This window comes from Streptomyces tanashiensis (genome assembly GCF_014648895.1).
Classification (GTDB): Bacteria; Actinomycetota; Actinomycetes; order Streptomycetales; family Streptomycetaceae; genus Streptomyces; species Streptomyces tanashiensis.
On sequence record NZ_BMRZ01000011.1, the window covers coordinates 1 to 226842 of the forward strand.

Genomic DNA, 226842 nt, shown 5'->3' on the forward strand with positions numbered 1-226842 from the left:
CTTCGTTTCCGACTCTATCAGATCTTTCCGATCCGATTTCCTCGGTGCTTTCCGGTCCCGTTCGCTTTCGCTCCGGGCCCTTCCGGCGTTTCCGACTCTATCAGATCCTTTCGGCGTCTGATTCCCAGTCAGCGGGGTTTGTCTTTCCGGCTGTTGGGCCGTTCCGACGTCTCAAACTCTAGCGGGTTTCCCCGGCGACTCATAATCGAGCCATTCGAAATGAATTTCGGCATGCCGAAATTCGTCCCGGTGGGGAGTTCGTGCTGAGTAGAGGTGCCGCATCAGCGGCGGGAGTGGTTGTCGAAGAACCGTTCCGGCTCCGTGACAACTCGGAGAACACTACGCATCCGGGAGGGGCGTGTCAACCCCCGCCCGGTGGGGTCAGTCGAGGTCCGTCAGGCGGCCGCCGGCGTCCGGCTGGGTGAGCTCCACGCGGCGGAGCAGGCGGATGAGGACATCGCCGAGGACGCCCTTCTCCTCCGTCGTGAGGTCCTGGAGCAGGTCCTCCTCGAAGTCGGTGGCCATGCGCATGGCCTCCAGCCACTTCGAGCGGCCCTCGTCGGTGAGCTCGACGATCACGCGGACGCGGTTGTTCTCGTCGCGGTCGCGGGTGACCAGGCCTTCGCCGGCCATGCGGTCGATCCGGTGGGTCATCGCCGCCGGGGTCAGGCCCAGACGCTTGGCGAGCTCGCCGGGGCCCAGGCGGTAGGGCTCTCCGGAGAGGACCAGGGTCTTGAGGACCTCCCACTCGGCGTTGCTGATGCCGAGGTCGGCGAGCTGGCGGCCGTACGCCACGTTCATCCGGCGGTTCAGCCGGCCGAGGGCGGAGACGACCTTCTCCACCTGCGGGTCGAGGTCGCGGTACTCGCGCTGATACGCGGCGATCTGCTCGTCGAGGCTCGGCTCTTGGGGAGCGGTGTCGGACATGCGGCGAGTATCCCACGCGCCACGTTGGCGTTGAAGTCCTTCAGTGTGTACTGTTAAGACGTTAACTTTAGCGTTGAAGTCTTCAGGGTTCAGACGTTCGACTCTGAACCCGCGACCGAAGTGGGTGAGTGTGACCAAGGCGAGGGGCGCAGCGATGCGCCGTATTCAGGCAGGCAGCGCGCTGAGCGCGTTCGGACTCGGCTTCACGGTGCCGTACCTCTATGTGTACGTCGCGCAGGTGCGGGATCTGGGCGCGGCCACGGCGGGCATCGTGCTGGCCGTCTTCGCCATGGCCGCACTGGTGGTGCTGCCCTTCAGCGGGCGGGCCATCGACCGGCGCGGGCCCGTGCCCGTCCTTCTGGTGGCCTCGGTCGTCGCCGCGGTGGGTGCGGTGGCGATGGGCTTCGCCTCCAGCGTGCCGGCGGCCGTGGGGGCCGCGGCGCTGCTCGGTGCCGGTACGGCCGTGCTGCAGCCGGCCCTCGCCACGATGATCGTCTGGTGCTCGGAGCCCTCCGGCCGCACCCGGGCGTTCGCGATGCAGTTCTTCCTGCAGAACCTCGGTCTCGGTGTCGGTGGTCTGATCGGCGGTCTGCTGGTCGACACGAGCCGGCCGGGCAGCTTCATCCTGCTGTTCTCGATCGAGGCCGCGATGTTCCTCGTGCTCGCCGCGATCGTCGGGACCGTCCGGATGCCGGGCTCGCCCGCGCTGCAGGGCGCCCGTCCGGCCGAGGGCGGGAAGGGCGGCGGTCTCCGCGCGCTGCTGGGGCACAAGGCGATGGTGCAGCTGTGCGTCCTCGGCTTCGTGCTGTTCTTCGCCTGCTACGGGCAGTTCGAGTCGGGTCTCGCCGCGTACGGCACGGAGGCCGCCGGCATCGAGCCGTCGGCGCTCGGGATCGCGCTGGCCGCCAACACGGCGGTGATCGTGGTCGCCCAGTTCCTGGTGCTGCGCTTCGTCGAGCGCCGCAGGCGGACCCGGGTGATCGCGGCCGTGGGTCTGATCTGGACCGTGGCGTGGCTCATCGCCGGGTACGCGGGCCTCGGGCACGGCAGCCAGACGATGGCGACGGCGGCCTTCGTCTCCACGTACGCCCTCTTCGGGCTCGGTGAGGCGATGCTGTCGCCGACCGTGGCCCCGCTGGTGGCCGATCTGGCGCCGGAGTCGATGGTCGGGCAGTACAACTCGGCCTTCGCCCTGGTGAAGCAGCTGGCGCTGGCCGTCGGTCCGGCCGTGGGCGGGCCCATGGGGGCCGCGCTGCACGGTCCGTACATCGTGACCTTCGTGCTCTTCTCGCTCGGGATCACGTTCCTGGCCGTCCGGCTGGGCAAGCGGCTGACCCCCGAGCAGAACCAGCCTTCGCTGGCCCTCAAGCCGTCGAAGGTGGTCGTCCGGCACGAGCCGGTGCGCGAGAGCGAGACCGCTGCCGCCTAGCCGGGATCAGTCCGGCAGGGCGAACTCGCACCAGACCGCCTTGCCGCCCCCGGGCGTGCGGCGGCTTCCCCAGGACGAGGCGATCGTCGCGATGATCGAGATACCGCGACCCGCCTCGTCCTCCGTTTCCGCCCTGCGGCGGCGCGGCAGATGGTCGTCCCCGTCCGTGACCTCGATGATCAGGCGGCGGTCGGTGCGGCGCAGCCGCAGGCGCATGGGCGGGGTGCCGTGCTGGAGGGAGTTCGCCACGAGCTCGCTGGTGGCGAGGACGCCCAGGTCGCGCAGCTCGACCGGGAAGCGCCAGGACGACAGGACGCCGGACGCGAAGGCACGCGCGCGGGGAGCCGCCTCGACCCCGCCGAGCAGTTCCAGGGCGGCGTTGTGGAAGAGCTCGGCGTCCGGGCCCTTGCGGGAGGGGTGCTGGACGACCAGCACGGCGACGTCGTCGTCGTGCTCGGCGGTGACCCCGAGGGAGCGCAGGAGCCGGTCGCAGACCACCTGCGGGGTGCCGCTGGCGCCGGCGAGGGCGCGGGCCAGGGCGGCGACGCCCTCGTCGATGTCCTCGCGGCGGCGCTCGACCAGACCGTCGGTGTAGAGGACGGCGGTGGAGCCGGGCGGCAGGGCGATGGAGCCCGAGGCGTGCAGCCAGCCTCCGGTGCCGAGCGGCGGGCCGGTCGGGTCCTCGGCGCGGCGGACGGTGCCGTCCTCGTCCCGTACGAGGATCGGGAGGTGGCCCGCGGAGGCGTACACCAGCTTGCCCTCGTTGGGGTCGTGGATCGCGTACACGCAGGTGGCGATCTGGCTGGCGTCGATCTCGGCGGCGAGGCCGTCGAGCAGCTGGAGGACCTCGTGCGGGGGCAGGTCCAGGCGCGCGTAGGCCCGGACGGCGGTGCGGAGCTGGCCCATGACGGCGGCGGCGCGTACGCCACGGCCCATCACGTCGCCGATGACGAGCGCGGTGCGGCCCGCCCCGAGGGTGATCACGTCGTACCAGTCGCCGCCGACGGCGGCGTCCGCGACGCCGGGCTGGTAGGTCGCGGCGATCCGCAGGTCGTCTGGCTGCTCCAGCTCCTGCGGGAGCAGGGAGCGCTGGAGGGTGACGGCGGTCTCGCGGTGCCTGCGCTCGCTGGCCCGGAGCCGCTCGGCGGCCTCCGCGTGGTCGGTGACGTCGGCGGCGTGGACGAGGACTCCGCCGCCGTCGAGGCGGGGGCTGTCGACGGGCAGGCAGGTGACCGTGTACGAGCCGCCGTCCCGGGTGCGGCGGGACTTGACCGTGCGGGGCTTGCCGCTGCGCAGCACCTGGTCCATGAGGGGCAGCAGGCCGAGCTCCTCGGCCTCGGGGCAGGTGTCGGCGACGGTGGCGCCGGCGGGGCGGGGGCCGAAGGCGGCGGCGTACGCGTCGTTCACGTACGCGATGCGGTGCTCCGGGCCGTACGCGAGCGCGACGAGGCCGGGGAGGCGGCCGAGCAGTTCCCGTACGGAGAAGTCCTCCAGGGCGGGGACGTCGGCGGTCTCGTCGCCAAGGTGCTCCAGCTGCTGACCGTACTCACCGCGGGCGGCGGGCACGGAGCCTTCGGTCCCCCGCGCCGCGCGGCGCTGCGTGCCGGGGAGCCGGGCGCTCCAACGGGTGAAGTTCACGGATCTGTATGCCTCGTGGTGTCGGTGCCGTGCAGAGTCACGCTGTGCAGGTGTGAGCCCACCTATGGTCACACGTCCAGTGTGGACGAGTGCACTGACAGTGATGTCAGGACTGCGGCTTGTCGCCGTCGCCGGGGGGTGGTGAGGCGGCGAGTTCGAATTCGGCCCTGGGGTGTTCCAGCGAGCCGAGGGAGACGATCTCCCGTTTGAACAGGCCGGACAAGGTCCATTCGGCGAGGACCCGGGCCTTGCGGTTGAAGGTGGGGACCCGGCTGAGGTGGTAGGCGCGGTGCATGAACCAGGCCGGATATCCCTTGAGCTTGCGTCCGTAGACGTGGGCGACTCCCTTGTGGAGGCCGAGGGAGGCGACGGAGCCCACGTACGCGTGCGCGTACTCCTTGAGCGGCTGCCCGCGGAGGGAGGCCGCGATGTTCTCGGCGAGGACCTTGGCCTGGCGGACGGCGTGCTGGGCGTTGGGCGCGCACTCCTTGCCGGCCTCCTTGGCGGTCACGTCGGGGACGGCCGCGGCGTCGCCGGCGGCCCAGGCGTGCGGGGCGCCCTCGACGGCGAGCTGGGCGGTGCAGCGGAGCCTGCCGCGTTCGTTCAGCGGCAGGTCGGTGGCGGCGAGGACGGGCGCGGGCTTCACGCCGGCGGTCCACACGACGGTACGGGTGGGCAGGCGGGTGCCGTCGCTGAGGACGGCGACCCGGTCCTCGCAGGATTCGAGCCGGGTCCCCAGGCGCACGTCGATGTTCCGGCCGCGCAGCTCGCGGACGGCGTACCTGCCCATCGCCTCGCCCACCTCCGGGAGGATCCGGTCGGAGGCCTCGACGAGGACCCAGCGCAGGTCCTCGGGCTTGACGTTGTGGTAGTACCGCGCGGTGTAGCGGGCCATGTCCTCCAGCTCGGCGAGGGCCTCCACGCCCGCGTAGCCGCCGCCGACGAAGACGAAGGTGAGGGCGGCGTCGCGGAGTGCGGGATCGCGGGTGGAGGAGGCGATGTCCATCTGCTCGATGACGTGGTTGCGCAGGCCGATGGCCTCCTCGACGGTCTTGAAGCCGATGCCGTGGTCGGCCAGGCCGGGGACCGGAAGGGTGCGGGAGACGGAGCCGGGCGCGAGGACCAGCTCGTCGTACGTCATGTGGACGGCGCCGGTGCCCTCCTCCTCGGTGGCGAGGGTGGAGAGGGTCGCGGTGCGCTTGGCGTGGTCGACGGACCCGACCTCGCCGATGACGATGCGGCAGCGGTCGAGGACCCGGCGGAGCGGCACGACGACGTGGCGCGGGGAGATGGAGCCGGCCGCGGCCTCCGGCAGGAACGGCTGGTACGTCATGTACGGCTCGGGGGTGACCACCACGATCTCGGCGGTGCCGGCTCTGAGCTCCGCCCCGAGCTGCCGCTGAAGGCGCAGCGCGGTGTACATGCCGACGTAGCCACCGCCGACCACGAGAATGCGCGCAGGTTCGGTCACTGTCCCATGACGCACCCCCGTCCGTGGTTTGTCCACAGGCTCGGCAAATTGTGTGACCGGAGGGGTACGGAGGCGCGGGGTGGCGCGCGGGCGTCGTACGGGGGAATCGGCGCAGGTCACACCGGATGGTGCGGGTTCGGAGAGGGGTCGGAATCGGGAGTCTTCCGGGCCTTGCTCCGATCGGGGGGCGCACCGTACGGAACTCCCCCTTCTGAATTGACCCCGACTCAACTATGTTCGTACCTCATCGGGGTGTCATATCGGAGCGCGCGCATGGACCGAAGCGCTCGTCCGCCGGAGGCCCCGTGTCAGGGCGGGGAGTCTCCGGGGGGAGACATCATGAGCGGGGGAACGCTTATGCAGATTCAGGATTCACGCTGGCAGTCGGGCGCCGGGACGGCGACCGTCGACGGGCATGTCCCGGGGACGACCGAGCAGCGCAACGGCACCCATGTGGTGGCGGGCGGCAGGTCCGCGCCGCTGCGGGTGGACGCCCAGCGCAATCTGGAGCACGTGCTGCGGGCCGCGCGCGAGGTGTTCGGCGAGCTCGGTTACGGGGCTCCGATGGAGGACGTGGCGCGCCGCGCCCGGGTCGGCGTCGGCACCGTCTACCGCCGCTTCCCGAGCAAGGACGTGCTGGTGCGGCGGATAGCCGAGGAGGAGACCTCCCGGCTGACCGAGCAGGCGCGGGCCGCGCTGGGCCAGGAGGAGGAGCCGTGGTCGGCGCTCTCCCGGTTCCTGCGGACCTCGGTGGCCTCGGGCGCGGGTCGTCTCCTGCCGCCGCAGGTGCTGCGGGTGGGCGTGGACGACTCCGGGGTGCCGCTCGTCGCGGGCGACGCGGACGAGGCGGCCCGGGTGCCGTACCAGCGGGGTGTCGCCGAGCAGGCGGACGCGCGCGTGGTCGCGCCGCGCGGTGTGCCCGCCGAGGAGCGGGACGACGCGGGGGCCTCGGAGCTCCTGGAGGTCGTCGGCCGGCTGGTGGACCGGGCGCGTGAGGCGGGTGAGCTGCGGACGGACGTGACCGTGGCGGACGTCCTCCTCGTCATCGCCACCGCCGCCCCGGCCCTGCCGGACGCGGTGCAGCAGGCGGCGGCCTCGGCCAGGCTCCTCGACATCCTGCTCGAGGGGCTTCGCTCCCGGTAGGACCTTTCACGGACGGCGTTCCCCGTGGTCCGGGCGGACCAGCGAGCATGACACGAACGTGTGAGCGGTTACGCCCGGATACACGAAGTCGCCCCGGACGAGTGGTAAGTGGACGGGGCGCTTCGGCGTGCCCTCGCTCTGTGGCAGGCTTGGCCGGTATTCGGGTCTGAGCGTGCGTACGGGGGCTTCCGCGATGAGCGGTGACAGTCGGGACGATCCGCTGGGCGGCGGCGCGGAGACCGGGGGGCTTCCCTCCCGGCAGGTTCCGAGCCAGGGCGGGCCGGGGGGTCTCTCCGGAGCGCCGTCCGAGTCCGCCGAGCCGAGCGTGCCGCAGCAGCGTGAGGGCAAGCCCGCCGAGCCGGGTTCCGGAGCCGTCGCGGGGGCGGCCACCGGGACGGGAACGGCCGGAGACGACGCCGGCCCCGACGAGCCCGACACCGTGCTCCCTCCGCCGCGCGAACTGCCGCCCTCCGACGCCGAGCTCGTCCAGCTCATGCGGGACGGCGACGGCTCCGCGTACGAGGAGCTGTTCCGCCGCCACTCCGAGGCCGTCCGCCGGTACGCCAGGACCTGCTGCCGGGACGCGCACACCGCCGACGACCTCACCGCCGAGGTGTTCGCCCGCACCCTCCAGGCGGTCCGCGGCGGGGCCGGGCCCGAACAGGCCGTGCGCGCCTACCTCATGACCACCGTCCGGCGGGTCGCGGCGAACTGGGCGAGAACCCAGAAGCGCGAGCACCTGGTCGAGGACTTCGCGGTGTTCGCCGCGGACGCCGCCCGCTCCTCCGAGGTCTCCGACCACACGGCGTCCTTCGGCGCGGGCATGGACCTCGGCGCGGACGTCCGCGCCATGCACGAGGCCGAGCAGTCCCTCGCCATGCAGGCCTTCCGCTCGCTGCCCGAACGCTGGCAGGCCGTGCTGTGGCACACCACCGTCGAGGAGGAGTCCCCGAGCGAGGTCGCCCCGCTCTTCGGCCTGACCGCGAACGCCACGGCCGTGCTCGCCAGCCGGGCCCGCGAGGGCCTCAAGCAGGCCTACCTCCAGGCGCACGTCAGCCAGTCCCTGACCGCCGGCGGCGACTGCGCCCGCTACGCGGACCGGCTCGGCGCCTACGCGCGCGGCGGGCTGCGGATGCGGGCCGAGCGCGGCCTGCGCAAGCACCTGGACGAATGCGCCAAGTGCCGGCTCGCCGCCGGTGAGCTGGCCCATGTGAACGCCGGGATCCCCGCGCTCCTGCCGGTGGCCGTCATCGGCTGGTTCGCCGCCGGGTACTCGCTCAAGGCGGCCGGGGTCGTCGCCGGCGGCACCGCCGCCGCGGCCGGTGCGGGCGCGGCGGCCGCCGCGTCCGGGTCCTCCGGGGGCGCCGCCTCGGGCGGGGCCGCCGCCGAGGGGCTCGGCGCGCCCGCGAAGGCCGGGATCGCCGCGGCCATGGCGGTCGCCGCGGCCGCCGGGCTCGTCTGGGCGATGGCCGGCGACCCGCAGCCCGTGGCCGCGCCCCGGCCGACGCAGCCGGTCGTCACCCCGCTCGCGCCGGAGCCCGCACCCCCGGCGAAGCCCTCCCCGAAGCCCGCGCCGCCGGCCCCGCCCGTCACCTCCGAGCCGCCGCAGCCGACGCCGCCGCCTCCTCCGAATCCCACCCCCAGCCCGACGCCGAAGCCCACGCCGAAGCCGACGCCGCCGCCGTCCCCGAAGCCCACCCCCCGGCCGACGCCGAAGCCCACACCGAAGCCGACGCCGACCCCCGAGAAGCCCGCGCCGAAGCCGACGACCCCGCCGCCCGCGCCGCCGTCCGTCTACCGGGTCAGCGAGCTGGACTACGGGATCTTCGGCGACGGCACCAAGCCCGAGGTGTCCCTCTCGGAGAGCAGCTGGATGTGGCAGCGGGGCAGCCTGTCCATGGGCGACGCGCAGTACGCGTACGGAGTCAGCGTCCACGCCCCGTCCTCGCTGCTCATCGACCTCAACCGGCAGTGCACCAGCTACGACGCGGTCGTCGGCGTCGACGACCTGAGCGCCCTGCTCGGCGTCGGCGGCGTCCGCTTCTCCGTCTACGGCGACGGGGAGCGGCTCTGGCGCTCCGACGTCGTCCGGGCGGGCGACCCGCCGGTCCCGGTGCACGTCGACATCTCCGGCCGCACCACGATCCGGCTCGTGGTGGAGGAGCACACCCCGTTCGGCCGGGCCGCGGTCGCCGACTGGGCGGAGTCCCGGATCAGCTGCTCCTGACGGCCGTTCCGGCGTCCGGCCGGGCCGGGGCGAAGCGTTCGACGAGATCGAGGACCTCGTCGAGGCCGAGTCCCGCGCCGGCCGCGCGGGCGGCGGCCAGGCCGGACGCGCCGAGCTCGGCGAGCGCCCGATCCGTCACGTCCTCGACGTCCCGCAGCTCGGGGACGGAGCGGGGCGCGTCCCGGCGCCATCCTTCGACGGCGGCCATGACCCGTACGGCGAGGCCGGCCTCACCCGCCCGGGAGAGGGTGACGGCGAGCCCCTCCCCCAGGCCGGTGGTGATGAAGTCCGCGCACTGGGCGTCCCGCGCGGCGCGGAGCGCGGCGACGGCCGTGCCGACGGCGACCGTCCCCTTGCCCTCGTACGCCTCGACGCGGGCGGCGAGTCCGGTCACCCCCGCCTCGAAGTGCGGCGGCGGGGTGCCGAGCGCCACCGTCCGGCCCGCCTCCTCCAGCTGCGCGCGGGCCTCCGGGACGTCGCCGCGGTCCAGGGCGAAGGCCGCGCGGAGGAAGCACACGTACGTCTGGGTGTCCCGTACGTGATAGACCTCGGCCTCCCGTGCGGCCTCGTCGAGGGTCCGCTCGGCGGTCTCCAGGTCACCGGTGCGGTAGGACAGTTCGGCCAGGCGGGCGAGGAGGAAGGGGGCCTCGGCGTGGGCGCCGACTTCGCGGGCCAGACCGAGGGCCCGCTCGTACGCCTCGCCGGAGTCCGCGTGCCGGCCGCGCATCGTGTACGACTCGCCCGCCGCGCTCTCGATCTGCGCCGCCATCCAGCGGTCGCCGACGCGGCGGGCGATGTCCCGGAGCTCGTCCAGCGCCTCGTCGACACCGGGCATCCCGCCGGGCATGTCGACGACCATGTGCGTACGGAACATGAGGCTGACGCCGAGCTCCCAGTCGCCGCCGTGGCGGCGGCAGTTCTCCACGGCGGTGTCGAGGAGGGCGCGGATCGTGGCCGGGTCCTCGGTGAGGTACGCCGTGAAGGGCCAGAGCAGGCCGGGGAAGCGGGCCGCCTCGGGTCCGGGCTCCGCCCCGAACGCGTCGCGCACGCGCCGGACGAGCGCGAGGGTCTCCGGTTCCTTGAACTCCCCCATCGTCTGACTCTCGACCGCGAGGAAGAAGTGCAGCATGCGCAGGTGCATGCGGGGCCAGTGGCGGGGGTCCGCGGGGTCGGCCGGGTCCTCGCCGAGGTCGATCGCCCGGCCGACCCAGGCCAGGCCCTCGGGGCGGTAGTTGCGCAGCCACCAGAACCAGCCCATGGCGAAGACGAGCCGGAGGGCGGCGGCCTCGTCGGGCGCGGTGACGAGGGTGCGGTGGAGCGCGGCGCGGATGTTGTCGAGGTCGCGCTCCAGCCTGTCGATCCAGGGCAGCTGCTCCGCCGAACGGAGCATGGGCTCGGCGGCCTCGGCGAGGGCCGTGAAATGGGCGGTGTGGGTGGCCTCGGCGGCGGCGAGCAGCGCCGGTTCCTCGGCGGCGCGCTCGGTCGCGTACTCGTGGATGGTCTCCAGGAGCCGGTAGCGCATCTCGCCGCCCTCGGTGGGGGTGGCGACCACGAGGGACTTGTCGACCAGGGCGCCCAGGGCGTCGGCGGCGTACGGGGAGAGGGCCTCGGCGGCGGCCAGGTCCCAGCCTCCCGCGAAGACCGACACCTGGCGGAGCAGGGTGCGCTCGGCCGGGTCGAGCAGGTCCCAGGACCAGTCGACGACCGCGCGGAGCGTCTGCTGGCGGGGCAGGACGGTCCGTGAGCCGGAGGTGAGGAGGAGGAAGCGGTCGTCGAGGCGGTCGGCTATCTGGCGCGGGGTGAGGAGACGCAGCCGGGCGGCGGCCAGTTCGATGGCGAGCGGCAGGCCGTCGAGGCGGCGGCAGATCTCGTCGACGGCCTCGCCGCCGTCGCGGGCGAGGTCGAAGGAGGGGCGCACGGTGCGGGCCCGCTCGGCGAAGAGGCGGTGGGCCGGGTCGGGCGGGAGGGGCTCGACGGGGCGGACCGACTCGCCCGGGACGCCGAGGGGTTCACGGCTGGTGGCGAGGATGCGGAGCTGCGGGCAGTGGGTCAGGAGGGTCTCGGCGAGGGCGGCGGCCGCGTCGATCAGGTGCTCGCAGTTGTCGAGGACCAGGAGCAGCGGTCGGCGGGCCAGGTGCTCGACGAGGTGGGCGGTGGGGTCGTCCTGGAGCGGCACGCCGTCGCGGGTGATCAGGTTGGTCTCGCGGAGGCGGAGCGCGGAGAGGACGGCGCCGGGGAGGGCGCCGGGGTCGTCGAGCGGGGCGAGTTCGGCGATCCAGGCCGCGGGGCCGACGGCGCGGACCGCGGCCTCCTCGGCGAGCCGCGTCTTGCCGGAACCTCCGGGGCCGGTGAGCGTGACGAGCCGGGAGCGGGTCAGGTCGGCGTGGAGCGCGGCGAGCTCGGGCTCACGGCCGACGAAGGAGGTGAGCCGGGGCCGGATGTTGCCGGCTTCGGGAGCCGGGGCGGGGCGCTCGGGGGCGGCGGGGTCGGCGGCGGGCGGCGCGGGGGCCGCCTCGGGGGCCGGGGCCTCGGTCCGGGGCGGCGCGGGTGTGGTGCCGGTGAGGAGCTCGTGGTGGAGGGCGGTGAGTTCGGGGCCCGGGTCGGCGCCGAGGGCGTCCGCGAGGGTGCGGCGGGCCGACTCGTACGCGGTGAGGGCGTCGGCGTGGCGGCCCTCGGCCCGCAGGGCGCGGATGAGATGGGCGCGGAAGGCCTCGTCGTACGGGTACGTGGTGGTGAGCTCGGTCAGCTCCGGTACGAGTCCGTCGGTGGCGCCCCGGCGCAGATCGGCCTCGACGCGCTGCCGGAGCGCCGCGAGCCGCTGCGCCTCGGGCCGGACGCCCGCCGGTTCGGGCAGGTCGGCGAGGGCGGAGCCCCGGAAGAGACCGAGCGCCTCGCGGAGGAGGGCGGCGGCGGCGTCGGGGTCACCGGCGTCGAGGCGGGCGGCGCCGTCCCTGACCCGGCGCTGGAAGACGTACAGGTCGATGTCGTCGGGACCGGCGACGAGCCGGTAGCCGGGGCCGGGGGTGGAGGCGACGGCCTCCTTGCCGAGGATCCGGCGGAGGCGGCCGACGAGGGCCTGGAGGGCGGCGGGGGCGTCCTGCGGCAGGTCGTCCCCGTACACGTCGTCGGCGAGCTCGCCGACGGAGACGGCCCGTCCGCCGCGCAGGGCCAGCGCGGCGAGCAGCGCGCGCAGCCGGGCGCCGCCCAGGGGAAGGGGGGTGCCGTCGGGACGAAGGGCCTCGGTGGTGCCGAGGATGAGATACCGCACCGACCCATTGTGTCGGCCGGCCGGCACGTACGCCTCGGGGTTTGCCCGGGCTGTCAGAACGTCGAGGTGTCGAGCTCGAAGCCGAGAGGGTAGGGAAGCGGGACGACCGTCCCCAGCTTGTGGATGGACTTGTGGCCGTAATCGTCACCGGAGGGGCCGGAGCAGACGACGGCCTCACCGGCCTCGCGGTCGATCATCAGGTAGACAGGGATCCCGGCCCGCGCATAGGCGCGGATCTTCTGGACGCGATCACGGCTCGCTGTGGAGGAGGAGGTCACCTCGGCGACGAGGAGCACGGGGTCCGGGGCGTGCCACTCCAACTGGTCGTCGAAGCTGCCCTTGGGGGCGATGACGAGGTCGGGGATGACTCTGAGCGGGTCGGTGGTCCCCAGCAGGCTGATGCCGATGCCCGTGAAGTTGCGCAGTTCCTTGTCGACGCGGCGGGCGATGACCTGTTCCACCATCTCCGCCACGATCTCCTCGTGCTCACCATTGGCCGGAGGCACCACGTAGATCTCCCCTTCGATCAGCTCCACACGCCAGCCCTTGGGGGCAAGCGCACTGAACAGCTCGAAGGTCTCCTGAGTACTCGCGCCCTCACGGTCGGGCAAGCCCTCGGAGAACGCGTCCTCCGGAACCGGCAACGGCATAGCCATGCGGACCTCCTTCGCTCGGGTGCGACGATTTCAGCTTAGGTCCGGCCTGGGGCCGAGGTCCGGAACGCGTTCACTCGAACGAGCGTGCTGGGACGTTTCACCTGGTCGCCGCAGCCTCACGCCGGCAGCGACCTCGACGTCGGGATCAGGGGGCCCTGGACCGCGCGGTGGGCCCGGGGTTCCGTCGTGCTGGTCCAGCAGGAGCCCCGGCGGGCGAGGAGGCGGCGGAGCCAGAGTTCGGTGGAGACGAGGTCGGCGAGGCCGTCGAGCGGGACGGGGACGCCGTCGGCCGCCGCACGGAGGGCCTCGCGGACGACGCGGGCCTCGATCAGGCCCGCGTCCGCGAGGAGCGGCGCGTCGAAGAGGGCGAGGAGCTGGGGGAGCGCGACGCGCAGGCCCGCGCGCGTGGCGGCGGCCGGGGCGACGGGGTGGGGCGCGCCCCAGCCCGGGGGGAGGTCGTGGACGCCGGCGCCGGAGAGGACCGTGCGCAGGATGCCGGCCCGGGCGTCCGGCTGGACCCGGAGCGATTCGGGAAGGTCGCGGCAGGCCCGGACGACCTGGTTGTCCAGGAAGGGGGCATGGAGGCGTTGGCCGCGGATCTCCGCGGCCTGTTCCAGGACCCGGTGGTCGGCCGCGGCGCGGGCGAGGGCGGCACGCGCGCGTGCCTCGCCGGGGCGCTGGACGGTGGCCGGGAGGGTCGCCGCCCGGTTCAGGCGAACCGATACTTCAGCCAGCGCCTCCCCCGTCAGCCAGCGCGCCGCCGGCCCCGGCCTCGACCACGCCAGCGCGGAGAGCGAGGCCTCCAGGGGGCCGAAGCCGTCCGGGGCCGCGCGGTTCGCCTCCAGGACCCGCCGGGCGGCCGCCTCGAGACCCGTCCGGTACGGGGTGCGGGCCAGCTTCCGCGCCGCCCGGTAGACGGTCAGCGGCACCAGGAGCGAGCCCGCCGACGGCCCCGAGGCCTTGGCCAGCGCCGTCACCGGACGCACCAGGGAGCGCCGCCTGCGGTCCATCAGGAGGTCGGCGAGGCGCGCCGGGTGCGCGTCCAGGACCTGCTTCGCGCCCATGCCGGTGAAGTGGTCGGCGCTGCCGCCCGCGAGCCTCCTGCGGTGCCGCTCGGCGATGACGAGCGCGGGTCCCGGCTCGTCGGTCAGCGGCCCGTCGAGCGCCGCGTACGGCAGCGCCTCCTCGCCGCCCGCGACGACGACGTGGTGCAGCCGCGGGTCGGCGGCGATCGCGCGGGCCCGCTCCAGCTCCGCCGTACGACGCGAACCGGCCCGCGTCGCCAGGTCGTTGAACGTGACGGCGAGCAGCCGCTCCCCCGCGCCCGTGCCGTGACCGGTGATCGTGCCCGGCACGCCCGGGAGGCCCGCCGCGAGCAGGGCGAGGGTGCCGGAGGCGCTGCCGCCGGACAGGTCGGCGCCGATGCCGGGCGCCGGGCCCGCGCCCCGGGCCGCGCGCCGGTCGGCCGGGCCCATGCCGGGGACCGGGCCCGGATCGGGGAGCGGCGCTTCGGGCGCGTGCCGGGGGGCGGTGAGCCGGGCGCGCACGGCCTCGACCAGGGCGTCCCGTACCCCTTCGACGGCCTGCCGGGGGTCGGCCTCGGGCGCCGCGACGGCGAGCGAGGCCACCTGCTCGTAGCCGGTGATCTCGCGCGAGCCCTCCCGCAGGATCAGCGCGTGGCCGGGCGGCACCCGCCGCACCCCCTCGTACGGGGTGGAGTCGCGCAGCGCCTCCGGGGTCTCCGGGCAGGCGAGCAGGGCGGCGAGATGGCCGATGTCGAGCTGGGCCTCGACGAGGTCGGCGAGCGGCAGGGCGGCGGTGGCGTACGCGGTGCCGCCCTGCCACGGGGTGTGGAACACCGGCCGGGCGCCCGCGAGGTCACCGGTGACGGTGACGCGGCGGCCGGCCTTCACGACGGCGGTGTAGCTGCCGGGCCAGGCGGTCAGGTGCCGCAGGGCACCCCCGCGCGCGGTGAGCAGGCCGATCCGCAGCTCCTCGTCGCTCGCCGCGCAGCAGCCGAGCACGGCGAGGCGGGTCCCGTCGTCGACGGCCACCACGCGCACCTCGTCGGGGCGCCAGTCGCCGACCGCCCAGAGCGGATCGGGGTCGCCCCACAGGAGTTGTGCGCCCACCGGTTGCACCGTGCGCCCCTCGGACGCGCGGTCGGGGCCGGAGCCGTACGGGGAGCCGAGGTCGTACGGAGAACCGGGGCCGGAGCCGTACGGAGAACCGGGGCCGGAGCTGTACGGAGAGCCAGGGCCGTGGGCGCCGTTCGCGGACCCCGCCCGGCCCCCGGCGGTCGTTGCGAAGCTCGCGGCGACACTGCTCCAGCCCACCAGCCATCGCATCGGCGCCTCCACATCCGTTTCGGTGGAGGACATGCTGCCACGACAACGGCGCACGGGGCGGGGTCCGGGCGCACGCGCCCGAAAGCCGAATGCGCCCCTGGCATGGGCCAGTTGGAGTGCGACGGCACACCGTCGTCATTCGGCCAAATATCGATCCCCGTCGGAGGTTTCGACCGGTGTCCGGGCGGCGTCGCCGACACCGGCAGTCCGGGAGGCGCTCCCGCCTCCCGGCGCCGTCCGCCGCCCGCGGGGAATGGGGCGGCGGTGTCCCCCAGCCCACTGGTCCGGGACTCCGCTCCCGGCCGAACGGGCCGACCCACGCGATACTCATGGAAGCGCTTCCCCGCCGGCCGGACGAGAGCGCACGGCCGGGCGCACGGCCACACGACGGGAGCACGAGCCGCTCCGCCGGCCGCGCTCGTCGCACGTTCACACAACAATCTCGCCATACGGAACACCGCCCCTTAACGGTAGGGATGCGGCGAACTACGCTGTGTTTACGAATGCCGCACGCCTATGCCCGGCGTCGTGGCGGCCGTCTGGGTTGTCGAGGGGTGGCGTCATGTCCAGGGAGCAACGCGGGCCGAACGAAAAGCTCGGCACGGTTCTCGCCCTCGCGGGAATCAGCAACGCCGGGCTCGCCCGGCGCGTCAACGACCTCGGTGCGCAACGGGGACTGACGCTTCGTTACGACAAGACCTCGGTCGCCCGCTGGGTGTCCAAGGGCATGGTGCCGCAGGGTGCCGCCCCGCATCTGATCGCCGCCGCGATCGGGCAGAAGCTGGGCCGGCCCGTGCCGCTGCACGAGATCGGGCTCGCGGACGCCGACCCGGCGCCCGAGGTGGGGCTCGCCTTCCCGCGCGACGTGGGCGAGGCGGTCCGCTCGGCCACCGATCTGTACCGGCTGGATCTCGCCGGGCGCCGGGCCGGCGGGGGCGGCATCTGGCAGTCGCTCGCCGGTTCCTTCGCGGTCAGCGCGTACGCCACGCCCGCGTCCCGCTGGCTGATAACCCCCGCCGACCCGTCGGTGGAGCGCGAGGCCCCGCGGCCCGGCGCGGGCGCGGGGCTCACCGCGGCGGCCCCGGAGCACGCGCGCGTGGGCCACAGCGACGTCGCCAAGCTCCGCGAGGCCGCCGAGGACGCGCGCCGCTGGGACTCCAAGTACGGAGGCGGGGACTGGCGTTCGTCGATGGTGCCCGAGTGCTTACGCGTGGACGCGGCGCCACTGCTGCTCGGCTCGTACTCGGACGAGGTCGGCCGGAACCTGTTCGGCGCGACCGCCGAGCTCACCCGGCTCGCCGGCTGGATGGCCTTCGACACCGGGCAGCAGGAGGCCGCCCAGCGCTACTACATCCAGGCCCTGCGGCTCGCCCGCGCCGCCGCCGACGTGCCCCTCGGCGGCTACGTCCTCGCCTCGATGTCCCTCCAGGCCACCTACCGGGGCTTCGCCGACGAGGGCGTCGACCTCGCCCAGGCCGCCCTCGAACGGAACAGGGGGCTCGCCACCGCCCGCACCATGTCCTTCTTCCGGCTCGTCGAGGCCCGCGCGCACGCCAAGGCCGGCGACGGGGTCGCCGCCGCGGCCGCGCTCAAGTCCGCCGAGGGCTGGCTGGAGCGCTCGCGGGAGGGCGACGCCGACCCGACCTGGCTCGGCTTCTACTCGTACGACCGGTTCTGCGCCGACGCCGCCGAGTGCTACCGGGACCTGCGGATGCCGCGCGAGGTCCGGCGCTTCACCGAGCAGGCGCTGTCCCGGCCGACGGAGGAGTTCGTCCGCTCGCACGGGCTGCGGCTCGTGGTGTCGGCGGTGGCCGAGCTGGAGTCGGGCAACCTGGACGCCGCCTGCGCGGCGGGCACGCGCGCGGTGGAGGTGGCGGGACGGATCTCCTCGGCGCGGACGACCGAGTACGTGCGGGACCTGCTGCACCGGCTGGAACCGTACGGGGACGAGCCGCGCGTCATGGAGCTGCGGGAGCGGGCCCGCCCGCTGCTCGTCACTCCGGCGTGAGACCCCGCCCCGGGGCGCGGCGCCGCTCAGAAGTGACACGCGTCCCACGGCGTGGGCGTTTAGCGGCATTGTCAGTGGGCCAGTGCACTATCGGGGGTGGGAGGTGGCGCTGGTGTTTGACTGTGACGTGCTGGTGATCGGCGGCGGGATCGTCGGTCTGTCGACGGCGTACGCCCTGACGCGCGCGGCTCCCGGCACCCGGGTCACCGTCCTGGAGAAGGAGCACGCCCTCGCGCGCCACCAGACGGGGCGCAACAGCGGCGTGATCCACAGCGGGATCTACTACCGTCCGGGGTCGCTCAAGGCGAAGTTCGCGGTCGAGGGCGCGGCCGAGATGGTCAAGTTCTGCGCGGAGTGGGACATTCCGCACGAGGTGACGGGGAAGATCATCGTCGCCACCGCGCGCGAGGAGCTGCCCCGCCTGCACGCGCTGGTCCAGCGCGGCAGGGAGAACGGCATCCCCGTGCGCGAGCTCGGCCCGGCGCAGATCAGCGAGTACGAGCCGCGGGTGCGGGGACTCGCCGCGATCCACGTCGGCACGACCGGGATCTGCGACTACGGGGCGGTGTCGGAGCGGCTCGCCGAGGCCTCCGGGGCCCGGATCCTGTACGGCGCGGAGGTCACCGTCATCGACCGGCGGGCCTGGGGCGTCGCCGTGCGCACGGCGGACGGGCGCGTGGTGCGGGCGAAGGTCCTGGTGAACTGCGCGGGGCTGCACTGCGACCGGATCGCGCGGCTCGCGGGCGACGATCCGGGCATGCGGATCGTGCCCTTCCGGGGGGAGTACTACGAGCTCGCGGACCCCTCGCTCGTGCGCGGCCTGGTCTATCCCGTGCCGGATCCCGCCTTCCCCTTCCTCGGGGTGCACCTGACCCGGGGCATCGACGGCGGCGTCCACATCGGGCCCAACGCGGTCCCGGCCCTGGCCAAGGAGGGGTACGGCTGGTCCGTCGTCCGCCCGCGCGAGCTGGGCGCCACCCTGGCGTGGCCCGGCTCGTGGGCGATCGCCCGCGCGCACTGGCGGTACGGCGCCGGCGAGATGCACCGGTCGCTCTCGAAGCGGGCCTTCACCGAGGCGGTGCGCCGGCTGCTGCCGGTCGTCGAGGAGTCCGACCTGCGGCGGGCGGCGCCGGGGGTGCGGGCGCAGGCGGTGCTGCGGGACGGGACGCTGGTCGACGACTTCCTGTTCCGCGAGGCGCCGCGGACGGTCCACGTCCTGAACGCGCCCTCACCTGCGGCGACGGCGTCCCTCCCGATCGGCCGCGAGGTGGCGGCCCGGGCCCTGGCCCGGCTGTAGCCCGGGCGGAGGCCGCTCTCGCCGTGCCGCCGTAGAATCGGTCGCATTGTGTCTGAGCAGATTGAGAACGGCCCGCAGCCCGTCGCCGACCCCGCACAGCCCGCCGCCGCGCGCCGCGGCAGCCGGATGTTCGCCCCCGGCGAGGGGCCCATGCCCGATCCCGCCGGGGCCCATCACGAGCGGCGGATCCGGAGCTTCCAGCCGCGCCGCAGCCGTGTCACGTACGGGCAGGCCGAGGCGATGCTGAAGCGCTGGCCCGACTGGGGCCTCGACATCGACGGCAAGCGGGTCCTCGACCTGGGCGAGATGTTCGACGGGCTTCCGGTCGTCCTGGAGATCGGCTTCGGCATGGGCGAGGCGACCGCGCAGATGGCCGCCGCCGACCCCGGCACCGGCATCCTCGCCGTGGACGTGCACACGCCGGGCCAGGGCAACCTCCTCGGTCTCGCCGACCGGAACGGGCTCACCAACGTCCGGGTCGCCAACGGCGACGCGATCATCCTGCTCCGCGAGATGCTCGGCGACGCGGCCCTCGACGGCTGCCGGGTCTACTTCCCGGACCCGTGGCCCAAGGCCCGCCACCACAAGCGGCGGCTCATCCAGCCCGAGTTCCTCAGCCTCCTCGCGCCGCGCCTGAAGCCCGGGGCCGTGCTGCACTGCGCCACGGACTGGGAGGAGTACGCCGAGCAGATGCTGGAGGTGCTCTCCGCGCATCCGGACTACGAGAACACGCAGGCCGACGGCGGCTACGCGCCCCGGCCCGACTTCCGGCCCCTCACCCGCTTCGAGGGGCAGGGCCTCGACAAGGGGCACGTCGTGCACGACCTGCTCTTCCGGAGGAAGTGACACGGAGGTTTCCAGGGAACTGACACGGCGCGGTTCCCTGGGAAGTGACACGGAGCGGTTTTCTCCGTCGACCGGTGTCGGTGGGGGTCGTTAGGGTCGCTCACGTGTCGAACCCAGCCCCCAGCGACCTGTCGGACGCCGCTCCCGTCCCGCACCGGGACACCGAGGAGCCGGCCTTCCCCGCCGCCGCCGACCGATCCCAGTGGCGCTACCGGCCCCGCCGGTCCTTCTGGCGCAGCCGGCTGGTCCGCGCGATCGCCGTCGTGACGCTGCTCGCGCTCTGCGCCCTCGTCATCCTGGCGCTGGTCCGCGAGCAGACCGGCACCCAGGGCTTCCTCGTCGGTCTGGGCCTCGCGGTGCTTCCCGTACCGCTGCTCATGTCGGCGTTCCGCTGGCTCGACAGGGTCGAGCCGGGCCCCTGGAAGAACATGCTGTTCGCCTTCGCCTGGGGCGCCTTCGCCGCCGCGCTCGTCGCGATCCTGGCGAACTCCTTCGCGGTCCGCTGGATCGCGACGGCCACCGCGGACCCGGACTCGGCGGACACCCTCGGCGCCACGGTGATCGCGCCGGTGGTGGAGGAGAGCGCGAAGGCCGCCGCGATCCTGCTGCTGTTCCTCTTCCGCAGGAAGGACTTCGGCGGTCTCGTCGACGGGGTCGTGGTCGCCGGTTTCACCGCGACCGGCTTCGCCTTCACCGAGAACATCCTCTATCTCGGCAACGCCTTCGGCGAGGACCAGGAGTTCGGCTCCTCCGGTCTGGGTTCGGTGACCGCCGCGACCTTCTTCGTCCGGGTCGTGATGTCGCCGTTCGCGCATCCGCTGTTCACCGTGCTCACCGGCATCGGCTTCGGCTTCGCCGCCCTCGCGCCGCGCGGGAAGCGACTGCGCCGGGTGCTGCTGCCGCTCGCCGGGCTGCTGCTCGCCATGGGCCTGCACGCCGCCTGGAACGGCTCGGCCACCTTCGGCGGCCCGCTGGCCTTCTACGCGGTGTACGGGGCGCTCATGGTCCCGGCCTTCGGCCTGCTGACCTGGCTGGCGGTGTGGAGCCGGCAGCGCGAGCTGCGCACGATATCCGGGGAGCTCCCGGCGTACGCGGCGGCCGGCTGGCTCGCCCCCACCGAGCCGCTCGCGCTGTCCTCGATGCGCGCCCGGCAGATGGCCCGCTCGTTCGCCGCCCGGACGTACGGCGCGCCGGCCGCGCGGGCGGTCGGCGAGTACGAGTCCTTCGCGACGACCCTCGCGTTCCTGCGGGACCGGGCCCGGCGCGGCACGGCGGGGCCCGACTTCCCGGCCCGGGAGCAGGAGCTGCTGCACCACCTGTGGCAGCGCCGTGCGGTCGCCTCCCCGGCCCTCACGTACGCGGCACGGGCGACCGGCCGGGCCTGGGCGCCGCCGCAGTACCTGGACTACGACGGCTACAACCCGTACCGGAGCTAGGCCTCGCGAGCCCGGCATGATCCGAAAGACGGGCCCTAGACGGCCGAGGCCTCGTCCAGGAGGGTCAGCTCGGTCTCCGTGAGGGTGAGGTCGGCGGCGGCGACGAGGGCCGGGAGCTGTTCGACCGTGCGGGCCGAGGCGATCGGCGCGGCGACGGTCGGCCGGGCGGCGAGCCAGGCGAGGGCGACGGTGGCGAGCTCCGCCCCGTGCGCCTCGGCGACCGTGTCGAGCGCGGAGAGCACGGCCCGGCCCCGCTCGGTGTCCAGGTGCCCGGCGGCCCCGGAGGCGCGGACGCTGTCGACGGTGGCACCGGGGCGGTACTTGCCGGTGAGGAAGCCGGCCGCGAGCCCGTAGTACGGGACGGCGGAGAGCCCGGCCCGCTCGACGGTCTCCAGGAGCGGGCCCTCGTAGGTGTCGCGGGAGACCAGGTTGTAGTGCGGCTGGAGGGCGACGTAGCGGGCGAGGCCCTCGGCCTCGGCGAAGTCGAGGGAGGCGCGCAGCCGCTCCGGGGAGATGTTGGAGGCGGCGACGGCGCGGACCTTGCCGTCCTTCACCAGCTGGTCGAGGGCGGTGACGATCTCCTCGACCGGGACGGACTCGTCGTCGAAGTGCGTGTAGTAGAGGTCGATGTGGTCGGTGCCGAGGCGGCGGAGGGACTCCTCCGCGCCCGCCTTGATGGTGGTGGCGGACAGGCCCTTGAAGTGGGGGTGGGCGCCGACCTTGGTGGCGACGACGATGTCGGAGCGGTTGCCGCGGGAGGCGAGCCAGCGGCCGATGACCGTCTCGGACTCGCCGCCCTCGTTGCCCTCGGCCCACGCGGAGTAGACGTCGGCGGAGTCGACGAAGTTGCCGCCGGCGGCGGCGTAGGCGTCGAGGACGGCGAAGGACTGTGCCTCGTCGGCGGTCCAGCCGAAGACGTTGCCGCCCAGGGCTATGGGGAAGACGTGCAGGTCGGAGCTGCCCAGCGGGCGGAGAGAGGTCATGCGTCGCTCAACCGCTCCCGCCGCCGGGACTATTCCGGGTCCGCTCAGAGACTCAGGCCCTTGGAGCGGAGCCAGGCCGCCGGGTCGATGCCGTCGCCGCCGGGCGTGTGGACCTCCATGTGGAGGTGGGCGCCGGTGACGTTGCCGGTGGCGCCGACGCGGCCGATGGTCTCGCCGGTGCCGACGGTCTGGCCGACGCCGACCGTCATGGAGGAGAGGTGGCAGTACCAGACCTCGGTGCCGTCCTCCAGCTCCAGGACGATCCGGTAGCCGTAGGAGCCGGACCAGCCCGCGGACTTGACGGTCGCGCCGTGGACCGCCTTGAGCGGGGTGCCCGTGGGGGCGGCGAAGTCGAGGCCGGTGTGGTGGCCGGAGGACCACATCGAGCCGGACTGCATGTAGGTGGCGGTGAGGGTGTACGAGGAGACGGGCAGCGAGTAGCTGGCGGCGAGCTTGGCGAGGCGCTCGGCCTCGGCCTTCGCCTTGGCCTCCGCTTCCGCCTTGGCCTTGGCTTCCGCCTCGGCCTTCGCCTTCGCCTCGGCGGCCGCCTTCTCCGCGGCGGCTTCCTTGGCCTTGGCCTCGGCGGCGGCCTTCTCGGCCGCGGCCTTCTCCGCGGCGGCCTTCTCGGCGGCGTCGGCGGAGGCCTGCTGCTGCTCGGCCTGCTGGAGGATGCGGGCGCGCAGGGCCTCGCCGGCGGCGGGGGCGGCGGTGGCCTGCTCGGTCTGTCCGGTGCGCTCGTCGGCCGTGGTGGTGTAGGCGGCGGTGAGCGGGTTCGGGTTGGCGCGGGCCTCGGTGACGGGCTCGCTGTGCTCCTCGGGGAGGAGGTCGCCGACGCCGGGGATGTCGTGGGCGTCGGGCAGGTCCAGGTCCGGGAGGTCCGGCAGCGATATGGCGACCGGGGGCTTCTCCTGCGCGGTGGCGAGGCCGCCCGCGCCGACGGCGGCGATCACGCCGACGCCGAGGACGGTGGAGGAGCGGGCGAAGTTGGAGCGCTGCTTGACGACCCGGTGCCGGCCGCCGGAGCGGCTCTCGGCGCGGAGGGAGCCCTCGGTGGGGTTCCACTCGGTGCCCGGGGCGGCGGGACCCGCACCGCCACCGAATGCATCGAAGGGGGCTTCGGGTGCGGGGGTGTTGGACGCCACGGGGGCGCGCTCCTTTCCTTCCTTCTCGCCTACCGGGTTAGCTGACGGGTTCGGAGCAGGAAGGTCTCCTACGGGCTCGACCACACGAGTGCGAGATCCGCACGGGTGCGAAGGGGCCCGATTCACCCCAAGTGGTGGTTCCCCGGTTCCTTTTCAGGATTCGGCGCGTGCGCACGGTGCCGCCTCTTGCGACGGCTGGGACGACCGCGCTGCGTTATCGAACGTTAATAGACAGGGGGTCCCGATTCCAAGCTGTTCCTCTTGATCATTCATTGAATTGGGCCGCTATCGCCCAAGTTGACCCCCCTTCAGTAAGGCCTGCCGCGGATCCGGCGGAACCCTCGCGATCTGACGTTATGTCAATTGTTATCGCAGTGACACCCCTCGACTACGCCTGGTGACCGGACCCTTCCGGCGGCACCACCGGCATCGTCCGGCGCCGCTCGGGCTGGCCCGTCGCGGGGCGGCTGACCGCGAGCAGCGCCATGTCGTCCGTCGACCCGCCGCCCGTGTGGAGCCGTACGTCGTCCACGAGCGCGTCGAGCAGCTCCTCGGGTCCCGGGAAGATCCGCCCGGCGAGCCGCGCCGCCGGATCGTAGAAGACGCCCTGCGCGTTCCGCGCCTCCGAGAGGCCGTCCGTGTAGAAGAGCAGCGTCGCGCCCTGCGGGAAGGGACGCGCCTCCGCCCGGTCGGGCCACGCCGCCAGCTCGCCCATGCCGAGCGGCAGCGCCGCCTCGCCCGGCTCCAGCGGCTCCAGGCGCCCGTCCGCGTACAGCATCAGCGGCGGCGGGTGCCCGCGGTTGACGACCCGTACGAAACCGTCGAACGTCCCGCTCCCGTCGGAGCGCGGGATCTCGGCCAGCACTGCGGTGGTGAACCCCTCGAAGGCGTCGAGCCCGTCCCGGCGGGTGCCCTCCCGGGTCAGCGCCCGTTCGAGGCGCTGCGCCACTCCCTCCAGGGTCCGCTCCTGCTCCGCCGCCTCCCGGAAGGCGCCGATGACGACGGCGACGGCCTCGACCGCGTCCATCCCCTTGCCCCGGACGTCCCCCACCACGAGCCGCACCCCGTGCGGGGTGTCCTGGACGGCGAACAGGTCGCCGCCGATGAACGCGTCGGCCTGCGCAGCCTCGTACCGCGCCGCGCACTGCAGCCCGCCGATCCGCTCGGCGGGCGTCGGCAGCACCGCCTTCTGCGCGGTCTCCGCGATGACCCGCGCCGAGGCGAGCCGCTCGCCGCTGCGGCGCACGACCCGGTTGATGAGGAGGGCGAGCGCGGAGACGGTGAGGACGGTGAGCGTCTCGGTGAGGGCGGCGACCTCGTCGACGGTGCCGTTGTAGGCGTGCAGCCCGACGGAGGCGAGGACCGCGGCGATCCCGGTGAGCAGGGTCGTGAGCGTGGAGAAGAAGGGCGCGGCGATCAGCGGGGCGGCGGAGAAGAGCGGCGCCGCCGTGTACTCGGGCGGTGTCGCCACGTCGAAGGCGACACCGCCCACGATGATCAGCGGGGGCAGCGCGCGGATGAACCGCCGGGCGCCGCCGTACTCGGGGCGCCCCCCGCCGCCCCGCCGACCTCCGCCCGCCGCTCCTAGGGGGTGCCCCACCTGTGCTCTCCTGCCCGGTCCGACCGGCCGCGGTCCGCACCGCGCCCTCCCAGGGTGGCCGCCGCCGCGAGGGGCGGCGACTCCCACGGGGCCGAGTGGCGTACGGCGCCTCAGGCGGCCGGCGCGCCCTCCGCCAGCCGGCCGCCCCGGGCCAGCAGCGCCATCGCCGCCGCGCACACCAGGCCCACCCCGCACAGCACCAGCCACGGCGCCGCCGACCAGCCGGTCACGTCCAGGAGCGCGCCCGTCCCCAGGTTCCCGAGGGTGATCCCGATCCCGCAGACCGTGTTGTAGAGCCCGTAGTGGGTGGCCACCCAGCGCCCCCGGGACAGGGCGACGACGGTGTCCATCTCGTACGGGTAGAGCACCGCGTTCGCGACGGACAGCACCGCCGCGCACAGCAGCAGCCCCACCAGGCCGTGCCCCAGCACGGCCGGGACCAGGAACGCCCCGCCCATCAGGGCGAGCCCCAGCACGAGACACCGCTCCCGGCTGAGGCGCCGCCGGCACCAGGCGGTGATCCGCAGCTGCCCGGCGAGCGCGACGAGCGCCGACACGACGAACAGCGCGGTCGTCGCTCCCGTACCGCCCGCCGCGAGCGGCAGCGCCAGATAGACCTGGAAGGACAGCACGTACGAGCCGGTCATGGCGAGGGAGAAGAGCCAGAAGGTCCGGTGGGCGAGGACCGTACGGAACTGCCCGCGCTGCTCCCGCGGCGCTTCGGAGACCCGTACGGGCAGATGCCGGAGCTGTACGAGGGTCAGGCCGGCGAACAGCACCGCCGCCACCCCGCACGTCAGCCGGAACGACACCCCTGTCAGGGCCACCCCGACGAGCGGCCCGAGCAGGATGCCCGCCTGGTAGTACACGTTGAACAGCGCGAAGGCCTCCACCCGGCGCTCCTCCCCCGCCTCCGCCGCGAGACAGGCCCGCACGGCGGGGTTGAAGAGGGCTCCCGCGAGGCCCGTCGCGAGCGAGGCGGCGATCAGCATCGGCAGCGACTGCGCGAAGGCGAGCGCCCCGAAGCCGACCGTCCGCAGCGCGCAGCCGGCCACGATCAGCGGCTTGAAGCCGAGCCGGTCGGCGAGCGCCCCGCCGACGAGGAACATGCCCTGCTGGGAGAGGTTCCGGGCGCCGAGGACGAGGCCGACGGCCCAGGCGGCCATGCCGAGCCCGTCCGCGAGGTGCGCGGCCAGGTACGGCATGAGCATGTAGAAGCCGAGGTTGATGGTGAGCTGGTTCAGGAAGAGGAGCCGTACGGCCGGCTCGAAGGTGCGGCTCTGCTTCCAGACGCCGCCCTTGGCGGGCGCGGTCGCCGTCGTCACCGGACACGCTCCAGGACCCGGCGGGTCCAGCCGCTGACCGTGTCGTCGGAGACGTACGCGGCGGGGTCCTCCCGTACGGGACCGTCGAGCAGCCCGTGCGCCGCGCAGAACTCGTCGTTGAAGACGGTGTCGAAGTACCGCTGCGGCCCGTCCGGGAAGACGGCCGCGATCCGGGTCCCGCGCGGCCGCGTGCGGGCCAGCCAGCCGGCGACCAGGGCGACCGCGCCCACGCTCCAGCCGCCGGTCGCGAAGTGCCGCGAGGCCAGCCGGCGGGCCGTCCGGACCGCCTCCGCCGGACCCACCCAGTGCACCTCGTCGAAGGCCCCGTGGTCGACGTTCCCCGGATGGATGGAGGAGCCGAGGCCGCGCATCAGCCGCTCCCCGGCCGGCAGGCCGAAGACGGTGGAGTTCACCGAGTCCACGCCGACCAGCTCCAGGGCCGGGCTGCTGGTCGCGCGCAGCGCCCGGGAGATCCCGGCCGAGTGGCCCCCGGTGCCGACCGCGCAGACGAGGACGTCGATCCGGTCGAGCTGCGCGGACAGCTCGGCGGCGAGCCCCGCGTAGGCGGCGGGGTTGTCGGGGTTCCCGTACTGGTCGGGCCACCAGGCCCCGTCGAGGCTCAGCAGCAGTTCGGCGACCCGGTCCATCCGGGCCTGCTGCCAGCCGCCGTGCGGGCTGGGCTCGGGGACGACGTGGACCCGGGCGCCGTGCGCGGCGAGCATCCGCTCGACGATCGGTTCGAGGCCCGGGTCGGTGACGACGTGCACGGGGTGGCCGTGGAGGACGCCCGCGAGGGCGAGGCCGAGGCCGAGGGTCCCGGAGGTGGACTCGACGATCGGGGCGCCGGGCCGCAGCTCGCCGCGGCGGCGGGCCTGCTCGACCATGTAGAGGGCGGCGCGGTCCTTGATGCCGCCGAAGTTGAAGCCTTCGAGCTTGGCCCAGTAGCCGTCGTCCGTCCACAGGACGGGGGTGTTGCCGACGGTCTGCCCCTCGACGGGCAGCATCAGTGGTGCGGTCATGGGTGTTCGTCCTCGGGGTGGGTACGCGAAAGGGAACCTGGTCACGCGAGTGCGGGACCCGGTTCAGTTCCGGTCCACCCCGAGGGCGATGAGCAGTCGGCCCGGCCGGGGGCCGGGGCCCGCCCGGTCCCGGACGCAGAGCGCGCGGGGATCGGTGCGGAGGTCCGCCGCGTATGGCAGGACCACGGCGGCGCCCGCGTCGGGCGCGGCGGGCTGGGAGGCGGCGGCCTGCGCGGGCAGATGGGCGTCGAAGGTCCAGGCGTCCCCGGACCGCTCGCAGCCGTGCGGGAGCGCGGGGGCGGAGAGGGTCGCGGTGCCGGAGGTCGGCAGCACGTGCCCGTGGGAGCCGTGGCAGACGCTGACGAGCAGGGCGAGGAGCGCGAGCAGGACGAGCACGGCGGGCGCCCGCCGGCTCACATCGCTCACACGCTCGTCACTCATGGTGCACGTGAGACTACGGTGGGGTGTGGTGCCCCTGCAAAGAGGCGGGCACGCTTTTGGCCACCGTTTACTTCAGACAGTCCTGTCAGAGGTGCCGCTCGGCGTAGACCTTCATCGCGTCCCGGACGAGGACCGCGGCGCCCTCGCCGTGCCGGTCGTAGTTCGCGGTGAAGCGCGGGTCGTCGACGTACATCTGCCCGAGACCGATCACGTACTCCTTCGTCGGCGTCGTGGTCGTGGACAGCCAGGCGATCTGGCGCCGCGCGATGGCCTGCACCTCGTCACTGTCGGCGGCCAGGCCTTCCCGGGCCGCCTGCCCGAAGTCGCGGGCGATGCCCGCCTGCTCCTCCATGAAGGCCTTCTTCTGCGCGTCGCTGAGCGAGCGCCACCAGCGGTCGCCCTTCTCGTACGCGTCGCGGCCCCAGCGCTCGGTGACCTCCTCCTCGTGCACCGTGTGGTCGAAACCGTCGAACACTTCGTCGGCCATGAGCTCTTCTCCGTTCTCGGTCTTGTGGAGAGTGGTCCGCACCGACGCGATCTGGCGTCCGATGCGCTCGCGCTCCCGCTCCAGAAGGGCGAGGTGGGTGCGCAGGGCGGCGGACGTGTCCTGTTGCCCCGCGAGGACCTCGGCGATGGCGGGCAGCGAGAGCCCCAGCTCGCGCAGCAGCAGGATCCGCTGCAGCCGCACGAGCGCCGCCTGGTCGTAGTACCGGTAACCGTTCGCGCCGATCCGGCTCGGTTCCAGCAGTCCGCGCTCCCCGTAGTGGCGGAGGGTGCGGCTGGTGGTGCCGGCCTTCTTGGCGATCTCCTGGATCGACCACTCCATGCCGAGAACGCTAAATCTTGACGTTGCGTAAAGGTCAAGCCGACAGGACCGGGAACGACGAAGGCCCGGATCCAGAGACTGGATCCGGGCCTTCGCTGCTACTGAGTAGCGGGGACAGGATTTGAACCTGCGACCTCTGGGTTATGAGCCCAGCGAGCTACCGAGCTGCTCCACCCCGCGTCGGTAAACACGACTCTACGGCATGACCGGGGCGATCACGAAATCGGTTACGTCAGCAGCCGCAGTCGTCGGAGTCGACCGGCGCCGTCAGCGGGTCGGCGGCCTTCTCCGCGGGCCCCTCCCACGTCTCGTACGCGAACCCCTCGCGCACCCAGTACTCGAAGCCGCCGAGCATCTCCTTCACCTGGAAGCCCAGCTCGGCGAGGGCCAGCGCGGCGCGCGTGGCGCCGTTGCAGCCGGGGCCCCAGCAGTACGTGACGACCGGCACGGACCGGTCGAGCAGCTGCTCGGCCTGCTCGGGGATGAGCGCGGTCGGCAGGTGGACCGCGCCGGGGACGTGCCCCTGGTCCCAGGAGGCGGTGGACCGGGAGTCGATCACCACGAAGCCCGGGTCGGTCCCCTCGGCGGAAGCGGTCGCGAGGGCAGAGGCCACGTCGGAGACGTCGGCGTGGAAGGCGAGGCTGGCGGAGAAGTAGGCGGCGGCCGCGGCGGGGGAGGCCGGCGGGGTGCGGAGCACGGGGTTGACCTGCGTCGTTGTCGTCGTCATGGTGATCAATCTACGGACGAAGATCACCGTGCTGAAGTGGGGATTCACGGTGGTCGGGGGCTTCGGCCGGGGAATCCCGGGCGTTCGCCACGAGACGGCGGGGATCTCACGTGTCGGGACCCCGCGGCCTGGTTCCGCCGCCGCTGCGCCTGTCACATCGGCGGGTTTCCATCCGTCATGACGGCATGACGGGACGCGAACGGGGAGATCGACGAGTGGACCACGACAAGGAATTCCTGGCCCGGCGCTTCGACGCCGACCGCGGTCATCTGCGGGCGGTGGCCTACCGGATGCTGGGCTCGGTCAGCGAGGCCGAGGACGCCGTCCAGGAGGCCTGGTTCAAGCTCAGCCGCAGCGACGTCAGCGGTGTGGAGAACCTGAGCGGCTGGCTGACCACGGTCGTCGGCCGCGTCTGCCTGGACATGCTGCGCTCGCGCGGCTCGCGCCGCGAGGACCCGCTGGAGTACTACGTCCCCGATCCGGTGGTCCGGGTCGCCGACACCACCGACCCGGAGCACGCGGCCGAGCTCACCGAGTCCGTCGGGCTCGCGCTCCTCGTCGTCCTGGACACCCTGGGACCGGCGGAGCGGCTCGCCTTCGTCCTGCACGACATGTTCGCCGTCTCCTTCGACGAGATCGCCAAGATCGTGGACCGCACCCCGGCCGCGACCCGCCAGCTCGCCAGCCGCGCCCGACGCCGGGTGCAGGACGCCACCCCGGCCCCCGGCCCGGACGCGCGGCGACAGCGGGAGATCGCCGACGCCTTCCTCGCCGCCGCGCACGGCGGCGACTTCGAGGGACTCCTCGCCGTCCTCGACCCGGACGTGGTGCTGCGCGCGGACGGCGGCAGGACCCTCGCGGCCGTCTCCCAGGTCGTCCGCGGCGCCGAGGCCGTCATCGCCCAGGCCCTCACGTACGCGAAGTTCCGCACGGACACGCTGCGGGTCGTGGCCAACGGCCAGCCCGCGGTCCTGTCGGTCGTCAAGGGGCGCCCGGGCTCGCTGATGACGTTCACGATCGTCGAGGACCGGATCGTCGCCCTGCACATCCTGGCCGATCCGGAGCGGCTCGCCACGCTCGGCTTCTCGGCGGAGGACCTGGCCCGGGCGACGAGCTGACGCGGGACCGCACCACATGCGGGAGGGAACCGTTCGTGCGAGTTTGTACGGGTTGGTTCCCTCTCGCGTGCGAAGGCGGTCCGCCGTGCCGATCACCCCCGAGGAGGCCCGCCGGACAGCGGCCGACGCCTGGATCTGGGGCTACCCGATCCTGGACACCTACCGCACGCTGTACGCGCAGGCGATCGACTCCGACGACCCCCGGTACACGGGCGGCTTCGGCCGCTTCCGGCACCGCTCGGAGCCCTTCACCCCGGCCGACACCGACGTCGCCACCCCGAACAACGACACCCCGTACTCCGTGGCCTGGCTCGACCTGCGCGCCGAGCCCGTCGTGATCTCCGTCCCGGCCGTCGACCGCTACTACGTGCTGCCGCTGCACGACCTCGACACCGCGATCGTCGGATACGTCGGCTCCCGCACGACGGGACGGGCGGCCGGCCACCACCTGGTCGCCGGACCCGGCTGGAACGGCCCCGTCCCCGAGGGGATCAGCGGCGTCCTGCGCGCCGACACCCACCTGGTCGGGATCCTCGGCCGGACCCACCTGGCCGGCCCCGAGGACGTCCCCGCCCTGCGCGCCGTCCAGGAGCGGTACGAGCTCCGCCCCCTCTCCACGTACACGGACACCGCCGCCCCGCACCCCGCCGACGAACCGGTCTGGCCGGTCTGGCGCGAGGAGGACCTCGGGAACGTCGAGTTCTTCACGCTGCTCGACTTCCTGCTCCGGTTCTTCCCCGTACTGGAGCGGGACCGCGCCCTGCGCGACCGCCTCGCGGCGCTCGGGGTGACCGGCACGGGAGAGTTCGAACCGGCCGCGCTCTCCCCCGAGATCCTCGCGGCCGTCGAGCGGGGCGTCGCCGACGCCCGCGCCCGCCTGGAGAAGGCCGTGGCGGCCACCACCGTCTCCTCGGACCTCTTCGGCACCCGCGCCGAGCTCGGCGACGACTACATCGGCCGCGCGGCCGCCGCCGACGTGGGGCTCTACGGCCTTCCCTCGGCCGAGGTCTGGTACGGCGGCTGGTGGGCCGACGACGGCGACGCCCACCCGCCGGACGGACACGACCACGACCACGTCGTCCGCTTCCCCGCCGGGCAGCTGCCCCCGGCCCGCTTCTTCTGGTCCGTGACCCTCTACCGCCTGCCCGAGCGGCTGCTCGCCGCCAACGAGATCGACCGGTACGCGATCGGCGACCGCACCCCCGGGCTCGTGTACGACGACGACGGCGGCCTCACCCTGCACGTACGCAAGGACCGCCCGGCCGACCCGAAGCAGGCGGCGAACTGGCTGCCCGCACCCGACGGCCCGTTCCGGCTCGTCGTCCGGCTCTACGGCCCCGACCCGTCGGTCCTCGACGGCAGCTGGCGGCTCCCGCCGCTCGCCGTCGCGGACTGACCCCGGCTCACTTCCCCCTGGCGGTCAGCCAGCTCACCGCCGCCAGGGAGACACCCGCGCTCGCGACACCGAGCAGGGCGCCCGCGGCGACGTCGCCCGGGTAGTGCACCCCGGTGTGCACCCGGGAGTAGCCCACCGTCCAGGCCAGGGCCGCCAGCGGCAGCGTGGCGTGCGGCAGCACCGACCCCACGGCGGTGGCGAACGCGACCGCCGAAGCGGTGTGCCCGGACGGGAACGACGCCGAGGCCGGCATGGGCACATGACGGCCCACCACCACCCGCGCCGCCTCCCGGTCCGGCCTGCGCCGGTGGACCAGCCGCTTGCCCAGCAGGTTCGCCGAGGCCGAGGCCACCGCGATCGCCCCGACCCCGGCCAGCGCGGCCCGCCGCGGCCGGCCGGGCACGAGCGCGAGCGCCGCCGCGACCGTGAACGAGATCTTGGAATGGTCGGCCGCCGCCGAGAGCCGGCGGAACGCCGTGTCGAGCGTGGGCGTCGGGGTCGCGGCCACCGCGCCGTACACGGCGCCGTCGACGGCCCGGATGTCGTGCAGGACGTCCCGGAGGGTCCCGGTCGTCGTGTCGTCGGTCATGCGCCGCTCCTAGCGGTTCCAGGGTTACGAGATACGGGGCGGGGGCTCACGAGGCGGGAGAGTCCCACCAGTTGCCGCGGGCGGGCCCCGCCGGCTGCTCGGGGAAGGCCAGCCGGGTCAGGCGCCGCCAGTCCAGCGGCGGCGGGGGCAGCGGCGAACCCGGCCGGTCACGGGGCACCAGGACCCGCAGGGCGCCCGGACGCAGGGTGCAGACGACGGGCGTGGGCAGGGTCAGCGCCTCGCCGTCGACGGCGACGGAGATGACGGCGCCCGCGCCGCCGGGGCCGCCCCCGACCTCCACCCTACGAGCCGTCAGGACGTTCAGACCGGTCGCCTGGGTCCCCAGGACGGCCAGCTCGGCGGCCTGCGCCGCCCCGTCCACACGGACCCCGATCACCCCGAGCTCGCCCCCGTCGAGACGCGGCCTGCGGCCCGCGACCGCACCGAGCGGATCGGGCGCCGCGTACGGGTTGTTGCTGACGAGGAGCGCCTGCTGACCGGTGAGCGGGACGGCGTCGACGGTCGCGTCGAGACGGTCGCCCTCACCGCCCTGGAGCAGGTCGGGCAGGACGTCGAGCGCGGTGCCGGCCTTGTCGTCGCGGTACTCCGGGCGCTGGACCACGTCCGCGTACACCCCGAAGGAGACGGTGTTGACGAAGGGCAGCCCCGCGACCGAGCCCAGGTCGACCCGGAGCTCCTCGCCGTCGCTCAGCGCGTCGAGGCAGCGGGACGGGTCGGTGCGGTCGAGGCCCAGGTCCAGGGCGAAGTGGTTGCGGGTGCCGGCCGACACGACCAGGAACGGCAGGTCGTGCTCGGCGGCGACCTCGGCCACCAGCGCCTGCGTGCCGTCGCCGCCGGCCACCCCGAGCAGATCGGCGCCCTCGGCCACGGCCTTCCGGGCCAGCCCGGCGACATCCGCCTGGGCGGACGGGTCGAGCAGGATCACCCGGGCGCCGAGCGCCTCCGCCCGCGCGACGAGCCCGAACCGCTCGACCTTCCCGCCGCCGGACTTCGGGTTCATGATCAGGACGGGCCGGCGGGGCGGCGGGACGCGCTCGCCCCGCGTCAGCGCGGCCCGCTCCTCCTCCGGGCGGCGCAGAGCGGACCGCGCGCAGGACAGCGCCAGGCCCCACAGTCCCAGCGCCACCAGGGCGTTCACCCAGACGCCCCCGACGACGTACAGGCCCAGGGTCGTCAGCGGCGCGGCCACCGCGAGCAGCGCCCCGGACACCCGCAGCGGCCCGCGGTGCGCGAGGAACCACCACACGCCCACGGCCGTCGCGGCGAGCCCCGCGATCCCGCTCAGCAGGATCAGCAGCCCGCCGCCGAGCGCGGTCAGCAGGGCCGCGGCCGCCCCCGCCATGGCGAGGAACGCGTAGCGGGCCAGCTGCCGCGCCTCCTCCGCCGGATCACCGGAACCGCTCGCCGCCACCGACCCCACCTCCACACTCCGCGTCCACGTTTCCCCACGTTCCCCGGCGCCGCCCCCGTACAGAGCCAGTCGGACGAACGAAGTTCCGAGGGGTAGGACAGAAAAACCCCGAGGAAAGTTCTCCGGGAACCGATGACTTCCCGACGGATGCCCCGTCTACATTCCCGTAAGCACCACGAAGAAGCCACGGACGAACAGGACCGGCCCCATGCGCATCGTGATCAGCGAGTTCATCAGCCTCGACGGCGTCGTCCAGGCCCCGGGCGGTCCCGAGGAGGACACCGACGGCGGTTTCGCCCACGGCGGCTGGACCCACCCCTTCTTCGACCCGGAGATCGTGGGCGGCGCGTTCGACGAGGCCACCGCGCAGGCCGACGCCCTCCTCTTCGGCCGCCGCACCTGGCAGGTCATGGCCGCCGCCTGGCCGGAGCGGGCCGGCGACCCCTTCGCCGACCGGATGAACGCCCTCCCGAAGTACGTCGTCTCCGGCACCCTCGGCGAGTCCGACCTGGTCTGGAACACCACGCTCCTCCCCGGCGACAAGGCCGTGGCCCGCCTCCGCGAACTCCGCGACACCCCCGGCGGCAACCTCCTCGTCATGGGCAGCCCCAGCCTCGCCCGCACCCTCCTGGCCGAGGACCTCGCCGACGAACTCCGCCTGATGGTGATGCCGGTGCTCCTCGGCGGCGGAAAGTCGATCTTCCCGGCGGACGGCGCCCTGCGCACCCTCGAACTGGTCTCCACGGTCACCAGCCCCCAGGGCGTCAACGTCTGCACCTACCGCCGCCCGGAAGCCCGCTGACCCCACGACGACGGAGCGCCCCGACCGGACGATTCCGGTCGGGGCGCTCCCCGGCAGGTCGGAGGGTCTCCCCTCGCCCTGCCACACGTAGGCCGTGTGGGACTCGAACCCACAACCAATGGATTAAAAGTCCACTGCTCTGCCAATTGAGCTAACGGCCCGTGGACAAGCACACCCGTGCAGCATAGCCCGAGAGGGCCCGGGAACCGATCGGGTATCCGACACCGGCCGCGCCGCGGGCCCGGCCGTGGTGGCCGGGCCCGTGGCGGACGGAAGGGTCAGAAGAGGGCCTTGAATCCGTTCCAGCCGCCGGAGCCGATCAGGCGGCGGGAGCCGTACAGGCCGGTGCAGGTGCTGTCGTAGGCGAAGAGCTTCCCCGCCGTGTCGCGGGCCACGAGGTCCGCGCAGCCGTCGCCGGAGAGGTCGCCGATCCCCACCAGGGAGGAGTAGACGCCCCAGCCGCTGCCGGCCTTCACGCGCGCGGTGACTCCGCCGGTCGGGGTGGAGTAGTACCGCCACAGGGCGCCCGAGGCGTCCACGCCGAGCAGGTCGCCGCGCCCGTCGTGGTTGAGGTCACCGGCGCCGACCAGCTTCTTGTACAGCTTCCAGTTCGTGCCGATCCTCACCCGGGCCTTCAGGCGGTGGTCGGCCGTGCCGCCGTAGAAGTACACGTCGCCGGTCGACGCCTGACGCACGACCAGGTCCGTGTACCCGTCGCCGTTCGCGTCGCCCGGGGACGTGAGGACGTCGTACTGGCCCCAGCCCGAACCGATGACGGTGTACGGGGAGGAGGCCGAGACCACCTTGTCGCAGCCCGGCCGGTAGGCCCGCAGCTGGTCGCCGACCCGGGCGAGGACGTCCGCGCAGCCGTCGGCGTTCACGTCCCCGAAGGGCACCAGGACGGACGAGGGCGCGAACTTCGTGCCGGTCCCGGCGATCCGCGCCGACAGCTCGCCGTAGCCGGTGCCCCGGTACATCGACACCAGGCCCGCCGGGTCCATCGCCAGCAGGTCGCCCTGCGTGTCGTTGCCGGCCATGTCCCGCCAGGCCGGGCGGCCGCCGGTGACCGAGACCACGCCGGTGAGGGACAGGTCCTCGCCCTGGCCGTCCGCCGTGGCCGCCGCCAGGTGCCAGCTGTACCGGCCGTTCGGGACGGGCCCGCCCGCCGCCGTACGGCCGTCCCAGGAGACGTCGACCCGGCCCCGGGTCTCGCCGCCGCCGTAGCTGCGGATCACGTCCCCGGAGTACACGTCACGCAACGTCAGCTGCCAGAGGGACGCGGGCTTGGACAGCGCCCAGGACGCCTTCCAGCCGTCCTTCGTCCGCATGCCCGCCGGCACCCTCGGCGAGGCGGCGGTCAGGCCGGAGGCCGGCACGCCCGTCCACACCACGTGGACGCGGTTGTCGGCGTCCTTGTACGCGACGCCCCCGCCGAACCGGTCGACGGTCCACGTCACCCGGCGGGCGCCGTACACGGGCGTGGAGTCGACGAGGGTACGGGTCTCCACCGTGCCCTTCTCGTGGAAGTCGGTGAGCCGCAGGTTCGAGCCGTACTGGTCCACGAAGAAGCCGTCGCCGAGGAGCCCGCCCTCCCCGTACGAGCGGGGCAGCGTGATCTTCGCGCCGGTGGTCAGGTCGACGACGCCCTGCCGGGCGAACTGCCCGCAGGCCCAGAACAGCCAGCGCCCGCCCGCCGTCTGAAGCTCCGTCAGCGGACAGCCGGAGCCGGTCGCGACCTTGCCGAGGTCCTTGCCGGTGGCCAGGTCCTTGCGGGCGACCTCGCCGGTCGTCTCCGTCCCCGTGAACAGCGTGTCGCCCCACAGGGCGGCGGCCGTCTGCGGCTTCCGCGACACGACCGTCGCCGCGTCCAGGTCGACGACGGCCGTCTCGCCGCCGGGGACCAGCTCGCCGGGAAACGTGGGCCGCCCGCTCTGCACGAGGGCCCAGCGGCCGAAGGCGTCGCCGATCCGGCCGTCCTTGTCGAGGGTGACGCGGGTCGTCCGGCCCGAGGTGTCGCGGGCGACGACCGCGCGCGCGGTGTAAGGGACACGGGGGTACGAGACCGTGCGTCCGTCGCCGGTGTCGAGGAGCGGCGTGGCGTTCCACTCGGCGTCCGTCTCGACGCCCTGCCACACCGGCGCGGACTGCCCGGTGCGGACCGGGCCGACGGGCAGCGTCCGGCCGTAGAAGCCGGGCCCCTTCGGGCCGTCGTACTCCAGCGTGGTGAGCCGGCCGGCGCCCAGCGCGAGCGCTTCGATCTTCGCCGGCAGCGGCTCCAGACGGCGCAGCTTCTCCAGGACGGGCGCGCCGCCGTTCTTGCCCGGGACGGCCTTGAGGAGGGACCAGTCGGTGGCGGAGCCGCCGCCGACGACGGCCGCGCCGCCGCCGGGGATCTGGTTGATCTCCCCCTCGGCCTTCTCCAGGAGGGTCTGTGCGCGGCCGTCCGGGTGCAGCGCGACGAGGCGCCGCTTCAGGGCGGCGTCGGTGCCGGAGGCGTCGTCCAGGGCGAGGACCCAGTCGCCGACGAGGCCGATCCGGGCCGTGGCGAGCCCCTCGGGAAGGGCGAACGTCGTCCCGGGGCCGGTCAGGTCGGAGCGCTCCCGCACGTGGACGGTGCGCTCCTTGTCGACCCAGGCGATCCGGTCGGGGCTCACGGCCACCGGCGCGACGAGCACGCTCGCACCGGCCGGGGTCGGCGCGTCGATCACGGTCATCCGCCCGGTGCGCAGGTCGACGACGCCGAGGTCGGTGTAGTCGTACGCGTACGGGTCGGCGGAGCGGTTGAAGCGGATCACGGCGACGGAGCCGTCACCGGCCGCGAGCCGCGCGGTGTGCAGGTTGGCGCCGGCGGGCCACCCGGTGACCGGGACGCGGGCGCCGGACGGGTCCTCGGCGCGGACCAGGTGGTAGCCGGTGGTCGTGGAGAAGTCCTCGGCCGAGGCGTACTGCTGGAAGAGCAGCGTGTCGCCGAGCAGCCCGCGGTAGCTCGCGTCGCGGGGCATGTCGAGCGGCTTCTCGGTGCCCGTCCCCAGGTCACGGAGGTAGTGGGTGCCGATGCCGTGCTGGACGTAGAGCCACTGCCCGCCGACGCCGGACTCGGCGAAGGCCGCGTTCCCCGTGTCGTATCCGAGCGGGACGCTCGCGCCGCCGGCGAAGTCGGTCCACTCCAGCTGCCCGCCGAAGGCCGGGTCGGAGTCCTCGGTCTCGTGCGCGTACCCGGTGGCGGAGACCGAGGTGACGGTCTCCTGCCGGGGCACGGTCCGCCAGTTCGGCGTGACGTCCAACTGGTCGATGCCCACGACCGGCGCGGCCGTCGCGGTCGGCGAGAGGCCGATCCCGGAGGCGAGCAGCGCTGCGGCGAGGACGGCGGTACGCGCGCGGGGCCGCCGCGCGCGCGGGTGATGAAGCAAGAAGAGGTCCCTCCCCGGGAAACCTGAGGTGCGGCGGGCGGGGAGGAGTCTGGGCCGGGCCCCCTGGCCGGCACTCCCCACCCACGTCGGTCGACCGGCCGAGCGTATCCCGCACGGATGACGCCGTTGACGCAACAGGGCCCGTACGACACCGAGGTGTCGTACGGGCCCTGCTCAGGTTGCTACGCGATGTCGGCTACGCGATGTCAGCCGTTGCGCTTCCAGCGCGGCTTGTCGTCGCGGCGGCCGAAGGAGCCGCCGGTCGAGCCGGTGCTGCCGCGGTGGTCGTCACGACGGCCGTACGGGCGGTCGCCGCCCGAGCGGAAGCCGCCGGCGGGGCGGTCGTCGCGACGGTCGCGGTTGAACGGACGGTCGCTGCCGCGGTGGCCGCCGGACGGACGGTCGTTGTCACGGCGCTCGAAGGGACGGCCGCCGCGGTCGTCGCGGTTGAAGCCGCCCGACGGACGGTCGTCACGACGGAAGCCACCGGACGGACGGTCGTTGTCACGACGCTCGAAGGGACGGCCGCCGCGGTCGTCGCGGTTGAAGCCACCCGACGGACGGTCGTCACGACGGAAGCCACCGGACGGACGGTCGTTGTCACGACGCTCGAAGGAACGGCCGCCGCGGTCGTCGCGGTTGAAGCCGCCCGACGGACGGTCGTCACGACGGAAGCCACCCGAGGGACGGTCGTCGCGGCGGAAGCCGCCACGGTCGCCACCACGGTCGTCGCGGTTGAAGCCGCCCGACGGACGGTCGTCACGACGGAAGCCACCGGACGGACGGTCGTCGCGGCGGAAGCCGCCACGGTCGCCACCACGGTCACCACCGCGGAAACCACCGCGGTCACCGCGGTCGTCACGGTTGAAGCCACCGCGGTCGCCGCGGTCACGGCGCTCGAAGTTGCCCCGCTCGTCGCGGAACGTCGAACGCTCCTCGCGGCGCTCCTCCGCCTTCGCGGCGCGCTCGGCCTCGACGGCGGCGGCGGCGACCTCGGCCTCGGCGGCCTCGGTCACCTCGGCCACGGCGGCCTCCGGGTCCTCGCCGCGCTCACGGGCGGCGCGGGCCACCAGGCGGTCGGCCTCCTCGCGGAGCTCGACGGCGCGGCGCTGCAGGCGCTCCAGCTGCTTGGTCAGGTCGACGACCTCGCGCTCGGCCTGCTTGGCCGAGTTGTTCGCGGAGTCGGCCTGGACCTCGGTCAGCGAACGGGCGCCGGTGATCTCGGCGACCTCCGGGTCGAAGGCGCCGGCACCGCCGACGATGTGGCGCGAGGCGTCGACGCCCGCGTCCTCCATCAGGCGGAAGATCTGGCGGCGCTGGTGCGGCAGGGCCAGGGAGACCACGACACCGGAGCGGCCGGCGCGGGCGGTGCGGCCCGAGCGGTGCAGGTAGTCCTTGTGGTCGCCGGCCGGGTCCACGTTCAGGACCAGGTCGATGCCGTCGACGTGGATGCCTCGGGCGGCGACGTCGGTCGCGACGAGCGCGTTGACGTAGCCGTCCTTGAAGTCGGCCAGGGTGCGCGTACGGGCGCCCTGGGTCATGCCGCCGTGCAGGGCGTCGGCCTTCACACCGGCGTCGCGGAGCTGCTCGGCGATGCGGTCGGCGCCCAGCTGGGTGCGGACGAAGATGATCGTGCGGCCCTTGCGCGCGGCGATGGCGGCGGTGACCGGGGCCTTGTCCTTCGGCTTCACGACGAGGACGTGGTGGGTCATGGTGGTGACGGCACCGGCGGACGGGTCGACCTCGTGCGTGACCGGGTTCACCAGGTAGCGCTTGACCAGGCTGTCGATCTCGTTCTCCAGCGTGGCGGAGAAGAGGAGGCGCTGGCCGCCGGCCGGGACCTGGTCGAGCAGCTCGGTGACCTCGGGCAGGAAGCCCAGGTCGGCCATCTGGTCGGCCTCGTCCAGGACCGCGATCTTGACCTGCTCCAGGGAGCAGGCGCCGCGGTTGATGATGTCGCGCAGACGGCCCGGGGTGGCGACGAGGATGTCGACGCCGCGCTCCAGGGCGTAGATCTGGTTGCCCATGGACGTACCGCCGCAGACGACCTTCATCTTGAGGCCGAGCACGTCGCCGTAGGGCTGGAGGGCGTCCGCGACCTGCATCGCGAGCTCACGGGTCGGGGTGAGGATGACGCCGCGGGGCTTCTTCTTCTCGGTGTGGCCGTCCGCGAGGGTGGCGAGCAGCGGCAGACCGAAGGAGAGGGTCTTGCCGGAGCCGGTGCGGCCGCGGCCGAGGATGTCCTTGCCGGCCAGGGCGTCCGGGATGGTCGCCGCCTGGATCGGGAAGGGGGTGGTCACGCCGTTCTGCGCGAGCTTGCGCACGACGCCCTCGGGCAGACCGAGGTCGCCGAAGGTGATGGTGGGCTCGTCGGAGACGGCTTCCTCGACGACGACCTCGGCGGTGTCGTCGGCCTCGATCTCGACGATCTCGACGATCTCGTCGGCCTCGACGATCTCGGTGGCCTCGACGGCCTCGACGATCTCGTCGTTCTCGGGCATGACGGCGTGGTCAGAACTGAAAATGGACATGCGAAATGCGAAACCTTCCGGAGTCTCGGCACGCGCCCGTCAACTCCGTGATTTCGCAAACGACCGCCTCAATGCGGTCAGCCACGGCTAGGGAGAGTACGCGCCACGCGGCGCTCTTCTGTGTCGGCGCCGGGCAATAGGATCAAGCGATCTACCACCATACGGACTCTCCCCCACCTATAGCAAATCGGACTACGTCACACCGGTCCGACCTGCGGGGATGCCGCCGGCTCCGGGGGCACCCCCGGCCCGTCCGCCGCCCGCATCGCGCCCATCTGGGTGTCCGCCCCGGACGTCGGCGGATCGGTGGGGTTCGAGGTCGGCTCCGGCGTCGGCTCGGGAGTGGGGACCGTCGGCTCCGGCGTCGGCTCGGGGCTCGGCACGGTCGGCTCCGGCGTGGGCGTGGCCCCGCCCCCGTCCGTACCTCCGGCGCCCCCGCCGCTGCCGCCGCTCCCTCCGCCGCCACTGCCCCCGCTGCCGCCACTGCCCGAGCCGCCGCCCGGAACCTGGCCGCCACCGGACGGCTGCTGCTTCGACGGCCCTCCGGACCCGCCCGGGCCCTCCACGGGCAGCACCGCGCCCGGCGAGGGCTGCGCCGTGCCCGACGGCGAGCCGCTCGGGACCGGGGACTCCTTGCCGGCGCCGGCCGGCGCGGGCCCGCCCTTGTCCGGCCGGCCGTTCCAGGACCCGCCGCCCCCGCCCCGGGCCCCGCCGCCGGCGTCGGACTCGGCCGCCACGCCCTGCTTCCCCCCCGACGCGCCGGGCGCCGGCTTCGCCCCCTCGTCACTCACACTCATACAGCCGCTCAGACCGGCACAGGCCGCGACGGCCAGCGCGGTGGCGGCCCATCTGACCGGGGTGGGCAAATGGCGCACGGGGGCACCTCCAGGACACAACAGGCAGGAACGAAACGCGTCGCACTGCCCAACTCCCCAGGCACCACAAGGGACACGCGCGAAGCGACCCGAGCCTCAGCCGTAGCCGAGCGCGTGCAGCCGCTCGTCGTCGATGCCGAAGTGGTGGGCGATCTCGTGCACGACGGTGATCTCGGTCTCCGCGACCACGTCCTCGCGGGACTCGCACATCCGCAGCGTCGGCCCCCGGTAGATCGTGATCCGGTCGGGCAGCACCCCGGCGTACCACTCGCCGCGCTCGGTCAGCGGTGTCCCCTCGTAGAGCCCGAGCAGCTCCGGATCGTCGGGGGAGGGCTCGTCCTCCACGAACACGGCGACGTTGTCCATCAGCCGTGTCAGCTCCGGCGGGATCCGGTCCAGGGCCTCGGCGACAAGCTCCTCGAACTCCTCGCGCGTCATCTCCAGCACGGGCCCATTCTCCCCCTCCGGGAAACCGTTTTGGCGATAGCGGCCGGCATCCCATATGCTTCTCACGTCCCCGACGCACTGAGAAGTGCGCAGGTGAGCCTCTAGCCCTCATCGTCTAGTGGCCCAGGACGCCGCCCTTTCAAGGCGGTAGCACGGGTTCGAATCCCGTTGGGGGCACGCATTACCGTGTGCGAGACTAGTGATCGCACACAAGCTTGGCTCTGTGGAGCAGTTGGTTAGCTCGCCACCCTGTCAAGGTGGAGGTCGCGGGTTCAAGTCCCGTCAGAGTCGCTGAAGCTGGAAACAGCTTCGTGGCTGGGTAGCTCAGTTGGTACGAGCGATCGCCTGAAAAGCGATAGGTCGCCGGTTCGACCCCGGCCCCAGCCACAGAGAGAAGGCCCCGTTCGAAAGAACGGGGCCTTCTTCGTTCCCCGGCGAGATGCGGCGGTACGGGGAAGGGGCCCGCGCCCCTCCCCCGTACGGCTCAGACCTCCTCGCTCCGCCGCCCCCTGCGGCCCCGCACCGCGAGCACCACCGCCACCGCCGCCACGACCGCGACGAGCAGCGCCCAGTCCGGCACCGACCGGCCCAGCGAGGCGACCCGCTCCTCCACGGCGAAGGACTCGTCCACCGACAGCAGGCCCGGCAGCGCGGTCGTCCCGTCGAAGACCAGGAAGAGCGTGCCGAGGCCGATGAAGAAGAGGCCCGAGAGCAGCGAGGTGGAGTGCACCTCGAACCGCCCGGCCCGGAGCGGCCGCCCGCGCAGCCAGCGCCGCCGGCCCAGGTCGTAGCGGTCCCAGAGCAGTGCCAGGACGAACAGCGGGACGGCCATGCCCAGCGCGTAGACGGCGAGGAGCAGTCCTCCGTACGCCGGGCTGCCGCTCAGCGCCGCCACCGTCAGGACGCTGCCGAGGATCGGGCCCGCGCAGAAGCCCGCGAGGCCGTAGACCAGGCCGAGGGCGTAGACGGAGAGCGCCGACGTGGGCCGGATGCGGCCGCTCGCCTCGGCGATCCGGCGGGAGGTGAAGCCCAGGCCGAGGATCTGGAGCACCCCGAGCCCGATGATCAGCCAGCCGCCGGTGGTGACGAGCAGGTCCCGGTGGCCGTAGAAGAAGCGGCCCGCAAAGGAGCCGGCCGCCCCGAGCGGGACGAGGGTGGTCGCCAGACCCGCGTAGAGGATGCCGGTCCTGGCCACCAGCTTCGCGCGCGTGTCGATGGAGTACGCGAAGAAGGCGGGCAGGAGCAGGGCGCTGCACGGGCTGAGCAGGGCGAGGAGGCCGCCGAGGAAGGCGGCGAAGTAGCCGATGCCGGAGGTCACGGCCGGCCGGCCTTCGCCGTCTTCGCCGCCGCCTCGATGGCCTCCGTGAAGGTCTCCAGGGGCTGGGCGCCCGCGATCGGGCGGCCGTTGACCAGGAAGGACGGGGTGGAGGTGGCGCCGAGCGAGTACCCCTGCTCCTGGTCCTTGCGGACGGCCTCGCGGGCGGCGGGCGCGTCGGTGTCCCGGGCGAAGCGGGCCGCGTCGGGGACGCCGGCCTCCTCGGCGAGGGCGGCGAGCCGGTCCTTGCCGAATCCCTTCTCCTTGGCGCCCTCGGCGTAGGCCGCCTTGTGGAACTCCCAGAAGCGGCCCTGCTGCCCGGCCGCCCAGGAGGCGCGGGCGACGGCCTCCGACTCCTCGCCGAAGATCGGGAAGTTCCGCCACTCGATGCGCAGGGTGCCGTTCTCGACGTACTTCTTCACGAGGACGGGCTCGGTGTCGCGGGCGAACTTCCCGCAGTAGCCGCATTTGAAGTCGGCGTACTCGATGAGCACGACGGGCGCGTCGGCGCGGCCGAGGGCGAGCTTGTCGGAGGAGTCGCGGCGGGCGTACGCCTCCAGTTCGGCGTAGACGCCGGCGGACGGGTCGGCGGAGACCTCGGCGACGGACGAGGAGCCGGAGGCGCCCGGGGAGGCGGGCTTGGTGGCGGTGTACGAGACGACGCCGAGCAGCACGGCGGCGACCGCCACCCCGGAGACGACGGCGACGGGCTTGGTCCTGGACATGCGGAAGCGCTCCTGGAGGAGTGGGAAGGGAAGAACGGCGGAGGGCGAACCGTTCCGCCTACACCCTCAGGACCGACAGCTCCACCGGAGACAGGGGTACGCGCGCGGGTGGCTCCCGGCCCGGCGGCGCGGCCGGACCGCCCGGCTCCGGCTGCCGGGGCCCGCAGGACACCCGGTCGGCGGCCAGGGCCGGCAGCAGCTCGGCGAAGCCGTGCGCGCGCGGCGGTACGACGGGGCCCGTGGCGCCCTCGTCGGCGGGATGACCGGGGTCGCAGCCGGGCACGGCGGCGCCCACGACGACCGGGGCGACCCCCGGCGACGGGCTCACGGAGGCACCGCAGACCAGGAGGCCCAGCACCAGACCCAGCAGCGCGGCGAACGCCGCCGTCGCGCGGGTGGTGCGGAACATGCGAAACCTCTCAGGCCGGGCCAGATGCCCGGAATACTACGCACCGGCGCCCTGCCCCCTTCGTAAATCGGTTCGCCGCTTCTCGTCCGCAGGTGCGATCCTGGATCCCGTATGTCTACTTCCTTCGCCGCCCTCCAGTCCGTCCTGGCCGAGGTCTCGCTGCGGGACTCCCACCGGCTCGGCCGCCGTCTCGAAGGCGCCCGCCGCATCCGCAAGCCCGAGGCCCGCGCGGCCGTCCTGGACGAGATCGCCGTCGAGGCGGCCAAGGCCAAGGAGCGCGTCGACGGGCGCGCCTCCCGCGTGCCCCCGGTCACGTATCCCGAGCAGCTGCCCGTCTCGCAGAAGAAGGACGAGATCCTGGAGGCGATACGCGACCACCAGGTCGTGATCGTCGCCGGTGAGACGGGCTCCGGAAAGACCACCCAGATCCCGAAGATCTGTCTGGAGCTGGGCCGGGGCGTCCGGGGCATGATCGGGCACACCCAGCCCCGCCGGATCGCCGCCCGCACGGTCGCCGAGCGCGTCGCGGAGGAGCTGCGGACCCCCCTCGGGGAGGCCGTCGGCTGGAAGGTCCGCTTCACCGACCAGGTGAACCCCGACGCGACCTTCGTGAAGCTGATGACGGACGGCATCCTGCTCGCCGAGATCCAGACGGACCGCGAGCTGCGCGCCTACGACACGATCATCATCGACGAGGCCCACGAGCGGTCCCTCAACATCGACTTCCTGCTCGGCTATCTGGCCCAGCTGCTGCCGAAGCGCCCCGACCTCAAGGTCGTGATCACCTCGGCGACGATCGACCCGGAGCGCTTCTCCCGCCACTTCGGCGACGCCCCGATCGTCGAGGTCAGCGGGCGTACGTATCCGGTCGAGGTCCGCTACCGGCCGCTCCTGGAGGAGGACTCCGAGGAGTCCGACCGGGACCAGATCACCGCCATCTGCGACGCCGTCGACGAGCTCCAGAAGGAGGGTCCGGGCGACGTCCTGGTCTTCCTCTCCGGCGAGCGCGAGATCCGCGACACGGCGGACGCGCTGATCAAGAAGAAACTCTTCAACACGGAGATCCTGCCGCTGTACGCCCGGCTCTCCCACGCCGAGCAGCACCGGGTCTTCCAGGCGCACTCCGGCCGCCGGGTCGTCCTCGCGACGAACGTCGCGGAGACCTCGCTGACCGTCCCCGGCATCAAGTACGTGATCGATCCGGGCACCGCCCGCATCTCCCGCTACTCGCACCGGACCAAGGTGCAGCGGCTGCCGATCGAGCCCGTCAGCCAGGCCAGCGCCAACCAGCGCAAGGGCCGCTGCGGCCGTACGAGCGACGGCATCTGCATCCGTCTGTACTCCGAGGACGACTTCCTCACCCGTCCGGAGTTCACGGACGCGGAGATCCTCCGTACGAACCTGGCCTCCGTCATCCTGCAGATGACCGCGGCCGGCCTCGGCGACATCGAGAAGTTCCCCTTCATCGACCCGCCGGACCACCGGAACATCCGGGACGGCGTGCAGCTCCTCCAGGAGCTCGGCGCGATCGACCCGACGGAGAAGGACCCGAAGAAGCGGCTGACGCAGCAGGGCCGGAAGCTCTCGCAGCTGCCCGTGGACCCGCGGCTCGCCCGGATGGTCCTGGAGGCCGACAAGAACGGCTGCGTCCGCGAGGTCATGGTGATCGCGGCGGCGCTCTCCATCCAGGACCCGCGCGAGCGGCCGTCCGAGAAGCAGGCGCAGGCCGACCAGCAGCACGCCCGGTTCAAGGACGAGACGAGCGACTTCCTCGCCTTCCTCAACCTGTGGCGCTACGTCCGCGAGCAGCAGAAGGAGCGCGGTTCCAGCTCCTTCCGCCGGATGTGCAAGCAGGAGTACCTGAACTTCCTGCGCATCCGCGAGTGGCAGGACATCTACAGCCAGCTGCGCACGGTCGCCAAGCAGATGGGCATCCACCTCAACGAGGAGGACGCGCCCGAGCAGTCCGTGCACGTCTCCCTCCTCTCGGGCCTGCTCTCCCACGTCGGCCTGAAGGACGTGAAGGAGTCCAAGGACGGCGCGAAGGACGGCTCCCGCCGCGAGGGCGGCCGGGGCGAGTACCTGGGTGCCCGCAACGCCAAGTTCGCGATCTTCCCCGGCTCCGCGCTCTTCAAGAAGCCCCCGCGTTTCGTGATGTCCGCCGAGCTGGTGGAGACCTCGCGGCTCTGGGCCCGGGTCAACGCCCGGATCGAGCCCGAGTGGATCGAGCCGCTCGCGCAGCACCTGGTGAAGAAGACGTACAGCGAGCCGCACTGGGAGAAGGACCAGGCGGCCGTGATGGCCTTCGAGAAGGTGACGCTGTACGGCGTGCCGATCGTCGCCGACCGCAAGGTGAACTACGGGCGGATCGACCCGGAGGTCTCCCGCGACCTGTTCATCCGGAACGCGCTCGTCGAGGGCGACTGGCGCACCCACCACAAGTTCTTCGCGGACAACCGCAAGCTCCTCACCGAGGTCGAGGAGCTGGAGCACCGGGCCCGGCGGCGGGACATCCTCGTCGACGACGAGACGCTCTTCGACTTCTACGACAAGCGCGTCCCCGAACACGTCGTGTCCGGAGCCCACTTCGACTCCTGGTGGAAGCACAAGCGCCACGAGGAGCCGGAGTTCCTCGACTTCGAGCGCGAGATGCTCATCAACGAGAAGGCGGGGGCGGTCACCAAGGACGACTACCCGGACTCCTGGCGCCAGGGCGCGCTGAAGTTCCGGGTGACGTACCAGTTCGAGCCGGGTGCGGACGCGGACGGCGTGACCGTCCACGTGCCGCTCCAGGTGCTCAACCAGGTGACGGACGAGGGCTTCGAGTGGCAGATCCCCGGTCTGCGCGCGGAGGTCGTCACGGAGCTGATCCGTTCCCTGCCGAAGCCGATCCGCCGCCACTACGTCCCGGCGCCGAACTTCGCGACCCGCTTCCTGGACTCCGTGGTCCCCGTCCAGGAGCCGCTGACGGGCGCGCTCGCCCGGGAGCTCCAGCGGATGGTCGGCGTCCCGGTCACGGCCGAGGACTTCGACTGGGCGAAGGTTCCCGAGCACCTCAAGGTGACCTTCCGGATCGTCGACGAGCGGCGCCGGAAGCTGGCCGAGGACAAGGACCTGGAGACGCTGCGGCTGAAGCTGCGTCCCAAGGCCCGTCAGGCGCTCTCCAAGGCCGCCGCGGCGGTCACGGGCGGCCCGGACGGCTCCGGGCCCTCCCTGGAGCGCACGGGCCTCAAGGACTGGACGATCGGGACGCTCACGAAGGTCTTCGAGACCAAGCGGGGCGGCCAGCCGGTCAAGGCGTTCCCGGCGCTGGTCGACGAGGGCGACTCGGTGGCCGTGCGGCTCTTCGACTCGGAGGCCGAGCAGGCACAGGCGATGTGGCGGGGCACTCGGAAGCTGATCATGCTGAACATCCCGGTGAACCCGGCGAAGTTCGCCTCGGACAAGCTGACCAACCAGCAGAAGCTGGCCCTGTCGTCGAACCCGCACGGCTCGATCCAGGCCCTCTTCGACGACTGCGCCACCGCCGCGGCCGACAAGCTGATCGCGGACCACGGCGGCCCGGCCTGGGACGAGGAGTCCTTCCGCAAGCTGTACGACAGGGTCCGCGCGGACCTGGTCGACACGACGGTGCGGACGGTGGGCCAGGTCCAGCAGATCCTGGCGGCCTGGCAGGCGTGCGAGCGCCGGCTGAAGTCGACGAACAGCCTGGCCCTGATCAGCAACCTGACCGACGTGAAGGCGCAGCTCGCCTGGCTGATGCCGGCCGGCTTCGTCACCCGTACGGGCCTGAAGCGGCTCCCGGACCTGATGCGCTATCTGGTGGCGGTGGACCGGCGGCTCCAGCAGATGCCCACCGGGGTCCAGCGGGACACCACCCGGATGGAGAAGGTCCAGGAGATGCAGGACGAGTACGCCTGGCTGCTCGAACAGCTCCCGAAGGGCCGCCCGGTGCCGTCCGAGGTCACCGACATCCGGTGGATGATCGAGGAGCTGCGGGTGAGCTACTTCGCGCACGCCCTGGGCACCGCGTACCCGGTCTCGGACAAGCGGATCGTGAAGGCGATCGACGCGGCGGCCCCGTAGGAGAGAGCTCGCCGTGGGTGAGTTCGACCAGACCCCCTGACCTGCTGTACAGTCTGTCTCGCAGCCGCTTACGAGGCGCTGTGAGCAAGGCTCTGTGGAGCAGTTGGTTAGCTCGCCACCCTGTCAAGGTGGAGGTCGCGGGTTCAAGTCCCGTCAGAGTCGCTTTCCATGAAGGCCCGCATCGTGAGATGCGGGCCTTTGTTGTGTTCCCGTGTCTTGACGGGGCCGTGAGCCCGCCGGTACCCCGGACTTCAGGGAATCGGGGGCCCACACCGGAGGTGGTCGCGCATGGCCGCGGCGTCCGCAGCACGGCACGACACCCGCGCGCTGCTGCGCGCCCATCTGGCGGCCGCTTCGCGGTACGGACACCTCACCCGCCACTGCGTGGTCTGCCATCGCCTCCTGAGGCTCGCCATGGAGGTCCCGGAGGCCGAGGAGCCGGCGGACGCGACGGAGGACGAAAGTCCCACCGACCCATGACCAACGGCGGGTTGGGAGCGATCCCGGAGGTGGCAGGCTGTTCCTTGGCAAGACTTCCCCAGTGTGACGGGTGTCACTGAAACCGTTTCAGAAACGACCACACTTACACCCTCCCTACACCGGCCCGATTTAATATGTGCAATTGCACCACTGTCCGCAGGGTGGCGCGGGACACAAAAAAGATCGCGCTGGACCCGGCGGAGTCCAGCGCGATCGTTGACGAAGACCTGTTGGGGCAGGAGTCCGTCGGCAGTACTTAGGGGTGGGCGACCGGATTGGGGGATCCGGACGGGCCCGGTGTTACGGGGTGTTGCAGGGTTCTGCAGGTTTCTGCGCGACCTCAGGCCTCGCTGCGCTGCTGCGGAATACCCGCCAGCAGCGCGCGAACCTCGGCCTCGCGGTACCGGCGGTGCCCACCCAGGGTGCGGATGGACGTGAGCTTGCCGGCCTTCGCCCAACGGGTCACCGTCTTCGGGTCCACGCGGAACATCGTGGCAACCTCGGCAGGGGTCAGCAGCGGCTCGGCATCAGGGGTGCGAGCGGTCATGAGCGGCCTCCTCGGGAGAACCGAACCAATCTCGGTTCTTTCCTCTAAATTCTGCACCTTGACCCGCGTTGCCCGAAATGGCAGAAGCGGGCCGAGTCGGTTATAGGACGAACGGCTTGTCCTCGGCACTACAACTACACCATCCGTCCAGCCACGTCGGCCAAACCGATGGAATTGCCCTCGCAGGTGTTCATCAGCGGCGGAAGTCGATGGACCATGCCATAACGGACAGTCACGCCACTGTGACGATCAGTCACAGAGCGATCAGGAGTCCTCAGACCCCCCATAGAGTGCAATGCTGAGCGTTCCGCCCGTACTTGGGCGGAAGGAACCCTCCCCGGACTCCTTGTCCTATTTTGGCACGAGGGTGGGTGATGGGCGCAAGGGTGCGTTACGTGCTGTCCGTCACGCTTGAGCCAAAGGCCCGGATCGGGACCAACGTCCTCGCCCATCGGTGCGAAAGACCCAGCCACCCGACCCACGGTGAACCGGCCACCGAGCCCTCAAGATCATTTACACCGGTCGGACATGTCTTGTCGATACCGACCTGACGAATCTGTCCGACTGATGTCAGTTCGCGCAACGCAGATCCCTGACCGTCCGCCAGCGCTCCGCCAGCCGCCCGTACGCCTCGCTCGCCGCCTCGCCGTCCCCGTCCCGCAGTGCGGCGATCCCCTCCGCCATCTGAGCCGCCGACCGGTCCTCCGCCAGCCACCGGGCCGGCACCGCGTGCACCAGTCCGCCGAAGTCCAGCTCCACGAGCGCCCGCGGATGGAACTCCTCCAGCCAGCGCCCCACCTCGACCAGCCCCTCCGTCATCGGACCGTCGTCGATCGACTCCCGCAGCGCCTTCAGCGCCCGCGCGAGGCGCCGCCGCGCCTGCGCCATCGTCGTCCGGTAGCGCAGCACCGGCGCCCGGCCCTCCTTCGCGTCCCCCGGCTCGTACTCCCGCTCCTCGTCCCCGAAGAGCGCGAACCAGCGCAGCGGCACCTGCCAGACCCCCGTACGGATCCACGGGCGCGCGTCCGGGTTCCGCGCGGACCACCGCTCGTGGTCGCTCGCCACCTGGGCGCGCACCACCGGCGGCAGCATCGCGTCGAGGACCGCCGCCGGGTACGGGCCGGCCACCAGCTCCTCCAGGGCCAGCCAGCCGCGCAGCCGGGTCCGCCACGGGCAGATCACCACCACCCCGTCCAGGTGCGCGACGAAGGCCTCCCCGCTCTCGTGGACCGGCACCGGCACCGGGGGCGTCGGCAGCAGGTCCGCGAGCGAGCGGCGCAGCTCCTCCTGGGCGCCCGGGGTGTCCGGCCGGCGCGCGTACCGGGCCCAGTGGGACCGCTCCGGCTCGGGGAACGCGGCCAGCGGCTCGTACACCCGCAGATAGGACGCGTAGGGAACGGGGACCGTGGGGGCGACCGACATGTCGCAAATCCTTCCACGGAGGTACTCCGGGAGGGGGTGATCCTCAGCACTGCGGCCGATCTACGCCCAGGTAGGACTTACCCTCTTGCCGAACTGGTCCTCCCCCACCCGTAGGGAGGGCCGCAACCGCCGCTTCGTACTTGGGAGTCACCACCGTGACCGATGTGACCGGCGTTCCTGCTGACGTACTGCACACTCTGTTCCACTCGGAGCAGGGTGGCCACGAGCAAGTCGTGCTCTGCCAGGACCGCGCCACCGGCCTCAAGGCCGTCATCGCCCTCCACTCCACCGCCCTGGGCCCCGCCCTCGGCGGCACCCGTTTCTACCCGTACGCCACCGAGGCCGAGGCGATCGCCGACGCGCTCAACCTCGCCCGCGGCATGTCGTACAAGAACGCCATGGCCGGTCTCGACCACGGCGGCGGCAAGGCCGTCATCATCGGCGACCCGGAGCAGATCAAGAGCGAGGAGCTCCTCCTCGCCTACGGCCGCTTCGTCGCCTCCCTCGGCGGCCGGTACGTCACGGCCTGCGACGTCGGCACCTACGTCGCCGACATGGACGTCGTCGCCCGCACCAACCGGTGGACCACCGGCCGCTCCCCCGAGAACGGCGGCGCCGGCGACTCCTCCGTCCTCACCGCCTTCGGCGTCTTCCAGGGCATGCGCGCCGCCGCGCAGACCCTCTGGGGCGACCCGACCCTGCGCGGCCGCAAGGTCGGCGTCGCGGGCGTCGGCAAGGTCGGGCACTACCTCGTCGAGCACCTCCTGGAGGACGGCGCCGAGGTCGTCATCACCGATGTGCGCGAGGAGTCGGTGCGCCGGATCACCGACAAGCACCCGCAGGTCACCGTGGTCGCCGACACCGACGCCCTGATCCGCGTCGAGGGCCTCGACATCTACGCGCCCTGCGCGCTGGGCGGCGCCCTGAACGACGACACCGTGCCGGTCCTCACCGCCGCCATCGTCTGCGGCGCGGCCAACAACCAGCTCGCCCACCCCGGCGTCGAGAAGGACCTCGCGGACCGCGGCATCCTCTACGCGCCCGACTACGTGGTCAACGCCGGCGGCGTGATCCAGGTCGCCGACGAGCTGCACGGCTTCGACTTCGACCGCTGCAAGGCCAAGGCGACGAAGATCTTCGACACCACCCTGGAGATCTTCGCACGTGCGAAGGCGGACGGCATTCCGCCGGCCGCGGCCGCCGACCGGATCGCCGAGCAGCGGATGGCGGACGCCCGCCGCGGCTGATCCCCGCGCCCGGTCGTACGGAGGGCCGGCCCGCCGCCGGAGAGACTTCGCTCACGCCCCTCGGCGGGTCGGCCCTCAAGAAGAGGTTAAAATCGCGATTGACCAGCGAGGAAAGGGCACCTCGAAGGTTCTGTACCGGGGTATGTGATGCGCGCGGCGTACCGTAGACCCACGGAAACAGGTACCGTTGAAGCCCTACGGACCGGTCTCTCTACCGAGAGTCCGTTCCGAATCATGAACGCGTGTCAAGACTCTGGGGCCGACGAGCCCCGTCACCGAGGGGGTCGAGCCATGGGGCGCGGCCGGGCAAAGGCCAAGCAGACCAAGGTCGCCCGCCAGCTGAAGTACAGCAGCGGCGGGACAGACCTGACGCGTCTGGCCAATGAGCTGGGCGCTTCGACTTCGAACCAGCCGCCGAATGGCGAGCCGTTCGAGGACGACGACGAGGAAGACGACCCGTACGCCCAGTACGCGGATCTCTATAACGAGGACGACGAGGACGAGGACGACGAGTCCGGTCCGAGCTCGTCCCCGCGTCGCGCTTGACCTTCTGAATCACCGAAACCCGGACCGGGGTCACCCGGCCGGGTTTCTGTGCTGCCCGCACGGCGGATCGCACGGCTGCCCGCACGGCTGCCCGCACGCCGGTCCCGGCGGGGGCGGATACGCCGACGGGGCGCCCCACAGGAGCGCCCCGCCTCGTACAGCTCGCGACTACTTGGCGTAGTCCCCGACCAGCTCCGCGCCGGTGGTGTGCGCCCCGCGCTCGGTGATCTCGCCCGCGACCCAGGACTCGACCCCGCGGTCCTCCAGGGTCGCCAGGGCCACGTCCACGGACTCGGCCGGCACGACGGCCATCATGCCGACGCCCATGTTCAGGGTCTTCTCCAGCTCCAGGCGCTCCACCTGACCGGCCTTGCCGACCAGGTCGAAGATCGCGCCCGGCGCCCAGGTCGAACGGTCGACCGTGGCGTGCAGGCCGTCCGGGATCACCCGCGCCAGGTTGGCGGCGAGACCGCCTCCCGTGATGTGGCTGAAGGCGTGGACGTCCGTGGTCCGGGTGAGGGCCAGGCAGTCCAGCGAGTAGATCTTCGTGGGCTCCAGGAGCTCCTCGCCGAGCGTCCGGCCGAGCTCCTCGACCCGCTGGTCGAGGGTCATGCCGGCGCGGTCGAAGACCACGTGCCGGACGAGCGAGTACCCGTTGGAGTGAAGGCCCGAGGACGCCATGGCGATGACCGCGTCCCCCGTACGGATGCGGTCCGCGCCGAGCAGCCGGTCGTGCTCCACGACACCCGTGCCCGCGCCGGCGACGTCGAAGTCGTCCGGGCCGAGGAGGCCCGGGTGCTCGGCCGTCTCGCCGCCGACCAGGGCGCAGCCGGCGAGGACACAGCCCTCGGCGATGCCCTTGACGATGGCGGCGACCCGCTCGGGGTGGACCTTGCCGACGCAGATGTAGTCGGTCATGAAGAGCGGCTCGGCGCCGCAGACGACGATGTCGTCCATGACCATCGCGACCAGGTCGTGGCCGATCGTGTCGTACACGCCCATCTGGCGGGCGATGTCGACCTTCGTGCCGACTCCGTCGGTCGCCGAGGCGAGCAGCGGACGCTCGTAGCGCTTGAGGGCGGAGGCGTCGAAGAGGCCGGCGAAGCCGCCGAGGCCGCCGAGGACCTCGGGGCGCTGCGTCTTCTTCACCCACTCCTTCATGAGCTCGACGGCGCGGTCGCCCGCTTCGATGTCGACGCCCGCGCTCGCGTAGCTGGCACCGGTGGTCTCAGGCATGGCTGGGAACTTTCGTGTCGTACTGCGGGGTTGCAGCGGGGTCTTACGGGCGACGGAGGGCGTCGGAGGCCGCGGTGGCGGCCGGGCCGGCGGCCAGCTCGGTCTCCAGGAGCTGCTTGCCGAGCAGCTCGGGGTCCGGCAGCTCCATCGGGTACTCGCCGTCGAAGCAGGCACGGCAGAGGTTCGGCTTCTGGATCGTGGTCGCCTCGATCATCCCCTCCAGGGAGATGTACGAGAGCGAGTCCGCGCCCAGCGACTTGCCGATCTCGTCGACCGACATCCCGTTGGCGATCAGCTCCGCACGGGTCGCGAAGTCGATGCCGAAGAAGCAGGGCCACTTGACCGGCGGCGAGGAGATCCGGATGTGGACCTCGGCCGCACCGGCCTCGCGGAGCATCCGGACCAGGGCGCGCTGGGTGTTGCCGCGGACGATCGAGTCGTCGACGACCACGAGCTTCTTCCCCTTGATGACTTCCTTGAGGGGGTTCAGCTTCAGCCGGATGCCCAGCTGGCGGATGGTCTGGGAGGGCTGGATGAAGGTGCGCCCGACGTAGGCGTTCTTCACCAGGCCGGCGCCGAAGGGGATCCCCGAGGCCTCGGCGTAGCCGATGGCGGCCGGGGTGCCGGACTCCGGCGTCGCTATCACCAGGTCGGCCTCGACCGGCGCCTCCTTCGCGAGGCGGCGGCCCATCTCCACGCGGGAGAGGTACACGTTCCGGCCGGCGATGTCGGTGTCGGGACGGGCCAGGTACACGTACTCGAAGACACAGCCCTTGGGCTTCGCTTCCGCGAATCGCGAGGTGCGGATGCCGTTCTCGTCGATCGCGATCATCTCGCCCGGCTCGACCTCGCGGACGTAGCTGGCGCCGCAGATGTCGAGGGCGGCGGACTCGGAGGCGACCACCCAGCCGCGCTCCAGACGGCCGAGGACCAGCGGGCGGATGCCCTGCGGGTCACGGGCCGCGTAGAGCGTGTGCTCGTCCATGAAGACGAGGGAGAAGGCGCCCCGGACGTCGGGGAGGACCTTCGCGGCGGCCTGCTCGATGGTGAGCGGCGTACCGTCCTCGTCCACCTGGGCGGCGAGGAGCGCCGTGAGGAGGTCCGTGTCGTTGGTGGCCGCCACACGAGTGGAGCGGCCTTCCTTCTTGGGCAGGTCGGCGACCATCTCGGCGAGCTGCGCCGTGTTCACCAGGTTGCCGTTGTGGCCGAGCGCGATGGAGCCGTGGGCGGTTGCCCGGAACGTCGGCTGCGCGTTCTCCCACACGGAAGCCCCGGTGGTCGAGTAGCGGGCGTGACCGACCGCGATATGACCCTGGAGGGAACCGAGAGAAGTCTCGTCGAAGACCTGGGAGACAAGTCCCATGTCCTTGAAGACGAGGATCTGGGAGCCGTTGCTTACCGCGATTCCCGCGGATTCCTGACCCCGATGCTGGAGGGCGTAGAGCCCGAAGTACGTGAGCTTTGCGACCTCTTCACCCGGAGCCCAGACACCGAAGACGCCACAAGCGTCCTGGGGGCCTTTCTCACCGGGGAGCAGATCGTGATTGAGTCGACCGTCTCCGCGTGGCACGTTTCCGAGTGTAGACGGGCTCGACCACTGGTCCGAATTGAGGAAAAGCGGGGGTGCCCGCACTCGTGCGATCGCACCAATTGATCGATTGCGGCTTGGAGGGGCCCACGAAGCAGGCGGGGTAAGGGATTCCGGCCACCCGGGCCCGGCGAGCGGACGCTCGTACCAGGCCCCGGGTGGTCCCGCGATGTGACGGACGCCGCAATCGACGTCCGCTCAGCGGGCGGCCGCGGTCGCCGTGAGGCCCTCGCCGGAGGCGTCGGTGAGCGTGAGCGTTCGGTGGTTCAGCCGATAGGTGAGCGGCCCGTCGAGGAGCTCGTACAGCTCCGTCTCCAGCCGCATCTGCGGGCTCGTGCACATCATCCGGGTCGTCGCCGCCGGGCCCTCGACGGTGAGCGTCCGGGCCTTCTCGTCGACGCGGGCCGTCGCGGAGAAGTTGTTGCAGCCGAGATTTCCGGTGACCCGGCCGTCGGCGCCGAGGACGAGTCGCGCCTTGTCCCCGCTGCCGGCGGGCAGCGAGGACACCGTCTTCCCCGACACCAGCCCGTCGACCTTCCAGGTGGTGCCGCGCAGCGGCACGGCCGGCTCGGCCGTCAGCTCCAGGCCGTTCCGGCCGTCGGCCGAGGCCAGCCGCAGGCCGTCGCCCTTGAGCGTCCCCTTCAGCGGACCCGAGAAGGCCTTGAGGAGATCCTTCTCGAAACGCTGCCGGTCGGCGGGACAGCCGATCTCGGTGACCTCGTCCGGGGAGACGGTGAGGGTGTCCCCCTTCAGCACCACGCCGGCACCGAAGGTGTTGCAGCCGGTGTTCCCGCGGGCGCGGCCGTCCTCCCCGAAGTCGACGCGCGCCCCGCCGGGCGCGGCGGACCTGCGGCCGTCGACGGTGACGGCCTCGACCGTCCAGTGCGTGCCCGTGACCGGCAGGTCCGGGGAGACGCTGTCCGCGCCGCCGGAACCGGTGCCTCCCTCCGTACCGCAGGCGGTCAGCAGAAGGAGGGGGACCAGGACGACGAGTGCGCGTGGCTTCGGCATGCCGGTGGGACGGAGCAGCCCGTCGTACGGTTCCGGGCTCAGGCCATCAGAGGGAGCAGACCGCTCAGGTCCGCGCGCTCGCCGCTCGCGCTGACGCGCGCCCCGTCCAGCTCCCCCGCCCACTCCGCACGGCCCGTCGCGAGCCGGATCCAGGTCAGCGGGTCCGTCTCCACCACGTTGGGCGGGGTGCCCCGGGTGTGCCGGGGGCCCTCCACGCACTGCACCACCGCGAACGGCGGGATCCGCACCTCGACCGCCCCGCCGGGGGCCTTCACCGCGAGGGCGTCGGCGAGCAGGCGGGTGCAGGCGGCGAGGGCCTGGCGGTCGAAGGGGATCTCCAGACCGGCCGCCCGGTTCAGGTCGTCGGTGTGGACGACGAGTTCGACGGCGCGGGTGACGAGGAAGTCGCCCAGGCGCATGGGCCCGATCCACAGGTCGAGCACGCGGTCGTCGCCGTGCGCGGCCAGCGCCTCCGCGAGCCGGGCGCCGGCCCGCTCGTACAGCTCCGCGACGGGCGCCCCGGCGAACGTCTCCCGTGCCGCGTCGGCGATCTTCCCGGCCAGCGCGACCGTGGTGAAGGGCCAGTCGTGCGGGAGCAGCCTTCCCTCGGCCGCGGGCGGCCGGTCGAGCCCGCGGGCCAGCGAGTCCGCGATCCACGCGACGTGCCCGGCGAGATCGGCGACGGTCCACTCCCCCAGGTGCGTCGGACGGGCCAGCTGGTCCGGCGTGAGACCGCGCACGGCCTCGGCGACGTTCCCGAACTGGGCCAGGACGGCCGCCCGGGTCTTCGCGGAGTCGTAACTGCGGGCGCGCTTCTTGGCAGGTGGCATGGGCAGAGGCTAGCCCCGAGACTGGAGAGGACGGGAGCCGACATCGCAGCGAGAGCAGGCGACGGGACCATGACCCATCACGAGCACCCCCACGCGGCCCTGGTGCGCCGGGGCTACGAAGCGTTCAGCAGCGGTGACATGGAGACGCTGGCCGACATGATGACCAGCGACTGCACCCAGCACGTGCCCGGCGAGAGCCAGATCTCCGGGCACTACAAGGGGCGGGACAACATCCTCGGCGGCTACTACCGGAAGCTCGGCGAGCTGAGCGGCGGCACCATGCGCGTCGAGCTCAAGGGCGTCTACGTGGACGGCCGCGGCCACGCCATCAGCACGCACCGCTTCTTCGCCGAGCGCGGCAACATCGGCATCGAGATGGACGGCGGACTGTTCTTCACGCTCGTCGGCGACAAGGTCTCCGACATCGACGAGTGCGTCACCGACATCGTGGAGACGGACTCCTTCTGGGGTCAGGCCGCCGCCGGGTAGGCGTCCGCGGGCACGTCGAACGTCTCCCCGTTCCCCGGCACGCCGACCCCCCGCCAGGTGAACGGAACGCCCCGGGCCGTGTCCAGGTCCGGGCCGTCCATCAGCTGGAAGTGCACGTGCGGCTCGGAGGAGTTGCCCGAGTTCCCGCACCGGGCCGGCTCCTGGCCCGCGACGACCCGGTCGCCGGCCCGGACGGCCGGCGAGCCGCGGCTGAGGTGGTCGCGCTGACCGTCCTCCACGTGCACGACAGTCCCGTCGGCGACCGCGAGGAGCGGCGCGCCGAAGGCGGGAAGTCCTCGCTCCGGCGGACCACAGGCCACAGGCCACAGGCCACAGCCGGGCGAACGACGGGCGGGGACGGGCCTCGTCCTCCCGCACGATGTCATCACCGTGCAAGCGGGAACGCGAAAGCCCCCGCCCGGACCCGAAGGTCCGGACGGGGGCTCTGGGCTCCGGGTCAGGCCAGCAGGCCCGGGATCGTCGCCTCGTGCGCCTCGCGCAGCTCCGTGAGGGTGAGCGCGAACTCGCCCTGCACGTCGACGGAGTCCCCGTCGACGACACCGATCCGCGTCGCCGGCAGACCCCGCGCACCGCACATGTCGGTGAAGCGGAGCTCCTCGCTGCGCGGGACGGCGACGACCGCACGGCCGGCCGACTCGCTGAAGAGGAACGTGAACGCGTCCAGGCCCTCCGGGACGACCAGGCGCGCGCCGTTCCCGCCCCGCAGGCAGGACTCGACGACCGCCTGCACGAGACCGCCGTCGGACAGGTCGTGCGCCGCGTCGACCATGCCGTCGCGGGACGCCGAGATCAGGATCTCGCCGAGCAGCTTCTCCCGGTCGAGGTCCACGGCCGGCGGCATGCCGCCGAGGTGCTGGTGGATCACCTCGGACCAGGCCGAACCGCCGAACTCCTCCTTGGTGTCGCCGAGCAGGTAGAGGAGCTGGCCCTCTTCCGCGAAGGCGATGGGGGTGCGGCGGTTGACGTCGTCGATCACACCGAGGACGGCCACGACGGGCGTCGGGTGGATGGCGACCTCACCGGTCTGGTTGTACAGCGACACGTTGCCGCCGGTGACCGGGGTGCCCAGCTGCAGGCAGCCGTCCGCGAGACCACGGGTGGCCTCCGCGAACTGCCACATCACGGCCGGGTCCTCGGGCGAACCGAAGTTCAGGCAGTCCGAGATCGCGAGCGGCTTCGCACCGGAGGCGGCGACGTTGCGGTACGCCTCCGCCAGTGCCAGCTGCGCGCCCGTGTACGGGTCGAGCTTCGCGTACCGGCCGTTGCCGTCGGTCGCCATGGCCACGCCGAGGTTGGTCTCCTCGTCGATACGGACCATGCCGGCGTCCTCGGGCTGCGCCAGGACCGTGTTGCCCTGCACGAACCGGTCGTACTGGTCCGTGATCCAGGACTTCGAGGCCTGGTTCGGGGAGGAGACGAGCTTCAGGACCTGGTCCTTCAGCTCGGCGCCGTCCTGCGGCCGGGGCAGCTTGCCGGCGTCGTCGGCCTGGAGCGCGTCCTGCCAGTCCGGGCGCGCGAACGGCCGGTGGTAGGTCGGGCCCTCGTGGGCGACGGAGCGCGGCGGCACGTCGACGATCTGCTCGCCGTGCCAGAAGATCTCCAGGCGCTCGCCCTCGGTCACCTCACCGATGACGGTGGCGATGACGTCCCACTTCTCGCAGATCTCCAGGAAGCGGTCGACGTGCTGCGGCTCGACGATCGCGCACATGCGCTCCTGCGACTCGCTCATGAGGATCTCCTCCGGCGAGAGCGTGGCGTCACGCAGGTGGACCTTCTCGAGGTCGACGTGCATGCCGCCGGAGCCCGCGGAGGCCAGCTCGGACGTGGCGCAGGAGAGCCCGGCGCCGCCGAGGTCCTGGATGCCCGCGACGAGCTTCTCCTTGAAGATCTCCAGGGTGCACTCGATGAGGAGCTTCTCCTGGAAGGGGTCGCCGACCTGGACGGCGGGGCGCTTGGTGGGCTTGGTGTCGTCGAAGGTCTCGGACGCGAGGACCGAGACGCCGCCGATGCCGTCGCCACCCGTGCGGGCGCCGTACAGGATGACCTTGTTGCCGGGGCCGGAGGCCTTGGCGAGGTGGATGTCCTCGTGCTTCATCACGCCGATGCAGCCGGCGTTGACCAGCGGGTTGCCCTGGTAGCAGGAGTCGAAGACGACCTCGCCGCCGATGTTCGGCAGGCCCAGGCAGTTGCCGTAGCCGCCGATGCCGGCGACGACACCGGGCAGCACGCGCTTGGTGTCGGGGTGGTCGGCCGCGCCGAAGCGCAGCGGGTCGACGACCGCGACCGGGCGGGCACCCATGGCGAGGATGTCGCGGACGATGCCGCCGACGCCGGTGGCCGCGCCCTGGTAGGGCTCGATGTACGAGGGGTGGTTGTGCGACTCGACCTTGAAGGTGACCGCGTACCCCTGGCCGACGTCGACGACGCCCGCGTTCTCACCGATGCCGACGAGCATGGCGTCGTTCTCGGGGGTCTTCTCACCGAACTGCTTCAGGTGGACCTTGCTGCTCTTGTAGGAGCAGTGCTCGGACCACATGACGGAGTACATGGCGAGCTCGGCGCCGGTGGGACGGCGGCCGAGGATCTCGCGGATGCGCGCGTACTCGTCCTCCTTGAGGCCGAGCTCCTTCCAGGGCTGCTCGCTGTCCGGCGTCTCGCTCGCGTGCTTGACGGTGTCGAGGCTCATCAGGCGTTGACCAGCTTCTTGAGGATCGAGGTGAAGAAACCGAGGCCGTCCGTCTTGCCGGTGCCGATCAGCGGCTCGACGGCGTGCTCCGGGTGCGGCATGAGGCCGACCACGTTGCCCGCGGCGTTGGTGATGCCCGCGATGTCACGCAGCGAGCCGTTGGGGTTGACGTCGAGGTAGCGGAAGGCGACCCGCCCCTCGGCCTCCAGCTCGTCGAGCACGCGCTCGTCGGCGACGTACCGGCCGTCCATGTTCTTGAGCGGGACCTCGATCTCCTGGCCCTCGGTGTAGTCCGAGGTCCAGGCGGTCTCCGCGTTCTCCACCCGCAGCTTCTGGTCGCGGCAGATGAAGTGGAGGTGGTTGTTGCGCAGCATCGCGCCCGGCAGCAGATGGGCCTCGGTGAGGATCTGGAAGCCGTTGCAGATACCGAGGACGGGCATGCCCGCCTTCGCCTGCTCGATGATCGTCTCCATCACCGGCGAGAAGCGGGAGATGGCTCCGGCCCGCAGGTAGTCGCCGTAGGAGAAACCGCCGGCCAGGACCACGGCGTCGACCTGCTTGAGGTCCTTGTCGCGGTGCCAGAGCGACACGGGTTCGGCGCCCGCGAGGCGGGCGGCACGCAGCGCGTCCTGGTCGTCGAGCGTTCCGGGGAACGTGACGACGCCGATGCGTGCGGTCACGACTCCACCTTCACGATGAAGTCTTCGATCACGGTGTTGGCAAGGAAGGTTTCGGCCATCTCATGGATGCGGGCGAGGGCGGCCTCGTCGACCGGTCCCTCCACCTCCAGCTCGAAACGCTTCCCCTGACGGACGTCGGCGATTCCGGCGAATCCCAGGCGGGGCAGTGCACGCTGCACCGCCTGCCCCTGAGGGTCGAGGATCTCCGGCTTGAGCATGACGTCGACTACGACGCGTGCCACTGGCACTCCCGGTGGTGTGTTGCGTGGGCGGTTCCCTCAGCGTACCTGTCTCCAAATTCTACGCGGGTAGAGATCTGAAGGATCCTACAAAAGCCCGGTTCAGGACGGCGTGCGCCACACGAACACCCTCCACACGCCGGGCACGCACTCCCCGCAAAATTCGAGTGAAATATTGCGGACCACATTGCGCCGGGACACGCTGAAACAATTGACAGGGCTTCACAATGCGCCGCCTGCCGCTGTACAAAGGAATCCAGAAGAAAGCAGCATTGTCCCGGCACAGCCGTACGGTCGGCATCGTCGCACGTCAGGGGCGCCACAAGCGCCCTCCCGGCCTCGGCGGCCGCAGGAAAGGACCGATATCCGTGGCTCAGCGTGTGGTGGTCACTCTCTCCGACGACATCGACGGCGGAGAAGCGGCTGAAACGGTCGCGTTCGGCCTCGACGGGAAGATGTACGAGATCGACCTGAATGCTGCCAATGCAAAGAAACTCCGCAAGGCCCTCGCGCCCTACCTCGCCGCGGGCCGCAAGCTGCCGGCCCGCGCGGCGGCAGGCCGGAGCGCCCCGGCCGCCTCGTACACGCACACCGCCCTCGCCCCCGACCCGGCGGCCGTCCGCGCCTGGGCCCAGTCCAACAAGATGGACGTGCCGGCCCGCGGCCGGATCCCGAAGCGCGTCTACGAGGCGTTCCGCGCGGCGAGCTGACCAGGGGCCATGGGGGGGCGGCACCCAGGCCCGGGTCCGAGCCCGAGTCCGACCGCGGCCCCGAGGGCGGGTCCGCACTCCGGTCCGCGCCTCGGACCGAGCCGATTTGCATTGCACCCCCCATGATCCGCTAGAGTCTGAATCACGCCGAGGGGCGAGGCCGAAAAGCCGAGTCCCCAGCAGCGTGCGGGTGTAGTTCAGTAGCAGAACAGCCCCCTTCCAGGGGGAAGGCGCAGTGTGCGATCCCTGTCACCCGCTCTGCGAGAAACGCGTTACCGACCACTCCGGTGGATCAGGTAGAGTGGTGCTCGCACCGAGCGGCGCAAGCCGACCGGTAGCAATGCGGACGTGGCTCAGTTGGTAGAGCATCACCTTGCCAAGGTGAGGGTCGCGAGTTCGAATCTCGTCGTCCGCTCAGGGAGTACGAAGGCCCCGGTTCTCAGGAACCGGGGCCTTCGTCGTGTCTCCGGACGGTGTGAAGGGCCCCACACGGCGGTGTGTCACGAGCACCCCGGACGTTGGGTATAGTTAGCAGCGCGCTACGGCGCATGCGGACGTGGCTCAGTTGGTAGAGCATCACCTTGCCAAGGTGAGGGTCGCGAGTTCGAATCTCGTCGTCCGCTCCATGAAGAAGCCCCCGGTCGAATCGACCGGGGGCTTTCTCGTGTCCTAGGACCAGGCGTTCCCGGTCAGCAGCTCGTACGCCTCGATGTACTTGGCGCGGGTCTTCTCCACGACCTCCGTCGGCAGGGCCGGCGGCGGCTGCTCGCTCTTGCGGTCCCAGCCGGAGGCCGGGGAGGTCAGCCAGTTCCGCACGATCTGCTTGTCGTACGAGGGCTGGGCGCGGCCCGGCTCCCATTCCGCGGCCGGCCAGAAGCGCGAGGAGTCCGGAGTGAGGACCTCGTCGGCGAGGACGAGCGTCTCGCCCTCGAAGCCGAACTCGAACTTCGTGTCGGCGAGGATGATGCCCCGGTCGCGGGCGATGTCCCGGGCCCGGCCGTACACGGCGAGGGTCGTCTGGCGCAGCAGCGCGGCCGTCTCGGCGCCGACCTGACGGGCGACCTCCTCGTACGAGACGTTCTCGTCGTGGTCGCCGACCGCGGCCTTGGTGGCCGGGGTGAAGATCGGGGCGGGCAGCTCGGAGCCGTCGGTCAGCCCCTCGGGGAGCGCGAGGCCGCAGACCGTGCGGGACTCGTCGTACTCCAGCAGGCCGGAGCCGGTGAGGTAGCCGCGGGCGACGCACTCGACCGGGACCATGGCGAGCGACTTGCAGATCAGCGTGCGGCCCGCCCAGTCGGCGGGGGCACCGGCCGGCAGCTCGGTGGAGAGCACGTGGTTCGGGACCAGGTCGGAGAGCCGGTCGAACCACCACAGGGAGAGCTGGGTGAGGACCCGGCCCTTGTCGGGAATCTCGGTGGGCAGCACCCAGTCGTAGGCCGACATACGGTCGCTCGCCACCATGACGAGGTCACCGGCCTCGTTCCGGTACAGGTCGCGGACCTTGCCCGTGTGGAGATGGGTGAGGCCCGGGACCTGGACGGGCTCGGGCTTTTCTACGAATCCGGACACGGTTCCTCCGCGTAGGTTGATCCAGGAGCGTGTCCGATTCTCTCGCACATCCGGGCGGATCCCGCCGCCAGGCCCTGTGACCCCCCGCTCAGTCCCTCTTGCAGATCCGGTCGAGGAGGTTCGCGGTGGCGCGCTGGACCCGGGCGTCGACATGGCCCGGCCGGTCCAGCGCCGGGGACCAGGCGAACGTGCCGGACGCGAAGACCCACGCCCCGGACGGGGCCCGGTAGAGACTCGTCTCCTGGTGGCGCAGGGCGCCCTCGCTGTCCCGGTACGGCGAGTGGGAGAGCAGGATGCGGCCCTGGTGCTCGGGCAGCGCGGTGCGCGGGAAGTAGCGGTCCGCCTCGCCCGCGACCAGGCCCGGGAGCTCGTCGCCGTCACCCGCGCCGGTGGCCTCCCAGAGCCAGTGGTCGGCGTTCCGCACGACCAGCGGGTGCGGTTCGGGAACCCGGCCCGCGTACTGGATGCCGAGGAGCTGCTGCTCGGGCCGGTCGACCTCTCGCCACAGCGCCGGGCGGCCGGGGCCGCGCCGCTTGCGGCAGGTGAGGAGGCGGTCCGGCACCCCGGACGGCGAAGGCCCCAGCTCCACCTGCCAGTACATGGTGTTGGCGGAGAGGAAGACGAGCGAGGTGCCCTGGTCGCGCGCGAGTTCGGCGGTCCGGCGCATCGGCGCCGACCAGTACTCGTCGTGGCCCGGGAAGACCAGCCCCCGGTAGCGGCTCGGGTCGACCCGGCCGGCGTGCAGATCGCGGGTCTCGGCGTACGCCAGGTCGTAGCCGTAGCGCTCGGCCCAGCGGATGAAGTCGTAGGCGTGGCCGACGTGCAGGGGCAGTCCCGCGCCCGCGTACGGGCGGTCGAAGGAGACGGTGACGGCCGCCTCCTCCTCGCCGAGCAGCCGGCCCTCCTCGTCCCAGGCGTGATAGAGGCTGGCGCCGGTGTGGCCGTCCTCCGGGTAGAGGTTGTACGCCTGCCAGGTCACGTCCGGGAGGACGAGCAGCAGATCCGCCGGGTGGTTGTCGCGGACCGTGAAGGGGATGTGCGAGCGATAGCCGTCGGCGGTGGTGAGGACGGCGACGTACGCGCCGATCGACCAGTACGTCGGGACCTGCAGCCGCCAGGACTGCCACCAGTGGTGACAGGAGACCGTGCGGTCGGCGGTGAGCGGGGCCGGCTGGACGATCCCGGAGAGGCGCGGGCTGGTGGTGATCTTCGCGGCGCCGTCGCCGCCGTAGTGCCCGATCCGGTAGACGTCGACCGAGAACTGCTGCGGCGGGTCCACGGTGACGTGGAAGTCGATCGACTCGCCCGGCGCCACGGCCCCGTCGGACGCGAAGCCCTTGATCTGGCGCCGGACGTCGTCGGCCGTGCGGGGGCCGCCGCTGCCGCCCCGGGCCAGGATCTCGTCCGCGTACCAGGGGACCATCTGACCGGTGTCGTCGAAGTAGTTCTCCGAGCCCCGCAGCCAGGGCAGCGGGCCCTGGCCGAAGGGATCGGAGACGGCGTGCGCGAGCGCACCCGACTCCCACCGTCTGATCTGCTCCGCCCCCATGTGCGCCCCTCCCTCGACTCCCCCGGTCGGCCGGTCAGTGCCTCTGGTTCGTGCCTGTAGGTCGTGCCTGCGTTGCGTGCCTCTGTCAGTGGCGGTCTCCAGCACATCACATAACGCACGCACTCCGTCACCGTTCGTCGTGAATTGGCGAGAGTGGAAGCCGAGGCTCCGGCACTGTGCCGGTCCGGCAGGCCCTCAGACCAGGCGTACGGGCTTCTCCGGGCGCACCCCGGTACGGGTGAGCCAGACCCGCAGGGGCTCCGGGTCGCCGTCCTCGACGAGGGCGAGGACACGGGGACCGAGGTCCGCCGCGCGCTCACCGCCGACGAGCAGGGCCGGCCCGTCGAGCCAGTCGAGGCCCGGGGCGGCCTCCGCGGTGTCCACGGCCGCACAGCAGACCATCGCGGTCACATGGTCCGCGAGCAGGTCACGGCCGGTACGGGGCGGCTGCAGCGGGAACAGCGGCAGGGGCCCGTCGGGGCCGCTCACGGCCACGGGGGGCGTGGTCTTCCGGCCCTTCTCGGAGGCACGGGCGGTCTCGGCCGCCGCGGCGACCCTGGCCTCCCGGGCCGCCTCCTCCCGCGCGAGAAGCGCGCTGAGCGCTCCGGCGAGCGCCTCGGCTGCGGGGTTGACCGGATCGTCGTCGCCCTCGTCGTAGGCGGAGGGATCGAGGCCGGCGTCAGCGTCGGGGTCCGGCTGCGGGGCGGGGCCGGGATCGGCGTCGGGGTCCGGCTGCGGGGCGGGGCCGGGATCGGCGTCGAGGCCCGGCTGCGGGGCGGGGTCGGCGTCGGCGGTGGTGTCGGTGGTGGAGGCCTGGTCGGGATCGGGATCGAGATCGGGGTCCGTGGTGACCGTGGGCCCGGGCTGCCGGGTCGTCAGGTGGGCCATCACCCGGGTCAGGGTCGGGCCGGCCGCGTCGGTGGCCCGGCCGCCGGTGCCCTCGGCCACGCCCAGGACGTCGAGGACCTGGTGCAGGCGGGCCGCGTCGGTGCGCCACTTCCGGTCGACGACCTCCTCCGGGTACTGGCTCCACTCCACCGGGGCCCAGTCGGGACCGGGATCGGCCGGTCCGCCGTGGAAGAGACGCGCGGCGAGCAGCGAGGTGGCCTCGTCGACGGCGCCGGGCTCCTCCAGGAGGTCACAGGCGGGGCGCTCGCCGAGCCGGGACGAGAAGCCCTCCGCGAGGCGGTCCCGGCGGGACAGTTCGGTCAGGGCGGAGACCACGCCCGCGTCGAGCTTGGCGGGCCAGCGGCCCATGCGCCAGGCCGGCAGCGCGACCCGGGTGAGCAGGCGGTCCCAGCCCGCGTAGGCGAGGCCGACCTGCTCCTGGGCGACGATCCGTACGCCGTAGTCCACGGCCTGGGCGCGCTCCGAGCCGGCGGCGGCGACCCCGCGCTCCATCTCTGCGGCATGGCCGCGACAGGCGCGCAGCAGCACGCGGGCGACCTGTCCGACACCGTGGGCGCCGAGCCGGCGGAGCGGGTCGAGGCCGGGCACCCCGGGCACGGCCACGGCCGCGTCCAGGCCGCGGACGAAGCGGCGCGCGGCGGCTATGTCGGGATGGGCGGCCGGTCCCGTACCGGCGACGACGGGGGCGAGGACGGCCCGCAGCTCGCCGACGCGCATCCACCACAGGAAGGGCGAGCCTATGACCAGGACCGGGGCGCCGTCGCCGCCGGACGTCCGGTGAAGGCGATGGGCGCGGTGGGTGCGGTCCTCCAGCCAGCTGTCGCAGTCCGGCGTGAGGGCTATCGCGGCGGGCGCCGGGACACCGAGCCGGTCGGCCAGGTCGCGGACGAGCCGGTACAGATCGGGGGCGGCGGTCTCGGCGAGCTGCACCGTCGGGGTGGCCGCCGGACGGGCCCGGGCGACCACGAGGGCGACGGCCGCGGCGGCGAGCAGGACGAGGACGGCGAGGACGGTCACGACCCAGCGGGCCGTGTCCCAGGCCGCTCCGGTGAAGTGGCCGGTGACCCCGCCCGCGTACAGGACGACGGCCACCGCGGCGGGGAGCACCGCGAGGCCCAGTGCCCTGCCGCGGACGCGGAGGACGGCGAGGGCCCGGGAGCGCGCGGCGCGCGCACCCCACTCCTCGCCGACAACGGAACCGGTACCGGACACGCCGTTCATCACCCCCTCCTGCCCTCGACGGGACTGCCTGTGGCGGTGTTGCTCACTCCCCCACTGTGGCACCCGCCAGTGACATCGCAATGCCGGTGGGCCAAGTGCCGGAATGCCTTCGCCGCACCCTAGTTGGGGCTTTGGCGGGAGTCATCCGTATGGCCGAGCCGTCACTCGATGGAATGGCTTTGGGTAAAGGTGATGGCGCACTTGTGGCCGTGTGGTTCACAGCTTCCGCACCACACGGCCACAAGAGGAGTCCGGAGAATCCGGTGAAAACAAGAGGAATCAGGCCTCGGCGGCCTTCCGCGCGATGTCCGTACGGTGCTGCGAACCGTCAAGGCGGATGCGGCCGACCGCCGCGTACGCACGCTCGCGGGCCTGCGCCAGGTCCGTTCCGGTGGCGGTGACCGAGAGGACGCGGCCACCCGCGCTCACGACCGCGTCGCCGTCCCGCTTCGTCCCGGCGTGGAGCACGTACGCGTGCGGGGCGTCCTGCTCCGCGACCTCGGCGAGGCCCTCGATCGGGTCGCCCGTACGCGGGGTGTCCGGGTAGTTGTGGGACGCGACGACCACGGTGACGGCGGCCTCGTCGCTCCAGCTCAGCGGCGCCTGGTCGTCCAGGGTGCCGTTGGCGGAGTTCAGCAGGACGCCCGCGAGCGGGGTCTTCAGACGGGCCAGCACGACCTGGGTCTCGGGGTCGCCGAAGCGCGCGTTGAACTCGATGACCCGCACACCGCGGCTGGTGATCGCCAGACCCGCGTACAGCAGTCCGGAGAACGGCGTGCCGCGGCGGCGCAGCTCGTCGACCGTCGGCTGCAGGACGGTCTCCAGGACCTCCTCGACCAGCTTCGGGTCGGCCCAGGGCAGCGGCGAGTAGGCGCCCATGCCGCCGGTGTTGGGGCCCTCGTCGCCGTCGAGTGCGCGCTTGAAGTCCTGCGCGGGCTTCAGCGGGAGGACGGTCGTGCCGTCGGTGATCGCGAAGAGGGAGACCTCGGGGCCGTCCAGGTACTCCTCGATGACCACCCGGTCGCAGGCGAGCGCGTGCGCCCGGGCCGCCTCGACGTCCTCGGTGACGACGACGCCCTTGCCCGCGGCGAGACCGTCGTCCTTGACCACGTACGGAGCGCCGAAGGCGTCGAGCGCCTCGTCGATCTCGGCCGGGGTCGTGCAGACGTAGCTGCGGGCGGTGGGGACCCCGGCGCCGGCCATGACGTCCTTGGCGAAGGCCTTGGAGCCCTCCAGCTGGGCCGCCTCACGCGACGGGCCGAAGACGGGGATGCCGGCCGCACGGACGGCGTCGGCGACACCGGCGACGAGCGGGGCCTCCGGGCCGACGACGACCAGCTCGGCGCCCAGCTCGGTGGCGAGCGCGGCGACGGCCGCGCCGTCCAGCTGGTCGACGGGGTGCAGCTCGGCGACCTCCGCGATTCCGGCGTTGCCGGGCGCGCAGTGCAGAGCGGTGACGTCGGGATCGAGGGAGAGAGAGCGGCACAGGGCGTGTTCGCGGGCGCCGCCGCCGATGACGAGGACCTTCACGCCTGCCAGGGTAGCCCGCGGGACGGGATGCCCCTTGTGCGGGCCACCGAGCGAGACGCCCCTACTCGTTCGTGTATTCCTCCACAACCGTGGCTCCCAGCTCCCGCACGATCAGGTCGTGCCCGGAGAGGGCCGAGTCGACGAGGTCCGGATCGTCCTCCTCCGGCACGTCGTCCTCGGGCGCCACCGGCTGCGGCGCCGGCGGCGTGTACGCGGGAGCGGGCGCGGGCGGCGGGGCCTGCTGGAAGGCGGGCGCCGGAGCGGACTGCGCCTGTGCGGGAGCGGGGGGCGGGGTCTGCTGGAAGGCGGGCGCGGCGGGCCGGCCGCCGCCTCCACCGCCACCGCCGAAGCCTCCGGTGCCGCCGGAACCTCCGAAGCCGGTGGCGGCGGGCGGGGGCGACGCGCCGCCCGAGGGATCGATGATCGCCTCGATCTTCCAGTTCACGTTGAACTGCTCGGCGAGGGCCTGCTTGAGGACCTCCTCGCTGCCGCTGCTCGCGAAGTTGTCCCGGGCACCGGCGTTGAGGAAGCCGAGCTGGAGCGTCGTGCCGTCGAACCCGGCCACCTGGGCGTTCTGACTGAGCAGGATCCAGGTGAAACGCCGCCGGTTCTTCACGGCGTCGAGGATCTGCGGCCACAGGTTCCGCACCTGGGCCGTGTCCCCACCGGCCGAAGCCGGAGCGGGAGCCTGCGGCGCGGGCTGCGCCTGTACGGGCGCGGGGGCCGGGGCGGCGGGCGCCGCGGGCGCGGACGCGCCGGGCCAGGCGCCGGGGGCACCGCCACCGGGGGTGGCGGCACCCGGCCAGGCACCGGGCCGGGACGCGGCGGGCTGCTCCTGCACCGGAGCGGGAGCGGGCTGCTGCGGGGCCGCGTGCGGCTGGGGCGCGGGGGCGGGCTGCTGGACGGGGGCGTGCTGCTGGGCAGGCGGGGGCGGGGCCATCGGCGTGTGGGCCTCGGGCCCGGGCACGTACCCCATGGCGGGCGCCGGGGGTCCCGGCGTGAAGACGGGCGCGGGCGCGGCGGCCGCGCCGCGCTCCAGCCGGTCGAGGCGCGCCTGGACGGAGCGCTCGTCGTCGAAGGCGGCGGGCAGCAGCACGCGCGCGCAGATCAGCTCCAGCTGGAGCCGCGGCGAGGTGGCGCCGCGCATCTCGGTCAGTCCGGTGTTCACGAGATCGGCCGCCCGGCTGAGCTCGGCGGCCCCGAACACCGACGCCTGCGCCTGCATGCGCTCGATGACGTCGACGGGGGCGTCGATGAGCCCCTTCTCGGCGGCGTCGGGCACGGCGGCGAGGATCACGAGGTCCCGCAGCCGCTCCAGCAGATCGGCGACGAACCGGCGCGGGTCGTTGCCGCCCTCGATGACCCGGTCGACGACCTCGAACGCGGCGGCGCCGTCCCCGGCCGCGAACGCGTCGACGACGGAGTCGAGCAGGGACCCGTCCGTATAACCGAGGAGGGAGGTCGCCATGGCATACGTCACACCGTCGTCGGCGGCGCCGGCGAGCAGCTGGTCCATCACGGACATCGAGTCACGCACGGATCCGGCGCCGGCGCGGACGACCAGCGGCAGCACGCCGTCCTCGACGGGGATGCCCTCGTGCCCGCAGACCTCGCCGAGATAGTCCCGGAGCGTCCCCGGCGGCACGAGCCGGAAGGGGTAGTGGTGGGTCCGGGACCGGATGGTCCCGATGACCTTCTCGGGCTCGGTCGTCGCGAAGATGAACTTGAGGTGCTCCGGCGGCTCCTCGACCACCTTCAGGAGGGCGTTGAAGCCCGCCGAGGTGACCATGTGGGCCTCGTCGATGATGTAGATCTTGTACCGGCTGGACGCGGGCCCGAAGAAGGCCTTCTCCCGCAGGTCACGGGCGTCGTCCACACCACCGTGCGAAGCGGCGTCGATCTCGATGACGTCGATCGACCCCGGCCCGTTCCGCGCGAGGTCCCGGCAGGACTGGCACTCGCCGCAGGGCGTCGGCGTCGGCCCCTGCTCACAGTTCAGGCACCGGGCGAGGATGCGCGCGCTGGTCGTCTTTCCGCACCCGCGCGGCCCGCTGAACAGGTACGCGTGATTGACCCGGTTGTTCCGCAGGGCCTGCTGCAACGGGTCGGTGACATGCTCCTGCCCGATGACCTCGGCGAAGGACTCGGGGCGATAGCGGCGGTACAGCGCGAGAGACGACACGTGTACGAGGTTATAGGCGCCCACCGACAACCCGGGAAAAACCGGAGCGGGGGGAATGTCCCGGCCGGGGCGCGGGACGGGCGGGGCTTGGTCCGACACGGCCGGGGCGCGGGACGGGCGGGGCTTGGGCCCGGGACCGGCACGACCTGGGTCCGGGAACGCAAGCGCCCCCCACGCACCTGCCAGAGCCGACCTACCCTTGCTGCCTTCCGGCCCTGGGGGAGTTCAGTCAGATAGCACCGCGTGAGGGGCTGCGCCCAGCGTACCCGATCCGAGCCCCGCCCCGGCCATCCCCACCGACCTGCATCCTTCGCCGGACCCCCGCCCTGAATCGTGTGCGCGAGCACCCTCTCCGGTCATGTAATGTTCTCCACGGAGGATTCGCCTAGAGGCCTAGGGCGCACGCTTGGAAAGCGTGTTGGGGGCAACCCCTCACGAGTTCGAATCTCGTATCCTCCGCCAGTGCCTCACCGGGCACATTGTCGAAGGGCCCCACCGTTCGCGGTGGGGCCCTTCGACGTATGCCGTCTTCTGCTTGATCCGCTACACGGGGCAGGGGCGGTACTCGAGGCTCAGTTCACGGTCGACGGCGTAGCTGGTGCGCATCGAGGCGTCGATGACCTGCTGCCAGGAGCCGTACTTGGCGTACAGCTGGTCCGCGGTGGGGCCGAGGGGGTTGCCGTACTTGGCGATGTTCCGCTCCTCCAGGACGCGGACCTCCTCGGGGCTCATGCCGGCGCGGGTGATCTCCTTGGCCTGGTTCCGCATGTCGACCAGCTCCCGGGCGATCTCCTCGTCGGTGAAGCCCGCCTCACGCATGTTCGCCTCGGTGCGGTGCATGTCCTCCAGGAGGGCGTGATAGCGCATCCGGGTCCGCTGGGCCTCGACCTTCTCGTCCATCGGAAGGACGCGGATCCGGCACACGACGGGGTCGGCGCTGGGACAGGGGTCGTCGGCGGAGACGGGCGGGGCGAGGGGGGCGGTGATGACGGAACCACAGGCCTCCACGGCACCGGCCACGGCCGAGCCGGAGGTGCCGAGCAGGGCGACGGCGGCGACGAAGGGGACGAGGGCGCGGCTCAGCAAGGAAGGGGAAGGACGCATGCGCGCATCCTCGGGACTGAGCCAGCGCCCTTCACGCAGGCGCACCGGTGATCACCCCTACGGGGAGGACCCACCACGCGCCCTCGGTCCCTGGCGTGCAGGCGTCACCCCTCTGAGCTCCCCCTTGCAAGGCCCCCGGGTGTGGCCCGCAGGACTGAGCAGCAACCCGGAAGGGGTCGTTCACCGGATCGGGGGGTGATCTGCGGGAGGGACGTTCCTTCTCCATCCTGTCTGTAGTGATGCCGATACTTTCTGTGATGACCAGTCGGCACCATCACTTCAACCAGGGGATATCGATGAGGAAGTTGGCAACGGCGGCAGTGGCTGCGGGGCTGTTCTTCGCGGGGATGGGGGCGGCGGCGGCCGATTCGTGGCATGAGGTAGCGATCTTCAGGACGAACGGAGCGCAATTCACGGATGCCAGGTACAAGTGGGAGCCGGTAGAGCATCACCAGGGCGCGTTCCACATCAAGGGCAAGCTGCGTGACGCCAGCCTGGACGACAACCACAACGTGTATCTGCAGGTGAAGGTGCACGGTTACGGGTGGAATCGCTTCGACGGCGTACAGAAGAAGTCCGTCTGGATCGACAAGCTCGTCCACGACGGCGCCACTCGGTACACGAGCACGGCAGATGTACGCGTGTGCCAGAACCGCGGTTCCCTGCACCCGGACAACTGCTCGCCCACGAAGCACTTCAAGCGTTAGCAGGGCAGCCGATCTCTGCGGGATGCGCTCTCGGCGCATCCCGCCCCACAGGAGTGCGCACCACGATGGATGTCATCCTCCGCGCCGAGGGCGTGGATCTCTTCTACGGCACCCAACAGGCAGTATTCGGTGCCGATTTCACGCTCAAGCGCGGCGAAGTGGCCGCCATCATGGGCAGTAGCGGGTCGGGCAAGTCGTCCCTGCTGTACTGCCTCGCCGGCGTTCTACCGCCTTCCAACGGCACGGTGACCTTCGACGGAGAACAGCTCTCGTCCCTCCCTGACGGGGAACTCAGTGCGTTGCGCCGTACCCGCCTGGGCTTCGTCTTCCAGTACGGGGAACTGCTGCCGGAACTGACCGTCGAGGAGAATGCCGCGCTGCCTCTCCGGCTCGCCGGGATCAGCAAGTCTCACGCCCATGCCATGGCCGGCCAGGTCCTGGGACGGCTCGGGATGGGCGACTTACTACGGCGCAGGACGTCAAAGCTGTCAGGTGGCCAGAGTCAGCGTGTGGCAGTTGCACGGGCCCTGGTCCACCGGCCGGACGTGGTGTTCGCCGACGAGCCGACCGGGGCGCTCGACAGCGCTAACGCGGCCGCTGTATTGGACGAATTCCTACAGCTGGCGCGAAGGCAGAACACAGCCGTAGTCATCGTGACGCACGATACCGATGTAGCGGCAAGGGCCGATACCCAGTACACGATGTCGGACGGTGTACTGGCCCAACGGGTGGCAGCGTGAAGGCGTTCGCCCTCGGCCTGCGCCTGCTGTGGGGCAGCGGGCGCAGGGCGCGGGCTCGCCTTCTCCTGATGGCGCTCGGGTCCGCACTCGGGGTTTCTTGTCTGGCCGCCGCCCTCACGATTCCGACGATCGTCGCGGCCTACGATGCCCGAGTGACAAGCCGCTCGGTGCAACCGGGCAAGAGCAACAATGCCGTCTATAAGGAATTTCTGGACCCGTACGGCTCGCGTCCACTACGGCGGATCTTCATCGCTCGCACGGGTCCTGGACCGCTGCCTGTGCCCCCGGGGGTCAAGAAGCTCCCCGGTGCAGGTGAGGCCATCGTTTCGCCGAGACTGGGCGCGATCTTGGCGGCCAACCCCCGCGCTGCGGGGTTGGTTCCTGGCCGTGTGATCGGCACAATCGCCCCGGCAGGTCTCGGGGGGCCTGATGACCTGTACGCCTACATCGGCACCAGTCCTGATGAGCTGACTGAGTCGGCGTCGCTTGGTCACTTCGGAACTAAGTACGCGCAGCACGAGCTCCTTGAACCCTCCACCCTGGACATCCTGCGGTTCACTCTTGGCTGCGTCGTGCTGCTTCCTCTCGTCATCTTCCTGTCCGTCTGCGCACGGCTCTCGGGAGAATCCCGCGCACGTCGACTCGCAGCGCTTCGGCTCGTCGGACTCAGCGTGAAAGACACGTTGAGGGTCAACGCTGGAGAGACCGTGGTCGCCGCTTGCGTCGGCGCCGTGATCGGGCTCATCGTCTATCTCGGAGTCAACGAAGTCATGGCCCGGGTCGGATTGCCAGGACTGCACTGGTATCCAGCCGATGGCCGGCCCGAGGGGGCCACCATCGCTGTATGCCTTCTGGGGTGTCCGGCCCTCGCGTGGGTCGTCGGGCAGTTCAGCGCTCGGCGGGCAGCCCAGTCACCGATCAGCGTGCGCCGCACCGGGGAGAGTAGGCCTCCGAGAAAGTACGGGGCTTTTTTGCTGGTCCCTGGGCTCGGGGTCATCAGCAGCTACTGCTTGCTCAGCGCAATGGGACGGGACCCGTCAGGCGGATCAGCCAGTGCTGTGCTGGTTCCCGGCGCCGTACTGATGACTGGGGCGGGGCTTGTCCTGGGTCTAGCTCCGATCACGTCCTGGCTCTCACGACGCCTGGCAGCATCATCGAAGTCTCTACCTCTGGCACTGGCTATGCGACGCACGGAAGTCGATCCCGGAAGCGCGATTCGGGTCGTCACCGGTCTGGTTCTGCTGGTGTTCGGTGCCTCACTGACACAGGGGGTACTCATCGAACTAGATCAGGTCAGTCGACGGACAGCTCCCGTCCAGGAGTACAGCCTTCCAATGTCACAGCTGAGTGCACAGCAGCAGACACAGATGTCCGCGTTGAGTGGAGTACGAGCCCACGGGTTGATCGCCGAGTCATGGGCGGCTGACACGGAGGAGAACCTACCCAGGATCCAAGGCATCGTGGCTACGTGTGCTCAGTTGGCAGCCTTCACCGAGACAGAGCACGGATGCGCTGACAACAGGGTGCTGAGGATTGAGGATCCGACGTTCCCCTTTGATGAGGATGCTCGCCTCGGTAGCAACTTCACGTTCCTGCTCAACGATGGGCGGAAACTGAAGGCAACCGTGCCTCTAGACGCTGTGACGGTTCGGGCCTACCAGCCTTCAGAGTTCGCCGGTCCAAGCCTGCTCATTCCCCCCTCGCTCCTTCCCCCAGGAACGCAGCTCGCAGGCGCCCGCCTCGTACTCGCCAGTCCATCCGACCCCGATACCGTCCGGTCCGTTCTCGATGGCATTGGGGCCGTTGCTCCCACCGCGTCCGTCGAGCCCGTCGGGATCGTCATCGACTCGCTCGCTCAGTTGACCGTCATTCGGAGTCTGCTCGTCGTCGGGATGGTGCTCGGGCTGGTCATCGGGGTTGCCGCGTTCGTCGTGTCCGTGGCCGATCGGGCCATGGAGCGGCGGGGGCAGGTTGCCGCGCTCGGGTTGTTGGGGGCTCGGGCCGGGACGTTGCGGGTGGTGCAGGTCGTGCAGGTGTTGTTGCCGCTGGTGGTGGGGCTCGGGGCGGCGATCGTGGCCGGGTGGCTCGCCGAGTCCAGTTACCTGATCACCGGGGGTGGTGCGGTGCACTGGGACTGGGAAGGGCTGCCGCTGGTGTTCGCCTGTGCGCTGGGGGTCATGCTCGCCGCCGCGGTCGCCTCCGTGCCCATGGTGCGGCGGCACATCGATCCGGAGCACATTCGGCGGGATTGAGCGGCGAGTGAGCGATTAGATTCCGGAGGGAGGGGGGTCCTCCCTCCAGTCGCCCATCGTCAGCGAGGAGATCGCCGTGTCCGAGAACGTCGTCAAGGGTCCCGCCAGCTACTTCCCCTCCATCGAGAAGAAGTACGGGCGGCCCGTCTCCGAGTGGTTCGAGGTCATCCGGGACTCGCCGCTCACCAAGCACATGGAGCTCGTCTCCTGGCTGAAGGCCGAGCACGGGCTGGGCCACGGGCACGCGAACGCGCTCGTGGCCCATGTGCTCGCCGGAGGGAAGTAGTTCACCCTCAGGCCGCCAGGTCGTGTGCCGCGCGGCGCTCGATGCGGGCCTTCAGGGTCAGGGTCGCCGCCGCCGTGGCCGTGCCCGCCACCAGTGCCGTCCACCACAGGGTCGCCGGGGTCACGGCCGTGTACACCGTCACTCCGAGCGTCAGCGCCGCGAAGCGGGCCATGCCCCAGGTCCAGCTGAAGGCGCCCTGGTAGCGGCCGCGGGCGTGCTCCGGGGCGAGGTTGGCGAAGACGCCGGCCGCGATGCCCGCGACGACGACCTCGCCGAGCGACCAGACGACGACCGACACCGTGTAGCCGGCGACGCTGTCGGCGAGGCCGGTGAGCGCGACGCCCACCGCGATCAGCGCGCTGCCCGCGCTCTGCACCACGAGCTGCGGGACCCGGGCCAGCCAGGCGGTCGCGAAGGGCTGGAGGGCGACCACCATGACCGCGTTGACGGCCGCCATCGCCCCGTACACCGCCGGCGAGAGGCCGCTGTCGCGGACGGCGAGCGGGAGCGCCACCTCGGTCAGCGAGTACACGAAGAGCTGGACGCCGAAGAGCGGGAGCAGGAGCAGGGCCAGGCGGTCGCGGAACACCACTCCGTAGCCGATTCCGTCCTTCCGCCGCTGCGAGGCCTCACGCTTCGGCTCCTTGAGGCGGACCGTCACCACCAGCGCGTACAGCAGCATCGAGCCCGCGTCCACCGCGAACAGCAGCCAGTACCCCTGGGCCGCCAGGTAGCCGCCCAGGACTCCCGCCACCGCGGTGCCGATGTTCACGCCCCAGCCGAAGAGGGCGTACGCGCGCCGGCGCCGTTCGCTGTCGACGGCGTCGGCCAGCAGGGCGAACGCCGCCGGGGAGACCGTGCTGCCGGCCGCGCTGATCAGCAGCGCCGCCGCGGCCATCGTCCACACGCCCGGGGCCAGGAAGAGGGCGCCCTGTGCCGCCGCCGCGCCGATCAGGCCGATCAGCATCGTGGGGCGGCGGCCGATGCGGTCGGCGAGGACGCCGCCCACGGCGGGGCCGATCAGGTTGCCCGCGCCGAGCGCGCCGAGCACGTACGAGGTGTCCCCGCCCGTCACTCCCCGCGAGGCCAGGAAGAAGACCAGGAACGGCGTGACGAGGTAGCCGAGGCGGTTGACGATCGTTCCCGCGAAGATCGTCCAGACCGCGGACGGAAGGTCACGGAACGCGGAGGGGGTGGTGGTGCGGGTCGAAGGAGGCATGGGGGGATCTTGCTTTTCTCTGCCCGCCCCGCTCCATTCATTAAGCTCAGGCCGAATCCATCCGCCAACTCCAGGACGTGGGACGCATGGAAGCCGGCCTCAGTTTCTCCGCCGCCGATCTCGCCCAGACCCGGTTCGCCGTCTCCCCCATGTGGGAGGTCGTCACCAGCTACCGCATCGTCGCCCACCAGCCCGACTCCGCCCCGCACGGCCGCTGGGCCGCCCAGGTGCGGCCCAGGATCGTCCGCGCCGGGCTCGACCGCGGCTGGCTCGCGGCCCTCGTCCCGGGCCTCGGATACCTCGCCGACTTCCTCAACCCCACCCCCGCCGGGCCCTTCCCCACCCTCGGCGCCGAGCTCGACGCCATCCGCCGCGCCGCCCCCGCGGATGTGCGCGCCGACCTCGACACCCTGGAGCAGAAGGGGGTCGACCGGTCCCGGCTCCAGGCGCTGCGCGAGGACCCCGCGGCCGTCCTCCCCAAGGTCGCCGACGAGATCGAGACGTACTGGGAGCTCGCCCTCGCCCCCTACTGGGCCCGCATCCAGAAGGTCCTGGAGGCCGATGTCTTCCACCGGGCGCGGCAGGTCGCCGAGCACGGTTCGGCGCGGGTCCTGGGCGAGCTCCACGAGACCGTACGGTGGGACGACGGCACCCTGCGGCTCGTACGGCGGCACTGCGCGCTCACCCGCGACCAGGCCGGCTCCGGGCTGCTGCTGATCCCCTCCGTCTTCGCCTGGCCGAGGGTCCTCACCCGCTCCGTCCACCCCGATCCTCCCCAGCTCGCCTACCCGGCCCGCGGTTTCGGGAGCGTCTGGGAACCCCGTACCGCCGACGCCACGGACGCCGTCGCCGCCGTCCTCGGCCGCTCCCGCACCCTGCTCCTCACCGAGCTCGACACCCCCGCCTCCACCACCCAGCTCGCCACCCACTGCGGCATGTCCGCCGCCGGCGTCTCCCAGCACCTCATCGCCCTCCGGAACGCCGGCCTCGTCACCGCCCACCGCAGCGGCCGCTCCGTCCTCTACGCCCGGACCGCCGTCGCCGATCAACTGCTGCATCCGTGAGGGAGGATGAGCCGTGACTTCTTCCTCCTGGACCGAGCGGACCCTCGTACGGGACGGTGTACGGCTCTCCTGTCGCGACTGGGGCGACCAGGGCGGCTCCGGGCCCGACACACTCCTCCTCCACGGGCTCGCCGGGCACTCCGGAGAGTGGGACGGCGTCGCCCGGCTGCTCCGCGACGCCGGCCACCGGGTCGTCGCCCTCGACCAGCGCGGGCACGGCTCCAGCGAGCGCCGGCCCGCGGACGTCTCCCGCGCCGCGTACGTCGCCGATGTCGTCGCCGTCGTCGAGGAACTCGGGCTCGAGCGGCCCCTGTTGGTGGGGCAGTCCCTCGGCGGGCACACCGCGCTCCTCACCGCCGCCGCCCATCCCGGCCTTCCGCGCGCGCTCGTCCTCGTCGAGGCCGGGCCCGGCCGCGCGGAGCCCGATGTGGCCGAGCAGATCGGGGACCTGCTGCGGGCCTGGCCGGTGCCGTTCCCCTCGCGGGAGGCGGCCGTCGCCTACCTCGGGGACGGGAACCGGGCCGTCGGGGAGGGGTGGGCCGGCGGCCTCGAGGAGCGCGACGGCGGGTTCTGGCCCCGGTTCGACCCCGAGGTCATGGTCCGTTCCCTCGACGAGAACTCCCGCCGGGCCTTCTGGGAGGAGTGGGCGGCCGTCGACTGCCCCGGGCTCGCGGTCCTCGGGGAGAACGGGATCATCGGGGGCGACGAGTACGCGGAGATGGTCCGGCTGCGACCCTCGCTCCACGGCGTGAGCCTGCCCGGCGCCGGGCACGACGTGCACCTGGAGCGGCCCGCCGTGCTGGGTGAGGCGATTCTCGACCTCGTCCGGCGGGAAGGGCTTCGAAACCCTTGCCCTGGAGTGCACTCCACTTCCTAGAGTGCGCGCATGCGCTATCGGATACTCGGCGGGACCGGGATCGACGTCAGCACCTACTGCCTCGGCACCATGATGTTCGGGGCGGTCGGAAATCCGGACCATCAGGAGTCCGTACGGATCATCCATGCCGCCCTCGACCAGGGCATCAACTTCGTGGACACGGCCGACATGTACTCGGCCGGCGAGTCCGAGGAGATCGTCGGCAAGGCGCTGCGCGACTCCCGGCGCCGTGAGGCGACCGTCCTCGCCACCAAGGTGTACTTCCCGATGGGCGGCGAGGGCCCCAACCGGGGCGGAAGCTCACGGCGCTGGATCACCCTCGCCGTCGAGAACAGCCTCAAGCGGCTCGGTACCGACTGGATCGATCTGTACCAGGTCCACCGGCCCGACCACCGGACGGACATCGAGGAGACCCTCGACGTCCTCGGCGACCTCGTCGCCCAGGGGAAGATCCGGGCGTTCGGCTGCTCCACCTTCCCCGCCGAGGAGATCGCCGAGGCGCACGCCGTCGCCGAGCGGCGCGGGCTGCGCCGGTTCCGCTCCGAGCAGCCGCCGTACTCGCTGCTCGCGCGCGGCGTCGAGGCGAACGTGCTGCCCACCGCCCAGAAGTACGGGATGGGCGTGCTGACCTGGAGCCCGCTCGCGTCCGGCTTCCTCACCGGCAAGTACCGCAGGGGGCAGCCGATCGACCTGACCAGCGGGCGGCCCGCGCTCACCCCGCACCGCTTCGACCCCACGCTGCCCGTGAACGCCGCCAAGCTCGACGCCGTCGAGGAGTTCGTCGCGCTCGCGGACGACATCGGGTGCTCCCTGCCCGAGCTGGCGATCGCCTTCGCCGCCGCGCACCCGGCGGTGACGTCCGTGATCATCGGGCCCCGGACCATGGAGCAGCTGGAGGGGCTGCTGAAGGGCGCGCCGGTCGTCCTCACCGACGAGGCCCTCGACCGCATCGACGCGATCGTGCCGCCGGGGACCAACCTCTACCAGCCGGACGGCGTCTGGCGGCCGCCCGCCCTCACCGACCCGTCCCTGCGGCGGCGACCGCTGGGCGAGCGGGCGGCCGGGTAGGTCACGGAGCCGACGGGCCCGTGGGTGGGTCACCGGGCCGGCAGCGAGCGCGCCCGCCGGTGGCTCACCAGGCCCTCGACGGGCGGAAGGCCCGCCGGTCGGTCACGTCGCCGGTGTGAACTGTTCCGTGCCCACCACCCTGAGCAGCGCCAGGCGCTCCCCCGCGTCCGTGCCCGGCGGCGGGGTGTAGAGGACGAGGCGCTGTTCGCCCTCCGGGGCGAGCAGCACCTGGCAGTCCAGGTCGACAGCGCCGATCACCGGGTGCGCGACCCGCATCCGGCTGTGCCGGCGGACCGCCACCTCGTGCCGCTCCCACAGCTCCGTGAACTCCTCGCTCGCCCCGCGCAGACGCTCCACCAGCCGGGTGGCGGCCGGGTCGCCGGAGCGGCGGCCGACGGCCGCGCGCAGGTCGGCGACGTGGAGGCGGCTGTAGTACGCGTGCTCCTCGGCCGGGTACGCCGTGCGGGCCGCCGGGTCGGCGAACCAGCGCCACACCACGTTCCGTCCGTGCTCCGACACCGAGCACACCCCGCCGAGCAGGGACTGGGCCATGGCGTTCTGCGCGAGGACGTCCCCGAGGTCGCTCAGGACCTGCGCGGGGGTCGTCTCCAGCTGGTCGAGCAGGTGGAGCAGGCCGGGTGCGACGTGGTCCCCGGCCGCGGCGCCGGCCGGCGGGCGGTGCCCGGCGAGGAGGTGGAGGTGGTCGCGCTCGTCGGTGTCGAGGCGCAGTGCGCGGGCGAGGGCGGCGAGCATCTGCGTCGAGGGCTGCGGGCCGCGGGCCTGCTCCAGGCGGATGTAGTAGTCGGCGGACATGCCGGCGAGCTGGGCGACCTCCTCGCGACGCAGTCCCGGGGTGCGGCGGCGGGGTCCGGCCGGGAGGCCCGCGTCCTGGGGGCGGACCCGCTCGCGGGAGCGGCGCAGGAAGTCGGCGAGTTCACGGCGGTCGATCGTCATGCGGATCATGGTGCCGGGTGCGGGCGGCCGTATCCAGGGATCGGCGGTCCCAGGGTCGGGAGGGCTCTCCCGGGTGCTTCCCGCGGTCGGCAGAGTCCTCGGTGTCAGCCACCGAGCGGTTCCGCCAGGAACTCCGGTGGACCTCACCGCCTCGTTCCTCAGGAGCAGATCATGGCCACCGTCACCGTCGGCACCGCCCGCGTCCACTACGCCGTCGAAGGCTCGGGCGACGGGCCCGCCCTCCTCCTGGTCCACGGCACCGGTTCCGGTGGTGCCGCCGTCAACTGGGGGCAGACCGCGCCGCGTTTCACCGGTGACCGCCGGGTGATCACCCTGGACCTGTCGGGCGGCGACCGGACCGTCGACGACGGCGGCCCGCTGACCGTGGAGACGCTCGCCGCGCAGGTCGTGGCGGTGATCGAGGACGCGGGTCTCGGCCCGGTCGATCTGCTCGGCTTCTCGATGGGGGCCCCGGTGTCCGCGGTCGTCGCCGCTCTGCGCCCGGACCTGGTCGAGCGGCTGGTGCTGGTGGCGGGGTGGGCGTACACCGACGGCGACGAGTACATGCGGAACCTGTTCACGCTGTGGCAGCGGCTGGGCGAGTTCGACCCGGCGGGCTTCGGCCGGAGCGTGACGATGACCGGGTTCAGCCGCGGCTTCCTGAACGCGATCGGCCGTGAGGGCGTCGAGGCGCTCATCCCGAACATGCCTCCCACGCCGGGCACCCTGCGGCACGTGGAGCTCGACCTGGCGGTCGACATCCGCGCGCTGCTGCCCCGGATCACGGCCCGGACGCTGGTGGTGGGCGCCACGCAGGACGCCACGGTGCCGGTGGAGAACAGCCGGGAGCTGCACGCGGCGATCGGCGGCAGCTCGTACGCGGAGATCGACGCCGGGCACGTGCTGTTCTTCGAGAAGGAAGACGAGTTCGTGAGCACGGTGTCCGGGTTCCTCGGCTCCGCGCGCCGGAAGTCGGCGGATCTCCTCGGCTCGGCGGTCGCCTGAACCCATCATGGGGCGCATGGGAGACACGAGGTTCATCGACGCGGCGGAGCGCCGGGCCCGGCTCGGGGTGCGGCACCGGCTGGCCGGGAGCGCGCGGGCGAGGTCGGCGGCGGAGGTCGGGGGCGCGCTCGTGGCGCTGCACGGGACGGATCCGGCGAGCGTGTTCCTCGCGGTGGCGGCCCGGCTGGCCGAGGGCGTGGGGCCGGTCGGCGCGGTGGAACGGGCGCTGTACGAGGACGGGGCGCTGGTCCGGATGCACGGCATGCGGCACACGGTCTTCGTCGTCCCGACCTCGCTCGCCGCAGCCGTCCAGGCCTCGACGACCCGGCCGGCGGCGGTCCGCGAACGCACCGTGCTCCTCCGGCACTTGGCGGCCGGCAGCTCCTTCGACGAGGCCTGGCTCGCGGAGACCGAGCGGCTGGTCCTCGCCGAGCTGGGCGCCCGGGGAGAGGCGACCGGGGCCGAACTCGGCGAGGCCGTACCGAGGTTGAGGTCGACGTACGTGTACGGGCCGGGCACGCGGCAGGAAGGGGTGCAGTCCGTCGCGAGCCGGGTGCTGCGGGTGCTCGGCATGGAGGGCCGGATCGTACGGGGCCGGCCGCAGGGAACGTGGACGTCGAGCCGCTTCCGGTGGGCGCTCGCCGAGGCCCACCCCGAGCGGGACCCGGCCGGGGCGCGGGCGGAGCTGCTGGGGCACTGGCTCGGGGCGTGCGGGCCGGCGACCGAGGCGGATCTGACGTGGTGGACGGGGTGGAAGGTCACGGACGTGCGCAAGGCGCTCGCGGCGGTCGGGGCGGTGCCGGTGACGGTGGACGGGGGGGCGGGTTTCGTCCTGCCGGACGATCTCGGTCCCGTACCGGAACCGGAGCCGTGGGCGGCGCTGCTGCCCGCGCTGGACCCGACGGCGATGGGCTGGCAGGGGCGTGACTGGTATCTGGACGGGGATCACCGGGCGGCGCTGTACGACCGGAGCGGGAACGTCGGGCCGACGGTGTGGTGGAACGGCCGGATCGTCGGCGGCTGGGCGCAGCGACCGGACGGCTCCGTCGCCCACCGGCTCCTCGGCGACGCGGGCGCGGAGGCGGAGCGGGCGATCGGGGCGGAGGCGGCGCGGCTGGCGGAGTGGCTGGGGGACGTGCGGGTGACGCCCCGCTTCCGGACTCCGCTGGAGAAGGAGCTGAGCAGCGGCGGTCAGTGACGGACCTCGATGCCCGGGACGCCCAGGTCGTAGAGGCCGTCGAGGACCAGATCGACGCCGACGGCGGCGAGCAGCAGGCCCAGGAGGCGGCCGAGGAGCTCGATCATGGCGTGGTGGGTGCGGCGCAGGATCCGGGTGAGGAGCAGGACGCAGACGAGGTCGAGGGCGATGACGGACACGTACGCGCCGACGACGGTGGAGCGCCAGGTGAAGGAGTCGCGCTCGGCCGCCTCGATGAGGACGGCGGTCATGGCGAGCGGGCTCACGACGTACGGCATGAGGAGTTCGCGCACCCCGCTGACCAGGTCGGGGGCGTCCTGGTGGGCGGCGTCGGAGCCGAGGTGGAGGCCGAGGACGAGACCGACGGCGTAGATGAAGAAGATGACGCCGCCGGCGAGCTGGAGGGCGGGGGTGCTGATGTGGAAGACGTTCAGCAGCCAGGGTGCCGTGATGCCGGTGACGAGGCCGACGAGGACGGCGGCGCCGGAGGAGACGAGCGCGATGTTCCGCAGCTGGCGGTCGTCGTGGACCTGGGCGAGGCCTCCGAAGGCGAGGAGCACCTTCGGGGGCCCGACGACGGAGAAGAAGGCGATGAAGGCGGCGGAGAAGGTGAATGCGTTCACACCGGAATCATGGGGCGGTCGAGTGATTTCTCCCGGTTTCCGGCATTCCGTCCGCGCGGTGTCGAGAACGGCGGTCCGGCTCCGACTCTGCTGCGAGAGGCAGTAACCGCAGAGAACGAGCGAGGAGGACGTCATGAAGTACCTGGTGATGGTCCAGGGGTCGCAGGCCGACTACGAGGCGATGGTGGGCAACGGTTCCCCGCAGAGCCCCTCCTGGGACAAGACGCAGCTCAAGGCGATGTTCGACCACATGAACGCGATCAACGAAGAGGTGTCCGCGCGCGGCGAGATGGTCGACGCCCAGGGTCTCGCCGCCCCGTCCACGGCCCGCTTCGTCACGGTGGACGCCCAGGGCGAGCCGCTCGTCACCGACGGCCCGTACGCCGAGACGAAGGAGGTCCTCGCCGGCTACTGGGTCCTCGACTGCGCCTCCCTGGAGCGCGTCACGGAGATCGCCGCCCAGGTCGCCCGCTGCCCGGTCCCGCCCGGCTCCCCGGACTACCCGGTGGTCGTCCGCCCGATCGACGAGACGGGCCCGAGCCAGGACTGACCTCAGTGCGCCCCGTGTGCCCCGCCCGTCGGGCGGGGCCTGCCGCGGGGGACGAGGAGGGGGGCGGTCAGGGCCGCGGTGGCGGCCGTGAGGGCGCAGAGGGTGAAGGCGGTGGTGAAGCCCGTCGCGCCCGCGCCCAGGGCGAGGGTGGAGGCGAGGGCCACGCCGAGGGTGCCGCCGAGCTCGTGGAAGGTGTTGACGATGCCCGAGGCGAGGCCCGCCTCGTGGGCGGGGATCAGGCCGAGGGCGGTCGTGGTCGCGGTGACGAAGACCGCGCCGAGGCCGAGGGCCGCCGTGGCCAGGGCCGGCAGGAGGGTGGTCCAGGGGTCGGCGGTGGCGCTCACGAGGGCGAGGGGCAGGCAGCCCGCGGCCGCCAGGGCCATGCCGCCGGTGGCGCAGGCGCGCGGGCCGGCCGTGGTGACCAGGCGCGAGCCGAGGTGCGCGCCGGTCGCCGTGGTGAGCGCGACCGGGAGGAAGAGGAGTCCGGTGCGGAAGGCGTCCAGGCCGTGGACCCGCTGGAGCCGCAGTGAGCCCAGGAAGAAGAACGAGATCAGGAGCGCCGTCGCGACCAGCATGAGCAGGGAGCCCGCGACGACGGGCCGCCGGGTCAGCATCCGCAGGTCCATGAGCGGGGTACGGGTCCTGCGCTCGGTCGCCGCGAACGCCGCGTAGAGCGCGACCGCGCCCAGGAGCGGCAGCAGGGTCCCGGCCGACGTCCAGCCGTGGTCGCCCGTCCGGACCAGGCCGTACACGAGGGCGCCGGTGGCCGTGGTGACGAGGAGGGCGCCGGGGACGTCCAGATGCCCGGCTCCCCGCGTGACCGTGTCCCTGGGCAGGACTTTCGGGAGTACGGCCAGCAGCGCCAGGCCCGTCGGGACGTTCACGTGGAAGATCCAGGGCCAGCCCGGTCCGGCCGTGAGGGCGCCGCCGAGGAGGACGCCGACGGCGGAGCCGGTGCCGCCGATCGCCGCCCAGACGCCGAGGGCCTTGGCGCGTTCCGCGCCGTGGAAGGTCGTCGTGACGAGGGCGAGTGCCGCCGGGGAGAGGAGGGCGGCGCCGATGCCCTGGGCGGCGCGCCCGGAGAGCAGGACGGCGGCGTTGGGCGCGAGGCCGCAGGCCAGCGAGGCGGCGGTGAAGAGGGCGAGTCCGCTGAGGAGGACCCGGCGGGCGCCGAGGGCGTCGGCGAGCCGTCCGCCGAGGAGCATCAGCCCGCCGAAGCAGAGGGTGTACGCGGTGACGACCCAGGTCAGGGCGGTACGACCGAGGTCGAGGTCGGCGGCGACGGCGGGCAGGGCGACGTTCACGACGGTGACGTCGAGGATCAGCATGAACTGGGCCGCGCAGATCAGCGCGAGGGCCGTCCAGCGGCGCGGGTGTACGCGGGCAGGGGTGGGTACGGCGGTGTGGGTGGGCATAACTGAACTGTACGGCACAGTACAGTTGAACTCAAGAGTACAGTTCCCTTGGTACGCTCCCGGCATGGATCCCAAGCCCGCCCCCACCGGCCCCCGCGCCGCCCGCAAGCGCCAGGCCGTCGTGCGGGCCGCCCGCGATCTCTTCCTCCGCGAGGGCTTCGGCGTCGGCATGGACGCCATCGCCGCCGAGGCGGGCGTCTCCAAGGTCACCGTCTACAACCACTTCGGCAGCAAGGAAGCCCTCTTCACCGCCGTCGTCGCCGGCGCCCTCGACGAGCCGCTGCACGGGGACGCCGACGGCCCCGACCTCTCCCGGCTGGCCGACGCCGAGGATCTGCGCGCCGCCCTCACCGAGGCCGGGCGCGCCTGGGCGCGGGCCGTGCGCGCCGACGAGGAGGGCCGCGCGCTGCGCACGCTCGTCGCCACCGAGCTCCACCGCTTCCCCGAGCTGGGCCGCGCCTGGCGCGCGCACGGCCCGGCCGGCCACCACCCCGCCGTCGCGGACGCCCTGCGCACCCTCGCCGACCGGGGGCGGCTCGCGATCCCGGACCTGGAGGTCGCGGTCCTCCAGCTGTACTCGCTGCTCGTCTTCCCGCAGATGGTGTTCGAGCAGTACGGGACGGAGCTCACCGACGAGCTGGGCGAGCGGCTCGTCGTCGACGGGGTCGAGATGTTCCTGCGCCGCTACACGCCCTGACAGGTGCCATCCTTGGTCTTCGACGTCACCCCGGGCCGGGGAGTAGATTTACCCCCTGGGGTATCTGTGGAGGAGTCACTGTGGAACTCGATCTCGCGGGCGCCGAGCTCAAGGCGGTCCTGAACCGTCTGCGCCGGGCCCAGGGCCAGATCTCCGGCGTGATCCGGATGATCGAGGAGGGCCGCGACTGCGAGGAGGTCGTCACCCAGCTGGCCGCCGCCTCCCGCGCCCTCGACCGGGCCGGGTTCGCGATCATCGCGACCGGGCTCCAGCAGTGCCTGACCGACATCGAGGGCGGCCGCAAGAACGGCGAGGACCCCGAGGCGATGCGGGCCCGCCTGGAGAAGCTCTTCCTGTCGCTCGCGTAGGAACACGGAAACGAGGAAGCACCCCCGGGGCCGCCGCCCCGGGGGTGCTTCCGTATCGCCGTCAGTCGTCCGCCAGGCCCTTCAGGCGCTTCGCGATGCGGGTCAGGCGCTGCCCCTGGTAGCGGGCCGCCTGGAGGACCTCCTCGCCCGGGGCGCCGTTGGCGCCGGGGTGGGCGGTGCCGTACGGGTTGCCGCCGGCCGCGTACACCGCCGGGTCCGTGAAGCCGGGCGAGACGATGACCGAGCCCCAGTGGTGGAAGGTGTTGTAGAGCGCGAGCAGCGTCGACTCGTTGCCGCCGTGGACGTTGTGGGCGCTGGTGAAGGCGGTCGCCGGCTTGTCGGCCATGACGCCCCGCTGCCAGAGCCCGCCCGTGGTGTCGACGTACTGCTTGAGCTGCGCGGCCACGTTGCCGAAGCGGGTCGGGGAGCCGAGCGCGTACGCGTCCGCCCACTCCAGGTCCTCCAGCGTGGCGACCTCCACGTCACCGGTGGCGTCCACATGGGCGCGCCAGGCCGGGTTCGCGTCGATGGCGGCGTCGGGGGCGAGCTCCGGGACCCGGCGCAGGCGCACCTCGGCGCCCGCCTTCTCGGCGCCCTCGGCGAGGGCCTGGGCGAGCTGGTGGACGGCTCCCGTGGCCGAGTAGTAGATGACGGCGACCTTGACGGACATGGCGGACTCTCCTCAGCCGGACTCCACGAGCGAAGCGGATCGTTTTCCGCTTCCGTGATTCCGAGTTAAGCGGATTGCTATCCGGTTCGCAAGGGGAGCGGGTATGCTCACTTCAGGAAGCGACCGAGGGGGAACGGGGCTCAGGGAACAGGAGTCGACACATGAGCACGGAGAACCCGCAGGCCGGAGACAGGACGGCGGCGCCGGTACTCAGCCTGCTCCCCACCGTCGACTCCCCCGCACCCGAGCGCGCCGACGCGGCCCGCAACCGGCGCCGGATCCTCGACGCGGCCGCCCGGATCGTCGCCGAGGACGGCCCCGACGCCGTCACCATGAACCAGGTCGCCCACGCCAGCGGCATCGGCGTCGGCACCGTCTACCGCCGCTTCGGCGACGTCTCCCAGCTCCTGTGGGCGCTCCTCGACGACCGCGAGCGCCAGTTCCAGGAGGCGTACATGAGCGGCCCTCCCCCGCTGGGCCCCGGCGCCCCGGCCGCCGAACGGCTCGACGCCTTCCTCGACGCGCTCGTCGACCGGGTCGGCGCACAGCGCGCGCTGCTGCTCGCGGCGCACTCCGCCGCGCCCCGCGCCCGCTACCACAGCGGCGCCTACCGGGTGATGCACACGCACATGGCGCTGCTCATCGGACAGCTCAGGCCGGGCAGCGACAGCACCCTCCTCGCGCACCTGGCGCTCGCGCCGTTCTCGCCCGACGTCATGCACCATCTGACGGTCGAACAGCAGCTCTCCTCCGACCGCCTCAAGGCCGGTGTGCGGGAGCTCCTGACGCTGCGGGCCTGACCCCGGCCGGGGAAGAACCCCGACCGTTCCGTGGACGGTGGTGGACCGGCGGCCTCCGCCGTCGCAGGATCACGCCATGACCACGTACCTGATCCTGCACGGCTTCCAGAACCGCCGGCCCCCCGCCCACTGGCAGCACTGGCTCGCCGGGCAGCTGCGCGAGCGCGGCCACGAGGTCCGCTACCCCCAGCTGCCCGCGCCGGAGGCACCCGTCCTCCAGGAGTGGCTCGACGCCCTGGAGGAGCACGGGGAGCGCCCGGCCGAGGGCGAGTTCGTGGTCCTCGCACACAGCCTGTCGGTGCTGCTGTGGCTGCGCGCCGCGGACCGGCGTCCGGCCGCCGACCGGGTCCTCCTGGTCGCCCCGCCCTCGCCGCAGGTCACCGCCTCGATCCCCGAGATCGCCGCCTTCGCCGAGGGGCTCGACCTGACGGAGGCGGACCTCAAGGCGCGCCTCGTGTACGGGGACGGGGACCCGTACTGCCCCGAGGGCGCCGACCTGCACTACGGCATCCCGCTCGGCCTCGACCTGGACCTCGTACCGGGCGGCGAGCACCTCAACCCCGACTCGGGGTACGGGGAGTGGCCCTCGCTCCTGGAGTGGTGCGAGGACCCGGCCGTACGGGTGCGGGAAAACGGCACGCCGTAGCGCCGGGGCGCCCGGTAGCGTCGGCCGGATGCATCCGATCACCGCACCGTACGACCAGGGCCTGCTCGACGTGGGCGACGGCAACCGCATCCACTGGGAGGTCTCCGGGAACCCGGAGGGCAGGCCCGCGCTCGTCGTGCACGGCGGGCCGGGCTCCGGCTCGTCCCCGCGCGCACGTCGCTGGTTCGACCCGGAGGCGTACCGGATCGTCCTCTTCGACCAGCGGGGCTGCGGGCGCTCCACGCCGCACGCGAGCGACCCGGCCGCCGACATGGCCGTGAACACCACGGCGCACCTGGTGGCCGACATGGAGCGGCTGCGCGAGCACCTCGGGATCGAGCAGTGGCTGCTGTACGGCGGGTCCTGGGGGTCCACGCTGATCCTGGCGTACGCGGAGGCGCACCCCGAGCGCGTCTCGGAGATCGTGATCGCGGCCGTCACGACCACCCGCCGCTCCGAGACCGCCTGGCTGTACGAGGGCGTCGGCCGCTTCTTCCCCGAGGCCCACGAGCGCTTCCGGGCGGGGGCGGACCACGCGGCGGACCTCGTCGGGGCGTACGCCGCCCGGATGAACCACCCCGACCGGGCCGTACGGGAGAAGGCGGCGGCCGACTGGTGCGCCTGGGAGGACGCGGTGCTCTCCATGGAGGGCATGGGCACCCCGTACACGGACCGGGTCGACGACACCCGGCTCGGCTTCGTCCGGATCTGCGCGCACTACTTCGCGCACGGCGCCTTCCTGGAGGAGGGCGCGCTGATCCGCGACGCGCACCGGCTCGCCGGCATCCCCGGCGTCCTGATCCACGGCCGGCTCGACATGGGCGGGCCGCTCACCACCGCCTGGGAGCTGGCCCGGGCCTGGCCCGACGCCGAGCTGCACGTGGTGGAGAAGGCCGGGCACCTGGGCGGCGAGGAGACCGGGAGGCTCGTCCTGACGGCCCTCGACCGGTTCGCGAAGGGGTGAACCCACCGGGCGGCCGCCCCGCGCGCACGTGATGATCGGTCCATGAGTCCCCAGGCCCCCGAGATCCACCTCGCCCAGCAGCCGGAGGCCGACGCGCTCCTCGGCCGGTCGCCGCTCGCCGCGCTCGTCGGCATGCTCCTCGACCAGCAGGTCCCGATGGAGTGGGCGTTCTCCGGCCCGTACACGATCGCCTCGCGGCTCGGAGCGGACGATCTCGACGCGCACGAGATCGCCGCCCGGGACCCGGAGGAGTTCGCCGCGCTGCTCTCCGAGAAGCCCGCCGTGCACCGCTACCCCGGCTCGATGGCGCACCGGATCCAGCAGCTGTGCCAGTTCCTCGTCGAGGAGTACGGGGGCGACGCCGAGGCCGTCTGGGCGGACGCGGCGACCGGGAAGGAGCTGCTCGCGCGGCTCCAGGCGCTGCCCGGCTTCGGGAAGCAGAAGGCGCAGATCTTCCTGGCCCTGCTCGGCAAGCAGTACGGGGTGCGGCCCGAGGGCTGGCGGGAGGCGGCCGGGCCGTACGGCGAGGAGAACTGCCACCGCTCGGCGGCCGACATCACGGGGCCGGAGTCGCTGGCGAAGGTGCGCGCGCACAAGCAGGAGATGAAGGCGGCCGCCAAGGCCGCAAAGGCGGCGAAAGAGGGCGGACGGACCGGGAATTGATAATTCCACATTTCATTCCTGTTTGACCTGACAGGAATTCCGACAGATCTGTTCACAGAATGCCCCCGCGATCGCTAACTTCCCCTCAACCTCGTCCGTACCGGGAAGGACTTCTGTGAACGCATCCCAGCGCCGAGCCGCGGCCATCCTCGCCGCCGCCGCCCTCGCCACCCCGCTGGTCCTTGCCTCCCCCGCCACCGCGGGTCAGGACCCCACGGCCGCGCCCGCCCGCGACGCCGCCAGGCTGGCGAAGAAGCTGGTCCGCGAAACCACCGCCCAGGACGCCTACAAGCACCTGCAGAAGTTCCAGGCGATAGCCGACTCGGCGGGCGGGAACCGCGCCGCCGGCACCCTCGGCCACGACGCCTCCGCCGCCTACGTGTACACGCAGCTCAAGAAGGCCGGATACGACGTCCGGTACCAGCAGTTCGACTTCATCTACACCCAGACGCTCGCCGAGAAGGCCTCCGTCGTCGCGCCCGCGCCCCGCGCGCTCGACATCAGGGCGATGACGTACACGAAGTCCACCCCGGTCGGCGGCGTCACGGCCGAGCTCGCGGCCGTGCCCGTCGACGCCGACGGCTCCACCGGCTGCGAGCCGGGCGACTTCGCCACCGGCGCCTTCACCGGGAAGATCGCGCTGATCAAGCGCGGCGTCTGCTCCTTCGCGATCAAGCAGCAGAACGCCGCCGCGGCCGGCGCCACCGGCGCGATCGTCTACAACAACGTCGACGGCGCCCTCTCCGGCACCCTCGGCGACCCGGCCTCCGGCAAGCTCCCCACCGGCGGGATCAGCCTGGCCGAGGGCACGCAGCTCGCCGCCGACCTCGCCAAGGGCCCCGTCTCGCTCTCCTTCGAGATCCGCCAGCTCCAGGAGAAGCGCGTCACCAACAACGTCATCGCGGAGACCCGCGGCGGGAACGCCGCCAACACCGTGGTGCTCGGCTCCCACCTCGACTCCGTCACCGCGGGCCCCGGCATCAACGACAACGGCTCCGGCTCGGCCGGTCTCCTGCAGACCGCCCTGGAGCTCGCCAAGTCCAAGGACAAGGTCCGCAACAAGGTCCGCTTCGCCTGGTGGTCGGCGGAGGAGGTCGGCCTCCTCGGCTCCGAGCACTACGTCGACAGCCTCAGCGCGCTCGACAAGAAGGAGATCAAGCTCTACCTCAACTTCGACATGATCGCCTCGCCGAACTACGGCCTGTTCGTGTACGACGGCGACAACTCGGACGGCGTCGGCGCCGGCGCGGGCCCCGAGGGCTCCGCCCAACTGGAGCGCGACATCACCGACTTCATGGACGCGCGCGGGGTCCCGCACGAAGGCACCGACTTCACCGGCCGCTCCGACTACGGCCCGTTCATCGCGGTCGGCATCCCCTCCGGCGGCACCTTCACCGGCGCCGAGGGCATCAAGACCGCCGCCCAGGCCGCCAAGTTCGGCGGCACGGCGGGCGTCGCGTACGACGTGAACTACCACGCCAAGGGCGACAACCTGAGCAACGTCGACATGAAGGCCTTCGACGTCAACATCGACGTCATCGCCAACGCCGTGGGCACCTACGCCCACGACATCTCCTCCCTGCGCAAGCCGGTCGTCTCCACCCCGACCACCGGCGACGCGGGCAGCGGCGGCGGCCTGCACGGCGACCACGACGAGGTGACCGCCTAGTCAGCGCCTCCGGCGGGCCGTCCCGAAGATCGAGCGGCTGATCTCCCGGCCCAGCTGGGTGCCGATCGACCGGGCCAGGGACGTGAAGATCCCACTGCCCACCACCTGTTCGGCCAGCGAGGGCTCCTCCTTCCGACCCTTCGGAGCGGGAGCCCTCGCTGCTTCCTTCTCCGCCTCCTTCGCGGCCGCCGCCTCCAGCGCCGCCGCCTCCGCCGCCCGCTGCTCGGCGGTCAGCTTCTCGTACGCCGACTCCCGGTCCACCGCCTCCGCGTACCGCGCGTACAGCGGCGAGCCCTTCACCGCCGCGTCCAGAGCCGCCGCCTCGACCGGCCCCATCAGCGACTCGGGCGCCCGCAGCCGGGTCGCCGCCACCGGCGTCGGGGCGCCCTTCTCGCTCAGTACGGTGATCACCGCCTCGCCCGTACCGAGCCCGGTGAGCACCTCCTCCAGGTCGTACGGCGAGTTCGGGAAGGTCCGCACCGCCGCCTTCAGGGCCTTCGCGTCGTCCGGGGTGAAGGCGCGCAGCGCGTGCTGCACCCGGTTGCCGAGCTGTCCGAGCACGTCCGAGGGGACGTCCTTCGGGCTCTGCGTCACGAAGAAGACCCCGACGCCCTTCGAGCGGATCAGCCGCACCGTCTGCGTGATCGACGCCAGGAACGCCTTCGAGGCCCCGCCGAAGAGCAGGTGCGCCTCGTCGAAGAAGAAGACCAGCTTCGGCTTCTCCAGGTCACCGACCTCGGGCAGGTCGTTGAAGAGGTCCGCGAGCATCCACATCAGGAAGGTCGAGAAGAGCTGCGGCTTGTCCTGCACGGCCGGCAGCTCCAGGACCGAGACGATCCCGCGCCCGTCCGCCGCCGTCCGCAGGAACTCGCCCGTGTCGAACTCCGGCTCCCCGAAGAACCCACCGGCGCCCTCCTGCTCGAAGGCCGTGATCGCCCGCAGGATCACCCCGGCCGTCGCCGTCGACAGCCCGCCGATCCCCTTCAGCTCGGCCTTCCCCGTGTCCGAGACCAGGAAGGCCACCACCGCCCGCAGGTCCTTGAGGTCGACCAGCTCCAGGCCCTTGGCGTCGGCATAGTGGAAGATCAGGCCGAGCGACTGCTCCTGCGTCTGGTTGAGCTGGAGCACCTTGGAGAGCAGCACCGGGCCGAAGCTGGTCACCGTCGCGCGGACCGGGATGCCGGGGCCCGTGCCCCCGAGCCCGTAGAACTCGCAGGGGAAGCCGCGCGCCTGCCACTCCTGGCCCACCTGCCCGGCGCGCTCCCGCACCTTCTCGCCGTCCGCGCCGGGGGCCGAGATCCCGGAGACGTCGCCCTTGATGTCGGCGAGGAAGACCGGCACCCCGTTCGCCGAGAGCTGCTCGGCGATCAGCTGGAGCGTCTTCGTCTTGCCCGTGCCGGTGGCCCCGGCGACCAGCCCGTGGCGGTTGAGCACGGGCAGCGGAATGCGGATGCGCGCGTCCGGGTGACATGTGCCGTCCCAGAGCAGAGCCCCCAGTTCGAGTGCGGGTCCGTCGAAGGCGTATCCGGCGGCGATCTCGGCGGCGGGCCCCGCCAGGGAGGCGGGTGGCTGCTCGCTCACGCTCATGACGGCACCCCAATTCCGGTTTTGTCACGGTTCGCACCAGCATCCCACCGGCCTCGCGTGGCTGCGCCGGGAGCCGCTCGCCCGGTAGGCTTTCCGTGTGATCTTCAAGCGCATCGGAAACGGAAAGCCGTATCCCGACCACGGCCGGGAAAGCACCCGGCAGTGGGCGGACGTCGCCCCGCGCCCGGTCCGCCTCGACCAGCTGGTGACCACCAAGGGCCAGCTGGACCTGGAGACCCTGCTCGCCGAGGACTCCACCTTCTACGGCGACCTCTTCGCGCACGTCGTGAAGTGGCAGGGCGACCTCTACCTCGAGGACGGACTGCACCGCGCCGTCCGCGCGGCGCTCCAGCAGCGCCAGGTGCTGCACGCCCGCGTACTGGAACTCGACTGAGCCCTGTCGAGAGCCTTCCCGGCTGACCCTTTCGGGGTCAGTTCGCCCCCATCCGGACGCGATCACATGATCATCAAGTAGGCATCGCCGACGGGCGGCATTACGCTGCGTTCATGAGCATGCTCACTCCCCCCGGCATGGGCGGAAAGTACCGCATCACGGGGGATGTCTACCCCCGCATGCGTCGCCCCCACCGCCGGCGCAGGATCGTCCTCGCGTCCGCCGCCGCCGTGGTCGTGCTCGGCGCGGCCGGCTGGGGGACGCTGCAGCTCGTCGACGTGTTCTCCGGCGACGGCACGAAGACGACGGCCGGGAAGCAGGCCGACTGCAAACCCACGCCCAAGGCCACCACCGCGCCCGCCGCCGCCTTCCCGAAGCCCGCGCAGATCACGGTCAACGTCTACAACGCGACCCCGCGCAGCGGACTCGCGAAGACGACCGCGGACGAGCTCAAGAAGCGCGGCTTCAAGATCGGCAAGGTGGGGAACGCGCCCACCGCCTACGACAAGAAGGTCCCGGGCGCCGGCCTGCTGCTCGGCGCGCCCGCGGCCACCAAGGGCGCCTTCCCGGTCCTCGGCACCCAGCTCGCGGGCACCACGGCCAAGACGGACACCCGGGGCACGACGGATGTGGACCTGATCCTCGGGACCGCGTTCAAGACGCTGTCCCCGAAGGCGACGGCGGACGCGGCCCTGGTCGCCCTGACCAAGCCCGCGCCCGCGGTGAAACCCTGCCGTTAGAGGCGGCTGCCTACTCCGCGGAGCCGGCTGTTGCCTATTCGGCGGAGCCGGCTGTTGCTTATTCCGCAGAGCCGGCTGTTGCCTATTCGGCGGAGCCGGCTGTTGCTTATTCGGCGGAGCCGTACATGCGGTCGCCCGCGTCGCCCAGGCCCGGGACGATGTAGCCGTTCTCGTTGAGCCGCTCGTCGACCGAGGCCGTCACGACGGTCACCGGCGTGCCCGCGAGCTCGCGCTCCATGACCTCGACGCCCTCCGGGGCGGCGAGGAGCACGACCGCGGTCACGTCGTCGGCGCCGCGCTTGATGAGCTCCTGGATCGCCGCGACCAGCGTGCCGCCCGTCGCCAGCATCGGGTCCAGGACGTACACCTGGCGGCCCGAGAGGTCCTCCGGCATCCGCGTCGCGTAGGTCGACGCCTCCAGCGTCTCCTCGTTGCGGATCATGCCGAGGAAGCCGACCTCGGCCGTCGGGAGCAACCGGACCATGCCGTCGAGCATGCCGAGACCGGCGCGCAGGATCGGGACCACCAGCGGACGCGGGTACGACAGCTTCACGCCGGTGGTGGGCGTGACGGGGGTCTCGATGTCGACCTGCTCGGTCCGCACGTCCCTGGTGGCCTCGTAGGCGAGCAGGGTGACCAGCTCGTCGGCGAGACGGCGGAAGGTCGCGGAGTCCGTGCGCTTGTCGCGCAGGGTGGTGAGCTTGTGGGCGACCAGGGGGTGGTCGACGACGTGGAGACGCATGACTCAACAGTAGCCCGCCCCGCACTGGCGTCGACCCACCGCGCTGAGGGAAGGTGGGGGCACAGGGACCCAGCGATGGGGTGGTGTGGCCGATGCCCGACCTGGAAGAACCGGCCGAGGGAGCCGCCGAGGGGGCGGCCCGGGCGCCGGCACCGGAGACCGACGCGGAGCGCCGCAGGCGCCGCGCCCAGTTCCTCCGTGAGCTCAACGAGGCCAAGGCGCTGCGCGAGCGCGTGCAGCCGCGGCGCGCCCGGGCCGCCCGGATGCGCCAGGCCATGCGGATGCGGACCTTCCGCTGGTGAGGCCGCCGCCCGGGGCCGCCCGCCCCTCCGGTCCGTGCGCCCCCTTCGTGCGCCGGGGTCGCACGCCCACCCGATCGCGGGGTCGTTCAGACTGATGCACGACGCAAGAGCCGAAGACCTCTCCTGACGGCGTCGTATCTGTCACGATGCCGATTGGGCGGGGCATCAGGAGCGCGCCGCCGGAACGTCACACCTCTGATCAGTGGGAGAGAGTCAGGTGTACTTCGCCGCACTGCTCGCGCGCACCGAAGACGGGTGGGAAGCGAGCGACACGGAGCTCGACGACGTGGAGACCCTGTCGGATCTGGCCGAGCTGGCCCGTGAGGCCTCGGACGACGACACGGTGATCGTGTTCATCGAGCAGGAGGACGCGTGGTTCGGGATCGTCCGGATCGAGGGTGAGGAAGACCCTCGTATCTACGTCTCGGACGGGGCCGCCGCCGCCCGTTCCTCGTACGGGGAGATGCTCACCCGGGAGCTCCTCGGTGACGACCTGGACGACCTGGACGACGAACTGGAGACGCTGGACCTGGACGGCACCGAGGACGGGGAGCCGCTCGACGTGGACGAGGACGACGAGGCGGGCTCCGTGGCCGCCGAGGCCGTCCCGGCCGCTCCGGTGGGCGACCGGCTGATCCTGGCGGACCTCGGGATGTCGCCGGAGGACCTGCTGGCCCTCGACAGCGACGCGCTCGCGGAGATCGCGGACGCGCTGGGTGCCGCCGAGGTCCTGGAGGCCGTCCGCTAGTGGCACCCCCGGTCCCTGTTCCGGACCCCGTCCGGGATCCCTGGCGGGACGCCATGCGGCTCGCCCTCGCCGAGGCCGATGCGGCCGCGCCGGCCGGTGACGTACCGGTCGGCGCGGTCGTGCTCGGCCCGGACGGCTCGGTGCTGGCCCGCGCGCACAACGAGCGGGAGGCCACCGGCGACCCCACGGCGCACGCCGAGGTGCTCGCCCTGCGCAGGGCGGCCGCGGCGACCGGCGAGTGGCGGCTGACGGGCTGCACGCTGGTCGTGACCCTGGAGCCGTGCGTGATGTGCGCGGGCGCACTCGTCCAGTCGCGCGTCGAGCGGGTGGTGTTCGGGGCGCTCGACGAGAAGGCGGGCGCCACGGGTTCGCTCTGGGACCTCGTGCGGGACCGGCGGCTCAACCACCGCCCCGAGGTGATCCAGGGCGTCCTCGGCGAGGAGTGCGCGGAGCAGTTGACGGCCTTCTTCCGCACGCGCTGACCTGCGCCGGGATACGGATTTCATCGCAGCGGAACTTTCCGCTAAGCTCTCTCTCGGTAGCGTGTCCGAGCGGCCGAAGGAGCTCGCCTCGAAAGCGAGTGTGGGGAAACTCACCGAGGGTTCAAATCCCTCCGCTACCGCTTCGATCGAAGGGCCCGGCGCATCAGCGCCGGGCCCTTCGGCGTATCTCCGGTGCCCACGAGGGGCCGTACGGGAAAGGCCCCGGTCCGCGCGTGTGTGGCGCGGCCGGGGCCTTCTCACGTGGGACGGGGGGAACGGCATCGGGGGGACAAGCCGCTCCCCCCGATGAGAACCGGACCTGCCAGTCCTGCGCCGCGGTCAGGGGGGAAGCTCGCGGCGCGGACCCCGCAGTGCGGGCCGGTTCCTTCGAGCCCTTCGGATTCCTGCCAGATCCGCCGGGCTCGACATCCATACTGCTCGCCCGTCACCCTTCCGGGGGGCGGCGAAAGGCCCCGATCGCCGGGTCCTTGGTCCATAAAGCCTCGGTTAGAGTGGCGCGGTCGTACGGCGGGGGAACAGGGGAGGGCTGGGCAGATGGCGCAAGCGAAGAAGGTCGCGCTGTACGCGGTCGTGGTCTTTGTGCTGTACACGATCGTCACCTCCCCGGCCCGGGCGGCGGATCTGGTCCAGGTAGGGTTCGAGGGCATTTCCAGCGCCGCCCAGGGAGTCGGCCAGTTCATGACCGAACTCGTCAACTAGGAGCCCTCCGTGATCCGCCATCTGGTCCTCTTCAAGCTCAACGACGGCGTCTCGCGCGACGAGCCGCGCGTGGTCGCCGGCGTCGAGGCGTTCCGCGCCCTCGGCGACCAGATCCCGGAGCTGCGGTTCTGGGAGTGCGACTGGAACATCACGGACCGGCCGATCGCGTACGACTTCGCCATCAACTCGGCCGTCGAGGACAAGGACGCGCTCCAGCGCTACCTCGACCACCCCGCGCACCAGGCGGGTGTCGCCCAGTGGCGCGAGTTCGCCACTTGGGTGATCGCGGACTACGCCTTCTAGTCCTCTCTTCACTCCGAGGCCCCCTGCCGTCGCGGCGGGGGGCCTTTTCCGTGCGTGACCTCCCCTTTTTCCGCCAACATGCCCTCAACACGTTGCTATGCGGTGCTTGCACACAGTGGACATGTCTTGTGATGCTATGACCGCTTTTGACGGATGAGTTGACCGTAGTTGACCCAGTCGACCAGCAAGACCAGCCAAAGGGGTGGCGTGAACGTGCCGGCCAGTACAGCACCTCAGGTCCCGCCCCAGCACGAGGCAGGCGGCCCGGAGACCCCGCGCCCCCGCCCCCAGAGCACCCGCGGCGCCGACACCCGCGCCCTCACGCAGGTGCTCTTCGGGCAGCTCAAGAACCTGGAACCCGGGACCCCCGAGCACCACCGGGTGCGCGGGGCCCTCATCGAGGCCAACCTGCCGCTCGTGCGGTACGCGGCGGCCCGCTTCCGCTCCCGCAACGAGCCGATGGAGGACGTCGTCCAGGTCGGCACCATCGGCCTCATCAACGCCATCGACCGCTTCGACCCCGACCGCGGCGTCCAGTTCCCCACCTTCGCGATGCCCACCGTCGTCGGCGAGATCAAGCGGTACTTCCGCGACAACGTCCGGACCGTGCACGTGCCGCGCCGGCTCCACGAACTCTGGGTGCAGGTGAACGGCGCCACCGAGGACCTGACGACCGCTCACGGCCGCTCCCCCACGACCGCGGAGATCGCCGAGCGGCTGCGGATCGGCGAGGACGAGGTGCTCGCCTGCATCGAGGCCGGCCGCTCGTACCACGCCACCTCCCTGGAGGCCGCGCAGGAGGGCGACGGGCTGCCCGGACTGCTCGACCGGCTCGGCTACGAGGACCCCGCCCTGGCCGGCGTCGAGCACCGCGACCTCGTCCGGCACCTGCTCGTCCAGCTGCCCGAGCGGGAGCAGCGGATCCTGATGCTGCGCTACTACAGCAACTTGACCCAGTCTCAGATCAGCCAGGAACTCGGCGTCTCCCAGATGCATGTGTCAAGGCTCCTCGCCCGCAGCTTCGCCCGCCTGAGATCCGCAAACAGGATCGAGGCGTAACCAGAACGGGTAGACCGGTTCGGAGCAGTTCTCCGAGGGCCCAAATGCCGTACACCCCTTGTTTCCTGCGGAAATGTCAGCTGTCCGTGTCGACAAGTCACTACAGCGTGTTGCCGACATGTGACATTCTGCTGGAACCGAGTTTGCCGCAGCCCCGCCGCCGGTATTCAGGTGGAGGCTGCGTTCCTCAGATGGTCGCGGCCACCGCGACCGTCCGCGACCTCAAGGGGGTGGCATGTCCACAGAACTGGGCAGCTCGAAGGTGCTCACGCTCACGCCCGTTCCCGTGCCCGCGCAGACGACGGCGCCGACCGCGACCGACAGCGCGGAGGTCACGCCGCCGCCGATGCCGGTCACGCCGGGCGCCCTCGACACCCGCACCCTCTCCCGCTCGCTCTTCCTGCGGCTGCGCGCCCTCGACACCGAAGGCGCCGCGGCCGACAGCCCGGAGCGGACCTACGTCCGCGACACCCTCATCGAGCTCAACCTCCCCCTCGTGCGGTACGCGGCGGCCCGCTTCCGCTCCCGCAACGAGCCGATGGAGGACATCGTCCAGGTCGGCACCATCGGCCTCATCAAGGCGATCGACCGCTTCGACTGCGAACGGGGCGTCGAGTTCCCGACGTTCGCCATGCCGACCGTCGTCGGCGAGATCAAGCGCTTCTTCCGCGACACCTCCTGGTCGGTGCGCGTCCCGCGCCGGCTCCAGGAGCTGCGCCTCGCCCTGACCAAGGCCAGCGACGAGCTCGCGCAGAAGCTCGACCGCTCCCCCACCGTCCCCGAACTCGCCGCCGTGCTCGGGGTGTCGGAGGAGGACGTCGTCGACGGCCTCGCCGTCGGCAACGCGTACACCGCCTCCTCGCTCGACTCCCCCTCGCCCGAGGACGACGGCGGCGAGGGCTCGCTCGCGGACCGCCTCGGCTACGAGGACACCGCGCTCGAAGGCGTCGAGTACCGCGAGTCGCTCAAGCCGCTTCTCGCCAAACTGCCGCCCCGGGAGCGGCAGATCATCATGCTCCGCTTCTTCGCCAACATGACCCAGTCGCAGATCGGCGAAGAGGTCGGCATCTCCCAGATGCACGTCTCGCGGCTCCTCACCCGCACCCTCGCCCAGCTGCGCGAGGGCCTCATCTCGGACTGACTTCCCGAAAAGCCCGTCTTGTTGACGACCCGTCAGCCAGACTGGGGCGCATGAGGCGAAGGAAGCCGGGACTCGTGGCGGTGGCGCTCTGCCTCGGCGGGGCGCTGACCGCCTGCGGCGGAGGAGGAGACGGCGAGGGGTACGCGGCGGTCGGCGCCGGCCCCTCCCCGAAGGGCGCGGTCGCCCCTTCGGGCGCGGTCACCCTGGTCCCCCTGGAGAGCCCCTCCACGAGCGGCACGACGTCCAGCACGTCGTCCCCGTCGCCCGCCGCCCCGGGCACGTCCGGGACGCCCTCCACAGGCGGGAGCGGCGCCTCCACGGACCCTTCCAGAGCGCCCGGGACCTCCGGCACCTCCGGCGCCCCCGGGCCGTCCCGTACGGACGCGGGTACGGGATCGGGCACCGGCACGGGCACGGGTACGGCTCCGACGACCGCGCCCGGTCACGGAGGCTCCGGCGGCGGAACCGGCACCCCGCCCCGTACGCCGTCCACCACGCCCGGACCCACCACGCCCGGCACCGGCACGCCCCCGTCCTCGCCGACACCGACCCCCGCACCCGGGCCCGCCGTGCTCAGCGTCTCCGCGCCCGTCCTCGCGGACGGCGACCGGCGCTGGTGCCAACGGGTCACCGTGACCTTCCGCAACACCGGCGGCTCCGCCGCCACTTCGGGCACGGTCGGCTTCGCGACACACATCATCGGCCTGCTCGGCACCGACTGGGGGACGGTCCCCACCAGCCAGCCGCTGCCCGCGCCGATCGCCGCGGGGACGGCGCGGACCCAGACGTACACGGTGTGCCTGGAGTCCTGGCGGGTGCCGCTCGGCATGCGGATCGACACCCGCGAGGTCACCGCTTCATGGCGCTGAGCAGCACCTCCGCGAACTCCACCGGGTGCTCCACGCAGCCCACGTGGCCGCCGGGGAACGCGACGACCTCCGCCCCCGTCAGCTCCGCGATCCGCCGGGCCGGCCCGATGAGCGCCGGCTGACCCTCCGACTCCCGCCCGACGCCGAGGACCAGCTTCCCGGCGGCGGCGCGCAGCCCCTCCAGATCCGGGGCGGAGGAGGAGAAGGGGCACAGGACGTGCTCCAGGAAGACCGGCATGTTGGCGGCCATGCGGGAGGCCATCGGCCGGATGGAGGCGGGCAGTTCGTGCTGCTCCCGCTCCGGCTTCCGGCCGTCCGGTGTCTCGGAGAACCGGGCCATCGCGGGCCCGAGCCCCTGGGTGCGGTGCAGCTCGCGCACCTCGGCGAAGTGGTCGCGGTACGGGGCGGGGTCGGCGAGCAGCTCCACCAGGGGCGGCTCGTGGCCGACGACGCGGCGCACCCGGTCCGGGCGGGCGGCGAGCAGGGCGAGGGCGACGATGGCGCCGGAACTGCTGCCGAAGACGGAGGCGGGCTCGTCCGGCGAGACCGCGTCCAGCACGGCGAGGGCGTCCTCGCACCACTCGGCCACCCGCTGGTCGCCGAGGGGCCCGTCGAGCGGGCTGCGCGACAGTCCGCGCTGGTCGTACGAGACCACCGTGTACCCGGCGTCCGCGAGCAGGCCGGCCATCCCTTCGAACAGCCCGGCGTCCCCGGCACCGCCGGGGATCAGGAGCAGGACGGGGCCGCTGCCGCGCGTCTCGTACCGCAGGCGGGCACCGGGAACCTCCAGCGTCCCGACGTTCATGATCCGTTCCCCCAGTTCTCCAGGACGTGGTGGAGCGCGTCCAGCGAGCGCGCCCAGGACTCGGCGACGGGGCGGGAGTGCGCGAAGCCGCCGCTCAGTTCGATGTGGATGTAGCCGTGGAAGGCGCTGCGGAGCAGGCGACCGGCGTCGGTGAGGTCGGGCTCCTGGAGGCCGTAGCCGCGCAGCATGCCGTGGGTGAGCTCGACGGCGCGCAGGAAGACCGCGGTGTCGGCGACCTCCTCCGGGTCGATCCGCTGCTGGGTGGCCGCGTACCGCCCGGGGTGGGCGAGGGCGTAGTCGCGGTAGGCGTCGGCGAAGGCGACGAGCGCCTCCTTGCCCGACCGGCCGGCCACGGCGGTGCCGATGGCGTCGTTCATCTCGGCCGAGGCGAGGAGCGCGAGCCGCACCCGCAGGTCCCGCAGGTTCCTGATGTGTGAGTAGAGGCTCGCGTCCTTGACCCCGAAGCGCCGGGCCAGTGCCGAGACGGTGACCTTGTCGAAGCCGCTCTCGTCCGCCAGCTCGGCGGCGGCTCGTACGAGCCCGTCGGCGGTGATTCCCGCGCGCACCACAGGCACTTCCCCTTTCCTAGGAGTCCTAGGAAGAAAGCTAGCACCCCTAGGTACGGTCACGCACCGAGAAAGCGCACTCCCGTCAGACGCTCCGACTCCTCCCACAGCCGGCGGCCCGTCCCGGGGTCGCCCGCCGCGTCGGAGAGACGTACGCGGGTCGGGGTGCCCCGCAGTTCCCCCATGCCGTCCGGGCCGATGAACTCGCCGCCCTCGACGGACGGATCGGTCGCCGCGTACAGCTGGGGCAGCGCGCCCCGCTCCGGTCGCTGGGCGAGCAGCGGATTGCCGATCCGGCCGAAGAACAGCTTCGCCAGACCGGAGGTGTCCTTCATCTGGAGGCTGGTGGCGGTGTACCCGGGGTGGGCGAGCACGCTGCGGACCGGTCCGGCGTCCGCGGTCAGGCGGCGGTGCAGCTCCTGGCCGAAGACGGCGTTCGCGAACTTGGACTGGTTGTAGAAGGCCATGGGCGCGTAGCCGCGCTCGCCGCTCAGGTCGTCGAAGCGGAGGCTGCCCTGGCGGTGGTTGATCGAGCTGACCGTGACCACCCGGGGGGCGGTCCCGGCGGCGAGCAGGTCGAGCAGCAGTCCGGTGAGCGCGAAGTGCCCGAGGTGGTTGGTGGCGAACTGGAGCTCGTGACCCTGGGGGCTGAGCGTGCGAGGCGGGGCCATCACGCCCGCGTTGTTGACGAGCACGTCCAGGTGCGGGTGCTCGGCGCGCATCCGGTCGGCGAAGGCACGCACCGAGGCCAGGTCGGCGAGGTCGAGCGGGCGGACGTCGAGGAGGCGCGCGTCGACGTCGAGGGCCTCCACGGCGCGGCGGCCCTTCTCCTCGTCCCGTACGGCGAGGATGACGCGCCCGCCCCGGCGGGCGAGCGCGCGGGTGGTGGCGAGGCCGAGACCGCTGTTGGCCCCGGTGACGACGAAGACCCGCCCGGTCTGGTCCGGGATCAGGTCGGCGGTCCAGCGCTGCTTGTCAGTCATGCGGCACACGTTGCCTTTCGTGTCACCGAGTGTCAAGCGCGCCTCTAGATGCCATGGACGTCACCGCGTTACCATCGGACCGTGACCACCCTCGCCCAGCGCAAACGCCAGCTCGTCGCGACCGAACTCACCGAGGCGGCGCTCCAGCTGCTCGCCCTCCGGGGGTTCGACGCGGTGACCGTCGACGAGATCGCGACCACCGCGGGGGTCTCCAAGCGGACCTTCTTCCGGTACTTCGCGTCCAAGGAGGACGTGGTCGTCCAGTTCCTGGCCGGCATGGGCGCCGACATGCGCGCGGGGCTCGCCGCCCGGCCCGCCGGGGAGCGCCCTTCCGAGGCGCTGCTCCACACCGTCTCCGTACCGCTGACCGTGTGCGGCGACCATGCCGAGCGCGCCCTGCCGGTGGTCCGGCTGATCCTGCGGACGCCGGCGCTGCTCGCCCGCTTCCTGGAGCACCAGGCGCGGTGGCGCGAGGAGCTGACGGAGGAGCTGGCGGTCCGCCTCGGACGCGATCCCGGCACCGACCTCCGCCCCCGGCTCGCGGCGGGCGTGGCACTCGCAGCCTTCGACGCCGTGCTGCACCGGTGGAGCGAGGGCGAGGGCACCGAGGACCCCGGCGCGCTGATCGAGGAGGCCTTCGCGGTGCTCGCGCCGGCACTGGACGCGACGGCCGGGTGAACGAACGGCCGGGTGAACGAACGGCCGGGGTGAACGAACGGCCGGGTAGAAGAACGGCCGGGTAGAAGAACGGCCACACAGAAGAGCCGCACAAAAGAACGGTGGGCCGGGTCCGCGTGCTGCGGATCCGGCCCACCGTCACGGGGATAGAGGGTTCAGCCCAGCGCCAGCCAGGCGACGGCCGCGAGGACGACGATCACCGCGACGACGCCCACGATCAGGCCGACCCGCGGGCCGCCCGACTGAGCCACGGCCTGCGGCTGCTGCCGCTGCGGGGTGCCCTCGTCGACGAAGGCGCGGAACATCTGCGTGCTGCCGGCGGGGTCGTAACCCTCGGGGCCCTGCGGGGGCTGGCCCTGGCCGTACGGTGCTTGGGGGTTGTGTGCCATGGGCCAGGACCCTAGCGAAGTCGGGGTGGGGGGCCCAAGCCCCGGCACCGCCGATCCGCCTTTGCCGATTCTTTAGCGCCGTTTGACCGATTTAGTTTGCCTGAAGCAACCATCCATCTCTATGGTTGCCCTAAGCAACAAGATGGACGGGGGTGCCCGATGGCGACACGGAACAGGTACGAGGACCTCGCCCGCTCGGTGAGTGCGATCGGAGCCGTGAAGCGCGGACTCGCCCGCGTCCTGCCCGTCGAATGCCAGGGCGGCTCGGCGGCCGTGCTCGCCCTGGTCAAGCACCACGGCGACATGCGGATGAGCCGTCTCGCCGAGCTGATGGCCGTCGACATGTCCGTGTGCAGCCGCCATGTGGCGCACACGGTGGAACACGGCTGGATCGAGCGACTGCCCGACCCTGACGACAAGCGCTCCCGCATCCTGCGACTCACGGAACCGGGCCACGCGATGCTCGGCGAACTCGACCGCCGGGTGACCGAGGCCTTCTCCCGCAACCTCGCGGAGTGGTCCGACGACGACGTCGAACTCCTCACGCACCTGCTCGCCCGCCTCCGCGACTCCTTCGGGGACTGCCGGGCCCACCACGCTTGAGAAAAAGGAAGTTCATGGCTACGACCACGCCCGACACCGGTGTGCGGGACGGCCTCACCGGTGCCGGTGGCGGCGAGACCGCCCCGATGACACACCGGCAGATCATGGAGGCGCTGTCCGGGCTGCTGCTCGGCATGTTCGTCGCCATCCTGTCCTCGACGATCGTCTCCAACGCCCTCCCCCAGATCATCACCGACCTGGACGGCGGCCAGTCCGCCTACACCTGGGTCGTGACCGCCGCCCTCCTGGCGATGACCGCGACCACCCCGCTCTGGGGCAAGCTCTCGGACCTCTTCTCCAAGAAGCTGCTCGTCCAGATAGCCCTGATCATCTACGTCGCGGGCTCGGTCGTCGCCGGTCTCTCGCAGAGCACCGGCATGCTCATCGCCTGCCGTGTCGTCCAGGGCATCGGCGTCGGCGGTCTCACCGCCCTCTCCCAGATCATCCTGGCCGCGATGATCGCCCCGCGTGAGCGCGGCCGGTACAGCGGCTACCTCGGCGCGACCTTCGCCGTCGCCACCGTCGGCGGCCCGCTGCTCGGCGGCGTCATCACCGACACCGACTGGCTCGGCTGGCGCTGGTGCTTCTACGTCGGCGTGCCCTTCGCGATCATCGCCCTGATCGTCCTGCAGAAGACCCTGAAGCTCCCCGTCGTGAAGCGTCAGGTCAAGGTCGACTGGGCCGGCGCCTTCTTCATCAGCGCCGCCGTCTCCCTGCTCCTCATCTGGGTCACCTTCGCGGGCGACAAGTACGACTGGATGTCCTGGCAGACGGCCGTCATGGTCCTCGGCTCGATCGCCCTCGGCGGGATCTTCGTGCTCGTCGAGTCGAAGGCGAGCGAGCCGATCATCCCGCTCCGCCTCTTCCGCAACCGGACGATCACCCTCGCCTCCCTCGCCTCGCTCTTCGTGGGCGTCGCGATGTTCGCCGGCACGGTCTTCTTCAGCCAGTACTTCCAGCTGGCGCGGAACGAGTCGCCGACGATGTCCGGCGTCCTCACCATCCCGATGATCGCGGGCCTGTTCGTCTCCTCCACCGTCTCCGGCCTGATCATCACCAAGACGGGCCGCTGGAAGGCGTGGCTGGTCAGCGGTGGCGCCCTGGCCGCCGGCGGTCTCGGTCTGCTCGGCACGATCCGCTACGACACGGCGTACTGGCACATCGCGCTCTTCATGGCGGTCCTCGGCCTCGGCCTCGGCATGATGATGCAGAACCTGGTGCTCTGCACCCAGAACCAGGTGGCCCCCGCCGACCTCGGCGCCGCCTCCTCCGTCGTCACCTTCTTCCGCTCGCTGGGCGGTGCCGTCGGTGTCTCGGCGCTCGGCGCGGTCATGGCCCACCGGGTCACGGACTACGTGAAGGAGGGCATGGCCGAGCTCGGCCCGAAGGCCGCGGCCGCCATGGGCAAGGGCGGCTCCGGCGGCGGCATCCCCGACATGGACAAGCTGCCGGCCCCGATCCGCACGGTCATGGAGGACGCGTACGGCCACGGTGTCGCCGACGTCTTCCTCTACTCGGCGCCGTTCGCGCTGCTCGCCTTCGTGGTGACGCTCTTCATCAAGGAGGTCGCGCTGAAGAGCAACACGGAGAAGGCCGCGGAGAAGGTCACCGAGAAGGTCGCCGAGACGGCCTAGGAAAAGCTCCCGGCCGCGCTTCGAGCGGAGGCGCGGCCGGGTCGGGAACGGAGCGGCGGGCAGGGGACGGCCCGCCGCTCCGTCATGTCCGTCCTCAGGCGCCCTCGGCCTCGCGCGCCACCATGACCTCGATGCCGGCGATCAGGACGTCCAGGGCGTAGCCGAAGTCGCGGTCCCAGATGACGCTGAGGCTGTCGTGCGAGGTCCGCTCGTCGAGGATCTCCTTCAGCCCCTCGACCTGCTCCGCGAGGTCCGTGTCGTCACGGAAGGCGTTCACCGACTCCACGTAGAACTCGTCCTGGGACATGCCGGCCTCCGCCGCGCGCCGGCCGAACTGGGACTCGACCGTCCCGTAGCCGTAGACGAACTGGAAGACCGCCGACATCGCGCTCGGCCGGCGGTCCAGCGAGAGGCCGGTCTCCGCGACCGTGTCGTGGATCTTCTGGCCGACGGCGATCGCGTTCGGGCCGATGTTGAGGTACTGGCCGGCGCTCGGCGACATCCACCCGTGACGGACGAGCATCCGCCGGTAGTCCAGGGCGAGCAGGCGGATCCGGTCCCGCCAGTCCGCGGCGGCGTCGACCGCCGCCAGGTCGATCTCGCCGTAGACGCTGTCCATGGCGTACTCGAGGATGTCGTCCTTGGTGTCCACGTACCAGTAGAGGGACATGGCCGTGACGCCCAGCTCGGTCGCGAGCTTGCGCATCGACAGCTTGGCCAGGCCCTCCTCGTCGAGCATCCGGATGGACGCGGCGACGATGCGGTCCCGGTCGAGCCCGGCCGGGCCGCCGCCGCTGCGGGCGGCCCTCTTCTCCAGCCAGACGCTGGAACGCGCCGGGTTCTTGGCCCGATCGGCTGCCTTGACCATCGCGTTCCTCCGTCTGTCAGCGGTCCGTCACCATGCTAGGCAGCGACCGGCTGCTCGGGCGTCACGGCCTTCTCCACGCGTTCGGCCCGCCTGAGCAGGGCCGCCGCGAGGAGACCGCCGGCGAAGACGGCGATCGCGCCGACCAGCTGGCTGGTCTGGAGGCCGGAGGCGAAGGCGTCCGAGATCTGCGCCCGTTCGGCGTCGTTCCCGGCCGCCGCGACGGCGGCGGGCAGCGAGGTCGCGGTGACGGCGACCAGGGCGGCGAAGCGCGCGTTGAGCACGGCTCCGAGGACGGCGACGCCCAGGCCGTTGCCGAACTCGGCGAGGGTGCCGTTGACGCCGGCGCCCACGCCTGCCTTCTCCGGCGGGATGGCGCTCATGATGGCGTTGGCCATGGCCGGGTTGGAGACCGCGAGGCCGATGCCCATCAGGACCAGACCCAGGAGCATCCCCCAGTAACTGCTGCTCGTACCGCCGCCGATCAGGGCGATCGAGGCGAGACCGGCCGCGACGAGGGTCATGCCGACGGCCACCGTGGGCGCGGTGCCGAGCTTCATCACGATCCTGGGGCCGACGCCGGTGAGGTTGAGCGCGACCACGGTCAGGGCGAGCGGTGCCATGCGCAGACCGGCCTCCAGCGGCTCGTAGCCGAGGACGAACTGCAGGTGCTGGGTGAGCAGGAAGAGCGAGCCGCCCATGCCGAACATGACCAGGATCGCGCCGGCGACGGCACCGACGAACTTCTGGTTGCGGAAGAAGTGCATGTCGAGCATGGGGTACGGGACGTGCAGCTCCCACCGGGCGAAGGCGACGAGGACGGCGACGCCGACGACCGCCGGGACCAGCACCTCGGCGGAGGTCCAGCCGTGCTCGGGGCCGGTGATGATGGCGTACACGGCGGCGGTCATGCCGATGGTGGAGAGCAGCGCGCCGACCAGGTCGGGACGCTCGCCCTGGGGGTTCTTGGACTCGGGGACCAGCTTGACCACGGCGATCACGCCGACGAGCGCGACCGGGATGTTGATCAGGAAGATCATCCCCCACCAGAAGTGGTTGAGGATGGCGCCGCCGATCAGCGGCCCGGCGGCGAAGCCGAGCGAACCGACGGTGGCCCACAGCGCGATGGCCTTGACCCGCTCCGAGTCGTCGAAGATCTGCATGACGACGGCGAGGGTGGTGGTCATCAGGAGCGCGCCGCCGACGCCCATGCCCGCGCGGGCGGCGATCAGTTGCGCGGTGGAGCCGGCGAGGCCGGCGGCGAGCGAGCCGAGGCCGAAGAGCGCGAGACCGGCGGCGAGGAGCTTCTTGCGGCCGTAGCGGTCGGCCGCGTTGCCGGCGGTGAGGAGCAGGCCGGACTGGACGAGCGAGTACGCGTTGATCATCCACTGGATGTCGGTGGTGGACGCGTGGAGTTCGGAGGTCAGCGAGGGGATGGCCACGCTGAGCACGGTGTTGTCGAGCAGCACGGTGAGCTGGGCGAGGCAGATGACGCCGAGGATCAGCCAGCGCTGCGGGTGGCCGCCGGTGGCGGTCTGTTCGGTCGCGGCGGTCGTCGCCGTCATGGGCAGGACTCCTTGTACGGTGTACGGGACCAGTTCTCGTACACCGTACAAGGACTCTCGTACGCTGTATAGGGATTATTTCTTCTCGGTCAGGTCGTAGAAGGTCGCGCCGTCGACCGTGACCTTCTCGAAGGTCTCCGACACCCAGGTGGAGATCTCGGAGTCGCCGCCGGGACCGCCGCCGCCCATGCGGCCGCCGTCCTCGCCGGCACCCTCACCGCCGGCGCCGCCTTCGCCGCTTCCGATGAAGTAGTGGATCTTCCCCTCGGCGACGTACCGCTTGAACGCGTCGAGCGTCGGGGACGGGTCGCTGCCGTTGAAGCCGCCGATCGCCATGACCGGCTTCTCCGTGGCGAGCTGGTAGCTGGCGGCGTTCTGCGCGCCGACCGTGGCCGCGACCCAGGTGTACGCGTCGGCGTCCGCGAGGAGCGCGGCCTTCGCCTCCGTACCGACACTGGCGCCGTTGAGCAGGCCGCCCATGCCGCCGCCCCCGCGTCCCTCGCCCCGGGTCATCCCCTGGGGCGGGGTGCCACCGGGGAAACCGCGCCCCTGGCCCTGGCCGCCGGGCATCTGACCGCCCTGCATCTGACCACCCTGACCGGCCGGCATCTGACCGCCCGGCATCTGACCACCGGGCATCTGACCGCCCGGCATCTGGCCACCCTGACCGCCCTGGCCTCCCGGCGGTGTCATCCCGCCGCCCTCGAAGAGCCGGCCGCCGCCCGGACCCCGGCCGCCCATCGCGCCGCCCGCCGGGCCCGCCGTCACGATCGAGCCCTGGTGCCCGGCGTTCACCGTCTCCAGCGTGTACGCGAACGGCCCCGCGAGGCCCGCCGCCAGGCCGAGGCCCGCCACCGCGAGCCCGAGCCGCCGGTCGACCCGGCCCGCGAACAGCAGCCCCAGGGCGGCCACCGCGCCGGCCGCCAGAACCGTCCAGCGCAGCCACGGCAGCCAGTCCGGCGTACGGCCGAGCAGCGTCCAGGCCCACCAGGCCGTCACCGCCACCGCCACGGCGAGCGCCGCCGAGGCGAGCCACCGCGTGCGCTCCTCCCACAGCACCGCCGCGCCCATACCGACGAGCGCCGCGACATACGGGGCCAGGGCCACCGTGTAGTACTCGTGGAAGATGCCGGCCATGAAGCTGAACACGGCGAGCGTCATCAGGAGCGCACCGCCCCACACCAGGAACGCGGAGCGCGCCGTGTCCGTCCGGGGCGCCCGCCAGGTGACCACGAGTCCCGCGACGAGCAGGATCAGCGCGGCCGGCAGCAGCCAGGAGATCTGACCGCCGACCGAGTCGTTGAACATCCGGACGATCCCGGTCTCGCCCCAGCGGCCCCCGCCCGCGCCACCGCCGGGACCCCCGCCGCCGACACTGCCGGTCTCGTCGCCGTTGATGCGGCCGAGACCGTTGTAGCCGAAGGTCAGCTCCAGGAAGCTGTTGTTCTGCGAGCCGCCGACGTACGGACGCGAGGACGCCGGCCACAGCTCGACCAGGGCCACCCACCAGCCCGCCGAGACGAGCATCGCGAGCCCGCCCAGCGCGAGCCGGCCGAGCCGCCGCCCGAAGCCGCCCGGCGCGCACACCAGGTACACGAGCGCGAGCGGCGGCAGGATCAGGAAGGCCTGGAGGGTCTTCGCGAGGAACGCGAGCCCGAAGGCCACACCCGCCCACATGAGCCACTTCGCGGCGCCCCGCTCCCGCTCCAGGGCGCGCAGCGCGCAGTACACCGCGACCGTCATGAGCAGCGCGAGCAGCGCGTCCGGGTTGTTGAAGCGGAACATCAGCGCGGCGACCGGCGTCAGTGCGAGGACCGCGCCCGCGATCAGGCCCGCGCCCGCGCCGAACCGGCGCCGGACGGCCGCGTAGAGCACGGCGACCGTGCCCACGCCCATGAGCACCTCGGGCACGAGGATCTGCCAGGAGCCGAGCCCGAAGAGGCGGACGGAGAGGGCCATCGGCCAGAGGGCGGCCGGCGGCTTGTCGACCGTGATGGCGTTGGCCGCGTCGAGGGAGCCGAAGAAGAAGGCCTTCCAGCTCTCGCCGCCCGCCTGGACGGCCGCGGAGTAGAAGGAGTTGGCGTATCCCGAGGCGCTCAGGTTCCACAGGTAGAGCAGTCCGGTGGCGACGAGCAGACCGAGGAGGGCGGGCCGGACCCAGGGGGCGTCCTCGGCGCGTCCGCGCCACAGCCGGGCGGGCCGGCCGTCGCGCGGCGCCGCGGGGACGGCGGTGGACAGAGTGGTCATCGTTCGTTCCTTGAGGAGGTCTGCGGGGCCGGCCGCTCGGGGAAGACCCAGAGCCGGAAGAGGAGGAAGCGCAGGACGGTCGCGGCGAGGTTGGCGACGATCAGCACGGCGAGCTCGGTGGAGTGCGCCGGATCGCCGCTCGCCGCGCCCAGGGCGGCGAGCGAACCGCTGGTCAGGGCGAGGCCGATGGCGAAGACCACGAGCCCCTGCGCCTGGTGGCGGACGGCCCGGTCCCGGCCCCGCACGCCGAAGGTGAGGCGCCGGTTTGCGGCCGTGTTCGCGACGGCGGAGACCAGGAGGGCGGCGGCGTTGGCGAGCTGCGGGCCGACGCCGAGGCGGAAGGCCGAGTACAGCGCCAGGTAGAAGAGCGTGGACAGGACCCCGACCACGCAGAAGCCGACGAGCTGGCGGGCGAGGCCGCCCGGGACACCGTTCAGCTCGCGGTCCCTGGGGTCGTCGCCGAAGGGCCGGGCGAGCCGGTCGAGCGGCAGCGAACCGGTCGCGAGGGCCCGCCCCACGCGCCACACGCCCTTCAGGTCGTCGGTGGCGGTCCGCACGATGTGGACGGTCGAGTCGGGGTCGTCGACCCAGTCGACCGGCACCTCGTGGATGCGCAGCCCGGCCCGCTCGGCGAGGACCAGCATCTCGGTGTCGAAGAACCAGCCGGTGTCCTCCACCATCGGCAGCAGCCGCTCCGCGACCTCCCGCCGTATGGCCTTGAAGCCGCACTGCGCGTCGGAGAACCGGGCGGCGAGCGAGGAGCGCAGGATCAGGTTGTAGGCGCGGGAGATGAACTCCCGCTTCGGCCCGCGCACCACCCGCGAGGAGCGGGAGAGCCGGGAGCCGATCGCCAGGTCCGAGTGGCCGGAGATGAGCGGCGCGACCAGCGGGAGCAGCGCGTTGAGGTCGGTGGACAGGTCCACGTCCATGTAGGCGAGGACGGGCGCGTCCGAGGCCGACCACACGGTCCGCAGCGCCCGGCCGCGGCCCTTCTGCTCCAGCCGTACGGAGCGGACCTCGGGCACCTCGGCGGCGAGGGCGGCCGCGACGTCGGGCGTGGTGTCGGTGGAGGCGTTGTCGGCGACGGTGATGCGGAAGCCGTACGGGAAGGTCCGGAGGAGGTGCTCGTGGAGCCGGCGGACGCACGGCTCCAGGTCCTTCTCCTCGTTGTAGACGGGGATCACCACGTCCAGGACGGGCCGTCCGGCCACGCTCACCGGCAGGTGCTCCCGGGCGGGAAGGGCTTCCCCGATGGTTTGGGTTCGCATGACAGGGACCCTCCCGGGCCCCGCTGTCACGGCTGTGTGATGAGCCTGTGCCGCGGCTGTGAGTCCTGTGCGGCGGGGAGCCGGACGGTGAAGACGGTCCGGCCGGGGGTGCTCTCGACCGCCACCTCGCCGCCGTGCGCCTGCACGACCGCGCGGACGATGGCGAGGCCGAGGCCGGTGGATCCGGCGTGGCGGGAGCGGGAGGCGTCGCCGCGCGCGAAGCGCTCGAAGACGGCGGGGAGCAGCTCGGGCGGAACGCCGGGGCCGTCGTCCTCGACGTCGACGCACGTCCACGCGGCCTCCGTGCGCACGCGTGCGGTGACCTTGGTGCCGGGCGGGGTGTGGGTGCGGGCGTTGGCGAGGAGGTTGACCAGGACCTGCTGGAGCCGGGCGCCGTCGGCCCGTACGACCGCGCTGTCCGTGGGCAGTTCGAGCCGCCAGTGGTGGTCGGGGCCCGCGGCGCGGGCGTCGCTGACGGCGTCCACGACGAGCGGGACGAGCTCGGTCGTCTCGTACGAGAGCGGGCGGCCGGCGTCGAGCCGGGCGAGCAGCAGGAGGTCCTCGACCAGGCCCGTCATCCGGGTCGCCTCGGACTCGATCCTGCCCAGGGCGTGCCGGGTGTCGGGGCCGCAATTCTCACGGCCGCGCCGGGTGAGCTCCGCGTACCCCCGGATCGAGGCGAGCGGGGTGCGCAGCTCGTGGCTGGCGTCCGCGACGAACTGCCGTACCCGGGTCTCGCTCTGCTGGCGGGAGTCGAGGGCCGAGTGGACGTGGTCGAGCATCCGGTTGAGGGCCGCGCCGACCTGGCCGACCTCGGTGCGCGGGTCCGCCTCCGCCTCCGGGACCCGCTGATGGAGCGCCACCTCCCCGCTGTGCAGCGGGAGCCGGGCGACCTGACGGGCGGTGGCGGCGACCCGCCGCAGCGGGCGGAGGGCGATCCGGACGAGCACGGTCCCGGCGAGCGAGGCCGCGACGAGCCCGGCGCCGGTGACGCTCAGCTCGACGAGGACGAGGGTGGAGAGGGCGTCCTCGACCTCGGCGAGGGGGATGCCGGTGAGGAACTCGCCGTGCACGCCGACCGCGTACTCGACCCGGTACGAGCCGAGTCCGCCGGGCAGTTCGACGGTGTGCGGCCGGCTGTCGCGGGGGACGGCGGCGAGCGCGGCCCGCTGTGCCTCGTCGAGCGCGCTGGTCCGTATGTTCCGCCCGGACGTCGTGCTGTCCTCGGCCTCCGTCGAGTACCCGGCCGTGGTCACCTCGCCGTCCACGAGGACCGCGCCGAGGGTTCCTATGGGGGCGCCGGGCCCCTGGACGAAGGCGAGCGGCTCCTTCAGGCGGCCCGGGTCGGGCAGACCGGGCACCGGGGCCATGGCGGCCGGCGGGCCCGCCGCCCGTGACGCGACGGTGCGGACCTGCTCGTCGGCCTGGTCGTACAGGTAGGAGCGGAACGCGATGGTCGTCACCGTCCCGATCACGGTCGCGACGACCGCGATCAGCGCGACCGCCGAGACGACGAGCCGCGTCCGCAGCGACCACGGCCGCCCCCCTCGTACGCGCACGGACGCTACTCCCCGGGCTTGATCAGATAGCCCGCCCCGCGCCGGGTGTGGATCATCGGCGAGCGGCCCGCGTCGATCTTCCGGCGCAGGTAGGAGATGTAGAGCTCGACGACGTTGGCCTGGCCGCCGAAGTCGTACGACCAGACCCGGTCGAGGATCTGCGCCTTGCTGAGCACCCGACGCGGATTGCGCATGAGGTAGCGCAGCAGCTCGAACTCGGTCGCGGTGAGGTGGATGGAGTCACCGCCCCGGGTGACCTCGTGGCTGTCCTCGTCGAGGGTCAGGTCCCCGACGGCGAGCAGTGACTCGCTGCGCGTCTGCGCGGCCCCGGACCTGCGGATGAGGCCGCGCAGCCGGGCGACGACCTCCTCCAGGCTGAAGGGCTTGGTGACGTAGTCGTCGCCGCCGGCCGTGAGCCCGGCGATACGGTCCTCGACGGCGTCCTTCGCGGTCAGGAACAGCACGGGTACGTCGGGCAGCTCGCGACGGATCGAGCCGAGCAGGCTCAGTCCGTCGACGTCCGGGAGCATGACGTCGAGGATGACGGCATCGGGCCGGAACTCGCGCGCGGAGCGGAGGGCGGCGGCCCCGTCCCCGGCGCTGCGGACCTGCCAGCCCTCGTAGCGCAGGGCCATCGAGAGCAGCTCGGCGAGCGAGGCCTCGTCGTCGACGACGAGCACCCGGACGGCGGTTCCGTCGGCGCGGAGCATGTCGGCGTGGGTGCCGGTGCGGCGTGTGGTGACGGTCATGGCGTCCACGGTGTCCATCGCCGCTGAGAGGCCCCTTGCCCTTTCCTGTGAATTCCCTGAGAAAGGGGCCGGGCCTCACGGGATCAAGGTTTCACGTGAAACAGCGCGGCCCCGTTCTCGTACAGGACCCGCCGGAGCCAGTCGTCCCCGAGCCCGAGGCGTTCGAGGGCGTGGAGCTGGTGGACGTACGGATACGGGATGTTCGGGAAGTCCGAGCCGAGGAGGATCCGGTCGCCGAGGTCGAGCAGCCGCTCGACCTCGGCCGCGGGGAAGGGCGCGAGCCGTTCGCTGAAGTCCGTGAAGGCCATGGTGGTGTCGAGGTGGACGCCCTCGTACCGCTGGGCCAGATCGAGGAAGTCGCTGTACTCCGGCATCCCCATGTGCGCGACGATCACCCGCAGCCGGGGATGCCGGGCGAGCAGCCGCCGCATCGGCCCGGGACCGGTGAAGTTCCCCGGGCTCGGACCGGAGCCGCAGTGCACGACGACGGGAGTGCCGCTGTCGGCCAGGGCGCCCCAGGAGCTGTCGAGCTCGATGTCGTTCGGGTCGAAGCCGCCGACCTGGAGGTGCACCTTGAAGACCCGGGCGCCGGCGTCGAGCGCCCGGTGGACGTACGCGCCGACGCCCGGCTCGGGGAAGAGGGTGGCCGTGTGCAGGCAGTCCGGGGTGCGGGCGGCGAAGTCGGCGGCCCAGGAGTTCAGCCAGGCGCCCATGCCGGGCTTGTGCGGGTAGAGCATCGCGGTGAAGGCGACGGCACCGAACCCGCGCAGGAGGGCGAGCCGGCGCTCCTCCTCCTCGCGGTAGGTGATGGGCCACTCCACGCCGGTCAGCGGACCGACGGCGTCGAAGTACGCCCAGACCTTGTCGAGGACGTTCTGCGGCATGAAATGCGTGTGCACGTCGACGAGTCCGGGGATCCCCAGCCGCGTCAGCAGTGCCTCCGTCTCACTCGCGCTCATAGCCGTAGCTCCGCTCGACCTTGCCGATGTGGACGCTGTAGCTGTCGTACCAGTGCTCCCGCCCGTACGCCTTGGCGGCCTGGTGCTCGGTGTGGAGGCGCCAGCCGTCCAGGGACTCCAAGTCGCGGAAGTAGGCGACGGTGATGCCGATGCCGCCGGGGGTACGGGCCGACTCGTAGCCGAGGAAGCCGGGGATGTCCCGGACGATCTCCTGCATCCGGACGGCGGTCTCGGCGTAGCCCTCGGGGGCGTCGGGGCGGACGGAGGTGAACACGGCGGTGTAGTAGGGCGGTTCGAGGCCCGCCACCAGCTTCTGGGTCATGTGATCACCCTCGCCGGGGCGGCGGCGGAAAGTCCACGGAGGCCGGGGAAAGGGATCCAAGACTTTACGAAGCGGGACCCGAACGTCAGAAGAGCCCTTCCTGGGCACTCTCCGCCACCGGAGCCGCCGCCGTCACCGGCACCGAGAAGGCGTCCTCCTCCCCGGCGGCGTCCAGCATCCAGCCGCCCATGAGCCGGGTGTCGAGCGCGAGGCACCGCCCGTCCGGGGCGAGAAGGTGCAGGTCGGGACCGGCGGCGGCGAGCAGCCGCCCGGCCACGACCCCGCCGCCGACGAGCTCGGCGACCGTGCCGTCGAGCCGGGGAAGTCCGTCGAGACGGAACACCCCCGCATGGTCACGCACGGCGAGCTCCAGCGGCTCCAGGGTCTCCGTCCAGCCGCCGACCGCCCGCGCGCGCCGGTACAGCTCCTCGACCTCGCGGGCCCGCTCCGAGGCGGGCGGCAGGGCGTGCCGGGCGGCCCGCTTCCGCTCGTACGCCACCCGGTCGGGCACGCCGAGGGCCTGCCGCAGCACCTCCTCGGTGCGCCGGGCGGCCATCAGCGGGCCCCGGCCGAGCCAGCCGAACGCGACGGCCCCCTGCTCCAGGAGCCGGGCCTCGCCGCGGGCCTCGGCGGTGATCCCCACCTTGGTCATCCCGGGCCCGAACCAGGCCAGGTAGACGCGGTACGGCTGCGGGTCGTCCGCGATCATGTCGGCCGCGACGGAGTGGGCCCGGTCGAGCCGCGCGCACTCCGGGCACCGGCCGCCGGTGGCCCGGCCGGGCACGACGGCCTCCAGGGGGCAGGGATTCCCCCGCGCCCCGGGGCACCGCCTGACCCCGACCGCCCGGAAGGCGAGCCGCTGCCCGTAGGTGAGCGTGCTGACCCGCCCGCCCCGCCACCGCAGTCCGGGCGCCCCGCCGCCCCAGCCGATCCCCCGGCACCACCACTCCACGCCGCCCTCGCCTCCCAATCCCTGGATGCCCGAGCTCCCTGGATGCCCGAGCTCCCTGATGTCCCAGCTCCCTGGATGCCCAAGCTCCCCTGATGTCCCAGCTCCCTGGATGTCCCAGCTCCCCGGATGTCCCAGCTCCCTGGATGTCCAGTCTCCGCCACCTCCGCTTCCGGTCCCCGGCCAGGAGGACGCGGACCCTCGTGGCGGCGCCCGGCCGCCCCTCAGGGCAGGACGTAGATGCGGGTGCCGTCCGGCGCCGGTGTGCCCACCTCGCGCATGCAGCCGCGTTCGAGGAGGAGACGGACGCAGTCCCGGACGCGCTCGCACGAGAGCCCGGTGCGGCGGGTGACGTCCTGGGGCCGGTAGCGCACCCCTCCCCGGACGAGCCCGGGTGCCAGGCAGGAGGCGACCGTCCGCATGTCCCCGGTGATGGCCCAGGACTCCACGAGCTCCTGCGGGGTGAGCGCGACGGCGGCGCCGGTGCGCTGGCGGGGAACGGCGAGCCGCTCCAGGGAGTCGGCGACCCTGGAGAGGCTCTGCCGGGTCTCGCGGAGCAGCTCCGCGTACTCGGCGTGCTCGGCGTACACGGCGGCCCCCTCGTCGAACCGCCCCTCCAGCCGGACGAGGACGTCGACGAGCTCCGGCGGCAGCAGGAACCCGGCGTGCACCGGCGAGGGTTCGAGCCCGTACCCGCCGTATCGCTGGACCGCCGCCACCAGCCCCGCCGTCCATGCCCGGAACGGGCCGGCCTCCGGTCTCCGGCAGGCCCCGACGAGCTGGACGAGCCCCTCCAGGCTGACCATGCGGGTCGATGCCCGGATGCCGGTGGACCGGCCGGGGAAGCCCGCGCCCCCGCCGAGGTCCCGCGCGGCCGCCAGGCACTCCTCAGGGAGCGTCACGGTCCGCAGCGCCTCCCGCGTCCCCGCGTACCCGAGGCGTTTCGCCACGTCCACCACCGGGAACCAGTGGGCCCCGTCCGGTGCGGTCAGCCGCCGCAGCCGTGCTCCGGTGGCGACGTACACCAGGTCATCGATGTCGATCGCGTCCATCGATCATCACCTCCGCCACGCAAGCTAGGCCGAGGGCATATTCAACTGACATGCAAATCAGACAGGTTCACCCAAAAGGGGAGGGTTCCCGGGGATTTCCCCGGGAACCCTCCCCTCGGTCCGCCTACTTGGCGACGAACTGCGTGAGGATCGCCTGCACCTCGTAGATGTCGACGCCCTTGGTGAAGGTCTTCTGGACCGGCAGCTGGCTGCCCGAGATCCAGATCTTCAGCTCGGCGTCCAGGTCGAACGTGCCGGCCGTCTCCACGGCGAAGTGCGTGATGCTCCGGTACGGGATCGAGTGGTACTCGACCTTCTTGCCGGTGATCCCCTGCTTGTCGACGAGCACGAGCCGCCGGTCGGTGAAGAAGATCGTGTCCCGGATCAGCAGGTACGCGGCGTGCACCTGCTCCCCCTGCCCGAGCAGCCGCGCGAAGTCCTGCTGCGCCTGCGCCGGATCGATCGCGTGCGCGTTCCCGAAGAGCGCCATGCCCCAAACCCCCACATCCGATGAGAAAGAAAGATCATCCGACCCTAACGCCCACACCGAACCACCCACCAGGGCACGGCCTCACGACATCGGGCGGCCCCTGGGGACCTGCCGCCGCGCACCCGCCCGGACTAGGATCCCGACCATGGCTCTGACCATGAACGACGTGGACCGGTTCGAGGCCTCACGGCCCCGCCTGGAGGCGATCGCGTACCGCCTCCTCGGCTCGGCGAGCGAGGCCGAGGACGCCGTGCAGGACACCTTCCTGCGCTGGCAGGCCGCCGACGTCGACCGCGTCGAGGTCCCCGAGGCCTGGCTGACGAAGGTCCTCACCAACCTCTGCCTCAACCAGCTCACCTCGGCCCGCGCCCGGCGCGAGACCTACGTGGGCGAGTGGCTGCCCGAACCGCTCCTGGTCGGCGACCCGATGCTCGGCCCCGCCGACACCGTCGAGCAGCGCGAATCCGTCTCGTACGCGGTCCTCGCCGTCATGGAGCGCCTCTCCCCCAACGAACGCGCGGTGTACGTGCTGCGGGAGGCCTTCGACTACCCGCACCGGGAGATCGCCGAGATCCTCGACATCAGCGAGGCCTCCAGCCAGCAGATCTTCCACCGGGCCAAGAAGCACGTCGCCGACGGCAAGGCCCGCACCGAGATCGACGAGGCCGAAGCCCGGCGGATCGTCGAGGAGTTCCTCGCGGCCGCCACCAGCGGCCACACCGAGCCGCTCGTACGGCTGCTGACGGGAGACGCCATCGCGATCGGCGACGGCGGCGGCAAGGTCCCGGCGCGCGCCAAGGCGTTCGAGGGCGCCCTCGCGGTCGCGACGTTCCTGCGGGGCCTCTTCAAGCCCGGCATCGCCAAGCGCAACCTCATCGGCGGATCGCCCGCCGTCCACGCCACGACCGCCAACGGCGCCCCCGCGCTCGTGGCGGTGCTCGACGGCCGGGTCGTCGGCGTCATGTGCCTGGAGGTCACCGCCGAGGGCATCACCGCCTTCCGCAACCAGGTGAACCCCGACAAGCTCGAACGCGCGACACGGCACTGGGCGGCCACGGACCACGACGCCCCGCTGCTGGAAGCGGCCTTCTGACCCCTCCCGCCGTCATGTGACCCAGGTCACATCCCACTCCTGTCAGGAATCGTCGGGCTGCCCGGTTCAAGAGGCGAAACCGCGCGAGACAGGAGCAGGCACATGCAGCAGCACCGCATCATCGTCCTCGGGGCCGGCTACACCGGAGCCATCGTCGCCGGACGCCTCGCCAAGCAGCTCCACCGCGAGGACGCCACGATCACCCTCGTCAACGCCGAGCCCGACTTCATCGAGCGGGTCCGGCTGCACCAGCTGGCCGTCGGCCAGGAGCTCACGCCCCGGCCGTTCGCCGAGATGTTCGCGGGCACCGGAGTCGAGCTGAAGCTCGCGGAGGTCACCTCCGTCGACGCCGAGCGCAGGACCGTCGCCGTGACGGCCGCGGGCGGTGCCGAGGAACTGGAGTACGACACGCTCGTCTACGCCCTCGGCAGCGGCTGGGACACCCGGGGCGTCCCCGGCACCGCCGAACACGCCCACGAGATCTCCAGCCGCCCCGGAGCGCTCCGGCTGCGCGACCGGCTGGCCGGTCTGGAGGCCGGGCAGTCCGTGGTCGTCGTCGGCGGCGGCCTCACCGGCCTGGAGGCCGCGACCGAGATCGCCGAGGCCCGCCCCGACCTCGACGTCGCCCTCGCCGCCCACGGCGGACTCGGCGACTGGCTCTCGCCGAAGGGCCGCCGGCACGTGCGGAAGGTCTTCGACGGCCTCGGCATCACGGCGCACGAGGACACCGCGGTGACCGCCGTCGAGGCGGACCGCGTGACCACGGGCGACGGCGGCGCCCTCCCGGCCGCGGTCACCGTGTGGACCACCGGCTTCGCGGTTCACCCGATCGCGCGGGCCACCACCCTGGAAGTCACCGACAGCGGCCGGATCGTGGTGGACGAGACGATGCGCTCGGTCTCGCACCCGGACGTGTACGCCGTCGGCGACGCGGCCCTGGCCATGGGCCCGGGCGACAAGCCGCTGCGGATGTCGTGCGCCTCGGGCACCCCCATGGCCTGGCAGGCGGCCGACGCCATCGCGGCCCGCCTGACCGGCGGAAAGCTCCCGAAGACGCAGCCGCGCTACTTCAACCAGTGCATCTCGCTGGGCCGCAAGGAGGGACTGATCCAGTACGTCACCGCCGACGACCGCGCCGTCCGCGCGGCCCTCACGGGCCGGTTCGCCGCCGGCTACAAGGAACTCGTCTGCAAGGGCGCGGCCTGGGGCGTCGCCAACCCGACGCTGGGCGTCCCGACCCGCCGCCGCCGCATCCTGCGCACCCCGGCCACCCCGGCCAGGGCCACGGCCTGACCCGCACGGCGAAGACCCCGAGGGCCTCCAGGGCACACCCTCTGGAAGCACCCCGGGGTCTTCGCCCTGCGGCCACTGCCCTTCACCGCTGTACCCCGGGACAACGCAAGAGGCCCGGACTCTCGTCCGGGCCTCTTGCCTGTGTGCACTCGGCAGGATTCGAACCTGCAACCTTCTGATCCGTAGTCAGATGCTCTATCCGTTAAGCTACGAGTGCTTGTTTTTAGTTCTTGTCTCCGTTCTCCGGCCCTTTCGGCCCGCTGTCCCGGCGACAGGAAGAACATTACATGAGTCCCGCCGTCATGTGAAATCCATTCCCCTCACCCCTTGTGACCTGCGAAAACGTCGCGGCGAGGGGTGGGCGAGGGTCCACCGGCGGGCGGTGGCCAGGGGGCCGTGCGGGGCGGAAATCCGCAGAAAGAGACCGGGGTCACACCCCTCGCGGTGGGGGGGGTTGCCGCAGAGGTCCGGGAACGGCCGAAGCCCCGGCCGTGAGGGCCGGGGCTTCGGTAGGGGCGGAGGCGGAGGGATTTGAACCCTCGATGGGCTTTAAGACCCAAACCGCATTAGCAGTGCGGCGCCATAGACCGGACTAGGCGACGCCTCCTCGCACCTCGCGCATACGCGGGTGGTGCGTGCAGATGATGACACAGGCGAACCCGCTGTCACCAATCGATTCTCACCGTACTAGGCCTCCGGGGTTCAGGGCAAAGCCCTGCCGGGATCCGTCGTGCCGCACGGCACCGCCCCGCCCGGCGCACCCCGGTTGCGCAACGCCATGGCGCCCGGAGCGTTAGAGGGGGCGGGCGCGTCGTGTGCCCGCGCCCGCCGTACTCCCCGTGCTCCTGGAGATCCGAATGCTGCGCAGTCTCGTCCTCGCGACCCTCGCCACCGCCGCCGCCGGGACCGCCGGCCTCGGCCCCCTGCCTCCGCTGAACCTGTTCCCCTCGCCCGAGCCCGACACGCTGACCGTGACCGTCGAGAAGAGCGGCTACCGGAACGCCGACGGCACCTTCCGGCTGACCTGTGACGACCGCCCCGAGGGCAACCACCCGGCCGCCGAGGACGCCTGCAGGCGCCTGGGGCAGCTGGCGGAGGAGGGCGGTGACCCGTTCCGGCCCGTCGCCCCGGACCAGATGTGCACCCAGGTGTACGGCGGACCCGCCCTCGCCCACGTCACCGGCACCTGGCAGGGCCACGAGGTCGACGCCCGTTTCTCCCGTGCCAACGGCTGCGAGATCGACCGCTGGGAGAATCTGGAGCCTTTGCTTCCCCTCGTCCGGGGGTGACGCCCGGAGGCTCCCTTAGACTCCCCTCAGTGACAGGCTGCGGCCCGAGGGGCAAGATGGGGCCGGCCGGCCGATAGGCAAGCACGTGCAGTGCGTCAGGGAGGAAGCGTCGTCGTGAGCAGCAGGCCATCCCGAGGCGCTGCTCGCCTCGCAGCCATACTCGACGCCCTCCCCGACGGCCTCGTGCTCGTCAACTGCAACGGCACGGTCGTCAACGCCAACACCATCGCCCTCGGCATGTTCGAGACGCCCGGCACCGCGCTCGTCGGGCGCGGCCTGCTGGACCTCCTGCCCGGCTTCGACTCCCGCCTCATCCCCGGCTCCATGCGCCGCCCCGAGGGCACCGACGAGCGGGGCCGTACGAAGCCGGCACGGATGATCGCCCGCCGTACCGACGGCAGCGAGTTCGCCGTCGAGGTGACCAGCGCCAGCCTGGAGGACGGCCGCGAGGCCTACGACTCGTACGGCGGCTACACCGGCGACGAGCTGCTCATGCTCGTCGTGCGGGACCTCACCGGGACCCTCGACACCGAGGCCGAACTGGCCCGCTCGCAGCGGCAGACCGAGATGATCCTGCGCGCCGCGGCCGAGGGCGTCGTCGGCACCGACACGGACGGCCGGGTCGTCCTCGTGAACCCCGCCGCCGCGCAGATCCTCGGCTACCGCGCCGGTGAGCTCGGCGGCCAGGAGCTGCACCCGCTGATCCTCGCCAAGCGCTCCGACGGCGAGCCCTTCCCGTACGAGGAGTCACCGCTCGCCGACACCCTCAAGTCCGGCCGCAAGCACCGGGTCCGGGGGCAGGTCCTGTGGGCGAAGAAGGGCGACCGGGTGCCGGTCGACCTGACGACCGCTCCGGTACGGGACGGGGACCAGCTCGTCGGCGCGGTGATGACCTTCACCGACCGCAGGCCGTACGAGCAGCTCGTCGAGGAGCACGCCGCCGAGCTCGCCGACCGGGCCGAGCGGCACGCGGCGGAGCGCGAGGCGCAGGCGGAGAAGTACGCCTCCCTCGCCGCCCGCCACGAGCAGCTGACCGCCGTCCTCGCCGAGTCCCTGCGCGGCCCCCTGGACGAGCTGCGCACCCAGCTGGGCACCCTCGCCGCCGACGACGCCGGGCAGCTGTGGCCCGAGGCCAACCAGGTCCTGCACCATCTGGCCGCCGGATACGCCCGGATGACGGCGCTCGTCGACAACGTCCTCGGCTACCAGCGGCTCGACGCCGGGACGGAGAAGCTCGACAAGGCCGTCGTGCTGCTCGACGGGGTCGTGGCCGGCGGCATCGACGGCGCCGTGGAGCTGATCGGGCCCGGCCGCGCCCAGTTCGCCGTGCACGCCCCGCCGATCGAGGCCGAGGTGGACGCGGCCCGGCTGACGACCGCGCTCGCGCACCTCGTCGCGGACGTCGCCGGCGTCGACGCGACCGGCAAGAGCAAGGCCGACCGGACCCCGAGCGATTCCACGATCGTCGTCGCGGCCGCGCAGCGCGGTGACGTCGTCCGGATCGAGGTCCGCGGCCCGTACGCGGGCGGCGACCCGGTCCACGGGCCCGTCGTGCGCGGGATCGTGGCGGCGCACGCCGGTGTCGTGCAGACGCACGAGGTGCCGGGGACGAGCGGCGGCGCGTACGTCCTGGAGGTGCCGCTCGGCGCGGGCCGGGGCACGGTTCCCGCGCCGGCGAGGAACGACGCGCCCTCGGGCGGGCGCGAGGCCCTCGCCCTGCCCGCCCAGGCCTCGGGTCCCGTACCGGCCTCCGGGCCTCTCCACACCTCCGGTCCCGTCCCCGCCTCCGTGTCGGGTCCCGTCCCTGCCTCCGGACCTGTTCACCCTTCGGGTCCCGTCCCGGCCTCGGTCTCCGGGCCCGTCCCCGTCTCCGGTCCCGGCGTCGACTCGCCGTCCGTCGCGGCTCCTGGCGGGATCCCCGGTGCCGGCACGTCCCCGGACGCGGCCGCCGAGACCTCCGGTGGCGGACGGCGGCGGGCCCGGCGCGGCTCCACCGACGCCTTCCTGGAGAGCGCGGTCGCGCCCGAGGGCGAGGCGCCGGGCGGTGCCGAGCCCAGTGGCCGGCGACGTGCCCGTACGGGAGAGCCGGCCGGGCCCGCCGAGCTGATCCCCGCCCAGCAGAACGCGGCCGTGGACTCCGCCGCGCCCGCCCCCGTGGAGCCCACCGGGCGCCGTCGGGGACGGCCCGCCGAGGGTTCCGTGGTGACCGCCGCCGAGGGCGCGCAGGGGCGTGCCGCGCTCGGTGCGGCCGTGCCGCCGCAGGGCGTCGCCGTCGAGCCGGCCGGGGTTCCCGCCCTGGCCCGCGCCCTGCCCGCCGTCGCCTCCGCTCCCGAGCAGGACCCGCAGGCCCCGGCGCAGCCGAGCGGCCGCCGCCGGCGCGCGCTGGCCGCCGCGCAGGAGCGGGCCGCCGCGGCCGAGGCCGGGCCCCGCACCCCGTTCGCGCTGCCGCCCGCCGACGCCGACCGTGACGCCGAGACGTCTCTCCCGGCCGCCGCTCCCATGGCCGGCCCGCTGCCGCTCTCCGACGAGGGGCAGCACGAGGCCGTACGGGGCGTCCCGGGCGCCGACCACACGCCGCCGCAGCCCCACCCTCATGTGCCGTCGCAGGCCGAGGAGGCGACGGCGGTCGAGCCGACCGGGCGGCGCCGGGCCATTGCGGCTCCGCGGCCGGAGGAGGCGCCGCAGCCCGCGCCGCAGTCCCTGCCGCAGCCGCAGCCCGCGCCGGCGAACGGGACCGGCACCGGCTCCGTACCGCTGCCGCCCGAGCTGCCGATGCCGATGACCGTGTCGAAGGACTCGACCCAGGGGCGGGCGTTCAGCGTCCGCACCCTCGGGCAGGGCGTTCCCTTCGTCCCGCCGGCCCCGCCGGCCGCTCAGGCCGCCCCTGCCTCTCCCGCCGCGCCCTCCAACGGTTCGGGGCGGCGGCGCAGGCTCGCCACCCCGCCCGAGGTCGACCCGCCGGTCCCGGCCGCGCTCCCCGCACCGGCCCCGGCGGCCGAGGCGAGGCCGCACCCGCAGCCCACGGCGCCGGCGCCCTCGCCGCACGACACCCCGGCCGAGGGCCGCGCGTACGCCATAGGGGCGCCCGCCGAGGGCTCCGCCGAGGGACCCGAGCCGCTCGACGGACCCGGCGGCGCGGTCGAGGTCGCCAACCGGCCCGCCCCGCGTCCCGTCGACGACGAGCTGCCTCCGGAGCCCCTCGACAACCCGCGCCGGCTGCTGGTCTGGCCCGCGCCCGACGTCTCCACCCAGCAGGCGCTGAGCGACCGCGGCTACCGGCCGGTGATCGTGCACTCCCGCGAGGAGGTCGACGCCCAGATCGCCGCCTTCCCGGCCGCGCTCTTCGTCGACCCGCTGACCGGCCCCATCACCCGGACCGCGCTGCAGTCGCTGCGTCAGGCCGCCGTCGCCGCCGAGGTGCCGGTGCTGCTCGCGGCCGGGCTCGGGCAGGCGACCCGGGAGGCGGCGTACGGCGCCGATCCGGCCGTACTCCTCAAGGCGCTCGCGCCCCGCGACAGCGAGCAGCACCCGTCCCGGGTGCTGCTGATCGAGGAGAACGAGTCCATCGCGGAGGCCCTCGCCGCCACCCTGGAGCGGCGCGGGATGCAGGTCGCGCGGGCGGCCACGGACACGGAGGCGGTCGCGCTGGCCACCCAGTCCCAGCCGAACCTGGTGGTGATGGACCTGATGCAGGTGCGCCGCCGCCGGGCCGGGATCATCGACTGGCTGCGGGCGAACGGGCAGTTGAACCGCACGCCGCTCGTCGTCTACACCTCGGCCGACCTCGTCGAGGAGGAGCTGCCGAAGCTCGACTCCGGCGAGACCGTCCTGTTCCTCGCCGAGCGTTCGAACAGCGCCGAGGTCCAGGCGCGGATCGTCGACCTGCTCGCGAAGATCGGCACCAACTAGGACACCGGCACCGACGGGAACGGGGAGGGCCTAGGCCCTCCCCGTTCCCGTCTCGCTAGAGCTGGGTCACGTCCAGCTCGCCCTCCGCGTACTGCCTGCGGATGACCTTCTTGTCGAACTTGCCGACGCTCGTCTTCGGCACCGCCGGCACGATCGCCCACCGCTCCGGCAGCTGCCACTTCGCGATGCCGCCCTCGTCGGCGAGGAAGGCCTTCAGCGTCTCGTAGTCCGCCGTCGCGCCGTCCTTGAGGACGACGGTCGCGAGCGGACGCTCGCCCCACTTCTCGTCCGGCACCGCGACGACGGCCGCCTCGGCGACCTCGGGGTGCGCCATGAGGGCGTTCTCCAGCTCCACGCTGGAGATCCACTCGCCGCCCGACTTGATGACGTCCTTGGCGCGGTCGGTGAGGGTGAGGAAGCCGTCCGGGCTGATCACGCCGACGTCGCCGGTCTTGAGCCAGCCGTCCTCGCTGAACTTGTCGGCGGGGCGGATCTCCTCGGCGCCGATGCCGCCGAAGTACGAGCCCGCGATCCAGGTGCCGCGCACCTCCAGCTCGCCGGCGGACTCGCCGTCCCAGGGCAGGTGTTCGCCGGCCGGGCCGACCAGGCGGGCCTCGACGCCGGCCGGGAAACGGCCCTGCGTGACCCGGTACGGCCACTCCTCCTCGGCGGTGAGGCCGTGCGGCGGGTGGGCCATGGTGCCCAGCGGGGAGGTCTCGGTCATGCCCCAGGCGTGGCAGAGGCGGACGCCGAGCCGGTCGTACGCCTCCATGAGGGAGGGCGGACAGGCGGCGCCGCCGATGGTGACCTGGGCCATCGAGGAGAGGTCGCGGGGGTTCGCGGTGACCTCGGCGAGCAGGCCCTGCCAGATGGTGGGGACGGCGGCCGCGTGGGTCGGCCGCTCCCGCTCGATCATCTCGGCGAGCGGGGCCGGCTGGAGGAAACGGTCCGGCATGAGCATGTTGATGCCGGTCATGAAGGTGGCGTGCGGCAGGCCCCAGGCGTTGACGTGGAACTGCGGGACGACGACCAGGGTCGTGTCCTTGTCGGTGAGGCCCATCGACTCGGCCATGTTCACCTGCATGGAGTGCAGGTAGATCGAGCGGTGGGAGTAGACGACGCCCTTGGGGTCGCCGGTGGTGCCGGAGGTGTAACACATGGCGGCGGCCGAGCGCTCGTCCAGCTCCGGCCAGTCGTACGTGGTCGGACGGCCGGCGATCAGCTCCTCGTACTCGTGGACGCGCGGGGCCGCGCCGTCCAGGAGGGAGCGGTCGCCCGGGCCCGCGACGACGACGTGCTCGACCGTCGGCAGGTGCGGGAGCAGCGGGGCGAGGAGCGGCAGCAGGGAGCCGTTGACGAGCACGACCCGGTCGGCGGCGTGGTTGACGATCCACACCAGCTGCTCGGGGGGCAGGCGGAGGTTGAGCGTGTGGAGCACCGCGCCCATGGAGGGGATCGCGAAGTACGCCTCGACGTGCTCCGAGTTGTTCCACATGAGGGTGGCGACGCGCTGGTCGCCGGTGACGCCGAGTTCGTCGCGCAGGGCGTTGGCCAGCTGGTGCGCGCGCCTTCCGGCCTCCGCGAACGTGCGGCGCTGCGGCTCGGGCTCGCCCGTCCAGGTGGTGATGGTGGACTTCCCGTGGATCGTCATCCCGTGCTGGAGGATGCGGCTCACGGTCAGTTGTACGTCCTGCATGGTGCTGTACACGGGGCGTCCTCCCGGTGGGCGCTACGTGGCAGAAAGGGTGTGGAGATTCTGCGCCCGTACCGCGCGGTATGTCACTACCCGAGAGTACGTAAATTGCCAGTGATCACTGGCGGAAGTCCACAGTCGGTCCTCCGCGCCTACCGAACGGGCGTCAGCTCCGGATCCTCGCGGAGCTTGCCGAGCGCCCTGGACACCGCGCTCTTGACCGTGCCGACCGACACCCCGAGCACCTCGGCGGTCTGGGCCTCGCTGAGGTCCTCGTAGTACCGCAGGACCACCATCTGACGCTGCCTCTCCGGCAGCTTCAGGACCGCACGCCACATCGCGTCGTGCAGCACCTGCCGCTCGGCCGGGTCCGGCTCCGGGAGACCGGCCGGCTCGGGCAGCTCCTCGCAGGCGAACTCGTCGACCTTGCGCTTGCGCCACTGCGACGTCCGGGTGTTCAGCAGCGCGCGGCGGACATAGCCGTCCAGGGCGCGGTGGTCCTCGATGCGCTCCCAGGCCATGAAGGTCTTGGTGAGCGCGGTCTGGAGGAGGTCCTCCGCGTCCGAGGGGTTGGCGGTCAGGGAGCGCGCGGTGCGCAGGAGCACGGGCCCACGCGCCCGTACGTACGAGGAGAAGGTCGGGTACGACGCGTACTGCGAGGCACCGGCGCAGACGGGGCCAGAGGGTGGCGGAGTCATGACTCCACGCTAGGAGGGCGCGGGTACCCGGCGGATCGGCCCCAGGTCCCGACCCGCAGTCCGCCTCAGGTTGTAGGGGTGGGGATGCCTCCACCTCCTCTGGGTGGAGGCCCCGGACACCCGGCTCAGGGTCACGGGGCCCACGGGCGCTCTCCTCAGGGGCGTCGCGAGGCGACGAACGACAGGGGGACGGGGACGCGGGCGGCGAACCGGGCGGGAGCGGTCACCCGCGCGACGGGTGCGTCCATCGCGTTCCGGTCGATCGCGAGGGTCCGTCCGCCGTACGTCTCGGTGACGTTGCCCGAGTACTGGTGGATCCGGGCGTGCGGCGTCCAGGCCTGCGGCTGCAGCACCGACTCGGTGAGCAGCGCCGGCTGCCCCCGCCAGCGCGCGAACCACATCACCTCCGGCAGGTCCTTCGTCCCCGCCCTCCGCTGCGTCTCCATGTCCCGCACCCCCGTGTCGGCGCTGCTGTAGAAGCCGGGCAGGTAGCCGAGACGCCGCACCTCCCGGTTCCAGGCGCGGACGAAGGAGAGCGTGGTCGCGGCGCAGTTCGTGTCGCCCCGCTGATAGGCCTCGATGTCGAGGTAGAGCGGGCTGCTCGTCCCGATCCCGAGGGCCTTGGCGGCCCGCACGGCGTCGCCGCCCTCCTTGGTGCCCTGCGTCACGGGAGTGCTGCCGATGGCGTACTTGCGCTTGGCGAGGGAGTCCACGCACGGGGCCTGGGAGCCCACGAAGAGCGGCAGCAGCCGCCAGCCCATGGCGTGCGCGGAGGCGACCCAGGAGGGGGTGAGCTCCTTCTGGACGGGGCAGCCCCGCCCCCGCCCGCCGAAGTAGATCCCGACGGCCCCGTACGGCGACGCCAGCCAGGCCTTCATCACCGTGAGGGACGGCGCCTCACAGGTGTCGAACGCCTTCCCGGCGAAGTGCACCGGCGCGGCGAGGAGGTCGGGAGTGGCGGAGTCGGGAGTGGCGGAGTCGGGGGTGGTGGAGCCCGGGGTGGTGGAGCCCGGGGTGGTGGAGTCGGCCGAGGTGGAGTCGGGGGCGGTGGGGTCGGCCGCGGTGGGGTCGGCCGCGGTGGGGTCGGCCGCGGTGGGGTCGGGGGCGGTGGGGTCGGGGGCTGTGGAGCCAGGGGCGGTCGAGCCGGACGGGGTGAGGGAGCGGGTCGTGGCGGATTCGGGCCCGGCGGCGGATTCGGGCCCGGCCGCGGATTCGGGCCCGGCCGCGGATTCGGGCGCCGTTCTCGCGGTGGCCGGGGGCGGGCCGTTCAGCAGGGCCGTCCCGGCCAGCGCCACCAGCACCGCCGCGACCACGGCCCGCGCCCCGGGAGGCGGCGCGGAGCGGGGTCGGGTCGGTGCCGACGGCGGGGCCGGGACGAGTGCGGGGGCGCCTTCGGATGCGGGCGGCGTTCGAGTGCTCATGGCGCGAGTGAAGATCCACCCGCCCCGCCCGGCCACCGCTGGGGCCGTCGCCTCAGCCGTCCGTGCCCAGGATCAACCCGGACGTGGGAACCCCCGTGCCCGCCGTGACCAAGGTCCGGGCCGCGCCGGGTATCTGATTCACCGAGGTGCCGCGGATCTGCCGGACGGCCTCCGCTATGCCGTTCATGCCGTGGAGGTACGCCTCGCCGAGCTGCCCCCCGTGGGTGTTCAGCGGGAGCGCGTCGGCCGCGACGAAGTCGGCCGCCTCGCCCGGCGCGCAGAAGCCGAACTCCTCCAGCTGCATCAGCACGAACGGGGTGAAGTGGTCGTAGAGGATGCCCACGTCGATGTCGGAGGGCGCGAGCCCGGACGTCCGCCAGAGCTGCCGGGCCACCACGCCCATCTCCGGCAGCCCGGTCAGCTCGTCCCGGTAGAAGCTGGTCATGGCCTCCTGCCTGCGGCCGGCGCCCTGGGCCGCCGCCAGGATCACGGCGGGCGGGCGCGGCAGGTCGCGGGCGCGCTCGACGGAGGTGACGACGATCGCCTGGCCGCCGTCGGTCTCCTGGCAGCAGTCGAGGAGCCGGAGCGGCTCGACGATCCAGCGCGAGGCGGCGTGGTCGGCGAGGGTGATCGGCTTCCCGTGGAAGTACGCGGCGGGGTTGCGGGCCGCGTGGCGCCGGTCGGTGACGGCCACATGGCCGAAGGCGTCCGGGGTCAGCCCGTAGGTGTGCAGATACCGCTGGGCGGCCATGGCGACCCAGGAGGCCGGGGTGAGGAGCCCGAAGGGCAGCTGCCAGCCGAGCGCGGCGCCCTCGGCGGAGGGCTCGCGCTGCTGGACGCCGGAGCCGAAGCGGCGCCCCGAGCGCTCGTTGAACGCCCGGTAGCAGACGACGACCTCCGCGACCCCGGCGGCGACGGCGAGCGCGGCCTGCTGCACGGTGGCGCAGGCGGCGCCGCCCCCGTAGTGCACGCGGGAGAAGAACGACAGCTCTCCGATGCCCGACGCCTGGGCGACGGTGATCTCGGGGTTGGTGTCCATGGTGAAGGTGACCAGGCCGTCGACGTCGGCGGGGGTGAGCCCGGCATCGTCGAGGGCCGCGCGCACGGCCTCGACGGCGAGGGAGAGTTCGCTGCGGCCCGAGTCCTTGGAGAACTCGGTCGCCCCGATGCCCACGACGGCCGCCCGCCCACCGAGGCTGTCCCTGGCGCGGACGCTCATCGCGTCACCTCCACGGTGACCGTCCCGGTGACGTGGTTCCCGAGTCCGTTGGCGCCGACGACCCGGACGCTCGCCGTGTCCCCGTCCACCTCGGTGATCGTTCCGGTCAGGACCATGGTGTCCCCGGGGTGGTTGGGGGCGCCGAGCCGGATGGCGACCCTGCGGAGCACGGCCCGGGGGCCGAAGTGGTCGGTGATGTACCGGCCGACGAGCCCGTTGGTCGTGAGGATGTTCATGAAGATGTCCGGGGAGCCCTTCTCCCGCGCCAGCTCGGCGTCGTGGTGCACGTCCTGGTAGTCGCGGGAGGCGACGGCCCCGGCGACGATCAGGGTGCGGGTGATCGGGATCCTCAGCGGCGGCAGCTCGTCACCGGGCTTCATGACAGGTCTCCCATCGCGAGCAGGTCGCCGAGTTCGGCGAGGAGTTCGGTGCCGCAGCCCAGGTAGGCGTCGAGCTGCCGGCCCCACAGGAAGTGCCGGTGGACGGGGTGGTCGAGGTCGGCGCCCGTTCCGCCGTGCAGATGCTGTCCGGCGTGCACGACCCGTTTCCCCGCCTCGGAGGCCCACCAGGCGGCGGTCAGCGCCGCCCCGGACGCGTCGAGGCCCTCGTCGAAGCGCCAGGCGGCCTCGTAGGCCGTGACCCGGATGGCCTCGGTGTCCATGTGGGCGTCGGCGGCCCGCAGTTGCACCGCCTGGTGGGTCGAGAGCGGCCGGCCGAACTGCTCCCGTACGGACGTGTGCTCCACGGCCCTGGCGAGGGACCCGGCACACACCCCGGCCTGAAGCCCGGCGAAGGCGATCCGCGCGGCGGCGAGCACGTCGTCGTGGGAGCTCGGGCCGCCCTGCCCGAGCCGCTCGGCCGGCGTCCCGTCGAGGACGAGCCTCGCGGCGGCCCAGGGCGCGGTGAGTTCGACGGCCTCGACGGCGGCCGCGTCCTCGGTGCGGACCAGCCACAGGACCCGGTCCTCGTCCGGTACGAGGACATGGGTGGCGTCCCTGAGCCACGGCACCCAGTCCACGGCCCCGCTGAGCCGCCCGTCGTCCCGCGAGGTGACCGCGCCCGGTGCCGGGAGCGCGCCCGTCACGACCGTCGTGCCGTCGCGGAGACCGGGCAGGAGCCGGGAGCGCTGCTCCTCCGTGCCGTGCCGGGCGACGGCGAGGATCCCGTACACACAGCTCGCGGCGAACGGCACCTGCGCCGTCCTGCGGCCCTGCTCCTCCAGGAGCAGGACCAGGCCGAGCAGGCCGGTCTCCTCGACGGCGCCCGGCAGTCCGGCCGCGCAGAGCGCCTTCCAGAGCTCGGCGTCCGTGCCCGTCCCGGCCGCCCGCAGCCGCTCGTGGGTGGCGAGGTCGGCGAAGATCCGCCCGGCCAGCTCCCGGGCGGCCTCCTGCTCCTCGGTGGGGGTGAAGTCCATGTCAGTCCTCCCCTCCCGCGCGGAAGACGGGAAGCTCCAGCTCCTCGTCGACCCGCAGGAACTCCAGCCGCACCGGCATCCCGATCCGCACCTTGTCGTACGGCACCCCCACCACGTTGCTGATCATCCGCACGCCCTCGGCGAGTTCGATCAGCCCGACCGCGTACGGAGGGTCGAAGGCGGGGAAGGGCGGGTGGTGCATCACCACGTACGAGAAGACCGTCCCGGCGCCGCTCGCCTCGACCGTGTCCCACTCCCGTGAGCCGCAGCCGGCGCACCCCGGCAGCCAGGGGAGGCGCAGGGCCGCGCAGTCCCCGCAGCGCTGGATCAGCAGCCGGTGTGCGGCCACGCCCTCCCAGAAGCCGGCGTTGTCCCGGTTCACGACGGGCCGGGGCCGCCGCGGCGCGGGCTTCGGCTCGGGCCGCGCGTCCGCCGCACCGGACCTCGGCCCGGAGCGCGCCTCCGGCTCGGCCGTGCGGGCCGCCGGCTTCCGGTCCGGCCGGGCCGCGGGCGCGTACTTGAGGATGCGGAAGCGGTGCGTGCCCGCGAGTTCGCCGCCCGCCCGGACGTCCGTCCGCGTCGTCACGAAGTGCCCGGTGCCGAGCTTGGTGGTCTTGCGCTCCGACACGGACTCGATGACGGTGTCGAAGCCGATCTCGTCGCCCGGGCGGAGCGGCCGCAGGTACTCCTGCTCGCAGTCGGTCGCGACGACCGAGGTGTATCCGGCGCCGTCGAGGAGCGCGAACAGCTCCTCGTACGCCGACGACCGGTCCGTGTGCCCGGAGAGGCCGCCCATCGTCCACGCCTGCAGCATGGTCGGGGGCGCGACGGCGTCCGGCCCCCGGTAGGCCGGGTGGGTGTCCCCCATCGCCTCGCACCAGTGCCTGATCATGGGCAGGTTGACCGGGTCCTTGCCGGTGCCGGCGGTGGCGGCGGACCGGCCCTCGAAGGCCACGAGCCGCTCGTACAGCCCGTCCTGCTCTTCCGCACGGCTCGTCGCGGGCCGTTCCGTACCGCTCATCGCCGGCCCCTCCCCTTCATGCCGAGCCGCATCCTCGCGACGATCTCGCGCTGCACCTCGCTCACCCCTCCCCCGAAGGTGTTGATCTGCGCGGCCCGGTTCATGCGCTCCAGCTCACCGCCGTCGAACTCCCCCGGCGATCCCGCTCGCACCGTCCCCGGCCCACCCGCGATCTCCTGACATATTCGATACACCTCCACCGCCGATTCGGTTCCCATGAACTTCACGCCGCTGGCGTCCCCCGGGGCGAGCCGGCCGGCCCCCACGTCACCCACCAACCTCCAGTTCAGCAGGCGTGTCGCGGCCAGCCGGGCGTGTGCCTCGGCAGCCCGGATCCGAATCCACGGCTCGTCAATGCGGCGCCGTCCCGTCACCGGATCGGGGGTGCGTGCCCGGTCGAGGACGGCCGCGAAGAAGTCCTCGGCCTGCATGCCGATCGCGGCCAGCGCGACCCGCTCGTGGTTGAGCTGGCTGGTGATGAGACCCCAGCCGCCGTGCTCGGGCCCGACGAGATGGCCCGCGGGGACGCGGATCCCGTCGTAGTACGTGGCGGTCGTCGTCAGCCCGCCGACCGTCTCGATCGGGGTCCAGGAGAAGCCGGGGGCGTCCGTGGGGACGAGGACGATGGAGATGCCGCGGTGCGGGGGCGCGTCGGGGTCGGTGCGGCAGGCCAGCCAGATCCAGTCGGCGTTCTGGGCGTTGGAGGTGAAGATCTTCTGGCCGTCGACGAGCCAGGAGTCCCCGTCCCGCACGGCCCGGGTCCGCAGGGAGGCGAGGTCCGTGCCGGCCTCGGGTTCGCTGTAGCCGATGGCGAAGACGGTCTCGCCGCGCAGGATCCGGGGCAGGAAGTAGGCCTTCTGCTCCTCGGTCCCGTACGCCATGAGTGTGGGGCCGACCGTGTTGAGGGTGACCATCGAGACGGGGGCGCCCGCGCGGTAGGCCTCGTCGAAGAAGACGAACTGCTCGTCGGGCCCGCGGCCCTGCCCGCCGTACTCCTCGGGCCAGCCGAGTCCGAGGAGGCCGTCGTCGCCGATCCTGCGGAGCAGCCGTCGCTGGGCGTCGGCGTCGGTGCCCGGCGGAGGGCCGTCGGGCATCACGTCCCGGAAGTACGCACGGAGTTCGGCGCGCAGCCGCAGCTGCCGCTCGGTCGGGGCGAGGTGCACGGCGACGGCCTCCCGTGGGACGACTGAGGTTTCTGACTGTCCGTCAGATTCCACGCCCGTGTCAAGCCGCGCGAAACGCGACGGCCCGCACTCCGGTACCGAAGTACCGTCGCGCGGGCCGCCGTTCACACCACGATCCCGCCCCCCGTCGGGCCGGTCTCCGTGCTGCCGGTCACCACCACGGGTGGAAGTTCACGACGTTGTCGGCCTGGTCGATGTGGGTGAAGGCCGAGCCGTTCACGCTCGCCGTGTTGTTCTGGTTGGAGGCACCGGAACCGGTCGCCACCTGCTGCGTCGTGGTCGAGTTGCCGAAGTTGTCCCCGCCGACGCCGCTGCCGATGATCGTGGCGACGCTCGTGTTCGATCCGTCGTCCGCGAAACCGCCGTTGTCGGCCTGGGCCACCCCGGCGAAGAGCGCGGCGGCGAGGGGCAGGGCGGCGGCAGCGGCGAGGATGCGGGCGGTACGGATGCTTGCCATGTCTGTTCCTCCGGGAACTGAAAGCTGGTGCTTCTGCACGGAATTGCGCTACGGAACTGCTCTACGGACTGCTCTGAAGTACGGCCATGTCCAAGGCAGTTGGCCGACCGCCCCGGTCGTTGTGCTCGACGTCGCGAATCCAGAGTTGCCCACCGAATCCCCGGCGAACCACCCCGGAGCGACCGATTCCCCCGCAAGCGTGAGGACAAGCCGATAAACCCCGGCAGCTTGAGGAAAGCCGCAGCTCACACGGGTGGAGGGAGGTCGGGGGCGGTGCGGCCGGTGCGCCGCAAGGGAGGAAGCGTTCCGGCAGATTTTCGGCCGATCGCTTTCTCGGAACGACACGACGGCGCGTCTCCGCCACGGAGAAACCGCACACGAATCCAGAAAGGAGCGGACATTCGACCGGGTCGGGACCCGGCCGTTACGAGGCCTCCCCCAGAGCGCCCAGAGCCGTCTCGAAAGCCCCGTAGGCCGCCGCGTCGAAGAGGACGAAGCGCACCTCCTCGACCTCGGTACGGGCCGCCCGTACCGTCTCGACGGCGATCCTCGCGCCGTCCGCCATCGGCCATCCGTAGATCCCGGTGGAGATGGCCGGGAAGGCGACCGTGCGGTCCCCCAACTCGTCGGCCACCCGCAGCGACTCGCGGTAGCAGGAGGCCAGCAGCTCCGAGCGGTCCTCGTCGCGCGACCACACCGGCCCGACCGTGTGGATCACGTGCCGGGCCGGCAACCGCCCCGCCGTGGTCGCCACGGCCCGCCCGGTCGGCAGGCCCTTTCCGTAGTGCGAGCGGCGCAGATCCTGGCAGGCGGCGAGGATCTCCGGACCGCCCTTCCGGTGGATGGCCCCGTCGACCCCGCCGCCGCCGAGCAGCGAGGAATTCGCCGCGTTGACCACCGCGTCCGCCGCCTCGGCGGTGATGTCGCCCTGGACGAGCACGATCCGCACCACGAGAAGAGCCCTTTCCTCCGGCCCGTCCCCCACCACAGGAGGAGGGGGTGCCCCGGGAAGACCCGGGACACCCCCATCCTGACGTGAGTGCCGCTACTGCGGCGGGGAGTCCTGCCCCTGGCCGCCCAGCTGGTCCTTGAGCTTCTCCTGGGCCGTGTCGACGTGGCTCGCGTACTTGCCCTGCGTCTTCTCGTCGACCATGTCGCCGGCCCTGTCGATGCCCTTGCCGGCCTGATCCTCGTGGCCCTTCAGCATCCCCTTGAGCTTGTCCAGTACAGACATCCTGGCCCTCCTAGCGGCTGTTCCAGCCACTCCAGCATCGCCGCGCACCACCGGAACCGCATCCTCAGACCGCTCCGGCCCATGCGAAAAGGGGCGCCCCTTGTCAGGAGCACCCCTTGTGACCAGCACACACGCCGGTCCGCTGCGGTGGGTGTGGGATTTGAACCCACGGTGACTCGCGCCACGACGGTTTTCAAGACCGTTCCCTTAGGCCGCTCGGGCAACCCACCCTCGCCCCGGCCCACCTGGGACGGAGCGGGCTACAGAGTACCGGGTTCCGCCGAGCGGTTCAGGTGCCGTCAGTTGTCACCGATCCGGCCGCCGTGCCGTTCCGGTGCCGTCAGCTGTCACCCGTGCGCTCGCCGAGGACGACCGTGGCCGTGGCGGTCTTGCCGTCGCGCTCGTAGGTGATCTTCACCGAGTCGCCCGGCTTGTGGGTCCAGATCTCGCTGATCAGGGTCGGGCCGCTGTCGATCGGGTGGTCGTCGAAGCCCGTGATCACGTCGCCGGCCTTCAGCCCCGCCTTGGCCGCCGGGCCGTCGGGGGTGACCGAGGCCGTGCCGCCGGAGCCCTGGGTGGCGATCGTCGCGCCCTCGCCCTTCTCCTGCATGTTCACGGTCGCGCCGATCACCGGGTACACCGGCTTGCCCGTCTTGATCAGCTGCTGGGCCACGTTCTTCGCCTGGTTGACCGGGATCGCGAAGCCGAGGCCGATCGAGCCCGCCTGGGACTGGCCGAAGCCGCCGCTGGTCGACTGGATCGCCGAGTTGATGCCGATCACCGCGCCGCTCGCGTCGAGCAGCGGCCCGCCGGAGTTGCCCGGGTTGATCGAGGCGTCCGTCTGCAGGGCGCTCATGTACGAGTTGCTGCCGCCGGAGCCGTCGCCCGAGGCGACCGGGCGGTTCTTGGCGCTGACGATGCCCGTCGTCACCGTGTTGGACAGACCGAAGGGCGCGCCGATCGCGATCGTCGAGTCGCCGACCGCCACCTTGTCGGAGTCCCCGAGCGGCAACGGCGTCAGCCCCTTCGGGGCGTCCTTCAGCTTCAGGACCGCCACGTCGTAGCCCTCGGCCCGGCCGACGACCTCCGCGTCGTACGTCTTGCCGTCCGAGAACGTCACGGACAGCGTGCCGCCGTCCGCCGCCGACGCCACCACGTGGTTGTTGGTGACGATGTGGCCTTCCTGGTCGTAGACGAAGCCCGTGCCCGTGCCGCCCTCGCCCTCCTGAGAGCCGCCGGACTTGGCCTGGATGGTGACCACGCTCGGGAGGGCCTTCGCCGCGACGGCCGCGACCGTCCCCGGGTCGCGCTTGAAGGAGGCCGGGGCCTGGCCGGAGGAGACCGTGGTCGAGCTGAAGCCGTTGTCGCCGCGCTCGGCCGCCCAGTAGCCGATGCCGCCGCCGATGCCGCCGGCGACGAGCGCCGCGACGAGCACGGCCGCCACGAGGCCGCCGTTCCGCCGGCGCGAGGCCCCGGGGGCGGCGGGTACGGGCTGCTGCGGGGCGCCCCAGGCCGGGACGGCCGGCGGGGGCGGCGGCCAGCCGCCGGCGGGGGCGGCCGCCGTGACCGGCTCGGCGGCGGGGTGCGGGGCGGGGGCCGTCTGCGGAGCCTCCGCGGGCGCCGGGGCCGTCCGCGGGGCCTCCGCGGCCGGAACCGGGGCCTGGACCACGGTCGGCTCGTCCGCCTGCGGAGCGGCGTGCGGGGCCGTCTCGGGACCTGCCTGAGGGGACGTCTGGGGAGACGCCTGGGGGGACGCCTGCGGGGCCGTCTCTCCCGTGGGCGCGGTCGCCGGCGTCGGGGGTACGGGAGGGGCGGACGGGGCAGCCGGGTCCGCCGGAACCGGCGTGCCTTCGTTCTCGGTGCTCACAGCTCGCTCTCCTCGGTGACTGCGCGGTGTCTGGTACCTACTGGGCTCCAGGGTGCTGCACCAGCTTTTCCCACAGGACGTCAGGCCGCTGTAAGGCGGAGCTGTGCGTTCGCACCCCATCCTTTATATACGGACAGAACGGACACCCTCCGGGGTGCCCGCGCCACCCCGCCAATGGCACCATGACGCGGTGACCCACGCACGGCAGCACCCGAACCGCGTCCCCCTCCAGGTCGTCGCCCACCGCGGAGCGTCCGAGGACGCACCGGAACACACCCTGGCCGCCTATGTGAAGGCCATCGAGGACGGCGCCGACGCCCTGGAGTGCGACGTCCGGCTCACCGCCGACGGCCATCTCGTCTGCGTCCACGACCGGCGCGTCGACCGCACGTCGAACGGCCGCGGCGCCGTGTCCGCGCTGGAGCTCGCCGATCTCGCGGCCCTCGACTTCGGCACCTGGAAGGGCCGGGACGACTCCGGCGAGAGCCCCGACTGGGGAGACCCCGGGTACACCTCCGTGCTCACCCTGGAGCGGCTCCTGGAGCTGGTCTCCGACGCCGGGCGCCGGATCGAGCTGGCCATCGAGACCAAGCACCCCACCCGCTGGGCGGGCCAGGTCGAGGAGCGCCTGATCCACCTCCTCAAGCGCTTCGGCCTGGACGCGCCCGCGTCCCCCGCCGACTCCCCCGTACGCGTCATGAGCTTCTCGGCCCGTTCCCTGCACCGGATCGCCGCCGCCGCGCCGACGTTGCCCACAGTCTCGCTCGCCCAGTTCGTCTCGCCGCGGCTGCGCGACGGGCGACTCCCCGCGGGCGCGCGCATCGCGGGTCCGTCGATCCGGATCGTCCGCCACCATCCCGCCGTGATCCTGCGGCTCCAGAAGGCCGGGCACCAGGTCCACGTCTGGACGGTGGACGAGGCCGAGGACGTCGAGCTCTGCGAGCGCCTGGGCGTGGACGCGATCATCACCAACCGTCCGAAGCAGGTACTCGCCCAGCTCGGCCGCGACTGAGCGCCGAGGCGCCTCTTCCGTCCCTCTTTTCCCCTCCGTCACAGGGGACAACGGCCCTTACAGGGTGTGCCCCGGCGCGTTCCACACGTACGCGATCGTCACGAGTGCCTCATCACACGTGGATTGGCCGGTTTCCGGTCCAGGCCATTGGGGCATCCACACGGTGGCGTGGGGCAAAGGAGGTCTCGGGGGTGGCGTTGGTGGTGGCACAGGAGGTGCCCACGTCGTCGAGCATGGCCGTACCCCATGGCCCTGCGGGCGTGGGTGAGGCGCGACACCGGATGCGGGACGAGCTGTACCGCAGCGGGGTGTCCGAATCGGTCGTCGACGACGCGGTACTGATCCTTTCCGAGCTGCTCAGCAATGCCTGCCGGTACGGCAGGCCGCTGGGCCACGCGGAGCGGGGCGAAGGCGATGTGCGGGCGGCCTGGCGGGTCGACGCGGCGGGTGGCCTGCGGGTCGAGGTGACCGACGGCGGTGGTCCGACACGGCCCGTCCCGTCGACGCCCTCGGTCACCGCGCGGGGCGGCCGCGGGCTGAACATCATCGGAGCGCTGGCCCAGGACTGGGGCGTACGGGACAGCGCGACCGGCGAGGTCACCGTCTGGGTGGTGGTCACCGAAGGACACCGCCGCGAGGACTTCGCGGCGCGGGTCGGCGGCGGCTCGGGCTTCGACTTCCTCGACGCGTACGACGATCTCGACTGAGAACGAGAACGAGAAAGCGAACGCGAACGAGAGCGCGGCCGGAGGCCCGGGGCCGCGCGGCGGGGCCGGTGCGCTGCCGTGCCGCCCCGCCTGAACGGCGTCGGCGCCCGGTGCGGCTAGGCTCGCGCCCGATACAGCAGCCGCGATCGGGAGAAAGCCACACCATGGCCAAGAAGCGCCCCCAGACGAAGGCCGGCAAGGCCGGCCAGGCACAGGTCACGAGCGGGGAGATCCCGGTCGTCGGCGCGCGCGAGCCGTGCCCGTGCGGTTCGGGCCGCCGCTACAAGGCGTGTCACGGCCGGGCCGCCGCGCACGCCGTGACCGAGCTCGTCCAGCGCCCCTTCGAGGGTCTGCCCGGCGAGTGCGACTGGGTCGCGCTGCGCGAGCTGGTGCCGGCCGCCACCGTGCCGCTCACCCTGAAGGCCGGCCTGCCCGAGGGCGTGCCGTCCGTGACGCTCGCGACCGTGCTGCCGATGGCGTGGCCGGCGCTCCGCCGCGACGACGGCTCCGTCCTGCTCGCCCTGCAGAACGACTCGACCTCCGGCGACCTGGCCCGCGACCTCGCCGACACCCTCCAGCGCGCCCTGGAGGCGGAGCCGGGCACCCCCGTCCCCGCGCGCCGCGTGCCGGCCGAGGGCCCGCGCCTGCAGGAGCTGCTCGACGCGGACGCGCCGTTCGCGCCGGAGGTCCACACGGGCTTCGAGTTCTGGATCCCGCAGTCGACGGACGGCGCGGACCCGGAGGTCGCGGCCTCCCTGGAGCGGGCCAACGCGGCCGCGATCCCGACGGTGAAGCTGACGGGCGTCGACTCCGCGTACTGGTGCGAGACCCCGGACAAGAACCACCTGCGCTGGGTCATGCCGTACCCGGAGGAGAAGCTCCTCGACGCGCTCGCCCGCCTCCAGGCCGGCGAGGGCACCTCGCTCGGCGCGGACACCCGGCTCGTCGGCTCCTTCCGGGCCCACGGTCTGATGGTGCCGGTGTGGGACCTGCCGACGTCGATGACGGCCGAGGACTGCGAGAAGCCGGCGGCCGCGTTCGCCGAGCGGCTGGCCGCGGCGCTCGCCTCGGACGCCCCGCTGACGGCGGAGGAGCGCCGGGCCCGCGGCGGCCTCACGAACCGTCAGGTGACTCTCAGCTGATACCCCAGGTGGTATCGGTGACTGACAGACCGACCAGTCGGTGACTTCCGCCACAAGAGGGGTACGCGGGCGGGTAAATCCCTGTCCGAATAACCGAGATCGAATTTGCGAACCGCAGATCTCTTGTTACCGTTCTTGAAGCCCGGTCGCTGGTGCATCCCCCGTCGCCAGCGACCGGGCCTTTCCATGTCCGCTTCCGGCAGAGCCGGGGCGTCCGACGCTCAACTACCTTCGCCGTCCGCCGTGTTGCTTCCCGCGCGGAGCAGCAGCGGAGTACTGCCGCCCTCGCCCGCTCCGGCCAATTCCGCGACCGCCGTATAGGCCGTGACCACGCCCCGGGCGCGCTCCCTCGGTGTTTCACAGGCTCCCGGTTCGTCCTGCGCCGGGACCGGACAGCCCGCTCGTACGGTCCGCCCGCCGGGGCCCATGAGGGTCAGAAACGCGTCGATCCGGCGACCCGTGGCGTTCCGGTAGTAGGTGCGCGCCCAGACGTCGGGACCCTCGCTGAGGACACAGGTCTGCGCCTCGGCCCCCTCGGGAGAGGCGAGTTCCGGCCCACAACGCGTGACGCGCTCGGGAGAGGCCGGGGCGGGGGCGGCGGCAGCCGGAGCGGAGGGGGCCGCGGAGGGGGTGACGGAGTCCGGTGTACGGGGTCCCAGGCCGAGCCCCCTCAGCAGATCCCCGGCCTTCGCGTCGCCCTCGGCGCCCGCTCCGGCCGGCCGTACGGGATCGCCCGTCGGCCGCGCCGTCGCGACGAGGGGCAGCAGGACGGCGACCGTGACGGCGGCCCCGAGTCCGACCACGCGGAGGTTCACCGGGCTCATGGGACCCACCTGCTCCTGCTCGGCTGGAGATCTTGGACGGTGGGCTGAACATAGCGGCGGGATCCGGGCGCCCGGTCGGCCGCGCGCCCGTTTCCCGTACAAGTCGGACCAGGACACACCCGTTCGGGTGAACGAGCGCGTCTCGCGGGAGGCCCGTCTCAGTACGCCAGTCTGCTCCCGCCGCCCGGCGCGCTCGTGCTCGCCTCGACCAGGGCGTCGACCACCGTCTCGACGTCGGGCAGCCACGGCCGGGCCGAGCCCGCGTGGGGGCCTCCCCTGCTCGAACGAAGGGGAGAGCTCGGGGAAGGCGCCCGCTCCCAGCGGACCTGCCCGGTCCCCGCGACCGACGGCGGAAGCAGCAGGTAGCCGCCCTCGCCGTGGAACCGCAGCGAGCTGGGCACGCTGTCCTTCGCGTACAGGAGCTCGCCCAGCCGTTCGAGGCCGTACGGGGCGACGAGGATCGACCACCGGGTCGGGGTCGCCACCACCGGGCCGAGCCGCATGCCCGTGGCGTCGAGCACGGCGAGCGCCCGCGCCCCCGCCACCGCGGGGAGGCTGACCGCGCAGGGCGCGCGGCCGCCCGTGGCGAGCACCACCGGGGCGTCCGGGCGGCGGGTCCACCACCAGCGGATCATGCGCTCGTCCGTGGTGGCCGCGAGCAGTCCGGGGTCGTAGGGGTGCGCGCCGGGCACCACGCAGTCGGGGTCGGGGCAGGAGCAGGCCGCTCCGGTGGCCGTACGGGTCGTCGCTCTCAGGCCCGCGCCCGGCAGGACGGGCCAGTTCCACTCGACCGCGAAGGCGACCGCGGCGTCGAGCCGGGCGGTCCTCTCCTTGCGCCGGAACCGGAGCCTGCGTCGCCTTCCGAGGATCTCGCGCATGAGCGCTCGTTCCTTTCCGTTGAACGCCGAATCCACATCACACCATGTGCAGAACACTTCACCGTGCGTATCAGCGCGCGCCAGGTCGGCGGGGTGCCGGACCGCGGAGGAGCGGTGCGGACCGGGCCGGTGCCGGGTGGATCCCGGGGGAACCGGGTGGAGCCAGGTCAGAGCCGGAGCGGGTCAGAACACGTTCCCCGCCACTCGGTGACGGGTTGCGGCCTGCGGCGGGGAAGACGCCGGGGTTCCGTGTCACGTTCCGGGGCGGTGTCAACTGCCCCTGCCTGTCACCGATTACGTACCCAGCACGCTCGGAATGACGCGCTTTCAAACGACGCCAGTCGACCGCAAAAGGTGCACACCGGGGGCAATTTTCGGCCAACTTCCCGCGTACTTCAACCCTTGCGCACGACCTCACGGACACCACAAGTCCCATGGGGACAATGCTGGACATCGTTCCTCTCGTGCGTGTACATGTGGAGGCATCGAGCGGCTCAGAATGACATGGGGGTTTGCGATGCTATGGCGTCAAACGCACCGGTCGGAAAGCCGACTGACATGAGCGCCCCACACATGCCGAAAGTGGCCGGAATCGATTCCACGGTTCCCGGGCCCCCGCACACTACGTCGCCCCTCCCCGGGGTGCCCGCGGCGGCGGGACCGGCCGACGCGGCCCTCCCACCCGGTGCCGTGATCCAGGACCGGCTGGCCTCCTGGGTCTCCGACCTCACCACCCTCCACGAACTCACCGAGCGCCTCATCAGGACCTCCTCCCTCGACGAGGCCCTCCGCGAGGTGCTCGGCGCCGGCGCCGCCCTCGTCGGCGCCCGCCGCGGCATGGCCGTCCTCGAACCGGCCGACGGCCACGGCCCGGCCAGCACCATCGGCCTCGGCCTCGCCCACTCCGACCTGGGCACCATCGAGACCGTCCCGCGCGGCGCCACCAGCTACGGCCGCCTCCTCGACGGCCTCCCCGATCCCGTGCACCCCGAGCGCGTCCCCGACCCGATCGCCATCCGCGACGTCCGTACGGAGGAGGGCCTCGACCCGCGCCACCGCGAGGTCGCCGCCCGCCTCGGCTACGCCGCCAGCTACGCCCTCCCCCTCGCCACCGAGGAGGCCGGCCGGCTCGGCGCGGTCGTCTGGCTCTACGACGAGCCCGCCGAACCCACCGACCGCCAGCGCCACCTCATCGGGCTCTACGGCCGCTTCGCCACCGAGCACCTCGCCCGGCTCCTCCAGGTCGAGCGCGCCCGCGTCCAGGTCGCCACCGTCGCCGAGGAGCTGCTCCCCAGCCGCCTCCCCCGCGTCCCCGGCGTCCAGCTCGCCGCCCGCCACCGCACCGGCCCGCTGGGCGGCGGCGACTGGTACGACGCGCTGCCGCTGCCCGACGGCGCCCTCGGCCTGGCCGTCGGCTCCGTCTCCGGCACCGGCCCGAGCGCGCTCGCCGCCATGGGCCGGCTGCGCGCCTCCCTCCGGGCGTACGCGGTGATGGAGGGCGAGGACCCCGTCGCCGTCCTCTCCGACCTGGAGCTCCTGCTCCGGCTCACCGAGCCCGCCCGCTCGGCGACCGCGCTCTTCGCGTACGCCGAGCCAGCGCAGCGCCGGATCGTCCTCGCCGGTGCCGGGCACGCCCCGCCGCTGGTCATCGGCGAGCGCCGCACCGAGTTCGTCGAGACCTCGCTCTCGGCCCCGCTCGGGATGCTCTCCTGCTGGGAGGCGCCGAGCGTGGAGCTGTCCCCCGCACCCGGAGAAACGGTGCTTCTCTACACGGACGGGCTGCTGCGCCGTACCGGCGACGCCATGGACCGGGCCTTCGCGCGGCTCCACGCGGCCGCCGCGAGCGTGCCGAGGGCGGACCGCGGCGACCCGGGCGCCGTCGCCGACCACGTCCTGCGCACGCTGCTTCCCGAGGGCCTGGACCCTGCCGTGGACGGGGAGGACGTGGTCCTGCTCGCCGCCCGCTTCGAGTGAGCTCAGCGTTCCGGAGCGTGAGATTCCGGTAATGGGTCTTCCGGCCCTGGGCCCCCTTCCGTACGACCGTACGATGGTGGGGGTTCAGTGTCGTACCAAGAGGAGGCAGACCCGTGGCCGAGGAGCTCACGCCGGAGACCCCGGAAGAGACTGAGGAACAGGCGATCAAGCAGCGGAAGAACGGCCTGTACCCGGGCGTGTCCGACGAGCTCGCCGAGAACATGAAGTCCGGCTGGGCCGACACCGAGCTGCACGACCTCGCCCCGATCGCGCAGGCCGACAAGACCGCCGCGCGCCGCGCCGCGCTCTCCGCCCGCTTCCCGGGCGAGCGCCTGGTGATCCCCGCCGGGAACCTGAAGACCCGGTCGAACGACACCGAGTACGCCTTCCGCGCCTCCACCGAGTACGCGTACCTCACCGGCGACCAGACCCAGGACGGCGTCCTCGTCCTGGAGCCCGCCGCCGGCGGCCACGAGGCGACGATCTACCTGCTGCCGCGCTCCGACCGGGAGAACGGCGAGTTCTGGCTCGACGGCCAGGGCGAGCTGTGGGTCGGCCGCCGCCACTCCCTCACCGAGGCCGAGCAGCTCCTCGGGATCCCGGCGAAGGACGTGCGCGAGCTCGCCGACGCCCTCAAGGAGGCCACCGGCCCCGTCCGCGCCGTCCGCGGCCACGACGCCGGCATCGAGGCCGCGCTGACCGACAAGGTCACCGCCGAGCGCGACGAGGAACTCCGCGTCCACCTCTCCGAGGCCCGCCTCGTCAAGGACGCCTTCGAGATCGCCGAGCTGGAGAAGGCCTGCGCCTCGACCGCCCGCGGCTTCGAGGACGTCGTCAAGGTCCTCGACAAGGCCGAGGCCACCAGCGAGCGCTACATCGAGGGCACGTTCTTCCTGCGCGCCCGCGTCGAGGGCAACGACATCGGCTACGGCTCCATCTGCGCCGCCGGCCCGCACGCCACCACCCTGCACTGGGTCCGCAACGACGGCGACGTCCGCCCCGGCGACCTGCTGCTGCTCGACGCCGGCGTGGAGACCACCGAGCTCTACACCGCCGACATCACCCGCACCCTGCCGATCAACGGCCGGTACACCGAGATCCAGCGCAAGATCTACGACGCCGTGTACGAGGCGCAGGAGGCCGGCATCGCCGCGGTGAAGCCCGGCGCCGCCTACCGCGACTTCCACGACGCCGCCCAGCGCGTCCTCACCGAGAAGCTCGTCGAGTGGGGCCTCGTCGAGGGCCCGGTCGAGCGCGTCCTGGAGCTCGGCCTCCAGCGCCGCTGGACCCTGCACGGCACCGGCCACATGCTCGGCATGGACGTCCACGACTGCGCCGCCGCGCGCACCGAGAAGTACGTGGACACCACCCTCGAGCCGGGCATGTGCCTGACCGTCGAGCCCGGTCTGTACTTCCAGGCCGACGACCTGACCGTGCCCGAGGAGTACCGCGGCATCGGCGTCCGGATCGAGGACGACATCCTGGTCACGGAGGACGGCAACCGGAACCTCTCGGACGCGCTGCCGCGCCGCGCCGAAGAGGTCGAGGCGTGGATGGCCGCGCTGAAGGGCTGATCCCCGCGTACGTTGGAACCGAAGGGCCCCCGCCGACCGACCGGCGGGGGCCCTTCCCCGTCCGTCACGCCATGAGGAGCGACGGGCTGTCCCGCCACTTCAGGATCTTGTCGAAGCTGACCACGGCACCGCCCCGGCCCGAGCGGTTGCCGAACTGGACGTGGTCGGCCAGCTCCTCGATCAGACGCAGCCCCCGGCCGTGCTCGGCCTCCTCGGACGGGACGGCCGGAACGGCGCTCCCCGGGAAGCCCGGGCCCGAGTCGGCCACCTCGATGCGACAGGTCTCGCCGTCCAGGTACGCCGTCACCCGGTACGCCTCCGAGGGCGCCCCGCCCGGATCGCGGGAGCCGCCTCGGCCGCCGTGCTCGACGGCGTTGGCACACGCCTCGGTCAGCGCGACCGACAACTCGTACGACACGTCGGGATCGACACCCGCCGTCTCCATCGTGCCCATCAGAAGCCTCCGCGCGAGCGGCACGCTCGCGGCCTCGCGCCGCAGATGGAGTGACCACCAGATGCTCATGCTCCAGCCTCCCGGCAGCGGCTCGACATACCGATACCTATTGCCGTCGCGGACGCTCCGTAAGCGCCTTCGGGCGTCAAGAGCGCTCGTTCGGCGGATGCACGGGGCCGCGCGCCGGTGTATGTCACCGCGAAGACGCTCAAGAACGACCTTCCGGACCTGCCTCATGGCGGTGGGGCGCGTGGTGCGATGATGGGCCCGCCATGTCTGCCCCCGCGCTCGCTCCACGGCTGCTGAGGGCCGCGGTGTTCACCGCGGTCTGCGTCGTGCTGTCCGCGTTGGGACACGCCCTCGCCGCCTGCGCGGGCATCGCCCTGTGGACCGTCGTCGCCGGTTTCCTCGGCGTCTTCGGGGTCACCGTCCTCTTCACCGGCCGTGAGCGCTCCCTCGGCTTCGTCGTCGGCGCCCTCGCGGGCGGGCAGCTCGGCCTGCACGTCCTCTTCGGGATCGGACAGCGGCAGCTCACCCTGAGCGGCCAGGCCGACGACGCCCTCGTGCGGATGGCCGCCCGACTGGTCTGCGGAGCGGGGACGGCGGCCCTCGAACCCGCCGACGCCGCCCGGATCCTCACCGACGCCGGAGTCGACCCGGCCTCAGCGCACTCCCACATGGGGCACACGACCGCCCTGGCGGCCACACCCTCCGGCGAGGTGCTGCCCGGCCTTCCCATGCTCCTCGGTCACCTCCTGGCCGCGCTGGCCACGGGCTGGCTGCTGCGCCGCGGCGACCACGCCCTCGGCCGGCTCGTGGACCTCTCCGAGCAGGGCGCGACGGAACTCGCCGAGTGCGCCCTCGTGCGCTCCCTGCGGGCCGCGCTCCGCCTCGTACGGGCCCTGCTCGCCGGACTGCCCGCGGCGCCGCGCACGGGCCCGCGGCGGACCCTGCGGGCCCCCTCCGACTCCTCGCCGCCGCCGGTGGCCGAGGCCCTTCAGCACACGGTGATCAGGCGCGGCCCTCCGGCCGCCGACTGCGTCCTCGCAGCCTGACGCGGACCGCTCACCGCTCGACGGGAGTGGGCCGCGCCCGTCCGCACGCCCGCGCGGGACTCCTGTCCCCGGCGCGCCGGACTCCCACGTCCTGTGATCCTTTTCGAGCTGGAGTGTCTTCTGCCATGAGCGTTTCCCGTGTCTCCGCCACCCGCGTCGCCCTCGCCGGCGGCATCGCCCTCTCCTCCGTGATGCTGCTGTCCGGCACCGCCTTCGCGCACGTCAGCGTGCAGCCGCAGGGCGAGGCGGCCAAGGGCGGCTACGCGACCGTCAACATCAAGGTCCCGAACGAGCGCGACAACGCCTCCACCGTGAAGCTGGAGGTCAACTTCCCGCTCGACCACCCGCTGGCCTCCGTCATGCCGCAGCCCATCCCCGGCTGGAAGGCCGAGGTGACCAAGAGCAAGCTCAGCAAGCCGCTGGAGCTGCACGGCAAGAAGATCAACGAGGCCGTCTCCAAGGTCACCTGGACGGCCGACGGCTCGAAGATCGGCCCCGGCCAGTTCCAGCAGTTCCCGCTCTCCCTCGGCCAGCTGCCGGAGGACACCGACGAGCTGGTCCTGAAGGCGATCCAGACGTACGACAACAAGGAGGTCGTGCGCTGGATCGAGGAGCAGAAGGAGGGCGCGGAGGAGCCGCAGAACCCGGCCCCCGTCCTGAAGCTCTCCGCCGCCTCCGCCGACCACCACGGCGGCGGCGCCGCCCCGTCCGCCTCCGCCGGGACGGACGAGAAGGCCGGTCACGACGACAAGGCGGCCGGTCACGAGGAGACCGCTTCCGCGTCCTCCGCCACCGACACCACGGCCCGTGTCCTCGGTGTCGTCGGCATCCTCGTCGGTGTCGCCGGTGTCGCCTTCGGCGTCCTCGCCGGCCGCCGCCGCTCGGCCTGACGGCCGCACCCTCACCCGACATCCGGAAGAAGCACCATGTCTGAAGAGAAGACGCCCGGGACGGCCACGGCCCGTCCCGGGCGACGCACGCCGCTGATCATCGCGGCCGTCGCGATCGTGGCCGCCCTCGGCATCACCGCCGCGGTCGGCCTCGGCGGCAACGACGACAAGCCGTCGGGCTCCGGCTCGGCGGTCGCCGAGGTCTCCGGCGGCACCGACTCCACCAAGGCGGCCACCGTCCTCGACCGGCCGTTCACCAAGCCCGCGCTCGTCCTCACCGACACCAAGGGCCAGAAGTACGACCTGCGGGAACGCACCAAGGGCAAGCCGACCCTCATCTACTTCGGCTACACGCACTGCCCCGACGTCTGCCCCCTGACGATGAGCAACATCGCCATCGCCAAGAAGCAGCTCCCCAAGGCCGACCAGGACAAGCTCCAGGTCGTCTTCGTCACCACGGACCCCGAGCGGGACACCTCCGCCGAGCTCGCCAAGTGGCTCCCCGCCGCCGGCGACCCGTCCTTCACCGGCCTCACCGGCGACTTCTCCGCCATCCAGGCGGGGGCCCGCCAGATCGGCATCGGCATCGACCCGCCGAAGAAGGAGGGCGACAAGGTCATCTCGATGCACGGCGCCCAGGTGATCGCCTTCTCGCCCACCACCGACCAGGGCTACGTCCTGTACGGCGAGGACGCGAGCGTCGACGACTACGCCAAGGACCTGCCGAAGATCATCAAGGGGGAGAACCCGTGAACCGCCGCACCACCGCCCTGTCCGCCGCCGTGGCCCTCGCCGCCGCACTCGCGCTGACCGGGTGCTCCTCGGAGAGCGACAAGCCGAAGCTCGAGGTCAGCGGCGCGTTCATGCCGCAGCCGGTGATGGACATGGCCGGTGGCTTCCTCACCATCAAGAACGACAGCGGCACCGCGGACAAGCTGACCTCCGTCACCAGCCCCCTCTCGGACGACGTCACGATCCACGAGACGAAGGACCAGAAGATGCGGGAGGTGACGTCCTTCGACATCCCCGCGAACGGGGAGCTGAAGCTCGAACGCGGCGGCAACCACATCATGTTCATGGAACTGAAGTCGAAGCCGAAGCAGGGCGAGAAGGTCAGCATCGAGCTGCACTTCGAGAAGTCCGACCCGATCAAGATCGACGTTCCCGTCGAAGCACCCAACCACAACCCGCAGCAGCACTGAGCTCGTTGACGGAGTGACACAGAGATGACAACCACCGCCCCGCGCCTCGGCAACGCCCTGGCACGGCTGCTGATCCTCGCGGCCGCGCTGCTCGGCACGCTGCTCGCCGGCGCCGCCCCCGCCTCCGCGCACGCGGCGCTCACCGGCAGCGACCCGAAGGACGGGGCGGTGGTCGCCACCGCCCCCAAGGAGGTCAACCTGACCTTCTCCGAACAGGTCGCCATGAGCCCCGACTCCATCCGGGTCCTCGACCCGGCGGGCCGGCGGGCCGACACCGGCGAGATGCGCGACCTGTGCAGCGGCTCCGTCGTCCGGTACGGCGTGGAGCTGCGAGCCGGACTGCCCGACGGCACGTACACCGTGGCCTGGCAGACCGTCTCGGCCGACAGCCACCCCATCGCCGGTGCCTTCACCTTCTCCATCGGCGCCCCCTCCAGCACCTCCGTCGCCCTGCCGGACCAGGCGCCCGGCGGCGGCCTCGTCGGCACCTTCTACGGCATCGCCCGCTACCTCTCGTACGCCGGATTCGCCGTCCTCGTCGGCGGCGGCGCCTTCGTCCTGGCCTGCTGGCCGCGCGGCGCGAGCGTCCGCCCCGTCCAGCAGACCGTGGTCCGGGGCTGGCTGACCCTCACCGTCGCCACCCTGGCGATGCTGCTCCTGCGCAACCCGTACACCGGCTCAGGCGAGCTCTCCGACGCCTTCGACCTGGCGGGCCTGAAGACCGTCCTGGAGACGAAGACCGGCGCCGCCCTCACCTCCCGGCTGCTGCTGCTCGGCGCCGCCGCGCTCTTCGTGGCCGTCCTCTTCGGCGCCTACGCCCGGCGCACCGACCCGAAGGAGAAGAAGGACCTCGCCTTCGGGCTCGGCCTGGGCGGCACCGTCGTCGCCGCCGGCATCGCCGGGACCTGGGCCCTCGCCGAGCACGCCTCGACCGGTCTCCAGCCCGGTGTCGCCATGCCGGTCGACATCCTGCACCTCCTCGCCGTCGCCGCCTGGCTCGGCGGCCTCACCGTGCTGCTCGTCGCCCTCTACCGGGCGCCGTCCGTCGAGCGCTCCGCGGTCGAGCGCTTCTCCAAGGTGGCCTTCGGCTCCGTGGCCGTCCTGGCCGCCACCGGGCTCTACCAGTCCTGGCGCCAGGTCGGCTCCTGGTCCGCGCTGACCGGGACCCGGTACGGACAGCTGCTCCTGGTCAAGATCGGCCTCATGGCGGTCCTCATCGGCATCGCCTGGGTCTCCCGCCGCTGGACCCAGCGCCTGGCGGACCCGGCGACACGGGAAGCGGACGCGGACGAGACGGACGAGGTCCCGGAAGAGACGGACGAGTCCGCGGGCGGGGAGCCCGAGGTCTCCGAGGCCGAAGCCGCCGAGCCCGCCGAGCCCGCCGAGCCCGCCGAGGCGATCGACCCCCAGCGGGCCGCGCAGCTCGCCCGGCAGCGGGCCGCCGTCGCCACCGCCCGGCGCAAGCGGGAGCGGGACGCCGACCCCGAGCGGGGCGGTCTGCGCCGCTCGGTGCTGACCGAGGCCGCCGTCGCCGTCGTCCTCCTCGCCGTGACCACCGTCCTCACCTCGACGGAACCCGGCCGCACCGAGGAGGAGGCCGGACGGGCCACCTCCGCCTCCGGCCCGGCAGCCGTGCCCGACCGGCCCGTCGACATCCGGCTGCCCTTCGACACCGGCGGCGTCGACGGCAAGGGCGTCGTCCGTCTCAGCCTCGACCCCGGCCGCACCGGCGCCAACGCGCTCCACATCTTCGTCGAGCGCCCCAACGGCAAGCCCCTGGACGTCCCCGAGATCAAGGTCGCCCTCACCCTGGAGGCGAAGGACGTGGGCCCGCTGCCCGTCGCACCCGACCGGATCCAGACCGGACACTGGAGCGCGAGCGGCGTCCAGATCCCCATGCCGGGCGACTGGAAGATCCAGGTGACCGTCCGTACCTCCGAGATCGACCAGACCACCATCGACAAGAACGTGAAGATCGGCTGAGCCTCGTGACCGACAGCGACAACCTTGAGCTCTCCCGGCGGCGCCTGCTCGGCACCGTCGGCGCGGCGGGCGCGGCCAGCCTCGTCGTCGGCGCGGCCGGCGGCGCCGGGATCTCCGCGGCCCTCTCCGGCGAGGACACCGCCGGTGCCGGAGCCGGCGGCGCCCCGGCCCTGACCACCGTCGGCGCGACCTCGGTGATGTTTCACGGGAAACACCAGGCGGGCATCACCACCCCTCTGCAGTCCCGCGGGCATCTCGTCGCCTTCGATCTCGCCCCGGGCGCCGGCCGCAAGGAGGCCGCCGCGCTGCTGCGCCGCTGGTCGGTCACGGCGAAGGCGCTGATGTCGGGCAAGGCCCCGGCGGAGGACACGGGTGTCGCCCTCGACGCGGGCCCGTCCTCCCTCACGGTCACCTTCGGCTTCGGCCGTACCTTCTTCGACCGCACCGGGCTCACCTCGCGCCGGCCCGCGGGGCTGGACCCGCTGCCCGCGTTCTCCTCCGACGCCCTGGACCCCCGGCGCTCGGAGGGCGACCTGTGGGTGCAGATCGGCGCCGACGACGCGCTCGTCGCCTTCCACGCCCTGCGCGCCGTCCAGAAGGACGCGGGGGACGCGGCACGGGTGCGCTGGCAGATGAACGGCTTCAACCGCTCGGCCGGTGCCACCGCGAAGCCGATGACCGCCCGCAACCTGATGGGCCAGGTCGACGGCACGGGCAACCCGAAGCCCACCGACCCGGACTTCGACCGGCGGATCTTCGTCCCGGCCGGGGGCGGCGGCGCGCCGGAGTGGATGGCCGGCGGCTCGTACGCGGTGGTGCGCCGGATCCGGATGCTGCTCGACGACTGGGAGAAGCTGCCGCTGGACCGGCAGGAGCAGGTCATCGGGCGCCGGAAGTCCGACGGGGCGCCGCTCACCGGCGGCACCGAGACCACCGAGCTCGACCTGGACAAGCTCGGTCCCGACGGCAAGCTGGTGATCCCGGACAACGCCCACTCCCGGATCTCCGCCCCCGAACAGAACGGCGGGGCGGCGATGCTGCGCCGGCCGTTCTCCTTCCACGACGGGATCGGTCCGGACGGGACGCCGGACGCGGGCCTCCTCTTCGTCTGCTGGCAGGCGGACCCGCTCAGGGGCTTCGTACCGGTGCAGCGCAAGCTCGACCGGGGTGACGCGCTGTCCGCGTTCATCCGCCACGAGGCGAGCGGGCTCTTCGCGGTCCCGGGCGGACCGGCCGAGGGCGAGTACGTGGGCCAGCGCCTCCTGGAGGCCTGACCGCCGCGACCGGAGGGAGCCCCCGCGCGGACGGGGGCTCGCGACGGCGGCGACCATTAGGGTGACGGTATGTCCGCCACCCGGTACACCTATCTCGGCCCCGAAGGCACCTTCACTGAGGCGGCGCTCCGCACGCTGCCCGAGGCCGCGACGCGGGAACTCGTCCCCATGGTCTCGGTCCCGGCCGCCCTCGACGCCGTACGGAACGGGGAGGCCGCCGCCGCGCTCGTCCCGATCGAGAACTCGGTCGAGGGCGGGGTGACCGCGACCCTGGACGAGCTCGCCTCCGGCGAGCCGCTGATGATCTACCGCGAGGTGCTCCTCCCGATCGCCTTCGCGCTGCTCGTGCGGCCCGGGACCAAGCTCTCGGAGATCAAGACGGTCACGGGCCACCCGGTGGCGCAGCCGCAGGTCCGGAACTGGCTGCGGGCGCACCTGCCCGAGGCGGTCTGGGAGTCGGCGGCCTCCAATGCCGACGGGGCCCGCCTGGTGCAGGAGGGCCGCTTCGACGCCGCCTTCGCGGGGGAGTTCGCGGCGGCGACGTACGGCCTGGAGGCGCTGGTCACGGAGATCCACGACGCGGAGAACGCCGAGACGCGGTTCGTGCTCGTGGGCCGGCCGGCCCGGCCGGCGGCTCCGACGGGCGCGGACAAGACCTCGGTGGTGCTGTGGCTGGGTGACGATCATCCGGGTGCCCTCCTCGAACTGCTCCAGGAATTCGCGGTGCGCGGGGTGAACCTGATGCTGATCCAGTCCCGGCCCACGGGAGCGGGGATCGGGAACTACTGCTTCGCCGTGGACGCCGAGGGCCATATCTCGGACCGGCGGGTGGGCGAGGCGCTGATGGGCCTCAAGCGGATCTGCCCCAAGGTGCGGTTCCTCGGCTCGTACCCCCGGGCGGGGGTCGCGGTCGAGGACGTGGCGGCGCTGCGGCGCGGGACTTCGGACGGGGAGTTCATGGCGGCCTCCGACTGGCTGGCGAGGGCCCAGGACGGTCGGGCCTGATCCGATGGTGACCGAACGCTCCCGGCGGCGGGAGCGTTCGTCCACAGGCTCGAATCACTAGTCCTACCTGCATACTTTTCAGTTACCCACAGAGGTTATCCACAGGGTCGCGCGAGACCTGGGGACAAGTCGACACCGCGCCGAGACAAGGTCGACAAATCGGCCCACTCACCCCCCGCCACTCCGTGCGCCGTCCACAGCGCCCCGCTGACGCCCTCGTCAGCGCCCCTCTGGAGACCCACTCGTTGGAGCGAGCAATTCCCACCCAAATGAGTGTGTCAATGCTGTTTGATCACGGAATTCCCAGGTGCGGCGAGGGAAATCCACGTGATCTTCCCCGTAGTCCACAGATCTTCCGCACAGCCTGTGGATAAGTGAATGCGGCGACCTGACCAACGTCATTTCCGCACACCTCAATTCGGGCAAAACAACACGCGCACGCTTATCCGGTGGGGGCGGGGGAACACGCACCGGTAGCCTGGTGGGGTGATTGACCTTCGCCTGCTCCGTGAGGACCCCGACCGTGTTCGCGCCTCCCAGCGCGCCCGTGGAGAGGACGTCGCGCTCGTCGACGCCCTGCTCTCCGCCGATGAGCGGCGCAGGTCGTCCGGCGTCCGCTTCGACGAGCTCCGATCCGAGCAGAAGGCGCTCGGCAAGCTGATCCCCAGGGCCACCCCCGAGGAGCGCGCCGAGCTCCTGCAGAAGGCCGAGCAGCTCAAGACCGACGTCAAGGCCGCCGAGGCCGAGCAGAACGAGGCCGACGAGACGGCCAGGCAGCTTCTGCTCCAGCTCGGGAACATCGTCCACACCGACGTCCCGGTCGGCGGCGAGGAGGACTTCGTCGTCCTCGAGACGCACGGCACCATCCGCGACTTCGCGGCCGAGGGCTTCGAGCCCAAGGACCACCTGGAGCTCGGCGAGGCGCTCGGCGCCATCGACGTCGAGCGCGGCGCCAAGGTCTCCGGCTCGCGCTTCTACTACCTGACCGGTGTCGGCGCGCTCCTGGAGCTCGCCCTGGTCAACGCGGCGATCGCCCAGGCCACCGAGGCCGGCTTCATCCCCATGCTGACCCCGGCGCTGGTCCGTCCGCGCGCCATGGAGGGCACCGGCTTCCTCGGCCAGGCCGCGGAAAACGTGTACCACCTGGAGAAGGACGACTACTACCTCGTCGGCACGTCCGAGGTGCCCCTCGCGGCGTACCACATGGACGAGATCATCGAGGCCGACAAGCTGCCGCTGCGGTACGCGGGCTTCTCGCCCTGCTTCCGCCGCGAGGCCGGCACGTACGGCAAGGACACCCGGGGCATCTTCCGCGTCCACCAGTTCGACAAGGTCGAGATGTTCTCGTACGTCGCGCCCGAGGACGCGGAGAACGAGCACAAGCGGCTCCTGGAGTGGGAGAAGCAGTGGCTGACCTCCCTGGAGCTGCCGTTCCAGGTCATCGACGTCGCCACCGGTGACCTCGGCTCCTCCGCCTCCCGCAAGTTCGACTGCGAGGCGTGGATCCCGACGCAGGGCAAGTACCGCGAGCTGACCTCCGCCTCGAACTGCGACAGCTTCCAGGCCCGCCGGCTCTCCGTCCGCATGCGCGACGAGCAGGGCGGCAAGAAGACCGTGCAGCCGCTGGCCACCCTCAACGGCACGCTGTGCGCCGTGCCGCGCACGATCGTGGCGATCCTGGAGAACCACCAGCTGGCCGACGGTTCGGTGCGGGTGCCCGAGGTGCTCCGGCCGTACCTCGGCGGCCGTGAGGTCCTGGAGCCGATCGCCAAGTGAGTCCCTTCCCCTACCGCCTGGTCGCGACGGACCTCGACGGCACGCTGCTGCGGGCCGACGAGTCCGTCTCGGGCCGCACGCGGGACGCGCTCGCCGCGGTGACGGCGGCGGGCGCCGCGCACATCGTGGTCACCGGCCGGGCGGTGCCCTGGACCCGGCACATCCTCGACGACCTCGGCTACGAGGGGATCGCGGTGTGCGGGCAGGGCGCGCAGGTCTACCACGCCGGTGAGCACCGGCTGCTGACCTCGCTGACCCTGGACCGGCAGCTCGCGGGGCTCGCCCTCTCCAAGATCGAGGCGGAGGTGGGCCCGCTGGCGGTGGCCGCCAGCCGTGACGGTCTGGAGGGCGAGGTCCTGATGGGCCCCGGCTACCGGGCCCAGGAGGGACCGCTGCCGTACGTGCCGTTCGAGGACCCGGCGGAGCTGTGGTCGGCGCCGCTGACCAAGTTGTACGTCCAGCATCCGACGCTGGGCGACGACGAGCTGACCCGCGTCGCGCGCGAGACGGTCGGCGGGCTCGTGGACGTCGTGATGGCGGGCCCGGGCATCGTGGAGATCCTCCCGCTCGGCCTGAGCAAGGCGACCGGCCTGTCGCTGGCGGCGCGCCGGCTCGGCGTGAAGGCCGCGGACACGATCGCCTTCGGTGACATGCCGAACGACATCCCGATGTTCGGCTGGGCGGCGCACGGCGTGGCCATGGGCAACGCGCACGAGGAGCTGCGGGCGGTGGCGGACGAGGTGACCGCCTCGAACGAGGAGGACGGCATCGCGGTCGTCCTGGAGCGCCTGCTGGCGGCCTGACCTCCCGAGAACCGTACGAAGGCCCGCTCCCCGGAGGGAGCGGGCCTTCGCGGGTTCACGGCCCGCGCGGACCGGGGTCCGCGCGCTCGAAGCGGCCGCACCCGGGGGATCCCCCGTGTCCCCCGTACAACTAGTGTGCGCCGGGCGGACGTTCGACGGCGACCGGTTTTCCGCGGGGTGGATCTCCGCCGGCCGTCACCCCCCGGGTCAGCGGATAGCAGGCCAGGCCGATCGCCAGCGAGATGGCGTGACCGAGGTCGGTGTAGGTGCGGTCGGTGGCGAGCGGGACGAGGAAGAACGCGAGCACCGCGACGAGATAGGGCCAGCGCCAGGGGTACGGCAGCCGGTAGGTCAGGATCCCGGCCGAGGCGGCGAGGCCGTAGCTGACCCCGATGTCGACGACGTGCGCCATGCTCCGCGGCACGTCGTGGAGCTGGATGGCCGCCAGGACCACCTGCTGGCTGATGAGCGTGGCCGCGATGTGCGCGGTGGCGACGGTGAACAGCCATTTCGGGGTGCCCAGCCAGCGTTCCACGGGGGCGTGGAAGACCTCGAACAGCACCGCGTACAGGAGGAGGTCGGCCGGGTTCTCGATCCAGAACGCACTGCCCAGCAGGGCCCGCACCGGATGGTGGGCCAGCTGGTGGAGATTGCTGCTGTTGCGGTGCAGGAGATAGGTCTCCAGGCCATGGGGGGAGAGCGCGATGACGAGGCTGGTGATCGCGATGACCGCCAGCCACACATGCGTACCGGGTGACGAACACACCCACGACCTGATCGGCCGGGACGGTTCGCCACCCGGGGAGGTTTTGCTCGGCACCTTTCAGTGCCTATCACCCGAACCTGGGAGAAACCTCAGAAATTGATCATGTGTCCGGCAATACCGTGGATCGCTTCCTTCACGGCCTCGCCCAGCGTCGGGTGCGCGTGCACGTTCCGGGCGACCTCGTGGACCGTGAGGTCCCACTGCTGGGCCAGCGTCAGCTCGGGCAGCAGCTCGGTGACGTCGGGGCCGATCAGGTGGGCGCCGATGATCTCGCCGTACTTGGCGTCGGCGACGATCTTGACGAAGCCGGTGGCGTCGCCGAGGCCGTGCGCCTTGCCGTTCGCCACGAACGGGAACTTGGCGACCTTGACGTCGTAGCCCTTCTCGCGGGCCTGCGCCTCGGTCCAGCCGAAGCTGGCGATCTGCGGCTGGCAGTAGGTCGCGCGCGGGATCATCGGGTAGTCGAGCTCCATCGTCTCGGCGTCCCCGATGGTCTCGGCCGCAATGACGCCCATGGCCTCGGCGGTGTGCGCGAGCATCAGCTTCGCGGTGACGTCACCGATGGCGTAGATGTGCGGCACGGAGGTGCGGCAGCGGCCGTCGACGTCGATCGCGCCGCGCTCGGTGAGGGCGACGCCGGTGTTCTCCAGGCCGTAGCCGGAGACGTTCGGGGCGAAGCCGATGGCCTGGAGGACCTTGTCGGCCTCCAGGACCTTCTGGACGCCGTCCTTGCCCGTGACGGTGACGCGGACCTGCGGGCCGGACTCGTCGATGGCCTCGACGCGGGTGGAGGTCAGGACGTCGATGCCGAGCTTGCGGTACTGCTTCGCCAGCTCCTTGGAGACCTCCTCGTCCTCCAGCGGGGCGACGCGGTCGAGGAACTCGACGATCGTGACCTTGGTGCCGTAGTTGTTCAGCACGTACGCGAACTCGATGCCGATGGCGCCGGCGCCGGCGATGACGATCGACTTCGGGGCGTCCTCGGCGAGGATCTGCTGCTCGTACGAGACGACGCGGTCGCTGAGGGCCGTGCCCGGGAGAAGACGCGGGCTGGCGCCGGTGGCGATGATGCAGTTGTCGAAGGTGATCGTCTCCGCGGTGCCGTCGGCCTTGGCCACCTGGAGGGTGTTCGCGTCGAGGAAGGTGCCCCGGCCGTTGAACTCGGTGATCCCGTTCTTCTTCATCAGGAAGTGGACGCCCTTGACGCGGCCGTCCGCGACCGAGCGGCTGCGGCGGAACGCCTCGCCGTAGTCGAAGGAGACCGTGCCGTCGACCTTGATGCCGAAGGTCTTCGCCTCGTGGTTGAAGATGTGGGCGAGTTCGGCGTTGCGCAGCAGCGCCTTGGTGGGGATGCAGCCGACGTTCAGGCAGACACCGCCCCAGTACTTCTCCTCGACGACCGCGACCCGCTTGCCCAGCTGGGCGGCGCGGATGGCGGCGACGTAGCCGCCGGGGCCAGCTCCGAGTACGACGACGTCGAAGCGGTCTGACATGACTGACTCCCGAGGGTGGTGAGGGTGTTCGGTCCGCGTACGGCCCCACAGTAGTCCGCCGTCCCCCGCGCGGTCAGTTGTAGGATGACTGGGCAACCGGGTGAATGAAGGGGTACGGAGCGGCATGGCGGCACTCAAGGCGGCGGGGCGGACCTCGCTGGTGGACTCCGTGGTGGAACAGCTGCGCACGCAGCTCGCCGAAGGGGAGTGGGCGGTCGGCGACCGCATCCCGACCGAGCACGAGCTCGCGCAGCAGCTCGGCGTGGGCCGCAACACCGTCCGCGAGGCGGTCCGGGTCCTCGTCCACGCCGGCCTCCTGGAGTCCCGCCAGGGCAACGGCACCTTCGTCAGGTCGACCGCCGATCCGGCCGCCGTGCTCCGCGGCGTCCGGCACGCGGGCGCGGCCGACGTCCTCGAACTGCGGGTCGCGCTGGAGGCCGAGGCCGCCCGGCTCGCGGCCGCCCGGCGCGACACCCACGACCTGCTCCGGCTGCGGGCCGCCCTCACCGGCCTGCGGGAGGAGGGCGACCGGAACGCCGACGCGGACCTCGCCTTCCACCTCGCGGTCGTCGGCGCCACCCACAACGCGGCCTTCGTCGAGGTGTACCGCTTCTTCTCCGCGCAGGTGCACGAGGTCCTCGTGGAGGCCCTCGGCGACCGGGAGATGCCCCCGGTCGACATCGACGCCCACGAGGCCCTGGTGGCGGCCGTCGAGGCCGGCGACCCGGAGGCGGCGGAGCGGCAGGCCCGCGAGCTGCTGCGGGTGCCGATGGAGACGGTCGCGGCGCTGACGGAGCAGAACCGGTGAGGACCGACGAAGAGGCCCGCGTGCTCGTCGACGCCGAGGCCGGGGTCCGGCCGTCGGCCTCAGGGGCGGCGGCCCGCCGCGCCCTGCTCGCGCACCCGGCGGTGCTCCTGGCCGGGATCGTGCTGGCCTCGCTCAACATGCGGGTCGCGCTGGCGAGCGTGGCGCCGCTGGTCGGCGAGATATCCGCCGCCTTCGGGCTCTCGGCGACCGCGAGCTCGCTCGTGACCTCGGTGCCGGTGCTGTTCCTCGGCCTGGGCGCGCTGGTGGCGCCGTGGCTGGGCCGCCGGTTCGGCGCCGAGCGGGTGCTGTTCGCGGCGCTCCTGCTGCTCGGCGTCGGCATCCTCGCGCGCGTACTGCCGTCCGTGTACGCGCTGTACGGCGGCGGGATCCTCGTCGGCACGGCGATCGCCCTGCTCAACGTCCTGATGCCGGGCCTGATCAAGCGTGACTTCCCGGACCGGGCCGCGTCGATGACCTCGGTCTACACGGGCGCGATGATCGCCGGCGCGACGGTCGCCGCGGCGGCTGCGGTCCCGCTGGAGAAGGCCCTGGGCGGCGGCTGGGAGGCCTCGCTGGGCTTCTGGTCGCTGCTCGCCGCGGTCGCGGCCCTCGCCTGGCTCCCGCAGGTCCTGATCGCCCGCGGCCGGACGGGACACGAGGTACGGGCCGTGCCGGCCGGCGGCGCCCGCCCGGTGAGCGTCTGGCGCTCGGCGCTGGCCTGGCAGGTCACCCTCTTCATGGGCCTGCAGTCCCTGTGGTCGTACGTGCTGATCGCCTGGATGCCGACGATCTTCACCGATCACGGGATGAGCCGCTCCACCGCCGGTGTGATCTTCGCCTTCAACAACCTGATCCAGGTCGCCGGCGCCTTCGCCGTACCCCTGCTCGCCGGCCGGATGCGCAGCCAGCGTCCGCTGATCGTGCTGGTCACGACACTCGTCGCGGCCGGTTACGCCGGACTGATGGTGGCGCCCGTGGAGGGTGCCTGGCTCTGGTCGGCGGTCCTCGGCGTCGGTCAGGGCGGTGCCGTCGGCCTCGCCCTGACCCTGATCGTGCTGCGCTCCGGGGACGCGGTGACCGCGTCCCGGCTGTCCGGGATGGCCCAGACGGTCGGCTATCTGATGGCCGCCGCCGGGCCGCTGGCGGCCGGTGCCCTCCACCAGGCCACCGGCTCCTGGACCCTGCCGATCTGCGTGGTCCTCGGCGTCTGCGCGGCCGCCCTCGCCACCGGCCTGCTCGCGGCCCGGAACCGCACGGTCTGACCTACTCCTCGCCGGCCAGGGTCAGCTTGCGCAGCTTCTGGCCGGCGAACCAGGTCGCCGCGACCGTGACCGCCACCAGCAGCGTCACCGCGGTGGTCAGTCCGACCTCGGAGGTGACCAGGCCGTCGCCGGTGACCTTCTGCGCGAGGGCGAGCGCCCACTGCTGGACGCTGAGGGTCCGGGCGCCCGCGATCAGGGAGCCGAAGAGGGCCTCCCACACCAGGGCGTAGACCAGGCCGATCACCACGGCGTGCCGGCTGACCGTGCCGAGCAGCAGGAACATGGCGCTGTAGGCGATGGAGGCGACGAGCGCCGCCACCGTGTACGCCACGGCCACCTGCTGGCCGTTGCCGTTGAGGATGAAGCCGGCGATCAGCGTCGGTACGGCGGAGAAGACCATGGTCACCGCGATCGCCACGATGAGCTTCGTGAAGATGATCGTGGGCCGCTTCACCGGCTTGGACAGCAGATAGACGATCGAGCCGTCGTCGATCTCGGGTCCGATCGCGCCCGTACCGGCGATCACGCCGATCAGCGGCACCATCGTGGCCAGCGCGAATCCGCCGAGGACATCGGCCGCGACCTGGTCGTCAGCGCCGTTGAACGCGCGGACGGCCGCCGCGATGAGCAGCAGCATGCCGGGCAGCAGGAAGAGGATCAGCGCCCTGCGGCGGCCGAGGAGGGCCCGGTAGGTGAGCCGGGCGACTGTGGGGTTGTACATCGGTCAGGCTCCTTTCAGGCCGCGACGAGGTACGAGAAGACCGATTCGAGGGACTCGTCGGAGGGCGAGACCGTGAGGAGGCGGATCCCGCGCTCCTTCGCCACCTGCGGCAGCAGCTCCGTGAACCGTCCGAAGTCCACCGCCTGCACGCGCAGTCCGCCCTCGGCGTGGTCGACCTCGATGCCGGCCGTGGACGGGTCGGCGATCAGCGCGGCGGCGAGGGCCCGGTCGTCGCTGGAGCGGACGAGGTAGCGGTGCGGCCGGTCCGTCATCAGCCGGCGGATCTTGCGGAAGTCGCCGGAGGCCGCGTGCCGCCCGGCCACGATCACCTCGATGTGCGAGGCGAGCTGCTCGACCTCCTCCAGGATGTGCGAGGAGAACAGGACCGTGCGCCCGTCCGCGCCCATCCGCCGCAGCAGGTCCATCAGCTGCATGCGCTGGCGCGGGTCCATGCCGTTGAACGGCTCGTCGAGCAGGAGCACGGACGGCTCGTGGACGAGGGCCGAGGCCATCTTCACGCGCTGCCGCATGCCCTTGCTGTACGTGGAGATCTTGCGGTCCTGGGCGTACTCCATCTCGACCGTGGCCAGGGCCCGCTGGGCCTCCTTGGCACCCAGACCCTGCAGCTCGGCGTTGGCCAGGACGAACTCGCGGCCCGAGAGGAAGTCGTACATCGCCTCCCGCTCGGGGACGACACCGATCTCGCGGTAGACCGACTCGTTCCCCCAGATCTTCTGACCGTCGAGGGTGACGCTGCCGGTGGAGGGGTCGAGGAAGCCGCCCATCATGTTGATCAGGGTGGACTTCCCGGCGCCGTTGGGGCCGAGGAGGCCGGTGACGCCCGGGCCCACCGTCATGGTGACGTCGTTCACGGCCACGACGTTTCCGAACCAGCGGGAGACGTGGTCGATGGCGAGGATGCTCATGGGCGCAGCCCATTCCTTAGAGGGGTGGTGGCGGGCGACGGGAGGGCGGTCACAGCCCGACCTTTCGGTAGCGGCGCATCAGGATGCCGTACGAGCCGGCGACCAGCGCGAGGACGGCCAGGAGGTAGACGACGCCGACACCGGCGCCCGGGCCCCCTCCGTCGGGGAAGCCGGTCGGCGCGCCCAGGAAGGCGGTCTGCACGCCGTCGATGAGGGTCATCGGCGAGAACAGGCCGAGCCACTGGATGGCTCCCTGGTTGTCCGTGGCGTAGGCGATGCCCATGAGGGTGGAGACGGCCCCGTACGAGATCGTCAGGACGGCGATCACGGCGGCGACGCCGAAGCCCCGGCGCGGGGTGAGGGCCGCCATGACAAGACCGATGCCGCCGAAGAGCAGCGAGAGCAGCGCCACGGAGACGAGCCCCTGGCCGAACATCTTGGTCTGCTCGGCGAAGTCCATCTTGGCGAGGAGCGAGCCGATCCAGAGGATCAGCAGGGGGGAGGCGGTGAGGACGAAGAGCGCCGAGGCCATCGCGCCGAACTTGGCGAGGACGTAGTCCGCACGCTCGATCGGGCGGGAGAAGTACAGCGGCACCGTCCGGAACCGGAGGTCCCGGGAGACGGACTGGGGCGCCTGCGAGGCCAGGTAGATGCTGATGACGACCTGGAGGAAGAGCGCGTACTGCGTGTACTCGATCGACAGCTTGGACTGCTTGGTGACGACCGCGACCGCGACGATGACCAGCGCCGGGACGCACATCACCGCGAAGAGCAGCATCGGCAGGACCTTGGACTTGGCGCTGCGGCCCAGGCCGTAGGCGCCGCGCAGCGACTGCGAGAACAGCGACCTGCGCGCGTACGCCCGGCCGAGGCGCGGGCCGTCGTAGGACCGGTAGCCGATGTTGTGGATCTGGGTCGTGTCGGGGGCCTGGGAGCTCATCGCGCCGGCACCTCCTCCTGGTCCGTCGCCTTGAAGACCTCGGCGATGTGGTGGCGGCGCTGTTCCATGCGGACGAGACCGAGGCCGAGACCGGCGACGGTGTCCCGCACGAGGTCGTACGTCTCCTCGCCCGGCGCCTCCAGGAGCAGGATGTGGCCGGCGCCCGGCAGACCGTCCTCCACGCCCGCGTGGATCGTGACCCCGGCGGCGGCGAGGGCCGTGCGGACCGCCGCCGTGCCGTCGGGGTGGGTGTCGGAGTCGGTGACCTCGACCGCGAGGGTCGTGGTGGTCCGCGTGAAGTCGCTGGTGGAGCTGGAGCGCAGCAGCCGGCCGCCGTCGATGACGACGACGTGGTCGCAGGTGCGCTCCAGCTCGCCCAGGAGGTGCGAGGTGACGAGCACGGAGATGCCGAAGTCGGTCCAGATCCGGCGGATCAGTCCGAGCATCTCGTCCCGGCCGACCGGGTCGAGGCCGTTGGTCGGCTCGTCGAGGAGGACCAGCTTCGGGTCGTGGACCAGCGCCTGCGCCAGCTTCACCCGCTGCTTCATGCCCGTCGAGTAGCCGCCGATCGGGCGGTAGCGCTCCTCGTACAGGCCGACGTGGCGGAGGGTGTCGGCGGTCCGCTCGCGGGCGGCGGTCGCGGGCAGCCCGGACATCCGCGCCATGTGGACGACGAACTCCGTGGCCGAGACGTCCGGCGGGAGGCAGTCGTGCTCGGGCATGTACCCGACGCGCTCACGGATCTCGGAGCCGTGGGTCCTGACGTCCAGGCCCAGGACCTGGGCGCTGCCCTCCGTGGCGGGGGAGAGTCCAAGCAGGATTTTGATCATCGTGGACTTGCCGGCTCCGTTGGCACCCACCAGTCCGGTCACACCGGGCCCGATGTCCAGGGAGAGCCGGTCGAGAGCGGTCACCCGGGGGAACCGCTTGCTGAGGCTTTCGGTGGCGATCACAGTCACGCTTCGACGGTAGTGGCGTGCGCCACAGCAGTCGTCAGCCCAACGGCTCGATCCTTCTCCGACTACAGGAGTACATGCCCGTAGGGGCGTCGCGACGAAAGTCTTTTCCACAGGGCTGCCGTCCGACCCCTTGACGCAGCCGCCGGGCATTGTCACATTCATCGGTGTCAAGTTACGAACGCGTAGCGCAGCCGGGCGCTCACACGGGACGGCGGGTGGCATGGCCTCAGCAGTGACAGGCGAACTCTCCGCGGAGCTGCGGGGGTTCAGGGAAGTACAGCGGCTCTCCTACGAGTGCGCGGAAGCCGTCGCGGCCCAGCTCAAGCCGGGCGTGACCGAGCGCGAGGCCGCCCGGATGCAGCGGGAGTGGCTGTACGAGCGGGGTGTGCGCGACTGGTTCCACCGGCCGTTCGCCTGGTTCGGGGACCGCACGGCCTTCGTCGACTTCAAGATCCCACTGCAGTTCTTCCCCACGAACCGGCGTCTGGAGGCGGGGATGCCGTTCATCCTCGACATGGCCCCGGTCCACAAGGGGTACGCGGCGGACATCGGCTACAGCGGCTGTCTCGGGCTCAACCCCCTGCACGACAAGCTGCTCGCCGACCTGGAGGCCCACCGCGAGCTGATCCTCCGCGAGGTGCGGGAGCGTCGCACGCTGCGCGAGATATACGAGGACGTGGACCGGCTCATGGTCCGCCAGGGCTACGCGAACCGGCACCGGGCCTATCCCTTCGGCGTCATCGCCCACAAGATCGACCGGGTGAAGGAGCGCCGCTGGGCGCCGACGCTGTTCGGCTTCGGCACCCAGTCGCTCAAGGGCCTCGCGAGCGACGCCGTGCACGGCCACCGGGACGGCTGGTCGCCGCTCTGGTCGCCGTACAAGTTCTCCGACCACCCGCCCAAGCCCGGGCTCTGGGCGGTCGAACCGCACCTCGGATTCCGGGGGACGGGCGCGAAGTTCGAGGAGATCCTGGTCGTCACCGACTCCCGGGATCCCGAGCAGAGCGCTTTCTGGCTGGACGACGATCTGCCGCACGTGCGGCGCTGGAACGAGGGAGCGGTCTGATGGCGGGAATCTCCGGGCTCGACTCGGCGCGGGAGCGCTGGGTCCGGACGGGCGGAATCGAGCTGTGTGTCGCCGAGCTCGGCGACACGGACCGGCCGACCGTCCTCCTCGTGCACGGGTACCCGGACTCCAAGGAGGTGTGGTCGGAGGTCGCGACCCGGCTCGCCGAGGAGTTCCACGTGGTGCTGTACGACGTCCGGGGCCACGGCCGGTCGACGGCTCCGGCCCCGCTGCGCGGCGGCTTCACCCTGGAGAAGCTGACGGACGACTTCCTCGCGGTCGCCGACGCCGTCAGTCCGGACCGTCCGGTCCACCTCGTCGGCCACGACTGGGGTTCGGTGCAGTCCTGGGAGTTCGCCACCGTCCCGCGCACCGAGGGCCGGATCGCCTCCTTCACCTCGATGTCGGGGCCCTCGCTCGACCACTTCGGGCACTGGATCAAGCGGCGGATGACCCGGCCCACCCCGCGCCGGGTCGGCCAGCTCCTCGGCCAGGGCGCCAAGTCCTGGTACGTGTACATGCTGCACACGCCCGTGCTGCCGGAGCTCGCCTGGCGGGGCCCGCTCGGCAAGCGCTGGCCGAAGCTCCTGGAGCGGATGGAGAAGGTCACGGCCGGGGACTACCCGACGCCCTCCCTGCCGAGCGACGCGGCGCACGGCGCCTGGCTCTACCGGGACAACGTCCGGGCCCGGCTCGGCCGGCCGCGCCCCGACGCGTACGCGCACGCGCCCGTGCAGCTGATCACGCCGACCGGTGACGCCTTCCTCTCCGAGCGGCTCTACGACGACCTGGGCACCTGGGTGCCGGACCTGACCCGGCGCACCCTGCCCGCCAAGCACTGGGTCCCGCGCACCCGTCCGGACCAGCTGTCCGCCTGGATAGCCGAGTTCGTCCGGGCCAACGACGACGCGGCGACGAAGGCACCGAAGCCCGTCGCGGCGACGGCGGCGAAGGGCGGTGTGAAGCCGGCGTACGCGGAGCGGTTCGGCGGCCAGCTCGTCCTGGTCACCGGGGCGGCCAGCGGCATCGGCCGGGCCACCGCCTTCGCTTTCGCGGAGGCCGGGGCCCGGGTGGTGGCCGTGGACCGGGACGCCGAGGGCGCGGCCCGCACGGCGGACATGGCACGCCTGATCGGCGCCCCGGAGGCCTGGGGCGAGACGGTCGACGTCGCCGACGAGCAGGCGATGGAGAAGCTGGCCGCGAAGGTGGCGAGCGAGTACGGCGTCGTCGACGTCCTGGTCAACAACGCGGGCATCGGGCTCACGGGTTCCTTCTTCGAGACCTCGGCCGAGGAGTGGAAGCGGGTCCTGGACGTCAACCTGTGGGGCGTCATCCACGGTTGCCGCTTCTTCGGCGCGCAGATGACGGCGCGCGGCCAGGGCGGCCACATCGTCAACACCGCCTCGGCGGCGGCCTTCCAGCCCTCCCGGGCGCTGCCCGCGTACAGCACCTCGAAGGCGGCGGTGCTGATGCTCAGCGAGTGCCTTCGGGCCGAACTGGCCGACCAGGGCATCGGGGTGTCGGCGATATGCCCCGGCATCGTCAACACCAACATCACGGCGACCGCGCGGTTCGCCGGGGTCACGGACGCGGCCGAGGAGAAGCGGCGGCAGCAGAAGGCCTCCCGGCTGTACGGGCTGCGGAACTACCCGCCGGAGAAGGTCGCGGACGCGATCCTGGGGGCGGTGCTGCACGACCGGGCCGTCGTCCCGGTGACCCCCGAGGCCAGGGGCGCCCACTTCCTGTCCCGGCTCAGCCCGGGAGCGCTGCGGGCCCTGGCCCGCTGGCAGCCGCCGGCGTAGGGAGGAGCACGGGCGGGACCGGCGGTCGTACGATCCCTCCCAGGAGGGGCCCCGCGGCGGCGGGGTGGAGGATGCGGTCGGTGGGAGCGGGTTTGTCCGAGCAGTCAGCACAGCCGGAGTACCGGATCGAGGATCTCGCCCATCACAGCGGGGCCACGGTCCGGACGATCCGCGCCTACCAGGACCGCGGTCTGCTGCCCCGCCCGGAGCGGCGGGGCAGGTCGAACGTGTACGGGGACGCGCACCTCGCGCGGCTCCACCAGATCGCCGACCTCCTCGACCGGGGCTACACCCTGGCCTCGATCAAGGAGCTCCTGGAGGCCTGGGACACCGGCCGTGGGCTCGGCGGGGTGCTGGGCCTGGTCGCCGAGGTCCACGGACCGTGGACGGACGAGGAGGCCGACCGGATCTCCCGCGCGGAGCTGGACGCCCGCTTCGGCGGCACGCCCGACGAGGAGGCCATCCGGGAGGCCGTCGAGCTCGGCGTGCTGGAGCGGTTGCCGGGCGCGGAGACCGAGGAGTACCTGGTACCCAGCCCGCAAGAGCTGGCGGTGGCGGCCGAGTTGTACGCGGCAGGGGTGCCGCTTGCGGCAATCACCGGACACCTGAGGGAACTTCGCGACCAGGTCGAGCACATAGCTTCCCGTTTCCTGGAGTTCACGACCGAGCACGTCTTCGCGCGCTATCTGGAGCACCGGCCGCCGACGGACGCGGACGCGGCCGAGGCGGCGACGATGGTGCGGCGCCTCAGGCCGCTCGCGCAGCAGACCGTGGACGCAGAACTCGCCCGCGCCATGCGTCTGCTGGCGACCCGTCACCTCCAGATCCACCTGTCGCCCGATCCCCTTCGGGTCGAGGACGATCAGGCGCGCGTGGTGGCACTGCCCGCCGGGACGATACGGGCCGTGCAGAGCCTGGTTGGTGCGGAGGGCGTCGAGGCCTTCATCGCGGCAGCCACGGAACGGGAGGTCAACAAAAGGACATTGGACACCCTTGCCGCAAATCAGCGCATAGCGAATGAACTTACCCAATAACCCTGAAGAACCAGCCCTGTTGTCCACAGAATCGCCAACTAGCCTGTGGATAACTCACTTTGGTTGTGGATCAAACCTGCACGCTCGAATTCGATGGTGGTGAGTTTCGCGCTCCGGCATCCTGACGGAATGACGCGAAGACAACCACCTGACGATCGGCGCACGGTGAAGGTGTCGAAGTACCTCTCCAAGCATCTGCGCCACCAGCCCGAGCGGATCGGACTCGTCCTCGACGCGCACGGCTGGACCGAGATCGACGCCCTGCTCCGGGCCACCGCGGAGCACGGCTTCCCGATCACCCGCGAGGAGCTCGACCACGTCGTCGCGACCAACGACAAGAAGCGCTTCGCGATCGAGGGCACCCGTATCCGCGCGAGCCAGGGCCACACCGTCGCGGTCGACCTGGACCTGCCGGCCGCCGAACCGCCCGCGTACCTCTACCACGGTACGGTCGCGGACCGGCTCCCCGCGATCCGGTCGGAGGGACTGCGGCCCATGGCCCGGCACCACGTCCACCTCTCCCCCGACCGGGAGACGGCGACCAGGGTCGGCGCGCGCCGGGGACGGCCCGTCGTGCTGAGCGTCGACGCCGGGGCCATGCGGCGGGCCGGGCACGTGTTCCACGTCAGCGCCAACGGGGTGTGGCTGACCGACGCCGTCCCGCCGGAGTTCCTCCGCTTCCCCGCGTAGGCCCGCTTCCCCGCGTGCGCCCGGGTGCCTTCTGAGCCGCCGGCCCTCCGCGAGCCCGTGCGCGGAAGACCCCGCCCGAGGGGTGATGAGGCATGATCACTTCCATGGCTCACCCGCATCTGCCCACCACCGAAGCGGCCGTCACCGCGATCCGCGAGATCGCCCAGGACTTCAACCTGGAGATGACGGTGACCGACGACATCGGGGCGGACCAGACCTCCCGGCGCACCTCGTCCGGCGCCTTCGCCGTCCTCGACCCGGACGGATCGCTGCCGCACGAGGCCTACGTCGAACTGGGCGGCTCCCCCTCGGTCACGGTCCAGGTCTTCCCCGAGGACGACGCCCGGATCACCGTGGACGGCATCGAGTTCGCGGACGTGCCGCGCGACGCGGTCCCCGCCTTCCTGCGCTCCGTCCACGGCGGCCTCGCCCACGTGAAGGGACGGTTCTTCCCGCCCGGCTGGTGGCTGATCGTCCCGCTGCCCGGCGACGAGACGTACAAGGAACTGGTCACCGGCGTCAGTCTCACCCCCTGGATGAGCTCCCTCGTCCGCTGACCGCCGCAGGCGGGAGCCATGACCTCGCGCCTGGGCACCGTGGTCCTGCCCCCACCTCGGCCGCGACGGCCCCCGGGAAGCGGGGCGTCCGTTCAGGAGGAGAGGCGGTTCAGCGCCGCGGCGGCGATGCCTTCGAAGGAGGCCGGGGCGCCGCCGGGCCGGCCGGAAAGCTCGACGACGGCGACCCTGGTGCCGCTGCGCAGGACCGCGACGCCACCGCTGACGGTGCCGTCGCCGCTGTAGGCCGGGTACCAGCGGGCGGTGCCGCCGGTGGCGGTCAGGGTGTGGGCCGCGCCGTAGTACCAGTGGCCGGCGGGCTCGTCCTGGCAGTCCTGGACGAGCGCGACGAGCTGCTTCTCCCAGAGCGCGGCCGAGGTCCTGGTGGGGGCGCTCGCGGCCGACTCGGTCAGCCGGCTGTCGGTGTCGAAGCTCCAGGTCACGGACGCGTACGCGGTGGCCGTGCCCTTGGTCAGGCCGCGCATCGTCTCCTCGCCGGAGCACGCGGACAGCGCCTCGCGTCCGGTCAGCGCCACGGTCGCGCCGACCGGGTTCAGCCCCTGCCGGAAGAGGTCCTCGCTCTGCACGAGGTCGGCGGAGCCGAGGCCCGACGCGACGGCCGCGACCGCGAACGGGCGGGCGGCGGTGGCCGGGTGGCCGGCCACGGCGGCGGTGGCCGACTGGCTGCCGACGACCCCGGCCGTGATCAGCGCGGCGGCGAAGCAGACCGCGGTGGCGACCCGGTTGCGGCGAACGGGCTTCTGGTGGGCGTTCTTGTTCTCGGTCATCTGATCCCCCTGCTGGTCGGGACGCCTGCTGCGTCCTCGTACAACCGGGTGATGCCGCCGGAGGAGGGAAAGTTGGAGCCCCGACCGGCTGTTTCACAGCTGTGACAGAGCGGTCCTGACGACGCGGTTCATCGCGGCCGTCCCCAGGCAGGCGGCGACCTCCAGGACCCCGTAGTGGTTGCCGCTGCGCAGCACGGCGATGCCGCCGCACGGTTCCTTGCCCTCGGGCGCCGTGCCGGTGGTGTTGAGGGATCCCGGGTAGGAGCCCATCCAGCTCGCGGTGACGTCCGGGGCGAGCCGCAGCGTCGTGGTCTTCCCGTAGACCCAGTGCCCCGGCGCCTCCTCCTGACAGGGCACCTGTTCCAGCAGCAGGCGCTCGGCGAAGTTCTGCGCCAGGGAAGGGCTCCGGGCTTCGGCGGCGACCTCGCGGGCGACCTGGTCGGCGCTCTCCGCGGCCAGCGTGGGGTCGCTCGGGTTGGTGCGGGTGCCGGTCATCAGTCCGCGGAAGTGGGCACCGGGCCCGCCCAGCGTCTCGGTGAGCGTCTTCTCCCCGGTGCAGGCCGCGTTGGCGTACGAACCGTCGCCGTACCGGTCGGTGACGTGGATCCGCCCGATGCCGAACTCCGGGCCGAACGCCGCGGGTTCCAGAAGGTTCGCATGCGTCACCGGCCCGGTCGCACCGGCCGGCGAGGCGGAGCCGGAGGGCGCGGGCGTCGGGGCGGACACGCCGGGCGTCCGAGCGGCGGACGTGCCCTGGGACGCCCCGCCGGCCGCGGCACCCGACCGCGCCGCCGGGTGCGCCTCGGCCCCGGGGGGCGGCGGCAGGACGAATCGCCCGGTCACCAGCCCGAGCGCGGCGGCGGCCACCAGGGCGGCGACGGCGGACCGGGTCCGGATGACGGCGTGGCCGCCGCCCGTAACGGGACCGCCGTTCACCGACCGGTGACCAGGCGCTCGCGCATGAAGCGGCGGGCCTGGTGGATACGGTCCTTGACCGTGCCCAACGGGGCGTCCAGCTCCTCGGCCACCTGGACGTAGGTCAGGTCGCACAGGTCGCGCAGCACGAAGGACTCCACCAGGGCGGGGTGCTGCCGCTCCAGCGCGGCCAGCGCCTCCATCAGATCGAGCCGGGTCCCGGCGATGACGCTGGTGGTGCGCGGGTCGACGGACTCGGGGAGGTCGGCGTGGCTGTCCTCGGCGCGTCGGCGCATCGAACGGTAGGTCGACCGGGCGGCGTTCGAGGCGATCACCGTCACCCAGCCGAGGAAGGAGCCGCGGCCGCCGTACTCGCCCAAGTGCTTGCTGACGGACAGGAGCGCGTCCTGCGCGGCCTCCTCCGCGTCGGCGTGGTGGGGCAGGAAGCGCGAGCAGCGGCGCAGCACCACCGGCCGCAGTTTGGCCAGCAGGTACTCCATCGACCCCGGGTCACCCGCCTGAGCGGCCGCCACGAGCCGCTCCAGCTCACCGTCCTCGAACACTCGGATTCCCCCGGTTCCCTGCCGCCTGGCATCCCACCCGCCGAACGGGCGTTCCACACCCCCGCCGACTCCGGCAGAATGCTGCCACATGCGCAAGCTCGGCCGTTACCTCCTTCTGGAGCGGCTCGGAGCCGGCTCCTTCGCGACGGTCTGGAAGGCCTACGATCCGGAGCTCGACACCGAGGTCGCGGTGAAGGTGCTGGCCGAGAACTGGGCCGCCAACGCCGACGTGCGCGAGCGGTTCCTCGCGGAGGCGAGGCTGCTGCGCCGCATCGCCAGCCCGCGAGTGGTCCGGGTGCACGACGTCGGGGTGCAGGAGGACCAGCCCTACTTCGTCATGGACCTCGTCCGCGGCGGCACCCTGGAGGACCGGGTCGGGCAGTGCGACCCGCAGGAGGCGCTGCGGCTGGCCGCGGAGGCGGGCTACGCGGTCCAGGTCCTGCACGAGGCGGGTGTGGTGCACCGCGACGTCAAGCCGTCCAACCTGCTGCTCTCCACCGACCCCGCGCCCGCCGCGGTGCTGGTGGCGGATCTGGGCAGCGCGAAGCAACTGGCCGACGCGTCCGGGCTGACGGTGACCACGGGCACGCCCGCGTACATGGCACCGGAACAGGCCTTCCAGACCGGCGGGTTCGACGGGAGGGCCGACGTGTACGCGCTGGCCGTCGTGGCCTACGAGCTGCTGACCGGGCGGAAGCCGTTCGGCCCGGGCGGGCGCGCCACAGCTCTGATGACCGACCAGCCGTCCGCCTCGACGCTGCCGGCGCTCCCTGCCGGAGCGGAGCTCCCACCCCACGTCGACCTGCTGCTGCGGGCCGCGATGTCCGTCGAGCCGGCGGACCGGCCGGCGACCGCCCGGGCCTTCGCGGACGCGCTGCTGGCTCCGGTCCCACGGGCCCAGCCCCTGGAACACCCCGGGTGGCTGACCCCGCGCGCGGTCGGTCTGGCGTCGGGAGCGGTGTTCACGGCGACGGCCCTGCTGAGCTGGCTGCAGCGCTGAGATCCGGCAGGAACGGGGTGGCCGGCCCTGGTGCCGACGCGACCCGGCCGCCGACGGCTGCCGTAGGGTCGGTGGCATGCGTCTGAGCACCGTGATCCTCCCCATCCACCGATGGGCCGAAGGGCAGAAGATCTGGCGGCGGGCCGAAGACCTCGGCTTCCATGCCGCGTACACGTACGACCACCTGTCGTGGCGGTCGTTCCGGGACGGGCCGTGGTTCGGTGCCATCCCCACGCTCACAGCCGCGGCGACGGTCACACAGAGCATGCGACTGGGCACCCTCGTGACCTCGCCGAACTTCCGGCACCCGGTGACGCTCGCCAAGGAGCTGATCACGCTGGACGACGTCTCCGGCGGGCGGATCACCCTGGGCATCGGCGCGGGCGGCAACGGCTTCGACGCCACCGCCCTCGGGCAGGAGGCGTGGACGCCGAAGGAGCGGGCCGACCGCTTCGGCGAGTTCGTGGCGCTGCTCGACCGGCTCCTCACCGAGGACGCGGTGACGGACCGGGGCACCTTCTACTCGGCCGACGAGGCGCGGAACATCCCCGGCTGCGTCCAGAGCCCGCGGCTGCCGTTCGCGGTGGCGGCGACCGGGCCGCGCGGGCTGAGGCTGGCCGCGCGGTACGGGCAGGCGTGGGTGACGACCGGCGACCCGAAGCTGTACGAGGAGGGCACGCCGGAGCAGTCGGTGGCGGCCCTGCGCGGCCAGGTCGAGAAGCTCGCCAAGGCGTGCGCCGAGTCCGGGCGGGACGTCGCCGAGCTGGACAAGGTCCTGCTGACCGGTTTCACCCCGGACCGGAGCCGGCCACTGGAGTCCGTGGACGCCTTCGTCGACTTCGCCGGACGCCACCGCGAGCTCGGCTTCACCGAGATCGTGATCCACTGGCCGATCGCGGACTCCGACTTCGCCGCCGACCAGACGGTCTTCGAGAACATCGCCACCGAGGCGCTCGCCCAGCTGGGCTGACCGGATCGACCCGCCCCGTGTCGGGGCGGGTCAGGCCGTCCGATGCCACTCGGCGCCGGCTCCGCACCGGTCGCAGCCGGCGGGGGACGACGCCTCGCAGGCCGCGGAGGCCTCCTTCTCACGGGCCGCGGCGGACGGCGTCCACTGCTGCGGCACGGCACTCACTGCACTCACTGCGCTCACGGCACGAGACGGGTCGGCGCTCAAGGCACTCACGGCACTCACCGCGCGAGAGGCGTCGGCACTCACCGCGCGAGAGGCGTCGGCGCCCCCGGCGCCGGTCGTCGGCCGTGCCACGACGTCGGCCAGGCCGGCCAGGACGTCGCCCACCAGCACCGGCTCCCGTACGGGATGAGCCGCTCCGGCACGTTCGCACTCCGCGCACAGGGTCATGCGCAGGCTCGCGACCCACGTCCCGTACGGCACACCGCAGGAGTCGCACTCCTGTCTTCGCCGGCCCGCGACCATGACCCGCCCTCCCTGGAGACGCCGTCAGCTCCCAGGGATCTTCCCCGCCACGCCGAAAACGAACGGGTGTTTACGGCCATGTCCTGACACGCCCGTCGCACCGGTACGTCCCGGCACGCGGATCGCGCCTCAGTTCGGGCGCTTCGGCAGATGGCGGTAGCCCGGGTGGACGCCCGGAGTGAGCCCCTGCTGCTCGGCGATCCGGCCCAGGAGCGCCGTCAGCCGGACCCGGTCCTCCTCGTCGAGCGCCGCGAACAGGTCGTCCTCGTGCAGCGCGGCGACCTCGCGGACGCGCCCGAGTGCCCGGCGCCCGTCCTCGGAGACGTACAGCTCGTGGTGGCGACGGTCCTCGGCGCTGCGCCGCCGTTCGACGAACCCCTTCTTCTCCAGGCTGTCGATGAGTGCGACGACCCGGCTCGGGACGACGCCGAGGTCGGTGGCGAGGGAGCGCTGACTCCGTCCCGGCTCCAGGGCGATCATCCGCAGCAGGCCGACGTCCGGCGGCGCGAGGCCGAGTTCGCCGACGCGCTCTCCGAAGCGGCCCGCCGCGTGCGCCCCGAGCTGGGCGAGCAGGAACGCTCCGCCGCTCGGGGGCGGGGCCGCCGCCGCTCCGGGATCTTCCACTGGTTGCCGGTCGCTGCTCACAGAGTTATCGTACGACACAAGAATGATTCTCCACTGTGAACTATTCTCACCACAGAACGGACCATGCCCGTGTCTGCAGAGACCCGCACCCGGCCCGCGGAAGCCCCTCGGAAAGAAGCCCAGGGAGGACCACCGCCCGGTGTGCTCGCCGTGGTGTTCACCGGGCTGTTCCTGGCCGGGCTCGTGCTCAGTACCGTGCTCGCCGACGGCGACCCCTTCCCCTCGCCCTTCGGCGGGACCGGCGAGATCGTGGCCTGGTTCCGCGCCCACCCCGATGCCGTCCAGGTCTCCGGAGCGCTCCAGTTCGCGGCCTCGATCCCGCTGGCCGTCTACGCCGCCACGGTCTCGGCCCGGCTGCACCGACTCGGCGTCCGCGCCCCCGGCGCGACCATCGCCCTGGCCGGCGGACTCCTCGCCGCCGGATTCCTGGCCTGCTGCGGCCTGGTGAGCTGGACCCTGTCCCGTACGGAGGTCCTCGACCTCCCCCCGCTCGTCCGGGCCCTCCAGTACCTGGCCTTCGCCACCGGCGGCCCGGGCCACGTGGTGACGCTGGGCCTGCTGGTGGCCGGGATCGCCGTCCCCGGACTCCTCGCGGGACTGCTGCCCCGCAAGCTCGCCGTGACCGGTCTCGTCCTGGCCGTGATCGCCGAACTCGCCGCCCTCACCCTGCTCTTCGACGGCGCCGCACTGCTGCTGCCGCTCGCCCGCTTCACCTGCCTGGGCTGGCTGATCGCCGCCGGCTTCCTGCTGCCCCGTCGCCGTACCCGCAAGGAGCACTGACATGCCCGAGAAGACGCACGCGAAGACAGAGGGCGCCGAGAGGCCCGCCGAGAACCTGACGGAGAAGCTCGTGCGCTTCCAGCAGCCCGAGAAGACCCTTCGCTACCTGGGCGAGCTGCCCGACACCCGCCTCGCCGGCCTCTTCGGCCTCGACACCGAGACGTACCGGACGCTGCTGCGGGACTTCGACGACCGGACCCGGGACACCGCCGCCGCACTGCTCAAGGACCCCGGGTTCGCCGAGCGGGCCGACCGGCTGCCGTTCCGGCCCGGGCAGCGGATCGTGGCCCTCGGCGAGAGCACCACCGCCGACCGGCTCTCCTGGTTCTCGATCCTGCGCCACCTCCTCCCGGACGGCGTCGAACTCGTCAACCTCGCCGTCTCGGGCTCCACCACCACCCAGGCCCTCGCCCAGCTGCCCCAGCTCGCCTTCCTGCGCCCCGACTGGATCCTGTGCATGCTCGGCGCGAACGACGCCCAGCGGCTGGGACGCGTCGCGGAGGCGGCGGGCACCCGGCTGGTCGGCGAGGCGGAGACCGAGCGCAATCTCCTCGCCCTGCGGGAGCTCGCCGGCCGCGGACTTCCCGCACCGGACCGCTGGATCTGGCTCACCCCGAGCTCCGTGGACCAGGAACGGGCCGACGCCTACCCGCACTTCCGCCGCGCCGGGATCGGGTGGAGGGGCGAGGACATCGACGGCGTCGCCGACTTCCTCCTCGGGCGGCCGGAACGCACGGTCGACACCCGGCGGGCCACCGCCGGACTGCACCTCGACGACGGGATCCACCTCACGCTCGACGGCCAGCGGGCCGTCACCGTCGCCCTCGTCGACGCGCTGGCACGCCCGTCGGAGGCGGGGGCAGAGGCAGAGATGAAGGCGGAGGCGTCGTGAAGCTGATGCTCTTCGGCGTCACCGGCGGTACGGGAGCGCAGCTCCTGGCCCAGGCCCTCGACGCCGGTCACCAGGTCACCGCCGTCGCCCGCGACCCCGCCCGGATCCCGGCCACCGCCCCGGGCACGCGGCTGACCGTCCTGCCCGGCGACGTCCTCGCCCCCGAGGCCTGGCGGCAGGCCGTCACCGGCCACGACGCCGTGCTCTCCTGCCTCGGCAGCACCGACCGCAAGCACCCCACGACCGTCTACTCGCAGGGCACGCGGAACATCGTCGAGGCCATGCGCGCCTCCGGCGTCGGCCGGCTCCTCTGCCTCTCCTCCGCCGGCCTGGAGATCACCGCGGACGTGCCGCTGCCGCAGCGTCTCGTCACCCGGTACGTGATCCAGCGGCTCTACCGGCACGGTTACGCCGACATGGCCCGGATGGAGAGCTTCGTACGGTCGACGGCCGCGGACGGCACCGCATGGACGGTGGTCCGGCCCCCGATGCTGACCGACGGCCCGCTGACCCGTACCTACCGGGCCGCCGAGAGCGGCCGCCTGGAGCGGCTGAAGTCCCTCTCCCGCGCCGATCTCGCGCACTATCTGCTCACCCACGTCGACGACCGCCGCACCCACCGGGCCGTCGTGGAGGTCGCGTACTGACGGCCCTCCGCCGAGAACCCCGCTGACAGCCCTCCGCCGAGAACCCCCGCCGGAGAACCACCGCCGAGAACCTCCGCCGAGAACTCGCGCACTCATATGTGCAGCTCCTCGCACGCCCGTGCGTCCGGTGCGGAAGAATGGTGCGGTGACCTCTCCCTGTTCCCCGCGTCCTTCCGCCCCGGTGGCCCGGCTCATCGCCACCGACCTCGACGGCACGCTGCTGCGCGACGACAAGTCCGTCTCCGAGCGCACGGTCGCCGCCCTCGCGGCGGCCGAGCAGGCCGGGATCGAGGTCTTCTTCGTCACCGGCCGCCCGGCCCGCTGGATGGACGTCGTCAGCGACCACGTCCACGGGCACGGCCTCGCGATCTGCGCCAACGGCGCCGCCGTCGTCGACCTCCACGCGGGAGGCACCTTCCTGGAGGTCCGCCCGCTGGAGCGGCCGGTCGCGCTGGAGGTCGTCAGCGCCCTGCGCGCCGCCGCGCCGGGGACGTCCTTCGCCGTCGAGCTCACCACCGGCATCCACTACGAGCCGCTGTACCCGCCGTTCTTCCTCGACCCCGGCGCGACCGTCGCCACCGCCGAGAAGCTCCTCTTCGAGGAGGAGCCCGGCTCGGCCGCTCCGGTGCTCAAGCTGCTCGCCCAGCACCCCGAGCTCGACCCCGACGCGTTCCTCGCGATCGCGAAGGAGGCCGCGGGCGACCGGGCCTCCTTCACCCGGTCCAGCCCGACCGCCCTCATCGAGATCAGCGCGCTCGGCGTCTCCAAGGCCTCCACCCTGGCCCTGTGCTGCGCCGAGCGCGGCATCGCGGCCGAGGAGGTCGTCGCCTTCGGCGACATGCCGAACGACATCGAGATGCTGAGCTGGGCCGGCCGCTCGTACGCGATGGGCAACGCGCACCCCGACGTCATCACCGCCGCCTCGGGCCGGACGGTCGGCAACAACGAGGACGGGGTGGCCGTCGTCATCGAGGAGCTGGTCGCCGCGGCTCTCGAAGCCCGGCAGCAGACCGCGTAGAGCGGCAGCGAGGCCCCAGCGGGAGACCGACCCCGGCCATGATCCGCCGGACCGGCCCTAGAGCGGGGCCTCCCACACCACGGTCGTTCCGCCGCCGTCCTCGCCCAGGCCCGGGGCGCACCAGCTCGCGCCGCCCAGCGACTCGGCCCGGCGGGCCAGGTTGCGCAGGCCGCTGCGCCGCCCGCCCGCCGGGATGCCGATGCCGTCGTCGGCGACCGAGAGGCGCACCCCGGCGGAGCCGTCGGGCAGGGTGACGCCGGCGTCGACGACCACCTCGATACGGCTCGCCTCCGCGTGCCGGAACGCGTTGGAGAGCGCCTCCCGCAGAGCGGCGATGAGGTTCTTCCCGGTGAGCTCCCCCACGGTCGAGTCGATCGCGCCGAGGAAGCGGTGCGCGGGCTTGAAGCCGAGCGGCACGGCCGCCATGTTGATCTCCCGCAGGACGCGGGTGCGCAGCCCCGACGGGGCCTCGGCGGGGCCCTGCTGGAGCGCGAAGATCGCCGTCCGGATCTCCTGGATGGTCACGTCCAGCTCGTCCACGGCCTTGCCCACGCCCTCGCGCACGGCCGGCACGATCGACTTGCGCTGGGCGCTCTCCAGCATCATCCCGGTGGCGAAGAGCCGCTGGATCACCAGGTCGTGCAGGTCGCGGGCGATCCGGTCGCGGTCCTCGTAGACGGCGAGGCGCTCCCGGTCGCGCTGCGCGTCGGCCATCATCAGGGCGAGGGCGGCCTGTGAGGCGAACTGGGTGGCGAGCGTCCGCTCCGCCTCGGTGAACTGCCGGGCGCCCCGCACCCGGGGCGTGGCGAGCGCGCCGAGGACCCGGCCGCCGCTCTGCAGCGGCAGCATCATGCTCGGCCCGTACGAGGACGTCAGCCGGCTGATCATGCGCGGGTCGGTCGAGGCGTCGGCCACGAAGACCGCCTCGCCCTCCAGGAGCTCCTTCACGACGGCGCTCTCGGGCGGGATCACCACGCCCAGCGACTTCGTGGACCGGGGCGAGGAGACAGCGACGATCTCCAGACCGCCCTCCTCGGCGGGGAGCAGCACGATCCCGGCGTCCGCGTCGGCCAGCCGACGGGCCTGTTCGGCGACGACCGTGAGGGCGTCGTCCGCGTCGCCGCCGGAGAGCAGCGCGGTGGTGACGGCGACCGAGCCGTCGATCCACCGTTCGCGCTGCCGGGCTGCCTCGTACAGGCGGGCGTTGCCGATCGCGATGCCGGCCTCGGTGGCGAGGACCCGGACCATGTGCACGTCGTAGTCGTTGAACTCGCCGCCGCCGTGCTTCTCCGCGAGGTAGAGGTTGCCGAAGATCTCGCCCTGGACCCGGATGGGGACGCCGAGGAAGGTCCGCATCGGCGGGTGTCCGGGCGGGAAGCCCGCCGAGCGGGGATCGGCGGAGAGGTCGGCGAGGCGGATGGTCTGCGGGTCGCGGATCAGCGCGCCGAGCAGGCCCGCGTGGCCGTCGGGGCGGTGGCCGATCCGGCGGGCCGTGTCCTCGTCGACGCCGAAGGTGACGAAGTCGGACAGGCCTTCGCCCTCGTCGTCGACGACGCCGATCGCGGCGTAGCGGGCGTCGGCGAGTTCGGCGGCGGTCTCGCAGATCCGGTCGAGGGTGGAGTGGAGTTCGAGGCCGGTGCCGACCGAGCGCATGGCCTCCAGGAGCTGCGGCACACGGGCGGTGAGTTCCGTGGAGAGCCCCTGGAGGCTGCGGGTGGCCCGGGTGGCGGCTTCCAGGGGGTCCGGGGCACCTTCCGGCGGTTCCGAGGCGGCTTCCAGAGGGTCCGGGGCATCGGACGCGGCGGCGGTCATGGGCTTGAGCCTAGTAAGTCCTATTTGGCGAGAAAAGTCGGCCGGGTGGTGGTGCCGGCCAGCCGATCGGTCTCGCGCTCCTGCTCCAGCATCCGGCGCAGCGGGCCGTCCGCCGCCGCGAGCTCGGCGTACGGGCCGCGCTGCACGGTCCGGCCCTCGGCGAGGACCACCACCTCGTCGACGGCGTCGAGGCCGTGCAGCCGGTGGGTGATGAGGACGGTGGTGCGGCCCTCGGTGGCCCGGAGCAGATCGTCGGTGAGCGCGTCCGCGGTGGCCAGGTCCAGGTGCTCGGCGGGTTCGTCGAGGACGAGGACCGGGAAGTCGGCGAGGAGGGCGCGGGCGAGCGCGAGGCGCTGCCGCTGCCCGCCGGAGAGCCGGGAGCCGTGCTCACCCACGAGGGTGTCGAGTCCGGCGGGCAGCCCGTCGACCCAGTCGAGCAGCCGGGCCCGGCGCAGTGCCTCGCGCAGCTCCTCGTCGTCCGCCCCGACCTTGGCGAGCCGCAGGTTCTCGCGGACGGAGCTGTCGAAGAGGTGGGCGTCCTGGGCGCAGAGCCCGACGAGCCGCCGGACCGCGTCGCCGTCGAGCTCCCCCGCGGGCACCCCACCGATCCGGTACACGCCGTGCTCCACGTCCAGGAACTTCAGCAGCACCTGGGCGAGCGTGGTCTTGCCGGAGCCGGAGGCGCCGACGACCGCGACCCGCCGCCCGGCCTCCAGGGTGAGCGCGAAGCCGTCGAGCGCGAGCCGCTCCTGCCCGGCGTGCCGGGCCGAGAGCCCGTCCAGCTCCAGCGGGAACGGGACCTCCGGGGGCGCGGCGGGCGTCCGCGGCTCGTGTACGGGGACGGGGGCGTCCAGCACCTCGAAGACCCGCTCGGCGCTGCGCTTGACGCGCTGCCGGTACTGGACGGCGAGCGGAAGCCCGGTGACGGCCTCGAAGGCGGCGAGCGCCGTCAGGACGACCACGGCGAGGACCACACCGTCGAGCCGTCCGTCCCGCACGGCCTGGACGCCGACGAGCGCGGCGGCCGCGACGGTCAGACCGCAGACCAGGGCCGAGAGACCGGCTCCGAGCGCGGTGGCGGCGGCCTGCCGGGAGGCGATGGAGCTGAGGGTGCGGTCGGCGTCCCGGGCGCGCTCGATCCTGCCCCGGAGCGCACCGGCCACGGTCAGTTCGGCGCAGCCGCGCAGCAGATCGGCCACGGCGGTCGCCAGGGTGCCGCGCGCGGGGGAGAGCCGGCGCTCGGCCCGGCGGGCGAGGGCTCCGCCGGCCGCCGGTACGGCGATCCCCGCGACCAGCAGGCCCACGGCGAGGACGGCGCCGGCCTCGGGCAGCAGCCAGGCGGTGAACCCGGCCGAGGCGATGCCCACGAGGAGTGCCGTGCCCACCGGGAGCAGCCAGCGCAGCCAGTAGTCCTGGAGCGCGTCGACGTCCTGGACGAGCCGCGCGAGGAGGTCGCCGCGCCGGGTGCGGCGCAGTCCGGCGGGGGCGATCCGCTCCAGCCGCCGGAAGACGGAGACGCGCAGGTCGGCGAGCATCCGCAGGACGGCGTCGTGCGAGACGAGACGCTCGGCGTACCGGAAGACGGCCCGGCCGATGCCGAAGGCGCGCGTGGCGGTGAAGCCCATCATCAGGTAGAGGATGGGCGGCTGTTCGGAGGCCCGCGAGATGAGCCAGCCGGACACGGCCATGAGCCCGACGGCGGACCCGAGGGCCAGGCCGCCGAGCAGCAGCGCGAGCGCCATCCGCCCCTTGAGTTCCCCGGCCATGCTCCGCACCCGCGCGAGCACGGACCTCCGGACCGTTTGCGGCTCCTCCGCCGGCCCGGCGGTGGGCGTCCGTTCCTCGGCGGCCGGAGCGGTGGGGCTGAGGCCCTCGGCGGACCCGCCACCTTCCGCGGTCCCCGCGCCCGTGGCATCCGCGCCTACCGCGCCGCCGCCCAGCGTCACCACCCGGTCGGCGACCGCGAGCAGCGCGGGCCGGTGCACGACCAGCAGCACGGTCCGCCCCGCCGCGAGGCGACGGACCGCCTCCACGACGCCCGCCTCCGTCGCGCCGTCGAGCGCCGCCGTCGGCTCGTCGAGCAGCAGCAGGGGCCGGTCCGCCAGGAACGCCCGGGCGAGCGCGAGCCGTTGCCGCTGCCCCGCCGAGAGCCCCGTGCCGTCCTCGCCGAGCACGGTGTCGAGCCCCTGCGGCAGCCCCGCGACGAACCCGTCCGCCCCGGCGTCGCGCAGGGCGTCCCGTACCGCCTCGTCGGAGGCGTCCGGCCGGGCCAGCCGGACGTTCTCGGCGACCGTCCCCGCGAAGAGGTACGGACGCTGCGGCACCCAGGCGATCCGGGACCGCCACGCCTCCAGGTCGAGCGCCGTCAGGTCGGCGCCCCCGACCCGTACGGAACCGCCCTCCTCCGGCACCGCGAACCCGAGCACGACATCGAGCAGCGTCGACTTCCCGACCCCGCTCGGCCCGACCAGGGCCACCGTCTCGCCCGGCTCGACCGTCAGCGTCGCCGCGTCCAGCGAGGCCTCGGCGCGTCCCTCGTGACGGACGGTCACGCCGTCGAGCTCCAGCCGTACGGACTCCGGGACGGCCGCCGTGCCGCCGTCCCGTACCGGCTGTTCCAGGACGTCGAAGATCTCCTCCGCCGCCGCGAGCCCCTCCGCCGCGGCGTGGTACTGCGCCCCCACCTGGCGCAGCGGCAGGTACGCCTCGGGAGCCAGGATCAGGATGACGAGCCCCGTGTACAGCTCGAGCTCGCCGTGGACGAGGCGCGTGCCGATGGTCACGGCGACGAGTGCGACCGACAGGGTCGCCAGGAGTTCCAGGGCGAAGGAGGAGATGAAGGCGATCCGCAGGGTGCGCATCGTCGCCTGGCGGTACTCCGAGGTGATCGCGCGGATCGACTCGGCCTGGGCCTTCGCCCGGCCGAAGATCTTGAGGGTGGGAAGGCCGGCCACCACGTCCAGGAAGTGCCCGGAGAGCCGCGAGAGCAGCTTCCACTGCCGGTCCATCCGGGCCTGGGTGTACCAGCCGATGAGGATCATGAAGATCGGGATGAGCGGCAGCGTGACGACGATGATCGCCGCCGAGACCCAGTCCTCGGTGACGATCCGGGCCAGGACCGCGGCCGGCACGACCACCGCGAGGCCGAGCTGCGGCAGGTAGCGGGCGAAGTAGTCGTCGAGGGCGTCCACGCCCCGCGTCGCGAGGGCGATCAGCGAACCGGCCTTCTGGCCGCTCAGCCACCCGGGCCCGAGGGCGGCCGCGCGGCCGAGGAGCCGGCCGCGGAGCTCGGACTTGACCGCCGCGCTCGCCCGGTGGGCGGCGAGCTCGGTCAGCCAGGAGACCAGCCCCCGCGCCACCGCGACTCCGGCGAGCAGCAGCAGGGGCGTGGTCAGGTCGGAAACCGACTGGGCCTTCTGGAAGGCCCCCACCACGATCTCGGCGATGAGCATCGCCTGGGCGATGACCAGCGCCGCTCCGACGAGGCCGAGCACGACCACCGCGATCAGGAAGAGACGCGTGGCCCTGGCGTATCGGAGCAGGCGCGGATCGATCGGTTTCACGTGAAACATGCCCCTCTGGAGAGCGTCGGCCCTAGTGGGCGTCGGCGATGTGCTGCGTACCGATGCGCTTGCGGAACACCCAGTAGGTCCAGCTCTGGTAGAGCAGCACCAGCGGGGTCGCGATCGCCGCGCACCAGGTCATGATCTTGAGCGTGTAGGGGCTCGACGACGCGTTCGTCACGGTAAGGCTCCACTCGGGGTTGAGCGAAGACGGCATGACGTCCGGGAAGAGGGCGAGGAAGAGCATCGCCACCGCCGCGGCGATCGTGATGCCCGAGAGCGCGAACGACCAGCCCTCGCGCCCCGCCTTGATGGCGGCGATCGCGCCGACGAGCGCCACCGCGGCGACCAGCATCGCCGCGAGGCTCCAGCTGTCTCCCGTGTCGACCTGGGTCCAGATCAGGAAGCCCAGGGCGAGGACCGCCGTGACCAGACCCAGCTTGAGCGCGAACGCCCGTGCCCTCGCGCGGATGTCCCCGACCGTCTTGAGCGAGGCGAAGACCGCGCCGTGGAAGGTGAAGAGCGTGAGCGTGACCAGGCCGCCGAGGAGCGCGTACGGGTTGAGCAGGTCCCAGAAGCTGCCGACGAACTCCATGTCCGCGTCGATCTTCACGCCCCGGACGATGTTGCCGAAGGCCACGCCCCAGAGGAACGCGGGGATCAGCGAGGTCCAGAAGATCGCCTGCTCCCAGTTGCGCTGCCAGTTCTCCTCGGGCCGCTTCACCCGGTACTCGAAGGCGACGCCCCGGATGATCAGGCAGACCAGGATGATCAGCAGCGGCAGGTAGAAGCCGGAGAAGAGCGTCGCGTACCACTCGGGGAACGCGGCGAAGGTCGCTCCGCCGGCGGTGAGCAGCCACACCTCGTTGCCGTCCCAGACGGGTCCGATGGTGTTGATGAGGACCCGCTTCTCGACCCGGTCACGGGCGAGCAGCTTGGTCAGGATCCCGACCCCGAAGTCGAAGCCTTCGAGGAAGAAGTAGCCGGTCCAGAGGACGGCGATGAGTACGAACCAGACGTCGTGGAGTTCCATGCCTCGATCTCCTGAGCCTCAGTACGAGAAGGCCATGGGGCGGTCGGGGTCACGAGAGTCCCCGCCGATCTTGGTGGGCGGGTTGAGGTCGTCCTCGGTGAGCTCCGGCGGGCCCGCCTTGACGTACTTGACGAGGAGCTTGACCTCGATCACGGCGAGGGCGGCGTAGAGCGCCGTGAAGATGATCATCGAGGTGAGCACTTCGCCGGTGGTGGTGCCGGGGGAGACCGCGTCACGGGTGCGCAGCACGCCGTAGACGACCCAGGGCTGGCGGCCCATCTCGGTGAAGATCCAGCCCCAGGAGTTGGCGATCAGCGGGAACGCCATCGTCCAGAGGGCGACGATCCAGTACCACTTGCCCAGGCGGGGGCTGAGCGCCTTCCGCTTGAACAGGACCAGGTTCGGCACCTCGTCCTCACCGGTCCTCAGCCCCGGTGCCAGCATGAACTTCTTCCGCGTCAGCCAGAGACCCAGCATGCCGATGCCCAGGGAGGCCATGCCGAAGCCGATCATCCAGCGGAAGCCCCAGTAGGCGACGGGGATGTTGGGCCGGTAGTCGCCGGGCCCGAACTTCTCCTGCTCGGCCTTGTTCACGTCGTTGATGCCCGGGACGTACGAGCTGAAGTCGTCGTTCGCGAGGAAGGACAGCAGGCCCGGGATCTCTATGGCGACCGTGTTGTGGCCCTTCTCGACGTCGCCGTAGGCGAAGACCGAGAAGGGCGCGGGGGCCTCGCCGTCCCAGAGCGCCTCGGCGGCGGCCATCTTCATCGGCTGCTGCTTGAACATGACCTTGCCGAGCAGGTCGCCGCTGATGGCGGTGCCGAGGCCGGCGATGATCAGGGTGATCAGGCCGAGCCGCAGCGAGGTCCGCATGATCGGGATGTGCTTCTTGCGCGCCAGGTGGAACGCGGAGATGCCCACCATGAACGCTCCGCCGACCAGGAACGCCGCCGTCATCGTGTGGAAGAACTGCGTGAGCGCGGTGTTCTGGGTGAGCACGAGCCAGAAGTCGGTGAGCTCCGCCCGTCCGCGCTCCTCGTTGATCCGGTAGCCCACGGGGTGCTGCATCCAGGAGTTGGCGGCCAGGATGAAGTACGCGGAGAGGATCGTGCCGATCGACACCATCCAGATGCAGGCGAGGTGGATCTTCTTCGGCAGCTTGTCCCAGCCGAAGATCCACAGACCGATGAAGGTCGACTCGAAGAAGAAGGCGATCAGCGCCTCGAAGGCGAGCGGGGCGCCGAAGATGTCGCCGACGAAGCGCGAGTAGTCGGACCAGTTCATCCCGAACTGGAACTCCTGCACGATTCCGGTGACCACGCCCATGGCGATGTTGATCAGGAAGAGCTTGCCCCAGAACTTCGTCGCCCTGAGGTACTTCTCGTTCTCCGTGCGCACCCAGGCGGTCTGGAGCCCGGCGGTGAGCGCGGCGAGGGAGATCGTCAGGGGGACGAAGAGGAAGTGGTAGACGGTGGTGATGCCGAACTGCCAGCGCGCCAGAGTCTCTGGCGCCAGAGCGAGGTCCACTGCGTTTTCTCCTTACATCGCCGTGGTCACATCGGCAGTTTGCCCTGTTAATCCCACAAATTTCGGGAAGAACAGGACACGCTTGTGAACGCGTTCACATTCACAAGCAATTATGGCTCATACGAAATCCGTACCTTCAGTCGGGGTCCCCCTGCCGAAGGTCGCCTCTTCCCAGGACCTTCAACATATTGTTGAATCCGGGGCATGACCCTTCGGATACGCATCATCTGGCCGGCCGGACACACCACGGCCACCCTGGAGGAGACCCCCACGAGCACGGCGCTCGCGGGAGCCCTCCCGATCTCCTCCACCGCCCGGACCTGGGGCGAGGAGGTCTACTTCGACACGCCGGTCTCCGCCTCGGTCGAGGACGGCGCGCGCCAGGTCGTCGAGCCCGGCACCGTGGCCTTCTGGACGGAGGGCGACGCGCTCGCCCTCCCCTACGGCCCCACCCCGATCTCACGGGGAGAGGAATGCCGGCTCGCGAGCCCCTGCAATCTGCTCGGGGCGCTCGACGGAGACCCGCGGATCCTGGCCGGCGTCAGGGACGGCGACCCGATCCGCGTGGAACTCGTCTCGGACTGATCAGCCCTTGCGGAAGCCCTCCGCAGCCTTCAGGAACAGGTCGTTCGCCTCGGTCTCACCGATCGTGACGCGCACTCCCTCGCCCGCGAACGGCCGCACCATCACGCCGTGCCGCTCGCACTCCGCCGCAAAGTCCATGGTCCGCTCGCCGAGCCGCAGCCAGACGAAGTTCGCCTGGGTGTCCGGCACGGTCCAGCCCTGGGCCACGAGCCCCGCATGGACCCGCTCGCGCTCGGCCACCAACGAGCCCACCCGCCCGAGCAGTTCGTCCTCGGCCCGCAGCGAGGCCACCGCCGCGTCCTGCGCCAGCTGGCTCACGCCGAACGGCACCGCCGTCTTGCGCAGCGCCGCCGCCACCGGCTCGTGGGCGACCGCGAAGCCGACCCGCAGCCCCGCCAGGCCGTACGCCTTGGAGAAGGTGCGCAGCACCGCAACGTTCGGCCGGTCCCGGTAGAGCTCGATGCCGTCCGGGATGTCGGTGTCGCGGACGAACTCCCGGTACGCCTCGTCGATCACGACCAGGACGTCGGAGGGCACCCGGTCCAGGAAGCGCTCCAGCTCCGCCCGGCGCACCGCGGTGCCCGTGGGGTTGTTGGGGTTGCAGACGAAGATCAGCCGGGTCCGGTCGGTGATCGCCTCCGCCATCGCGTCGAGGTCGTGCACCTCGCCCTCGGTCAGCGGCACCTGCACCGAGGTGGCGCCGCTGATCTGCGTGATGATCGGGTACGCCTCGAAGGAGCGCCAGGCGTAGATCACCTCGTCGCCCGGGCCCGAGGTGGACTGGAGCAGCGACTGCGCGACACCGACCGAGCCGGTGCCGGTGGCCAGGTGCGACACGGGCACGCCGAACCGGTTCGCCAGCTCCTCCGTCAGGCCGGTGCAGGCCATGTCCGGGTACCGGTTGAAGTTCGCGGCGGCGGCCAGCGTGGTCTCCATGACCCCCGGCAGCGGCGGGTACGGGTTCTCGTTGGAGGACAGCTTGAAGGCCACGGGACCGCCCGCGGCGGCCGGCTTGCCCGGCTTGTAGGTGGGGACGCCGTCCAGCTCGGCGCGCAGCTTGGGGCTGCCGGTGCTCGTCCCGCTGGTCTCGCTCACAGTGTGGCCTCCTCGACCGTCCGTACCGCCAATACTGCTCACCTTAAGAGGATTCGCCTCCGCTGCGAATGGGCTGTGGACAACAGGAGGGACACGCTGTGGAAACGGCCGCTCGCCCGCACCCGGCGAGGGGGAGCGCGCGTCCGGGTGGCGTGCGCCGGTGGCGGGCGCCGTGGCGCGCATCCCCCGTAGAGGTGAGTTGAGACCTCTTCGAGACCTCGCCCCCTCGCCAGGCCTACGCCGTTCGATGGGCATAGATCGCACGCCGTTGGCCGTAACTACCTTTGATTCCACGCCCTTTGAGCCTTTTCGATCATGCAGAAACGTGCCTGTCAACGCCTGCATATGCGGCCGTCCCGACCGCCCCTCATCGCCCTACTATCGGCTCGCCATGACAGCAGCAGGGAAGCACCAGGTGAGCCGGGCACAGACCCGGGGAAGCCGGCAGGGCCGGGCAGGCATCCGGGACGTGGCCGCCGCCGCCGGGGTCTCCATCACGACTGTCTCCGACGCGCTCAACGGCAAGGGCCGACTCCCGGACGCCACCCGCCGCCACGTCCGCGAGGTCGCCGACAGGCTGGGCTACCGCCCATCCGCGGCGGCCCGCACGCTCCGTACCGGCAAGTCGGGACTCATCGGCCTGACCGTGACCACGTACGGGGATGAACCTTTCACCTTCACCGAATTCGCGTACTTCGCGGAGATGGCCAGAGCAGCCACATCGGCGGCACTCGCCCGGGGCTACGCCCTGGTCATCCTCCCCGCCACCTCCCGCCATGACGTCTGGTCGAACGTCGCCCTCGACGGCACCGTCGTCATCGACCCCTCCGACCACGACCCGGTCGTCACCGAGCTGGTCCGCCAGGGCCTGCCCGTCGTCTCCGACGGACGCCCCGCCGGCACCCTCCCGGTCACCGCCTGGGTCGACAACGACCACGAAGCCGCCGTCCTCGACCTGCTCGACCACCTCGCCGACGCCGGCGCCCGCCGGATCGGCCTCCTCACCGGAACCACCACCGACACCTACACCCGCCTGTCCACCACCGCGTACCTCAACTGGTGCGAGCGGGTCGGCCAGGACCCCGTCTACGAGGCCTATCCGGCGCACGACCCGTGCGCGGGCGCCGTCGCGGCCGACCGGCTGCTCGCCCGCCCCGACCGCCCCGACGCCGTGTACGGCCTCTTCGACCCCAACGGAACCGACCTCCTCGCGGCCGCCCGCCGCTACGGACTGCGCGTCCCGGACGACCTGCTGCTGGTCTGCTGCAGCGAGTCGACCGTCTACGCCACCACCGAACCGCCCATCACGACGCTCTCGCTCAAACCGCGCCGGATCGGCACGGCCGTCGTCCAGCTCCTCATCGACGCCATCGAGGGGATCGACACCGACGGTCCGGTCGAGCAGGTGATACCGACCGAACTCATCGTCCGCACCTCCTCGCAGCGGCGTTCGCCGCGCACCACGGTCAGCCCGCCGCGCTCACCCGCGAAGGACTGATCCCACGGGCGGCGGCGCCCGAACCCGCCGTCATCCGACCCGCCGTCCCCGCCCCTGCCCGTGGGCAGGGACGGCGAAACCGGTCACCGTACCGGCCTCAACCCTGGACTGGACCTTCTCAATTCGGGCGAAACAACCGGTTAACCCGGAGTGGACCCGGATTCACCACCCCTGGTGCGTCACACAGGAGGACGCTCATTCCTATGATGGGCGGACGACACCGCGGACCACCCCGACCAGGCCGGTCCGCGATGTGCAGGGCATCGCGACGGTGGTGGAGGGGTCGATGACTCAGGGGGCCGGTCAGGAGCCCGTGGTACGCACGGCGACATTGCGTGACTTCCGCGTACCGCCGTACGCCCGCGTGCCCGTGCAGGGCCATGCCGCCGAACCGCCCTCCCCGGAGGAACCGCCGGTGGCTCCGGCCGTCGAGCACGTGCCGGCCGAACACCCGGCTCCCGCCGAACACCCGGTGTCCGCCGTGCCCCTGCCCCCGGTCGCCCCCTCACCGGTCGAGGCCGTCCGGGTGCCGACCCCGCCGGCCGAGGCCCTCCCAGCCGCGTCCGTACCGGCACCGCCCGCCGTGTCCGTACCGGCACCGCCCGCCGTGTCCGTACCGGCACCGCCCGCCGCACCGCCGGCCCCCGCGTCCGTACCGGCGCCGCCGGCCCCCGCGCCCATGCCCGCCGATCCGACCCTGCACCTGGGCCACCGCCTCGCTCCGGCGTACGCGGGAGCGGCCGCCTCCTCCATCGTCTCCGTCGCCACCGGCCACCCCGGCAACGCCTTCCCCGAGGGACAGGCGCCCGAGGGGTACACCCCGACCGAGCGCGACCTCCCGGTCATCAAGCGCGGCGACACCGTCCAGGTCCCGGTCACCCCCGAGCCGGCCCCCGCCCCGGAACCCGCGAACGGCGACGGACCCGGCCCCCTCTACGTCGTCGGCGACGTCCACGGCTACCTCGACGAGCTCCTCGCCGCCCTCCGCGCCCAGGGCCTCATCGACGAGAACGGCAGCTGGTCCGCGGGCAACGCCCGGCTCTGGTTCCTCGGCGACTTCACCGACCGCGGCCCCGACGGCATCGGCGTCATCGACCTCGTCATGCGCCTCTCCGCCGAGGCCGCCGCCGCGGGCGGCTACTGCAAGGCCCTCATGGGCAACCACGAGCTGCTGCTCATCGGCGCCAAGCGCTTCGGCGACACGCCCGTCAACTCCGGCGCGGGCACCGCCACCTTCCAGGCCGCCTGGCTGCTCAACGGCGGGCAGAAGTACGACATGGACCGGCTCCAGGACGTCCACCTCCAGTGGATGTCCCGGCTGGACGCCGTGGTGCGCGAGGACGACCACCTCCTCGTGCACTCCGACACCACCGCGTACCTCGACTACGGACAGACCATCGAGGACGTCAACGACACCGTCCACGAGATCCTCAACCGGAACGACGCCGACGAGGTCTGGGACGTCTTCCGGAAGTTCACCAAGCGCTTCGCGTTCCGCGACGACGCCGGACCGCAGGCCGTCCAGGAGCTGCTCTCCACCTACGGCGGCAGCCGGATCGTCCACGGTCACAGCCCCATCCCGTACCTCCTCGGCCAGGTCGGCACGGAGGACGGCGAGGACAACGGCGGCCCGGTCGTCGACGGACCGCACGTGTACGCCGACGGTCTCGCCATCGCCATGGACGGCGGAGTGACCATGGCCGGAAAGCTACTGGTCGTCCAACTCCCCCTGAACGGCTGACGCATAACCCTGCGCATCCGGGGAAGTCGATTTCCGGAAACACCCTGTCAGGCCGTGGCGTCACCGCAATACCATCGGGTCATCCGTAGCAGGCTCTCCTCCGTTTCCGCCCAACCGACCGTTTCCCACGGCTGATCCGGGCCTACGGAGCATCGGGGGATGCACATGAACGTGGCTCCGCACCTGCTGACCGAGGACCGCGCCGAGTACGAGCGGCTCCTCGACGACGCACTGAGCACCGCCCACGCACGTCCGGATCTCGCCGGAGTCGGAACGCGGCTCACGGTCGCGCAGCTGCGCGCCATGACGCTGAACGCGACAGCGCTCGTCACCACCGCCGCGGCGAGCGAGTACGACCACTTCGTGAAGGTCCGCGAGCAGAGCCGGGCCCCCGCCGCGCCCCGCGCTCCCCTGGCGGACCCCGGCACGGGCGGCGCCGGCGTCGTCGCCATCGTCACCGTGATGGTGCCGGTCCTCGCGGGCACCGCCGCCGCGATACTCCTGCTGGTCGGGGCCGTCCTGCACGCCCTCGCCCCCACGGTGGTGTTCGGCGGGACCCTGCTGACGGCCGGCTTCGTCTTCGCCGCCCTCGCCGCCGCCGGCCTGCTCAGCGCGGGCGCCGGACTCCTCCTGACCGCCCTGCGCAACAGCCCGGCCGCGGCGGACGGGACCGCCGCGGCCGACGACGAACTCTCCCGCGCCCGGGAGGCCTGGCGCCACGCCCTCCTGGAGCGCGGCATCCTCCCCTTCGTCAGGGACGCCCTCGCCGCGACCGCACCACCGGACGCGACGAAGCCCTGAGGGGCGCGGGGCCCGGGACCTACTCGGCCAGCGGCAGGTAGACGCGGTTGCCGCTCGCCGCGAACTCCTTCGACTTCTCCGCCATCCCGGCCTCGATCTCCTGCTGCGTACCGCCGTGCTCACGCCGGATGTCCTGGGAGATCTTCATCGAGCAGAACTTCGGACCGCACATCGAGCAGAAGTGCGCGGTCTTCGCGGGCTCCGCGGGGAGCGTCTCGTCGTGGAACTCGCGCGCGGTGTCCGGGTCGAGCGCCAGGTTGAACTGGTCCTCCCAGCGGAACTCGAACCGCGCGTCCGACAGCGCGTCGTCCCACTCCTGCGCGCCCGGGTGCCCCTTGGCGAGGTCCGCCGCGTGCGCCGCGATCTTGTACGTGATGACGCCCGTCTTCACGTCGTCCTTGTTCGGCAGGCCCAGGTGCTCCTTGGGCGTGACGTAGCAGAGCATCGCCGTGCCCCACCAGGCGATCATCGCCGCGCCGATGCCCGAGGTGATGTGGTCGTACGCGGGCGCGACGTCCGTGGTCAGCGGGCCGAGCGTGTAGAACGGCGCCTCCTCGCAGATCTCCTGCTGGAGGTCGATGTTCTCCTTGATCTTGTGCATCGGGACGTGGCCCGGGCCCTCGATCATCGTCTGCACGTTGTGGCGCTTGGCGATCGTGTTCAGCTCGCCGAGGGTCTTCAGCTCGGCGAACTGCGCCTCGTCGTTGGCGTCCGCGATCGAGCCGGGGCGCAGACCGTCGCCGAGCGAGTACGTGACGTCGTACGCCGCCAGGATCTCGCAGAGCTCCTCGAAGTTCGTGTAGAGGAAGTTCTCCTTGTGGTGCGCGAGACACCAGGCGGCCATGATCGAGCCGCCGCGCGAGACGATGCCGGTCTTGCGGCGCGCGGTGAGCGGCACGTAGGGCAGGAGCACGCCGGCGTGGACCGTCATGTAGTCGACGCCCTGCTCGGCCTGCTCGATGACCGTGTCCTTGTAGATCTCCCAGGTCAGGTCCTCGGCCCTGCCGTCGACCTTCTCCAGGGCCTGGTAGAGCGGCACGGTGCCGATCGGCACGGGGGAGTTGCGCAGCACCCACTCGCGGGTGGTGTGGATGTTGCGGCCGGTGGAGAGGTCCATGACCGTGTCGGCGCCCCACTTGGTCGCCCAGGTCATCTTCTCCACCTCCTCCTCGATGGAGGAGGTGACGGCGGAGTTGCCGATGTTGGCGTTGACCTTCACCAGGAACCGCTTGCCGATGATCATCGGCTCGATCTCCGGGTGGTTCACGTTCGCCGGCAGCACCGCGCGGCCCGCGGCGATCTCCTCCCGTACGACCTCGGGGGAGACGTTCTCGCGGATCGCCACGTACTCCATCTCCGGGGTGATCTCCCCCCGGCGGGCGTACGCGAGCTGGGTCACCGCCTGGCCGGAGCGGCCTCGGCGCGGCAGGCGGGGGCGGCCGGGGAAGACGGCGTCGAGGTTCTTCAGCCCGCCGCCGCGCGGCGAGGTGTGCTTGATGCCGTCGTCCTCGGGGCGGGCCGGGCGGCCCGCGTACTCCTCGGTGTCACCGCGCGCGATGATCCAGTTCTCGCGCAGCGGCGGAAGGCCCCGGCGGACATCGGTGTCGATGGCGGGGTCGGTGTACGGCCCGGACGTGTCGTACAGCGTGACGTCCTTGCCGTTGGTGAGGTGCACCTGGCGGACGGGCACCCGGAGGTCGGGGCGGGAGCCCTGGACGTACCCCTTGTGCCAGCCCGGCGTGCGCTCCTGCCCGTCGGTCTGGTTCTGGTCGGAGGCAGGCGTGCGTGCATCCTGAATGGTCATGAGACCGATCTCCCTACGCCGGCATTACCCGGTAACAGGTTCGGCGGTCGGCGCAGCCTCCTCCCGTACGTGCGTACGGTGATCAGCGCCCTCTCAGCCCGGTGCTCCGAGCTCCCGCGTGTGCAAAGGTGCCACCACGCTAGCGTCATCCCTGGCGTGCTGAACAGTGGGCCCCCATCGTTCTTGCGATGATCGGTCGGTGACTTCCCCCCAACAGACCCCCGAGCCGCACGGACACGCCCACGGGCACGGACACGGTTCCGGGCACGGTTCCGGACCCTCCCACGGGCACGGAGGCGGGCACGGCCACAGCCACGGTCACGGGCCCGCCGCCCCGGTCTCACGGCATCTGCGCAAGGTCATCGCCGCGGTCCTGATCCCCTTCGCCACCGCCGTCGTGGTCGGGCTCGTGGTCCTGTGGCCCGGCGGCACCCCGGCGCACGAGCGCACCGGAGTCGGCTTCGACCGGCAGACCGAGCAGGGCGAGGTCGTCTCCGTCGAGCACGTCGACTGCAAGGACGTGAACGCCGCCCAGGTCCCGCCGACCGGCGACACCTCCACTCCGGAGGGGCGCGAGGCGGTCAACGCCCAGCAGGGGCAGTGCGGGAAGGCGACGGTCGAGGTCACCAGCGGCCCGGACAAGGGCCGCAGGTTCGTCGAGATCGTGCAGCCGGACGCGCCGCGGCAACTGCACGAGGGCCAGGGCGTGGTGGTGGCGTACGCCCCCGACGCCCCGCACGACCTGCAGTACTCGGTGACCGATGTGAACCGGAAGGTCCCGCTGGCGGTGCTCGCCGGGATCTTCGCCGTCGTCGTGGTGCTCGTCGGCCGCATGCGCGGTGTGATGGCGCTCATCGCGCTCGCCGCGAGCTTCCTGGTGCTGACGCTCTTCATCCTGCCGGCGATCCTGGAGGGGTCGAATCCGCTGGTCGTGGCGGTGGTCGGGTCGAGCGCGATCATGCTGATCGCGCTCTACATGTGTCACGGGCTCTCGGCCCGCACCTCGGTCGCGGTGCTCGGCACGCTGATCTCGCTGATGCTGATCGGTCTGCTCGGCTCGGTCTTCATCGACTGGGCGTCGCTCTCCGGCAACACCGACGACAACACCGGCCTGATCCACGGCCTGTACCCGGAGATCGACATGTCGGGCCTGCTCCTGGCCGGGATCATCATCGGATCGCTCGGTGTGCTCGACGACGTGACGGTCACCCAGACCTCGGCCGTGTGGGAGCTGCACCAGGCCGATCCGGGCATGGGGCCGCGCCGCCTGTACCGGGCGGCGATCCGGATCGGCCGCGACCACATCGCCTCGGTCGTGAACACGCTGGTGCTCGCCTACGCGGGTGCCGCCCTGCCGCTGCTGCTGCTGTTCTCCATCGCGCAGAGCAGCATGGGGACGGTGGCCAACAGCGAGCTGGTCGCCGAGGAGATCGTCCGGACGCTGGTCGGTTCGATCGGTCTGGTGGCGTCCGTCCCGGTCACCACGGCGCTCGCGGCCCTGGTCGTCTCCGCCGACCGGCCGTCGCCCGAGGGCGGGAAGCCCGCGGCGGTGCGGGGAGGGCGGCGCCGCCGCGCCAAGTGAGGCGTGCGTGCCGAAGGTTCGGGCCGGCCCGGCTCGGGGAGGGTCCGGCTCGAACGGGACAGCCGCTCAGGCGGGGCGTGTTCAGGCTGGTGCGCGTACAGGCGGAGGCCTGCTCAGGCAGGTGCCCGCTGGGCGGGGCCTGTTCAGGCAGGGCCGGCGTTCTCTTCGGCCAGAATCCGGCCCAGTGCGGCCTCCAGGTGATCCTCGAAGTCACCGAGTGTCCGTTCCTGACCGAGCGGAACCAGCTTGTCCGTTCGGTCGAGGAAGGCGACCAGAGGCGGCGCGCTGGCCCGGAAGAGCGCGCGATCGCCCCCCACCTGGAGCCGGATGGAGACGTCCGAGAGCCCCTCCGGCTCCGTGGGAGCGATGTGCACATCCCCGTCCCCACTCGGCCGGTTGATCCCGTCGAGCAGCAGTTCCCTTCCGAACGCCCAGGTCACAGGCGCGTCTCCGGGAAGGTGGAAGGTCATCCGCACCGCGTAGGGATCCCGGGTCTCATATCGGAGTTCGACCGGGATCTTGAAGGAGAGCTCCTCGGAGACGAGGAAGCTCATCAGGACCTCGGCCTGAACCGACTCTCGCATCATGTACCCCGCAGTAGATGAAGCAGTTGTGTAAACACAGCTGCTGAAAGCTGTGACCGAAACGGCCAGGAATGATCCCCCGTGGCCCTCTTGACGCAATCGTGCTGTACGCGCTAGCAGATCACAAGGAGTGATTTTTCAGATACTGATAGAGAACGCGAGGGAACTGAAGAGCCTCCCGATCTCCGTGCGTAGCCGCTCGACTGCTGGGAGCAACCGTTCTTCCTGGTGAAGGGGGAGGGAAATGGCCATCGTGGCCGCCGCGGAGCCCGCGGTGATGGGGATCGCGGCACAGACCGTGCCGAGTGCATATTCCTGACGCTCCACCACGGGTTCCATTCGCCCCAAACTGCCCAAACGCTCCAAAAAGGCGCGCTGGTTACGCACCGTGTACGGAGTGATGGCTTCCACCGGGTGGCGGTCGAGGTGGTCTTGACGAGATTTCAGATCGAGTTGACTCAGCAGGCACTGCCCGATCGCGTGCGCGTGCGCGGTCTCGCGGAAATCGGCCCATTCCTCCACTGCGGGGGCGGAAGGGGTGTCGGCGACCGCGACGAGTTCGATCTCCCCCTCGCGGTAGAGGGCGAAGTAAATGGGTACACCGATCTCGTCCCGCCAGTGGGCGAGGGAGTCTTCGATCTTGATGCGACGATTCTGCACGTCTCCGCCGCCGGCCAGTCGGACGGCGGCGTCGCCCAGGACGAACACACCCTTGTCGCGGACCAGATAGCCCTCGTGCGTCAGGGTGCGGAGCAGGTGGTACGTGGTGGGCAGCGGAAGGCCCGTCTCACGGGCGAGCTGTTTGGCCGGAGCGCCCTCCGCATGGGAGGCCACGGCCTCCAGGAGTCTCAGCGCTCGCTGCACCGAGCCGATCAGGGTAGGCGCAGCCGTCTGCGTAGCCATGGCCAAAGGTCACCCCCAGGCGTGACGACGGGTGCATCGCACCCGCCCGCGGGGGCCGCCCCCGCGCGCCCGCCGGGCCTGGGAAACCGCTGGTCAGCACGGAGGTCTACGCCTGTAGTCCCCAACACGGCGGAGAGATTCCACTCTAGTGGCAGCCCCAGGGCCCATACCCTGATTCGACCAGCGCGTTCCCCCGCCCGGGCTAATGCCCACCATCGGCTTCATACCGATGAGTAGCTTGTGCTACCAGTCCTCGCGCGACTTGCCGGAGGAGCTGAACTTCCGGACGACGTAGATCAGTCCGGCGACGAGGGCCGCGAAGAGCAGCACCTTGAAGAGCAGACCGACCACGAAGGCCAGGACGCTGGTGATCAGCCCGCCGAAGACGATCAGGGCGAGGGCGGGTATGGCGACCCACTTCACCCACCAGGGCATCCCCGCGAGAATCTCCTGTACGGCCATCGTCCCTACCTCGCTCTCGAAGAACCGCCCGGCACGCTGTGCGCCGAACACCCTCAAGGCTAGGGGCGGGAGGAAGCCCGTGGGGGTCCCGCGGCCCCCGCTCTCCCCTGATCCACCCCCTAGGGGCTCGGGGTCCTCCGACCCTCAGCCCTCCGGGGGCGAGAAGACCACCATGACCCGCAGGTCCTCGCTGATGTGGTGGAACCTGTGCTCCACCCCGGCCGGCACATAGACCACGCTGCCCCGCGCCACCTGGGTCGTCTCCGTCCCGACCGTGATCGCCGCCCGGCCGCTGACCACGAAGTACACCTCGTCCTGGCCGTGCGGCCGCTGAGGGTCGAGCTCTCCGGCGTCCAGCGCGTACAGGCCCACCGACATGTTCCGCTCCCGCAGGAACTGGAGGTACGCACCCTTGTTCGCGGCGCGCTCCGCCTCCAGTTCGTCCAGCCGGAATGCCTTCATCGCCTGCTCGCCCCTGCCTGTGCCCGATCACGTCTGCCACGATCAGACACATGAAGAATTTCGTAGTCAAGACGCTCGCGAACGCGGGCGCCCTGGGAGTCGCCATCTGGCTGCTCCAGGACATCACCCTCACCGGTGAGAGCACCGGCAAGAAGGCCCTGACCCTCATTCTCGTCGCCCTTGTCTTCGGACTGGTGAACGTCCTGGTCAAGCCGATCGTCAAACTGCTGACGCTTCCGCTCTTCATCCTGACGCTCGGCCTGATCACCCTGGTGGTCAACGCCCTGATGCTGCTCCTCACGTCCTGGCTGGCCGATCTGTTCAACCTCAGCTTCCATGTGGAGGGCTTCTGGACCGCCGTTCTGGGCGGCCTGATCATCTCCGTCGTCTCGTGGGCGCTGAACGTCGTGCTCCCCGACGGCGACTGAGGGGCGACCATGGCCTACCGCGTCTGCTTCGTCTGCACGGGCAACATCTGCCGCTCGCCGATGGCCGAGCACGTCTTCCGCCGCCGGGTGGAGGAGGCCGGCCTCGACGGTCTGGTGGTGGTCGACAGCGCCGGCACCGGAGGCTGGCACGAGGGCGACGGCGCCGATCCGCGCACGGTCTCCGTGCTCGACGAGAACGGATACACCTCCGAGCACACCGCCCGGCGGTTCCGGTCCTCGTGGTTCCCCGCCCTCGACCTGGTGATCGCCCTGGACGAGGGGCATCTGCGGGAGCTCCGGGAGCTCGCCCGCACCCCCGACGAGGCGGCGAGAATACGACTCCTGCGCTCCTACGATCCGGCCGCCGGGGCCGGGCTCGACGTCCCCGACCCCTACTACGGGGGCCGCGAGGAGTTCGAGGAGTGCCTGGAGATGGTGGAGGCCGCGAGCGAGGGACTGCTCGCGGCCGTACGTGCGGAACTGGAGGACAGGACACCGTGACGGACGACCGACTCGGCGACGGCACACGGGCGGTACGGGCGGGGCTGCCCGAGCCCGTGAAGTACGAACCGACCCTGCCGGGGCCGGTCTTCGCGGCCCACTTCCACCTGCCGGGCGAGCCGACCGGCCCGTACACCTACGGCCGCGACGAGAACCCCACCTGGACCCATCTGGAGCGGGCGATCGGCGAGCTGGAGGCGCCGGGGGAGGAGAACGTGGAGACCCTGGTCTTCGCGTCCGGCATGGCCGCGATCTCCGCCGTCCTCCTCTCCCAGCTCAAGACCGGCGACGCGGTGGTGCTGCCGTCCGACGGCTACCAGGCCCTGCCCCTGCTGCACGAGCAGCTGCGGGCGTACGGCGTCGAGGTCCGCACCGCGCCGACCGGCGGCGACGCCCAGCTCTCCGTACTCGACGGGGCCAGGCTGCTGTGGATCGAGACCCCGTCCAACCCCGGTCTCGACGTCTGCGACATCCGCCGTCTGGTGCGGGAGGCGCACGCGGCCGGGGCGCTCGTCGCCGTCGACAACACCCTCGCCACCCCGCTCGGCCAGCGCCCGCTCGCCCTGGGCGCGGACTTCTCCGTCGCCAGCGACACCAAGGGCATGACCGGGCACGGTGACATCCTGCTCGGCCATGTGAGCTGCCGGGATCCCCGACTTGCGGCGGAGGTACGGCGCTGGCGCAAGATCGTCGGCGCGATCCCCGGTCCCATGGAGGCCTGGCTCGCCCACCGCTCGCTCGCCACGCTCCAGCTGCGGATCGACCGGCAGTGCTCCACCGCGCTCACGCTGGCGAAGACGCTGGCCGAGCGCGCGGACGTGACCGGGCTGCGCTACCCCGGGCTGCCCGACGACCCCTCGCACGCGGTGGCCTCCCGGCAGATGCGGCGTTTCGGCCCGGTGGTCTCCTTCGAACTGGCGGACCGGAAGCGGGCCGAGCGGTTCCTGGAGGAGCTGCGGCTCGTCGACGACGCCACCAGTTTCGGCGGTGTGCGCTCCACGGCGGAACGGCGCGGGCGCTGGGGCGGGGACGCGGTCGCGGAGGGCTTCATCCGCTTCTCGGTCGGGGCCGAGGACCCGGAGGACCTGATCGCCGATGTGCTGCGCGCCCTCGACGAGGCCGGGAGCGCGAGCTGACCAGGGGCTGAGCGCACGGACCGAGGGCGCTCCGAGCCTCCCCCCTCGTGGCTCGGAACGACCTCGGTTCCACGCGCGGAGACCGCCTGCACAAGGCTAGTTGACTGTGCGTCAGTGTCCAATCACGGTAGCGACAGCGACCTATCGACTTATTTATAGTTGGACGGTCCTGAGGCGCAGTCAGCCGACCGCCTGAGTCGAACGGCCGCACGGCCGGGAGGGGGCGGACATGGATCTGGCCCTGCTGCGCACGTTCGTCACGGTGCACCGGGCCGGCTCCTTCACCCGCGCCGCCGCACTCCTGGGCCTCTCCCAGCCCGCCGTCACCAGCCAGATCCGGACGCTGGAGCGCCAGCTGGGGCGGCCGCTCTTCCTCAGACAGGCGCGCGGAGTCACCGCGACCACCATCGGCGACGAACTCGCGCACCGCGCGGCGCCCCATCTGGACGCCCTGGTGGAGATCGCCGAGACCGGCCTCGACGAGCAGAGCGGCGTCCGCACCCTCCATCTCGCCGGGCCCCCGGAGTTCACCGCGCTCCGGGCGCTGCCCGCCCTCACCCCTCTGGTCGGCCAGGGGCTCGCCGTGCGGGCCTCCTTCCTCGGCGACACGGACGAGATCCTCGACGGGCTCGCCGCGGGCCATCACGATCTGGCCATCTCCACCGCCCGCCCACGCGGCGGTCTGCTGGTCTCCACTCCGCTCTGCGACGAGGAGCACGTCCTCGTCGCGGCCCCACGCTGGGCCGCCCGGCTCTCCCCCGAGGTGCTCATGGGCGAGGGCGCGGTGCTCCTGGAACAGCTGCCGGTCGTCGAGGTGCACGAGTCGCTGCCCTTCGTCTCCCGCTACTGGGCGAGCGTCTTCGAGACCAAACCGGCGGCCGCCGCGACCGTCATCGCCCCCGACCTGCGGGCCGTGCGGGATTCCGCCGCCTCCGGCGCGGGGCTCGCCGTCCTGCCGCGCTATCTGTGCGAGGAGGCCCTGCGGCAGGGCCGGCTCGTGGCACTGCTCGAACCCCCGGTCCCTCCGCTCCGGACCTACTTCCTCGTCGCGCGTACGGGGACGCTCGCGCTGTCCCCCCTCGCGCGGGCCCACGAGGAGCTGCTGCGGGCGGCCGGGGCCTGGTGAGTTTCAGGACACCTCGGACGGGCCATTTTCTTCCCATGACCGAACGGCCCGTGATCAAGCGCACCGCACGCGCCATCCTGCTCGACGGGGACGACCTGATCCTCATCAAGCGGACCAAGCCCGGGATGGATCCCTACTGGCTCACGCCCGGCGGCGGCGTGGAGCCCACCGACGCCACCGTCGTCGAGGCCCTGCACCGCGAGGTGCTCGAAGAGCTCGGCGCCAAGATCACCGATGTGGTGCCCTGCTTCGTCGACACCGTGGAGCACATCGTCGACGGCGGGGTCTCCGGGGTGAAGGTCCAGCACTTCTTCGTGTGCCGGCTCGGCTCCATGGACACCTCGCTGCGGCACGGTCCCGAGATGGAGGAACCCGTCGGCGAGTACGAGATCGTCCGGGTGCCCTTCAGCCGGGTCGGCATCGCCGCCGTGCACCTCGTCCCGCTCTCCCTGCGCCACTACCTCGACGGCAACATCGAGGGCGTCCGCGCGATGCACGCCCCCGACCTGGGCTAGGGCCCATCCGACCCTGATCCACCGGACAGGCCCTAGCCGGCCGTCGCGGGGGCGAGCTCCGCCAGGAAGTCGTGGCGGATACGGTCCGAGGGGACCCCCGCTCCCCGCAGTGCGTCGACTCCTCGGCGGACCATGTCGAGCGGGCCCGAGAGGTACGCGTCGCGTTCGTTCCACGGGCCGTAGCGGCAGACCGCTTCCGGCAGCCTCCCCTGCTCCTCGGTGACCGCGTGGACCGAGAGCCACGGGAAGGTCTTCTGGAGCCGCAGCATGGTGTCGATGTCGTAGAGGTCGTGGCCGCTGCGCGCCCCGTAGAAGACGTCGACCGGGCGCCGGTCCCCGTGTTCGGCGACGTCCTCGACCAGCGCCTTGATCGGCGCTATGCCGGTGCCGCCGCCCATGCAGAGCAGGCCGGTGTCCGTGGAGTGGTCGACCGTCATGGAGCCGGCCGGCGGACCGAGCCGCAGCAGGTCTCCGGGGCGCGCCCGGTGGACCAGCGCGTTGGACACCCAGCCGGCCGGGACGGCCTTGACGTGGAGGGACAGCAGCCCGTCCGGCCGGGGCGCGGCGGCGAAGGAGTAGTGGCGCCATATCCGGGGCCACCACGGGGTCTCCAGCGTCGTGTACTGCCCGGCGAGGAAGGGGTACGGCCGGTCGGGCCTGAGCGTGACGACGGCGATGTCCGGGGTGCGCAGGTCGTGGGAGACCACCTCCGCCTGCCACCAGGCGGGCGCGGTCCGCTCGTTCTCCGCGGCCGCGTCGATCATGATCTGGGAGATCGTCGTGTACGTCCGGACCCAGGCCGCCTCGGTCTCCTCGTCCCAGCTCTTCTCCGCGTACCGCACGAGAGCACCGATGAGGGCCTCGCCGACGGCCGGATACTGGGTCGCCTGGGTGCCGTACTTCCGGTGGCCCCTGCCGAGGTTCTCCAGGTACGCGGTGAGGACCGGGGCGTCGTCCATGTGCTCGGCCGCCGTCAGGAGGGCTTTCAGCAGCCGGTCCCGCTGGGTGTCCATGGCCGCGGGGAACATCTCGCGCAGCTCGGGGTGCCGGATGAAGAGCAGGGCGTAGAAGTACGAGGTCACCCGGTCGGCGACCGGTGCGATCTCCGCCAGGGTACGACGGACGAGCACGGCATCGGCGGAAGGTTCTCCGGGTATTCGGGGTTCCTTCCCGTCCGCGGCCGGGAGCCCCCGCTCTTCCGTGGTGGTGGTCGGAGCATCCATCATGTGCCTCGCCTTGCGCTGGCCGGCTTCCGTGGTCGCAGCATGGCGCTTCCGGCCCGCGCTAGGGACAGAAAGTGGCGTTCTCGGGCCATAGGCCCGGTTTTCTGGCTAGGCTGCGCTGTTTCGGACCAGGGCGTAGGCCTCGCGCAGGTCCCCTCCGGAGTAGCTGTGGCGGTAAAGCCCGGCGAGATGGTGGTCCGCGTTCACGGCCACGCTCTCCGGCACGATCGCGAAGAGCTCCGCGTCGGACATCGAGTCCCCGTACGCGACGCAGTCGGCAGTGGTCACTCCGTACCCCGCACAGAGCTCCTTCGCGATCCGCACCTTCGCTCGCGCGTCGAGGATGCCGGGCCGGTGGATCGGCTCGGTGAAGGGGACCGCCGGCCAGAGCGAACCGTGCGTCGTGTCGACGCCCCAGTCGAGAAGCCGCTCGACGAAGAAGTCGGGCGAGAGGGAGATGACCGCACAGTGGTCTCCCGCCGCCTTGATCTCCGCCCAGACCTCGCGGATGCCCGCCAGCCAGGGCGCCCCGTCGAAGGCCGCGGCGACCTGCTCCGGGGTGAGCGCGGACCAGAGCTCGCGGGCCTGGACGGCGAACTCGTCCGGCGTGAGCCCCCGCAGGAACCCCTCCTCCAGGGCGGCGATCTCGTCCACCAGGCCCAGTTGCCGGGAGATCTCCACCGCGGCGGCGGAGCCCCGGATCAGAGTGCCGTCGAGGTCGAAGAGGTGCAGTCGTCGCGTGGGGGGTTTCACGTGAAACATCGTCCGTGGGCGACGGGACGGAATCAACGCCTCCACGGGTATCGGCCAGGAGGGTCGGCCGGATCCCGTAAAGAGGTGGACGGGAGATCACCACGTCGGACAGCCTGAAAGGCATGCCGATTCCCCCCGCACCCCTTGCTCAGCTCCCCATCCGGCGCCTCACCTCGGAGGACCTCCTCGCCTGCGCCGACCTCTCCGAGAACCGGGGATGGCCCCGTGAGGAACACAAGTGGGGCCTGCTGCTCACCGCGGGCACCGGGTACGGCATCGACGACCCCGACGGTCCGGGCCTTGCCGCCGGTTCCGTGGTCACCTCGTACGGTCCCGGGCTCGCCGCGATCGGCATGGTGCTCGTCGCCGAGCGGTACGCACGTCAGGGCGTGGGGCGCCGGCTGATGCAGCACGTCCTGGCGGAAGCCGGGGACACCCCGCTCACGCTGCACGCCACGGCGAACGGGCAGCCTCTCTACGAGCAGCTGGGCTTCACCGAGACGAGCCGGGCGGAGATGGTGCGCGGGCGCTTCACCTTCACCGCGCCCGCCCCGGACGTTCCGGTCCGCCCGGCGACGGCGGAGGACCTCCCGGCGATCCTGCGCCTGGACCACGAGGTCTTCGGTCTCGACCGCACCCACATCATCGCCCGGCTCCCCGCGTTCGCCGACCACCTCCGCGTCGCGGAACGGGACGGCGAGATCACCGGCTTCGCGGCCGCCTGGCCCAATATGGACACCCATGTGATCGGCCCTCTGATCGCCCGGGACCCCGGCACGGCCCAGGCCCTGATCGCCTCCCTCGCGGCCGCCACCGACCGCCCGCTGCGCACCGACATCGATGTGCGCCACACCTCGCTGCTGAGCTGGGCGAAGGAGAACGGCATCGACACGATCGCCACCAACGCGGTGATGATCCGCTCCCTGCCCGACCTCCCCGGCGACTGGCGCCGCCGCTTCGCTCCCCTGACGGTCGCCGCCGGATAGTTTTACTTGCAGACGCGCATTATTGCGTCGCTTCGTCTACCCTGGATCGAGCCGCTCCGGCGCCGAGGAGAGACCGAGGAGATCCCATGACCGCGACGGACCCCGCACTCACCGCGCTCGCCCAGCGCTGGTGCGCCCTCTCCCTGCTGCACGGCAGGATCGAGGCCCACATCGAGCGAGCCCTGGAGTCCGGTCACGGTCTGAGCGTGCGGGAGTACTCGCTGCTCGACGTCCTCAGCCGCCAGCACAGCGGTCCCGGCGGCCACCTCCAGATGAAGCAGGTCGCCGACGCCGTCGTGCTCAGCCAGAGCGCCACCACCCGGCTGGTCACCCGGCTCGAGGACCGCGGTCTGCTCACCCGGTACCTCTGCGCCACCGACCGGCGCGGCATCTACACCGATGTCACCGAGGCCGGGCAGAAGCTGCTCGACGAGGCCCGTCCCACCAACGACAGCGCCCTGCGCGAGGCCCTCGACGAAGCCGCGAAGAACCCGGAGCTGGCACCGCTCGTCGCGGTCGTGGAGGGCGTGGGCGCGCCCGTGTGAATCGGGCGCGCGTACGCTGCGGGACATGAGCGATCTTGAGATACGCCCCGCCACCGCGGAGGACCTTCCGGCCATCGTCGCGATGCTCGCCGACGACCCCCTGGGCGCGCAGCGGGAATCCCCCGACGACCTCGCCCCGTACCTCACCGCCTTCGAGCGCCTCGCGAACGACCCGAACCAGCACGTGGTCGTCGCCGTCCGCGAGGACAAGGTCGTCGGCACCCTCCAGCTGACGGTCATCCCGGGACTCTCCCGCCGGGGCACCACCCGCTCGATCATCGAGGGTGTCCGCATCCACTCCGACGAGCGCGGGAGCGGTCTCGGCACGCAGCTCATCGAGTGGGCCGTCGCGGAGTCCGGACGCCAGGACTGCCGGCTCGTTCAGCTGACCTCCGACGTCACCCGCACCGACGCCCACCGCTTCTACAAGCGCCTGGGCTTCGAGGCCTCCCACGTGGGCTTCAAGAAGAACCTCTGAGGACGTGTTTCACGTGAAACAGCACGGTTTCACGTGAAACATCACCCCACGGCACGGCGCGGCGGCGCAGCACTCGGTCCGACGGCACTGCGCTCAACGGCTCAGAGGCCGCGCCAGCCCGCCTCGTCCACACCGCCGGGGACCGCGTCTCCCGGCTCGTACGGCTCCCGCGTGAAGACGAACGAGCCGAGGTCGAGATGGCTCACGCTGCCGTCGGGGCGCCGCACGGCCCTGAGCGTCTCCCCCGCGTAGTAACCGTTCAGCCCGACCCAGCCCCCCTCGGGCAGCGCCCGGAAACGAGCCCGTCGACCGGCACCCCGCAGGGGTTCGAGCACCACGCTCCGCTCGGGGCCGAGCCGCAGCCCGTAGGCGTACGTGCCCCAGTACCAGGGGCCGGTGAGGGACAGCAGCTCCTCGTCGACCTCGGCCGCGGGAAGGGGCCGCCACGGCTCCGGGAGCCTCGGCTCCGCCTCCGCCACGATCCGTACGAGATCGGCGGCCACAACCCCCGTCAGCGGGCCCGAGGTGGCATTGGAGAGGGCGATCCCCGCGAGGCCGTCCTCCACACTCACCCACACACAGGCGACGAAGCCCGGGAGGGATCCGGTGTGGCCGATGAGGGTGCGCCCGTCCTTGCGCAGCAGCTGGAGACCGAGCCCGTAGCTCCCCTCCCAGTCGCCCTCCCCGGCAGGGGAGGCAGGGGCACGCATCTCCTCCACGGAAGCCGTGGCGAGGACCCGGTCGTCCCCCGCGGCGAGGAAGGCGGCGAAGCGGGCGAGGTCGGCGGCCGTCGACCACAGCTGCCCGGCCGGCGCCATCAGGCCGAGATCCTCGGACGGTTCGGGCAGCATGACGTCGGCCCAGGGGTGCACCGCCCAGCCACCCGCGTGCGGCGCGACGGGATCGACCGTGGTCCTTCCCATCCCCAGCGGTTCGAGGATCTCGCGCCGCAGCGCCTCCTCCCAGGACACGCCCCGGACCGCCTCGACCAGCGAACCGAGCAGTGTGTAGCCGGGGTTGGAGTAGTGGTGCCGGCGCCCCGGCGTCTGGAGGAAGGGCCGCTCCCCCAGGACGTCGGACAGCTCCGGCCGCAGTGCGGCGGAGGACCTCTCCCACCACGCGCCGGGCGTCTCGGCCGCGAGACCGCCGGTGTGGCCCAGGAGTTGGGCGATCGTCACCTCACCGGCGCCCGTTCCCTTCAGGTGCCGCTCCAGCGGATCGTCGAGCCCGAGCAGGCCCTCGTCCCGCAGCCGCATCACCAGCACGGCGGTGAACACCTTGGTGATCGACCCGATCCTGAACTGGGTGTCGGCGTCCGGCGCGTGGCCGTCCACACAGCTGCGCGAACCGCTCCACACCAACGCTCCGTCGCGGACCACCGCGCCCACGAAGGACGGCGTCCGCCCTTCCGTCTGGGCAACCGCCACACGGTGCAGCAACGCCCGCTCGGTACCGGGCAACAAGGATTCGAAAGATGTCGTCATAGATCCCATCCAACGCGATCCCCGCCCCGGGGCTTCCCGATGTAGGGTCTCGCTTTCGGTGTCATATGGCGACGCTGTGACCTGCAGGTCTTGGCGGTGTCTCACGCGGGTTGGCACAGGTTCTGTCTCACGGCCATGTCATTTCCTCGAAGCCATCCTGGCTCGCCGGCTCACAGCCGGGTGCTCTTCAACGTCACCCAAAGAGCAGTTCGACGTTCGAGTCGACGCAGATGTTCAACACGATCACGAGCTGTCGGGCGTCCTCGATGTGCCGCGAGACAGTGGGGTCGCCTTCCACGGTCTCCCACTCCGTGATGATCTCGGCCAGCCGGGGCAGGACCCTGGCGCAGTCGGCGGCGGATAGATCACCGGAATCGTCAGGATGGTCCAGCAGGGGCTCAAGCGTCGATGAGATCTCGCTCCATTGCCGGTCCCCCCCGAAACCCCACATGTCCGGCAGCGTGAACCCCTCAGCCTGCGCCAAGCGCTGGCGGAAGGCGCTGAAACCCGAGTAGGACCAGCTGATGTCCGGGCTGGTGAGGTCACCGTCCCCAGGGAACAGGCACAATCCCACGAAGCCTCCTCGATCGAGACTTCATGATCGAGCTGGCAGGGCGGGTGCGGCAAGTGACTATCCGCCCCGAGCGAGCAATCACGACGGCAGGGCTGCGATCTGCCGACGGGCTGAGTCCCAGACCTCCTCGAACTGGTCAGAGGTCAGCTCCTCCGGATCGTGGCCTTCCCATTCAGAGACGGGCAGTTCTGCTGTGATCCCGAACCTGTTGTCGTACTCGTCGAGGCGGCCTGTGTCGCGGGCCTGCTGCCATTCGGCGAGGGAGGCGGCCGCGATCGGGATCAGCTCAGGCCCTTCGAGCTCGATCTGCCGGGTCACCCAACCTTCGGCGTCGACCTCGAAGTAGAACCAGACGTCTTCCTCGTTCCAGTAGCAGCGCATCCATGTCGTCACCAACCCATGATGACGGGCCGCCTCAGAGCCTCGTGACACTTCACGGGCGCGAAACGTCGCTCGTTGGTGTGTGCGTCTCGACCCATCCGAGAACGGTCTGGATGGAGTCAAGGAGTTCCTCCTGGGACCGGAAGTCGCGGTGTTCCTGATGCGTCTGGCCGCTGTCCAGGTTCCCGTACTCCAGTTCCGCTTCACCGCTGCTCCAGACGATGAGCATGGCGAGGTAGTCACCGGTCTCCACGGTGAGCCAGGCACTGCTCTTGGGCCGGCCGTCCTCGGGAGATCGCCGCAAGTCACTGGTGACTCCACGTGACCGCAGATTTTCCTCGTTCTCGGCGAACCAGGCGCGGAGTGCCTGTGGAAACTCGTTCATGTCCCCCGCCATCTCTGATTGTCTTCTTTAGGTTCTTCCGGAGGAGACGTCGATTCGGCCGAGATTGGCAGAGCCCTCCCGGTCCACGCTTATGGCCTCGGAATGAACCCCGCCGATCGGTCAAGAAGGAAGGGGGAGCCAGACGCGACTGGTTCCCAACCCTGCGCTCGCGCCTCCCGCACGCTCGCGGCAACATGAGCTGGCCGAACAGACTCCGCCCCAACCCCCAACCAGTTGCTGGGGTGCGGCTGACCTGTCGTGACGACCAAGATCGCGCCCGCGCGATCGGCATTGGCGAGCTCGACTGCGTAAATCAGGGGCGTCCAGCACAGTCCCTGCATGTAGGAAGGCTTCCTGCGCACCCGCCAGCGGTATCCGACACCGTCGACAGTGATCCGGCGGGATCCCCTCTTGTTCAATGTCATCGCGCCCCCTCTCCCATCGTGGACTGTAGTTCCCCTTCGTTAGCCGGTCAGTGGATATTCCTGGCAGCAGCGACGACCTTCTTGCCGAACGAGGTCAGTTTCATGGCCCGGCCGCGTTCCGCGCGTTCAAGCAGTGACTTCCCAAGGTCCCGTTCCAGGCGGTTGATCTGGATCACCAGGGTCGGCTGGTTGATGCCGAGGGCTTGGGCCGCCTCGCGGATGGTGGGGTAGGACGACGCGGCCGTGAAGCGTTCGAGCCGCTGCCAGGCATAGGGGCTCGTGAGGGCCTTGCGCAGAATCGCTGGGATGCGGGCCGCCTGCTCGGTAACGCGTAGTGCGGTGTCGTGGCTTCCACCACCGCGGGGCCGTAGGGGGATCTTGTGGGCATGGGCCCAGCGGGCCATGTTCGCGGTACTCATGCCCGTCTCTCGGGCGAGGTCCGGCAGGGTCCGGCGACGGATGACGTACTGATCGATAAGCCATTCCCGTTCGATGGTTCCGCGGGGCTTGTAGTCCTGCGGTCCGGCGCGAAGCGCGATGCCGTACTCCCTCGCCAGTTCGGTCAGCACCGGGCGGGAGAAGCCCATGAGGTCAGCGATCTGTTGAAGTGAGCGGTGTTCGTCAAGGTAGAGGCGGGTGAAGGTCTCTTTCGACACCTCCTGGCGGGCCTTGAAGCGTGTGTGGCCCGTCGCCCTGGCCGCGGTCTTCGTCGGCGGGAGTGCGGGAGCCGGCTGTTCGTCCAGGACGAGTCGGATGGCCTCGACACTCGTGCTGAAGAGTTCGGCTGCATGCTGAACTGGATTCTTGCGCTGGCGGACGAGCCGGTGAAGGCGTGGAACATCGATCTGATCCGGGTCGGCGCCGGGAAGGTCGAGTCCGGTCAGCAGAGTCAGGGGCGGCTGCCACGTGACCGGTTCGTCGCGGATGCGGTGACCAGTGAGGAAGTTTCGAGCCTCTTCCATCAGTGCCTGGGCCAGCTCGGGAGTCTGCCGGGCGGCATAGCGGACGCTCTCGGCCCGGAACTGGGCTTCGTTGCCGGCGACGTAGCCGGGGGCGAACTCGGCGGGAAGGCCGCTGATGCGCTGGAAGAGCTGGCAGCGGACGACCGTCTCGCGGCGGCCGGTGCCGGGTGACGTGCCGGTGCTGCGGCAGATCTCTCGCCAGCGTTCGTGTGGCAGCAGCTCGGTGTAGTCCAAGCGGCGCCGCCGCTGGTAGTCGATGGGGACGTCGGTGGCATCGAGGTGATCGCCCAGCTGAACGAGAGCGGTGACCATGGTCGACCAGTACGGCTGATCGTCCAGCAGTTGGAGAACGCGAGAGATGTCGATGCCGTCGGTCACCGCTCCGAGGTGCTCGGCCGCGTCCTCAAGGGTGATCCTGCTACCGGTGATCAGCAGCGAGGCAGCCAGCACGGGAGCGAGGACGCGGGGATAGATCCCGTCGGATGGAGTGAGCCGCACGGCCCAGGAAGGCCAGAAGATGCTGGGAATCTTCCGGGCCCGCCCTGTCTCCTCGCGGCCCGTCGTCGGGCGGCGCGGCATGTGCGTGACCGTGCGATAGCGGAGCTGTTCGCTGGGACGAAGCGTGGGGGCGAGGGCTGCCAGGTTCACTCCTTGCAGGACAGGTGTCAGGCCCCGTCCCCAGTTGTCGATGCTGCTCGCGCTGATCTGCCAGAGCTCCTCGCGCATCGCCTCCAGCAGGCCCCTCATCACCTCGCCAGCCCGGTGGAAGTCGCTCTGCTCGAGAACGTGCAGGGCGATGATCACTGCGACGGCCGTACTCACAGCTCGCGGTGGGGCCATGAAGCCGGGCCTGTCATTTGCTCGCAGAGCCAGCCGGGAGCCCGGCTCAACGGTGAAGTGCTCTTCGGCGATGTCCGCCGGCACCAGGTTCCTGATGTCGGGTGCTGGGAGATCTGCCAGTACCCGCCCGCCTATTGCGCGAACATCAGCCAGTGCCGCCTGGGATGGCTGCGGACTGATCGCGTAGGGGCCGAAGGCTGCCGTGCCGGTCTCGATGACGTCCAGCAGCCGCTTCTGGGCCGTGAGCGCGGGATGCCCGACGGGCAGCTGAAGCGTACGGGTCTGGGTCAGATCGAATCCGCAGCCGCTTGTTCGAGGTCCACCCCGCGCCGCAGGTGGGTTTCCGCAGATCGCTGGCAGAGGGATGACTCGGCCGGAGCGGGGCCGCTGTCGTTGAATGCGTCCGCAGTCCGGGCAGCAGTCCGCCAAGAGCCTGCCATGGAGGACACAGGCGTATGACCAGCCCAGCCTCCAGGCCAATTGCCACCGGCCGTCGCTGTCTCGCAGGCAGTCCGGGCAGAACCGGGAGCCACCGCCACGGCCCCAAAGCACCCAGCGGTTGACGTGACGGCGCTCGAAGTTGATGCGGAGAGCCCTCTGGTCATAGTGAGCCAGGGTCATGCTGGTGATCGTCTGCGGATCGAGTCCGCTCGCTTGCGCGATGGCACTCGTCTCCTGCTCGCTGAGCAGGATCGTCCAGTCCGGCGGGATGCCCTTCAGACGGTTCCCTCGTCGCAGTCGTGCCGGAAACCCAAAGTGCCGCAACACTTCTCCGAGCGGGGTGTGAAGCCGTCGGGCAAGTGCTTCCAGCCAAGAGTCGAGGGCCTCGCCCGCCAGCGGGGCCAGCCGGACGGGGAGGGTGCGGGCACCCGCGGTCACGCCGCCTTCTTGCGTCTGGAGCGAGGTCGGCTGGTCAATCGCCGTTTCTCCAGTGCGGCTTCGAGTTCCTTGCGGGCTGCCTCAGATGCTTCGTCGTTCTTCACCCGGTCGAGCAGGTCGCGGGTGAGGCATTCGGTGCCGCTGCGTACCGCTCGCTGGCAGCCACGGTTGATCAGCGTCATCAGCGAGCCGATGTGGCCAGTGCTTCGGGCGAAGAGGTAGTCGGACAGGTCATCCGCGAGCATGCCGGGGTGCCTGTCGGCTAGGACCACACGTTGTTCGAGGGCCAGCAGCATCTGCCGCCATTCGCGGCGGCCAGCTTCGGACTCGATCGTGAAGGGCCTCATGCCCAGCCGTGTGGTGCGGCGGCCGGTCTGTGCCAGTGCCTCGTCCTGTGTGGCGCCTCCCTCGCTGAACAACCCCTTGTCGACGAGCCCGACGCCGATCATCAAGAGGGTCACGGGAAACTCATTGGCGATCCACTTGAGGTGGTTGCTGACCTCAATACCGCTGCTCTGGCGCCACTTCAGAAAGTGGAGATCATCAAGTGCGAGCAGGCGGACCTCGCAGGACAGCACGCAGTCCAGGGCCCGCTGGCCGAACTGGGCAGTTGTCCCGCGATTGCGTCCGGGATGACCGAAGAACTCCAGCAGAGACCGGTTGAGATCCTTCATACCGGTGTTGCCGGTCAGCCCAACCCGGCAGACCGGCAGCCGCTCGTGCCCTTGATCCGTGTACTCGCCGTTCTCGGCGATCTCCCGGTGGTGGAACTCACGGAGGAAGGCAAGGACCGAGGTCGTCTTCCCCAAGCCGGGGAAGGCGTCGACGGCCACGGCCCCCTTGGCCTTGTCACCGTCCTGAACGTTGCTGTCGACGATGTCCCACAAGTCCTCGTGGAGCTCGGCCAACTGCGGCGTCCGGATCGGACCGAGGTTGGCGTGCCACTCCCGCCGAGAGCGGTCATAAATGGCCTTCGCCCCAGGGCTCAGGGCCTTCAGTTCGGCCTTCGTCAGCAGCTCGGGCTGTTCACGGCGCGGAGCACTGGCGAACGCCTTGAAGTCCTCCTTCCGCGACAGGGCCAGATTGCCCAGGCTCAGAGGGATCGGGGCGGTCACACGTCCTCCAGCGCGTCGGCGTAGAAGTCATCCTGTTCGGCGAGGTCCTCCAGGTCGGCCTCGTCGTCATCGCCCGTCTCCGCCGCCACGTCCGGTGCCGCCTGCTCCGGGCGCTCCCTGTCCTGGCCGAGAGCCTTGCGTACGGACGGAAGTGAGACGACCGTCTCCGTCTGCGGCAGTTCGATGGCGGGCTGTTCACGGGAGAGCCGCAGGACCATACGTCGTTCGGTGAGTGTGGTGCCCAGTCCGAGGTTCCACCGCTTCAGCAAGTCAGCAACGGCCAGCCGGTCGTCGGGGAAGCGATACTTCGATGCAGCCAGCTGCCGGGCGAATGCCAGCGCGTCCTCACTCAAGGGCATTTCGGCCGACGGCGCGTGTTCCCAGGTCAGGGTGTGCCATTCGCGGGTTGTGGGGTTGCGGAAGTAGATCTTGGTGATGTCGTCGGGGTCTGCTTGAAACGGCCAGCCGTTCTTGACTGGACTGTCATAGGGGCTGCGGACGCCCGGCTCGGGCAGGCCGGGGCCGCTGTAGCGTCGGCGGCCCATCTCGACCCCGTAGTGCTGGACCGTGCGCCACTGCGTCTGCAGGAACTCGAAAGCCAGGTCCCGGTCGCGGGGGACTTCGATGTAGCCCGCCCGCGCCATGCCGTGCTCGAACATCTTCGCCGGGGACATCCGCAGACCCGGCAGGCCCGGATCGACCAGACTGGAGTGCTGCCGGCAGTGGTAGACCGTCGCGGTCCACTCCCGGATGATCGCCTCCAGCTCGTCGAGGAAGAAGAACGCGTCGTCCTCCGGCGCCTCGCCCCGAGAATGAATGTCGGGCCCCTTGTAGCCGGGCAGCACCTGCAGCAGCCCCTCCCGCAGGGTGCGGAAATACCGCTCCACGGGACCCTTGTCGCGGCCCGTTCGCAGCCGTGCGGGCTGGATCGACATGCCCATCCGACGGCAGACGCTGGTCAGATGCTCCGAAACGTAGACCTTGCCGTGGTCCACGACCAGGGTCTCCGGGACCAGAGGAGGTGACGCGAGCCCCGGACCGACGGCCCCCTCAACATCGACCAGCACGGTGCGGGGAATGCCGTGCTCGGGCCAGACCGCGTGCCGCGGCCAGTCCCTCCCCGCCGGCCGGGGCCGGAACGACTGGAAGAGCACCGCGCTGACGTCCACCGCCTTCGTGGAGACCGGCGTGAGCCGGATCCCGACGATGCAGCGGGTGTACCAGTCCATCGCGACCGTCAGCTCGGCCTGGACCCACCTGAGCGTGAACGGATCGAACGCGAACACATCGAGCCGAGTCGAGTCCATCACCACGTACTCACCCGGCCGCGTTGGCCGCAGCTTCCCATACGGACCCTCCGGCCGATCGGCGATATCCCGGTTGCGTTTCGTGCTCAGCCGGAACAACGGATGCCGCCGCTCCAACTCCTCCAGCAGCCGAAACGCAGTCGCCCGACTCGGCTGCGGCACCACCTCCGGCCCGAACCGGGCTATCACCCGGGCCCGGGTCCGCTCGATCACCATCGTGCGCGAGGGCTTCGACTCCCCGGTGTGCTCGACCATCACCTCCAGCGCTGTCTCCACCCACCGGTCATCGAGCCCGACCTGCGACTTCCGAGCTGGTCCCTTTTTAGGTGCGAGCCCGGCCTCGCCATGCTCCCGGAATTCCGCAACCCACCGCTTCAACGTGCGCAGGCCCACTCCGAGCTCTGCGGCCTTCGTCGTGTACCGGGTTTCCGCAGACAACGCGGGTGAGTACTCGGGCCTGGGCTCATCGTCGCGTGCGAGCTCTGGGGTGCCGGACCGGTAGCCCGTCAGGACCTCGCGGACATGTTCGGCTCGGTCAAGGAGCTTCCGCCTCTCTGCCTCGTTCAGCTGCCCAAGCACCACTGAGGCGATCTCTTCCGGATCGTCTGCCGCTGGGCCGGAGGCGTCGGGAATAATGACCGCGCGATCGGAGAACAGCAGTTCCTTCAGGGACAGGCGCAGCATCCGACCCCGGCCGTCCTTCAGGGCCACTTCGTTGCCCACCGTGGTGGGGACCATCTCCACCACCTCGACGGTCTCCCCGTCGTAGCGGAAACGCGTACCGACTCCGACCCGGGCCCCGGCCCTGCTCATGACGCCGTCCGCAACACCCGGGAAGGGCTGAGCGGTTGGTCAAGGTCGGTGACGAGGCGGCCTGTCCAGAGCAGGTGGTGGACCGCGGACCGCACATGCGGCTCCGCACGGCCGGGAAAACGGCCCGGGACCTGCCCCAACGGGGTTCCATCGAGGTCAGCACCCAGGAGCTCGTCCAGAAGGTCGAGGCTGAACAGCCAGTTCCTGCGATAGCCGGCCAGGAAACGGATGTTCTCCAGCTGTGCCGTCGGCGGCTCGCTCGACACCTCGTACTGCCAGCCCCGCGACTCCACCACCCGTCGAGTCCAGTCGAAGGTGAAGGCCACATCGGGCTTGGACAACCGGTGCAGTGGCTTGACGTCCACGACCATCGGCCCCTGCTCGGTGATCAGCAGGTAGTCCGGGATGTGCTTGCGGAGCTTCCCGTCCACTTCAGCTTTCAGCAGGAAGGGCTGAGCCACGATGGACCGCACGGCGGGATCGAAATCGGCGAAGAGCAGCCTCGCCAATTCCAGGCGCGACTCGTAGATCACATGTTCGCGGACCGTCGCAGACCAGTAGATGCCGGAGTAGTGCTTCTGCCCCTTGTACCAGCGGAAAGTCCGCCACGGAGCAGCCGACTCCAAGAGCTCGACGGGCACCGTACGCCAAGCCCGCTCTTCGACGCACTCACCGCTTCGACGACGAAAGCTCACGGTCACAGACGCTTCGTCCATCACTTACCCCCAGCCCACAGGCAATCGCCCGTACAGCCAAGGTGTCAGCGCTACGTCCCTCGACGGGCCTGACCAGAATCCCCGCCACCCGAAAGGATGAAAGCCCCCATCAGGGAGTCTCACAACAGCGGCATAAATGCCACCGTTGTGCCATCGCGGCTGAGACTGTGCCACGAGATTTGAGACCCTACACCCGATCGGATCAGGTCTGGGCCATGTCGACGAAACGTGAGTAGTGGCCCTGGAAGGCCACGGTGATCGTGGCCGTGGGGCCGTTACGGTGCTTGCCCACGATGATGTCCGCCTCGCCGGCGCGCGGGGACTCCTTCTCGTAGGCGTCCTCACGGTGCAGCAGGATGACCATGTCGGCGTCCTGCTCGATCGAGCCGGACTCACGCAGGTCGGAGACCATCGGCTTCTTGTCGGTGCGCTGCTCGGGGCCACGGTTCAGCTGGGAGAGCGCGATCACCGGCAGTTCCAGCTCCTTCGCGAGGAGCTTCAGGTTTCGCGACATGTCGGAGACCTCTTGCTGACGGCTCTCCTGCCGCTTGGAGCCACCCGACTGCATGAGCTGCAGGTAGTCGATGATGACGAGCTTGAGGCCGTTGCGCTGCTTGAGCCGGCGGCACTTCGCGCGGATCTCCATCATCGACAGGTTCGGGGAGTCGTCGATGTACAGCGGAGCCTGGGACACGTCCGGCATCCGGCGGGCGAGACGCGTCCAGTCCTCGTCGGTCATCGTGCCCGAGCGCATGTGGTGGAGCGCGACCCGGGCCTCGGCCGAGAGCAGACGCATCGCGATCTCGTTGCGGCCCATTTCGAGGGAGAAGATGACGCTGGGCAGGTTGTGCTTGATGGAGGCCGCCCGGGCGAAGTCCAGGGCGAGCGTCGACTTACCCATGGCGGGACGGGCCGCGATGATGATCATCTGGCCGGGGTGCAGACCGTTGGTGAGCGAGTCGAGGTCGGTGAAGCCGGTGGGCACACCCGTCATCTCACCGCTGCGGGAGCCGATGGCCTCGATCTCGTCGAGCGCCCCCTCCATGATGTCGCCGAGCGGGAGGTAGTCCTCGGTGGTGCGCTGCTCGGTGACCGCGTAGATCTCGGCCTGGGCCGAGTTCACGATCTCGTCGACGTCTCCGTCGGCCGCGTAGCCCATCTGCGTGATCTTGGTGCCGGCCTCCACGAGGCGGCGCAGGACCGCCCGCTCGTGGACGATCTCCGCGTAGTACGAGGCGTTGGCCGCGGTCGGTACCGACTGGACCAGGGTGTGGAGGTAGGAGGCACCGCCGACCCGGGTGATCTCGCCGCGCTTGGTGAGCTCGGCGCCGACCGTGATCGGGTCGGCCGGCTCGCCCTTGGCGTAGAGGTCGAGGATCGCCGCGTAGACGGTCTCGTGGGCGGGCTTGTAGAAGTCGTTGCCCTTGATGATCTCCACGACGTCCGCGATGGCGTCCTTGGAGAGCAGCATGCCGCCGAGGACGGACTGCTCGGCGTCGAGATCCTGCGGGGGAACGCGCTCGAAGCCGGAGAGCCCGCCGTCCCAGGGACCGTCGCCGCCCCGCTCGTGCTGGTCGTCCCGCCCGCGGCCACGGCCGCGCCCCTCGCCTCGGGTACGGGTGGGCAGCCGGTCGCTCGGTCCGCTGTCGGCCCAAGGGTCGTCCATGGGCTCGGGAACGCTCACCAAGCCACCTCCTCCCGTCCGCTCCGCGGACCTCGCCGTGCCACTCTTTCTTACGCCACGGCCTTGATCAACGAGTGGCTTTGCGACCGCTTCTGCGCGTCGGGCGCCGGACCACGGTAGGCCCGCGGGAGGCGTCAGCCAATCTGGTTATCCACAGGCCCTGTGGGTGAAGGGCCAGATGCTGTGGAGAACTCGCCGGATCCTGTGCACGGAGCGGGGGACAGCCATGTGGACAAACTCATAACACCCCCAGCCTCACGCACCTGACCTGTGCGTTTCCCATCCACGGGCTGTGGGGGAGAAAAACTTTCCCCCCTGGACCAAGATCAGAACAAACGGCCCACACCCGAAGCCCCGCACCAAGGGAAAGTAAGGACTACTAACGCATTGCATCTCTTACCTGTGGAAGATTAGATTGAGCCCATGACTCAGGCCCCCGCGACCTCCAAGGCCGTCCGCCGGCAGCACGACCGCGAGATCGTCTCCCTCGCCCTGCCGGCCTTCGGTGCGCTCGTCGCCGAGCCGCTGTTCCTCATCGTCGACAGCGCCATCGTCGGCCACCTCGGCACGCCCCAGCTCGCGGGCCTCGCGATCGCCGCGGCACTGCTCTCCACCGCCGTCAGCGTCTTCGTCTTCCTCGCCTACGCCACCACGGCCGCCGTCGCCCGGCGCGTCGGCGCGGGCGATCTCCAGGCCGCCATACGACAGGGCATGGACGGCATCTGGCTGGCGCTCCTGCTCGGCGCCGCCGTCGTCGTACTGACCCTGCCCACGGCGCCCTGGCTCATCGATGTCTTCGGCGCCTCGGACACGGCCGCCCCGTACGCCGTCACCTACCTCAGGATCTCCAGCCTCGGGATCCCCGCGATGCTGGTGGTCCTGGCCTCCACCGGCGTCCTGCGCGGCCTCCAGGACACCCGTACACCGCTCTACGTGGCCATCGCCGGCTTCGCGACCAACGCTGCGCTCAACGTCGGCCTGGTCTACGGGGCCGGCCTGGGCATCGCCGGCTCCGCCTGGGGCACGGTCATCGCCCAGTGCGGCATGGCCGTCGCCTACCTCGTCGTGGTCGTACGGGGCGCCCGGCGCCACGGCGCCTCCCTCCGTCCCGACCCGGCCGGCATTCGCGCCTCCGCCCAGGCCGGCGTCCCGCTCCTGGTCCGTACGCTCTCGCTGCGCGCCGTCCTGATGATCGCCACGGCCGTCGCCGCCCGGCTGGGGGACGCGGAGGTCGCCGCGCACCAGATCATTTTGTCCCTGTGGAGCCTGATGGCCTTCGCGCTCGACGCGATCGCCATCGCGGGCCAGGCCATCATCGGCCGCTACCTCGGCGCCGACGACGCCGACGGCGCACGGCAGGTCTGCCGCCGCATGGTCCAGTGGGGCGTGCTCTCCGGTGTGGTGCTGGGCGCGCTGCTCATCGTCGCCCGCCCGTTGTTCGTCCCGCTCTTCACCGGTGACACCACCGTGCAGGACACCCTGCTGCCCGCTCTTCTGGTCGTCGCGCTCTCCCAGCCGATCTCCGGCGTGGTCTTCGTCCTCGACGGCGTCCTCATGGGCGCGGGAGACGGCCCCTACCTGGCCTGGGCCATGCTGCTGACCCTGGCCGTCTTCGCCCCGGTCGCGCTCATGATCCCGGCGCTCGGCGGCGGGCTGACGGCCCTCTGGTGGGCGATGACCCTGATGATGACCGTGCGGATGGGAACGCTCTGGTTCCGTATGCGCTCCGGCCGCTGGATCGTCACCGGCGCCACCCGCTGAGCAACCGGGTGTTTCACGTGAAACAGCGGAAGGGCCGCACCCCGAGGGGTACGGCCCTTCCTCACTGCTGAGCGCAGACTGCCAAGGGCAGCGTTACGCGGCGACGACCTCGACGCCGAGCTTCGCGGCAACCTCGGGGTGCAGACGCACGGACACCTGGTGCGAGCCCAGGGTCTTGATCGGCGAACCGAGCTCGACGCGACGCTTGTCGACGTCGGGGCCACCCGCGGTCTTGATCGCCGAGGCGATGTCGGCCGGGGTCACGGAGCCGAAGAGACGGCCGGCGTCGCCGGAGCGAACGGCCAGGCGCACCTTCGTGCCCTCGAGCTGGGCCTTGATCTCGTTGGCCTGCTCGATGGTCGCGATCTCGTGGATCTTGCGGGCGCGGCGGATCTGCGCCACGTCCTTCTCGCCACCCTTGGTCCAGCGGATCGCGAAACCACGCGGGACCAGGTAGTTGCGAGCGTAGCCGTCCTTGACGTCGACGACGTCGCCAGCGGCACCGAGGCCAGAGACCTCGTGGGTGAGGATGATCTTCATTTCTTGGTCACCCTTCCCTTATCGCGCGGTGGACGTGTAGGGCAGCAGCGCCATCTCACGGCTGTTCTTGACGGCCGTGGCGACGTCACGCTGGTGCTGCGTGCAGTTGCCGGTCACGCGGCGGGCACGGATCTTGCCGCGGTCGGAAATGAACTTCCGCAGCATGTTCGTGTCCTTGTAGTCCACGTACGCGGTCTTGTCCTTGCAGAACGCGCAGACCTTCTTCTTAGGCTTGCGCACAGGCGGCTTCGCCATGGTGTTTCTCCTGTGTGATCAAGAAGTGGGAGTACGAGCTGCTTCCAGGGCGTGCCCTAGAAGGGGGGCTCGTCCGAGTAGCCGCCGCCGGAGTTTCCACCCCAGCCGCCACCGCCGCCGCCCTGCTGGCCGCCGCCGGAGGAGGAGGGGCCACCGGTCGCCCACGGGTCGTCGGCGGGAGCACCGCCACCACCCTGCTGGGAACCGCCGGAGTTTCCACCCCAGCCGCCACCGCCGCCGCCCTGCTGGCCGCCGCCGTATCCACCCTGGCCGCCGCGACCGGTGGTCTTGGTGACCTTGGCCGTGGCGTTCTTGAGGCTGGGGCCGACTTCCTCGACGTCCAGCTCGTAGACCGTGCGCTTGACGCCCTCACGGTCCTCGTAGGACCGCTGCTTCAGCCGGCCCTGCACGACCACGCGCATGCCTCGCTGAAGCGACTCGGCGACGTTCTCCGCCGCCTGACGCCAGACCGAGCAGGTGAGGAAGAGGCTCTCGCCGTCCTTCCACTCGTTGGTCTGACGGTCGAAGGTGCGGGGGGTGGACGCGATACGGAACTTCGCGACCGCCGCACCGGACGGGGTGAAGCGCAGCTCGGGGTCGTCGACAAGATTGCCGACGACCGTGATGACGGTCTCGCCTGCCATGGGGGAACCTCTCGGCGGGTTTGCTTCTGGCTGCTTTGTTGCTACTCGAACCCGATGACCTCTGAGCTAGAAGCTCAGTGGGTCTCGGGGCGGAGGACCTTGGTCCGGAGGACCGACTCGTTCAGGTTGAGCTGGCGGTCGAGCTCCTTGACGACCGCAGGCTCGGCCTGCAGGTCGATGACCGAGTAGATGCCCTCGGGCTTCTTCTTGATCTCGTACGAGAGACGACGACGGCCCCAGGTGTCGACCTTCTCGACCTTTCCGTTGCCCTCACGGACGACGGAGAGGAAGTTCTCGATCAGGGGGGCGACAGCGCGCTCCTCCAGATCGGGGTCGAGGATGACCATCACCTCGTAGTGACGCATGTGGAACCCACCTCCTTTGGACTCAGCGGCCACGGTCGTTCCGTGGCAGGAGGGTCGTGATGCGTAAGCAACGGTATCCACCACCACTGACAGTCCCCTCGACGAGCGAGGAGCGCTGTCGGGGATCCCGGAGGGACCTGGGCAGACACCGGCGCAGCTGTACAGAGTACCCGCACATCGGCTTCCGGTTGAAATTCTCCGGTGAGGGGACGCAATCTGTACACAGCGGACGCGGGCGGCGCTACGATGCGCCGCCTTCCGGCAGGCACGCCAGGAGGTGCCCCATGGCACAGGCAATGCGACCCGACCCCGGCCACTCTCTCTTCGCGACCGACGGCAAGCCTCATCCGATCCAGGACACCCTGGTCGGCGTGACGCTGGTCCTCGGAGTCATCGCCTTCGTCACCGCACAGTTCGACAACCTTCATCTGCTGACCTCGTGGTCGGGCCTGATCGGCATCCTGACCGGCGCCTACGGGCAGTTCATCTCCGCGACGACCCGCGAGCGCTTCCTGCTGGTCCTCGGACTCGGCGCCTCGGCGTTCGGGTTCTACCTCGGAATGGCGCACGGCGGCCTCTTCGGCGGCGTCATCAGCTGAGCCCCGTCGGCACGTCGGGGCACACACACCCATTCGGGGCGCTCCTCGGTCACAGTAGGCTTCGGCGCGAGAGCCGGAGCCCCTGACCGATGGGGACACACCTGCCGAGGAGCGCCCCGCATGAGCCTGACCCTGAGGACCATCAGCCGTGAGCAGCATCTGGCATTCATCCAGAGCCAGCCCGCCGCGAGCCACTGCCAGGTCCCGGCATGGGCTGATGTGAAGACCGAGTGGCGCTCGGAGAACCTCGGCTGGTTCGACAAGTCCGGTGAGCTCGTCGGCGCCGGCCTGGTGCTCTACCGCCAGCTCCCGAAGATCAAGCGCTACCTCGCCTATCTCCCCGAGGGCCCGGTCATCAACTGGTACGCGCCGAACCTCGACGACTGGCTGCAGCCGATGCTGGCGCACCTCAAGCAGCAGGGCGCCTTCTCCGTGAAGATGGGCCCGCCGGTGGTCATCCGCCGCTGGGACTCGACCGCCATCAAGGCCGGCATCCAGGACCCGGACGTCAAGCGACTCAAGGACGTCGAGGCCACCCACATCGAGCCGCGCGCCTTCGAAGTCGCGGACCGGCTGCGGAAGATGGGCTGGCAGCAGGGCGAGGACGGCGGCGCCGGCTTCGGCGACGTGCAGCCCCGCTACGTCTTCCAGGTCCCGCTCGCCAACCGCTCGCTCGACGACGTCCTCAAGGGCTTCAACCAGCTGTGGCGCCGCAACATCAAGAAGGCCGAGAAGGCCGGTGTCGAGGTCGTCCAGGGCGGTTACGAGGACCTGGCCGAGTGGCAGCGGCTGTACGAGATCACGGCCGTCCGCGACCACTTCCGGCCGCGCCCGCTCTCGTACTTCCAGCGCATGTGGACCGTCCTCAACAACGAGGACCCCAACCGCATGCGGCTCTACTTCGCACGCCACAACGGTGTGAACCTCTCCGCCGCGACCATGCTCGTCGTCGGCGGGCACGTCTGGTACTCCTACGGCGCCTCCGACAACATCGGCCGTGAGGTCCGGCCCTCGAACGCGATGCAGTGGCGGATGCTGCGCGACGCGTACGCCATGGGCGCGACCGTCTACGACCTCCGGGGCATCTCGGACTCGCTCGACGAGACCGACCACCTCTTCGGACTCATCCAGTTCAAGGTGGGCACCGGCGGCGAGGCCGTCGAGTACGTCGGCGAGTGGGACTTCCCGCTGAACAAGCTGCTGCACAAGGCGCTCGACATCTACATGTCGCGCCGCTGACCGTTCCGTAGGCTTCGTAGTCTCGTACACATCTTTGATACACCGCTGCCGTCAGAAAGGTTCCGGGCCGGCCATGGCGCTCTCCCTCTACGTCGACACCGCTCGCTGGCGGGCGCACCAGAAGACCGTCATCGACCAGTTCCCCGGGATCATTCCGGTCTGCAAGGGCAACGGGTACGGGTTCGGGCACGAGCGGCTCGCGGACGAGGCGGCCCGGTTCGGCGCCGACATGCTCGCCGTGGGCACCACGTACGAAGCCGCGAAGATCAAGGACTGGTTCGGCGGCGACCTGCTGGTCCTCACCCCCTTCCGCCGGGGTGAGGAACCGGTTCCGCTGCCCGACCGGGTGATCCGTTCCGTGTCGTCCGTGGACGGCGTCCACGCCCTGGTGGGCGCCCGGGTCGTGATCGAGTGCATGAGCTCGATGAAGCGGCACGGCGTGCGCGAGGAGGAGCTCCAGCAGCTCCACGCCGCCATCGAGGACGTCCGTCTGGAGGGCTTCGCCCTCCACCTGCCCCTGGACCGCCCGGACGGCACCGACGCGGTCGAGGAGGTCATCGCCTGGATGGACCGGCTGCGGAACGCCAGGCTGCCGCTCCACACCATGTTCGTGAGCCACCTGCGGGCCGAGGAGCAGGCCCGGCTCCAGCAGCAGTTCCCGCAGACCCGGTTCCGCGCCCGCATCGGCACCCGGCTGTGGCTGGGTGACCACGAGGCCACGGAGTACCGGGGCGCCGTCCTCGACGTGACCCGGGTCGCCAAGGGCGACCGCTTCGGCTACCGCCAGCAGAAGGCCGCGTCGGACGGCTGGCTGGTCGTCGTCGCCGGAGGCACCTCCCACGGCGTGGGCCTGGAGGCCCCGAAGGCGATGCACGGCGTCATGCCGCGTGCCAAGGGCGTCGCCCGGGCCGGCCTCGCCACCGTCAACCGGAACCTCTCGCCCTTCGTCTGGGCCGGCAAGCAGCGCTGGTTCGCCGAGCCGCCGCACATGCAGGTGTCGATCCTGTTCGTGCCGGCCGACGCCCAGGAGCCCCGGGTGGGCGACGAGCTCGTGGCGCATCTGCGCCACACCACGACGCAGTTCGACCGGCTCGTCGAGCGCTGAACCGGCGCGTCGCGCACAGGGCCGAAAGCACTCACCCCCGGGAGTCCGTCTCCCGGGGGTGAGTGCTTTTCCGTCAGTCGGGCGTGCCCCACGGGTAGGCGGGGTCGTCGGTGGTGCCCCAGCGCACCCGCCGGCCCTCCTCCACGGCCGGTGCGGCGTGCCGGGCCGGGTGGGCCGCCCTGCCCGCCACGACGACGTCCTCGGCGCCGTCCAGGACGCCCCCTGAGAGGTCGTCCGCGCCGTCCTGGCGGACCGGGTCCTTCTCGGGCGCCAGGATGTCCCGTACGACCATCGCGCACAGGTACAGCGTGCCGAGCAGGTGCAGGACGATCGCGAACTGGTAGCCGTCCACCGGAAGGCCCTGCTTGTTGCCGCTGGTCGTGAAGGCCAGGTACATCCAGACGCCGACGAAGTACATGACCTCGCAGGCCTGCCAGACCAGGAAGTCGCGCCAGCGGGGCCGGGCGAGCGCGGCCAGCGGCACCAGCCACAGGACGTACTGCGGCGAGTAGACCTTGTTGGTCAGCACGAACGCGGCGACGATCAGGAAGGCCAGCTGGACGAAGCGCGGCCTGCGGGGCGCCGTGAACGCCAGGAACGCGAGACCGGCCACCGCCGCCGCCATGAGCAGCAGCGCGTACAGATTGGCCCGTCCCGGCGTGATCACGTCACCCGTCCGCTGGCTGATCAGCAGCCAGATCGAACCGAAGTCGACGTTCCGGTCCCGGCTGAAGAGGTAGAACTGCTTCCACCCCTCCGGCGCGAGCAGCATCACGGGCAGGTTCACGAGCAGCCACGCGCCGGCCGCGCCGAGCACCGCGGTCCCGTACGCCCGCCACTTCCCCGCACGCCAGCAGAGCAGCAGCAGCGGACAGAGGAGCAGTATCGGGTAGAACTTGGCGGCGGTGGCCAGGCCCAGCAGGATCCCGAAGGCCAGCGGCCGGCTCCGCGACCACATGAGGACGGCGGCGGCCGTCAGCGCGACGGCCAGTATGTCCCAGTTGATCGTGGCGGTGAGCGCGACCGAGGGCGCGAGCGCGACCAGGAGACCGTCCCAGGGGCGCAGCCGGTGCGTCCGGGCCACACAGACCGCGAGGACGGCCGCGCAGACCATCAGCAGGCCCGCGTTGACCAGCCAGTACGACTGCTCCCGCTGGGTCATGTCGCCGCCCGGCGTCAGCCAGGCCGCGACCTCCATGAAGAGGCCCGTCAGGACCGGGTACTCCAGGAACGGTATGTCGCCGCCCAGCCGGTCGAAGTACGGGACCAGGCCCTCCGCGAAGCCCCGCCCGGCGAAGAGGTGCGGGATGTCCGAGTAGCAGGCGTGGGTGTACTGGGAGGTCGTGCCCCGGAACCAGGCCCAGTTGTAGCAGGGCAGCTTCTGCACCATGCCGAGGGCGTACATGCCGATGGCCACGAGCGCGATCACCCGCACCGGCGTCAGCTGCCCGGTGCCGGCCACCGCCCGTCGGCCGTAGGGGCCGCCGATCAGTTCGCTGCCCGCGGCGGCCACCTTGTCCCGGTGGGTGGGGATGACCGTCTGCGAGCGGTCCTGCGGCGCGCTCGTCTTCTGGAGGCTCGGCATGGGGGACATCCTGCCGTACGTCCCCGGGAAAACGGCGAGGGCCGCCTCGGCCGCTCCGTACGGAAGGTACGGAGCGGACGCGGCGGCCCTCAGGAGGTGCCCGGCGGCATCAGGGTCAGGGGACCCAGGTCCCGCCCCCGGGTCTGCCGTTGCCGTTGCCTCCGGAGCTGTCGTCCGTCGGCGGGGGAGTCGTCGTCGGCGCTTCGGTGGTGGGTGGTGTGGTGGTGGGCTGCCCGGTGTTGCCACCCGGATTGCCCTGGTTGTTGCAGTTCCAGTCCCAGACGTCACAGGTCGTCTTGCCCGGCTTCGGCGTCTTGGTCGGCGTCGCCGGGGGAGTCGTCGTCGGGGTGGCCGGGGGAGTCGTCGTCGGCATCGTCGACTCGGTGGGCGTCGGGGTGGCCGTCGGGGTCGGCGTCGGGCTCTTGGCACCACCGCCGAAGACGGGCTCGGCGCCCTCCAGCTTCTCCGGCTTCGGGAAGTCCACGAGCGGCATGTCCTTCACGGCATCCGTCATGTACTCCCGCCAGATCCGCGAGGGGAACGACGAACCGTGGATCGTGGGCTGGTCACCCGTGCCGTACATCGGAAGGAACTCGCGCTCCTTCTTCGTCTCGTCGTCGTCGAAGCGGTACATGTCGATCGCGGTCGCAAGCTGCGCCGTGTAGCCCACGAACCAGGCCGACATGTTGTCGTCGGTCGTACCCGTCTTGCCGGCCACCGCGCGGCCCGGGATGCGGGCCTTGGTGCCGGTACCCCGGGGGTCGTCCACGACGGACCGCAGCACGTCGGTGACATTGCTCGCGATGGCCGGGCTGAAGGCCGTCTTGGGCTTGGCCTCGTGCTTGTGGATGACGACGCCGCTCCGCTTCACCTTCTCGACCGAGTAGGGGTCGTTCTGCTGCCCCTTGTTGGCGAAGGTGGAGTACGCGCCGGCCATGCGGATGGCGCTCGGGCTGGAGACACCGAGGGAGAACGAGGGAACCTCGCCCTTGACCAGGGATTCCTCGCGGAGTCCGGCGTCCATGGCGGCCTGGCGGACCTTGTCGATGCCGACGTCCATGCCGAGCTGCACATACGGCGAGTTGGCCGACTTGAT

The 226842-nt window shown here is 71.9% G+C and carries 206 protein-coding genes, 14 tRNA genes, 1 other RNA gene, 1 pseudogene and 1 riboswitch (1 of these 223 only partly in view); of the genes and pseudogenes, 103 read left to right on the forward strand and 119 right to left on the reverse strand.

Features of this window, described 5'->3' with window-relative positions; genetic code table 11:
* Nucleotides 1-381: 381 nt before the first annotated feature.
* Nucleotides 382-927, reverse strand: a complete 546-nt coding sequence (locus IE237_RS27180; RefSeq protein WP_030694509.1) for a MarR family winged helix-turn-helix transcriptional regulator — start codon at nt 925-927, stop codon at nt 382-384.
* 154 nt (nt 928-1081) lie between these two features.
* Here IE237_RS27180 and IE237_RS27185 point away from each other — a divergent pair, with 154 nt between their 5' ends.
* On the forward strand, nt 1082-2356 hold the full coding sequence (locus IE237_RS27185; protein WP_189804766.1) for an MFS transporter: 1275 nt from the start codon (nt 1082-1084) through the stop codon (nt 2354-2356).
* Nucleotides 2357-2362: 6 nt separating this feature from the next.
* Here IE237_RS27185 and IE237_RS27190 read toward each other — a convergent pair whose 3' ends face one another.
* Nucleotides 2363-3994 (reverse strand): ATP-binding SpoIIE family protein phosphatase, encoded by a 1632-nt coding sequence (locus tag IE237_RS27190; protein WP_189804767.1) that lies wholly within the window; start codon nt 3992-3994, stop codon nt 2363-2365.
* A 106-nt stretch (nt 3995-4100) separates the two neighbouring features.
* The gene (locus IE237_RS27195; protein WP_189804768.1) at nt 4101-5465 is read right to left on the reverse strand and encodes an NAD(P)/FAD-dependent oxidoreductase; all 1365 of its coding nucleotides are present in this window, start codon (nt 5463-5465) and stop codon (nt 4101-4103) included.
* A gap of 357 nt (nt 5466-5822) precedes the next feature.
* Here IE237_RS27195 and IE237_RS27200 point away from each other — a divergent pair, with 357 nt between their 5' ends.
* Together IE237_RS27200 and IE237_RS27205 are read left to right on the forward strand one after the other, a co-directional pair.
* Complete coding sequence (locus tag IE237_RS27200; protein WP_229842921.1) at nt 5823-6608, forward strand: TetR/AcrR family transcriptional regulator; 786 nt, start codon at nt 5823-5825, stop codon at nt 6606-6608.
* Nucleotides 6609-6801: 193 nt separating this feature from the next.
* Nucleotides 6802-8835 carry a sigma-70 family RNA polymerase sigma factor gene (locus IE237_RS27205; protein WP_189804770.1) on the forward strand — a complete coding sequence of 678 codons (2034 nt, stop codon included), beginning with the start codon at nt 6802-6804 and terminating at the stop codon, nt 8833-8835.
* Here the strand turns inward: IE237_RS27205 and IE237_RS27210 are convergent.
* The 3 genes from IE237_RS27210 to IE237_RS27220 all read right to left on the reverse strand — a co-directional run bounded on the left by IE237_RS27210 (nt 8822) and on the right by IE237_RS27220 (nt 15107).
* On the reverse strand, nt 8822-12103 hold the full coding sequence (locus IE237_RS27210) for an ATP-binding protein (RefSeq protein WP_189804771.1): 3282 nt from the start codon (nt 12101-12103) through the stop codon (nt 8822-8824). The genes IE237_RS27205 and IE237_RS27210 overlap by 14 nt on opposite strands.
* Nucleotides 12104-12156: 53 nt before the next feature.
* Complete coding sequence (locus IE237_RS27215) at nt 12157-12753, reverse strand: Uma2 family endonuclease (protein WP_370468300.1); 597 nt, start codon at nt 12751-12753, stop codon at nt 12157-12159.
* 122 nt (nt 12754-12875) lie between these two features.
* A complete protein-coding gene (locus IE237_RS27220; RefSeq protein ID WP_189804976.1) occupies nt 12876-15107 on the reverse strand; it encodes an asparagine synthase-related protein in 2232 nt (743 codons plus the stop codon).
* A gap of 562 nt (nt 15108-15669) precedes the next feature.
* On the opposite strand from IE237_RS27220, the gene IE237_RS27225 reads away from it, so the two are divergent.
* The 4 genes from IE237_RS27225 (at nt 15670) to IE237_RS27240 (ending at nt 20694) form a co-directional block, all read left to right on the forward strand.
* Complete coding sequence (locus tag IE237_RS27225; protein WP_189804773.1) at nt 15670-17115, forward strand: NsdA family TPR-like regulatory protein; 1446 nt, start codon at nt 15670-15672, stop codon at nt 17113-17115.
* Between the two features lie 112 nt (nt 17116-17227).
* Nucleotides 17228-18412: an L-2-hydroxyglutarate dehydrogenase gene (gene lhgD / locus IE237_RS27230; protein WP_189804774.1), complete on the forward strand. Its 1185-nt coding sequence runs from the start codon at nt 17228-17230 to the stop codon at nt 18410-18412.
* A 126-nt stretch (nt 18413-18538) separates the two neighbouring features.
* Nucleotides 18539-19258 carry a tRNA (guanosine(46)-N7)-methyltransferase TrmB gene (gene trmB, locus IE237_RS27235; RefSeq protein WP_229842936.1) on the forward strand — a complete coding sequence of 240 codons (720 nt, stop codon included), beginning with the start codon at nt 18539-18541 and terminating at the stop codon, nt 19256-19258.
* A gap of 128 nt (nt 19259-19386) precedes the next feature.
* Nucleotides 19387-20694 carry a PrsW family intramembrane metalloprotease gene (locus IE237_RS27240; protein WP_189804977.1) on the forward strand — a complete coding sequence of 436 codons (1308 nt, stop codon included), beginning with the start codon at nt 19387-19389 and terminating at the stop codon, nt 20692-20694.
* Between the two features lie 35 nt (nt 20695-20729).
* Here the strand turns inward: IE237_RS27240 and IE237_RS27245 are convergent, their stop codons facing one another.
* From IE237_RS27245 to IE237_RS27285, 9 genes are all read right to left on the reverse strand, one after another.
* The gene (locus tag IE237_RS27245; RefSeq protein WP_189804776.1) at nt 20730-21677 is read right to left on the reverse strand and encodes an aldo/keto reductase; all 948 of its coding nucleotides are present in this window, start codon (nt 21675-21677) and stop codon (nt 20730-20732) included.
* 44 nt (nt 21678-21721) lie between these two features.
* The gene (locus IE237_RS27250) at nt 21722-22819 is read right to left on the reverse strand and encodes a M23 family metallopeptidase (protein WP_189804777.1); all 1098 of its coding nucleotides are present in this window, start codon (nt 22817-22819) and stop codon (nt 21722-21724) included.
* A gap of 11 nt (nt 22820-22830) precedes the next feature.
* A riboswitch (cyclic di-AMP (ydaO/yuaA leader) is annotated at nt 22831-22995 on the reverse strand.
* A 212-nt stretch (nt 22996-23207) separates the two neighbouring features.
* Nucleotides 23208-24419 (reverse strand): PP2C family protein-serine/threonine phosphatase, encoded by a 1212-nt coding sequence (locus tag IE237_RS27255; protein WP_189804778.1) that lies wholly within the window; start codon nt 24417-24419, stop codon nt 23208-23210.
* 110 nt (nt 24420-24529) lie between these two features.
* Complete coding sequence (locus IE237_RS27260) at nt 24530-25744, reverse strand: MFS transporter (protein ID WP_189804779.1); 1215 nt, start codon at nt 25742-25744, stop codon at nt 24530-24532.
* A complete protein-coding gene (locus IE237_RS27265) occupies nt 25741-26763 on the reverse strand; it encodes a PLP-dependent cysteine synthase family protein (protein WP_189804780.1) in 1023 nt (340 codons plus the stop codon). Before IE237_RS27265 ends, IE237_RS27260 begins: the two co-directional genes overlap by 4 nt.
* A gap of 63 nt (nt 26764-26826) precedes the next feature.
* Nucleotides 26827-27204 carry a hypothetical protein gene (locus tag IE237_RS27270; RefSeq protein ID WP_189804781.1) on the reverse strand — a complete coding sequence of 126 codons (378 nt, stop codon included), beginning with the start codon at nt 27202-27204 and terminating at the stop codon, nt 26827-26829.
* An 85-nt stretch (nt 27205-27289) separates the two neighbouring features.
* Nucleotides 27290-28030, reverse strand: a complete 741-nt coding sequence (locus tag IE237_RS27275; RefSeq protein WP_189804782.1) for a MerR family transcriptional regulator — start codon at nt 28028-28030, stop codon at nt 27290-27292.
* A gap of 106 nt (nt 28031-28136) precedes the next feature.
* Nucleotides 28137-28210: transfer RNA gene (locus tag IE237_RS27280), tRNA-Met, on the reverse strand.
* Between the two features lie 52 nt (nt 28211-28262).
* Nucleotides 28263-28757, reverse strand: a complete 495-nt coding sequence (locus IE237_RS27285) for a rhodanese-like domain-containing protein (RefSeq protein ID WP_189804783.1) — start codon at nt 28755-28757, stop codon at nt 28263-28265.
* Nucleotides 28758-28942: 185 nt separating this feature from the next.
* Between IE237_RS27285 and sigJ the strand changes: the two genes are divergently transcribed.
* Both sigJ and IE237_RS27295 read left to right on the forward strand, forming a co-directional pair.
* Nucleotides 28943-29875 (forward strand): RNA polymerase sigma factor SigJ, encoded by a 933-nt coding sequence (sigJ, locus tag IE237_RS27290; RefSeq protein WP_189804784.1) that lies wholly within the window; start codon nt 28943-28945, stop codon nt 29873-29875.
* An 85-nt stretch (nt 29876-29960) separates the two neighbouring features.
* Complete coding sequence (locus tag IE237_RS27295) at nt 29961-31271, forward strand: DUF1254 domain-containing protein (protein ID WP_229842922.1); 1311 nt, start codon at nt 29961-29963, stop codon at nt 31269-31271.
* Between the two features lie 7 nt (nt 31272-31278).
* Here the strand turns inward: IE237_RS27295 and IE237_RS27300 are convergent, their stop codons facing one another.
* Together IE237_RS27300 and IE237_RS27305 are read right to left on the reverse strand one after the other, a co-directional pair.
* Nucleotides 31279-31860 (reverse strand): phosphatase PAP2 family protein, encoded by a 582-nt coding sequence (locus tag IE237_RS27300; protein ID WP_229842923.1) that lies wholly within the window; start codon nt 31858-31860, stop codon nt 31279-31281.
* A 46-nt stretch (nt 31861-31906) separates the two neighbouring features.
* Nucleotides 31907-33223 (reverse strand): diacylglycerol/lipid kinase family protein, encoded by a 1317-nt coding sequence (locus tag IE237_RS27305; RefSeq protein WP_189804979.1) that lies wholly within the window; start codon nt 33221-33223, stop codon nt 31907-31909.
* A gap of 277 nt (nt 33224-33500) precedes the next feature.
* On the opposite strand from IE237_RS27305, the gene IE237_RS27310 reads away from it, so the two are divergent.
* Nucleotides 33501-34094, forward strand: coding sequence for a dihydrofolate reductase family protein (locus IE237_RS27310; RefSeq protein WP_189804786.1), 594 nt, complete (start codon nt 33501-33503; stop codon nt 34092-34094).
* Nucleotides 34095-34182: 88 nt separating this feature from the next.
* Here IE237_RS27310 and IE237_RS27315 read toward each other — a convergent pair.
* The 5 genes from IE237_RS27315 to IE237_RS27335 all read right to left on the reverse strand — a co-directional run bounded on the left by IE237_RS27315 (nt 34183) and on the right by IE237_RS27335 (nt 41357).
* Nucleotides 34183-34255, reverse strand: a tRNA-Lys gene (locus IE237_RS27315).
* Between the two features lie 117 nt (nt 34256-34372).
* Nucleotides 34373-37504, reverse strand: a complete 3132-nt coding sequence (locus tag IE237_RS27320) for an FG-GAP-like repeat-containing protein (RefSeq protein ID WP_189804787.1) — start codon at nt 37502-37504, stop codon at nt 34373-34375.
* 206 nt (nt 37505-37710) lie between these two features.
* Nucleotides 37711-40035: a DEAD/DEAH box helicase gene (locus tag IE237_RS27325; protein ID WP_189804788.1), complete on the reverse strand. Its 2325-nt coding sequence runs from the start codon at nt 40033-40035 to the stop codon at nt 37711-37713.
* 197 nt (nt 40036-40232) lie between these two features.
* Complete coding sequence (locus IE237_RS27330; protein ID WP_189804789.1) at nt 40233-40910, reverse strand: hypothetical protein; 678 nt, start codon at nt 40908-40910, stop codon at nt 40233-40235.
* Between the two features lie 96 nt (nt 40911-41006).
* Nucleotides 41007-41357: a metallopeptidase family protein gene (locus tag IE237_RS27335; RefSeq protein WP_030496497.1), complete on the reverse strand. Its 351-nt coding sequence runs from the start codon at nt 41355-41357 to the stop codon at nt 41007-41009.
* 104 nt (nt 41358-41461) lie between these two features.
* On the opposite strand from IE237_RS27335, the gene IE237_RS27340 reads away from it, so the two are divergent.
* The 3 genes from IE237_RS27340 to IE237_RS27350 all read left to right on the forward strand — a co-directional run bounded on the left by IE237_RS27340 (nt 41462) and on the right by IE237_RS27350 (nt 41744).
* Nucleotides 41462-41534, forward strand: a tRNA-Glu gene (locus tag IE237_RS27340).
* Nucleotides 41535-41574: 40 nt separating this feature from the next.
* A tRNA-Asp gene (locus tag IE237_RS27345) sits at nt 41575-41648 on the forward strand.
* A gap of 22 nt (nt 41649-41670) precedes the next feature.
* Nucleotides 41671-41744, forward strand: a tRNA-Phe gene (locus IE237_RS27350).
* 97 nt (nt 41745-41841) lie between these two features.
* Here IE237_RS27350 and IE237_RS27355 read toward each other — a convergent pair.
* Genes IE237_RS27355 through IE237_RS27365 form a run of 3 tightly spaced genes read right to left on the reverse strand, consistent with a single transcriptional unit; the run spans nt 41842 to nt 43806 of the window.
* Nucleotides 41842-42675, reverse strand: a complete 834-nt coding sequence (locus IE237_RS27355) for a cytochrome c biogenesis CcdA family protein (protein ID WP_189804790.1) — start codon at nt 42673-42675, stop codon at nt 41842-41844.
* The gene (locus IE237_RS27360; protein ID WP_189804791.1) at nt 42672-43397 is read right to left on the reverse strand and encodes a DsbA family protein; all 726 of its coding nucleotides are present in this window, start codon (nt 43395-43397) and stop codon (nt 42672-42674) included. The genes IE237_RS27355 and IE237_RS27360 overlap by 4 nt, the downstream gene beginning before the upstream one ends.
* Before the next feature lie 58 nt (nt 43398-43455).
* Entirely contained in the window at nt 43456-43806 is a 351-nt protein-coding gene (locus tag IE237_RS27365) for a hypothetical protein (protein ID WP_189804792.1), read from the reverse strand.
* A 111-nt stretch (nt 43807-43917) separates the two neighbouring features.
* Here IE237_RS27365 and hrpA point away from each other — a divergent pair, with 111 nt between their 5' ends.
* The 3 genes from hrpA to IE237_RS27380 all read left to right on the forward strand — a co-directional run bounded on the left by hrpA (nt 43918) and on the right by IE237_RS27380 (nt 48372).
* Nucleotides 43918-47892 (forward strand): ATP-dependent RNA helicase HrpA, encoded by a 3975-nt coding sequence (hrpA, locus tag IE237_RS27370; protein WP_189804793.1) that lies wholly within the window; start codon nt 43918-43920, stop codon nt 47890-47892.
* Nucleotides 47893-47980: 88 nt separating this feature from the next.
* Nucleotides 47981-48054, forward strand: a tRNA-Asp gene (locus IE237_RS27375).
* A 126-nt stretch (nt 48055-48180) separates the two neighbouring features.
* On the forward strand, nt 48181-48372 hold the full coding sequence (locus IE237_RS27380; protein ID WP_189804794.1) for a DUF6274 family protein: 192 nt from the start codon (nt 48181-48183) through the stop codon (nt 48370-48372).
* A gap of 340 nt (nt 48373-48712) precedes the next feature.
* Here IE237_RS27380 and bldC read toward each other — a convergent pair whose 3' ends face one another.
* Nucleotides 48713-48919: a developmental transcriptional regulator BldC gene (bldC, locus tag IE237_RS27385; RefSeq protein ID WP_003949541.1), complete on the reverse strand. Its 207-nt coding sequence runs from the start codon at nt 48917-48919 to the stop codon at nt 48713-48715.
* A gap of 570 nt (nt 48920-49489) precedes the next feature.
* A complete protein-coding gene (locus IE237_RS27390; RefSeq protein ID WP_189804795.1) occupies nt 49490-50341 on the reverse strand; it encodes a DUF8083 family protein in 852 nt (283 codons plus the stop codon).
* Nucleotides 50342-50496: 155 nt separating this feature from the next.
* On the opposite strand from IE237_RS27390, the gene IE237_RS27395 reads away from it, so the two are divergent.
* Together IE237_RS27395 and IE237_RS27400 are read left to right on the forward strand one after the other, a co-directional pair.
* Nucleotides 50497-51588 carry a Leu/Phe/Val dehydrogenase gene (locus tag IE237_RS27395; RefSeq protein ID WP_189804796.1) on the forward strand — a complete coding sequence of 364 codons (1092 nt, stop codon included), beginning with the start codon at nt 50497-50499 and terminating at the stop codon, nt 51586-51588.
* 291 nt (nt 51589-51879) lie between these two features.
* Nucleotides 51880-52134, forward strand: a complete 255-nt coding sequence (locus tag IE237_RS27400) for a DUF3073 domain-containing protein (protein ID WP_189804797.1) — start codon at nt 51880-51882, stop codon at nt 52132-52134.
* Between the two features lie 168 nt (nt 52135-52302).
* Here the strand turns inward: IE237_RS27400 and purM are convergent, their stop codons facing one another.
* From purM to IE237_RS27420, 4 genes are all read right to left on the reverse strand, one after another.
* The gene (gene purM / locus IE237_RS27405) at nt 52303-53370 is read right to left on the reverse strand and encodes a phosphoribosylformylglycinamidine cyclo-ligase (RefSeq protein WP_189804798.1); all 1068 of its coding nucleotides are present in this window, start codon (nt 53368-53370) and stop codon (nt 52303-52305) included.
* Nucleotides 53371-53413: 43 nt separating this feature from the next.
* Complete coding sequence (purF, locus tag IE237_RS27410) at nt 53414-54940, reverse strand: amidophosphoribosyltransferase (protein ID WP_189804799.1); 1527 nt, start codon at nt 54938-54940, stop codon at nt 53414-53416.
* Between the two features lie 216 nt (nt 54941-55156).
* On the reverse strand, nt 55157-55969 hold the full coding sequence (locus tag IE237_RS27415; RefSeq protein ID WP_189804800.1) for an META domain-containing protein: 813 nt from the start codon (nt 55967-55969) through the stop codon (nt 55157-55159).
* Between the two features lie 38 nt (nt 55970-56007).
* Nucleotides 56008-56799: a maleylpyruvate isomerase family mycothiol-dependent enzyme gene (locus IE237_RS27420; protein WP_189804801.1), complete on the reverse strand. Its 792-nt coding sequence runs from the start codon at nt 56797-56799 to the stop codon at nt 56008-56010.
* 69 nt (nt 56800-56868) lie between these two features.
* Between IE237_RS27420 and IE237_RS27425 the strand changes: the two genes are divergently transcribed.
* Nucleotides 56869-57288, forward strand: coding sequence for a nuclear transport factor 2 family protein (locus IE237_RS27425; protein WP_189804802.1), 420 nt, complete (start codon nt 56869-56871; stop codon nt 57286-57288).
* On the opposite strand, the gene IE237_RS27430 is transcribed toward IE237_RS27425, so the two are convergent.
* From IE237_RS27430 to purS, 4 genes are all read right to left on the reverse strand, one after another.
* Nucleotides 57270-57608, reverse strand: a complete 339-nt coding sequence (locus tag IE237_RS27430; RefSeq protein WP_370468289.1) for a M23 family metallopeptidase — start codon at nt 57606-57608, stop codon at nt 57270-57272. The genes IE237_RS27425 and IE237_RS27430 overlap by 19 nt on opposite strands.
* A 137-nt stretch (nt 57609-57745) precedes the next feature.
* Nucleotides 57746-59995, reverse strand: a complete 2250-nt coding sequence (gene purL, locus IE237_RS27435; RefSeq protein WP_189804803.1) for a phosphoribosylformylglycinamidine synthase subunit PurL — start codon at nt 59993-59995, stop codon at nt 57746-57748.
* Entirely contained in the window at nt 59995-60675 is a 681-nt protein-coding gene (gene purQ, locus IE237_RS27440) for a phosphoribosylformylglycinamidine synthase subunit PurQ (RefSeq protein ID WP_030496512.1), read from the reverse strand. The genes purL and purQ overlap by 1 nt, the downstream gene beginning before the upstream one ends.
* Entirely contained in the window at nt 60672-60917 is a 246-nt protein-coding gene (gene purS, locus IE237_RS27445) for a phosphoribosylformylglycinamidine synthase subunit PurS (protein WP_030221400.1), read from the reverse strand. The genes purQ and purS overlap by 4 nt, the downstream gene beginning before the upstream one ends.
* A 365-nt stretch (nt 60918-61282) precedes the next feature.
* Between purS and IE237_RS27450 the strand changes: the two genes are divergently transcribed.
* The 4 genes from IE237_RS27450 (at nt 61283) to IE237_RS27465 (ending at nt 62250) form a co-directional block, all read left to right on the forward strand.
* Nucleotides 61283-61624 (forward strand): histone-like nucleoid-structuring protein Lsr2, encoded by a 342-nt coding sequence (locus IE237_RS27450; RefSeq protein ID WP_189804804.1) that lies wholly within the window; start codon nt 61283-61285, stop codon nt 61622-61624.
* A 186-nt stretch (nt 61625-61810) separates the two neighbouring features.
* Nucleotides 61811-61882, forward strand: a tRNA-Gly gene (locus IE237_RS27455).
* A gap of 84 nt (nt 61883-61966) precedes the next feature.
* Nucleotides 61967-62039: transfer RNA gene (locus IE237_RS27460), tRNA-Gly, on the forward strand.
* A gap of 135 nt (nt 62040-62174) precedes the next feature.
* Nucleotides 62175-62250, forward strand: a tRNA-Gly gene (locus tag IE237_RS27465).
* Nucleotides 62251-62293: 43 nt separating this feature from the next.
* On the opposite strand, the gene IE237_RS27470 is transcribed toward IE237_RS27465, so the two are convergent.
* The 6 genes from IE237_RS27470 to ffs form a co-directional block, all read right to left on the reverse strand.
* A complete protein-coding gene (locus tag IE237_RS27470) occupies nt 62294-63193 on the reverse strand; it encodes a phosphoribosylaminoimidazolesuccinocarboxamide synthase (RefSeq protein WP_189804805.1) in 900 nt (299 codons plus the stop codon).
* An 88-nt stretch (nt 63194-63281) separates the two neighbouring features.
* Nucleotides 63282-64742 carry a N,N-dimethylformamidase beta subunit family domain-containing protein gene (locus IE237_RS27475; RefSeq protein WP_189804806.1) on the reverse strand — a complete coding sequence of 487 codons (1461 nt, stop codon included), beginning with the start codon at nt 64740-64742 and terminating at the stop codon, nt 63282-63284.
* A gap of 195 nt (nt 64743-64937) precedes the next feature.
* A complete protein-coding gene (locus IE237_RS27480; protein ID WP_189804807.1) occupies nt 64938-66872 on the reverse strand; it encodes a hypothetical protein in 1935 nt (644 codons plus the stop codon).
* 279 nt (nt 66873-67151) lie between these two features.
* Nucleotides 67152-68402 (reverse strand): phosphoribosylamine--glycine ligase, encoded by a 1251-nt coding sequence (gene purD / locus IE237_RS27485; RefSeq protein ID WP_189804808.1) that lies wholly within the window; start codon nt 68400-68402, stop codon nt 67152-67154.
* Nucleotides 68403-68463: 61 nt separating this feature from the next.
* Entirely contained in the window at nt 68464-70584 is a 2121-nt protein-coding gene (locus tag IE237_RS27490; RefSeq protein WP_189804809.1) for a DNA polymerase III subunit gamma and tau, read from the reverse strand.
* A gap of 157 nt (nt 70585-70741) precedes the next feature.
* Nucleotides 70742-70840, reverse strand: an RNA gene (gene ffs / locus IE237_RS27495) — signal recognition particle sRNA small type.
* 118 nt (nt 70841-70958) lie between these two features.
* On the opposite strand from ffs, the gene IE237_RS27500 reads away from it, so the two are divergent.
* Nucleotides 70959-71046, forward strand: a tRNA-Ser gene (locus IE237_RS27500).
* Nucleotides 71047-71127: 81 nt separating this feature from the next.
* On the opposite strand, the gene IE237_RS27505 is transcribed toward IE237_RS27500, so the two are convergent.
* Nucleotides 71128-71688, reverse strand: a complete 561-nt coding sequence (locus IE237_RS27505; RefSeq protein WP_189804810.1) for a hypothetical protein — start codon at nt 71686-71688, stop codon at nt 71128-71130.
* A 257-nt stretch (nt 71689-71945) separates the two neighbouring features.
* On the opposite strand from IE237_RS27505, the gene IE237_RS27510 reads away from it, so the two are divergent.
* The 4 genes from IE237_RS27510 to IE237_RS27525 all read left to right on the forward strand — a co-directional run bounded on the left by IE237_RS27510 (nt 71946) and on the right by IE237_RS27525 (nt 75673).
* Nucleotides 71946-72395, forward strand: a complete 450-nt coding sequence (locus tag IE237_RS27510) for a hypothetical protein (RefSeq protein WP_229842924.1) — start codon at nt 71946-71948, stop codon at nt 72393-72395.
* A gap of 65 nt (nt 72396-72460) precedes the next feature.
* On the forward strand, nt 72461-73135 hold the full coding sequence (locus IE237_RS27515) for an ABC transporter ATP-binding protein (RefSeq protein ID WP_189804811.1): 675 nt from the start codon (nt 72461-72463) through the stop codon (nt 73133-73135).
* Nucleotides 73132-75387 (forward strand): FtsX-like permease family protein, encoded by a 2256-nt coding sequence (locus tag IE237_RS27520; protein ID WP_189804812.1) that lies wholly within the window; start codon nt 73132-73134, stop codon nt 75385-75387. Before IE237_RS27515 ends, IE237_RS27520 begins: the two co-directional genes overlap by 4 nt.
* Before the next feature lie 76 nt (nt 75388-75463).
* The gene (locus tag IE237_RS27525; RefSeq protein ID WP_189804813.1) at nt 75464-75673 is read left to right on the forward strand and encodes a DUF4287 domain-containing protein; all 210 of its coding nucleotides are present in this window, start codon (nt 75464-75466) and stop codon (nt 75671-75673) included.
* Nucleotides 75674-75680: 7 nt separating this feature from the next.
* Here the strand turns inward: IE237_RS27525 and IE237_RS27530 are convergent, their stop codons facing one another.
* The gene (locus tag IE237_RS27530; RefSeq protein WP_189804814.1) at nt 75681-76892 is read right to left on the reverse strand and encodes an MFS transporter; all 1212 of its coding nucleotides are present in this window, start codon (nt 76890-76892) and stop codon (nt 75681-75683) included.
* An 86-nt stretch (nt 76893-76978) separates the two neighbouring features.
* Between IE237_RS27530 and IE237_RS27535 the strand changes: the two genes are divergently transcribed.
* From IE237_RS27535 to IE237_RS27545, 3 genes are read left to right on the forward strand one after another with little or no spacing between them, the layout of a single operon-like run.
* Nucleotides 76979-77956 carry an ArsR/SmtB family transcription factor gene (locus IE237_RS27535; protein WP_189804815.1) on the forward strand — a complete coding sequence of 326 codons (978 nt, stop codon included), beginning with the start codon at nt 76979-76981 and terminating at the stop codon, nt 77954-77956.
* Nucleotides 77957-77969: 13 nt separating this feature from the next.
* Nucleotides 77970-78833 carry an alpha/beta fold hydrolase gene (locus IE237_RS27540; RefSeq protein WP_189804816.1) on the forward strand — a complete coding sequence of 288 codons (864 nt, stop codon included), beginning with the start codon at nt 77970-77972 and terminating at the stop codon, nt 78831-78833.
* 9 nt (nt 78834-78842) lie between these two features.
* A complete protein-coding gene (locus IE237_RS27545; RefSeq protein ID WP_189804817.1) occupies nt 78843-79901 on the forward strand; it encodes an aldo/keto reductase in 1059 nt (352 codons plus the stop codon).
* A 102-nt stretch (nt 79902-80003) separates the two neighbouring features.
* Here IE237_RS27545 and IE237_RS27550 read toward each other — a convergent pair whose 3' ends face one another.
* Complete coding sequence (locus IE237_RS27550) at nt 80004-80864, reverse strand: helix-turn-helix transcriptional regulator (RefSeq protein ID WP_189804818.1); 861 nt, start codon at nt 80862-80864, stop codon at nt 80004-80006.
* Between the two features lie 162 nt (nt 80865-81026).
* Between IE237_RS27550 and IE237_RS27555 the strand changes: the two genes are divergently transcribed.
* Both IE237_RS27555 and IE237_RS27560 read left to right on the forward strand, forming a co-directional pair.
* On the forward strand, nt 81027-81860 hold the full coding sequence (locus IE237_RS27555) for an alpha/beta fold hydrolase (RefSeq protein WP_189804819.1): 834 nt from the start codon (nt 81027-81029) through the stop codon (nt 81858-81860).
* A gap of 16 nt (nt 81861-81876) precedes the next feature.
* A complete protein-coding gene (locus IE237_RS27560) occupies nt 81877-83058 on the forward strand; it encodes a winged helix DNA-binding domain-containing protein (protein ID WP_189804820.1) in 1182 nt (393 codons plus the stop codon).
* Here IE237_RS27560 and IE237_RS27565 read toward each other — a convergent pair.
* Nucleotides 83052-83681 carry a MarC family protein gene (locus tag IE237_RS27565; protein WP_189804821.1) on the reverse strand — a complete coding sequence of 210 codons (630 nt, stop codon included), beginning with the start codon at nt 83679-83681 and terminating at the stop codon, nt 83052-83054. The genes IE237_RS27560 and IE237_RS27565 overlap by 7 nt on opposite strands.
* A gap of 133 nt (nt 83682-83814) precedes the next feature.
* On the opposite strand from IE237_RS27565, the gene IE237_RS27570 reads away from it, so the two are divergent.
* Entirely contained in the window at nt 83815-84231 is a 417-nt protein-coding gene (locus IE237_RS27570; protein ID WP_189804822.1) for a YciI family protein, read from the forward strand.
* A gap of 2 nt (nt 84232-84233) precedes the next feature.
* Here IE237_RS27570 and IE237_RS27575 read toward each other — a convergent pair whose 3' ends face one another.
* Complete coding sequence (locus IE237_RS27575; protein ID WP_189804823.1) at nt 84234-85646, reverse strand: MFS transporter; 1413 nt, start codon at nt 85644-85646, stop codon at nt 84234-84236.
* A gap of 64 nt (nt 85647-85710) precedes the next feature.
* On the opposite strand from IE237_RS27575, the gene IE237_RS27580 reads away from it, so the two are divergent.
* Both IE237_RS27580 and IE237_RS27585 read left to right on the forward strand, forming a co-directional pair.
* Complete coding sequence (locus tag IE237_RS27580; RefSeq protein ID WP_189804824.1) at nt 85711-86343, forward strand: TetR/AcrR family transcriptional regulator; 633 nt, start codon at nt 85711-85713, stop codon at nt 86341-86343.
* A gap of 80 nt (nt 86344-86423) precedes the next feature.
* Entirely contained in the window at nt 86424-86711 is a 288-nt protein-coding gene (locus IE237_RS27585; RefSeq protein ID WP_030685455.1) for a metal-sensitive transcriptional regulator, read from the forward strand.
* A gap of 61 nt (nt 86712-86772) precedes the next feature.
* Here the strand turns inward: IE237_RS27585 and wrbA are convergent, their stop codons facing one another.
* Complete coding sequence (gene wrbA, locus IE237_RS27590) at nt 86773-87381, reverse strand: NAD(P)H:quinone oxidoreductase (protein WP_189804825.1); 609 nt, start codon at nt 87379-87381, stop codon at nt 86773-86775.
* 161 nt (nt 87382-87542) lie between these two features.
* Here wrbA and IE237_RS27595 point away from each other — a divergent pair, with 161 nt between their 5' ends.
* From IE237_RS27595 to IE237_RS27615, 5 genes are all read left to right on the forward strand, one after another.
* Nucleotides 87543-88181, forward strand: coding sequence for a TetR/AcrR family transcriptional regulator (locus tag IE237_RS27595; RefSeq protein WP_189804826.1), 639 nt, complete (start codon nt 87543-87545; stop codon nt 88179-88181).
* A gap of 76 nt (nt 88182-88257) precedes the next feature.
* Nucleotides 88258-88827, forward strand: a complete 570-nt coding sequence (locus IE237_RS27600) for an RBBP9/YdeN family alpha/beta hydrolase (protein ID WP_189804827.1) — start codon at nt 88258-88260, stop codon at nt 88825-88827.
* A 28-nt stretch (nt 88828-88855) separates the two neighbouring features.
* Nucleotides 88856-89791: a prolyl aminopeptidase gene (gene pip, locus IE237_RS27605; RefSeq protein ID WP_189804828.1), complete on the forward strand. Its 936-nt coding sequence runs from the start codon at nt 88856-88858 to the stop codon at nt 89789-89791.
* A gap of 42 nt (nt 89792-89833) precedes the next feature.
* Nucleotides 89834-90454: an HhH-GPD-type base excision DNA repair protein gene (locus IE237_RS27610; protein ID WP_189804829.1), complete on the forward strand. Its 621-nt coding sequence runs from the start codon at nt 89834-89836 to the stop codon at nt 90452-90454.
* A 115-nt stretch (nt 90455-90569) separates the two neighbouring features.
* The gene (locus IE237_RS27615) at nt 90570-92123 is read left to right on the forward strand and encodes a M28 family metallopeptidase (RefSeq protein ID WP_189804830.1); all 1554 of its coding nucleotides are present in this window, start codon (nt 90570-90572) and stop codon (nt 92121-92123) included.
* Here IE237_RS27615 and IE237_RS27620 read toward each other — a convergent pair whose 3' ends face one another.
* Nucleotides 92124-93710, reverse strand: coding sequence for a helicase HerA-like domain-containing protein (locus tag IE237_RS27620; RefSeq protein WP_189804831.1), 1587 nt, complete (start codon nt 93708-93710; stop codon nt 92124-92126).
* 97 nt (nt 93711-93807) lie between these two features.
* On the opposite strand from IE237_RS27620, the gene IE237_RS27625 reads away from it, so the two are divergent.
* Nucleotides 93808-94104 (forward strand): type II toxin-antitoxin system VapB family antitoxin, encoded by a 297-nt coding sequence (locus IE237_RS27625; RefSeq protein WP_030209440.1) that lies wholly within the window; start codon nt 93808-93810, stop codon nt 94102-94104.
* Nucleotides 94105-94217: 113 nt separating this feature from the next.
* A complete protein-coding gene (locus tag IE237_RS27630; RefSeq protein ID WP_189804832.1) occupies nt 94218-94844 on the forward strand; it encodes a LytR C-terminal domain-containing protein in 627 nt (208 codons plus the stop codon).
* A gap of 106 nt (nt 94845-94950) precedes the next feature.
* On the opposite strand, the gene upp is transcribed toward IE237_RS27630, so the two are convergent.
* Nucleotides 94951-95586, reverse strand: coding sequence for a uracil phosphoribosyltransferase (gene upp / locus IE237_RS27635; protein WP_015034991.1), 636 nt, complete (start codon nt 95584-95586; stop codon nt 94951-94953).
* Between the two features lie 92 nt (nt 95587-95678).
* Here upp and IE237_RS27640 point away from each other — a divergent pair, with 92 nt between their 5' ends.
* From IE237_RS27640 to IE237_RS27680, 9 genes are all read left to right on the forward strand, one after another.
* Complete coding sequence (locus IE237_RS27640) at nt 95679-95888, forward strand: hypothetical protein (protein ID WP_189804833.1); 210 nt, start codon at nt 95679-95681, stop codon at nt 95886-95888.
* Between the two features lie 217 nt (nt 95889-96105).
* The gene (locus tag IE237_RS27645; RefSeq protein WP_189804981.1) at nt 96106-96636 is read left to right on the forward strand and encodes a tRNA adenosine deaminase-associated protein; all 531 of its coding nucleotides are present in this window, start codon (nt 96106-96108) and stop codon (nt 96634-96636) included.
* A gap of 53 nt (nt 96637-96689) precedes the next feature.
* Entirely contained in the window at nt 96690-97118 is a 429-nt protein-coding gene (gene tadA / locus IE237_RS27650; protein ID WP_229842925.1) for a tRNA adenosine(34) deaminase TadA, read from the forward strand.
* Nucleotides 97119-97173: 55 nt separating this feature from the next.
* Nucleotides 97174-97258: transfer RNA gene (locus IE237_RS27655), tRNA-Ser, on the forward strand.
* 415 nt (nt 97259-97673) lie between these two features.
* A complete protein-coding gene (locus tag IE237_RS27660) occupies nt 97674-97838 on the forward strand; it encodes a hypothetical protein (protein WP_177181689.1) in 165 nt (54 codons plus the stop codon).
* A 9-nt stretch (nt 97839-97847) separates the two neighbouring features.
* Nucleotides 97848-98141 (forward strand): Dabb family protein, encoded by a 294-nt coding sequence (locus IE237_RS27665; RefSeq protein WP_189804835.1) that lies wholly within the window; start codon nt 97848-97850, stop codon nt 98139-98141.
* 213 nt (nt 98142-98354) lie between these two features.
* On the forward strand, nt 98355-99200 hold the full coding sequence (locus IE237_RS27670) for an RNA polymerase sigma factor SigF (RefSeq protein WP_189804836.1): 846 nt from the start codon (nt 98355-98357) through the stop codon (nt 99198-99200).
* A gap of 235 nt (nt 99201-99435) precedes the next feature.
* Nucleotides 99436-100341 carry an RNA polymerase sigma factor SigF gene (locus tag IE237_RS27675; RefSeq protein ID WP_189804837.1) on the forward strand — a complete coding sequence of 302 codons (906 nt, stop codon included), beginning with the start codon at nt 99436-99438 and terminating at the stop codon, nt 100339-100341.
* 50 nt (nt 100342-100391) lie between these two features.
* Nucleotides 100392-101210 (forward strand): hypothetical protein, encoded by an 819-nt coding sequence (locus IE237_RS27680; RefSeq protein ID WP_229842926.1) that lies wholly within the window; start codon nt 100392-100394, stop codon nt 101208-101210.
* Here IE237_RS27680 and IE237_RS27685 read toward each other — a convergent pair.
* The 3 genes from IE237_RS27685 to IE237_RS27695 are packed head-to-tail and all read right to left on the reverse strand — an operon-like array spanning nt 101191 to nt 103564.
* Nucleotides 101191-102015 carry an alpha/beta fold hydrolase gene (locus tag IE237_RS27685; protein WP_189804838.1) on the reverse strand — a complete coding sequence of 275 codons (825 nt, stop codon included), beginning with the start codon at nt 102013-102015 and terminating at the stop codon, nt 101191-101193. The two genes, IE237_RS27680 and IE237_RS27685, sit on opposite strands and share 20 nt — an antisense overlap.
* Nucleotides 102012-102584: a TetR/AcrR family transcriptional regulator gene (locus IE237_RS27690; protein ID WP_189804839.1), complete on the reverse strand. Its 573-nt coding sequence runs from the start codon at nt 102582-102584 to the stop codon at nt 102012-102014. The genes IE237_RS27685 and IE237_RS27690 overlap by 4 nt, the downstream gene beginning before the upstream one ends.
* A gap of 56 nt (nt 102585-102640) precedes the next feature.
* Nucleotides 102641-103564 carry an oxidoreductase gene (locus IE237_RS27695; protein ID WP_189804840.1) on the reverse strand — a complete coding sequence of 308 codons (924 nt, stop codon included), beginning with the start codon at nt 103562-103564 and terminating at the stop codon, nt 102641-102643.
* 48 nt (nt 103565-103612) lie between these two features.
* Here IE237_RS27695 and IE237_RS27700 point away from each other — a divergent pair, with 48 nt between their 5' ends.
* Entirely contained in the window at nt 103613-104242 is a 630-nt protein-coding gene (locus IE237_RS27700; protein ID WP_189804841.1) for a TetR family transcriptional regulator, read from the forward strand.
* 155 nt (nt 104243-104397) lie between these two features.
* On the opposite strand, the gene IE237_RS27705 is transcribed toward IE237_RS27700, so the two are convergent.
* The gene (locus tag IE237_RS27705) at nt 104398-104631 is read right to left on the reverse strand and encodes a hypothetical protein (protein WP_189804842.1); all 234 of its coding nucleotides are present in this window, start codon (nt 104629-104631) and stop codon (nt 104398-104400) included.
* 159 nt (nt 104632-104790) lie between these two features.
* Between IE237_RS27705 and IE237_RS27710 the strand changes: the two genes are divergently transcribed.
* Together IE237_RS27710 and IE237_RS27715 are read left to right on the forward strand one after the other, a co-directional pair.
* Nucleotides 104791-105234 carry a MarR family winged helix-turn-helix transcriptional regulator gene (locus IE237_RS27710; RefSeq protein WP_189804843.1) on the forward strand — a complete coding sequence of 148 codons (444 nt, stop codon included), beginning with the start codon at nt 104791-104793 and terminating at the stop codon, nt 105232-105234.
* An 86-nt stretch (nt 105235-105320) separates the two neighbouring features.
* Nucleotides 105321-106838: pseudogene (locus IE237_RS27715) on the forward strand (MDR family MFS transporter); the annotation flags it as partial.
* Between the two features lie 124 nt (nt 106839-106962).
* Here IE237_RS27715 and IE237_RS27720 read toward each other — a convergent pair.
* The 11 genes from IE237_RS27720 to IE237_RS27770 all read right to left on the reverse strand — a co-directional run bounded on the left by IE237_RS27720 (nt 106963) and on the right by IE237_RS27770 (nt 118893).
* Nucleotides 106963-107736, reverse strand: a complete 774-nt coding sequence (locus tag IE237_RS27720) for a TetR/AcrR family transcriptional regulator (protein ID WP_189804845.1) — start codon at nt 107734-107736, stop codon at nt 106963-106965.
* 35 nt (nt 107737-107771) lie between these two features.
* Entirely contained in the window at nt 107772-109298 is a 1527-nt protein-coding gene (locus tag IE237_RS27725) for an MFS transporter (RefSeq protein ID WP_189804846.1), read from the reverse strand.
* 75 nt (nt 109299-109373) lie between these two features.
* The gene (locus IE237_RS27730; protein ID WP_189804847.1) at nt 109374-111545 is read right to left on the reverse strand and encodes an ArnT family glycosyltransferase; all 2172 of its coding nucleotides are present in this window, start codon (nt 111543-111545) and stop codon (nt 109374-109376) included.
* Nucleotides 111542-112813: a bifunctional glycosyltransferase family 2/GtrA family protein gene (locus IE237_RS27735; protein ID WP_189804848.1), complete on the reverse strand. Its 1272-nt coding sequence runs from the start codon at nt 112811-112813 to the stop codon at nt 111542-111544. The genes IE237_RS27730 and IE237_RS27735 overlap by 4 nt, the downstream gene beginning before the upstream one ends.
* 26 nt (nt 112814-112839) lie before the next feature.
* Nucleotides 112840-114372: a sensor histidine kinase gene (locus IE237_RS27740; protein ID WP_189804849.1), complete on the reverse strand. Its 1533-nt coding sequence runs from the start codon at nt 114370-114372 to the stop codon at nt 112840-112842.
* A gap of 5 nt (nt 114373-114377) precedes the next feature.
* On the reverse strand, nt 114378-115121 hold the full coding sequence (locus IE237_RS27745; RefSeq protein WP_370468292.1) for a response regulator transcription factor: 744 nt from the start codon (nt 115119-115121) through the stop codon (nt 114378-114380).
* Between the two features lie 83 nt (nt 115122-115204).
* A complete protein-coding gene (locus IE237_RS27750; protein ID WP_189804850.1) occupies nt 115205-116080 on the reverse strand; it encodes an amidohydrolase family protein in 876 nt (291 codons plus the stop codon).
* Nucleotides 116067-116402 carry an antibiotic biosynthesis monooxygenase family protein gene (locus IE237_RS27755; protein ID WP_189804851.1) on the reverse strand — a complete coding sequence of 112 codons (336 nt, stop codon included), beginning with the start codon at nt 116400-116402 and terminating at the stop codon, nt 116067-116069. The genes IE237_RS27750 and IE237_RS27755 overlap by 14 nt, the downstream gene beginning before the upstream one ends.
* An 85-nt stretch (nt 116403-116487) precedes the next feature.
* Nucleotides 116488-117354, reverse strand: a complete 867-nt coding sequence (locus IE237_RS27760; protein ID WP_189804852.1) for a DUF2797 domain-containing protein — start codon at nt 117352-117354, stop codon at nt 116488-116490.
* A 221-nt stretch (nt 117355-117575) separates the two neighbouring features.
* Entirely contained in the window at nt 117576-118403 is an 828-nt protein-coding gene (locus tag IE237_RS27765) for a BRO family protein (protein ID WP_189804853.1), read from the reverse strand.
* A 124-nt stretch (nt 118404-118527) separates the two neighbouring features.
* Nucleotides 118528-118893: a PH domain-containing protein gene (locus tag IE237_RS27770; RefSeq protein WP_017240499.1), complete on the reverse strand. Its 366-nt coding sequence runs from the start codon at nt 118891-118893 to the stop codon at nt 118528-118530.
* A 145-nt stretch (nt 118894-119038) separates the two neighbouring features.
* Here IE237_RS27770 and IE237_RS27775 point away from each other — a divergent pair, with 145 nt between their 5' ends.
* On the forward strand, nt 119039-119986 hold the full coding sequence (locus tag IE237_RS27775; protein ID WP_189804854.1) for an RNA polymerase sigma-70 factor: 948 nt from the start codon (nt 119039-119041) through the stop codon (nt 119984-119986).
* Between the two features lie 102 nt (nt 119987-120088).
* Complete coding sequence (locus IE237_RS27780; RefSeq protein ID WP_189804855.1) at nt 120089-121279, forward strand: NAD(P)/FAD-dependent oxidoreductase; 1191 nt, start codon at nt 120089-120091, stop codon at nt 121277-121279.
* A gap of 144 nt (nt 121280-121423) precedes the next feature.
* Here IE237_RS27780 and IE237_RS27785 read toward each other — a convergent pair.
* Nucleotides 121424-121496 (reverse strand) — tRNA-Arg (locus tag IE237_RS27785).
* 299 nt (nt 121497-121795) lie between these two features.
* Nucleotides 121796-121886, reverse strand: a tRNA-Ser gene (locus IE237_RS27790).
* Between the two features lie 250 nt (nt 121887-122136).
* Here IE237_RS27790 and IE237_RS27795 point away from each other — a divergent pair.
* Nucleotides 122137-122568: an SSI family serine proteinase inhibitor gene (locus IE237_RS27795; RefSeq protein WP_189804856.1), complete on the forward strand. Its 432-nt coding sequence runs from the start codon at nt 122137-122139 to the stop codon at nt 122566-122568.
* A 114-nt stretch (nt 122569-122682) separates the two neighbouring features.
* Complete coding sequence (locus IE237_RS27800; RefSeq protein ID WP_189804857.1) at nt 122683-126477, forward strand: PAS domain-containing protein; 3795 nt, start codon at nt 122683-122685, stop codon at nt 126475-126477.
* A 55-nt stretch (nt 126478-126532) separates the two neighbouring features.
* Here the strand turns inward: IE237_RS27800 and IE237_RS27805 are convergent, their stop codons facing one another.
* From IE237_RS27805 to IE237_RS27865, 13 genes are all read right to left on the reverse strand, one after another.
* Nucleotides 126533-128185 carry a long-chain fatty acid--CoA ligase gene (locus IE237_RS27805; protein WP_189804858.1) on the reverse strand — a complete coding sequence of 551 codons (1653 nt, stop codon included), beginning with the start codon at nt 128183-128185 and terminating at the stop codon, nt 126533-126535.
* Between the two features lie 137 nt (nt 128186-128322).
* Nucleotides 128323-128868 (reverse strand): SigE family RNA polymerase sigma factor, encoded by a 546-nt coding sequence (locus IE237_RS27810; protein ID WP_189804859.1) that lies wholly within the window; start codon nt 128866-128868, stop codon nt 128323-128325.
* Nucleotides 128869-129023: 155 nt separating this feature from the next.
* Nucleotides 129024-130289, reverse strand: coding sequence for a glycoside hydrolase domain-containing protein (locus IE237_RS27815; protein ID WP_189804860.1), 1266 nt, complete (start codon nt 130287-130289; stop codon nt 129024-129026).
* 52 nt (nt 130290-130341) lie between these two features.
* Nucleotides 130342-131508, reverse strand: a complete 1167-nt coding sequence (locus tag IE237_RS27820; RefSeq protein WP_189804861.1) for a lipid-transfer protein — start codon at nt 131506-131508, stop codon at nt 130342-130344.
* Nucleotides 131505-131888: a MaoC family dehydratase gene (locus IE237_RS27825; protein ID WP_189804862.1), complete on the reverse strand. Its 384-nt coding sequence runs from the start codon at nt 131886-131888 to the stop codon at nt 131505-131507. The genes IE237_RS27820 and IE237_RS27825 overlap by 4 nt, the downstream gene beginning before the upstream one ends.
* The gene (locus IE237_RS27830) at nt 131885-132922 is read right to left on the reverse strand and encodes an acyl-CoA dehydrogenase family protein (RefSeq protein WP_189804863.1); all 1038 of its coding nucleotides are present in this window, start codon (nt 132920-132922) and stop codon (nt 131885-131887) included. Before IE237_RS27830 ends, IE237_RS27825 begins: the two co-directional genes overlap by 4 nt.
* A 1-nt stretch (nt 132923) precedes the next feature.
* A complete protein-coding gene (locus IE237_RS41390) occupies nt 132924-133943 on the reverse strand; it encodes a bifunctional MaoC family dehydratase N-terminal/OB-fold nucleic acid binding domain-containing protein (protein WP_189804864.1) in 1020 nt (339 codons plus the stop codon).
* A complete protein-coding gene (locus IE237_RS27840; RefSeq protein WP_189804865.1) occupies nt 133940-135106 on the reverse strand; it encodes an acyl-CoA dehydrogenase family protein in 1167 nt (388 codons plus the stop codon). The genes IE237_RS41390 and IE237_RS27840 overlap by 4 nt, the downstream gene beginning before the upstream one ends.
* A gap of 172 nt (nt 135107-135278) precedes the next feature.
* The gene (locus tag IE237_RS27845) at nt 135279-135584 is read right to left on the reverse strand and encodes a hypothetical protein (RefSeq protein ID WP_189804866.1); all 306 of its coding nucleotides are present in this window, start codon (nt 135582-135584) and stop codon (nt 135279-135281) included.
* Nucleotides 135585-136008: 424 nt separating this feature from the next.
* Nucleotides 136009-136536 carry an O-acetyl-ADP-ribose deacetylase gene (locus IE237_RS27850; RefSeq protein ID WP_189804867.1) on the reverse strand — a complete coding sequence of 176 codons (528 nt, stop codon included), beginning with the start codon at nt 136534-136536 and terminating at the stop codon, nt 136009-136011.
* Nucleotides 136537-136629: 93 nt separating this feature from the next.
* Entirely contained in the window at nt 136630-136818 is a 189-nt protein-coding gene (locus IE237_RS27855; protein ID WP_189804868.1) for an antitoxin, read from the reverse strand.
* A gap of 145 nt (nt 136819-136963) precedes the next feature.
* A tRNA-Ser gene (locus tag IE237_RS27860) sits at nt 136964-137048 on the reverse strand.
* 110 nt (nt 137049-137158) lie between these two features.
* A complete protein-coding gene (locus IE237_RS27865; protein WP_189804869.1) occupies nt 137159-138685 on the reverse strand; it encodes a S1C family serine protease in 1527 nt (508 codons plus the stop codon).
* A 190-nt stretch (nt 138686-138875) separates the two neighbouring features.
* Here IE237_RS27865 and IE237_RS27870 point away from each other — a divergent pair, with 190 nt between their 5' ends.
* The 3 genes from IE237_RS27870 (at nt 138876) to IE237_RS27880 (ending at nt 141546) form a co-directional block, all read left to right on the forward strand.
* Nucleotides 138876-139697, forward strand: a complete 822-nt coding sequence (locus IE237_RS27870) for a glycerophosphodiester phosphodiesterase (RefSeq protein ID WP_189804870.1) — start codon at nt 138876-138878, stop codon at nt 139695-139697.
* A gap of 104 nt (nt 139698-139801) precedes the next feature.
* A complete protein-coding gene (locus IE237_RS27875) occupies nt 139802-140404 on the forward strand; it encodes an ATP-binding protein (RefSeq protein WP_189804871.1) in 603 nt (200 codons plus the stop codon).
* A 164-nt stretch (nt 140405-140568) separates the two neighbouring features.
* Nucleotides 140569-141546, forward strand: a complete 978-nt coding sequence (locus IE237_RS27880) for a DUF5926 family protein (protein WP_189804872.1) — start codon at nt 140569-140571, stop codon at nt 141544-141546.
* A gap of 221 nt (nt 141547-141767) precedes the next feature.
* On the opposite strand, the gene IE237_RS27885 is transcribed toward IE237_RS27880, so the two are convergent.
* Complete coding sequence (locus IE237_RS27885; RefSeq protein ID WP_189804873.1) at nt 141768-142370, reverse strand: hypothetical protein; 603 nt, start codon at nt 142368-142370, stop codon at nt 141768-141770.
* Between the two features lie 158 nt (nt 142371-142528).
* Nucleotides 142529-143248: a bifunctional DNA primase/polymerase gene (locus tag IE237_RS27890; RefSeq protein ID WP_189804874.1), complete on the reverse strand. Its 720-nt coding sequence runs from the start codon at nt 143246-143248 to the stop codon at nt 142529-142531.
* A 522-nt stretch (nt 143249-143770) separates the two neighbouring features.
* Here IE237_RS27890 and IE237_RS27895 point away from each other — a divergent pair.
* Entirely contained in the window at nt 143771-145222 is a 1452-nt protein-coding gene (locus IE237_RS27895; RefSeq protein WP_189804875.1) for a PP2C family protein-serine/threonine phosphatase, read from the forward strand.
* A gap of 113 nt (nt 145223-145335) precedes the next feature.
* A complete protein-coding gene (locus tag IE237_RS27900) occupies nt 145336-146796 on the forward strand; it encodes an aminopeptidase P family protein (RefSeq protein ID WP_189804876.1) in 1461 nt (486 codons plus the stop codon).
* A gap of 64 nt (nt 146797-146860) precedes the next feature.
* On the opposite strand, the gene IE237_RS27905 is transcribed toward IE237_RS27900, so the two are convergent.
* Nucleotides 146861-147319, reverse strand: coding sequence for an ATP-binding protein (locus tag IE237_RS27905; RefSeq protein WP_189804877.1), 459 nt, complete (start codon nt 147317-147319; stop codon nt 146861-146863).
* 203 nt (nt 147320-147522) lie between these two features.
* On the opposite strand from IE237_RS27905, the gene IE237_RS27910 reads away from it, so the two are divergent.
* The 9 genes from IE237_RS27910 (at nt 147523) to IE237_RS27950 (ending at nt 157238) form a co-directional block, all read left to right on the forward strand.
* A complete protein-coding gene (locus tag IE237_RS27910) occupies nt 147523-148305 on the forward strand; it encodes a hypothetical protein (RefSeq protein ID WP_189804878.1) in 783 nt (260 codons plus the stop codon).
* A 125-nt stretch (nt 148306-148430) separates the two neighbouring features.
* Nucleotides 148431-149195 carry a YcnI family copper-binding membrane protein gene (locus IE237_RS27915; protein ID WP_189804879.1) on the forward strand — a complete coding sequence of 255 codons (765 nt, stop codon included), beginning with the start codon at nt 148431-148433 and terminating at the stop codon, nt 149193-149195.
* 36 nt (nt 149196-149231) lie between these two features.
* Nucleotides 149232-149948: an SCO family protein gene (locus tag IE237_RS27920; RefSeq protein WP_189804880.1), complete on the forward strand. Its 717-nt coding sequence runs from the start codon at nt 149232-149234 to the stop codon at nt 149946-149948.
* Nucleotides 149945-150397 (forward strand): copper chaperone PCu(A)C, encoded by a 453-nt coding sequence (locus IE237_RS27925; RefSeq protein ID WP_189804881.1) that lies wholly within the window; start codon nt 149945-149947, stop codon nt 150395-150397. The genes IE237_RS27920 and IE237_RS27925 overlap by 4 nt, the downstream gene beginning before the upstream one ends.
* 24 nt (nt 150398-150421) lie before the next feature.
* The gene (locus IE237_RS27930; RefSeq protein ID WP_189804882.1) at nt 150422-152380 is read left to right on the forward strand and encodes a copper resistance CopC/CopD family protein; all 1959 of its coding nucleotides are present in this window, start codon (nt 150422-150424) and stop codon (nt 152378-152380) included.
* A gap of 5 nt (nt 152381-152385) precedes the next feature.
* The gene (gene efeB, locus IE237_RS27935; RefSeq protein ID WP_189804883.1) at nt 152386-153654 is read left to right on the forward strand and encodes an iron uptake transporter deferrochelatase/peroxidase subunit; all 1269 of its coding nucleotides are present in this window, start codon (nt 152386-152388) and stop codon (nt 153652-153654) included.
* Nucleotides 153655-153723: 69 nt separating this feature from the next.
* Nucleotides 153724-154659 (forward strand): prephenate dehydratase, encoded by a 936-nt coding sequence (gene pheA / locus IE237_RS27940; protein WP_189804884.1) that lies wholly within the window; start codon nt 153724-153726, stop codon nt 154657-154659.
* A 486-nt stretch (nt 154660-155145) separates the two neighbouring features.
* Nucleotides 155146-156435: a serine--tRNA ligase gene (gene serS / locus IE237_RS27945; RefSeq protein ID WP_189804885.1), complete on the forward strand. Its 1290-nt coding sequence runs from the start codon at nt 155146-155148 to the stop codon at nt 156433-156435.
* A complete protein-coding gene (locus tag IE237_RS27950) occupies nt 156432-157238 on the forward strand; it encodes an HAD family hydrolase (protein ID WP_189804886.1) in 807 nt (268 codons plus the stop codon). Before serS ends, IE237_RS27950 begins: the two co-directional genes overlap by 4 nt.
* A gap of 130 nt (nt 157239-157368) precedes the next feature.
* Here IE237_RS27950 and IE237_RS27955 read toward each other — a convergent pair whose 3' ends face one another.
* Together IE237_RS27955 and lpdA are read right to left on the reverse strand one after the other, a co-directional pair.
* Complete coding sequence (locus IE237_RS27955) at nt 157369-158004, reverse strand: rhomboid-like protein (protein WP_370468293.1); 636 nt, start codon at nt 158002-158004, stop codon at nt 157369-157371.
* Nucleotides 158005-158093: 89 nt separating this feature from the next.
* The gene (lpdA, locus tag IE237_RS27960) at nt 158094-159497 is read right to left on the reverse strand and encodes a dihydrolipoyl dehydrogenase (protein WP_189804888.1); all 1404 of its coding nucleotides are present in this window, start codon (nt 159495-159497) and stop codon (nt 158094-158096) included.
* 124 nt (nt 159498-159621) lie between these two features.
* On the opposite strand from lpdA, the gene IE237_RS27965 reads away from it, so the two are divergent.
* Nucleotides 159622-160305, forward strand: a complete 684-nt coding sequence (locus IE237_RS27965; protein ID WP_189804889.1) for a FadR/GntR family transcriptional regulator — start codon at nt 159622-159624, stop codon at nt 160303-160305.
* A complete protein-coding gene (locus tag IE237_RS27970; RefSeq protein WP_189804890.1) occupies nt 160302-161567 on the forward strand; it encodes a CynX/NimT family MFS transporter in 1266 nt (421 codons plus the stop codon). Before IE237_RS27965 ends, IE237_RS27970 begins: the two co-directional genes overlap by 4 nt.
* Nucleotide 161568: 1 nt before the next feature.
* On the opposite strand, the gene IE237_RS27975 is transcribed toward IE237_RS27970, so the two are convergent.
* The 4 genes from IE237_RS27975 to IE237_RS27990 are packed head-to-tail and all read right to left on the reverse strand — an operon-like array spanning nt 161569 to nt 165107.
* Nucleotides 161569-162288 (reverse strand): ABC transporter permease, encoded by a 720-nt coding sequence (locus IE237_RS27975; RefSeq protein WP_189804891.1) that lies wholly within the window; start codon nt 162286-162288, stop codon nt 161569-161571.
* 14 nt (nt 162289-162302) lie between these two features.
* Nucleotides 162303-163214 carry an ABC transporter ATP-binding protein gene (locus IE237_RS27980; RefSeq protein WP_189804892.1) on the reverse strand — a complete coding sequence of 304 codons (912 nt, stop codon included), beginning with the start codon at nt 163212-163214 and terminating at the stop codon, nt 162303-162305.
* A gap of 49 nt (nt 163215-163263) precedes the next feature.
* Nucleotides 163264-164154, reverse strand: a complete 891-nt coding sequence (locus tag IE237_RS27985; RefSeq protein ID WP_189804893.1) for an ABC transporter permease — start codon at nt 164152-164154, stop codon at nt 163264-163266.
* Nucleotides 164151-165107, reverse strand: coding sequence for an ABC transporter ATP-binding protein (locus IE237_RS27990; RefSeq protein WP_189804984.1), 957 nt, complete (start codon nt 165105-165107; stop codon nt 164151-164153). Before IE237_RS27990 ends, IE237_RS27985 begins: the two co-directional genes overlap by 4 nt.
* Nucleotides 165108-165333: 226 nt before the next feature.
* Between IE237_RS27990 and IE237_RS27995 the strand changes: the two genes are divergently transcribed.
* From IE237_RS27995 to IE237_RS28015, 5 genes are all read left to right on the forward strand, one after another.
* Nucleotides 165334-166179 (forward strand): M24 family metallopeptidase, encoded by an 846-nt coding sequence (locus IE237_RS27995; protein WP_189804894.1) that lies wholly within the window; start codon nt 165334-165336, stop codon nt 166177-166179.
* Nucleotides 166179-167981: an SDR family oxidoreductase gene (locus tag IE237_RS28000; protein WP_189804895.1), complete on the forward strand. Its 1803-nt coding sequence runs from the start codon at nt 166179-166181 to the stop codon at nt 167979-167981. Before IE237_RS27995 ends, IE237_RS28000 begins: the two co-directional genes overlap by 1 nt.
* A gap of 71 nt (nt 167982-168052) precedes the next feature.
* Nucleotides 168053-169015, forward strand: a complete 963-nt coding sequence (locus IE237_RS28005) for a MerR family transcriptional regulator (protein WP_189804896.1) — start codon at nt 168053-168055, stop codon at nt 169013-169015.
* A 129-nt stretch (nt 169016-169144) separates the two neighbouring features.
* On the forward strand, nt 169145-169705 hold the full coding sequence (locus IE237_RS28010; RefSeq protein ID WP_189804897.1) for an RNA 2'-phosphotransferase: 561 nt from the start codon (nt 169145-169147) through the stop codon (nt 169703-169705).
* Nucleotides 169706-169809: 104 nt separating this feature from the next.
* Nucleotides 169810-170262 (forward strand): hypothetical protein, encoded by a 453-nt coding sequence (locus IE237_RS28015; RefSeq protein WP_189804898.1) that lies wholly within the window; start codon nt 169810-169812, stop codon nt 170260-170262.
* A gap of 92 nt (nt 170263-170354) precedes the next feature.
* Here IE237_RS28015 and IE237_RS28020 read toward each other — a convergent pair whose 3' ends face one another.
* The 3 genes from IE237_RS28020 to IE237_RS28030 all read right to left on the reverse strand — a co-directional run bounded on the left by IE237_RS28020 (nt 170355) and on the right by IE237_RS28030 (nt 172525).
* Nucleotides 170355-171047, reverse strand: a complete 693-nt coding sequence (locus tag IE237_RS28020; RefSeq protein WP_189804899.1) for a hypothetical protein — start codon at nt 171045-171047, stop codon at nt 170355-170357.
* Nucleotides 171048-171140: 93 nt separating this feature from the next.
* A complete protein-coding gene (locus IE237_RS28025; protein WP_189804900.1) occupies nt 171141-171983 on the reverse strand; it encodes a hypothetical protein in 843 nt (280 codons plus the stop codon).
* A complete protein-coding gene (locus IE237_RS28030; protein ID WP_229842927.1) occupies nt 171980-172525 on the reverse strand; it encodes an RNA polymerase sigma factor in 546 nt (181 codons plus the stop codon). The genes IE237_RS28025 and IE237_RS28030 overlap by 4 nt, the downstream gene beginning before the upstream one ends.
* A gap of 88 nt (nt 172526-172613) precedes the next feature.
* Between IE237_RS28030 and IE237_RS28035 the strand changes: the two genes are divergently transcribed.
* Both IE237_RS28035 and IE237_RS28040 read left to right on the forward strand, forming a co-directional pair.
* Nucleotides 172614-173525 (forward strand): serine/threonine-protein kinase, encoded by a 912-nt coding sequence (locus IE237_RS28035; RefSeq protein WP_189804902.1) that lies wholly within the window; start codon nt 172614-172616, stop codon nt 173523-173525.
* Nucleotides 173526-173601: 76 nt separating this feature from the next.
* Nucleotides 173602-174495, forward strand: coding sequence for an LLM class flavin-dependent oxidoreductase (locus IE237_RS28040; protein WP_189804903.1), 894 nt, complete (start codon nt 173602-173604; stop codon nt 174493-174495).
* Nucleotides 174496-175092: 597 nt separating this feature from the next.
* Here IE237_RS28040 and IE237_RS28045 read toward each other — a convergent pair.
* Nucleotides 175093-175608 carry a MarR family winged helix-turn-helix transcriptional regulator gene (locus IE237_RS28045; RefSeq protein WP_189804904.1) on the reverse strand — a complete coding sequence of 172 codons (516 nt, stop codon included), beginning with the start codon at nt 175606-175608 and terminating at the stop codon, nt 175093-175095.
* A 141-nt stretch (nt 175609-175749) separates the two neighbouring features.
* Here IE237_RS28045 and IE237_RS28050 point away from each other — a divergent pair, with 141 nt between their 5' ends.
* The 4 genes from IE237_RS28050 (at nt 175750) to IE237_RS28065 (ending at nt 178945) form a co-directional block, all read left to right on the forward strand.
* Complete coding sequence (locus IE237_RS28050) at nt 175750-176388, forward strand: hypothetical protein (RefSeq protein WP_189804905.1); 639 nt, start codon at nt 175750-175752, stop codon at nt 176386-176388.
* A gap of 1 nt (nt 176389) precedes the next feature.
* Entirely contained in the window at nt 176390-177280 is an 891-nt protein-coding gene (locus IE237_RS28055; RefSeq protein WP_189804906.1) for an SGNH/GDSL hydrolase family protein, read from the forward strand.
* 5 nt (nt 177281-177285) lie between these two features.
* Nucleotides 177286-177927: an NAD(P)-dependent oxidoreductase gene (locus IE237_RS28060; protein ID WP_229842939.1), complete on the forward strand. Its 642-nt coding sequence runs from the start codon at nt 177286-177288 to the stop codon at nt 177925-177927.
* A gap of 145 nt (nt 177928-178072) precedes the next feature.
* Nucleotides 178073-178945, forward strand: coding sequence for a Cof-type HAD-IIB family hydrolase (locus tag IE237_RS28065; protein ID WP_189804908.1), 873 nt, complete (start codon nt 178073-178075; stop codon nt 178943-178945).
* A gap of 57 nt (nt 178946-179002) precedes the next feature.
* Here the strand turns inward: IE237_RS28065 and IE237_RS28070 are convergent, their stop codons facing one another.
* The 4 genes from IE237_RS28070 to IE237_RS28085 are packed head-to-tail and all read right to left on the reverse strand — an operon-like array spanning nt 179003 to nt 186880.
* Nucleotides 179003-180757, reverse strand: coding sequence for a GAF domain-containing sensor histidine kinase (locus tag IE237_RS28070; protein ID WP_229842928.1), 1755 nt, complete (start codon nt 180755-180757; stop codon nt 179003-179005).
* Between the two features lie 20 nt (nt 180758-180777).
* On the reverse strand, nt 180778-184320 hold the full coding sequence (gene cydD, locus IE237_RS28075; RefSeq protein ID WP_189804909.1) for a thiol reductant ABC exporter subunit CydD: 3543 nt from the start codon (nt 184318-184320) through the stop codon (nt 180778-180780).
* A gap of 31 nt (nt 184321-184351) precedes the next feature.
* Entirely contained in the window at nt 184352-185353 is a 1002-nt protein-coding gene (cydB, locus tag IE237_RS28080) for a cytochrome d ubiquinol oxidase subunit II (RefSeq protein ID WP_189804910.1), read from the reverse strand.
* Nucleotides 185354-185371: 18 nt separating this feature from the next.
* Entirely contained in the window at nt 185372-186880 is a 1509-nt protein-coding gene (locus IE237_RS28085; protein ID WP_189804911.1) for a cytochrome ubiquinol oxidase subunit I, read from the reverse strand.
* A gap of 204 nt (nt 186881-187084) precedes the next feature.
* Here IE237_RS28085 and IE237_RS28090 point away from each other — a divergent pair, with 204 nt between their 5' ends.
* Complete coding sequence (locus IE237_RS28090) at nt 187085-187465, forward strand: cyclophilin-like fold protein (protein ID WP_189804912.1); 381 nt, start codon at nt 187085-187087, stop codon at nt 187463-187465.
* Here the strand turns inward: IE237_RS28090 and hisC are convergent, their stop codons facing one another.
* Complete coding sequence (gene hisC, locus IE237_RS28095) at nt 187466-188560, reverse strand: histidinol-phosphate transaminase (RefSeq protein WP_189804913.1); 1095 nt, start codon at nt 188558-188560, stop codon at nt 187466-187468.
* A 391-nt stretch (nt 188561-188951) separates the two neighbouring features.
* Between hisC and IE237_RS28100 the strand changes: the two genes are divergently transcribed.
* From IE237_RS28100 to IE237_RS28110, 3 genes are all read left to right on the forward strand, one after another.
* The gene (locus IE237_RS28100) at nt 188952-190058 is read left to right on the forward strand and encodes a LacI family DNA-binding transcriptional regulator (protein WP_041130217.1); all 1107 of its coding nucleotides are present in this window, start codon (nt 188952-188954) and stop codon (nt 190056-190058) included.
* 286 nt (nt 190059-190344) lie between these two features.
* The gene (locus IE237_RS28105; protein WP_189804914.1) at nt 190345-191799 is read left to right on the forward strand and encodes a metallophosphoesterase; all 1455 of its coding nucleotides are present in this window, start codon (nt 190345-190347) and stop codon (nt 191797-191799) included.
* A gap of 159 nt (nt 191800-191958) precedes the next feature.
* Nucleotides 191959-192600 carry a hypothetical protein gene (locus tag IE237_RS28110; RefSeq protein WP_189804915.1) on the forward strand — a complete coding sequence of 214 codons (642 nt, stop codon included), beginning with the start codon at nt 191959-191961 and terminating at the stop codon, nt 192598-192600.
* Between the two features lie 19 nt (nt 192601-192619).
* Here the strand turns inward: IE237_RS28110 and thiC are convergent, their stop codons facing one another.
* Nucleotides 192620-194404 carry a phosphomethylpyrimidine synthase ThiC gene (gene thiC / locus IE237_RS28115; RefSeq protein WP_229842929.1) on the reverse strand — a complete coding sequence of 595 codons (1785 nt, stop codon included), beginning with the start codon at nt 194402-194404 and terminating at the stop codon, nt 192620-192622.
* A 199-nt stretch (nt 194405-194603) separates the two neighbouring features.
* On the opposite strand from thiC, the gene IE237_RS28120 reads away from it, so the two are divergent.
* Nucleotides 194604-195986 (forward strand): YibE/F family protein, encoded by a 1383-nt coding sequence (locus tag IE237_RS28120; RefSeq protein WP_189804916.1) that lies wholly within the window; start codon nt 194604-194606, stop codon nt 195984-195986.
* A gap of 143 nt (nt 195987-196129) precedes the next feature.
* On the opposite strand, the gene IE237_RS28125 is transcribed toward IE237_RS28120, so the two are convergent.
* From IE237_RS28125 to IE237_RS28140, 4 genes are all read right to left on the reverse strand, one after another.
* A complete protein-coding gene (locus IE237_RS28125; RefSeq protein ID WP_189804987.1) occupies nt 196130-196570 on the reverse strand; it encodes an SsgA family sporulation/cell division regulator in 441 nt (146 codons plus the stop codon).
* 138 nt (nt 196571-196708) lie between these two features.
* Nucleotides 196709-197473: an IclR family transcriptional regulator gene (locus tag IE237_RS28130; RefSeq protein ID WP_189804917.1), complete on the reverse strand. Its 765-nt coding sequence runs from the start codon at nt 197471-197473 to the stop codon at nt 196709-196711.
* A 243-nt stretch (nt 197474-197716) separates the two neighbouring features.
* Nucleotides 197717-197935: a DUF5326 family protein gene (locus IE237_RS28135; RefSeq protein WP_189804918.1), complete on the reverse strand. Its 219-nt coding sequence runs from the start codon at nt 197933-197935 to the stop codon at nt 197717-197719.
* Nucleotides 197936-198079: 144 nt separating this feature from the next.
* Nucleotides 198080-198397, reverse strand: a complete 318-nt coding sequence (locus IE237_RS28140; RefSeq protein WP_041130210.1) for a cupin domain-containing protein — start codon at nt 198395-198397, stop codon at nt 198080-198082.
* Between the two features lie 50 nt (nt 198398-198447).
* Between IE237_RS28140 and IE237_RS28145 the strand changes: the two genes are divergently transcribed.
* From IE237_RS28145 to IE237_RS28165, 5 genes are all read left to right on the forward strand, one after another.
* Nucleotides 198448-198825, forward strand: coding sequence for a phage holin family protein (locus tag IE237_RS28145; RefSeq protein ID WP_189804919.1), 378 nt, complete (start codon nt 198448-198450; stop codon nt 198823-198825).
* A 9-nt stretch (nt 198826-198834) separates the two neighbouring features.
* Nucleotides 198835-199326, forward strand: coding sequence for a low molecular weight protein-tyrosine-phosphatase (locus IE237_RS28150; RefSeq protein WP_189804920.1), 492 nt, complete (start codon nt 198835-198837; stop codon nt 199324-199326).
* Complete coding sequence (locus IE237_RS28155) at nt 199323-200462, forward strand: cystathionine gamma-lyase (RefSeq protein ID WP_189804921.1); 1140 nt, start codon at nt 199323-199325, stop codon at nt 200460-200462. Before IE237_RS28150 ends, IE237_RS28155 begins: the two co-directional genes overlap by 4 nt.
* A 229-nt stretch (nt 200463-200691) precedes the next feature.
* Complete coding sequence (locus IE237_RS28160) at nt 200692-201588, forward strand: LysR family transcriptional regulator (RefSeq protein WP_189804922.1); 897 nt, start codon at nt 200692-200694, stop codon at nt 201586-201588.
* 35 nt (nt 201589-201623) lie between these two features.
* A complete protein-coding gene (locus IE237_RS28165) occupies nt 201624-202103 on the forward strand; it encodes an NUDIX domain-containing protein (protein WP_189804923.1) in 480 nt (159 codons plus the stop codon).
* Nucleotides 202104-202135: 32 nt separating this feature from the next.
* On the opposite strand, the gene IE237_RS28170 is transcribed toward IE237_RS28165, so the two are convergent.
* Nucleotides 202136-203329: a globin domain-containing protein gene (locus IE237_RS28170; RefSeq protein ID WP_370468295.1), complete on the reverse strand. Its 1194-nt coding sequence runs from the start codon at nt 203327-203329 to the stop codon at nt 202136-202138.
* Nucleotides 203330-203434: 105 nt separating this feature from the next.
* Nucleotides 203435-204088 carry an HAD family hydrolase gene (locus IE237_RS28175; RefSeq protein ID WP_189804924.1) on the reverse strand — a complete coding sequence of 218 codons (654 nt, stop codon included), beginning with the start codon at nt 204086-204088 and terminating at the stop codon, nt 203435-203437.
* Nucleotides 204089-204201: 113 nt separating this feature from the next.
* On the opposite strand from IE237_RS28175, the gene IE237_RS28180 reads away from it, so the two are divergent.
* The 3 genes from IE237_RS28180 to IE237_RS28190 all read left to right on the forward strand — a co-directional run bounded on the left by IE237_RS28180 (nt 204202) and on the right by IE237_RS28190 (nt 206088).
* Entirely contained in the window at nt 204202-205065 is an 864-nt protein-coding gene (locus IE237_RS28180) for a GNAT family N-acetyltransferase (RefSeq protein ID WP_189804925.1), read from the forward strand.
* An 86-nt stretch (nt 205066-205151) separates the two neighbouring features.
* The gene (locus tag IE237_RS28185) at nt 205152-205610 is read left to right on the forward strand and encodes a MarR family winged helix-turn-helix transcriptional regulator (RefSeq protein WP_189804926.1); all 459 of its coding nucleotides are present in this window, start codon (nt 205152-205154) and stop codon (nt 205608-205610) included.
* 25 nt (nt 205611-205635) lie between these two features.
* Complete coding sequence (locus IE237_RS28190; protein WP_189804927.1) at nt 205636-206088, forward strand: GNAT family N-acetyltransferase; 453 nt, start codon at nt 205636-205638, stop codon at nt 206086-206088.
* Between the two features lie 101 nt (nt 206089-206189).
* On the opposite strand, the gene IE237_RS28195 is transcribed toward IE237_RS28190, so the two are convergent.
* The 9 genes from IE237_RS28195 to dnaB form a co-directional block, all read right to left on the reverse strand.
* Nucleotides 206190-207572 carry a serine hydrolase domain-containing protein gene (locus IE237_RS28195; RefSeq protein ID WP_189804928.1) on the reverse strand — a complete coding sequence of 461 codons (1383 nt, stop codon included), beginning with the start codon at nt 207570-207572 and terminating at the stop codon, nt 206190-206192.
* 193 nt (nt 207573-207765) lie between these two features.
* Nucleotides 207766-208146, reverse strand: a complete 381-nt coding sequence (locus tag IE237_RS28200; protein ID WP_189804929.1) for a hypothetical protein — start codon at nt 208144-208146, stop codon at nt 207766-207768.
* Nucleotides 208147-208224: 78 nt separating this feature from the next.
* Entirely contained in the window at nt 208225-208527 is a 303-nt protein-coding gene (locus IE237_RS28205; protein ID WP_370468302.1) for a hypothetical protein, read from the reverse strand.
* A 52-nt stretch (nt 208528-208579) separates the two neighbouring features.
* Nucleotides 208580-208924: an immunity protein TriTu family protein gene (locus tag IE237_RS28210; RefSeq protein WP_440862297.1), complete on the reverse strand. Its 345-nt coding sequence runs from the start codon at nt 208922-208924 to the stop codon at nt 208580-208582.
* A 460-nt stretch (nt 208925-209384) separates the two neighbouring features.
* The gene (locus tag IE237_RS28215) at nt 209385-212018 is read right to left on the reverse strand and encodes a TniQ family protein (RefSeq protein ID WP_189804932.1); all 2634 of its coding nucleotides are present in this window, start codon (nt 212016-212018) and stop codon (nt 209385-209387) included.
* On the reverse strand, nt 212015-213133 hold the full coding sequence (locus tag IE237_RS28220; RefSeq protein ID WP_189804933.1) for an AAA family ATPase: 1119 nt from the start codon (nt 213131-213133) through the stop codon (nt 212015-212017). Before IE237_RS28220 ends, IE237_RS28215 begins: the two co-directional genes overlap by 4 nt.
* Nucleotides 213130-215253, reverse strand: coding sequence for a TnsB C-terminal domain-containing protein (locus IE237_RS28225; RefSeq protein ID WP_189804934.1), 2124 nt, complete (start codon nt 215251-215253; stop codon nt 213130-213132). The genes IE237_RS28220 and IE237_RS28225 overlap by 4 nt, the downstream gene beginning before the upstream one ends.
* The gene (locus IE237_RS28230; protein WP_229842932.1) at nt 215250-215969 is read right to left on the reverse strand and encodes a TnsA-like heteromeric transposase endonuclease subunit; all 720 of its coding nucleotides are present in this window, start codon (nt 215967-215969) and stop codon (nt 215250-215252) included. The genes IE237_RS28225 and IE237_RS28230 overlap by 4 nt, the downstream gene beginning before the upstream one ends.
* Nucleotides 215970-216171: 202 nt before the next feature.
* Entirely contained in the window at nt 216172-217653 is a 1482-nt protein-coding gene (dnaB, locus tag IE237_RS28235) for a replicative DNA helicase (protein WP_189804935.1), read from the reverse strand.
* Nucleotides 217654-218076: 423 nt separating this feature from the next.
* On the opposite strand from dnaB, the gene IE237_RS28240 reads away from it, so the two are divergent.
* Nucleotides 218077-219414, forward strand: a complete 1338-nt coding sequence (locus IE237_RS28240) for an MATE family efflux transporter (protein WP_189804936.1) — start codon at nt 218077-218079, stop codon at nt 219412-219414.
* Nucleotides 219415-219507: 93 nt separating this feature from the next.
* On the opposite strand, the gene rplI is transcribed toward IE237_RS28240, so the two are convergent.
* The 4 genes from rplI to rpsF all read right to left on the reverse strand — a co-directional run bounded on the left by rplI (nt 219508) and on the right by rpsF (nt 221218).
* Nucleotides 219508-219954, reverse strand: coding sequence for a 50S ribosomal protein L9 (gene rplI, locus IE237_RS28245; RefSeq protein WP_053640001.1), 447 nt, complete (start codon nt 219952-219954; stop codon nt 219508-219510).
* 18 nt (nt 219955-219972) lie between these two features.
* On the reverse strand, nt 219973-220209 hold the full coding sequence (gene rpsR, locus IE237_RS28250) for a 30S ribosomal protein S18 (protein WP_005315025.1): 237 nt from the start codon (nt 220207-220209) through the stop codon (nt 219973-219975).
* Between the two features lie 56 nt (nt 220210-220265).
* Nucleotides 220266-220853 carry a single-stranded DNA-binding protein gene (locus IE237_RS28255; protein ID WP_189804937.1) on the reverse strand — a complete coding sequence of 196 codons (588 nt, stop codon included), beginning with the start codon at nt 220851-220853 and terminating at the stop codon, nt 220266-220268.
* A gap of 74 nt (nt 220854-220927) precedes the next feature.
* A complete protein-coding gene (gene rpsF, locus IE237_RS28260; protein WP_007383258.1) occupies nt 220928-221218 on the reverse strand; it encodes a 30S ribosomal protein S6 in 291 nt (96 codons plus the stop codon).
* Nucleotides 221219-221502: 284 nt separating this feature from the next.
* Between rpsF and IE237_RS28265 the strand changes: the two genes are divergently transcribed.
* The 3 genes from IE237_RS28265 (at nt 221503) to IE237_RS28275 (ending at nt 224161) form a co-directional block, all read left to right on the forward strand.
* The gene (locus tag IE237_RS28265) at nt 221503-221817 is read left to right on the forward strand and encodes a hypothetical protein (RefSeq protein WP_189804938.1); all 315 of its coding nucleotides are present in this window, start codon (nt 221503-221505) and stop codon (nt 221815-221817) included.
* Between the two features lie 120 nt (nt 221818-221937).
* Entirely contained in the window at nt 221938-223056 is a 1119-nt protein-coding gene (locus IE237_RS28270; RefSeq protein WP_189804939.1) for a lipid II:glycine glycyltransferase FemX, read from the forward strand.
* Between the two features lie 73 nt (nt 223057-223129).
* Nucleotides 223130-224161 (forward strand): alanine racemase, encoded by a 1032-nt coding sequence (locus IE237_RS28275; RefSeq protein ID WP_189804940.1) that lies wholly within the window; start codon nt 223130-223132, stop codon nt 224159-224161.
* A gap of 73 nt (nt 224162-224234) precedes the next feature.
* On the opposite strand, the gene IE237_RS28280 is transcribed toward IE237_RS28275, so the two are convergent.
* On the reverse strand, nt 224235-225746 hold the full coding sequence (locus IE237_RS28280; protein WP_189804941.1) for a glycosyltransferase family 87 protein: 1512 nt from the start codon (nt 225744-225746) through the stop codon (nt 224235-224237).
* 115 nt (nt 225747-225861) lie between these two features.
* Nucleotides 225862-226842, reverse strand: partial view of a transglycosylase domain-containing protein gene (locus IE237_RS28285; protein ID WP_189804942.1) — the 3' end only. 1773 nt of this gene lie beyond the right edge of the window; 981 of the gene's 2754 nt are visible here — the last part of the coding sequence; its start codon lies off the right edge, out of view; the stop codon is at nt 225862-225864.

What these genes read in the sequence shown, in the direction of transcription:
- IE237_RS27180 (WP_030694509.1), bottom strand. Translation starts at nt 927, where the DNA reads ATGTCCGACACCGCTCCCCAAGAGCCGAGCCTCGACGAGCAGATCGCC.
- IE237_RS27185 (WP_189804766.1), top strand. Translation starts at nt 1,082, where the DNA reads ATGCGCCGTATTCAGGCAGGCAGCGCGCTGAGCGCGTTCGGACTCGGC.
- IE237_RS27200 (WP_229842921.1), top strand. Translation starts at nt 5,823, where the DNA reads ATGCAGATTCAGGATTCACGCTGGCAGTCGGGCGCCGGGACGGCGACC.
- IE237_RS27205 (WP_189804770.1), top strand. Translation starts at nt 6,802, where the DNA reads ATGAGCGGTGACAGTCGGGACGATCCGCTGGGCGGCGGCGCGGAGACC.
- IE237_RS27215 (WP_370468300.1), bottom strand. Translation starts at nt 12,753, where the DNA reads ATGCCGTTGCCGGTTCCGGAGGACGCGTTCTCCGAGGGCTTGCCCGAC.
- IE237_RS27220 (WP_189804976.1), bottom strand. Translation starts at nt 15,107, where the DNA reads ATGCGATGGCTGGTGGGCTGGAGCAGTGTCGCCGCGAGCTTCGCAACG.
- IE237_RS27225 (WP_189804773.1), top strand. Translation starts at nt 15,670, where the DNA reads ATGTCCAGGGAGCAACGCGGGCCGAACGAAAAGCTCGGCACGGTTCTC.
- trmB (WP_229842936.1), top strand. Translation starts at nt 18,539, where the DNA reads ATGTTCGCCCCCGGCGAGGGGCCCATGCCCGATCCCGCCGGGGCCCAT.
- IE237_RS27245 (WP_189804776.1), bottom strand. Translation starts at nt 21,677, where the DNA reads ATGACCTCTCTCCGCCCGCTGGGCAGCTCCGACCTGCACGTCTTCCCC.
- IE237_RS27265 (WP_189804780.1), bottom strand. Translation starts at nt 26,763, where the DNA reads ATGACCGCACCACTGATGCTGCCCGTCGAGGGGCAGACCGTCGGCAAC.
- IE237_RS27270 (WP_189804781.1), bottom strand. Translation starts at nt 27,204, where the DNA reads ATGAGTGACGAGCGTGTGAGCGATGTGAGCCGGCGGGCGCCCGCCGTG.
- IE237_RS27275 (WP_189804782.1), bottom strand. Translation starts at nt 28,030, where the DNA reads ATGGAGTGGTCGATCCAGGAGATCGCCAAGAAGGCCGGCACCACCAGC.
- IE237_RS27285 (WP_189804783.1), bottom strand. Translation starts at nt 28,757, where the DNA reads ATGACGACGACAACGACGCAGGTCAACCCCGTGCTCCGCACCCCGCCG.
- sigJ (WP_189804784.1), top strand. Translation starts at nt 28,943, where the DNA reads ATGACGGGACGCGAACGGGGAGATCGACGAGTGGACCACGACAAGGAA.
- IE237_RS27300 (WP_229842923.1), bottom strand. Translation starts at nt 31,860, where the DNA reads ATGACCGACGACACGACGACCGGGACCCTCCGGGACGTCCTGCACGAC.
- IE237_RS27305 (WP_189804979.1), bottom strand. Translation starts at nt 33,223, where the DNA reads ATGGCGGGGGCGGCCGCGGCCCTGCTGACCGCGCTCGGCGGCGGGCTG.
- IE237_RS27310 (WP_189804786.1), top strand. Translation starts at nt 33,501, where the DNA reads ATGCGCATCGTGATCAGCGAGTTCATCAGCCTCGACGGCGTCGTCCAG.
- IE237_RS27325 (WP_189804788.1), bottom strand. Translation starts at nt 40,035, where the DNA reads ATGTCCATTTTCAGTTCTGACCACGCCGTCATGCCCGAGAACGACGAG.
- IE237_RS27360 (WP_189804791.1), bottom strand. Translation starts at nt 43,397, where the DNA reads ATGTCCAGGACCAAGCCCGTCGCCGTCGTCTCCGGGGTGGCGGTCGCC.
- IE237_RS27365 (WP_189804792.1), bottom strand. Translation starts at nt 43,806, where the DNA reads ATGTTCCGCACCACCCGCGCGACGGCGGCGTTCGCCGCGCTGCTGGGT.
- hrpA (WP_189804793.1), top strand. Translation starts at nt 43,918, where the DNA reads ATGTCTACTTCCTTCGCCGCCCTCCAGTCCGTCCTGGCCGAGGTCTCG.
- IE237_RS27380 (WP_189804794.1), top strand. Translation starts at nt 48,181, where the DNA reads ATGGCCGCGGCGTCCGCAGCACGGCACGACACCCGCGCGCTGCTGCGC.
- bldC (WP_003949541.1), bottom strand. Translation starts at nt 48,919, where the DNA reads ATGACCGCTCGCACCCCTGATGCCGAGCCGCTGCTGACCCCTGCCGAG.
- IE237_RS27390 (WP_189804795.1), bottom strand. Translation starts at nt 50,341, where the DNA reads ATGTCGGTCGCCCCCACGGTCCCCGTTCCCTACGCGTCCTATCTGCGG.
- IE237_RS27400 (WP_189804797.1), top strand. Translation starts at nt 51,880, where the DNA reads ATGGGGCGCGGCCGGGCAAAGGCCAAGCAGACCAAGGTCGCCCGCCAG.
- purM (WP_189804798.1), bottom strand. Translation starts at nt 53,370, where the DNA reads ATGCCTGAGACCACCGGTGCCAGCTACGCGAGCGCGGGCGTCGACATC.
- IE237_RS27415 (WP_189804800.1), bottom strand. Translation starts at nt 55,969, where the DNA reads ATGCCGAAGCCACGCGCACTCGTCGTCCTGGTCCCCCTCCTTCTGCTG.
- IE237_RS27420 (WP_189804801.1), bottom strand. Translation starts at nt 56,799, where the DNA reads ATGCCACCTGCCAAGAAGCGCGCCCGCAGTTACGACTCCGCGAAGACC.
- IE237_RS27425 (WP_189804802.1), top strand. Translation starts at nt 56,869, where the DNA reads ATGACCCATCACGAGCACCCCCACGCGGCCCTGGTGCGCCGGGGCTAC.
- purL (WP_189804803.1), bottom strand. Translation starts at nt 59,995, where the DNA reads ATGAGCCTCGACACCGTCAAGCACGCGAGCGAGACGCCGGACAGCGAG.
- IE237_RS27475 (WP_189804806.1), bottom strand. Translation starts at nt 64,742, where the DNA reads ATGGGGGCGGAGCAGATCAGACGGTGGGAGTCGGGTGCGCTCGCGCAC.
- IE237_RS27480 (WP_189804807.1), bottom strand. Translation starts at nt 66,872, where the DNA reads ATGAACGGCGTGTCCGGTACCGGTTCCGTTGTCGGCGAGGAGTGGGGT.
- IE237_RS27505 (WP_189804810.1), bottom strand. Translation starts at nt 71,688, where the DNA reads ATGCGTCCTTCCCCTTCCTTGCTGAGCCGCGCCCTCGTCCCCTTCGTC.
- IE237_RS27510 (WP_229842924.1), top strand. Translation starts at nt 71,946, where the DNA reads ATGACCAGTCGGCACCATCACTTCAACCAGGGGATATCGATGAGGAAG.
- IE237_RS27515 (WP_189804811.1), top strand. Translation starts at nt 72,461, where the DNA reads ATGGATGTCATCCTCCGCGCCGAGGGCGTGGATCTCTTCTACGGCACC.
- IE237_RS27530 (WP_189804814.1), bottom strand. Translation starts at nt 76,892, where the DNA reads ATGCCTCCTTCGACCCGCACCACCACCCCCTCCGCGTTCCGTGACCTT.
- IE237_RS27535 (WP_189804815.1), top strand. Translation starts at nt 76,979, where the DNA reads ATGGAAGCCGGCCTCAGTTTCTCCGCCGCCGATCTCGCCCAGACCCGG.
- IE237_RS27545 (WP_189804817.1), top strand. Translation starts at nt 78,843, where the DNA reads ATGCGCTATCGGATACTCGGCGGGACCGGGATCGACGTCAGCACCTAC.
- IE237_RS27550 (WP_189804818.1), bottom strand. Translation starts at nt 80,864, where the DNA reads ATGATCCGCATGACGATCGACCGCCGTGAACTCGCCGACTTCCTGCGC.
- IE237_RS27555 (WP_189804819.1), top strand. Translation starts at nt 81,027, where the DNA reads ATGGCCACCGTCACCGTCGGCACCGCCCGCGTCCACTACGCCGTCGAA.
- IE237_RS27560 (WP_189804820.1), top strand. Translation starts at nt 81,877, where the DNA reads ATGGGAGACACGAGGTTCATCGACGCGGCGGAGCGCCGGGCCCGGCTC.
- IE237_RS27570 (WP_189804822.1), top strand. Translation starts at nt 83,815, where the DNA reads ATGAAGTACCTGGTGATGGTCCAGGGGTCGCAGGCCGACTACGAGGCG.
- IE237_RS27575 (WP_189804823.1), bottom strand. Translation starts at nt 85,646, where the DNA reads ATGCCCACCCACACCGCCGTACCCACCCCTGCCCGCGTACACCCGCGC.
- IE237_RS27580 (WP_189804824.1), top strand. Translation starts at nt 85,711, where the DNA reads ATGGATCCCAAGCCCGCCCCCACCGGCCCCCGCGCCGCCCGCAAGCGC.
- wrbA (WP_189804825.1), bottom strand. Translation starts at nt 87,381, where the DNA reads ATGTCCGTCAAGGTCGCCGTCATCTACTACTCGGCCACGGGAGCCGTC.
- IE237_RS27595 (WP_189804826.1), top strand. Translation starts at nt 87,543, where the DNA reads ATGAGCACGGAGAACCCGCAGGCCGGAGACAGGACGGCGGCGCCGGTA.
- IE237_RS27600 (WP_189804827.1), top strand. Translation starts at nt 88,258, where the DNA reads ATGACCACGTACCTGATCCTGCACGGCTTCCAGAACCGCCGGCCCCCC.
- pip (WP_189804828.1), top strand. Translation starts at nt 88,856, where the DNA reads ATGCATCCGATCACCGCACCGTACGACCAGGGCCTGCTCGACGTGGGC.
- IE237_RS27610 (WP_189804829.1), top strand. Translation starts at nt 89,834, where the DNA reads ATGAGTCCCCAGGCCCCCGAGATCCACCTCGCCCAGCAGCCGGAGGCC.
- IE237_RS27620 (WP_189804831.1), bottom strand. Translation starts at nt 93,710, where the DNA reads ATGAGCGTGAGCGAGCAGCCACCCGCCTCCCTGGCGGGGCCCGCCGCC.
- IE237_RS27630 (WP_189804832.1), top strand. Translation starts at nt 94,218, where the DNA reads ATGAGCATGCTCACTCCCCCCGGCATGGGCGGAAAGTACCGCATCACG.
- upp (WP_015034991.1), bottom strand. Translation starts at nt 95,586, where the DNA reads ATGCGTCTCCACGTCGTCGACCACCCCCTGGTCGCCCACAAGCTCACC.
- IE237_RS27640 (WP_189804833.1), top strand. Translation starts at nt 95,679, where the DNA reads ATGCCCGACCTGGAAGAACCGGCCGAGGGAGCCGCCGAGGGGGCGGCC.
- tadA (WP_229842925.1), top strand. Translation starts at nt 96,690, where the DNA reads ATGCGGCTCGCCCTCGCCGAGGCCGATGCGGCCGCGCCGGCCGGTGAC.
- IE237_RS27660 (WP_177181689.1), top strand. Translation starts at nt 97,674, where the DNA reads ATGGCGCAAGCGAAGAAGGTCGCGCTGTACGCGGTCGTGGTCTTTGTG.
- IE237_RS27675 (WP_189804837.1), top strand. Translation starts at nt 99,436, where the DNA reads ATGTCCACAGAACTGGGCAGCTCGAAGGTGCTCACGCTCACGCCCGTT.
- IE237_RS27680 (WP_229842926.1), top strand. Translation starts at nt 100,392, where the DNA reads ATGAGGCGAAGGAAGCCGGGACTCGTGGCGGTGGCGCTCTGCCTCGGC.
- IE237_RS27685 (WP_189804838.1), bottom strand. Translation starts at nt 102,015, where the DNA reads ATGAACGTCGGGACGCTGGAGGTTCCCGGTGCCCGCCTGCGGTACGAG.
- IE237_RS27695 (WP_189804840.1), bottom strand. Translation starts at nt 103,564, where the DNA reads ATGACTGACAAGCAGCGCTGGACCGCCGACCTGATCCCGGACCAGACC.
- IE237_RS27700 (WP_189804841.1), top strand. Translation starts at nt 103,613, where the DNA reads ATGCCATGGACGTCACCGCGTTACCATCGGACCGTGACCACCCTCGCC.
- IE237_RS27705 (WP_189804842.1), bottom strand. Translation starts at nt 104,631, where the DNA reads ATGGCACACAACCCCCAAGCACCGTACGGCCAGGGCCAGCCCCCGCAG.
- IE237_RS27710 (WP_189804843.1), top strand. Translation starts at nt 104,791, where the DNA reads ATGGCGACACGGAACAGGTACGAGGACCTCGCCCGCTCGGTGAGTGCG.
- IE237_RS27720 (WP_189804845.1), bottom strand. Translation starts at nt 107,736, where the DNA reads ATGGTCAAGGCAGCCGATCGGGCCAAGAACCCGGCGCGTTCCAGCGTC.
- IE237_RS27725 (WP_189804846.1), bottom strand. Translation starts at nt 109,298, where the DNA reads ATGACGGCGACGACCGCCGCGACCGAACAGACCGCCACCGGCGGCCAC.
- IE237_RS27730 (WP_189804847.1), bottom strand. Translation starts at nt 111,545, where the DNA reads ATGACCACTCTGTCCACCGCCGTCCCCGCGGCGCCGCGCGACGGCCGG.
- IE237_RS27735 (WP_189804848.1), bottom strand. Translation starts at nt 112,813, where the DNA reads ATGCGAACCCAAACCATCGGGGAAGCCCTTCCCGCCCGGGAGCACCTG.
- IE237_RS27745 (WP_370468292.1), bottom strand. Translation starts at nt 115,121, where the DNA reads ATGACCGTCACCACACGCCGCACCGGCACCCACGCCGACATGCTCCGC.
- IE237_RS27750 (WP_189804850.1), bottom strand. Translation starts at nt 116,080, where the DNA reads ATGAGCGCGAGTGAGACGGAGGCACTGCTGACGCGGCTGGGGATCCCC.
- IE237_RS27755 (WP_189804851.1), bottom strand. Translation starts at nt 116,402, where the DNA reads ATGACCCAGAAGCTGGTGGCGGGCCTCGAACCGCCCTACTACACCGCC.
- IE237_RS27765 (WP_189804853.1), bottom strand. Translation starts at nt 118,403, where the DNA reads ATGGACGCGATCGACATCGATGACCTGGTGTACGTCGCCACCGGAGCA.
- IE237_RS27770 (WP_017240499.1), bottom strand. Translation starts at nt 118,893, where the DNA reads ATGGCGCTCTTCGGGAACGCGCACGCGATCGATCCGGCGCAGGCGCAG.
- IE237_RS27775 (WP_189804854.1), top strand. Translation starts at nt 119,039, where the DNA reads ATGGCTCTGACCATGAACGACGTGGACCGGTTCGAGGCCTCACGGCCC.
- IE237_RS27780 (WP_189804855.1), top strand. Translation starts at nt 120,089, where the DNA reads ATGCAGCAGCACCGCATCATCGTCCTCGGGGCCGGCTACACCGGAGCC.
- IE237_RS27795 (WP_189804856.1), top strand. Translation starts at nt 122,137, where the DNA reads ATGCTGCGCAGTCTCGTCCTCGCGACCCTCGCCACCGCCGCCGCCGGG.
- IE237_RS27810 (WP_189804859.1), bottom strand. Translation starts at nt 128,868, where the DNA reads ATGACTCCGCCACCCTCTGGCCCCGTCTGCGCCGGTGCCTCGCAGTAC.
- IE237_RS27815 (WP_189804860.1), bottom strand. Translation starts at nt 130,289, where the DNA reads ATGAGCACTCGAACGCCGCCCGCATCCGAAGGCGCCCCCGCACTCGTC.
- IE237_RS27820 (WP_189804861.1), bottom strand. Translation starts at nt 131,508, where the DNA reads ATGAGCGTCCGCGCCAGGGACAGCCTCGGTGGGCGGGCGGCCGTCGTG.
- IE237_RS27825 (WP_189804862.1), bottom strand. Translation starts at nt 131,888, where the DNA reads ATGAAGCCCGGTGACGAGCTGCCGCCGCTGAGGATCCCGATCACCCGC.
- IE237_RS27830 (WP_189804863.1), bottom strand. Translation starts at nt 132,922, where the DNA reads ATGGACTTCACCCCCACCGAGGAGCAGGAGGCCGCCCGGGAGCTGGCC.
- IE237_RS41390 (WP_189804864.1), bottom strand. Translation starts at nt 133,943, where the DNA reads ATGAGCGGTACGGAACGGCCCGCGACGAGCCGTGCGGAAGAGCAGGAC.
- IE237_RS27845 (WP_189804866.1), bottom strand. Translation starts at nt 135,584, where the DNA reads ATGGCAAGCATCCGTACCGCCCGCATCCTCGCCGCTGCCGCCGCCCTG.
- IE237_RS27855 (WP_189804868.1), bottom strand. Translation starts at nt 136,818, where the DNA reads ATGTCTGTACTGGACAAGCTCAAGGGGATGCTGAAGGGCCACGAGGAT.
- IE237_RS27880 (WP_189804872.1), top strand. Translation starts at nt 140,569, where the DNA reads ATGGCCAAGAAGCGCCCCCAGACGAAGGCCGGCAAGGCCGGCCAGGCA.
- IE237_RS27885 (WP_189804873.1), bottom strand. Translation starts at nt 142,370, where the DNA reads ATGAGCCCGGTGAACCTCCGCGTGGTCGGACTCGGGGCCGCCGTCACG.
- IE237_RS27890 (WP_189804874.1), bottom strand. Translation starts at nt 143,248, where the DNA reads ATGCGCGAGATCCTCGGAAGGCGACGCAGGCTCCGGTTCCGGCGCAAG.
- IE237_RS27895 (WP_189804875.1), top strand. Translation starts at nt 143,771, where the DNA reads ATGGCGTCAAACGCACCGGTCGGAAAGCCGACTGACATGAGCGCCCCA.
- IE237_RS27905 (WP_189804877.1), bottom strand. Translation starts at nt 147,319, where the DNA reads ATGAGCATCTGGTGGTCACTCCATCTGCGGCGCGAGGCCGCGAGCGTG.
- IE237_RS27910 (WP_189804878.1), top strand. Translation starts at nt 147,523, where the DNA reads ATGTCTGCCCCCGCGCTCGCTCCACGGCTGCTGAGGGCCGCGGTGTTC.
- IE237_RS27915 (WP_189804879.1), top strand. Translation starts at nt 148,431, where the DNA reads ATGAGCGTTTCCCGTGTCTCCGCCACCCGCGTCGCCCTCGCCGGCGGC.
- IE237_RS27920 (WP_189804880.1), top strand. Translation starts at nt 149,232, where the DNA reads ATGTCTGAAGAGAAGACGCCCGGGACGGCCACGGCCCGTCCCGGGCGA.
- IE237_RS27930 (WP_189804882.1), top strand. Translation starts at nt 150,422, where the DNA reads ATGACAACCACCGCCCCGCGCCTCGGCAACGCCCTGGCACGGCTGCTG.
- pheA (WP_189804884.1), top strand. Translation starts at nt 153,724, where the DNA reads ATGTCCGCCACCCGGTACACCTATCTCGGCCCCGAAGGCACCTTCACT.
- lpdA (WP_189804888.1), bottom strand. Translation starts at nt 159,497, where the DNA reads ATGTCAGACCGCTTCGACGTCGTCGTACTCGGAGCTGGCCCCGGCGGC.
- IE237_RS27965 (WP_189804889.1), top strand. Translation starts at nt 159,622, where the DNA reads ATGGCGGCACTCAAGGCGGCGGGGCGGACCTCGCTGGTGGACTCCGTG.
- IE237_RS27975 (WP_189804891.1), bottom strand. Translation starts at nt 162,288, where the DNA reads ATGTACAACCCCACAGTCGCCCGGCTCACCTACCGGGCCCTCCTCGGC.
- IE237_RS27980 (WP_189804892.1), bottom strand. Translation starts at nt 163,214, where the DNA reads ATGAGCATCCTCGCCATCGACCACGTCTCCCGCTGGTTCGGAAACGTC.
- IE237_RS27985 (WP_189804893.1), bottom strand. Translation starts at nt 164,154, where the DNA reads ATGAGCTCCCAGGCCCCCGACACGACCCAGATCCACAACATCGGCTAC.
- IE237_RS27995 (WP_189804894.1), top strand. Translation starts at nt 165,334, where the DNA reads ATGGCCTCAGCAGTGACAGGCGAACTCTCCGCGGAGCTGCGGGGGTTC.
- IE237_RS28000 (WP_189804895.1), top strand. Translation starts at nt 166,179, where the DNA reads ATGGCGGGAATCTCCGGGCTCGACTCGGCGCGGGAGCGCTGGGTCCGG.
- IE237_RS28005 (WP_189804896.1), top strand. Translation starts at nt 168,053, where the DNA reads ATGCGGTCGGTGGGAGCGGGTTTGTCCGAGCAGTCAGCACAGCCGGAG.
- IE237_RS28010 (WP_189804897.1), top strand. Translation starts at nt 169,145, where the DNA reads ATGACGCGAAGACAACCACCTGACGATCGGCGCACGGTGAAGGTGTCG.
- IE237_RS28015 (WP_189804898.1), top strand. Translation starts at nt 169,810, where the DNA reads ATGGCTCACCCGCATCTGCCCACCACCGAAGCGGCCGTCACCGCGATC.
- IE237_RS28020 (WP_189804899.1), bottom strand. Translation starts at nt 171,047, where the DNA reads ATGACCGAGAACAAGAACGCCCACCAGAAGCCCGTTCGCCGCAACCGG.
- IE237_RS28035 (WP_189804902.1), top strand. Translation starts at nt 172,614, where the DNA reads ATGCGCAAGCTCGGCCGTTACCTCCTTCTGGAGCGGCTCGGAGCCGGC.
- IE237_RS28040 (WP_189804903.1), top strand. Translation starts at nt 173,602, where the DNA reads ATGCGTCTGAGCACCGTGATCCTCCCCATCCACCGATGGGCCGAAGGG.
- IE237_RS28055 (WP_189804906.1), top strand. Translation starts at nt 176,390, where the DNA reads ATGCCCGAGAAGACGCACGCGAAGACAGAGGGCGCCGAGAGGCCCGCC.
- IE237_RS28060 (WP_229842939.1), top strand. Translation starts at nt 177,286, where the DNA reads ATGCTCTTCGGCGTCACCGGCGGTACGGGAGCGCAGCTCCTGGCCCAG.
- IE237_RS28070 (WP_229842928.1), bottom strand. Translation starts at nt 180,757, where the DNA reads ATGACCGCCGCCGCGTCCGATGCCCCGGACCCTCTGGAAGCCGCCTCG.
- cydB (WP_189804910.1), bottom strand. Translation starts at nt 185,353, where the DNA reads ATGGAACTCCACGACGTCTGGTTCGTACTCATCGCCGTCCTCTGGACC.
- IE237_RS28090 (WP_189804912.1), top strand. Translation starts at nt 187,085, where the DNA reads ATGACCCTTCGGATACGCATCATCTGGCCGGCCGGACACACCACGGCC.
- IE237_RS28100 (WP_041130217.1), top strand. Translation starts at nt 188,952, where the DNA reads ATGACAGCAGCAGGGAAGCACCAGGTGAGCCGGGCACAGACCCGGGGA.
- IE237_RS28105 (WP_189804914.1), top strand. Translation starts at nt 190,345, where the DNA reads ATGACTCAGGGGGCCGGTCAGGAGCCCGTGGTACGCACGGCGACATTG.
- IE237_RS28110 (WP_189804915.1), top strand. Translation starts at nt 191,959, where the DNA reads ATGCACATGAACGTGGCTCCGCACCTGCTGACCGAGGACCGCGCCGAG.
- thiC (WP_229842929.1), bottom strand. Translation starts at nt 194,404, where the DNA reads ATGACCATTCAGGATGCACGCACGCCTGCCTCCGACCAGAACCAGACC.
- IE237_RS28125 (WP_189804987.1), bottom strand. Translation starts at nt 196,570, where the DNA reads ATGCGAGAGTCGGTTCAGGCCGAGGTCCTGATGAGCTTCCTCGTCTCC.
- IE237_RS28130 (WP_189804917.1), bottom strand. Translation starts at nt 197,473, where the DNA reads ATGGCTACGCAGACGGCTGCGCCTACCCTGATCGGCTCGGTGCAGCGA.
- IE237_RS28135 (WP_189804918.1), bottom strand. Translation starts at nt 197,935, where the DNA reads ATGGCCGTACAGGAGATTCTCGCGGGGATGCCCTGGTGGGTGAAGTGG.
- IE237_RS28140 (WP_041130210.1), bottom strand. Translation starts at nt 198,397, where the DNA reads ATGAAGGCATTCCGGCTGGACGAACTGGAGGCGGAGCGCGCCGCGAAC.
- IE237_RS28145 (WP_189804919.1), top strand. Translation starts at nt 198,448, where the DNA reads ATGAAGAATTTCGTAGTCAAGACGCTCGCGAACGCGGGCGCCCTGGGA.
- IE237_RS28150 (WP_189804920.1), top strand. Translation starts at nt 198,835, where the DNA reads ATGGCCTACCGCGTCTGCTTCGTCTGCACGGGCAACATCTGCCGCTCG.
- IE237_RS28160 (WP_189804922.1), top strand. Translation starts at nt 200,692, where the DNA reads ATGGATCTGGCCCTGCTGCGCACGTTCGTCACGGTGCACCGGGCCGGC.
- IE237_RS28165 (WP_189804923.1), top strand. Translation starts at nt 201,624, where the DNA reads ATGACCGAACGGCCCGTGATCAAGCGCACCGCACGCGCCATCCTGCTC.
- IE237_RS28170 (WP_370468295.1), bottom strand. Translation starts at nt 203,329, where the DNA reads ATGATGGATGCTCCGACCACCACCACGGAAGAGCGGGGGCTCCCGGCC.
- IE237_RS28175 (WP_189804924.1), bottom strand. Translation starts at nt 204,088, where the DNA reads ATGTTTCACGTGAAACCCCCCACGCGACGACTGCACCTCTTCGACCTC.
- IE237_RS28180 (WP_189804925.1), top strand. Translation starts at nt 204,202, where the DNA reads ATGCCGATTCCCCCCGCACCCCTTGCTCAGCTCCCCATCCGGCGCCTC.
- IE237_RS28185 (WP_189804926.1), top strand. Translation starts at nt 205,152, where the DNA reads ATGACCGCGACGGACCCCGCACTCACCGCGCTCGCCCAGCGCTGGTGC.
- IE237_RS28190 (WP_189804927.1), top strand. Translation starts at nt 205,636, where the DNA reads ATGAGCGATCTTGAGATACGCCCCGCCACCGCGGAGGACCTTCCGGCC.
- IE237_RS28195 (WP_189804928.1), bottom strand. Translation starts at nt 207,572, where the DNA reads ATGACGACATCTTTCGAATCCTTGTTGCCCGGTACCGAGCGGGCGTTG.
- IE237_RS28205 (WP_370468302.1), bottom strand. Translation starts at nt 208,527, where the DNA reads ATGCGCTGCTACTGGAACGAGGAAGACGTCTGGTTCTACTTCGAGGTC.
- IE237_RS28210 (WP_440862297.1), bottom strand. Translation starts at nt 208,924, where the DNA reads ATGGCGGGGGACATGAACGAGTTTCCACAGGCACTCCGCGCCTGGTTC.
- IE237_RS28225 (WP_189804934.1), bottom strand. Translation starts at nt 215,253, where the DNA reads ATGAGCAGGGCCGGGGCCCGGGTCGGAGTCGGTACGCGTTTCCGCTAC.
- IE237_RS28230 (WP_229842932.1), bottom strand. Translation starts at nt 215,969, where the DNA reads ATGGACGAAGCGTCTGTGACCGTGAGCTTTCGTCGTCGAAGCGGTGAG.
- IE237_RS28240 (WP_189804936.1), top strand. Translation starts at nt 218,077, where the DNA reads ATGACTCAGGCCCCCGCGACCTCCAAGGCCGTCCGCCGGCAGCACGAC.
- rplI (WP_053640001.1), bottom strand. Translation starts at nt 219,954, where the DNA reads ATGAAGATCATCCTCACCCACGAGGTCTCTGGCCTCGGTGCCGCTGGC.
- rpsR (WP_005315025.1), bottom strand. Translation starts at nt 220,209, where the DNA reads ATGGCGAAGCCGCCTGTGCGCAAGCCTAAGAAGAAGGTCTGCGCGTTC.
- IE237_RS28255 (WP_189804937.1), bottom strand. Translation starts at nt 220,853, where the DNA reads ATGGCAGGCGAGACCGTCATCACGGTCGTCGGCAATCTTGTCGACGAC.
- rpsF (WP_007383258.1), bottom strand. Translation starts at nt 221,218, where the DNA reads ATGCGTCACTACGAGGTGATGGTCATCCTCGACCCCGATCTGGAGGAG.
- IE237_RS28265 (WP_189804938.1), top strand. Translation starts at nt 221,503, where the DNA reads ATGGCACAGGCAATGCGACCCGACCCCGGCCACTCTCTCTTCGCGACC.
- IE237_RS28270 (WP_189804939.1), top strand. Translation starts at nt 221,938, where the DNA reads ATGAGCCTGACCCTGAGGACCATCAGCCGTGAGCAGCATCTGGCATTC.
- IE237_RS28275 (WP_189804940.1), top strand. Translation starts at nt 223,130, where the DNA reads ATGGCGCTCTCCCTCTACGTCGACACCGCTCGCTGGCGGGCGCACCAG.
- IE237_RS28280 (WP_189804941.1), bottom strand. Translation starts at nt 225,746, where the DNA reads ATGCCGAGCCTCCAGAAGACGAGCGCGCCGCAGGACCGCTCGCAGACG.